Here is a 203,786-nt window from a genome sequence, read left to right as displayed (position 1 = left end):
GCCCACTCCGAAAGCTTCACAAGATCAAGATATCCGGAACGTACGACTAGAAATGACTATGAATGACTAGAAAATCTGTAGCAGCTTTCACCCCCCCTCGCCCGACTCCTCCCCCCACCACCGCAAGCCGCGCACCCGAAGACATCCGAACGCCCCCACGGCGGCCCTCTCCTCGTTAGGCCTGCTCCTCGCCCAGCCGGCCGCGGCCCCTCCGTCGAGGAGGTACGGGCCCGCGTGGACGCGCTGCGCCGGCAGGCGGGCACGGCGACCTAGCTCTACGACGCGGCGGCCGAGCGGACCGCGGCCGGGCAGGCCCGGCCGGCGGAGCTGATGGACCGGGTCGCGCACACCACCCAGAACACGCCCCGCGCCCCGGCGCGTACGTCCGCGAGGACCCGGTCTTCCACCAGCCGGTGTACGGCAGCGTCCGGCCCGGCTGGGACCAGGGCGCCGGATCAGCCGAGCACGATCTCCAGCAGCCCCGGGAAGCGCAGTTCCAGGTCTTCGCGGCGCAGGGCGAGGTAGAGCTTGCGGCCCTGGGGGCGCTGGCAGATCACCCCGCTCTCGCGCAGCGTCCTGAGGTGGTGGGTGACGCTCGACCGCGGCAGGTCCGGGACGACCTCGCCGCAGAAGGCCTCCTCGCCCGAGGCGAGCTTGCGGACGATTTCCAGCCGGACCGGGTGTCCGAGCGCCGCGAGGACGTCGACCAGCTCGATACGGTCGGCGGCGGGGTGGGTCGGCTCGGCAGCGGCGGCAGGCATGCCCTCACTGTACGCAGATCCCGTACGGACGGGCCCGCGGCATTGCCTGACCGTACGAAGATCTCGTACAGTTCGGAACGTACGAGATCTTCGTACGGTCATTCGGCACGCACGGCTACGTGAGGACACCCCATGCCCGGCACCGCATCCGCCACCCCCCTCGACGACGCGGCGCTCGCTGCCTCCCTCGACGGCGGCTTCTCCAGCCGCCACGCGGACGTCAACGGCACGCGCCTGCACTACGTCACCAACGACGGCGCCGGCGAGCCGCTCGTGCTGCTCGGCGGCTGGCCGCAGACCTGGTGGCAGTGGCACAAGGTGCTGCCCGAGCTCGGCCGCCGGTACCGGGTGATCGCCGCGGACCTGCGCGGCATGGGCGGCTCCGCCAAGCCCGACGGCGGGTACGACAAGAAGACGATGGCCGCGGACGTCCGCGCCCTCCTCGCGCACCTCGGCATCGAGTCCGCGCACCTCGCCGGCCACGACATCGGCGCGATGGTCGCCTACGCCCACGCCGCCAACCACCCCGAGGCCACCGGCCGGGTCGCCCTGCTCGACGTCGCGCACCCCGACGCGGACTGGGCCCGGGAGACACTGCTCCCCGAGCCGGGCGGGTTCCACAAGTGGTGGTTCGCCTTCAACCAGGTCCAGGGCCTGCCCGAGCAGCTCCTCGCCGGGCGCTACCACCTCCTGCTGGACTGGCTGTTCTCCCGCGCCGCCACCGATCCCGCCGCCATCGACGCCCGCTCCCGCGCGGTGTACGCGGCCGCGTACGACTCCCCCGAGGCGATCCGGGCGGGCAACGACTGGTACCGCGCCTTCCCCCAGGACATCGCCGACCTCGCCGGATACGCCCCGGTGAGCACGCCGCTGCTCGCCCTCGGCGGGGAGTTCAGCAACTACGGGCTGCTGACCCGCGCGGTGCCGGCGCTGGGCACCGACACGCAGGTCGTGCGCATCGACGGGAGCGGGCACTACCTCCCCGAGGAGCAGCCGCAGGCCGTCGTCGCGGAGCTGGTGAAGTTCTTCGGCTGAGGTGGCGAGGCCGGCCGCGGGAGCCGGGTCGCGGGCCGGGCGCCGGGGGCCCCGGGGGCTTCCCCCGGCTGCCCGGAATCCGCGGACGGCCGCCCCGTACGCTCGGAGCCATGAACGTACTCATCAACGTCTTCCTCGGCCTGCACATCATCGGAATCGCCTCGCTCCTCGGCGGTTTCCTGACCCAGACGAAGGCGATGAGCGCGGGCACCGCCCGTTTTTCGCCGGCGATGCTGCACGGCGCGCTGACCATGCTCGTCACCGGCGTACTGCTCGTCGGCTTCCGCGAGATGGACGGCGGCACCGTCAACAACGTCAAGGTCGGCGTGAAGCTCGCGATCCTCTTCGTGATCCTCGCGCTCGTCTACGTCAAGCGGGACGAGGAGCGCGTGGAGAAGGCCCTGTTCGGCGCGGTCGGCGGGCTGACCGTGGTCAATATCTTCATCGCCGTCCTCTGGCGCTGAACCGATAGCGGCGCGAAAGCGCCAGATTCGGCCTCCTCGGGCCACTTACGATCATCTCGTCATCCGACCGTTACCTTCAGGTCTAGCGTCCTCCTCCAAGCACCGAGAGAGGAAGGACGTGAGGCCCTCGTGGCCAGTCACCGAAAGCCCAGGCAGCGCCCGCTCTCCGGCGGCACCGCACGGACGACCGCCGCCACCCTCGCCCTCGCGGGCGCTGCCACCGCCACCGCGTTCGAAGGCACTTCGCAGGCCGACCCCCAGCCGACGCCCTCCCAGGTCAAGGCGCAGGTGGACCGGCTCTACGAGGAGGCCGAGGCCGCGACCGAGCGGTACAACGGGGCGAAGGAGAAGGCCGACGAGGCCCAGCGCGCGCTGAGCGACCTGCGCGACGAGACCGCCCGCAAGACCGACCTGCTCAACACCGCGCGCAGCAAACTCGGTTCGCTGGCCGCCACCCAGTACCGCAACGGCACCCTGGGCGCGGCCGTCCAGCTGGCGATGGCCGACGACCCGCAGGAGTACCTGGACCGGGCCTCCTTCATCACCCGCGCCGGGGACCGCAACGCCGCCGAGCTCTCCTCCGTACGCCGCCGGCTCGACGAGGTCGGGCACCTCAAGGACCGGGCCGCCGGACGGCTGGCCGACCTCCGCGCCCGGCAGGGCGAACTCGCCGACCGCAAGGCCGAGATCGAGGGGAAGCTCAGCACCGCCAAGCAGCTGCTGGCCCGGCTCACCGCCGAGGATCGGGCGGCGTACGAGGCCCGGTCCGCGGGCAGCGCCCCCACTGCCGCACAGCACCCGGCCCCGGCACCGTCGGACGGATCGCGCGCGGCCCGCGCGGTGGCCTTCGCGTACGGGGCGATCGGCAAGCCGTACGTCTGGGGCGCGACGGGCCCGGGCTCCTTCGACTGCTCGGGCCTGACCCAGGCGGCCTGGCGCGCGGCCGGGGTCTCGCTGCCCCGCACCACCTACACCCAGATCAACACCGGCCAGCGCGTCCCGCGCGACCGGCTGGCCCCCGGTGACCTGGTGTTCTTCTACTCCGGGGTCACCCATGTCGGCCTCTACATCGGCAACGGCCAGATGATCCACGCCCCGCGGCCCGGTTCGACGGTCCGCGTGGCCCCGGTCGACTCGATGCCGTGGGCCGGAGCCTCCCGCCCCGCCTGACGGCCGCTACGGCGCCTTGACCACGCCGCTGAACCACTGGAAGGTCTGGGGCAGCTGCTTCGACCACGATTCGAGGTTGTGGCCGCCGACCACCTTCTCCGCGTGCACCTGGGTCGGGCTCTGCGCGAGGCCCTTGAGGTCCAAGCCCGACAGGTAGCCGTCCTGTTCGGCCCCCGACATCCACAGGGAGACCGCCGGCGGCTTCGGCGCCGCCTTCAGGACGTTCTTCAGGTTGTGCGAGACGCGCAGCTGCGGGTCCTGGGCGACCAGCGAGGACGGCTCCTGGCCCGGGTCGTTGTAGCCCGACAGGGAGACGGCCGCGCTGTAGCGGTCGGGGTGGGAGATGGCCAGCTTGGCGGAGCAGTACGCGCCGGCCGAGTACCCGGCCACGCCCCAGGTGCGGGCGTCGTCCGAGGCCCGGAAGTTGTCGGTGACCATCTTGCGGACGTCGACGCTGAACCAGCTGTCCGCGTTGACCTTGCCGGGGATGTTGGCGCAGCCGGTGTCGGCGTTGCCGAGCAGCATGGCGCGCGGCGAGACCAGGATGAACGGCTGCACCTTGCCGCTCTTCATCAGCGGCTCCAGCACCTCGTGCGCCTTGAGCCCCTGGAACCAGGACTTGCCCGTTCCCGGTATGCCCGGGATCAGCTCGATCACGGGGAACTTCTTGTCCTTGAAGGCCGGGTCGTCGTACTGCGGCGGCAGCCACACCAGGACGTCCCCCTTGACCCCGGAGATCTTGCCGTCGAGCTCGGTCTTCTTGACCCGCCCGCCGAGGCCCTCGACCGGCTCGAAGGCCTGGTGCACCTTCGGCGCTTCCTTGACCTGCTCGGCCTTCTTCCCGCCGAGCCCGTCCGGGCCCAGGTCGGGGGCGGCGGTCACGTACTTGCCGGTGCCGAACAGGTCGCCCCAGGAGGCGTAGAAGTTCATGTCCCGGTTGATCCCGATGAACACCAGCGCGATGGCGGTGACCTGGGCGAACACGACCATCGAGGCACGGGTGGCGACGCGTACGACGGCGGGCCCGCGCGCCTTGCTCCACAGCAGCAGCGGCAGGAGGACGGCGATCGCGGTCAGCGCGATCGCCGTCGCGAAAAGGGGGGTCCCCGTCAAGCTCATCACGGCAACGTAGAGGGCCGCCCGGCCCGCCCCGGTTGCCCGGGGGGCCTGCGGTGTGGATCACATCGGGAACTGATCCCGGGTCACACCAGGCGGCGGGCCGTCGCCCAGCGGGTCAGCTCGTGCCGGTTGGAGAGCTGGAGCTTGCGCAGCACCGCGGAGACGTGCGATTCCACCGTCTTCACCGAGATGAAGAGCTGCTTGGCGATCTCCTTGTACGCGTACCCGCGCGCGATCAGCCGCAGCACCTCGCGCTCGCGCTGGGTGAGCCGGTCCAGGTCCTCGTCCACCGGCGGTGCGTCCGTCGAGGCGAACGCGTCGAGCACGAAGCCCGCGAGCCGCGGCGAGAAGACCGCGTCCCCGTCCTGGACCCGGAAGACGGAGTCCACCAGGTCGGTCCCGGTGATGGTCTTGGTGACGTATCCGCGGGCGCCGCCCCGGATGACCCCGATGACGTCCTCGGCCGCGTCCGACACCGACAGGGCCAGGAACCGCACCGGGTTCTCGGCCGCCGCCATCAGCGGGGCGCAGCGGCGCAGCACCTCGACCCCGCCGCCGCCGGGCAGGTGCACGTCGAGGAGCACCACCTCGGGGCGGGTGGCGGTGATGACGGTGACGGCCTGGTCCACGTCGGCCGCCTCGCCGACGACCTCGACCCCGGTCCGCCCGGTCTCGCCGATCTCCGCCTGCACGCCCGCGCGGAACATCCGGTGGTCGTCGACGAGGACCACGCGGACCCTCCTGGTCTCCGTCACAGCGCTGTCCTCGGTCATGCCGCCCTCTCCATCTCCAGCTCGACTTCCGTGCCGCCGTCGGGCGCGGACCGCAGTCGTGCGGTCCCGCCGTTGCGCTGCATCCGGCCGATGATCGATTCTCGTACGCCCATCCGGTCGTCCGGTACCGCGTCGATGTCGAAGCCCGGTCCGCGGTCGCGTACGGACACGAACACCGTCCGGCCCTCCACTTCGGCGTACACCTGGACCGGCCCGCCCTCGCCACCGTACTTGGCGGCGTTGACCATCGCCTCGCGCGCGGCCTGGATCTGTGCGCCGAGCTTCTCGTCGAGCGGGCAGTCGCCGACGACGACGACCTCGATGGGGACGCCGTGGTGGTCCTCCACCTCGGCGGCTGTCTTCTTCACGGCCTCCGCCAGCGTCTCCGGCTCCTCGGCCTCGTCCTTGCCGGTGCCCTCGGGCTTGTACAGCCAGTTCCGCAGCTCCCGCTCCTGGGCCCGCGCGAGGCGGCGCACCTCCCCCGCGTCCTCGGCGTTGCGCTGGATCAGGGTGAGGGTGTGCAGCACGGAGTCGTGGACGTGGGCCGCGACCTCGGCGCGCTCCTGGGCGCGGATGCGCATCAGGCGCTCCTCGGAGAGGTCCTGGGTCATCCGGATCAGCCAGGGTCCGGCGAGCAGGGCGACGCCGACGAGGACGGCGAGGGTGGCGGTCATTACGTTGCCCAGCTGGGCCGCGGAGCCGCGGACGACGATGAACACGGTGAGGCCCACGCCGACCAGGGCGACCCCCGCGAGCGCGCGGGCGACCTGGAAGAGCCTCCCGTGCCGTCCCACGGCCTCGTTCCAGTGGGCGCGACGCGCGTTGTCGGCCTGCCGCCACACGAGGACCACGCCGGCCCCGACCAGCAGCGTCGGCCACACGTACCGGCCGGACGCGCCGCCGAGCTGGACCTTGGAGATGAAGATGCCGGCGCCGATGCACAGGGCGATCAGCGCGGTGATCTGGCCGTGCTCGGGCTTGCGCAGCCGTCGGGAGCCGTCGGGGAGGGTCTCGAAGAAGGAGCGGTGTCCGGTGCGGCCGCCGACGCCGAGCGGTACGAAGACCCAGAAGGCGGCGTACAGCAGGATGCCGAGGCCGTCGCCCCACAGGAACAGCAGCAGGAACGCGAGCCGCACCCAGATGACGGCCAGCCCGAGGTGCCCGGCGAGACCGCGCGCGACGCCGCCGAGCATCCGTCCGTCGGCGCTGCGGTAGAGCTTGCGCTGCGGGACTTCGTCGGAATCGGGTGCGTGCGGGATGCGGGGGGCGGCGACGGCGGGCATGTCACCGATGGTCACACGCGCGGGTGGTGCGCGGCATCAGGGCAGCCCCCCAGTTCTGTCCGGGGGATATCAGGGTTGTCCCAGGGTCGGGCCGGATGTCCACGCGATCGGCGGCCGGTCACCATGGACACATGACCGAAGTGCACGACACCCCGCCGGCCGGGTCCGGCGCCGCCGCCGCGCCGCCTGCCGAGCGCCCGCCGCTGCGCCGCAGCAAGCGCGACAAGGTCCTGGCCGGCGTGTGCGGGGGTCTGGGCCGGTACTTCGACCTCGACCCGGTCGTCTTCCGGATCGTGCTGGGCGTGCTGGCGGTCACCGGCGGCGTCGGTCTGATCTTCTACGGCTTCGCGTGGCTGCTGCTGCCCCTGGAGGGCGAGGACGACAGCGAGGCCAAGAAGCTGCTGACCGGCCGGGTCGAGGGGGCGACCCTGGCGGCGGTGTTCGCCGCGCTGGTGGGTTGTGCGCTGTTCCTGTCGATGCTGGACAACGGCGGGCTGACGGTCTTCTCCGTGCTGGTCGCCCTGGCCCTGGGCGGGGCCGCGCACTGGTCGCAGCGGCGCCGCAGCGGCGTCGCCCCGGAGGCGCAGGCCCCCGCCGCGGCGGCGCACCGCACCGCCGTGTCCGAGACGAAGGCGCCGCCCGAGACGCAGGCGCCGCCCGCCCCCGGCGGCCCGTCGTGGTGGCGGGACCCGCTGGTCAAGGACGGCACCACCGGGCCGGTCGGGTCCACCGGGTACCTGTGGGGCCCGGACGACGCGGCCGGGGCCGCCGCGGACCTCCGGGGGGCGCCCGCGGCGCCCGCGCCCGTCCCTGACGCGCCGGTCGCGGCGCGCGGCGGCATCGGCGGCCGGGTCTTCGTCTTCGCGCTGCTCTCCGGGGGCGCCGCCTGCGCGGCCGTCTGGGAGGGCAGCACGCTGAGCCATGCGCTCCAGGTCGCCTTCGCGGCGGCGCTGGTCGCCTTCGGGCTCGGTCTCGCGGTGAGCTCCCTCAAGGGGCGCACCGGCTTCGGCACCATCGTGCTGTCGCTGCTCACCGCGGGGCTGCTGGCCGGGGCGACCGCGCTGCCCCAGGAGATCAGCACCGACTGGCGCAACGTGGACTGGCGGCCGGCCGCGGTGGCCGACGTACGGCCCGAGTACGAGTCGGGCACCGGGCTGGCCACCTTGGACCTGAGCCGGCTGGACGTGCAGAAGGGCACCACCGTCTCGGTGCACGCCCGGATCGACGCGGGCCGGCTGAAGGTGATCGTCCCCCGGGAGGTCACCGCGCAGGCCGACGTCACGATCCGGCTGGGCGACATCCAGCTGCCCGGGGACACGAGCGAGCAGGTACGCGTCCGCAGCGGCGGCGAAACCCGGCAGGCGACCCTGCCCCCGGCCGCCGGCACCGAGGCCGGCGGGACGATCGAGCTGCACCTGAACGCGGGTGTGGGACAGGTGGAGGTGGCCCGTGCGGCGTCATGAGTTCCAGCCGGGCCGGCTGATCGCGGGCCTGGTCCTGATCGCGGCGGGCGTGCTCTACCTGCTCGACGCGGCCGGGGAGGCCGACCTGCCGTGGTTCTCCGTGCTGCCGATGGCCCTGGGCGGACTGTCGTTCGCCGCGGTCGTCGGGATGGTGACCTACGCGGTGCGCCGCGACCGGCGCGAGCGGATCAGCGAGTCCAGCGACAGATAGGGGGCCCCGGCGAGGATCAGCGGGGTCCAGGCCATCAGGTAGATCAGGTCGTTGCCGTAGTAGTACGGGGTCACCGCCCAGGACACCGTGAGCCACAGGCTGAGCGAGATCAGCGCCCCGCCGACGGCGGCGATCCGGGTCAGCAGGCCGGCCAGGACACCCAGGCCGACCAGGAGCTCCCCGATGGCCAGGGCGACGGCGAAGCCGACGGGCGCCTCCAGGGCCATGTCGACCATGGCGGGGATCGCGGAGGTGTCGCGCACCCCGCGCATCATGTCGCCGATGGAGCCGTCGCCGGTGGCGGAGAGGAACGCGGAGTCGGTCAGCTTGTCCAGACCCGCGTAGACGAAGGTCACGCCGAGGAAGATCCGCAGGGGCAGGAGGGCATGGCGGGCGGCAAGGTCCCGCAGCCCTGAAGGGACATCAGTTCGGGTTCGCGTCACCCGACATGTGTACCCGTTTCACTCGGCCACGTCGATGCTGCATCGGTTGGATTCCACTCCGGCGGCGGTGACCACCTGGACCTCGGTCCGCCCCGGTTCCACTTCCGCCGGCACCGGCACCGTCAGCACCGCGTCGGAGGGGTTGGTGAACCCGCCCGCCACCGGGACCAGCGGCACGTGCACGTGGACCGCCCCGATCCGCACCACCAGCCGCGCCAGCATCTCCGGGGTCTGCGCCCCAGGCGGTACGAAGCCCACGCCCCGGATCTCGATGTCGTCGCCGGGCCGGACCGCGGCGTCGAGGTCCCCGGGCTCGCGTCTGCGCACCACCGACAGCACCAGGGGGCGGCTGCCCTCCGCGTACTTGGCCGCCAGGTACACCGCCGCCGACAGCGCCACCAGCAGCGCCAGCGCCCACGGCAGTTGCGGCAGCCGGTCGGGGAACCGGGCCAGCGACACCGCCGCGTAGGCCAGCACCACCGTGGAGACCAGCACGTACTGCGTGTCGGGGAAGGAACCCCGCCCGGCGTCGTCCGTCAGCAGGTCGGCGCCGGTGGGCCGGTCCGCCGGGAGCTTCTGGAGCCGCTGCCCCATGATCCGTACGGTGACCACCCGGCGCACCAGCACCGCCACCGCGGACGTCAGCGAGAGCACCGCCAGCAGCGGCAGCGCCCGGTCCAGCGCCAGCCCGGCGTACAGCGCCTGGCGCTCCGGGCCCGGCGAGGACGCGGCCAGCCGCAGGGCGGGCAGCAGCGTGGCGAAGGCCGTCAGGACCAGCCAGGCGCTCGGCACGGCCTTGGAGGTGGACAGCCGGTTGTCCTCGCCGACCAGCGGGGCCAGCAGCCCGCCGCGCAGCGTCTGGGCGCGGGCGGCGACGGTCAGCAGCCCGGCCAGTACGACCGCGGCCAGCAGCCCGGCGGTGCGCGCGGTGGACCAGCCCGTGCCGAGCGCGGTGCCGACCTGGACGACCAGCAGCACCCCGGCGGCGATCCACACGGCGAGCACGGCCCGCCGCGACAGCAGGTACAGCCAGGAGTGCCCGGCCTCGCGGCCGCGGTCGGCCACCGTGCGGGCGGACAGGGTCAGCTCGTCGGAGACCCACTGGCGGGAGGCGCCCAGTGAGTGGGCCACCGCGGCCGGCACGCCCTGCCCGGCCGCGAACTCGTCGCGCTTCTCCAGGAACGCCGCGACCGCCCGGCGGTGTCCCTCACGGGCGCACTCCTCACAGGTGCAGGCGGCGGTATGAGTGCCTCGGGACATCTCTTGGACAGCCACGTACGTGCCGCCTCTCTGAACTACGGTGCAATGCCAGCGAATTGTGCACCACTGCGGCAGTGTTCCGGATTGCGCACGATGTCAGAGCAGGTGATTAACCGTTCATGATGTTGACGCCACCGGCTGCGTCACCGCGTTTGGCTCAGGGGCTGGTAGCTCACCCAGGCGGCCAGATCGGACCCGAACCGCTCGCGCGCGGCGACCGCGGCCCGGTGGTCGATCGTCACCGGCTTCCCTGCCGCCCGCGCGATGAGCTGCACCTGCGCCGCCCGCTCCGCCGCGACGAACCACCAGGTGGCGGCGTCCACCGAGCCGCCGACCGTCAGCAGCCCCCGGTTGCGCAGGATCAGCGCCTTGTACGGGCCGATCGCGCGCCCGATCCGGGCGGCGTCGGCGGGGCCGTCCCCCACGTACTCGTCCAGCAGCGCGTTGTCCTCGTAGAAGGCGCAGGCCTCCTGGGTGATCGGCGCCAGCAGCTCGCCGAGGGCCGCCAGCGCCCTGCCGTACGGGGCCTGCGTGCGGACCACGGCGACCACGTCGGGCCGCTCCCGGTGGACGGCCGCGTGCACGGCGAAGGCCAGCTGGTTGACCCTGCGCCCGCCCCGCACCACCCGGCCCTCGCCGTCGACCAGCAGCAGGTCGTCCGGGGTCAGCCCGGCGAAGGCCCGCCCGAACGGGTTCACCCAGTAGCAGTCCTCGAACTCCGGGTCCCGTGCGGTGACGTGCCCCGCCACCCCGTCCTCGTACCCGAGCCGTCCCAGCAGCCGCAGCGCCCCGGCGAGCCGCTCCTTGCGGTGCGCGCGCTCGTCGGCCGGGTCCGCGTGCACGGGCGGCATCTCGAACCCCAGCCGCTCCACGGGCACGGGTTCGGGCGCGGGTGCGGGCTGGTACGGCATGGGGCCTCCTCCGGGTCGCGGCGCAAGGTACCTGCGCACCCGCCAAGTGGCCAGAGGAACGGCGAAGCCGCCGGTCCCCGGGGGGCCGGCGGCTTCGTTTCACGCACGGGTGGAGCCGGTGGGGACTACTCCCACTCGATGGTGCCCGGGGGCTTGCTCGTGCAGTCCAGGACCACGCGGTTCACGTCCGGCACCTCGTTGGTGATGCGGGTGGAGATCCGCGCGAGGACCTCGTACGGCATGCGCGTCCAGTCCGCGGTCATCGCGTCCTCGGACGAGACGGGGCGCAGCACGATCGGGTGGCCGTAGGTGCGGCCGTCGCCCTGGACGCCGACGCTGCGGACGTCCGCGAGCAGGACGACCGGGCACTGCCAGATCTCGCGGTCCAGGCCGGCCGCGGTGAGCTCGTGGCGGGCGATGGCGTCGGCCTCGCGGAGCAGGTCCAGGCGCTCCTTGGTGACCTCGCCGACGATGCGGATGCCGAGGCCGGGGCCCGGGAAGGGCTGGCGCTGGACGATCTCGTCGGGCAGGCCGAGCTCCTGGCCGACCATCCGGACCTCGTCCTTGAACAGCTGGCGCAGCGGCTCGACGAGCTCGAACTCGATGTCGTCGGGGAGCCCGCCCACGTTGTGGTGGGACTTGATGTTGGCGGTGCCGGTGCCGCCGCCGGACTCGACGACGTCCGGGTACAGGGTGCCCTGCACGAGGAAGGCGACCGCGGGGCCGTCCTCCTGGAGGATCTCCAGCTGCGCCTGCTCGAACACGCGGATGAACTCGCGGCCGATGATCTTGCGCTTGGTCTCCGGGTCGGAGACCCCGGCCAGCGCGTTCAGGAAGCGCTCCTGCGCGTCGACGACCTTGAGCTGCACGCCGGTCGCGGCGACGAAGTCCTTCTCGACCTGCTCGGTCTCGCCCTTGCGCATCAGGCCGTGGTCGACGTAGACGCAGGTCAGCTGCGAGCCGATGGCCTTCTGGACCAGGGCCGCGGCGACGGCCGAGTCCACGCCGCCGGAGAGGCCGCAGATGGCGCGCTTGTCGCCGACCTGCTCGCGGATGGCCGCGATCTGCTCCTCGACGATGTTGCCGGTGGTCCAGGTGGGGGCCAGGCCGGCGCCGCGGTAGAGGAAGTGCTCCAGGATCTGCTGGCCGTGCGTGGAGTGCATCACCTCGGGGTGGTACTGCACGCCGTACAGCTTCTTCTCGTCGTTCTCGAAGGCCGCGACCGGGACGACGTTGGTCGACGCGGTGACGGTGAAGCCCTCGGGGGCGGCGGAGCAGGCGTCTCCGTGGGACATCCACACCGACTGGTGCTCGGGGGTGCCCTCGAAGAGGGTGGAGCCGGCCTTGGAGACGGCCAGCGGGGTGCGGCCGTACTCGCGGGCGCCGGTGTTGTCGACGGTGCCGCCGAGGGTGACCGCCATCAGCTGGAAGCCGTAGCACATGCCGAAGACCGGGATCCCGGCCTCGAACAGGGCGCGGTCGAGCTGCGGGGCGCCCGCCTCGTACACGGAGGACGGACCGCCGGAGAGGATGATCGCCTTGGGGTTCTTGGCCAGCATCTCGTCGACGGGCATCGAGCTCGGCACGATCTCGCTGTAGACCCGTGCCTCGCGGACGCGGCGGGCGATGAGCTGGGCGTACTGGGCGCCGAAGTCGACGACGAGAACCGTGTCCGGGGCGCTGTCGTGGGCGGCGGAGGGTGCTTCTGGCACGGGGCGGCCTTCCGGCGGAAGAGGTGGCTGTTTTGTCGATTCTAACGGGGGACCTACATACCTCTTCGTCTCACCATCCGAACCGGCTTGGCCCGGAGCGGTACGGAAGATAATAATCCGTCCCATGCGCAAGCAGCTGAGCTTCCTCTTTACCTATGGCACCGGCCGGTCCGGTCGCCATGGGTCATCGTGATGCTCGCTTGAGCCGCTGACTTCCCAGAGCGCCCCGGTCCGACAGGACCGGGGCGCTCTGGCGTTCCCCGGACCTGCGGGCCCCACCCGACAGGAGACCGACCATGAACACGATCACCACCACCCCCGAGCAGCTGATCGCCGACTCCCGCACGCGCATCGACGCCCTCGACGACCGGATCATCGGCCTGATCCAGGAGCGCATGGCCGTGTCGACGGTCATCCAGGAGGCCCGGATCGCCTCCGGCGGCCGCCGGGTGCACCTGTCGCGCGAGATGGAGGTGCTCTCCCATTGGAGCGATGCCCTCGGCAAGCCCGGCACCACCCTGGCCATGACCCTGCTGGAGCTGTGCCGGGGCCGCGTCTGACGGGCGTTCGTCACTCGTCCGGACCGTGACCGCCCCTGCGGGCCTTCGTTGGTGAGGGTGTCCGCGCCATCCAGGGGCGGGATCGCAACACCACGCGTGGCTCCGCCGGAGCGATGAGACGTACGCCCCGTGGAGCGTGCGTCGTGGGACCTCGCTCCGACGCGTGACCGGACGGCAGGGGACAGCAGGCCGGTCACCCCGTAAAAGAAGACGGCCGGCCCGGGGGACGCCCCGGGCCGGCCGTTCTTCTTGCGCTGCGGTCCTGCGCACTGCGTCGTGCCCGCTGCGTCCTGCGCCGTTACGCGCGACCCGCGGCCCGCCGGCGGAACACCAGGAACAGCAGGCCGCCGGCGGCGACGAGCGCCGCGCCACCGGCCGCGACCGGGCCGGCGGTGCTGCCGGTGGACGCCAGGCCACCGTTCGGCTCGGCGGCGTTGCCCGCGGACGGCGCGGCCGACGCGGTGGCGGTGGCGCCCGGGGCCGGGGCGGCGGTGCCCGTGGAGGCGGACGGGGCCGGCCCGGTGCCGCCGTCCTTCGCGTTGATCACGAAGGCGGCCTTGTTGTTCGCGTGGTCCGGGTCCCAGTCCTGCGGGGTCGGGGCGCCGCTCTCGCTCCACCAGCCGCCGACCGAGACGGAGCCGGTGGCGCCCGCCACGACCTTCTCGATCTTCAGCTCGAAGGGATAGGCGAACTTCTGCTTCTCCCCGATGATGTGCGTCGTCGAGCAGACGTAGCGCGGGGCGCCCAGGTTCTCCTCGCGGTACTTGCCGTCGGCCGTGACGCCGCGGCACTGCTCCGGAGCCTTGGTGACCTTCGCGCCGACCGGGATCACGATGTCCGTCCGGGCGACGTCCTCACCCGAGCGGATGTACGCGACCCACGCCGGGCCGTTGTTCCGGAAGCCGAGCTCGGCCTTGACCGTCTCCCCCGCCCTGCCCTTGACGGAGGCGGCGGCGGCGACCAGGTCGGCGGAGTTCTTCACCGTGAAGTCGAACTCGTGGTAGTTGTTCCACGGGTCCAGGTCGCCCGAGCCCAGGGCGGTCTTGGCCGGGCGCTGCTTGAACTCCAGCTTCTTGCCCGTACTGGGCTTGGTCAGCTTCTGCGGGGTCTTCGACTGGGCGCCGGCCTCGCGCACCGCGTAGGTCATCCCGTCGATGAAGCCGTGCGGGGCGGCCCTCAGGGTCAGCCGGCCGACCTCGTAAAGCGCGCCCGGCTCGAACTCTCCGTCGAGCGTGCAGACCGTCTTGCCCCAGCCCATGTTCCAGGACTGGCCGGGGGCGTTGTCCTCGCTGTAGACGCAGTTGTCGTACTTCTCGACGAGGCCGATGCCGTGCGTGGTGTTCAGCTCCAGCGCCACGCCCTGGACGGACTCCGTGCCCGCGTTGCCGAAGACGACCGGCAGCGGCTGGGTGCCGCCCGGGTTCATCTCCCTCTTGAGGCGGGCCTCCTCCAGCACCAGGTCGGGGCCTCCGACCTTGACCTTGGTGGTGGCGGCCTTGAAGGTGGCGCCCTCTGCCCTGCCGGTCATGGTCAGGTCGACGGTCGTACCGGTCTTGCTGTCCTTGGCAGCGCTGAGGTCCAGCGCCACGATCCCGCTGTCGTGCGTCCAGACCGCGTACCTCTTGCAGGTCACGCTGGTCGCGGTGAGCGTGCAGGAGTCGGCCTGGTCCTTCGCGAGCGCGACGTCGGCGACGCCCTTGAGCCCGCTCAGGTCGATGGTGAAAGTGCTCTCGCGGTCGAAGACCGTCCCGGTCCCGTTGTTGACCCGGAAGTCGACGGAGGTCTTCTGTGCCTCGCCGCCCTGCCCGGGATGGGGGCGGAGCCCGATCCGGTCCGGGCTGGTGAGGGTGAGGACGGGGTCCGCGGCGTTCGCGGGAGCGGCGGCCAGCCCCACGGCCACCAGGCCGGCCGACGCCAGCAGGGAGATGCGCTTTCTCATGCCCCCGTTGACCTTCGGAGGTCCGGCTCAGTTGCGCCGCTCACTGTGTGACGGACACCACAGTCTCCGCTCCCGGATTCCGGTACAACCATCAGGGTTGAACATCTGTCACCTATGTACCCCGGTGGGTACCGCGCTCGGAGGGGGAGCGCGGTACCCACCGGTGTCATCCGGCCGGTTCCGGTTCGGTCGGGTGGGCGCGCCGCGGCGGCAGCTCGGGCACCGCGAGGAACGGCAGGCGCAGCGCACCGAACGCCTCCTCGGGCACCGCCGGACGGACCGGCTCCACCGCCGCCAGGCGGGTGTACGCCTCGCCCTGCTCCGGCCGCGGGTCCCGCTCGCCCAGGTTCGGCCAGAACGACATCGCCCGCTCCGCCTGCGCGGTGATCGTCAGCGACGGGTTGACCCCGAGGTTCGCCGAGACCGCCGAGCCGTCCACCACCGAGATGCCCGGGTGCCCGTAGAGCCGGTGGTACGGGTCCACCACGCCCTCCGCGGGCGAGGCGCCGATCGGGCAGCCCCCGAGGAAGTGCGCGGTCAGCGGGGTACCCATCAGCTCGCCCACGTTGCTGCCCGGGAAGCCGTTGATCTCCTCCGCCAGCAGGGTCGCCGCCTGCGTGGCCTCGGCGATCTGCACCGGATTCGGCGCTCCGTGGCCCTGGCGGGCGGTGAGGAGGCCCTTGCCGAGGCCGCGGGGCTTGCGGTAGGTCGTCAGGGAGTTGTCCAGCGACTGCATGACCAGGCCGATGATGGTCCGCTCCGACCAGCGCCGGTTCGACAGCGAGCGTGCCAGCTGGACCGGGTGGCGGACGGTCCGGCCGAGCCAGGCCCGTACCCGGTGCTTGCCGTACGGGACCTGGAGGACCGTCAGGAACCCCATCGCGTTGGAGCCCCTGCCGTAGCGGACGGGCTCGATGTGGGTGTCGGCGTTCGGGTGCACGGAGGAGGTGATCGCCACGCCCCGGGTGAAGTCGGCGCGCTGCTCCGCGCCGGGGCCCGCGCCGCGGCGCTTACGGTAGCGGCGGTCGTCGGTCTGCGCGCCGACCAGGCCCTCGGAGTTGGTCCGGGTCAGGTCGCCGAGCCGGTCCGAGAGGTGCGGGAGCTCGCCGCGGTCCTTCATCGTGTGCAGCAGGGTCTGGGTGCCGTACGTGCCCGCCGCGACCACGACGTGGCGGGCGCGCAGCACCTTCGCCTTCCCCTTGCGGCGGCCGTCGGTGGGGACGGTGCGGATGCGGTGTCCGCCCTCGGGGTGCTCGGAGATCGCGGTGACGGTGGTCATGGGGTGGATGACGGCGCCCGCGCGCTCCGCGAGGTGCAGGTAGTTCTCGTTCAGGGTGTTCTTCGCGCCGTGCCGGCACCCGGTCATGCACTCGCCGCACTCGGTGCAGGCCTTGCGGGAGGGGCCGGCGCCGCCGAAGTACGGGTCGGCGACCTCCTCGCCGGGGCGTGCGCCACTGCCGCCTTCGGCGTCCTGTCCGTCTCCGAAGAAGACGCCGACCGGGGCCATGTGGAAGGAGTCCGCGACGCCCATCTTCTCGGCGGCCGCCTTGAGGTGGACGTCGGAGGGGGTCATCGTCGGATTGAGCCGGACGCCGAGCATCCGCTTGGCCTGTTCGTAGTACGGGGCGAGCTCCGCGTGCCAGTCGGTGATGGACGCCCACTGCCGGTCCTCGAAGAAGGCGGTGGGCGGCACGTACAGCGTGTTGGCGTAGTTGAGCGAGCCGCCGCCCACGCCGGCGCCCGCGAGCACCATCACGTTGCCGAGCAGGTGGATCCGCTGGATCCCGTACAGCCCGAGGGCAGGGGCCCACAGGTAGTTGCGGATGTCCCAGCTGTTGCGCGGCAGGCTTTCGCGGGTGAACCGGCGCCCCGCCTCGAGGACGCCGACCCGGTACCCCTTCTCGGTCAGCCGCAGTGCCGAGACCGACCCTCCGAAGCCCGATCCGATGACGATCACGTCGTAGTCGTAGTCATGGTCGTACGACACTGCTTGTGCCTCCTAGGCGGCGGTACCCGACAGGTGTTAGCGCAGGCGGAGGGCCTTCATGACCTTGAGGCTGCGGGTCATGAACGCCGCGTACTTCTCGTCGTCCATCCCCAGCGAGGGGCCCATCGGCAGCAGCCGCTGGTGGGCGACGGTCTGGGCCTCGGTGTACTTGAGGATGCCCTCGGAGCCGTGGCGGCGGCCGAGGCCGGAGTCCTTCATGCCGCCCATGGGCGCCTGGGCGCTGCCGTAGGCCGGGGCGTAGCCCTCGTTGATGTTGACGGTCCCGGTGCGCAGGCGGGCGGCGACGGCGTGGCCGCGGCGGGCGTCCTTCGTCCACACGCTGGAGTTCAGGCCGTACGAGGTCGCGTTGGCCTGGGCGACGGCCTCGTCCTCGTCGGTGAAGCGGTAGATGGAGACGACCGGGCCGAAGGTCTCCTCCCCGCACACCGCCATCGGGGTCTCGACGCCGTCGAGGATGGTGGGCTCGTAGAAGAGCGGGCCGATGTCGGGGCGGGCGGTGCCGCCCGCGACGAGGGTGGCGCCCTTGGCGACGGCCTCGTCCACGTGCCGCTGCACGGTCTCCAGCTGGCGCTCGCCGACGAGGGAGCCCATGTCCGCTCCGTAGGCCAGCGAGGCGCCGAGGCGCATGGCCTTCGTACGGGCGGCGAACCGGGCGACGAACTCATCGGCGACCGAGGCGTGCACGTACAGCCGCTCTATGGATATGCAGAGCTGGCCGGCGGAGGAGAAGCAGGCGCGGACGGCGCCCGCGGCGGCCTTCTCGATGTCGGCGTCGCGCAGCACGAGCATGGCGTTCTTGCCGCCGAGTTCGAGGGAGACCCCGACCAGGCGGGCGGCGGCGCCCTGGGCGACCTCGCGGCCGGTGCGCGTGGAGCCGGTGAAGGAGACGTAGTCGGCGTGCCGGACCACCTCGGGGCCGACGACCGGGCCCTCGCCGAGCACGATCTGGAACACCTCGGCGGGCAGCCCGGCCTCGATCAGCAGGTCACGGGCCCACAGCGCGGTGAGCGCGGTCTCGGTGTCGGGCTTCATGACCAGCGCGTTGCCGGAGACGAAGGCGGGCAGGGCGTCGCCGACCGACAGCTCCAGCGGGTAGTTCCAGGGCGCGATCTGGCCGACGACCCCGCGCGGCTGGCGCAGCTCGGTGACCTTGGTCAGGGTGGGCATGGCACCGGTGTGGCCCTTGGGGCGCAGGTACGACGCCGCCTTGCGGCCGTAGTGGCGCGCGGCGATGGCGACGGCCTGGACCTCTTCGTGGGCGTGCAGGCGGGCCTTGCCGGTCTCCAGCTGGATCAGGTCGAGCACCTCGGCCTGCCGCTCCAGGACCAGGTCGTGGAAGCGGAGCAGTACGGCGGCCCGTGCGCGCACGGACAGGGCGGCCCAGGCGGGCTGCGCGGCGCGGGCCTTCTCGAAGGCGGCGGCCACGTCCTCGGCGGTGGCCTCGGGGAGGTCCGCCAGCTTGTCCCCGGTGAAGGGGGTGTGGTTGGCGGTTCGGCCGGAGCCGATCACTCCGCGGGTCAGCCGGGTGACCAGTTCGGGGGTCACCACGTCGGCTGCGGTGCGGGCACCGGCCGGGGCGGCGGCGACCGGGTTGGTGGGCTGCGGAGCGGTGCGGAGGGGGGCCGGGGCCTGCGAGTCCGTCATGGCGGTGAGCGTATTCCGCCCGCGGAGCTTTGGGTACCCGTGGGTAACCGGATTTTGCCATTTCCGCCAGTGATCGCTGGCAGGATGACGGGAAAGCCCCGATGGGTGCCCGGCCGGCGCCTCCGCCGGTGCTTCCGTCAGCACCTCCGCCGGTGCCCCCGCCTCCGCCCCCGCCCGTGCTACCCGGCGGGCTGCCAGCCGCTGAGCACCGTGTCGAACTGGGCGCGCGTCGTCGTCCAGTCGGCGACCGGGCCCGCCATGTAGATGGCGTACTCGATCCCGTTCGGCGCGACGTACGCCTGCTCGATGGCCCGGCGGGGCCCGGCATGGGTCCCCTTCTCGGTCCACGTGAAGTCCCACATGGCGGCCTTCGTCTGGTCCCGGAAGGTGTTCGGCTTCAGCTTCAGCCGCTTGTACTCCGCCCGCAGGCGCACCTGCTTCTCCAGGTCGAGCAGGTGCATGTACGGGTTCTCGAAGGCCGGCTTGCCCGCCGCGATCCGGATGAAGTGCTTGCCGTCGTCCCCGGTGTAGTCGATCTGGTTGCCCTCCACCTCCCGCCTCCAGCCGTCCGGGACGAACAGCGTGAAGCCCTCGGGATCGGTGACCTCGGTGAAGCCCGCCGGAACCGTCTCGGCCTCGTCGTTCTTGCCGTCACCGGGCTCACCGGGCTCGCCGGAGGCACCGACCGTGGTCCGGTCGCCGTCCTTCGCGCCGTCCGTGCGGTCGGTGTACTTCAGCACCCCGAACACACCGCCGCCGCCGAGCAGCGCCGCCACCAGGGCGACCGCCGCGGCGCGCTTGATCCGGCCCCGGCCGGGCTTCGCGTTCACGGGCGGGGCCGACTCCCGCAGGGCGGCCGTCGGCGTGTACTCCTCCGCCGGGGCGGCCTGCTGCTGCGACGCCTGCTGCGGCCGGGCGGGGGCCAGCTCCTCCGGCGCGACCGCGCGCGTCGGGACGTACGCCTGGGCCGACCTCGGCTCCCGGCCCTCCATCGCCTCCAGCAGCATCCGCTCGGCCTCCACGGCCGACGGCCGCTCGGCCGGGTCCTTGCGCAGCAGGGCCGTGATGACCGGGCCCAGCGCACCGGACTGGCGCAGGGCCGGCGGTTCGTCGTTGACGACGGCCTGCAGGCTGGAGATGGGCGAGGTGCGGCGGAACGGCGAGCGGGCCTCGACGGCCGTGTACAGCGTCGCGCCGAGCGACCACAGGTCGGACGCCGGGTCCGGGGCCCCGCCGGTGACCCGCTCGGGGGCCAGGTAGTCGATGGAGCCGACGAGTTCGCCGGTGCGCGTGATGGAGGAGTCGCCCTCGATCGCGGCGATCCCGAAGTCCGTGAGCAGCACCCGGCCGTCCTTGGCCAGCAGCACGTTGCCGGGCTTCACGTCCCGGTGCAGCACGCCGACCGCGTGCGCGGCCCGCAGCGCGCCCAGCACGTGGAGCCCGATCCGGGCCGCCTCGCGGGGCTCGATCCGGCCGGCCGCCTTGGCCGCGTCCGCGAGGGAGGGGCCGTCGATGTACTCCATGACGATCCACGGCCGGTCGTCGTGCTCCAGCACGTCGTGGACGGTGACGACGGCCGGGTGCTGGATCCGGGCCGCGGCCCGGGCTTCCTTCTGCGTCCGGGCGTGCATGACGTCCCGGTCGGCCTGGGCGACGTACAGACCCGCTGTCAGTTCCTTGACGGCGACGGTCCTGTGCAGCAGCTCGTCATGCGCGCGCCACACCCTGCCCATGCCGCCGCGGCCGATGGGCTCCACGAGCCGGTACCGGCCCGCGAGCACCGCACCCGCACCTGTCTGCTGTTCCACGAATCCCCGCCGCTCTGTGCACTTCGGGCCAGATTACGGAGCGCTCGGGTGCTGCCGGAACCACGCGGGGGTGGTGAGACAGCACTGTGACGCAATTGCCGTACTGATCCCCCGTCAGCAGGGGTTCATCCGCCCGACTTGTAACTCGCCGTGGCCTTCTCGAAGACCTCGGTGACCTTGCCTTCCTGGTCCTGCGGGCCGGTGACGAGGACCACGTGATAGGTGCCGCCGAGCGCGACGACGAAATTGCGGGCCACGACGGAGCGGCCGTTGCCGTCGATCCAGGTGTACCGGCCGGTGACGCGGAGCTGGTTGCCCACCTTCGTGGACCGGATGTCGCTGACGCTGGACCAGGTGGAGGAGCGGTACGGGGCCAGCTCCGGCTCCTTGTCCTTCTGGTAGGTCGCCGGGTCGGGGTTGGCCCCCTCGACCTTGTCCCGGCCCGGAACGACGGTCAGGGCGAAGTCCCCGTCGGTGTACCGCACCTGGCCGGACTCGTTCACGCCGCGGCGCTCCCAGCCGTTGGGGACGACGATCTCGAAGTGCTCGGCGTCCTGCTGGGTGGTGTAGCCGGCCGGGGCCGGGGCGTTGGTCTGGGGCGCGGGCCGCGACTCGGGCGGGCTCGCCGACGGGGTGGGGGTGGGGGTCTGGGCCGGGCTCTTGCCCGGCGGCGGGGTCTGCTGGGGCTGCCGGCTCTGCTGCGCGGGCGCCTTGGCGTCCGGCTCCTGGTCCGCTGCGCGGGGCATGAAGAACATCGCGTAGGCCACGGCCCCGGCGAGGAGCGCCAGGATGCCGACGAGCAGGCTCCGCCCGAGGGCGCGGGGCTTCCTGGGGGCGGCGGGGTTGCGGTGCCGGCCGTGCAGGTCGCCGCGGCGCCGTACGACGGGCAGCCGGGCGGGATCCGGCTCCGGCATCGGGAGCATGCCGAAGCCGCCGCCGTCGGGTTCGGGGGCGGAGCGCACGAGGGAGCGCAGCCAGCCGCGGAGCTCCTCGAAGTCGGGCCGCTCGGTGGGGTCCTGGCGCAGCAGCGACTCCACGACCGGGCGCAGGGGCCCGCACTCCTCGGCGAAGGCCGGGGGCTCCGCGCAGACCATCTCCACGAGCTCGGCGACGCTGTCCTCGGGGTACGGGGCGTGGCCCTGCACGGCCCGGTACAGCAGCGCGCCGAGCGCCCAGAGGTCGGTGGCGGGCCCGACGGGCGCGGCCAGTTGCCAGTGCCCGTGGACCGGGCCGGCCTGCTCGGGCGCCCACCGCTCGGTGACGGCCCCGACGACGGCCATGCGCGTCTGCCGCGCCCGCTCGGCATCCAGCCCACTCCGCGGCCCCCCACCCCACCCGCCCCCTCCGGCGGGGCCGGGTCCCGCGGCGGAGCCGTAGCCGGAGCCCGCTGCGGAGCCGGGTCCCACGGCGGGGCCGGGTCCCGCGGCGGGGCCGGGTCCCGCGGCGGGGCCGGGTCCCGCGGCGGAGCCGTAGCCGGAGCCCGCGCCGGGGCCGTAGCCCGGGTTGTCGGGGCCGGTGCCGAGGGTGGTGCTGGCGCCGTCGCCGGGGCCCAGGCCCGTGCCGAAGGCCTCCCCCGCGCCGGGGCCGTGGCCCGGCTCGCCGGGGTTTGCGTGGTCGGTGCCCGGGCCGACGCCGGGGCCGGCACCACGGTCAAGGCCGTCGCCGGGGGCTGGGTCCGGGAGGGCCGGGGGCGGGGGGTCCGCCTGTCGGTAGCCCTGCGGGAGGGCTAGCTGCGCGGGCAGCGCGGGGCGGGGCGGGATCTCGCCCGGCGCCGGAGGCCGGCCCTGCGGGAGCTCCGGGGCGGGCCGGCGGCGCGGCGTGGCGCCGTGCCAGCTCGTGCCCGTCGCCGGGCCGCCGTACGGGTACGAGTACCCCTGCGGGAGGTTCGACCCCTCGGGGCGCGGTTCGGGCCCGGGTTCGAGCCCGGGTTCGGTCCCGGACCCCGGCTCCGGCTCGCCCTTGCGCTGCTCGGCGATGCGGGCGGCGGCCTGCGCCCCGGCCCGGTACGCGGCGATGGCCCCGGCCCGTGCGGCGGCCCTCAGTTCGGGCCGGCCCCCTGCGCTCCCGGGGGTGATGTGGTCGCTGTACCGCGGCCCGGTGTCGTACCCCGGGGCCACGAGCGGCGCGTAGCCCGCCCCGGCACCGCCGCTCGCCGGGCCGGGCCCCCCGTCGGGTCCCTCACCGCGCCGCACCCCCGCGGCCAACTCCGCACCACCGCCGGAGGCGACCGGTCCCGCGCCGGGCAACCCGCCAGGCCCCGCCCCGCGTTCAACGGCCCCGGGCAACCCCTGCCCGGCCGGCCCCGCGCCACCGCCGGAGGCGGCCGGTCCCGCGCCTGGCCGCCACTCATCTCCCGGCCCGGCCGAACCCGCGCCGGGACCCGGCCCGCGCGGCTGCTCCGTACCCATGGCGAAGCCGCCCGGAGCCCTGGGCGACCCCGCACCACCGCCGGAGGTTCCGGGCAACCCGTCGGGGCCCGCCCCGCGTTCAACAGCCCGGGGCGACTGCGGCCCGGCCGAACCCGCGCCGGGACCCGGCCCGCGCGGCTGCTCCGTACCCGCGGCGAAGCCGGTCGGGGTCGGGTCGACGGCGTAGCCACGGCTCCAGACCGGTTCGTCGCCCGGCGTGAGCGGGACCGGGTCGTACCCGCACAGGGCTTCCTCCGCGGCGCCCGCGGCCAGGCCGGTCAGGACGACCCGCCCGTCCTCGCAGATCAGTACCGTCCGCATCGTGATGTTCCGGTGCGTCCAGCCGTGCGCGTGCAGCACCCGCAGTGCGGTCAGCACGTCCGACGCCACTTCCGCCGCGCGGTACGGGCTCAGCGGTTCATCGGCGATCAGCGCAGCCAGCGGCCTGGCCGGGACCAGTTCGCTCACTATCCACAGCGACCCGCCCTCGGCGAACACGTCGAAGACCTGGTCCAGCCTCGGATGGTCCGGCACGGACGCGGCCGCCTGCGCCGCGGCGATGGCCCGCCGCACGGCCGGCAGTTCCCCCGCCGGGCGCCGCCCGGCGACCGGCCCGCGCGTCCCGTCCAGCAGCTCCGCGTCCACGACTTCCGGCAACGGCACCTGCCGTACCAGGACTTCCTGTCCGCTGCGCGTGTCGAAGGCCCGGGTCTCGACCAGCTCGTACTCGTCCGACGGCGGGAGCGGCAGACGGTAGCGCTCGGCCAGGATCCGGCCCGCATAGTCGTCCACTTCGCCTCCCCCGAGTGCGGTGGGTGTTCCCCCATGGGCCCCGCTGCCACGATACGTCGCCGGGGCCGCCCGCGTCCCGGGCCTGGCAAGGCTCGCGTCAGGCCAGGGGCTGGAAGGTCTGGAAGGCCGTGTTGCGCATCTGCGTGCACTCCGGGCCGTCCCACTGGTCGGCGACGCAGCTCATCATGATGGCGTAGCCGTGCGTGGCGTCGATCTTGAACCCGCGGTTGAGCACGCGGATCCTGAGGCCCTTCTGGTCCCGCTCGAACTCCCAGTCGGCGACGGTCGGGTAGCCCCGGTAGTCCACCACGTCGATCCGGATCTGGTGGTAGTTCTTGCTGCTCCCCGCCGTGGACGGGGCCAGCTCGGCCCACGCCTTGCGGGCGTCGTCGCCGGGCTTGGGGTTGTAGTCGACCTGGATGCGCGGGAAGCCGCCATCGCGGTTGTATATCCGGCCGGAGTTCTCCCCGACTATGTCCCCCGGCTTGAAGCCCTCGGGCATCGCCATCGAGAAGTGGAACCCGGGGTCCGTCACGACGGCGTACCCCGGCGGGAGGCCCGCCCCGGGGCCCCCGGGCGTCGCGCCCTGACCCTGGCTGCCCTGGCCCGGGGTCTGGCCCTGCCCCTGGCTCTGTCCCTGCCCCTGACCCTGGCTCTGGCCCTGGTCCTGGCTCGGGTTGCCGCTCGGCGTCTGCCCCTGGCTCGGCGTGCCGCCGCCGCCCGAGGCGCCGTTGGCCTCGGGCGTCTTCGCGGGGCCGCCCGGCGAAGGGGTGCCGGCCGCGGTCGGGTTCTTGCTGCCCTTGCCGTCCTTCTTGCCGTCCTCGTCGTCGCCGCCGACCGCGTACGCGATGAGCGAGCCGATCACGGCGAGCACGACGATGACCCCGGCTATCGCCAGTGCGATGGTCCGGCGCTGCATGACGTCGGTGAGCGGCGCCGGGGTGGGCGAGGGCCGCGAGGTCGGGGCCTCGGCCGCCGTGGCGGCGGCCGCCGTCGCCGCAGCGGCCGCGGCCGCCTTGCGGGCCGACTTCAGCGCCGCGCGCGCCCGTTCGCGCTGCTCGCGCTCACGGCGGTCGCGCTCCTTCTTCTCGGCCTTCTCGGCCGCCCGCTCGGCCGCCTTCGCGGCCTTTTCGGCAGCGGCCTTCTCCGCGGCCTCGTTGGCCTCGGCGAGCGATATCTGCCGGGTCTCCTCGGCGGCCGGGGTCGGCACCGGAGCCGGCTCCTCCGGCGCGTCGATGACGGCAGCGAGCATGGCCCGCGCGCGGCCGTCGTCGAGGCGGTGGGCGGGGTCCTTGGCGAGCAGGCCGTAGATGACCTCGGTCAGCGGACCGGCGTTCTTGGGCGGGTCCACCGGCTCGGTCATCACGGCGGTGAGGGTGGCGAGGGCGGAGCCCTTGTCGTACGGGGGCACGCCCTCGACGGCCGCGTACAGCAGCCCGCCGAGGGACCACATGTCCGCGGGCGGGCCGGGCTTCTGGCCGCGGGCGCGCTCGGGGGAGATGTACGAGGGGGCGCCGACGAGCATGCCGGTGGAGGTGACGGAGGGGTCGCCCTCGACCTGGGCGATGCCGAAGTCGGTGAGGATGACGCGGCCGTTGCCGTGGTCGGCGATGAGTACGTTGGAGGGCTTCACGTCGCGGTGCAGGATGCCCTGGCCGTGCGCGGCGCGCAGTACGTCGAGGACGGCGAGGCCGACCTCGGCGGCGCGGCGCGGGGTCAGCGGACCCTGCTCGCGTATGAACTCGGCGAGCGAGGGGCCCTCGATGAGCTCCATGACGATCCACGGCCGGCCGTCCTCGTCGACGACGTCGTAGACGGTGACGGCGCCTCCGCTCCGGATCCGGGCAATGGCCTTGGCCTCGCGGAGGGTACGGGTGATGAGCCGGCGCTTCTCGTCCTCGTCGACGCCGGAGTGGAAGCGGAGTTCCTTGACGGCGACGGTACGGCCGAGCATCTCGTCCTCGGCACGCCACACCGTGCCCATGCCGCCCTTGCCGAGCACTTCGCGCAGCCGGTACCGCCGCGCGAGCAGTCGGCCCTCGTCCTTGCCGCCCTCGGCGGCCTTGGCCGCGGCCGCCTTTACGGCTGCCGCCACCGCGTCGGCCTTCTCCACGACGGGGTTCGTCCCGGCCTTCACCGCAGTCGGCTCGGCCGCCGCCGCGGGCTTGCGCGCCGACGGCACGGCTGCCGGCTTGGCCGCAGGCTTCGCATCCTCCGGCTCTGCCACCGCAGGCGACTTCGCCGCCGCAGGCTTCGCCAGATCGGCCTTGGCCGCAGGCACCGCGTCCTCGGGCTCCGCCACGACCGGCTTGGCCGCCGCGGGCTTCGCCACAGGCACCCCGGCCGGCTTCGCAGCAGGCGCCGCCGCGGGCTTCGCCAAGTCGGCCTTGGCCGCAGGCACGGCGTCCTCGGGCTCCGCCACCACCGGCGTGCCGGCAGGCGCCGCCTCAGGCTTCGCACCCTCAGGCTTCGCCGCCGCAGCCGACGTCGAGGCCCCCACGGGCTTCCCCGGGTCGGCCTTCGCCGCAGGCACCCCGGCAGGCTTCGCACCCTCAGGCTTCGCCGCAGCCACCCCGGCAGGCTTCGCACCCTCAGGCTTCGCCGCAGCCACCCCGGCAGGCTTCGCACCCTCAGGCTTCGCCGCAGGCGCACCGGCAGGCTTCGCACCCTCAGGCTTCGCCGCAGCCACCCCGGCAGGCTTCGCACCCTCAGGCTTCGCCGCAGGCGCACCGGCAGGTGCCACCACCGGCTTCGCGTCCTGCGGCTCCGCCGCCACCGGCTTGCGCGGTGCGGGCAAGCCCGCGGGCGCGCTCGTAGCAGCGGCGGCGGCCTTCGTGTCTCCCGGCCCCGCCGCCGCGGGCGACTCCGCGGGCGACTCGGACGACTCCGGCGCCGCCGACCCAGGCTTCGCCCGGACCTGCTTCGCCGCAGGCGACTCGGCAGGCGACTCGGTGTGCTCCGGCTTCGACATGCGTCCCCTCTGCGATCGTGCCGCCTGCTCCGGCTCCCGCGCTGCCCCGGCAGCTCCGGCAGACCCGGCAGAACCCGCGCGGTAACCCGCCCCGGCAGAACCCTCATTGTCCCTCACTCCGCAACGGACGGGAGCCCCGGGTCCGACGGTTCCGCCTTCCGCATCGCGGAGTTACAACGGAACGATGTCAGGGGCCCCCAAGCGCGCCGCGTCCGCCGTCTGGTCGTCCGGCTGGCGCTGCGATTCCCTCTCCGCCTGCACCCTCTTCTCGTAGTGCTCCACTTCCTTCTCGATCTGCTGCTTGTCCCATCCCAGCACCGGCGCCATCAACTCCGCGCACTCCCGCGCCGACCGCGTCCCGCGGTCGAAGGTCTCGATCGAGATCCGCGTCCGCCGCGTCAGCACGTCGTCCAGGTGCCGCGCGCCCTCGTGCGAGGCCGCGTACACCACCTCGGCCCGCAGGTAGTCGTCCGCGCCCGTCAGCGGCTCGGCCAGCCCCGGATCCTGCGCGATCAGGTCCAGCAGCTCCTCCGTCAGTGACCCGAACCGGTTCAACAGGTGCTCCACCCGCACCACATGGAGCCCGGTCCGCGCCGCGATCCTCGCCCGCCCGTTCCACAGCGCCCGGTACCCCTCCGCTCCCACCAGCGGCACGTCCTCCGTCACGCAGGCCGCCACCCGCTGGTCCAGCCCGTGCACCGCCTCGTCCACCGCGTCCTTGGCCATGACGCGGTACGTCGTGTACTTGCCGCCCGCGACCACCACCAGCCCCGGCACCGGGTGCGCCACCGTGTGCTCGCGCGAGAGCTTGCTCGTCGCGTCCGACTCCCCGGCCAGCAGTGGCCGCAGGCCCGCGTACACCCCCTGGACGTCGTCCCGCGTCAGCGGCACCGCCAGCACCGAGTTCACGTGCTCCAGCAGGTAGTCGATGTCCGCGCTCGACGCCGCCGGGTGGGCCTTGTCCAGGTCCCAGTCGGTGTCGGTGGTGCCGATGATCCAGTGCCGGCCCCACGGGATGACGAAGAGCACCGACTTCTCGGTCCGCAGGATCAGCCCGGTGCTCGAATGGATCCGGTCCTTCGGCACGACCAGGTGGATGCCCTTGGATGCCCGCACGTGGAACTGCCCGCGCTCCCCGATCAGCGCCTGGGTGTCGTCCGTCCACACCCCGGTCGCATTCACCACCTGCTTCGCGCGGATCTCGTACTCACCACCGCCCTCGACGTCCTGCACCCGGGCTCCGACCACCCGCTCGCCCTCGCGCAGGAAGCCGACCACCCTCGCCCGGTTGGCGCAGTGCGCGCCGTACGCCGCGGCCGTCCGGACCAGGGTCGCGACGTACCGCGCGTCGTCCATCTGGGCGTCGTAGTACTGCAGGGCGCCCACCAGCGCGTCCTTGCGCAGCGCCGGCGCGATCCGCAGCGCCCGCCCCCGCGACAGGTGCCGGTGCGTCGGCAGCCCCCGCCCGTGGCCACTGGACACCGACATCGCGTCGTACAGCGCGACGCCCGAGCCGGCGTAGAAGCGCTCCCAGCCCTTGTGCTGGAGCGGGTAGAGGAAGGGGACGGGCTTCACCAGGTGCGGGGCGAGCCGCTCCAGCAGCAGGCCGCGCTCCTTCAGGGCCTCGCGCACCAGAGCGAAGTCGAGCATCTCCAGATAGCGCAGCCCGCCGTGGATCAGCTTGCTGGAGCGGCTGGAGGTGCCCGAGGCCCAGTCCCGCGCCTCCACCAGTCCCGTCGCGAGGCCTCTGGTCACGGCGTCGAGCGCGGTGCCGGCGCCCACCACGCCCGCGCCGACCACGAGCACGTCCAGTTCCCGCTCGGCCATCGCGGCGAGCGCCTCCGACCGCTGCGCCGGCCCCAGTGTCGCTGTCCTCACGGCTGCCTCCCGTTGCTGCGGATGTTCCCGCCCGATGCGGGTGATCCCGCTCACATCACCCGTTCATGATTCTGACCGGCCGCACGGACATCAGCCACCGCCTGTGGACAACACAAGGGTGGCCACCGCCCCGTAATGCGACATATCTGTCATATATACGCCTAGTCTGACATTGCGCCAGCTCCAGTCATCCACAGGACTTGCGCGCACCGCCCCCTCGTGCATGTCAGGGAAGGGAAGGGACGGCACCCCCATGCCCGCAGATCTCGCCGTCATCGGACTCGGCCATCTCGGTCTCCCGCTCGCCCAGGCAGCCGTTGCCGCCGGGATCGAGACGGTCGGCTACGACAGCGGTCCGGCCACGGACTCCACCCTCACCGCCGCCGAGATCCGCCGCATGTCGGCGGCCGGCTTCCGGATCACCACCAACCCCGCCGAACTCGGCCGGGTCCGCACCGCCGTCATCTGCGCCCCGACCCAGCTCGGCGCCGACCGCGCGCTCGACCTCTCCGCGGTCGGCGAGGCCGGCCGCACGCTCGCCGCCCGGCTGCGCCCGCACACCACCGTCATCCTCGAATCCGCCGCCCATCCGGGGGTCACCGAGGACTACCTGCGGCCCGTCCTCGAAAGCGGCTCCGGGCTGCGCGCCGGCCGGGACTTCCACCTGGCCTACTCCCCCAGCCGCCTCGACCCGGGCAACCGTACGCACGGGATCTCCAACACCCCCAAGGTCATCGGCGGCCTCACCCCCGCGTGCACCGAGTCGGCGCACGCCTTCTACGCCCGCCTCACCGAGAAGGTGGTCCGCGCCCGCGGCCTGCGCGAGGCCGAGACCGTACAGCTGCTCGAAACGAACTACCGGCACGTCAACATCGCCCTGATGAACGAGATGGCCGTCCTCTGCCACGACCTCGGCGTGGACCTGTGGGACGTCATCCGCTGCGCCGAGACCAAGCCGTACGGGTTCCAGGCCTTCCGCCCCGGCCCCGGGGTCGGGGGCCACGGCGTCCCCCTCGACCCCAACTACCTCCCCCACACCACACGCACCCCGGGCCACCCCCTGCGCATGGTCGGCCTGGCCCAGGAGATCAACGACCGGATGCCGCAGTACGTCATCCAGCGCTCCGCCACCCTCCTCAACGAGCACGGCAAATCCGCCCGCGGGGCCCGGGTCCTGCTGCTCGGGGTCACCTACAAGCCCGATCTCGCCGATCAGGAGGGCTCCCCGGCGCGCGAGATCGCCAGCCGCCTGCTCGATCTGGGAGCCCTGGTCAGCTACCACGACCCCTTCATCGCCGGATGGCGCGTCAGGGACCGGCCCGTCCCCCGCGCCGAATCGCTGTACGAGGCCGCCGCCAACGCCGACCTGACGATCCTGCTCCAGCACCACCGCACGTACGACCTCCAAGGCCTCGCCGTGAAGGCCCAGTTGCTGCTCGACACCCGCGGCGCCAGCCCCGTGGGCGCGGCCCACCGGCTCTGACGGCCGGGAAATCCCCCCTGTGGATGTCCGGCACGGCTGCTAGCCTGCGGCGTCACTTATCCAGCACTTATGACCTACGGGCATACGTGCGCCCGAATCCCTGGGGGGGATTTCCCATGAGCCAGAACTTCCAGCCGCCCGCGCCCGACTCCTTCACCGAGGCCCCCGCCCCGGTCGCGGCCCCGTCCGCGACCGGCAACATCGGCCTCGGCATCGTCGCCGCCGTCGTCGCGGCCCTGGTCACCGCCGGCATCTACGGCGCGATCATCGGCGGGACCAAGTACCAGGTCGGCTACGCCGCCGTCGGCGTGGGCTTCCTCGTCGGCTTCGCCGCGGGCAAGCTCGGCGGCCGCAACCCGGTCCTGCCGGTCCTCAGCGCCCTGCTCTCCCTGGTCGCCGTCCTCGCGGGCCAGATCCTCGGCATCGCCATGATCGGCGCGGACGAGCTGGGCGTGAGCACCCTCGACGTGCTGGACCTCGGTCTCTCGCTGCTCTTCGACGCCTGGAAGGAAGACTCGGACCCGCTCACCTACGTCTTCCTCGCCATCGGCGGCTACGCGGCCTTCCAGACGGCCCGCAAGACCGCAGCCTGAGCGCACTTCGCCGCAATAGGCCCGAAGGGGCTCTGAGCAGGCACGATCGTGATCGACAAGGCGGCCGAAACCCCTTTTGGCGGCAGAGCCGCCGGCCATATGATCCGCGCGTGTCCGCTCATCCCCCGCTCGGCCGGCCCGTGTTCGAACCCGCCGACCGCATCCCCGCCCTCGCCGCCCTCCGCGACGCCGTCCGGCTCAAGGACCGGGACGCGCTCGCCGCCGTCTTCGAGGCGCTCCCCGACGAGGACGACCGGGCCGTCGCCTGCCGGGTCGTCGCCGGGCGGAGCGGATCCGAACTCTTCCTGCGGCAGATCGTGGGCGGTGATCCCCTCGACCCGCTCGACCGGACCCTGCTCGCCGACCGGCTGATCCACATCGGCTGGGAGATCCGCTCCGACTACCAGGCCCAGCACGTCTCGCAGCGGCAGTTCGAGGAGTTCCACGGATACCTGCGGCGTGCCGAGGGGCTGCTCATCGAGGTCTGCGCCGAGCATCCCGAGTACGCGCTCGCCTGGTACTTGCGCACGATCACCTCGCGCGGCCTCCAGCTGGGCCTGAGCGAGACCCGACGCCGCTACGACCGGCTCGCCGAGCACCACCCCCACCACTACGCCGGCCAGCAGCAGCTCCTCCAGCAGCTGTGCCCCAAGTGGGGCGGCACCTGGGAGGCCGCGCACGGCTTCGCCGAGGAGTGCGCGAAGGCCGCGCCGGCGGGCGCCCCGAACGGCGCGCTGGTCGCCGTCGCGCAGATGGAGCAGTACCTGTCCCTGGTGGAAGGCGAGGGCAAGCGCACCGCGGAAACGTATCTGCGCGCCCCGGAGAACCACGAGCGGCTGCTCGCCGCCGCCGCGGGCTCCGCACTGCACCCCGCCGCCCGTACCGACGCGTACGCGTACGTCGGCGCGCACAACGCCTTCGCGGCCGTGCACAGCGCCGCCGGCCGGCCCGCCGAGGCCGCCCCGCACTTCCGCGCCCTGGGCGACCGCGCCTGCGAGTTCCCGTGGGGCTACCTCGACAACGACCACGAGGCCGCGTTCGTCCGCCACCGCAAGACCGCACTGGCCAAGGGCTGAGGGCTGAGGAGTCCCATGGAGATCGACACCGCCGCCGACACCGGCAGCACCACCGACGCCGACGGCACCACGCACACCACCGTGGGCGGCATCCGCACCGTCCTCGCCCCGCGCCCGGGCCCCGTCACCGCCGGCCTGCTCTTCCGCGTCGGCCGAGCCGACGAGACCCTCGCCACCAGCGGCATCACCCACCTCGTCGAGCACCTCGCCCTCCACCGCCACGGCGTGGGCGACCTGCACTACAACGGCGCCACCGCCGCCACCTACACCCACTTCCACGTCACCGGCAGCCCCGCCGACGTGGTCGAGTACCTCAACGGCGTCTGCGCGTCCCTGCGCGACCTGCCCATGGACCGGCTGGAGACCGAGAAGGAGATCCTGCGCACCGAGGCCGCCGGCAAGAGCCACGGACCGGCCCACGCCTCCGCCGTGTGGCGCTACGGCTCGCGCTCCTACGGCCTCACCGGCTACTCCGAGGCCGGCCTCCCCCGGATCACCGAACACGACGTGCGCGACTGGGCACGGACCTGGTTCACCGCCGCCAACGCCGTCCTGTGGATCTCCTCCGACACCGTCCCCGAGGGCCTCGACCTCACCCTCCCGGCCGGCGAGTGGCGCCCGGCCCCCGAGGCGACCTCCGCGCTGCCCGCGACCCCCGCCTACTTCCACGGCGACGAGGGCGGCATGGTCCTGACCGCCGTGGTCCCCCGCTCCACCGAGGCGAGCCTGTTCGCCGAGGTGCTGGGCAAGGAGCTGTTCCGCGATCTGCGCCAGAAGGGCGGCTACTCCTACACGGCCACCGCCGAGTACTGCCCGCGCGACACCGGGGCCGCGACCGTCGTCGCGTATGCCGACGCCCTCCCGCAGAAGCAGGACGCGATGGTCGGCGCGTTCGTGGACGTCCTCGCGAAGCTGCGCGCCGGACGGATCGAGCAGGCCGACCTGGACGCCGTACGGGCCTCCGCGCTGGCCCGGCTCGACGCCCCCGAGCTCGCCGCCCTCATGCTCCCGGGCACCGCCATGAACCAGCTGCTGCGCCACCGCGACCTCACCGTCGCCGGGGCGAGGGCCGAGCTGGAGGCCGTCACCGTCGAGGACCTGCACCGGGTCGCGCGCGCCGTCTGGGCCGACGCGCTGGTGCAGGTGCCCGGCCGCGGCCTGGACTGGGCGGGGTTCACGGCCGCGCCCGCCGCCTCCGAGCGGACCGTCACCGGGCAGTGCCACATCTCCGTGGAGCACCCCGGTATCAGGCTGATCGTGGGCTCCGAAGGCATCAGCCTGCTCGTGCCGGACAACCAGATCACCGTCCTGTACGCCGAGTGCTCGCTGCTCCAGGTCTACCCGGACGGCGCCCGCCACCTCGTCGGCAACGACGGCTTCACCCTGACCGTCGAGCCGACCCTGTACGGGATCACCGCGGCCGAACTGGCCCCGCTGGACGCCGCCGTCCCGGCCGGCGCCGTGGTCCGCATGCCGCCGCGCGACCCGGCCCGGATCCCGCGGCCGAACCCGGCGGACGCGCCCGGCACCACCTGGTGGGGGCGGAACGCGGGCACCGTCGGGTTCTGGGCGTTCGGCGTCTTCACCGTCGTCCTGGCCGTCGTCACGGCCCTGCTCGTCGTCGCGGAGACCGACCGGGAGATCACTCCGGACGGCGCGGACTGGGGCATGCTCCGCGGCTTCGTGCTGGGGACGGGGGCCTGCGCCGTCATCTGGCACAACATGTTCCGCAAGCGGCGCGGCACGGCCTGACCGCCCGCGGACGCCGGAAGGCCGGCGCCCCCCATGGGGCGCCGGCCTTCCGTACGTGCGGTGGGGCGGTCAGCGGCTGTGCTGCGAGTCCGCGATCGTGACCTCGACCCGCTGGAACTCCTTGAGCTCGCTGTAGCCGGTGGTGGCCATCGAGCGGCGCAGCGCGCCGAAGATGTTCATCGAGCCGTCCGGGGTGTGCGACGGGCCGGTGAGGATCTCCTCGGTGGTGCCGACCGTGCCGAGGTCGACCTTCTTGCCGCGCGGCACGTCCTCGTGGACGGCCTCCATGCCCCAGTGGTGGCCCTTGCCGGGCGCGTCGGTGGCACGGGCCAGCGGGGAGCCCATCATCACCGCGTCGGCGCCGCAGGCGACGGCCTTGGGGATGTCGCCGGACCAGCCCACGCCGCCGTCGGCGATGACGTGCACGTAGCGGCCGCCGGACTCGTCCATGTAGTCGCGGCGCGCCGCGGCCACGTCCGCGACGGCGGTGGCCATCGGGACCTGGATGCCGAGCACGTTGCGCGTGGTGTGCGCGGCGCCGCCGCCGAAGCCGACCAGGACGCCCGCGGCGCCGGTGCGCATCAGGTGCAGGGCCGCGGTGTAGGTGGCGCAGCCGCCCACGATGACCGGGACGTCGAGCTCGTAGATGAACTGCTTGAGGTTCAGCGGCTCGGCGGCGCCGGAGACGTGCTCCGCCGACACGGTGGTGCCGCGGATCACGAAGATGTCCACGCCCGCGTCGACGACGGCCTTGGAGAACTCGGCGGTGCGCTGCGGGGAGAGCGCCGCGGCGGTGACGACACCGGAGTCGCGCACCTCCTTGATGCGCTGGCGGATCAGGTCCGCCTGGATCGGGGCGGCGTAGATCTCCTGGAGGCGGCGGTTGGCGGACTCCTCCTCCAGCTCCGCGATCTCGTCGAGCAGCGGCTGCGGGTCCTCGTACCGGGTCCACAGGCCTTCGAGGTTCAGCACGCCGAGGCCGCCGAGCTCGCCGATGCGGATGGCGGTCTGCGGGGAGACGACCGAGTCCATGGGGGCGGCCAGGAACGGGAGCTCGAAGCGGTAGGCGTCGATCTGCCAGGCGATCGAGACCTCCTTCGGGTCTCGCGTGCGGCGGCTGGGGACGATGGCGATGTCATCGAACGCGTACGCCCTGCGGCCGCGCTTGCCGCGCCCGATCTCGATCTCAGTCACGTGTGGTGGCCTTTCCTCTGGGTCTGCCCGTCCAGTATCCCCGAACCCCGGCGGCTCGCGTTCCGGTGACCGCCGTACGGACGGCCCTGCCGCTCGGAACGGAGTGCGGGCACGCCGAAGGGGCGGGTCCGATCCGGACCCGCCCCTTCATACGATCACACCGCTCAGCCCTTGCGGGAGTAGTTCGGGGCTTCGACGGTCATCTGGATGTCGTGCGGGTGGCTCTCCTTGAGGCCCGCCGAGGTGATCCGGACGAACCGGCCGCGGTCCTGGAGCTCCGGCACCGTGCGGCCGCCGACGTAGAACATCGACTGGCGCAGGCCCCCGACGAGCTGGTGCACGACCGCGGAGAGCGGGCCGCGGTACGGGACCTGGCCCTCGATGCCCTCGGGGATGAGCTTGTCGTCGCCGCCCACGCCCTCCTGGAAGTAGCGGTCCTTGGAGAAGGACTTCTGCTCGCCGCGGGACTGCATGGCGCCGAGCGAGCCCATGCCGCGGTACGACTTGAACTGCTTGCCGTTGATGAACAGCAGCTCGCCCGGGGACTCCTCGCAGCCCGCGAGCAGCGAGCCGAGCATCACCGTGTCGGCGCCCGCGACCAGGGCCTTGGCGATGTCGCCGGAGTACTGCAGGCCGCCGTCGCCGATGACCGGGACGCCCGCGGCCTTGGCGGCCAGCGAGGCCTCGTAGATGGCGGTGACCTGCGGGACGCCGATGCCGGCGACGACGCGGGTGGTGCAGATGGAGCCGGGGCCGACGCCGACCTTGATGCCGTCGCAGCCGGCATCGATGAGCGCCTGGGCGCCGTCGCGGGTGGCGACGTTGCCGCCGATGACGTCCACGCCGGAGTTCGACTTGATCTTGGCGACCATGTCGCCGACCAGGCGGGAGTGGCCGTGGGCGGTGTCGACGACGATGAAGTCGGCGCCCGCCTCGATCAGGGCCTGGGCGCGGTCGTACGCGTCGCCCGCGACGCCGACGGCGGCGCCGACGAGCAGCCGGCCGTCCTTGTCCTTGGCGGCGTTCGGGTACTTCTCGGCCTTGACGAAGTCCTTGACCGTGATGAGGCCCTTGAGGATGCCCCCGTCGTCGACCAGCGGAAGCTTCTCGATCTTGTGGCGGCGCAGCAGCTCCATGGCGTCCACGCCCGAGATGCCGACCTTGCCCGTGACCAGCGGCATCGGGGTCATGACCTCGCGCACCTGGCGGCTGCGGTCCGACTCGAAGGCCATGTCGCGGTTGGTGACGATGCCGAGCAGCTTGCCGGCCGGGTCGGTGACCGGGACGCCGGAGATGCGGAACTTCGCGCAGAGCTGGTCGGCCTCGCGCAGCGTCGCGTCCGGGTGGACCGTGATCGGGTCGGTGACCATGCCGGACTCGGAGCGCTTGACCAGGTCGACCTGGTTGGCCTGGTCGGCGATGGAGAGGTTGCGGTGCAGGACGCCGACGCCGCCCTGGCGGGCCATCGCGATGGCCATGCGGGACTCGGTGACCTTGTCCATGGCCGCGGACAGCAGCGGAACGTTCACGCGGACGTTGCGCGAGATGAGGGAGGAGGTGTCGATGGCGTCAGGCGACATGTCCGACGCGCCCGGCAGCAGCAGCACGTCGTCGTAGGTCAGTCCGAGCGTGGCGAATTTGTCGGGTACTCCGGTCGAACCGCTGTCGGTCATGACACCTTCCCAAATGGTCTTGCTCAGCGCGGATGTCCATGCTAACGGGATCCCGACGCGTCTCATTCCACGAGCAAGGTCAAGCAGAAGTTTCGTCGCTTCCTACGACGACGCCTGCCGCTCGCCTACTGCTCGGCCAGCGCGCGCAGCCTGCTGAGCGCCCTGTGCTGTGCGACGCGCACCGCGCCCGGCGACATCCCGAGCATCTGCCCGGTCTCCTCGGCGGTCAGCCCGACAGCGACCCGCAGCACGAGCAGCTCGCGCTGGTTCTCCGGCAGGTTGGCCAGCAGTTTCTTGGCCCACGCGGCGTCACTGCTCAGCAGTGCCCGCTCCTCGGGGCCGAGCGAGTCGTCGGGGCGCTCGGGCATCTCGTCGGAGGGCACGGCCGTACTGCCCGGATGCCGCATGGCGGCCCGCTGCAGGTCGGCGACCTTGTGCGCGGCGATGGCGAAGACGAAGGCCTCGAAGGGGCGCCCGGTGTCCCGGTAGCGCGGCAGGGCCATCAGGACGGCGACGCAGACTTCCTGGGCCAGGTCCTCGACGAAGTGACGAGCATCACCCGGAAGCCGCGAGAGCCGCGTGCGGCAATAGCGGATGGCCAGGGGGTGCACGAAGGCGAGCAGGTCGTGCGTGGCCTGCTCGTCGCCGTCCACCGCACGGCGTACGAGCGCGCTGACGGCCCCGGCACTGCCGCCTTTGGCGGCGCCGGTGGGGCCTGTGGCCGCGGGTGACCCCAGGGCCTCGTCGTCGCGCATCAATCCATGGTGCCTTGGCGCCGGAGTATTCGCGGCACTGCGGCCCGTGTTGTGCATCGAAGCGTTATGCGGAGCGGGTGCGCCGGTACCCATCGTCTGCGCCTCCCCTCCCGCTCGGCCGAACTGTCCCCACACCCTCAAGGATGCGGCATCGCGCACGAAGCGACACGTCCCTTGGATTGTGCCCCGCCGATCCCGGGTGCGCACCGGGTACGACAGGACAGCCGGGCGGCACCGCGCGGACCCGAGCGCGGCACCAGCTCGCCGCCCCGTCCGCCGGTGGCGGACGGGACTGCTCCGGGGCGGCCCGCGGTCAGCGGACGGGGGCGACGGGGCCCGGGGCCGTACGGCCGCGGGTCAGCGGACCAGGCCCCAGCGGAAGCCGAGCGCCACGGCGTGTGCCCGGTCGGATGCGCCCAGCTTCTTGAACAGACGGCGGGCGTGGGTCTTGACCGTGTCCTCGGAGAGGAAGAGCTCGCGCCCGATCTCCGCGTTGGACCGGCCGTGGCTCATGCCCTCCAGCACCTGGATCTCGCGCGCGGTGAGCGTGGGCGCGGCGCCCATCTCGGCCGAGCGGAGCCGGCGCGGGGCCAGTCGCCAGGTCGGGTCGGCGAGGGCCTGGGTGACCGTGGCCCGCAGTTCGGCGCGCGAGGCGTCCTTGTGCAGGTAGCCCCGGGCGCCGGCGGCGACCGCGAGGGCCACGCCGTCCAGGTCCTCGGCGACCGTCAGCATGATGATGCGGGCGCCGGGGTCGGCCGAGAGCAGGCGGCGGACCGTCTCCACACCGCCGAGCCCGGGCATCCGTACATCCATCAGAATCAGGTCGGAGCGGTCGGCACCCCAGCGGCGGAGGACTTCCTCGCCGTTGGCAGCCGTCGTCACACGCTCGACGCCGGGCACGGTGGCAACCGCGCGACGGAGCGCCTCTCGGGCAAGCGGGGAGTCGTCGCAGACGAGGACGGAAGTCATGACCGCCCTCCGCAGCTGCTGATGCGCGTCACCTTGAGCCTCCAGGCTGGTACGTATCGTCACCTGTGCGATCGATGCCCCCGGACATCTGTCCGAGAACTTCTTGGTTCAACCGCACTCGCTCTCTCAACGATGGTCACTCGAAAGAGTTACGGGTCGGACGGACACCTTCGGCACTCTACGTGAGGAAGCGATCACGGCGCAGGCACCACTCGCCGCGTGTCCTCCATCTGGAGCTATGCCCTATTTGGCGGCTTTCCTTCCGTTTGGCATGTGTCTGAGGCTAGATTCCCAATGAGTCATATTTACATCTACTCCGACAGTAGGTGTGGAGACCCTTGGAGACACGGACCGTATCCGCCTCAGTACCGGCACCAAGAGGACTACCCATGGCAGATTTCTCCCGCCTCCCCGGACCGAACGCCGACCTCTGGGACTGGCAGCTGCTGGCCGCCTGCCGAGGAGTCGACAGCTCCCTCTTCTTCCACCCGGAAGGCGAGCGGGGCGCGGCCAGGAGCGCGCGCGAGGCCTCGGCTAAAGAGGTCTGCATGCGTTGCCCGGTGCGTTCGGAATGCGCCGCGCACGCACTAGCCGTCCGCGAGCCCTACGGGGTGTGGGGCGGCCTCACCGAGGACGAGCGCGAAGAGCTGATGGGCCGCGCCAGGCACCGCCTGATCCCCGCGTCGAGTGCGATCGGACCGATCGCTCCGCACTAGCAGCCGTCGAAACGTCCGAAGGAACGTTTCTCCCCTGTCGTGCGTCCCGGGCCCGGGGCGCCACCCGATCGGCCGTACCGCCGTACGGTCCCTCGCGTGGCGGCCCGCCCGGTGCATGCGCGCATCCGGACCCGTACGCATCACTCGTACGGGCGCACCTCACCCGGCGCGTCGCCCGCGCTTCGCCCGCGCGGCGTCCGCACACCGCGCCGGCGCGGCGGCTTCAGCGCGCCGCGGCCCGCTCCAGCTCGGCCACCGTCGCGGCCACGGCCGGCACCCGGGCCAGGTCCGGCAGGGTCAGCGCGACCACCTCGCGCTCCACGGCCGGCTCCACCGCCAGCGTGCTCACGCCCTTTGCCCGTACGGACTCCACCGCGAGCTCCGGCAGCACCGCGACCCCGAGCCCGGCCCCGACCAGCCCGACCACGGCCGGGTAGTCGTCGGTGGCGAAGTCGATGCGCGGGGTGAAGCCCGCCCCCTCGCACACCTCCACCAGGTGGCGGCGGCACCGCGGACAGCCGGCGATCCAGGGCTCGCCCGCCAGCTCCGCCATCCCCACCCGCCCGGCACCGGCCAGCCGGTGGCCCTCGGGGACCAGCCCGACGAGCCGGTCGGTCAGCAGCGGCCGGACCACGAGGTCCTCCCACTCGGCCGCGGAGCCCCGCCCGTCGGCGTCCCCGCCGTACCGGAACGCCAGCGCCACGTCGCAGTCGCCCTCGCGCAGCATCTCCACCGAGCGCGGCGGCTCCGCCTCGACCAGCGAGATCCGGGTGCCGGGGTGCGCGGCGCGCATCGCCGCCAGCGCGGTCGGCACCAGGGTGGAGCTGCCGCTGGGGAAGGACACCAGCCGGACCCGGCCCGCGCGCAGCCCGGCGATGGCCGCGACCTCCTCCTCGGCGGCGGTGAGCCCGGCGAGGATCCCGGCGGCATGCCGGACCAGCGCCTCACCTGCCTGGGTGAGGCGCATCTCGCGCCCGGTCCGGATGAGCAGCGGGGTGCCGGCCGACTGCTCCAGCGCCTTCATCTGCTGGGAGACGGCGGGCTGGGTGCAGCCGAGCTCGCGGGCGGCGGCGGAGAAGGACCCGGTCCCGGCGACAGCGCGCAGAACCCGGAGATGACGTGCCTCGATCACACTTCGAGCATAAGGCCTACTTTGACCAGCGGGGGAATACTCCAGTGCCGCTTTGAGGCGGCTCGGCTAGCGTTGGACCATGCCACCCACGCCTTCCACGCCGGCCGTGCCCTCCGCGTCCCTCGCGGCGGCCACGGCCCCCGCACGCCTCGTCTCCGTCAACCTCGGCCGCGCCACCCCCGTCGACTACACCGACGCAGCGAGCGGACTGACCGGCATCGGCAAGCGGCCCGCGCCCGGCCCGGTCCGCGTCTTCGCCCCGGGCCCCAAGGGCGTCGGGGGGAGCGGGGTCGAGGGCGACGACATCTGCGACCTGCGCCACCACGGCGGCGAGCACCAGGCCGTGTACGCGTACGCCCGGGAGGACCTGGACTGGTGGGAGCGCGAACTCGACCGCGAGCTGCCCGGCGGGATCTTCGGGGAGAACCTCACCACCTCCGGCCTCGACGTGAACGGCGCACTGCTCGGCGAGCGCTGGCGCATCGGCCCGGACCTGGTCCTCGAAGTGGCCTCGGCCCGCATCCCCTGCCGGACCTTCCAGGGCGCGGTCGACGAGAAGTCCTGGGTCAAGCGGTACACGCAGGCCGCCCGCCCGGGCGCGTACCTGCGGGTGATCGAAGAGGGTTCGGTCTCGCCCGGCGACACCATCGAGGTGATCCACCGTCCGGAGCACGAGGTGACGGTGGAGTTCTGGTTCCGGGCCTTCACCACCGAGCGCGCGCTGCTCCCGCGCACACTGGCGGCGGGCGCGGCGATGGAGCCGAAGGCGCACGAGACCGTACGGGCGTACGTGGAGAAGTACGGTTCGCACGGCGGGAAGTAGCCGCGGGCGGCGCCGGTGGCGGGACACCGCACCGGCCCGCCACCCGGGCGGCTAGGTTGCGCACATGACGACTGCGTTGATTACGGGATCCACGGCGGGCATCGGCGCCGCCTTCGCCCGGCGGCTCGCCGCCCAGGGCCACAACCTCGTACTGGTGGCCCGGGACACCGAGCGGCTGGCCGAGCAGGCCACCGAACTGCACGACCGGCACGGGATCGAGGCCGAGGTACTGCCCGCCGACCTCTCCTCCGACGAGGGCATCGCGGCGGTCGAGGCACGCCTCGGCGACCGCAAGCACCCGGTGGACCTGCTGGTCAACAATGCGGGCTTCGGGAACAAGGGCCGGTACCTGGAAGTCTCCATGGCCGACGAGCTGACCATGCTGAAGGTGCACATCGAGGCCGTGCTGAGGCTGACCTCGGCGGCCACGGAGTCCATGCGCTCGCGCGGGCGCGGCGGCGTCATCAACGTGGCGTCGGTGGCGGCCTTCGTACCGCGCGGTACGTACGGGGCGAGCAAGGCCTGGGTCGTGCAGTTCACGCAGGGCGCGGCCAAGGACCTGGGCGGCTCCGGGGTGCGGCTGATGGCGCTGTGCCCGGGCTTCGTGCGCACCGAGTTCCACCAGCGGGCGGGCATGGGCACGGACAACATCCCCGGCTGGATGTGGCTGGACGCCGACAAACTGGTGGCGTCGGCACTGGCCGACCTGGCGCGCGGCAAGACGGTGTCGGTTCCGGACCCCCGGTACAAGGCGCTGATGGGCGTGGTGAAGCTGACGCCGCGCGGGCTGCTGGGCGGGGTGTCCTCGCGTACGGGCCGCAAGTACGGGCCGCAGTAGCCGGGCCACCCGATCCGCCAAATGGGCGAAATCTCCCTAAAATGGACACGTCTTTAGTGGACACGTCCATCCAGCCCGGGAGACGCCATGACATTCGTACAGATAATCGATTACAAGACCAGTCGGCAGGACGACCTCAACCAGCTGCTCGACCGGTACGTCTCGCAGAGCCAGGGCAAGCGCACCGTCACCCACAGCATCGTGGGCAAGGACCGCGAGAACGAGAACCACTACGTGGACGTGGTCGAATTCCCCTCGTACGAAGAGGCCATGAGGAACTCTCATCTCCCGGAGACGGACAAGATGTTCCAGGAGATGGTGGCCCTCTGTGACGGGATGCCCAGCTTCACCAACCTGGACGTCGTCCGGGACGAGCACCTCAACACGATGCTGGTGAACCGGATGTACGACGAGATCGCGATGAAGGGAGACATGTCCGTCATCCCCGAGGTCTTCGCGACGGACTACCGCGACCACGACATCAGCAACCCCGAGGACAAGATCGGGCCCGCCGGAATCCGCGAGGACGTGGAGGGATGGCGGAGCGCCTTCGACTTCAGCTTCACGAAGGACGCCCAGATGGCACAGGACGACTACGTCACCACCCTGTGGACCTGGACCGGCAAGCACAAGGGCGAGTTCATGGGCGTCGCACCGACCGGCAAGACCTGCACGATGACCGGCACGACGGTCTTCCGATGTCAGGACGGCATGATCAAGGAAGGCTGGTGGCACTACGACGCCATGGCCCTGATGCGCCAACTGGGCGTGATGTAGGCCCCGCACATACGGGAAGGCCCCGTTCCGCAGCTGCGGAACGGGGCCTTCCCCATGCGTGGCGCGATCAGTGGCTGTGGCCGTGACCGTGGCCGTGGCCCGCGTCGGCCTCTTCCTCGGCCGGCTTCTCGACGACCAGGGTCTCGGTCGTGAGCAGCAGGGAGGCGATGGAAGCGGCGTTCTCCAGCGCGGAGCGGGTGACCTTGACCGGGTCGATGACGCCGGCCTTCACCAGGTCGCCGTACTCGCCGGACGCGGCGTTGAAGCCCTGGCCCTTGTCGAGCTCGGCGACCTTCGAGGTGATGACGTAGCCCTCGAGGCCGGCGTTCTCGGCGATCCAGCGCAGCGGCTCGACGGCGGCGCGGCGCACGACCGCGACACCGGTGGCCTCGTCGCCGGCCAGGCCGAGGTTGCCCTCAAGGACCTTCACGGCGTGGACGAGCGCGGAGCCACCGCCGGAGACGATGCCCTCCTCGACCGCGGCGCGGGTCGCCGAGATGGCGTCCTCGAGGCGGTGCTTCTTCTCCTTGAGCTCCACCTCGGTGGCGGCGCCGACCTTGATGACGCAGACGCCGCCGGCGAGCTTCGCCAGGCGCTCCTGCAGCTTCTCGCGGTCCCAGTCCGAGTCCGTGGACTCGATCTCGGCCTTGATCTGGTTGACGCGACCGAGGACTTCCTCGTGGCTGCCGCCACCGTCGACGATGGTCGTGTCGTCCTTGGAGATCGTGACGCGGCGGGCGGAACCCAGTACGTCCAGACCGGCCTGGTCGAGCTTGAGGCCGACCTCCTCGGCGATGACGGTGGCACCGGTGAGGGTGGCCATGTCCTGGAGCATCGCCTTGCGGCGGTCGCCGAAGCCGGGGGCCTTGACGGCCACGGCGTTGAACGTGCCGCGGATCTTGTTGACGACGAGGGTGGAGAGCGCCTCGCCCTCGACGTCCTCGGCGATGATCAGCAGCGGGCGGGAGCCGCCGGCCTGGATGACCTTCTCCAGCAGCGGCAGGAGGTCCTGGATCGAGGAGATCTTGCCCTGGTTGATCAGGATGTACGGGTCGTCGAGGACGGCCTCCATGCGCTCCTGGTCGGAGACCATGTACGGCGAGAGGTAGCCCTTGTCGAAGGCCATGCCCTCGGTGAACTCCAGCTCCAGGCCGAAGGTGTTGGACTCCTCGACGGTGATGACACCGTCCTTGCCGACCTTGTCCATCGCCTCGGCGATGAGCTCGCCGACCTGCTGGTCCTGCGCGGAGAGCGCGGCCACGGCGGCGATGTCGGACTTGTCCTCGATCGGGCGGGCGGTCGCGAGGAGCTCCTCGGACACGGCCTTGACCGCGGCGTCGATGCCCTTCTTCAGGGCGGCCGGGGAAGCGCCGGCGGCGACGTTGCGCAGACCCTCGCGGACCAGCGCCTGGGCCAGCACGGTGGCGGTGGTGGTGCCGTCACCCGCGATGTCGTTGGTCTTGGTCGCCACCTCCTTCACGAGCTGCGCGCCCAGGTTCTCGTACGGGTCGTCCAGCTCGACCTCGCGGGCGATGGTGACACCGTCGTTGGTGATGGTGGGGGCGCCGAACTTCTTGTCGATGACGACGTTGCGGCCCTTGGGGCCGATCGTCACCTTGACCGTGTCGGCAAGCTTGTTGACGCCGCGCTCAAGGGCACGACGGGCGTCCTCGTCGAACTTCAGAATCTTCGGCATGGAAGCGGTTCAGCCCTCTCGATAACTCGGGTTTAACGAACTGCGCCCCTCGCCGCCCGGCAATCAGCGGGGTGACCAGGGGCGCAGCTCAAAGCAGTGCTTTGGTGAATTACTTCTCGACGATCGCGAGCACGTCGCGAGCCGAGAGGACGAGGTACTCCTCGCCGCTGTACTTCACTTCGGTGCCGCCGTACTTGCTGTACAGCACGATGTCGCCGACGTTGACGTCCAGCGGGAGACGCTGGCCGTCCTCGAAGCGACCCGGACCGACCGCGAGGACGACGCCCTCCTGGGGCTTCTCCTTCGCGGTGTCCGGGATGACCAGGCCGGAGGCCGTGGTCTGCTCGGCGTCGAGCGGCTGGACCACGATGCGGTCCTCGAGCGGCTTGATGGCAACCTTGGAGCTGGCGGTCGTCACGATCCGACCTCCCCCTTCGGAGATCCGGGGTTAACTGTCTGAGGTGGCGACCAGGTCGATCCGTCGTCGCGGGTGCCGGACCTGCCTGTCGCTGTGTTGGCACTCACCGGGGGCGAGTGCCAGGTGCGAGACTATTCCGGTGATTAGCACTCGGTCAAGCGGAGTGCCAATCACTGCCGTGGGCGTTGCGCGGAGGTGGCCGCCCGGCCCCTGGAATCCGCACGCGCGAGCGACTCCGACCCGCTACTGTCCGCGCCATGACCAGGACGAACTCCGGCCTCCGACGGGTGCACGCCATCCCGGTCGCCGTCGGACTCGCGTGCGGGATCTACGCGTTCTCGTTGGCCGTACCCAGGCTCGCGACCCAGCTGACGGGGGTGGACGGCACCTTCCGCGCGGAGCGGTGCACCTGGGAGAAGGTCTCGGCCGAGGACCTGGAGGCGGCGTGCACGGGGTCCTTCACCGCGTCCGACGGATCCTTCACGATCAGCCGGATCAGGGCGGAGGGCTGGTTCGAGACCCCGCCGACCGGACCGGTCGTCTCCCGGGTCAGCGGCCCGTCGGCCGACAAGGCCGTGCGCCCGGGCGTCATCACCTCGCTGGCCCCCATGGGCCTGGGCCTGGTGGCCCTCGCCTTCCCCGCATGGGCCCTGACCGCGGCCGGCCGCGAGCTCCTCGGCCGTCGGCGTGCGGGACGCGGGGCCCCGCACGCAGCAGTCACGTCCGATATGTGACGCTTGAGCGATGCGCATCCTGGTGGTCGAAGACGAAGTCGGCCTCGCCGAGTCCCTGCGGCGCGGCCTGGCCGCCGACGGCCACTGGGTCGAGGTCGCCCACGACGGCCACCGCGGCCTCGAACTCGCTCTCACCGGCGGCGCCTCCCCCGGAGCCGCGGGCGGACCGTACGACGTCGTCCTCCTCGACCTGATGCTCCCCGGGCTCACCGGGTACGAGATCTGCACCCGGATGCGAGCCCACGGCAACCGCACCCCCGTCCTGATGCTGACCGCCAAGGACGGCGAGTACGACGAGGCCGAGGGCCTGGACTCCGGCGCCGACGACTACCTCACCAAGCCGTTCTCCTTCGTCGTCCTCGCCGCCCGGATCCGCGCACTCGCCCGCCGCGCCGGCGCCCCCGAACGCGCCACCACCCTCCAGGCCGGCGACCTCGTCCTCGACCCCCAGGGCCGCCGCTGCCGCCGCGGCGCGCAGGACATCGAGCTGACCGCCCGCGAGCTCGGCGTACTCGCCTGCCTGATGGAGCAGCCCGGCCGGGCCGTCGCCAAGCAGGACATCCTCGACGTCGTCTGGGACACCCCGCACGGCATCGACCCGAACATCGTCGAGGTCTACGTGTCCTCGCTCCGCAAGAAGATCGACGCCCCCTTCGGCCGCCGCTCGATCCTCACCGTCCACGGCACCGGCTACCGGATGGCGCCCGACGGTGGTTAGGACCGTCCGTGCCCGCGCCGCCGCTGCCGCCGCCCTCGCGATGGCCGCCGTACTCGCCACCGGAGGGCTGTGGCTGTACACCCTGCTGCGCGCCAACCTCCTGGAGAACACCACCGGCCGCACCGAGCTCGCCGCCCGCAAGGTCGCCGCCCAGCTCGACGCCCGCACCCTCCAGCCGGGCGGCCGGCTGCCCGTGCCCGAGGGCGGGGTGGACCTGGTCCTCGTACGGGACGCGCAGGGGCGCACCGTCAACAGCACGGCGGACCCGGCCGGCACCGGCACCGGCACCGGCACCGGCAAGGACTCCCCCGACTTCGGCGGGCTGCGCCCCGGCGCCGGGACGGACTCCCGGTCGACGGTCCTGCCGCCCGAGCGCCCCGGCGCGGAACGGCGCGTGGTCGTCGTGGTCCAGGCCCCCGGTCCGCCGGGGGCGCACGACCCGCACCTCGTGTACGCGATGACCGTGCTCGGCGACGTCGACGACGCGACCAGCGCGGCCGCCGTCGGGCTGCTCGCCGGCTCACCCCCGCTGATCGCCTTCGCGGCGGGCCTGGCCTGGTGGGTGGCCGGGCACGCGCTGCGCCCCGTCACCGCGATCCGAACCGAGCTGGCGGCCGTCACCGCGAGCGAGCTCGACCGGCGGGTCCCGGACCCGGGCGGCGCCGACGAGATCGCGCAGCTGGCCCGGACGGTCAACAACACGCTCGACCGGCTGGAGCGCAGCGACGCCCGGCAGCGGCAGTTCACCGCCGACGCCTCGCACGAGCTGCGCAACCCCCTCGCGGCCGTCCGGTCCCGGCTGGAAGTGGCGCTGGCCATGGACCGCCCCGACCGGGAGTCGGTGGCCGCCGCACTGGCCGACACCGAGCGGCTCCAGCGCATCGCCGCCGACCTGCTCCTGCTGGCCCGGCTCGACGGCGGGCCGGCGCCGCGCACCGAGCCGGTGGACCTCGCGCTGCTCGCCGCCGAGGACGCGGCGCGGCGCCCGAACCCCCGGGCCCGGCTACGGCTGGACGCGCGGGCGCCCGTACCGGCGGCCGGGGACCCGGCGCGGCTGGAGCGGGCGCTGGCCAACCTGGTGGACAACGCCCTGCGGTACGCCCGCGCGGAGGTCGTCGTACGGGCGGCGCAGGAGGACGGCTGGGCTCTGCTGGAGGTCACGGACGACGGCCCCGGCATCCCGGAGGCCGACCGGGACCGGGTCTTCGAGCGGTTCGTACGGCTGGACGCGGACCGGGGCCGGGCCAGCGGCGGGACCGGTCTGGGCCTGGCCATCGCCCGGGAGATCGCGCGGGCGCACGGGGGCGACGTACGGGCGCCGGCGGCGCCGTCCGGGGGCGCGCAGCTGCTGCTGCGCCTGCCGGGGCGCCCGCCCGGGGGCACCGCCGCGCCCCGGGTCTGAAGGCGGGTTCAGGACCTTCAGCTTTTCTTCAGCACCGTGCCCCCACCATCGACAGGCATGACTGCGCAACGGAGGAAGACCAGCCGCCGCAAGCCGCTGACGCGCCGGCGCCGGCTCGGCCGCACGCTGCTGATCACCGGCTGCGCGCTGACCGTGATGGCGGGCGGCGGCGCCTGGTACGTCTACAAGGACCTGGTCTCCAGCATCGGCAGCTCCAAGGCGCTGGAGGGCGCCGAGAAGTCGAAGCACGGCGATACGAACATCCTGCTGATGGGTCTCGACAGCCGCCGCGACCAGAACGGCGAGGACCTGCCGAAGGAGATCCTCGACAAGCTGCACGCCGGCGCCAGCTCGGACGTCGGCGGGTACAACACGAACACCCTGATCCTGCTGCACGTCCCCGGCGACGGGGGCAAGGCGAAGGCCTTCTCGATACCGCGCGACGACTTCGTCACCCTGTACGGCGTGCCCGGGTTCACCGGGAAGAGCAAGATCAAGGAGGCGTACGGGCTGGCCAAGGCCAAGGTCGAGGACCAGCTCGTCGCCAAGGGGGTCAAGGACAAGCGGCAGCTGGAGCACGAGGGCCGCGAGGCGGGGCGCAAGGCCGAGATCGAGACGGTGCGCAACTTCCTGGGCGTCCCGATCGACCACTTCGCCGAGCTGAACCTGGCCGGTTTCTACCACCTGGCGAGCGCACTGGACGGCGTACCGGTGTGCCTGAAGAAGGCGACGAAGGACTCCTACTCGGGGGCCGACTTCCCGGCGGGCAAGCAGACCCTGAACGGCCAGCAGGCCCTGGCCTTCGTCCGGCAGCGGCACGGTCTGACCATGGGCGACCTGGACCGGACGAAGCGGCAGCAGGCCTTCCTGGCGGGGGCGACCTACAAGCTGAACCAGGCCGGGACGTTCACGGATCCGGTGAAGCTGCTCAAGCTGGTCAATACGGCGAAGGAGGACGTGGTGACCGATGAGGGATGGGATCTGCTGTCCTTCATCAAGCAGGCTAAGAACCTGTCCGGGGGCAATGTGGACTTCACGACACTGCCCATCGAGGGGTTCGACAGGAACCATGGCGCCGAGATAAACGTCGTAGACGATATGAAGATAAAGCGCCTCATTGCCGAGCAGATAGGGCCCAAGGGCACCGCGAGCCCGAGCGCACCGGGCGCCGCTCCCTCCTCACCGGGGACGCCCGCACCGCCCCCGACCACCGGCTCACCGAGTTCGCGCGGCTCCTCGGACGCCCCGAGCACCGCCCCGGCCCCCGCCCCGTCCCAGAAGAGCAGCGGCACCCCCGCCATCGACGGCGGCGGCGTTCCGTGCGTGGACTGAGGCCCATCACGACGTCGGGCGCCCGGCGTCGCACCGAGGCACTGCTGCTGGTCTTCGTCGTCGGCATCGCAGTTTTCGGCCACACCGTGGCGGGCCTGGCGATGAACGACGCGCTGCCGCCCAACCTCACCGGCTTCACGGTCAGCCTGTCGCTGCTGGCCCTGGTGGGGCACCTGGGCATCCGCCGGTTCGCGGCGTACGCGGATCCGCTGATCTTCCCGCTGGCCATGCTGCTGACCTCGCTCGGACTGGTGCTGCTGCACCGCCTCGACCAGGGGTACATCGAGCGCTACAACTCGGTGGCGAACGCGCCGGGGCAGCTGCTGTGGACGGTGATCGGGGTCGCGGCCTGCATCGTCGTGGTGGCGCTGCTGCGCGACCACCGGCTGCTGCAGCGGTTCATCTACATCACGATGGCCGTCTCGCTGGTGCTGCTGATCGCCCCGGCGCTCTTCGGCGCGGACGCGTACGGCGCCAAGCGCTGGATCAAACTCGGCGCGCTGTCCTTCCAGCCCGGCGAGTTCGTCAAGCTGACGATCGCGGTCTTCTTCGCCGGGTACCTGGTCATCCACCGGGACTCGCTGGCCCTGACCGGCCGGAAGTTCCTGGGCATGCGGCTGCCCCCGATGCGCCAGCTCGGCCCGATCATCACCGTGTGGATCGTCTCGATGCTCGTGCTCGTCTTCGAGCGCGACCTCGGCACCTCGCTGATCTTCTTCGGCGTCTTCGTGGTGATGCTGTACGTCGCGACCGAGCGCACCAGCTGGGTGGTGTTCGGCGTACTCATGGCCTCGGCGGGCGCCTTCGTGGTCGGCTCGACCGAGCCGCACGTCAAGGCCCGCGTGGCCGCCTGGCTGGAGCCGCTGTCGTACTACTGGAAGGACCGGCCGCCGGGGGTCATCTCCGACCAGTCGGCACAGGCCCTGTTCAGCTTCGGCACCGGCGGCGTCTCCGGCACGGGCCTCGGCAGCGGGCACCCCGAGCTGATCGCCTTCGCGGGGCGCAGCGACTTCATCCTGACCACGGTCGGCGAGGAACTGGGCCTGGCCGGGGTCATGGCCGTGCTGCTCCTGTACGGGCTCCTCGTGCAGCGGGGCCTGCGGATGGCGCTCGACGCCCGCGACCCGTTCGGCAAACTCCTGGCGGTGGGCCTGGCCGCGGCGCTGGCCCTCCAGGTCTTCGTGGTGGCGGGCGGCGTGACGGGCCTGATCCCCCTGACGGGCAAGGCCCTGCCGTTCCTGGCCAAGGGCGGCTCGTCCCTGCTGGCCAACTGGGTCATGATCGCCCTGCTCCTACGCATCAGCGACAGCGCGGAACGCCAACGCGAGGCCGACTCCCGCGACCCGGCGGAAACGACGATCACGGCGGGGGTGGGGGCGGGGGTGTAGGGCGGGGGTTGTCGGGATGGAGCGGCTGGCGGGGGTGTGAGGGGCGGGCCGGGAGCGGGGTTTTGCGGTGCTGCTCCTGGGCGGGGGCGTTGACGGGTTTGGGGGTTTCCCGTCAGTCCCAGCGTCTCTCCGTGTCGGTCCGCCCTGTCAAGGGCGCTCCCTGCGGTCGCGTCGCTGCGCGATGGCCTTCGGCCACCCTTGACAGGCCGGCCCGCCACGGAAAGACAGGACTGTCGGGAACCCCCCAAAAGAACGGGCCGGGTGCCGATCCATGCCTTCCCGGCCCGGAACTCCCATGCAGGGCGAAACCCGCCTGCGGGGACCAAAGACGACCCCAACCTGCCCCAAACAGCGGTGAAATGACCCTGGCGGGGGGTCAGGCGCCCCAAATCGCTACGCGCTCCTCCATGACGGCGTCAGCGACCCTCTTGGGCTGGACATAAGCCGCCCACAATCGCTACGCGCTCCCCGCCAACCGCGACCGACGACCGCCTGTGGCTGGACATAAGCCGCCCACGACCATCAGATCCTCTCCCTGACGGCGACCCACGACCGTCCGTGGCTGGACATAGGCCGCCCAAGACCATCAGATCCTCTCCCTGACGGCGACCCACGACCGTCCGTGGCTGGACAGAGGCCGCCCACGACCATCAGGCCCACTCATCAACGGCGACCGACGACCGTCTGTAGCTGGGCAGAGGCCGCCCACAGCCATCAAGCCTTCCCATCGACCGCGACTGACCCTCGTCTGCGGCTGGTCATGGGCCGACCACGACCCTCACGCCCCTCAACGACGGAGACTGACACCCGTCTAGGGCCGGGCAGAGCCCGCCCACGACTTTCAGGTCCTCCCACCGCCCGCGACTGGCCCTGGTCTGGGGCTGTTGTGGTTTGTGGGGCCCGTTGGGGCCTGCCGGAGGGTGGAAAGCGGTCCAGGTGGAGCGTGAGGCCGGATCCGTCAACCTCAGACTCCGTCAGAGGCCCACCGGCCTCCCAACAGCCTCAAAATGGCCCCAGTCAGCCGCATTTGGGCGCCACCATCCTGGATTTGGCCCTGTGGGGGCCATCTCAGCCCCTAGCAGCCGGCAGTCGCCGCCTCGGAGGAGCACGAGCAATCGTTGGCGGCCTATGTCCAACCCCAGACGGTCGCTGACGCCGTCCTGGAGGAGCGCGTAGCGATTGTGGGCGGCCTATGTCCAGCCCAAGAGGGTCGGAGACGCCGTCGGTGAGGAGCGCGAGCGATCGTTGGCGGCCTATGTCCAGCCCAAGAGGGTCGCTGACGCCATTCGCGAGGAGCGCGTAGCGATTGTGGGCGGCTTATGTCCAACCCCAGACGGTCGTCGGACGCCATTCGCGAGGAGCGCGTAGCGATTTGGGGCGCCTGACCCCCCGCCAGGGTCATTTCACCGCTGTTTGGGGCAGGTTGGGGTCGTCTTTGGTCCCCGCAGGTGGTTCCGCCCTGCATGGGAGTTCCGGGCCGGGAAGGCATGGATCGGCACCCGGCCCGTTCTTTTGGGGGGTTCCCGACAGTCCTGTCTTTCCGTGGCGGGCCGGCCTGTCAAGGGTGGCCGAAGGCCATCGCGCAGCGACGCGACCGCAGGGAGCGCCCTTGACAGGGCGGACCGACACGGAGAGACGCTGGGACTGACGGGAAACCCCCAAACCCGTCAACGCCCCCGCCCAGGAGCAGCACCGCAAAACCCCGCTCCCGACCCGCCCCTCACACCCCCGACCCGCCACACCCCCGCAAAACCCCGCTCCCCGCCCGACCCGCCCCTCACACCCCCACCAGCCGCCCCGCCGTCCCGACACCCCCGCCCTACAAGTAATCCTCCAGCCGCCCGATCCGGTACCCCTGTTCCTGGATCCGCTGGAGCATGCGCGTCGTCATCTCCACCTCCGTCGCGCCCTTGAGTTCGGACGGGCCGCGGAAGTGGGCCAGGATGATGTCGCCCGGCTTGAGGGCGGAGCCCTCGGCGTACTGGAAGTTGTTGATCTGCATCGACACGCGCCACAGGACGAGCTGCGAGACGCCGCACTCGGAGGCGGCCTTGAGGGTGTCGTCGTTGTAGTTCCCGTACGGCGGCCGGAACCACGGCGGCTTGGTGCCGAAGCGTTTCTCCAGGCGTTCCTGCTGGCCGCATATCTCCTTCTTCTGCGCCGCGAAGGGCAGGGTCCGGAGGTTCGGGTGCGTCAGGGTGTGGTTGTTTATCGTGCTGCCGGAGCCGTTGTCGCGGAGCTTCTCGAAGTGGCCGTAGTCCGACGAGGCGATGCTGTCCGTCAGGAACATGCTGATCGGCAGTTTGAGATCGGCCGCCATCTTGAGGAACTCGGGGCTCTTCTCGGCGCCGTCGTCGAAGGTCAGGAAGACTATTTTCTCCCCGCCCGGCATGGGTATTCGGTCCGTCACCGGGACCTTGCCCGGCTTGGCCGGCGGGAGCTGGGGTTTGGCGGCGGGCTTGGGGGCGTACTGGACGGGGGCGGTCAGGCCCCATTTCCGGTACGCCTCGTCGCCCGGAGCCGCTGCCGCCGCCGACCCCGACGGCGAGGCGGAGGCGGAGGCGGACGGCGAGTCCGGCTTCTCCTCCATCGCCTTGCGGCCCAGCCGCTCGATGGGTTCGACGCTGTCCCCGCACCCCGACAGGGACAGCGCGAGCGCGCCGGCCACCAGCGTTCCGGCTACCAACCGGCGCGCGTACCTCACAAGTAGTCCTCCAGGCGAGCCACGGCATACCCCTTGTCCGTGACGGTCTTCATGACATGACGGATCATGTCAGGCATCGTGCCCTTCCAGTCCTCACGGCCCCGGAAGTGCGTGAGGATGATGTCACCGGCGTGCAGATCGCGGTCCCATTCGCGCCAGTCCATGCGGTTCGGGAAGGCCTCGGCGTTCCACAGCGGCACGGCCTTGATCCCGCAGGACTTGGCGGCCCGCAGCGTGTCCTCGTTGTAGTTCCCGTACGGCGGCCGGAAGAGCGTCGGCCGCTTGCCGAACTGCTTCTGGATGGTGTCCTGCTGGCCGCAGATCTCCTGGCGCTGCTTCTCGTACGAGAGCGCCGGCATGTACCGGTGGTTGAGGGTGTGGTTGTTCAGGGAGACGCCGGCGGCCTGCATCTCCTTGAAGTACGGGTAGTTGTCCTGCACCAGGTAGTCGCTGAGGAACGCGGTGTACGGAATCTTCAGCTCCTGCATCATCCTCAGGAACTCGGGGTCCTTCTCCGCACCGTCGTCGATCGTCAGGAAGACGACCTTGTCCTCGGTCGGCACGGTGGTGAAGACCGGCGGCAGGTTCTCCTGGTCCTCGACCTCGAAGCCCTCGCGCGTGGTGATCTCGGGCTTCTCCTTCGGCGCCGCCGGGGCCATCAGCGGCGGCTTGACCAGGCCCCACTTCTTGGCGGCGACGATCCGCGCCGCCTGGGCGGCCTTCAGCTTCTCGGCATAGCCGCCGAGCGCACCGGCCGCGCCCGCCTCGGCGCCCTTGGCGGCCTTGGCCTTCGCCGCCTTGTCCGGCGCGGACTCCGTGGAGCCGCATGCCGTTCCGAGGGCCGCGACCAGCAGTGCGGCCAGTGCCACCCCGAACCGGCCGCGCGGACCCGCCGCGAACCGGTGACCTTGTTGCGTCTTATGTTCCTTTTGTCCGACTAGCTGCATAGCTGCGCATCCTGGCATCCGACACGCCCCCGTTACGGCCGACACCGCGAACGGAATCCGACCTTCCTCCGAGTGGCGCACAGCAGACGACAATGGAGCCGTGACCCCCGAAGACTTCGCCGCGCTCCTCACCCCCGAGGGCCTCGCCCTCCTCGACTCGCTCCGCGCCTACGACCCCGCCCAGGAGCTGGCCGTCGCCACCCGGCTGCGCCGCGAGCACCCCGCCGGGCTGGTGTCCGCCGCACTCGGCCAGGCCCGCCTGCGGCAGCGCGCGGTGGCGAAGTTCGGGCCCGAGGACGCCTTCCGGATGTTCTTCACCCCCGGCGGAGGCGAGATGGCCACCCGCGCGTCCGTGGCCTCGTACCGCGCCGAGCGGCTCGCGGCCCTCGGCGTACGGAGCGTCGCGGACCTGTGCTGCGGCATCGGCGGGGACGCCCTCGCCCTGGCCCGGCTCGGCATCCGGGTGCTGGCGGTGGACCACGACCCGCTGACCGCCGCCGTCGCGCGCGCCAACGCCGGGGCGCTGGGGCTGGCGGACCTGATCGAGGTCCGGGAGGCGGACGTGACGGAGGTCGACGTGTCCTCGTACGACGCCGTCTTCATCGACCCGGCCCGGCGCGGCGGGCGCGGCCGGATCTTCGACCCCGAGAGCTACTCTCCGCCGCTGTCCTGGGCCGTGGAGACCGCCCGCGGTGCCAAGTACGCCGCCATCAAGATCGCACCCGGGATCCCGCACGAGGCCGTCCCCGCGGAGGCCGAGGCCGAGTGGATCTCCGACCAGGGGGACGTCAAGGAGGCGGTGCTCTGGTTCGGCACCTCGCCGGGCGAGATCCGCGCCACCCTGCTGCCCGGCCCGCGGGCCCTGCACACCGCCGACCCGCTGCCGGACCCGGAGGCGGGGACCGTGGGCCGCTGGCTCTACGAGCCCGACGGCGCCGTCATCCGCGCCCACCTCGTCGCCGAGGTGGCCGAGCAGCTCGACGGCCGGCTGATCGACCCGACCATCGCCTACATCACCGCCGACGAGCTGCGCGCGACGCCGTACGCGACGGCGTACGAGATCACCGACGTGCTGCCCTTCGGCCTGAAGAAGCTGAAGGCGCTGCTGCGCGAGCGCGGGGTCGGCATCCTGACCGTGAAGAAGCGCGGCTCCGCCATCGAACCCGAGGAGCTGCGCCGGAAGGTCAAGCCGCAGGGGCCGAACTCCGCGACCGTGTTCCTGACCCGGGTGGCCGGGGCCCCCTCGATGCTGATCGGCGCGCCGGCACCGATGCCGGTGTCTGCGCCTGCGCCTACCCCTGCTCCTACGCCGTAGGACGGCCGCCGCGGAAGGCGCGCACCGCCCACCGGTAGTGCGCGCCCGCCTTGCCCAGCCCCAGCAGGCCCGTGATCCACAGGATCATGCCGAGGCCCATGTAGTACGCGACTTCTGCGTACGTCTCCTCGCCCGGCCGCGCCGACACGGCGACCCCGAAGGTCACCCAGAGCCCGAGCACGCCCAGTGCGAAGGAGGTCAGCAGCCAGGCCAGGCTCCGCCCCGGCGCGCGGACCCCGGAGTCGGCGGCCGGATCCCGGCACAACTCGGCCCAGGCGCACAGCAGCTGCCGGACCTGGCGGTCGCGTCGGGCGCCGGAGGCGAGCCAGAACCCGGCCGGGACCAGTACGCCCACGCCGAGCGTGACGAAAACGAGGCCGAGGAGGAAGGAGACCGGGTCCCCCTCCTCGAAGGCCATCAGGCCCATGCCGACGAAGGACCAGCCGAGCGCGAAGACCGCCGACACCGTCCAGAGCAGCAGCAACCGCCCCAGCCCCAGGCTGCGTCGGCCGAGCTCGCGCAGGAACCGGGCCCGGTCGGCCCGTACGGCGGCCTCGTCCATCCAGTCGCGCAGGTGCGCCGGAGGGGGCGGCGGCGGCAGGTCACGGGAAGGCATGGGCATGACCATAGCGGCAGGCGTTCGAGATTCGCCTGAAGCCCAGCTCCGGGCCCGGCTCCGGGCTCCGGGCGCCGACCGCCGACCGCCGCCGAAGGCTCAGCCCCCGTCGGCCTCCACCGACTCGAACCGCCAGCGGTGCACCGCCCGCGTGATCAAGTCGGCTGCGGGTTCCGGGAGTTCGGGAAGGTCCGCAGCCACCCCCTCGGACGTCTCCCACCACGTGATCACGAGCACCCGGTCCTGCGGGGCCCTGAACACCTCGCGCCGCACGGGCTCCCGGGCGAGCACCCGCGAACGGGCCCACTCCAGCAGCTCGTTGCCCCGGCCCGGCACCGCCCGGGCCTCCCACATCAGCGCGACCGTGCTCATGAGTACAGGTTGTCCTTGCTCAACTCGTGCACGTGGTCGTGGTCGTGGCCGTGCGAGTGGCCCTGCGCATGCGCGGTTCCCGGCACGTGCGGGTCCGTCACCGGCAGCGAGGAGTCCGCCGACAGGTCCCAGTCCGAGGCCGGCCGGTTCCGCCTGACCATCTCCGCACCCAGCGCCGCCACCATCGCGCCGTTGTCGGTGCACAGCTTCGGCCGCGGCACCCGCAGGATGATCCCCGCGTCGTCGCACCGCTCCTGCGCGAGCGAGCGCAGCCGCGAATTGGCCGCCACACCGCCGCCGATCATCAGGTGGTCGACGCCCTCGTCCTTGCACGCGCGGATCGCCTTGCGCGTGAGCACGTCCACCACGGCCTCCTGGAAGGACGCCGCCACATCGCGCACCGGCACCTCCTCGCCGGCCTTCCGCTTCGCCTCGATCCAGCGGGCGACCGCCGTCTTGAGCCCGGAGAAGGAGAAGTCGTACGCCGCGTCGCGCGGCCCCGTCAGCCCGCGCGGGAAGTTGATCGCCTTCGGGTCGCCCTCGCGCGCGAGCCGGTCGATGACCGGGCCGCCCGGGAAGCCCAGCTGCAGCACCCGCGCGATCTTGTCGAAGGCCTCGCCCGCCGCGTCGTCGATGGTCGCGCCCAGCGGCCGTACGTCGCTCGTGATGTCCGGGGCCAGCAGCAGCGAGGAGTGCCCGCCCGACACCAGCAGCGCCATCGTCGGCTCGGGCAGCGGCCCGTGCTCCAGCTGGTCGACGCAGATGTGCGAGGCCAGGTGGTTCACCCCGTACAGCGGCTTGCCGAGCGCGTACGCGTACGCCTTGGCCGCCGAGACGCCCACGAGCAGCGCCCCCGCGAGGCCCGGACCCGCGGTGACCGCGATGCCGTCGAGGTCGCGGGCGCTGACCCCGGCCTCTTTCAGGGCGCGCTCGATGGTCGGGACCATCGCCTCCAGGTGCGCGCGGGAGGCCACCTCGGGCACGACTCCGCCGAAGCGCGCGTGCTCGTCCACGCTCGACGCGATGGCGTCCGCGAGCAGGGTCGTACCGCGGACCACGCCCACGCCGGTCTCGTCGCAGGAGGTCTCGATGCCGAGGACGAGGGGTTCGTCAGCCATGGGTCTCACTTCTTACGGCGTCTTGGTCGGTCGGGGGCAGGGACGTGGCGGGGTCGGCGAGGCGCATCACGAGCGCGTCGACGTTGCCGGGCTGGTAGTAGCCGCGCCGGAAGCCGATCGGCTCGAAGCCGAAGCGCTCGTAGAGCTTCTGGGCCCGGGTGTTGTCCACCCGTACCTCCAGCAGCACCTCGGCGCACTCGAACGCGGTGGCCGCGCGCAACAGGTCGGTCAGCAGCCGGGCGCCGAGCCCGGTGCCCCACTGGTCGCGGGCGGCCGCGATGGTCTGTACGTCGGCCAGGTCGCCGGCGGCGGCCAGCCCGGCGTAGCCCACGAGGCGGCCCGTCGGGTCTTCGGCGACGACGTAGCGGCGGGTTGCCTTGGGGCCGCGGGCCTGTGCGAGCTCGGACCAGAACATGCCGGCCGACCAGGCGTCCTCGGGGAACAGCTCGTGCTCCAGCTCCAGCACCGGGTCGATGTCCCACCAGCGCATCTCGCGCAGCACCACGGTCGAGGAGGTCACTTGGGGGTGACCACCTTGTAGTTCTTGGGCACCTCGGCGTCGGGCCTGCGCAGGTAGAGCGGGCTCGGAGGCAGGCCCGCGCCGTTCTCGAACTCGGCGCCGGCCGCCAGGCGCTCCGCGGCGAGGGCCGCCAGTGCCCCGGCCGACTGGTGCTCGGGGGCCCGCGCGTCCGGGAACACGTCCGGGTAGAGCAGCGCGCCCTGCCCGACGGCGGGCAGGCCCGCGACCCGCTCGGCGATCTCGGCCGGCCGGTCCACCGAGGGCCCGTCGACCCGGGTGCGCGGGTCCTCGTAGCGCGCCCAGTAGACCTCCTTGCGCCGCGCGTCGGTGGCGACGACGAAGGGGCCCTCGACCCCGGCGAGGCCCGCGGCGTACGCGAGCCCGTCGAGCGTGCACAGCCCGTGGACGGGCACGCCGAGCACGGCGGCGAAGGTGGAGGCGGTCACGAGGCCGACCCGCAGCCCGGTGTAGGGGCCGGGACCGACGCCGACGACGATCCCGGTGACGGCGTCGAGTTTCAGCCCGGCCTCGGCGAGCACCTTGTCCACGGAGGGCAGCAGGAGCTCCCCGTGGCGGCGGGCGTCGACCTGGTTCGACTCGGCGACGACGGACTCCCCGTCGTGCAGGGCGACGGTGACGGCGGGCGTGGCGGTATCTACGGCAAGCAAGAGCACGCGAACAGCCTACGACTCCGGGGGCGGGCAGCCTTGCGGCCGGTGTCCGGGCGACCCGGCTGCTACCTTCGACGCAGGTGTTCCAGGGGAAGCGCGGAGAGGTGGAGCAAGGTGGCACGCAGTAGCTCGGGAATCGTGGCCGGGCTCACCGCCGCGGCAATCGCCGCCGTCGGCTTCCTCGGCTACCAGGCCTCCGCCACCGCGCCCGCGCACCCGCCGAAGGCCGCCGGGCAGAGCCAGGCCCCCGCCCCCAGCCAGTCCCCCGCCAAGCAGGACCCGGCGAAGCCGGTGCCGCTGCCGGACGGATCGGGCAGCGGGGTGCGCGTCGTGTACTCGGTGGGCCTCAAGCGGGTGTGGCTGGTCGGCGACGCCGCGGGCCAGGAGCCCAAGTCCTTCGCGGTGGTGCCGAGCACGGTGCACCCGAAGCCGGGCACCTACGCGGTCGCCTCGCGGTCGGGCGCGGTCACCGGTTCGGACGGGGTGCCGATCGAGCACGTCGTCCGCTTCGCGACCCCGGAGGGGGTCGCGGTCGGCTTCAGCGCCCGGGTGGACGGCCAGTTGCCGGAGCCCGATCCGAACAAGAAGACCGGCGGCATCCGCATGGCGCGCGCGGACGGCGACGCGATGTGGAACTTCGCGACGATCAACTCGAAGGTGGTCGTCGTCCCCTGACGCCCTGACACCCTGACACCCCGGGGGCCGTTCCGCTCCGTGCGGACTTCACCCGGACGTGGGACCTCAGGCGGCCTCGGACTCCGGGGCCGCCTCTTGCGCGTCCGGCCCGTCCGCCGGGCCCTGCGGGTCCGCGTGGTCTTCCGGCTCGTCGAGGTGCCGGCGCGCGGGCGGGGTCGACACCGCGGTCGCGGCCGCGCCCGCGGCGAGCAGCGCCCCCATGGACACGGCGGACGGGCGGGGGTCGCGCTGTACTCCTGCGGCTGCCGACATGGTGTGCCTCCTGGCCCGGGCCGGCCTGTACTTAGGTAGGCCTAACCAGCCCTCGGTACCATGTCACCACGTGCGCCTCTGTCAGCGCAATATGTTGCCGACGAGTTGTCGGTACGTTCCCGGGCTACTCCGCCTGCGCGGGGGCCAGGGCCACCAGCGCGTCCGCTCCGGACCAGCGCGTGCCGACCCCGCGCACCACGACCTCGCGCACGTCGTCCAGGACCTCCTCGTGGCCGACCGCCCGCTTGATCACCACGTGCAGCCGGTCGTCGGACAGCTCCTCCACCTTGCCGTCGCCCCACTCGACGACGACCACGGACTCGGGCAGCGAGACGTCGAGGTCCAGGTCCTCCATCTCGTCCAGCCCGCCGCCCAGCCGGTACGCGTCCACGTGCACCAGCGCCGGACCGCCGACCAGGGACGGGTGCACCCGGGCGATCACGAAGGTCGGCGAGGTCACGGCCCCGCGGACGCCGAGGCCTTCGCCGAGGCCCCGGGTCAGGGTGGTCTTGCCCGCGCCGAGCTCGCCGGTCAGCAGGACCAGGTCGCCGGGGCGCAGCACGCCGGCGATCCTGCGGCCGAGCTCCCGCATGGCATCGGGGGAGTCGACGGTGATGTGGGTCTCGGCGTCAGGCCCCTGCGCCTGCTCCGGAGCCGGACTGGGCTGCGCTTCCCGCGGTACTTCTTCCATGCCCGCCAACGTTAGCCGGTACGGAGACCGCTCCGGTGCGCGCCAGCAGGTCGGTCAGCAGCCCCGTCACAGTGTCGGGGTGCTCCAGCATCATCAGGTGTCCGGCGTTCTCCAGCACGACCAGTTCGGCGGAGGGCAGGGCGTCCTTGATGGCCTGGCTGTGGGCGGCCGGGGTGACCATGTCGTGGTCGGCGGCGATCACGGTGACGGGGATGTCCGCGAACCGCTGGAGCGCGGCCGTCTTGTCGTGCGTCTGGAAGGCCGGGTAGAACTCGGCGACGACGTCGATGGGCGTGGCCTCGATGAGCCGTTCGGCGAACCGGGCGACGCCGGGGTCGACGTCGCGCGAGCGGAACGAGTACATCTTGATCATGCCGGCGAAGAGGTCGGCAGTGGCCCGGCGGCCCTTCTCCACCAGCTCCACCTGCGAGCCGAGCGCCTTGAGCACGCCCGGCAGGAAGCGCCGTACCGCGCCCATCCCGACGGCGGGCAGCCCGTACGTCACCTCGCCGAGGCGGCCGCTGGAGGTGCCGACGAGCGTCACCCCGACCACGCGGTCGCGTACGAGCTCGGGGAACTGCTCGGCGAATCCCATGATGGTCATACCGCCCATCGAGTGACCGACCAGGATCAGCGGGCCCTCGGGGGCGGCGGCGTCGATGACGGCCTTCAGGTCGCGGCCGAGCAGCTCGAAGCTCACCGGTTCGCCGTCGGCCTGGCCGAGGCCGCGCGCGCTGCGGCCGTGGCTGCGCTGGTCCCAGTAGACGGCGCGGACCAGGCCGCGCATGGCCGCCCGCTGGAAGTGCCAGGAGTCCTGGCCGAGGCAGTAGCCGTGGCAGAACACCACGGTCGGCGGGGCGGCGGCCTTGCGGAGCAGCCGGCGCCGCTTGCCCTCCTCGGGCAGCTCGTCGACCTCGTAGTACAGCTCGGTGCCGTCCTCGGCCCAAGCGGAGCCCTCGGCCCCGCGCAGGGACCCGTAGTCCCCGGTGGAGTCCAGTGCGAGGCGCGCCTTCATGCGCATGCCCCTCCCGACGGTGATCCGTTCGACCGCGACACCGGCGGCCGCGCCTGCGGCTATCACTCCGATGGCGGCGCCGGCCCAGCCGGCCTTGCGCCAGTTCTCGCTCACGCCGTCCTCACTCAGCCGTCGACTCGGCCATTTCACCCGTTGCGGTACACCCGGGGTACGCGGCTCCCGATACGAGTGACGATCTCATACGCGATCGTGTGTGCCGCTTGAGCCCAGTCCTCGGCGGTGGGCTCGCCGCGCAGGGCGTCGCCGAAGATGACGGCCTCGTCGCCGGCCCGCACGTGCTCGTCGCCGTCGAGGTCGACGACGAACTGGTCCATCGCCACGCGTCCGGCGGCCTGCCGGATCCTGCCGCCGACCAGGACCGGGCCGCGGCCGGAGGCGTGCCGCGGGACGCCGTCGGCGTACCCGGCGGGGATCAGCGCGAGACGGGTGTCGGACTCGGTGACGTAGTGGTGCCCGTAGCTGACGCCGTGCCCGGCGGGAACCTCCTTGACCAGGGCCACGGAGGCCTTCAGGGCCATGGCCGGGCGCAGTCCGAGCTGTTCGGGGGTGCCGAGCTCGGGGGCGGGCGAGACCCCGTAGACGGCCAGCCCGCAGCGCACCAGGTCGAAGTGGCTCTCGGGCAGGGTCAGGGTCGCGGGCGAGTTGGCGATGTGCCGGACCTCGGGCTCGATGCCCTCCTTCTCGGCGTACGCGAGCATGTCGCGGAAGGCGGCGAGCTGGAGCGTGATGGAGGGGTGGCCGGGTTCGTCGGCGCAGGCGAAGTGCGACCAGATTCCGGTGACGTGGACGGTGCCCTCGGCCTGCGCGGCGACGGCGGCGCCGACGAGCTCGGCCCAGTCGGCCGGCTGGCAGCCGTTGCGGCCGAGGCCGGTGTCGGCCTTGAGCTGGATCCTGGCCGTACGGCCCGTCGCGCGCGCGGCGGCCCGTACCTCCTCCAGGGCCCACATCCCGCTGACGGAGACGTCCAGGTCGGCCTCGACCGCCTCCCGCCAGGGCCCGCCGGGGGTCCACAGCCAGCACATGACGCGCCCCTGGATCCCGGCGGCGCGCAGCGCGAGCGCCTCCTCGGGGGTGGCGGTTCCGAGCCAGGTGGCGCCGGCTTCGAGGGCCGCCCGGGCGCAGGGGACGGCCCCGTGCCCGTAGGCGTCCGCCTTGACGACGGCCATCACTTCGGCCCGGGGCGCCCGCTCGCGCAGTGCGCGTACGTTCCCCCGCACAGCGTCAAGATCGATCTCGGCGTACACGCGCGTCGGTGTCTCGTTCATCCCCCACAGTCTCTCAGAACCCACCGCCGGGCCCCTGCCGACTGCGCGGGCAGACGGCATCAGCCGAGATCCAGCCTCGCCAGGGGGTCCCCGGACGGAGTCTGGGGAGTTCGAGGCGCGGGGTCTGGGGCGGAGCCCCAGGAAACGGAGAAAGGGCGGGGCGGGGAGCAGCTCCGCGCAGCGGCACCCCGCACCCCCGGACGGCACCGGCCCAGCCCCGCCGTGCCGGCGTCAGCGCGAGACGTCGCGCCACGCGTCCGGCAGGGCCTGCGCGACCTGGTGGGCCAGCAGGGGCGCCCCCGAGGCGCCGCGCCGGGCCGCCAGCCCGTGGAGGTACGCCGCCACCGAGGCGGCATCGGCCCCGGGCAGTCCCGCCGCCAGCAGCGAGCCGCCCAGGCCGGACAGCACGTCCCCGCTGCCGGCGGTGGCCAGCCACGGCGTGCCCGTCGGGTTCACCCGCACCGCACCGCCGCCGGAGGCGACCAGCGTGGTCGACCCCTTCAGCAGCACCGTCGCGCCGTACCGCCCGGCCAGTTCCCGTACGGCGGCGAGCCGCCCGGCCTCCACCGATTCCCGCGCGACCCCCAGCAGCGCCGCAGCCTCGCCCGCGTGCGGGGTCAGCACCGTCGGGGCCGCGCGCTCCCGCAGCGCCCCGGAGTCCAGCCCGCGCAGCCCGTCGGCGTCCACCAGCACCGGCACCGGCTCCGCGAGGCACCGCGCGACCTCCCCCGCGCGCCCCTCGCCGAGCCCCGGGCCGACCACCCAGGACTGCACCCGCCCGGGCCCGATCAGCACCTCGGGGTAGCGCGCCAGCACGGCTTCGGCCGCCGGTCCCACGTACCGCACCGCACCCGCGCCGCCGCGCAGCGCGCCCGCCACCGCGAGCACCGCCGCCCCCGGATACTGCGCCGACCCGGCGACGACCCCGACCACGCCCCGCCGGTACTTGTCGCTCGACGCCGTCGGCACCGGCAGCAGCCGCGCCACGTCGGCGTGCTGCAGGGCCTGCGCGTCGGGCGCGCCGAGGGCCAGCCCGATGTCCACGAGCCGCAGCGCCCCCGCCCGCGAGGCCCCCGGGTCGATCAGCAGCCCCGGCTTGTACGCCCCGAAGGTGACCGTGACATCGGCCCGTACGGCCTCCCCCGCCACTTCTCCGGTGTCCGCGTCCACCCCGCTCGGCAGGTCCACGGCGACCACGACCGCACCCGCGGGGATCTGCTCCACCAGCGCGGCCGCCGCCGGCCGCAGCCCGCCCCGGCCGCCGATCCCGACGAGCCCGTCCAGCACCAGGTCCACCCTGCCCCCCGGCACCCGCTCCGCCAGCCGGCCCCCGGCGGCCCGAAGCGCCGCCAGCCCGCCCGCGTGCACCCGCTCGGGGTCCATCGGGACCGCGGTCACCCCGGCTCCGCGCCGCGCAAGGCGCGCACCGGCGTGGAGGGCGTCGCCGCCGTTGTCCCCGGGGCCGACCAGCAGCACCACCCGCGCCCCGTAGACCCGCGTCAGCAGCCCCGCGCAGACGGCGGCGAGCCCGGCCGCGGCCCGTTGCATCAGTGCCCCGTCCGGCAGCCGCCGCATCAACTCCCGCTCGGCGGCCCGGACCTTCTCCACGCTGTAAGCAGTACGCATGCCACCACCCTGCCCGCTACCCCTCCGCGATCACCACCGCGGAGGCGACCCCGGCGTCGTGGCTCAGCGACACGTGCCAGGACTTCACGCCCAGCTCCGCGGCGCGCGCCTCGACCGTGCCGGAGACCCGCAGGCGCGGCTGCCCGGTCTCCTCCAGGTACACCTCGGCGTCGGTCCACAGCATCCCGCCGGGCGCGCCGAGCGCCTTGGCCAGGGCCTCCTTGGCCGCGAACCGCGCGGCGAGCGAGGCGACTCCGCGCCGCTCGCCGCTCGGCAGCGTCAACTCGGCATCGACGAACAGCCGCCGCGCGAGGTTCGGCGTGCGCTCAAGCGCACCGGCGAACCGATCGATCTCGGCAACATCGATACCCACACCAATGATCACGACCACAAACCCGCTTCGCTCGGTCCACCGCTCACTCCACGGTGACGGACTTTGCGAGGTTACGCGGCTGGTCCACCTCGTTGCCCCGCGCCGTCGCCAGCTCGCACGCGAACACCTGCAACGGCACCGTCGCCACCAGCGGCTGCAGCAGCGTCGGCGTCACCGGGATGCGGATCAGGTGGTCGGCGTACGGGACGACCGCCTCGTCGCCCTCCTCGGCGATGACGATCGTGCGGGCCCCGCGTGCGCGGATCTCCTGGATGTTCGACACGATCTTGTCGTGCAGCACCGACCGCCCGCGCGGCGACGGCACGACCACCACCACCGGCAGGTCCTTCTCGATCAGGGCGATCGGCCCGTGCTTGAGCTCGCCCGCCGCGAAGCCCTCGGCGTGCATGTACGCCAGCTCCTTGAGCTTGAGCGCGCCCTCCAGGGCCACCGGGTACCCGACGTGCCGCCCCAGGAACAGCACGGTGTCCTTGTCGGCGAGGGAGCGCGCCAGCTCCCGTACCGGCTCCATGGTCTCCAGTACGGTGTCCACCGCCGCGGCGATGTCCGACAGCTCCCGGATCACGGCCTGGATCTCGTCGCCCCACTTCGTACCCCGTACCTGCCCGAGGTAGAGGGCGACCAGGTAGCAGGCCACCAGCTGCGTCAGGAACGCCTTGGTGGAGGCGACGGCGACCTCCGGACCGGCGTGGGTGTACAGCACCGCGTCCGATTCGCGCGGGATCGTCGAGCCGTTCGTATTGCAGATGGCCAGCACCTTCGCACCCTGCTCGCGCGCGTGCCGCAGCGCCATCAGGGTGTCCATGGTCTCGCCGGACTGCGAGATCGCGACGACCAGCGTCCGCTGGTCCAGGATCGGGTCGCGGTAGCGGAACTCGCTCGCCAGCTCCGTCTCGCACGGGATGCGGGTCCAGTGCTCGATGGCCAGCTTCGCGATCATGCCCGCGTGGTAGGCCGTACCGCACGCCACGATCACGACCTTGTCGACCTCCCTGAGCACCGAGGCGGGGATGCGCACCTCGTCCAGGGTCAGCGAGCCGCTCGCGTCGATCCTGCCCAGGAGGGTGTCGGCGACGGCCTTCGGCTGCTCGGCGATCTCCTTGAGCATGAAGTAGTCGTACCCCCCCTTCTCGGCCGCCGAGGCGTCCCAGTCCACGTGGTACGCCCGCACCGACGCGGCCGAACCGTCGAAGTTGGTCACCGTGACACCGTCGCGGCGGAGCTCGACGACCTGGTCCTGGCCCAGCTCGATCGCGGACCGGGTGTGGGCGATGAACGCTGCCACGTCCGAGGCGAGGAAGTTCTCGCCTTCTCCGACGCCCACCACCAGGGGCGAGTTCCGGCGCGCGCCGACGACCACGTCGGGCTGGTCGGCGTGCACCGCGACCAGCGTGAACGCCCCGTCCAGCCGCCGGCACACCCGCCGCATGGCCTCCGCGAGGTCCCCGGCCGAGGACGCGAAGTGCTCGGCCAGCAGGTGCGCCACGACCTCGGTGTCCGTCTCGGACTCCAGCCGGTGCCCGCGCTCGGCCAGTTCGGCGCGCAGCGCGGCGAAGTTCTCGATGATGCCGTTGTGCACGACGGCCACGCGCCCCGAATTGTCGAGGTGGGGGTGCGCGTTGGCGTCGGTGGGGCCGCCGTGCGTCGCCCACCGGGTGTGTCCGAGCCCGGTGGAGCCCGCGGGCATCGGGTGCCCGACCAGCTCCTTCTCCAGGTTGACCAGCTTGCCGGCCTTCTTGACGGTGGCGAGCTCCCCGTCGGCGAGCACGGCCACGCCCGCCGAGTCGTAGCCGCGGTACTCCAGCCGCTTGAGTCCGGCGATGACCACATCGAGCGCCGACTGCGCTCCCACGTAACCCACAATTCCGCACATAGGCCGCAGCGTACGCCGTAGTTGGGCTCCTGCCCCGTACCCGAACAAGACGAAACCCCGCCCGGCGAATGCGCCGGAGCGGGGTTGACGCTCGCCGGGGAAAGGTCAGCCGAGCTTCTTCAGCTGCGCGTCGACGATGTCCTGGGGAACCGCAGTCTTGCCCGTGAAGGAGACGCTCTGGACGGTCACCAGGGTGGCGCCCCTACGGACGGCGACGATCGGGCTCTGCATGGTCTCGCCGTCCTCCTCGATGACCAGGGTCCAGGCCGCGACCTCGTCGCCGCCGGTGGCGGTCGCCGGGGTGACCGACTTGATAGTGGTCTTCTCACCCTCCTCGGTCACGACGAACCCGCCGGCGCAGTCCGCACCGGCCTTCTTCAGCGATGCGAACGCGTCGGCGGCACCCTTGCCCTCGTAGGAGGCGAGCCTGAGGGCCATAATGCCGCTGCTCGTCGGGTCGCCCGCGATGGTGGGCTCGCTCGCACCGAGGCGCGCCACACCTGCGGAGACCGTACCGATCGGGGCCAGACCGCCGACCAGGGCCAACGGCTGGCACTCCGGCTTGTCCGACGTGACATCGGCGGCCGCGGAAACGTCCCCTGCCTCAGGGTTCCGGATCTTGTGCTTCGGCACGTCACCGTCGGCCAGCACCGCCTTCTCCAGCTCCGCCTCCGTGAGCGCCTTGACAGCCGGGGCCGACGGGGCGGACGGAGAAGGAGCCGCGGAAGGCTTGACGTCGTCCTTCTTCGCGTCAGCCTTGTCGGAGCCGCCACAGGCGGTGGCGAGCAGCGCCAGGGACACGGCCGAAGCGGTCAGGACGGTACGGCGGACGAGTGCGGTACGCATGATGTTTCCCCACAGGAAAAGCGGCAAAGAGCAGCACTCGGCGGCGCCCCGGAAGAGCGCGCCGTCAAGAACCGCGGTGATGACCAGCACGCTACGGGGCGCGGCTGCTTCGAAAGCCCCCCTGGGTGCCACCACCACGCATCGTGACCGGCATGAGACCCCAGGGCCCTCCAATCGATACCGCCCTCGGTACAACCGCCTCGGCCACGTGACCGACCACACCACCCACAACCGGCCCCGACCCCCGACAATGGCCGTGTGATCACTTCGCCGCCACGAAGCACGCCGGACAGCGCAACGGAGCGCACCGACCGGGCCGGGCGCCCTGCCCACCGCCGGGCCGACGCGTCCCCGTACGTCGACCTCACCCGCGCCGAGTGGAGCGCCCTGCGCGAGCGCACGCCCCTGCCCCTCACCGCCGACGAGGTCGAGCGGCTGCGCGGCCTCGGCGACGTCATCGACCTCGACGAGGTCCGCGACGTCTACCTGCCGCTCTCCCGCCTCCTCAACCTCTACGTCGGCGCCACCAGCAACCTCCGCGGCACCCTCAACACCTTCCTCGGCGACGCCGGCAACGGCCACGGCGCCCAGCAGGGCACCCCCTTCGTCATAGGGGTCGCGGGCTCCGTCGCCGTCGGCAAGTCCACCGTGGCCCGTCTGCTCCAGGCCCTCCTCGCCCGCTGGCCCGAGCACCCCCGCGTGGAGCTGGTCACCACCGACGGCTTCCTCTACCCCATGAAGGAGCTCCAGCGGCGCGGGCTCACCTCCCGCAAGGGCTTCCCGGAGTCCTACGACCGCCGCGCGCTCACCCGGTTCGTCGCCGACATCAAGGCGGGCAAGGACGAGGTCACCGCGCCCGTCTACTCGCACCTGATCTACGACATCGTCCCGGGCGAGCAGCTCGTCGTACGCCGCCCGGACATCCTGATCGTCGAGGGCCTCAACGTCCTGCAGCCGGCCATGCCCGGCAAGGACGGCCGCACCCGCGTCGGGCTCGCCGACTACTTCGACTTCAGCGTGTACGTGGACGCGCGCCCCGAGGACATCGAGCGCTGGTACCTCAACCGGTTCCGGAAGCTGCGCGAGACGGCCTTCCAGAACCCCTTCTCCTACTTCCGCAAGTACACCCAGGTCTCCGAGGAGGAGGCCCTGGAGTACGCGCAGACGATGTGGCGGACCATCAACAAGCCCAACCTCCTGGAGAACGTGGCCCCCACCCGCGGCCGCGCCACGCTCGTCGTCCGCAAGGGTCCCGACCACAAGGTGCAGAAACTGAGCCTGCGCAAGCTCTAGGGTGCGGGCATGCTGCATCTGCGGATGATCACCCCGCACCACCTCACGGACCAGGTGGTGTCACTGATCGACCGGACGGTCGGAACCACCCACCTGGTCGTACTGACCGGCGTCGCCCGCAATCCCGAGGGCGACGTCGTGACGTGCGACGTGGCCCGCGAGGCGGCGGACGAGCTGCTGCAGGAGATGCGGTCCCTCGGCATCGACCAGAGCGGGTCGATCGCGGTCGAGAACATCGACCTCTCCATCTCCAAGCGCGCCGACGAGGCGGAGGAGGAGGCCCCGGGCGAGGCCGCCGACGCGGTCATCTGGGAGCAGCTCGCCGAGTCGACCCACGAGGAGTCGACCCTCACGATCACCTACAGCGCCTTCCTGATCATCGCCACGATGATCGCGGCCTGCGGTGTGGCCCTGGACAACGCGATCCTGATCGTGGGCGCCATGGCGGTCGGCCCGGAGTTCGGCCCGCTCGCCGGCATCTGTACGGGCCTCGTGCAGCGCGAGCCGCGGCTCGCCGCGCGCTCGCTGGTCGCCCTGCTGGTCGGTTTCGCCGCGGCCATCGTGGCGACGACCGTGTTCAGCCTGGTGATGGACTCGATCGGCCAGTTCCAGCCGGGGATGCTCGACAAGCCCCGGCCGAACACCAGCTTCATCTGGCAGCCGGACCCGTTCTCGTTCGTCGTGGCGGTGCTCGCAGGCATGGCGGGGATGCTGTCGCTGACGTCGGCGAAGTCGGGTGCGCTGGTCGGCGTGGCGATCTCCGTGACGACCGTCCCGGCGGCCGCCAACGCCGCCATCGCCCTCAGCTACGGCGAGTTCGGCCAGATGTGGGGATCGGCCGAGCAGTTGCTGCTCAACCTGCTCGGCATCATCATCGCCGGGACGCTCACCCTCGTCGCCTGGAAACTGCTGTGGCGCACCCAGCAGAGCCGGATGATCCGGAAGCCGGGCGCGCCACGGGGCGGTACCAACAAGTAGGGCCGGGAGGGGGCCCGGGGGCGATCTAGCCGAGGGCCGACTTCACGACGTCCGCGAGCCGCCCCGCCACCGCGCGGGCCTGCTCGATGTCGGCGGCCTCGACCATCACCCGAACGAGCGGCTCCGTACCGGACGGACGGAGCAGCACCCGGCCGGTGCTGCCGAGCTCGCGCTCCGCGTCGGCGACCGCCGCGGCCAGCTCGCCCGAGGTCGCGACCCGGGACTTGTCGACGTCGGGGACGTTGATCAGCACCTGCGGCAGCCGCCGCATGACCCCGGCCAGCTCCGCCAGCGACTTGCCGGTCGCCGCGACCCGCGCCGCCAGCAGCAGGCCGGTCAGCGTGCCGTCACCGGTGGTCGCGTGGTCGAGGATGATCACGTGGCCGGACTGCTCGCCGCCCAGCGCGTAGCCGTGCTCCTTCATCGACTCCAGCACGTAGCGGTCGCCGACCCCGGTCTGCACGACCTGGATGCCCTCGGCCTCCATGGCCAGCTTGAAGCCCAGGTTCGACATGACGGTGCCGACCACGGTGTTCTCGCGCAGCTGTCCGGCCTCGCGCATGGCCAGGGCCAGCACCGCGAGGATCTGGTCGCCGTCGACCTCGGCGCCGGTGGCGTCCACGGCCAGGCAGCGGTCGGCGTCGCCGTCGTGGGCGATGCCGAAGTCGGCGCCGTGCTCGACCACGGCCGCCTTGAGCAGCCCGAGGTGGGTGGAGCCGCAGCCGTCGTTGATGTTGAGGCCGTCCGGCTCCGCGCCGATCGTGACGATCTCGGCGCCGGCCCGGGCGAAGGCCTCGGGTGAGACGTACGCGGCCGCGCCGTGCGCCTCGTCCAGGACGACCTTCAGGCCTTCGAGGCGGTTGGGGAGGACCCCGATGAGGTGGGCGACGTACTTCTCGAAGCCCTCGGTGTAGTCGGAGACCCGGCCGACGCCCGAGCCGGTGGGCCGGTCCCAGGGAGCTCCGGTGCGGTGCTCCTCGTAGACGGACTCGATGCGGTCCTCCAGCTCGTCGGCGAGCTTGTGGCCGCCGCGCGCGAAGAACTTGATGCCGTTGTCGGGCATGGCGTTGTGGCTGGCCGAGAGCATCACGCCGAGGTCGGCGCCCAGCGCACCGGTGAGATACGCCACCGCCGGGGTGGGCAGCACACCGACGCGCAGGACGTCCACGCCCGCGCTCGCGAGGCCCGCGACGACCGCGGCCTCCAGGAACTCGCCGGAGGCCCGGGGATCTCGGCCGACCACGGCGGTCGCGCGGTGGCCCGCGAAGGTTCCCGCCTCGGCCAGTACGTGTGCGGCCGCCACGGAGAGGCCGAGCGCGAGCTCAGCCGTCAGATCCGCGTTGGCGACGCCTCGTACACCGTCCGTCCCGAAGAGTCGTCCCACTGTTGTCCTCCCGAGTTCACGCTTCGCTTGTGACCGCTTGTGACAGTAATTTGCCGCTTGTGGCGGTAAACGAACCGCCCCGACAGCACGGAGAGTGCTGCCGGGGCGGTTTGTTGCAGAACAGCAGGCGCAGATTAACGCTTGCTGTACTGCGGAGCCTTACGGGCCTTCTTGAGACCGGCCTTCTTGCGCTCGACCGCACGGTCGTCGCGGGAAAGGAAGCCGGCCTTCTTCAGCGCCGGGCGGTTGTTGTCAACGTCCGCCTCGTTCAGCGCACGGGCCACGCCGAGGCGCAGGGCGCCGGCCTGACCGGAGACGCCGCCACCCGAGATGCGGGCGATGACGTCGTAGCGACCGTCGAGCTCCAGGAGCTTGAAGGGCTCGTTGACTTCCTGCTGGTGCACCTTGTTGGGGAAGTAGTCCTCAAGGGTGCGACCGTTGATCTTCCACTTGCCGGTGCCCGGAACGATCCGGACGCGGGCGATGGCGTTCTTGCGACGGCCCAGGCCGGCAGCCGGCTGGGGGTCGCCGAAGCGACCGGCAAGGGACTCGGAGGTGTAGTCGCCCTCGACGGCGTCCACAGACTCGGTGGTGTACTCCTCGACGTTGCCCTCGAACTCTTCGACGGTCGTCTCGGCGGTGGTCTCGGCCACGATGCTCCTCAGAATTTTCTACGTCTTAGGGGGTGGCCGGAACTACTGCGCGACCTGGGTGATCTCGAACGGCACCGGCTGCTGGGCAGCGTGGGGGTGCCGGTCGCCCGAGTAGACCTTCAGCTTCGAGAGCATCTGACGGCCCAGGGTGTTCTTGGGGAGCATGCCCTTGATGGCCTTCTCGACGGCCTTCTCCGGGTTGTTCGCGAGGAGGTCGTCGTAACGCACGGAGCGGAGACCACCCGGGTAGCCGGAGTGGCGGTACGCCATCTTCTGGGACGCCTTGTTGCCGGACAGGTGAACCTTGTCGGCGTTGACGATGATGACGAAGTCGCCCATGTCCATGTGGGGGGCGTAAGTCGGCTTGTGCTTACCCCGCAGGAGGGCAGCGGCCTGGGTCGCCAGACGGCCGAGGACAACGTCCTGGGCGTCGATGACGAGCCACTGGCGCGAGATGTCGCCGGGCTTGGGGCTGAACGTACGCACGCGTATGCCTTCGCTTCTTCAGTGGTGGTATCCCATAGGGCACAAGCCCAGCGGGAAGGTCCTGACAGGGTCACCACGGACGATCACGACAGCCCTCGTTCACAACGGGGACGCAACCCGTGTGAACTGCTGGTCATCGGTCCGGTGGACCGGCGCAAGGCCCTTTCACGTGAGAATGAGAAAGCCAATACGCATAACAAACCAGCAGGATACCCAAGCAGACCCATACGGGTCAAAACGCGGTCCGCGATGCCGGTTCTACGGGCTTCGCGGCGCACTCCGGTTCGGTCCTGGGTGGGGACCCCGCAGTTGTTACCGGGTCCAGAGTAACCCGACCCGAGCGCAGTGCACGACGCGCCAGCACAATCGTGAGCCCGCACAGGGTGGCGCAGTCCTTGAAGGCCCGCCGCTTCTGGGCCAGCTCCGAGGGCCACGGGATCAGGGCCATCTGGGGCGTCAGGGCCAGCCAGAACCAGGGCGAGCGCGGCATCGAGCCCGCCCGCACCCCCGACGCCAGCAGCAGCGGAAGCACCACCAGCAGGTAGTGGTCGAAGGACGGCCGCGACACCAGGAATGCGGCGAGCATCACCATGCAGGCCGTCTCCACTAGCCTCAGCTCGCCCCCGTCGGTGTCCTCGTCCGTACGCCGCCACCGCCGCCAGGCCCCCCACAGCGCGACCGAGGCCCCGCCGAAGGCGAGCAGCACCGCCGGCAGCGCGGGCATCCCCAGCCGGGGCAGCACCGCGATCGGCGAGGCGTCCCAGGGCAGGGCGTAGTCGTCCTGCCCCTGGAGCAGGAAGGGCAGCGTCTTGGTGAAGAACAGCGTCGGGCTCGGCATCAGCAGCGCCCCGGCCAGCGACAGCCCCAGCGGCACCAGCACCGTCGCGGCCAGCCCCCGCCACTGCCGCGCCAGCACGAACAACAGTGCGATCGGCACCAGCATCGGCTTGCAGGCGATGGCCAGCCCGACCACCAGCCCGGCCACCCCCCACTGCCTTCGGTGCGCCAGCAGCAGCGCCACCGGCAGCGCGGCCGCCGAGATGGCCGTCCAGTTCCCGATCAGCACCAGGTTCAGGTACGGCTTGTACAGCAGGGCGAACAGCGCGAGGCCGCCGACCGCGAAGCGCGAGCACACCGGCACCGAGAAGAGCTTCAGCGCGGCCCACCAGCCGGTGCCCACGAGCCCGGTCATCCCCAGCGGAAGCAGCCACCGCAGCAGGGTGTGCGGCAGCAGCGCCTCCGGGATCGCCATGATCACGGCGCTGGGCAGGTAGAGGAACCGCTTGTCGTCGTACGGCGAGACGCCCGCCAGCAGCGCGTCCGCGGCCTTCACGACGAAGGCGTTGTCCGAGCCCCAGTTCGCCCGCAGGCTCACGGAGACGGCGATCGAGAGCAGGACCGCGAGCGACACCGCCCGCCACACCCGCGACGCCGGCCGCAGCAGCCACTCCACCAGCCGGTCCCCGTGGGACGGGCCGTCCCACCTCATGAGCCAGATGCTCGGCCGCAGCCCCACGACGCCTCCCCCTCGGCCTGCTCGCCGGGGCGGTCTCCCCTAGCGCTCCCGCTCGACCCTACGTTCGTCCCAGACGGGTTCCTGAGTCTCCCGCACAACACCGTCCGAACCGAAGACCAGGTAACGGTCAAAAGTGCGCGCGAACCAGCGATCGTGCGTGACGCACAGCACAGTGCCCTCGTACGCCTCCAGCCCGTCCTGCAGCGCCTCCGCCGATTCCAGGTCCAGGTTGTCCGTCGGCTCGTCCAGCAGCAGCGCCGTCGTCCCGGCCAGTTCCAGCAGCAGGATCTGGAAACGCGCCTGCTGGCCGCCCGAGAGCCTCTCGAACGGCTGGTCCCCCTGGCGCTCCAGCTCGTAGCGGCGCAGCGCGCCCATCGCCGCGCCGAGCGGCTTCGCCGCCTCCGTCCACAGGATGTCGACGAGAGTGCGCCCGAACAGCTCCGGGTGGGCATGGGTCTGCGCGAAATGGCCGGGAACCACCCGGGCGCCCAGCTTCCACGTACCGGTGTGCTTGACGTCCTCGCCCGCCAGCATCCGCAGGAAGTGCGACTTGCCGGAGCCGTTCGAGCCCAGGACCGCGACCCGCTCCCCGTAGAAGACCTCCAGCGAGAAGGGCTTCATCAGGCCCGTGAGCTCCAGGTTCTCCACGGTCAGCGCCCGCACGCCCGTACGGCCGCCCTTGAGGCGCATCCGGATGTCCTGCTCCCGCGGCGGCTCCGGCGGCGGGCCGGCCTCCTCGAACTTCTGGAAGCGGGTCTGCATCGCCTTGTACCGCGAGGCCATGTCGGGGCTGCTCGCGGCCTGGCCGCGCAGCCGCAGCACCAGGGCCTTCAGCCGGGCGTGCTCCTCGTCCCAGCGCCGCTTGAGCTCCTCGAAGCGGGCGAAGCGCTCCTTGCGGGCGTCGTGGTACGTGCCGAAGCCGGCGCCGTGCACCCACACGTCCGTGCCCATGGGGCTCGGCTCCAGGCTGATGATCTTCTCGGCGGCCTGGGTCAGCAGCTCCCGGTCGTGCGAGACGAACAGCACCGTCTTGCGGGTGGCCTTCAGCTGCTCCTCCAGCCACCGCTTGCCCGGGACGTCGAGGTAGTTGTCAGGCTCGTCGAGCAGCAGCACCTCGTCCGGCCCACGCAGCAGCGCCTCCAGGACGAGCCGCTTCTGCTCACCGCCCGACAGCGTGCGCACCTCGCGGAACTGCGCGCTGTCGTACGGGATGGCCAGCGCGGCCATCGTGCAGACGTCCCACAGGGTCTCCGCCTCGTAGCCCTGTACGTCGGCCCAGTCGCTGAGCGCCTGCGCGTACGCCATCTGCGCGGCCTCGTCGTCGACCGTCAGGATCAGCTGCTCGGCCGCGTCGACGGCCTTCGCGGCGTCCCGGAGCCGCGGCTGCGCGACCGAGACCAGCAGGTCCCGTACGGTCGTCTCGTCCCGGACCGAGCCCACGAACTGCGACATCACGCCGAGCCCGCCGCTGACGGTGACGGCGCCGCCGTGCGGCTGGAGCTCGCCGGAGATCATCTTGAGCAGAGTCGTCTTGCCGGCCCCGTTCGCCCCGACCAGGGCGACGACCGACCCCTCCCCCACCCGGAAGGAGACGTCGGGGAGCAGGACCCGCCCGTCGGGAAGGTAGTACTCCAGGTGGCTGGCTTCGAGATGTCCCATGCGGGGCATTGTCCAGGCCCGGCGGCGATCCGCCCAAACCGGTTTCCCGGAGGTCAGCAGCAGCCGGCTCCGGGCAGGGTGCGCATGTTCCGCGCCTCCTTGCTGCGGGCGGCCAGCAGCTCGTCGGCCGGGTAGCCGACCTCCTCCAGGGTCAGCCCGTGCGGCTTGACCACGTGCACCGAGGAATCCCGTACGCCCGCGGCCAGCACCTTCCCGGGCCAGTCGGTCGGCCGGTGGCCGTCCCCGACGTGCAGCAGGGCCCCGACGAGCGAGCGGACCATGTTGTGGCAGAAGGCGTCGGCGCGGACGGTCGCGGTGATGATCCCGTCCTCGGCGCGCTCCCAGCTGAGCTGCTGGAGCGTACGGATGGTCGTGGCGCCCTCGCGCTTCTTGCAGTACGCGGCGAAGTCGTGCTCCCCCACCAGCGCAGCTGCGGCCTCGTTCATGGCGTCCACGTCCAGCGGCCACTGGTGCCAGAGCACGTGCCCGCGGCGCAGCGGGTCCACGCCGGCCCGGTGGTCGCCGACGCGGTAGGCGTAGCGGCGCCAGATCGCGGAGAACCGCGCGTTGAAGCCCTCGGGGGCCTCGGCGGCCCTCCACACCCGTACGTCGTGCGGCAGCCGGCCCGCGAGGCGCCGCAGCAGCTTGTCGTGGTGCTCGGCCCAGACCTCCTCGGCCAGGTCGAACTGTGCGACCTGCCCGCGCGCGTGCACACCGGCGTCGGTGCGCCCGGCGACGGTCAGCTCGACGGGGTCCGGCAGCCGCATCACGGTCTGCAGGGCCGCCTCCAGCTCCCCCTGCACGGTCCGCAGCACGCGCTGCTTGGCCCAGCCGGAGAAGTCCTTGCCGTCGTAGCTCAGGTCCAGCCGCACCCGGACGTGCCCGGGCTCCACCTCGTCACTCACGTGACAGATCCTCTCAGCTGCGTCTTGCGGACGAACGGCAAACGGGCCCGCCCCGGAAGGGGGCGGGCCCGTTCAGAGCCGTTCAGCGTGATCCCGAAGCGGGATCAGGCCTCCTTGGTCTCCTCGGCGGCGGGAGCCTCGGTGGCCTCCGCCTCCTTCACGGCGCGCTTGGTGGCGGCCTCGGCCTCACCAGTGGCCTGCTGGGCGACCGTAAGGGCCTCGACCAGCTCGATCACGGCCATCGGGGCGTTGTCGCCACGACGGTTGCCGATCTTGGTGATGCGCGTGTAACCACCGGGGCGGTTCTCGTAGCGCGGGGCGATCTCGGTGAACAGCGTGTGCACGATGCTCTTGTCCGTGATCGTCTGCAGCACCAGGCGACGGTTGTGGATGTCGCCCTTCTTCGCCTTGGTGACCAGACGCTCGGCGTAGGGACGCAGGCGACGGGCCTTGGCCTCGGTCGTGGTGATGCGGCCGTGCTCGAAGAGCGACTTCGCGAGGTTCGCGAGGAGGTGCTTCTCGTGCGCAGCGCTGCCGCCCAGACGGGCACCCTTTGCGGGACGCGGCATGGTGTTACTCCTTCATATCTGCACCGGCCGTGTCAGGTACCGGTGTCAGTTCCCCCGAGGCGGATGCCGCGGGAAAGTCTTCGTACTGCTGGTGCTGCTTAGTACTGCTCGGTCTCGACGAAACCGGCGTCGGCGTCGTCATCGGCGCCGAAGGCGTCAGCCGCAGCGGTCGGGTCGAATCCGGGCGGGCTGTCCTTGAGGGCCAGGCCCATGCCGGCCAGCTTCGCCTTGACCTCGTCGATCGACTTCGCACCGAAGTTGCGGATGTCGAGCAGGTCGGCCTCGGAGCGGGCCACGAGCTCACCCACGGAGTGGATGCCCTCGCGCTTGAGGCAGTTGTACGAGCGGACCGTGAGCTCCAGCTCCTCGATCGGCAGCGCCAGGTCGGCGGCCAGGGCGGCGTCCGTGGGGGACGGGCCCATGTCGATGCCCTCGGCGTCGATGTTGAGCTCGCGCGCCAGACCGAACAGCTCGACCAGGGTCTTACCGGCGGACGCCATGGCGTCGCGCGGGCGCATGGCCTGCTTGGTCTCGACGTCGACGATCAGCTTGTCGAAGTCGGTGCGCTGCTCGACTCGGGTCGCCTCGACCTTGTAGGTGACCTTGAGGACCGGGCTGTAGATGGAGTCGACCGGGATGCGGCCGATCTCCTGGCCCAGCTGCTTGTTCTGGACGGCGGAGACGTAGCCGCGACCGCGCTCGACGGTCAGCTCCATCTCCAGCTTGCCCTTGCCGTTGAGCGTGGCGAGGACCAGGTCCGGGTTGTGCACCTCGACACCGGCCGGGGGCGCGATGTCAGCAGCGGTGACCAGGCCGGGACCCTGCTTGCGCAGGTACATCACGACCGGCTCGTCGTGCTCCGAGGAGACGACCAGCTGCTTGATGTTGAGGATGATGTCGGTGACGTCTTCCTTGACGCCCGGCACGGTGGTGAACTCGTGCAGGACGCCGTCCACGCGGATGCTGGTGACAGCGGCACCCGGGATGGACGACAGGAGCGTACGGCGCAGGGAGTTGCCGAGGGTGTAGCCGAAGCCCGGCTCCAGCGGCTCGATCACGAACCGCGAGCGGTACTCGTCGACGACCTCTTCGGTCAGCGAAGGACGCTGAGCGATAAGCATGTCTGTGTTCCTTCATTCGTGGACGCCCACTATTTGACGCCCGACGGGATGCCGTACCGGAGTACGGCTACTGCAAGGGTACGGGCGGCACGGCCCCCGAAGGGGTCGTACCGCCCGGACACTCAAGAACGCACAGGTGCGTCCGCTGCGTCAGACGCGGCGGCGCTTCGGCGGGCGGCAGCCGTTGTGCGGGGTGGGGGTGACGTCCTGGATCGAGCCGACCTCCAGGCCGGTGGCCTGGAGGGAGCGGATCGCGGTCTCGCGGCCGGAGCCCGGACCCTTGACGAAGACGTCAACCTTGCGCATGCCGTGCTCCTGCGCGCGACGGGCGGCCGACTCGGCAGCCATCTGCGCGGCGAAGGGGGTGGACTTGCGCGAGCCCTTGAAGCCGACGTGGCCGGCGGAGGCCCAGGAGATCACGTTGCCCGAGGGGTCCGTGATCGAGACGATGGTGTTGTTGAACGTGCTCTTGATGTGGGCGTGCCCGTGAGCGACGTTCTTCTTTTCCTTGCGGCGCACCTTCTTGGCAGCGCCCTGACGACCCTTGGGGGGCATCTAAATCTCCTACGGGAGGTGGTCGGTCCTACAGCGCAAGACCGCTGAACAGGACTACTTCTTGCCCGGCTTCTTCTTACCGGCGATCGCGCGACGCGGGCCCTTGCGGGTACGCGCGTTCGTGCTGGTGCGCTGACCGTGCACCGGGAGGCCGCGACGGTGGCGGATGCCCTGGTAGCACTGGATCTCGACCTTGCGACGGATGTCGGCCTGGATCTCGCGGCGGAGGTCACCCTCGGTGCGGAGGTTGGCGTCCACGTACTCGCGGATCTTGACCAGGTCCTCTTCGGCCAGGTCACGAACGCGGGTGTTCGGGTTCACGCCGGTGGAGGCGAGGATCTCCTTGGACCGGGTGCGCCCGATACCGAAGACGTAGGTGAGTGCGATCTCCACACGCTTTTCGCGCGGGATGTCAACACCGGAAACGCGTGCCATTCAATGGCTCCTGTGTGTTCGGGGGTCTTCCGCAGAACCGACCCCGACCGCCGACCACGCCTGATGGGTGGTGGTACGTCCGGGTCCCCGGCCCCCGCCGGAGGTGCCGCCGGCCCTTCTCAGGGCTGGGCGGGTTCTGCGTATGTACGTTTTCTTACGTCGCGCGAAGAACTGCGTAGTGCAGGTCGGTCGGCGTGCGTCAGCCCTGGCGCTGCTTGTGGCGCAGGTTGTCGCAGATGACCATGACCCGGCCGTGACGGCGGATCACCTTGCACTTGTCGCAGATCTTCTTGACGCTCGGCTTGACCTTCATGTTGGTGAGGTTCTCCGGGTCAGTGCCACCACCCGCGCCGGACAAGACGCCCGGACGGAGTGAAAGCAAGATCTACTTGTATCGGTAGACGATCCGGCCACGCGTCAGGTCGTACGGGGAGAGCTCCACGACAACCCGGTCATCGGGCAGGATGCGGATGTAGTGCATGCGCATCTTGCCGCTGATGTGCGCGAGGACCTTGTGACCGTTCTGGAGTTCCACCTTGAACATCGCGTTCGGGAGGGACTCGATCACGGTGCCCTCGATTTCGATGGCACCTTGCTTCTTGGCCACGCTTCGCCTTTCGAATCGGCTACCTTGATCAGCTCCCTGCTTCGCATGAGGACATGCGGGTGCAAAGGAGCCGACGAGTCAGTCTACGTCAGGGCACCCAGAAAGACGAATCCGGAAAGTTTGCCCCACAGACTAGATCATTAACCAAGCGGGTCCGGCGCGGTGGACACGCCGTACTCCGCCAGCTTCGCCTTGCCGCAGTCCGGGCTGGTCAGCACGATCGGCCCCGCCTCGGTCAGCGCGATGGAGTGCTCCCAGTGCGAGGACCAGGTGCCGTCGGTCGTGATGACCGTCCAGTCGTCCGCCAGGACCTCGGTCTGCGCCGTGCCCAGGGAGACCATCGGCTCGATCGCCAGGCAGACGCCCGGGACGAGCTTGATCCCCTTGCCCCGCTTGCGCGAGACGTAGTTCAGCAGGTGCGGGTCCATGTGCATCTCGGAACCGATGCCGTGGCCGCCGTAGTCCTCGATGATCCCGAACTTGCCGAGGCTGTGCTCACCGGTCGTCGGCCGCGGCTGGCGCTTGATGTACGTCTCGATCGCCTTCGAGATGTCCACGAGGCGGTTGCCGAGCTTCATGGCGGCGATGCCGGCCCACATGGACTCCTCGGTCACCCGGGAGAGCTCCAGGAGCTCAGGCGCGTGCCCAGTGCCCACGAAGGCGGTGTACGCGGCGTCGCCGTGCCAGCCGTCGACGATCGCGCCGGCGTCGATCGAGATGATGTCGCCGTCCTTGAGGACCGTCTTGTCGTCCGGGATGCCGTGGACGACGACCTCGTTCACCGAGGTGCAGATGGTCGCGGGGAAACCGCCGTACCCGAGGAAGTTCGACTTGGCGCCGGCGTCGGCGATGACCTTGCGGGCCACCATGTCCAGATCCCGCGTCGTGGCGCCCGGGACGGCCGCCTCACGGGTCGCCGCGTGGATCGCCGCGACGACCAGCCCCGCCTCGCGCATCTTCGCGATCTGCTCGGGGGTCTTGATCTGCACCATGCCGTGCCTTCCACCTTCTGAACCGGGGTCTGCTGGGTCTGCTGGGTCTTCTCAACAGTACGGCCGCGGCGCCCGAAGGACACCGCGGCCGAACTTTCACAGCAAGGGGAACTACTTGTTGAGGGCGTCCATCGCGCGCTGCGTCACGTCCGCGACCTCACCGAGGGCCGGGATCGTCGACACGAGGCCCTGGGCCTTGTAGTAGTCGATGATCGGCTCGGTCTGCGTGTGGTACACGTCCAGACGGTTGCGGACCGCGTCCTCGGACTGGTCCTCACGCACGTACAGCTCGCCGCCGCAGATGTCGCAGACACCCTCGGTCTTCGGCGGGTGGTACGCGACATGGAAGACGTGCGCGCCGTCGTTGCGGCAGGTGCGCCGACCGGCGAGGCGCTTGACGACCTCGTCCTCCTCGACCTCCAGGTCGAGGACGGCGTCGAGGTTCATGCCCTCGGCCTTCAGCATCACGTCGAGGGCCTCGGCCTGCGACACGTTGCGCGGGAAGCCGTCGAGCAGGAAGCCGTTCGCGGCGTCCGGCTGCTCCATGCGGTCCTTGGCCATGCCGATGGTGATCTCGTCGGGGACGAGGTCTCCGGCGTCCATGAACGCCTTCGCGCGCCGGCCGAGCTCGGTGCCCTGGCTGATGTTGGCCCGGAACAGGTCGCCCGTGGAGATGTGCGGGATCGACAGGGTCTTGGCAAGGACGGTGGCCTGCGTTCCCTTGCCCGCACCGGGCGGTCCGACGAGGACGATTCGCATCAGCGGAGGAACCCTTCGTAATTACGCTGCTGGAGCTGGCTCTCGATCTGCTTCACGGTTTCCAGACCCACACCCACGATGATCAGGATGCTCGTCCCGCCGAACGGGAAGTTCTGGTTCGCTCCGAAGCCGGCCAACGCCATCGTCGGCACAAGAGCGATGAGACCCAGGTACAGCGACCCCGGCCAGGTGATCCGGTTGAGTACGTAGCTCAGGTACTCGGCGGTAGGTCGACCGGCGCGGATACCCGGGATGAACCCACCATACTTCTTCATGTTGTCTGCAACTTCCTCGGGGTTGAAGGAAATCGCCACGTAGAAGAACGCGAAGAAGACGATCAGGAGGAAGTAGGCCGCGATGTAGTACGGGTGGTCGCCCTTGACGAAGTGCTTCTGGATCCAGGTGGCCCAGCCGGCCTGCGAACCGCTGAACTGAACGATCAGCGCCGGGATGTACAGCAGCGACGAGGCGAAGATGACGGGGATGATGCCCGCCTGGTTCACCTTGAGCGGGATGTAGGTGGACGTACCGCCGTAGGCACGGCGGCCGATCATGCGCTTCGCGTACTGGACCGGAATCCGGCGTTGCGCCTGCTCGACGAAGACCACCAGGCCGACCATCGCGAGGCCGACGAGCATGACCACGCCGAACTCGACCCAGCCGTCGGCGATCTTGCCCTGGAGCTTGATCTGCCACAGCGCGCCGATGAAGCCGGCGGCGATCGAGATGAACATGAGGATCGACATGCCGTTGCCGATGCCGCGGTCGGTGATGAGCTCACCGAGCCACATGACGACACAGGTACCGGCGGTCATGGTGACGACCATGACGACGGTGGTGAAGATCGATCGGTCCGGAACGATCTCGCGCGCGGCCGGGCAGCCCGCGAACAGGGCGCCGCTGCGGGCCGTGGCGACGAGGCCGGTGCCCTGCAGGATCGCGAGCGCGACCGTCAAATAGCGCGTGTACTGAGTGATCTTCGCCGTGCCGGACTGACCCTCTTTTTTGAGGGTCTCCAGCTTCGGGATGACCACGGTCAGCAGCTGCAGGATGATGCTGGCCGTGATGTACGGCATGATGCCGAGCGCGAAGATCGTGATCTGCAGCAGCGCACCGCCACTGAACATGTTGACGAGCCCGAACAGGCTGTTGCTGCTGCCCATCGAGTCGACACAGATCTGAACGTTCTTGTAGCTCACGCCGGGAACCGGGATGTGGGACCCGAGCCGAAACAGCACGATGATGCCGAGCGTAAAGAGCAGCTTGTTGCGCAGGTCGGGCGTCTTGAACGCCCGGGCGAACGCGGTGAGCACGGTGCCTCCTGCGACCCCCGCGCTACTGCGTCAGAGGTGACGGTCTGAGGGATCGACGTATACGACAAAGCTAAAGGTGCAGGCCACCTTACCGGCGATACTGCCCCCCGTGGAACGACCAACCGGGGATGCCCCAAATGTGAGGCATCCCCGGTCGGGTTTCAGCTATTAATCACTGAGTTCGTCTTAGACGAGCTCGGTGACGGTGCCACCGGCGGCGGCAATCTTCTCCTTGGCGGAGCCGGAGACGGCGTCAACCGAAACCTGCAGCGCAACGGAGATCTCGCCCTGGCCCAGGACCTTGACGAGGCTGTTCTTGCGAACCGCGCCCTTGGCGACCAGGTCGGCCACCGTGACTTCTCCACCCTCGGGGTAGAGAGCGCCGAGCTTGTCCAGGTTCACGACCTGGAACTCGGTGCGGAACGGGTTCTTGAAGCCCTTGAGCTTCGGCAGGCGCATGTGGAGGGGCATCTGCCCACCCTCGAAGCGCTGCGGGATCTGGTAACGGGCCTTCTGGCCCTTCGTACCACGACCGGCCGTCTTACCCTTCGACGCCTCACCACGACCGACACGGGTCTTCGCGGTCTTGGCGCCGGGGGCGGGACGGAGGTTGTGGGCCTTCAGCGGGCTGCTCTCAGCCATGTTAGTCAACCTCCTCAACCGTCACGAGGTGGCGGACGGTGTGCACCATTCCGCGGAACTCGGGGCGGTCCTCCTTGACGACGACGTCGTTCAGGCGCTTGAGCCCGAGCGAACGCAGCGTGTCGCGGTGGTTCTGCTTGCTGCCGATGTACGACTTCGTCTGCGTGATCTTGAGGCGAGCCATTAGGCACCCGCCCCGGCACGTGCACGAAGCAGAGCCGCGGGGGCGACGTCCTCGAGGGGCAGACCACGGCGAGCCGCGATCTCCTCGGGACGCTGCAGGCCCTGGAGGGCCGCCACGGTCGCGTGCACGATGTTGATCGCGTTGTCGGAGCCCAGGGACTTCGACAGGATGTCGTGAACGCCGGCGCACTCCAGAACGGCGCGCACCGGGCCACCGGCGATAACACCGGTACCGGGGGAAGCAGGCTTCAGCAGGACAACGCCGGCCGCCTTCTCGCCCTGGATCGGGTGCGGGATGGTGCCCTGGATGCGCGGAACCTTGAAGAAGTTCTTCTTGGCTTCCTCGACACCCTTGGCGATGGCCGCGGGAACTTCCTTGGCCTTGCCGTAACCGACACCTACGGTGCCGTCACCGTCGCCCACCACGACCAGCGCGGTGAAGCTGAAGCGGCGACCACCCTTGACAACCTTGGCGACGCGGTTGATCGCGACAACGCGCTCAACGTAAGCGGTCTTCTCGGCGGCAGGGCCACCGTCGCGACCCTTCCGGTCCCGCCGCTCGCCGCCACCGGCACCGCTTCCGCGGCGCTGGGGTCCAGCCATTGGATTACCTCTCTCTGTTACGTCCGTGAGTCCCGGAACCGGGGCTTAGAACTTCAGCCCGGCTTCGCGGGCGGCGTCAGCCAGAGCGGCAATGCGCCCGGCGTATCGGTTGCCACCGCGGTCGAACACGACGGTCTCGACACCCGCAGCCTTGGCACGCTCGGCGACGAGCGCGCCGACAGCCTGGGCCTGGGCGCTCTTGTCGCCTTCGCCACCGCGGATCGAAGCGTCCAGGGTCGACGCCGACGCCAGGGTGTGACCCTGGAGGTCGTCGATGACCTGAGCAACGATGTTGCGGTTGGAACGCGTCACGACGAGGCGCGGACGCTCCGCCGTACCCGAGACGTTCTTGCGGATGCGGATGTGGCGGCGAGCCTTGGCAGCGCGCTTGTACGCGTCGCCCTTGGCGATCTTCACACCGTATGCCATGGCTACTTACCAGCCTTTCCGACCTTGCGGCGGATGACCTCGCCGGCGTACTTGACACCCTTGGCCTTGTACGGGTCGGGCTTCCGCAGCTTGCGGATGTTGGCGGCGACCTCGCCGACCTTCTGCTTGTCGATGCCCTCGACCGAGAACTTGGTGGGCGACTCGACCTTGAAGGAGATGCCCTCGGGCGCCTCGATCAGGATCGGGTGGCTGTAACCAAGCTGGAACTCCAGGTCGGAGCCCTTCGCGGCGACGCGGTAACCGACACCGCTGATCTCGAGAGCCTTGACGTACCCCGTGGTCACACCGGTGATCATGTTCGCCACCAGCGTGCGGGACAGGCCGTGCAGGGCCTTGTTCTGACGCTCGTCGTTCGGGCGGGTGACGTTCAGAACGCCGTCCTCACCCTTGACGATCTCGATCGGCGCCTTGACGACGTGCGTGAGGGAACCCTTGGGGCCCTTCACCGCGACCGTCTGGCCGTCGATGGTGACGTCCACACCGGCGGGAACCTGGATGGGGAGCTTGCCGATTCGCGACATTGCTTTTCCTCCGTTCCCGACTACCAGACGTAGGCGAGGACTTCCCCACCTACGCCCTTCTTGCCTGCCTGCTGGCCGGTCAGGAGACCGTGGGACGTGGAGATGATCGCCACGCCCAGGCCGCCGAGGACCTTCGGCAGGTTGGTGGACTTTGCGTACACGCGCAGACCGGGCTTCGAGATCCGCTTGATGCCCGCGATGGAGCGCTCACGGTTCGGCCCGAACTTCAGCTCGAGGACGAGGTTCTTGCCGACCTCGGCGTCCTCGACCTTCCAGCCGGTGATGAAACCCTCCTGCTTGAGGATCTCCGCGATGTGCGACTTGATCTTGCTGTGCGGCATCACGACGGTGTCGTGGTACGCCGAGTTAGCGTTACGCAGACGGGTCAGCATGTCTGCGATCGGGTCAGTCATGGTCATGAAGTGGCCTTCGGCCTCTCTCGCCGGGGTTTCCTGTATGCGCCATCCCTCTCCCCACTCAGTGGCGGGACGGGTGCGGTGCGGGGACCTACGGCGTAGTAAGTCGTTATGGGCGGCGGACGCCCAACCACACAAGCCTAAGGCATGCGCGGCCGGGCATCCGCCGACCAGATGCTTACCGAGAGTGCCTGGTACTTCCCAAGTCCTTGCGGACGAGGGGGATTTACCAGGAGCTCTTGGTCACGCCCGGCAGCTCGCCACGGTGAGCCATCTCACGAAGGCACACGCGGCACAGGCCGAACTTGCGGTACACGGAGTGGGGACGACCGCAGCGCTGGCAGCGGGTGTACGCACGCACACCGAACTTGGGCTTGCGGGCAGCCTTCGCGATGAGAGCCTTCTTCGCCATCTCGCTTACGCCTCCTTGAAGGGGAAGCCGAGGTGACGAAGGAGCGCGCGGCCCTCAGCGTCGTTGGTCGCCGTGGTGACCACGGTGATGTCCATACCCCGGGTACGGTCGATCTTGTCCTGGTCGATCTCGTGGAACATGACCTGCTCCGTGAGACCGAAGGTGTAGTTGCCACGGCCGTCGAACTGCTTCGGCGACAGACCACGGAAGTCACGGATACGCGGCAGCGCGAGCGACAGCGTACGGTCCAGGAACTCCCACATGCGGTCACCACGGAGGGTGACGTGGCAGCCGATCGGCTGACCCTCGCGAAGCTTGAACTGCGCGATGGACTTGCGGGCCTTCGTGACGGCCGGCTTCTGACCGGTGATCGTCGTCAGGTCCTTGATGGCGCCGTCGATCAGCTTGGAGTCGCGGGCGGCGTCGCCCACACCCATGTTGACCACGATCTTCACGAGGCCGGGGATCTGCATGACGTTCTCGTAGGAGAACTCCTCACGCAGCTTGCCCGCGATGTCCTCGCGGTACTTCGTCTTGAGACGCGGAGTGGTAGCCATCAGATGTCCTCACCCGTCCGCTTGGCAACGCGGATCTTGTTGCCCTCGTCGTCGAAGCGGTAGCCGACGCGGGTGACGACCTTCTTGCCGTCCTTCTCCACAACCAGCTGAACGTTGCTGACGTGGACCGGGGCCTCGGTGATCACAATGCCACCGGCCTGGTTCTGCGCAGCCTTGGTGTGCTTCTTGACCCGGTTGACACCCTCGACGAGGACGCGGTTCTCAGCGGGGAAGGCAACGATGACCTTGCCCTGCTTGCCCTTGTCCTTACCGGTGATGACCTGAACCAGGTCGCCCTTCTTGATCTTCATGCTTACAGCACCTCCGGCGCGAGCGAGATGATCTTCATGAACTTCTTCTCGCGCAGCTCACGGCCCACCGGGCCGAAGATACGGGTGCCGCGAGGGTCGCCGTCGTTCTTCAGAATGACGGCGGCATTCTCGTCAAAGCGGATGTACGAGCCGTCCTGGCGGCGACGCTCCTTGACGGTGCGAACGATGACCGCCTTGACGACGTCACCCTTCTTCACGTTGCCACCGGGGATCGCGTCCTTGACGGTGGCGACGATGACGTCACCGATGCCCGCGTAGCGGCGACCGGAACCACCGAGAACACGGATGCAAAGGATTTCCTTGGCACCAGTGTTGTCGGCGATACGCAGTCGCGACTCCTGCTGGATCACGTGTATCTCCTGTTTGTCTGCCGGTTCCCGGCGGGGGCCTCACTCCGAAGAGCTACCGCCCCCACCGAGCCTGGCGGAACGAACCTGAGGGAAACCCCTCAGGTGCTTACTTGGCCTTCTCGAGGATCTCGACGATGCGCCAGCGCTTGCTCGCCGACAGCGGACGCGTCTCCATGATGAGGACGCGGTCGCCGACGCCGGCAGCGTTCTGCTCGTCGTGCGCCTTGAGCTTGTTCGTACGGCGGATGACCTTGCCGTACAGGGCGTGCTTGACGCGGTCCTCGACAGCGACGACGACGGTCTTGTCCATCTTGTCGCTGACGACCAGACCCTCACGGGTCTTGCGGAATCCGCGCGCGGTCGTCTCAGTCACGTTGTTCTCGCTCATCAGGCGCTCTCCACCGTCTCGATACCGAGCTCACGCTCGTGCATCAGGGTGTAGATGCGAGCGATGTCCTTACGGACGGACTTGAGCCGGCCGTTGTTCTCCAGCTGACCCGTGGCCGCCTGGAAGCGGAGCTTGAACAGCTCCTCCTTGGCCTCGCGCAGCTTGCCAACGAGCTCCTCGTTGCCGAGCTCACGCAGCTCGGACGCCTTGGTTCCCGTCGCCATCACGACTCACCTGCCTCGCGCCGAACAATCCGGCACTTCATCGGAAGCTTGTGAGCAGCGCGGGTGAGCGCCTCACGAGCAATCTTCTCGTTCGGGTAGGACAGCTCGAACATGACCCGGCCCGGGTGCACGTTGGCGATCCACCACTCGGGAGAACCCTTACCGGAACCCATGCGGGTCTCGGCAGGCTTCTTGGTGAGCGGGCGGTCCGGGTAGATGTTGATCCAGACCTTGCCGCCACGCTTGATGTGGCGGGTCATCGCAATACGAGCCGCCTCGATCTGGCGGTTCGTCACGTAAGCCGGGGTCAGCGCCTGGATGCCGTACTCGCCGAACGTGACCTCAGTACCGCCCTTGGCCATACCGCGGCGCTTCGGGTGGTGCTGCTTGCGGTGCTTGACCCTACGAGGGATCAGCATGTCGGTCAGGCCTCCGTTCCGGTGCTCTCAGCCGGAGCGGCGGCGGGAGCGTCGGCCTTGGGGGCCTCGACACCAGCAGCCTGCTGCGGCTTGCGGCCACCACGGCCGCCGCGCTCGCCACCACGGCCACCACGGCCGGCGGGACGGTCGCCAGCGCCCTGCGCGCCACGGGCCGGGCGGTTACCCGCACGGGCCGCAGCGTTCTCGGCGCGAACCTCGGCGATGTTCTTGACGTCGCCCTTGTAGATCCAGACCTTCACACCGATACGGCCGAAGGTGGTCTTGGCCTCGAAGAAGCCGTAGTCCACGTTCGCGCGGAGGGTGTGCAGCGGCACACGGCCTTCGCGGTAGAACTCGGAGCGGGACATCTCGGCGCCGCCGAGACGGCCGCCACACTGGATCTTGATGCCCTTGGCGCCGGCCTTCATCGTGCCCTGCATGCTCTTACGCATGGCGCGACGGAAGGAGACGCGGGAGGAGAGCTGCTCGGCAACGGCCTGAGCGACCAGCTGGGCATCGAGCTCGGGGTTCTTGACCTCGAGGATGTTCAGCTGGACCTGCTTGCCCGTGAGCTTCTCGAGGTCACCGCGGATGCGGTCGGCCTCGGCGCCACGGCGGCCGATGACGATGCCCGGACGAGCGGTGTGGATGTCCACACGCACGCGGTCACGGGTGCGCTCGATCTCAACCTTCGAGATGCCGGCGCGCTCCATGCCGGACGTCATCATCCGACGGATGGCGACGTCTTCCTTGACGTAGTCCTTGTACAGCTTGTCGGCGTACCAACGCGACTTGAAGTCGGTGGTAATGCCGAGTCGGAACCCGTGCGGGTTTACCTTCTGGCCCATTACCGGGAACCTTCCTTGCTGCTGACGACCACGGTGATGTGGCTGGTCCGCTTGCGGATCCGGTAGGCACGGCCCTGGGCACGCGGACGGAACCGCTTCAGGGTCGGGCCCTCGTCCACGTACGCCTCGCTGATGACCAGCGTGGAGGCGTCCGGGTGGTTGTAGTTGTGTGCGGCGTTGGCGATGGCGCTGTCAAGCACCTTGCCAACCGGCACGCTCGCGGCCTGCGGGGCGAAACGCAGGACCGCCTGAGCCTCCGTGGCATCCATGCCACGGATAAGGTCCACCACTCGGCGGGCCTTCATGGGCGTGACGCGGATGTACCGCGCCTGGGCCCTGGCTTCCATGGTTGTCCCTTCGGTGTAAGTCATAGTCGTAACCACCCCGCCTTTAGCGGCGCTTCGACTTCCGGTCGTCCTTGACGTGGCCGCGGAAGGTGCGAGTCGGCGAGAACTCGCCGAGCTTGTGGCCGACCATCGACTCGGTGACGAACACCGGGACGTGGGTCTTGCCGTTGTGCACCGCGATGGTGTGACCCAGCATGCTGGGGATGATCATCGAGCGACGGGACCAGGTCTTGATGACGTTCTTGGTGCCGGCTTCGTTCTGGACATCCACCTTCTTTACGAGGTGGTCGTCGACGAAGGGCCCCTTCTTGAGACTGCGCGGCATCTAAACCCGCTCCTAGCGCTTCTTGTTCGTCTTGCGGCGGCGGACGATGTACTTGCTCGAAGCCTTCTTCGGCGAGCGAGTACGACCCTCCTTCTGACCCCACGGGGAGACCGGGTGGCGACCACCACTGGTCTTGCCCTCACCACCACCGTGCGGGTGGTCAACCGGGTTCATCGCGACACCGCGGACGGACGGGCGAACGCCCTTCCAGCGCATACGGCCGGCCTTGCCCCAGTTGATGTTCGACTGCTCGGCGTTGCCGACCTCGCCGACCGTGGCACGGCAGCGCGCGTCGACGAGACGGATCTCACCGGACGGCATGCGGAGGTGGGCCATGGTGCCCTCCTTCGCCAGCAGCTGCACGGAGGCACCGGCCGAACGGGCGAACTTCGCGCCGCCACCGGGACGGAGCTCGATCGCGTGGATCGTGGTACCGACCGGGATGTTGCGGAGCGCGAGGTTGTTGCCGGGCTTGATGTCGGCCGTGGGGCCGTTCTCAATCCGGTCGCCCTGCTTCAGGCTCTTCGGCGCGATGATGTAGCGCTTCTCGCCGTCGGCGTAGTGCAGGAGCGCGATGCGCGCGGTGCGGTTGGGGTCGTACTCGATGTGCGCGACCTTGGCCGGCACGCCGTCCTTGTCGTGACGACGGAAGTCGATCACACGGTAGGCGCGCTTGTGTCCACCACCCTGGTGGCGAACGGTGATCCGGCCGGTGTTGTTACGGCCGCCCTTGCTGTGCAGAGGGCGAACCAGCGACTTCTCCGGCGTGGACCGCGTGATCTCGACAAAGTCGGCGACGCTGGAGCCACGACGGCCCGGGGTCGTCGGCTTGTACTTGCGGATACCCATTTCTCAGTCCTCGTCCGATTCCGGACGACTAGACCTCCGTTAGGAGGCCTGGCCGCCGAAGATGTCGATTCGGTCGCCCTCAGCGAGGGTCACGATGGCGCGCTTGGTGTCAGCGCGCTTGCCGAAACCGGTCTTGGTGCGCTTGCGCTTACCCTGACGGTTGATCGTGTTGACCCCGGTGACCTTGACCCCGAAGACCGCTTCCACGGCCTGCTTGATCTGGGTCTTGTTGGAGCCGGGCGCGACGATGAACGTGTACTTGTTCTCGTCCAGCAGCGCGTAGCTCTTCTCCGAGACAACCGGCTTGATCAGCAGGTCGCGCGGGTCAGTGAAGGTCTTGCTGGTAACGGTCGCCTCAGACATCAGGCGTCGCTCCCTTCGGTCTCATCGGCCTTGGGGCCAGACACGAAGGACTCGAAAGCGGCCTGGGTGAAGACCACGTCGTCAGAGACGATCACGTCGTACGTGTTCAGCTGGCCCGGCTCCAGGATGTGAACCTGGGGCAGGTTGCGGGCGGACAGCCACGCGGCCTCTTCGGAGCGGTCGACGACCAGGAGCAGGTTCTTGCGCTCCGAGATCTTGCCGAACAGCGTCTTGGCGGCCTTCGTGGAGGCGGCACCCTCGACCACGCCGGTAATGACGTGGACGCGGGAGTGACGCGCACGGTCCGAGAGGGCACCGCGGAGGGCGGCGGCCTTCATCTTCTTCGGGGTCCGCTGCGAGTAGTCACGCGGCTGCGGGCCGTGGACGACGCCACCGCCGGCGAACTGCGGAGCGCGGGTCGAACCCTGACGGGCGCGGCCGGTGCCCTTCTGGCGGTACGGCTTGCGGCCACCACCACGGACTTCGCCACGGGTCTTGGTCTTGTGCGTGCCCTGACGGGCAGCAGCCAGCTGAGCGACAACGACCTGGTGGATCAGCGGAACGCTGGTCTTGGCGTCGAAGATCTCCGCGGGGAGCTCGACGGTACCGGCCTTGTCGCCTGCCGGCGAAAGGATGTCAATGGTGCTCATTACCTCAAGCCCCCTTGGCCGCGGTACGGACCAGGACGAGGCCGCCGTTCGGACCGGGGACCGCACCCTTGATCAGGAGCAGACCCTTCTCCGCGTCAACCGCGTGGATGGTCAGGTTCTGGGTGGTGACACGCTCGTTACCCATGCGACCGGCCATGCGCATGCCCTTGAAGACACGCCCAGGGGTGGCGCAGCCACCGATCGAACCGGGGGAGCGGTGCTTGCGCTGCACACCGTGACCGGCGCCGAGGCCCCGGAAGTTGTGGCGCTTCATGACACCGGCGAAGCCCTTGCCCTTGCTGTTGCCCGTGACGTCAACCTTGACGCCGGACTCGAACACCTCAGCAGTGATCTCCTGGCCGAGCGTGTACTCGCTGGCGTCGGAGGTGCGGAGCTCCACCAGGTGGCGGCGGGGGGTCACGTCGGCCTTGGCGAAGTGGCCCTTGAGGGGCTTGTTCACCTTGCGCGGGTCGATCTCGCCGAAGGCGATCTGGACCGACTCGTAGCCGTCGATGTCGTTCGTACGGACCTGGGTAACGACGCAGGGCCCGGCCTTGACAACGGTCACCGGGACGACACGGTTGTTCTCGTCCCAGACCTGGGTCATGCCGAGCTTCTCGCCCAGGACGCCCTTGATCTGCTTTGCCATCTTCTCGACGCCTCTCAGAGCTTGATCTCGATGTCAACGCCGGCCGGAAGGTCCAGGCGCATCAGCGAGTCAACGGTCTTGGGCGTCGGGTCGAGGATGTCGATCAGGCGCTTGTGCGTGCGCATCTCGAAGTGCTCGCGCGAGTCCTTGTACTTGTGCGGCGACTTGATGACGCAGTACACGTTCTTCTCAGTGGGCAGCGGCACCGGGCCCGCGACCGACGCACCAGTGCGCGTCACCGTCTCGACGATCTTCTTCGCCGAGGAGTCGATGACCTCGTGGTCGTAGGCCTTGAGCCGGATGCGGATCTTCTGTCCCGCCATGGCTACTCCGTAGTCCTGTCTGTTGTGGAAACGCTCTGGCTCTCGGTCGGCTGCGGATGACTCCGCCGCTTTCCTCCGACCCACGCGGTCGGGCGTGTCGCACTCCCTCTAGAAAAAATTCCCATACGGAAATTCCCTCTCCAAGGGGGTGCGGTCCCAAGACCGCGCATCGGGGGAAAACACCCACCGAGTGCCTGGCCGGGACCGTGCTGACGCTTCCCAGAAGATTCCCGTACGTCCGCCCCATTGCTGCCCCGAGAGGCAGGTAGAGCGACGAGTACTGTGGGACTCGCTTCCGGTCCTCCCGGCGGGAGGCGCGCAGCATCGGCACTCAGCCGAGCAACTTGAGTAGTCTGCCATACGAGGCACGTACCTGGCCAATCGGGCCGAAGAGAATACCCCGCCACGCTGAGTGGTCAAACCGCCGCACCCGTGTCCCCAGGGCGGGGTCTACCTCGGTCAGGACCGCGTGATGGTCCCGCACCCTTCACCCTTGATGTCCTGGCTCCGGTCGTACGGGTCCGACGCGGGCCCCGTGGGCTCCGGTCCGTCCGCCACGTCCTGCGGGAAGTACGGGTGCAGGAACCCGTCAGCCGCCTCGCACTCCACGTTCGACCACTCCGCGGTGTAGCTCCGCGCCTGCAGGCGGCCCCGGGTGGTCTCCCAGCGCGCCGGGTCGAGCAGCGCCAGGGTCACCTGCCGGCGCACGATGGTCCGCTGGACACTCGCGCCTCCCTTGGTCAGCGGGTGGACGAAGGTGTAGTCCGCCACCACCAGCAGTTCCCCCCGCTCCCCCGGCTCCGCGCGCATGCTGCCCCGCACCTTGACGACGTCGCCGACCGGCGTGACCTCGGCGGGGTCGAAGCGGGTGAAGAGCTCCACCGGGGTGTCCTCCGCGCTCGGATGCGTCAGTGACCGCTCCAGCCGCCCCGGAACCTCCGGCTGCCGGGGGTCCAGCAGGGCCAGGGCCGCGGCCGGACGCTCCCCGCGCAGGGTGGCCGCGTCCAGGTTGGCCGCGATCAGGAACTGCCGGGTCTTCGCCAGCGCGTCGGCGACCTGCTCCTTGGACATTCCCCCGACGGCCGTCGCCTCGGGCACCTCGATCCCCGCCGCCCCGTCGGCCCACTGGAGCGCCGGGGAGCCCTTGAAGGGGTCCTGGAGCGTCGGGCGGTCCGGGTACGACTCCGGGGGCGCGGCCGTCGGCCGGGCGGTCTCGGGGGCCAGCGGAACGCCGGCCCCGGCATCCTGCCCGGCCTTGCCCGTGACCTTGTCGATCAGCAGTTCGGGCCGTACGACGATCAGCGCCAGTCCCGCGATGAGGACCACGGCCAGGGTGGCCTTGAGCCGCCGCTTCGCCGTGCCGCGGCCGTCCATCTCCTGCCAGGCGGGACCCGTACGCCACCCCGGGGGCTCTGCGGACACGGGCTTCGCCCTGCCGAAACGCTTCTTCTGCCCCTCGGCGCGCTGCTCCTCCTCGCGCCGCAACCGCTCGGTCACCATCCGCGCCCGCGCGGACGGCTCCTTGGGAGCCTCCCCCGCACCCCGCTCCGCCTGCTCGACGAACTGCGCCCACTCCTCGTCGGAGACGCCCGGTCTGCCGCCTTCGTTCTGTGCCATGTCCCCCACCCTGAGATGCCCTTTCACACCATGCGGTGGGGAGCTTCTCACAGCCCGCCGACAGACAGTGGAACGGGGTCTGACCAGGCGGGACGACCTCCCGCACCGGAACGCGACAGCCGCCTCCCGGTTGACCGCGTGCCGGTGGCGCGGGACGCATTGGTTCCAAGTACCGGGGAAGCAAAGAACCCTTCCAAACCCCTCCAGCCTCCCGTCGGGGGCCCGTACCTCACACGGGTGAACAACGCCAACTGGGCTGGCTTTCACGGGGGTTCGCTGGCATATGCTCGCCGCGACAGCCCCCAGAAACGCGTCGGCCCCCGGCGGGACTCGCAATCCCGGCCGAGGGCCTAGCCAGCAAGGAAGACAACCCTTCCCGATGGATGCTCAGCAGCCTAGCGTGCTCGCACGCGCCTCGGTCCGGAATCCCGCCGAGACCCCCCGATCCGGTGTAGTCCACGTCAACGTGAAGCACGCCCGCAGCTTCACGGTGGTCGGCAACACTGACCGTCGGGCTGCCGCCCGAGCTGGTCCCCGTACCGCCCAGAGCCGCGTACGTACCGCCGGACCCCTTCCAGACCTGCGAGGAGTGCGGCCTCGCCTTCCGCGCCCCCGCCCCGGGGCACTGCGCCGGCTGCGGCACGACGGAGGCCGCGTAACGCCGAAGGGCCCCGCCCCACCGCCGAAGCGGTGGAACGGGGCCCTTCAGTGCAACTTGGCTGCCCGCTCGCGCGAGCTACCGGGTCAGAGCACGAAATTACTTCGTGATCTTGGTGACCTGGCCGGCGCCCACGGTACGACCACCCTCACGGATGGCGAACTTCAGGCCCTCCTCCATGGCGACCGGCTGGATCAGCTCGACCGTCATCTCGGTGTTGTCGCCCGGCATGACCATCTCCGTGCCGGCCGGCAGGGTGACGACACCCGTGACGTCCGTGGTACGGAAGTAGAACTGCGGGCGGTAGTTGTTGAAGAACGGGGTGTGACGGCCACCCTCGTCCTTCGACAGGATGTAGGCCTGGGCCTCGAACTGGGTGTGCGGCGTGACCGAACCCGGCTTGATGATGACCTGGCCGCGCTCGACGTCCTCGCGCTTGATGCCACGGAGGAGCAGACCGACGTTCTCGCCCGCCTGGCCCTCGTCGAGCAGCTTGCGGAACATCTCGATGCCGGTGACCGTGGTGGTGGTCTTGGCTTCCTTGATGCCGATGATGTCGACGGTCTCGTTGACCTTCAGGACACCACGCTCGATACGGCCGGTGACGACCGTACCGCGACCGGTGATCGTGAAGACGTCCTCGACGGGCATGAGGAACGGCATCTCGGTGTCACGCGGCGGGGTCGGGATGGCCTCGTCGACGGCGTCCATCAGGCCGAGGAGCTTGTCGCCCCACTCCTTGTCGCCCTCGAGCGCCTTCAGCGCGGAGACGCGGACGACCGGCAGGTCGTCGCCCGGGAACTCGTACTCGGAGAGCAGCTCACGGACCTCGAGCTCGACGAGCTCCAGGATCTCCTCGTCGTCCACCATGTCGGCCTTGTTCAGGGCGACAACGATGTACGGAACGCCGACCTGGCGGGCCAGGAGCACGTGCTCCTTGGTCTGCGGCATCGGGCCGTCGGTGGCGGCGACCACGAGGATCGCGCCGTCCATCTGCGCGGCACCGGTGATCATGTTCTTGATGTAGTCCGCGTGACCCGGGCAGTCGACGTGGGCGTAGTGACGCGCCTCGGTCTGGTACTCGACGTGCGCGATGGAGATGGTGATACCGCGCTGGCGCTCCTCAGGAGCCTTGTCGATCTGATCGAAGGCCGAAGCCGCGTTCAGGTCCGGGTACTTGTCGTGCAGCACCTTGGTAATGGCGGCCGTGAGGGTCGTCTTACCGTGGTCAATGTGACCGATGGTGCCGATGTTGACGTGCGGCTTAGTCCGCTCGAACTTCGCCTTCGCCACGGGGGTCCTCCTGAGAGTGGTTCTGTACGCCTTACAGATCGGCGCCAGGTGATCTTTGCTGGAAAGCCGGCCGGTCCCCGGGGCAACGGGAGTGTTGCTCCTGTTGCCCCAGAGGCTGCCGGTGACAAGCCTAAAGCGTGTACTCCGAAGAGTTACTCGCCCTTGGCCTTCGCGATGATCTCCTCGGCGACGTTCCGGGGAACCTCGGCGTAGGAGTCGAACTGCATCGAGTAGCTGGCGCGACCCGAGGTCTTGCTGCGGAGGTCTCCGACGTAGCCGAACATCTCCGAAAGCGGCACGAGGCCCTTCACGATGCGAGCACCGTGACGCTCCTCCATGGCCTGGATCTGGCCACGGCGAGAGTTGATGTCGCCGATGACCTCACCCATGTAGTCCTCGGGCGTGGTGACCTCAACGGCCATCATCGGCTCAAGGAGCACGGGGGAAGCCTTGCGCGCGGCCTCCTTGAAGGCCTGCGAACCGGCGATCTTGAACGCGAGCTCGGAGGAGTCGACCTCGTGGTAGCCACCGTCGAGAAGGATGACGCGGACGCCAGTCATCTCGTAGCCGGCGAGGATGCCGAACTTCATGGCTTCCTGCGCACCGGCGTCGACCGACGGGATGTACTCCCGCGGGATACGACCACCGGTGACCTTGTTCACGAACTCGTACGCCGCTTCGCCGCCCTCGATGGGCTCGATCGCGATCTGCACCTTGGCGAACTGACCGGTACCACCGGTCTGCTTCTTGTGGGTGTAGTCGTGACGCTCGACGGCCTTGCGGATCGTCTCGCGGTACGCGACCTGCGGCTTGCCGACGTTCGCCTCGACCTTGAACTCGCGACGCATGCGGTCGACGAGGATGTCGAGGTGAAGCTCGCCCATACCACCGATGATGGTCTGGCCGGTCTCCTCGTCCGAGTGAACCTGGAAGGAGGGGTCCTCCTCCGCGAGACGCTGGATGGCAACACCCAGCTTCTCCTGGTCACCCTTGGACTTGGGCTCGATGGCGACCTGAATAACCGGGGCCGGGAAGTCCATGGACTCCAGGATGACCGGGTTCTTCTCGTCACACAGCGTCTCACCGGTGGTGGTCTGCTTGAGGCCCATGACGGCGACGATGTCGCCGGCGCCCACCGACTCGATCTCCTCACGCTTGTTCGCGTGCATGCGGTAGATCTTGCCGATGCGCTCCTTCTTGCCCTTGACGGAGTTCAGCACCGCGGTGCCGGCCTCCAGGCGACCGGAGTAGATCCGGACGAAGGTGAGCTTGCCGAGGTGCGGGTCGCTCGCGATCTTGAACGCGAGGGCCGACAGCGGCTCGGCGTCGGACGGCTTGCGCTTCACGACCACCTCGGCGTCCTTGACGTCGTGGCCCTCGATGGCCTCGACGTCCAGGGGGGAGGGGAGGTAGCGCACGACGGCGTCGAGCAGGGGCTGAACGCCCTTGTTCTTGAACGCGGTGCCGCAGAACACGGGGGTGACAGTGGTGTCGCCACCCTTGCCGGACGCGATGGTGATACGACGAACAGCGGCGTAGAGCTGCTCCTCGGTGGGCTCGACGCCCTCCAGGAACAGTTCCATGATCTCTTCGTCGTTCTCCGCGACGGCCTCGACGAGCTTGCCGCGCCATTCCTCGGCGAGCTCGGTGTGCGAGGCCGGGATGTCGACGACGTCGTACATCTCGCCCTTGGAGGCTTCGGCGGACCAGACGAGCGCCTTCATGCGGACCAGGTCGACAACACCCTGGAAGTCCATCTCGGCACCGATCGGCAGCTGCATGACGATCGGGGTCGCGCCGAGGCGGTCCGTGATCATGTCAACGCAGCGGAAGAACTCGGCGCCGGTACGGTCCAGCTTGTTCACGAAGCAGATGCGCGGCACGCCGTAACGGTCGGCCTGACGCCAGACCGTCTCGGACTGCGGCTCCACACCGGCGACACCGTCGAAAACGGTGACGGCACCGTCGAGGACGCGGAGCGAACGCTCCACCTCGACCGTGAAGTCAACGTGACCCGGGGTGTCGATGATGTTGATGGTGTGGTCGACCTCTTCGAGAGGCCAGTGGCAGGTGGTCGCGGCAGACGTGATGGTGATACCACGCTCCTGCTCCTGCTCCATCCAGTCCATCGTGGCGGCGCCGTCGTGGACCTCACCGATCTTGTACGACACACCGGTGTAGAACAGGATGCGCTCGGTGGTGGTCGTCTTGCCCGCGTCGATGTGAGCCATGATCCCGATGTTGCGGACCTTGGCCAGGTCAAGCGAAGTGGTAGCCATAAGGCTTCGGTCTTCTCTCGGTCTCGATGTGGGGTGGGACTACCAGCGGTAGTGCGCGAAGGCCTTGTTGGACTCGGCCATCTTGTGCGTGTCCTCGCGCTTCTTGACGGCAGCGCCAAGACCGTTGGAGGCGTCGAGCAGCTCGTTCATGAGGCGCTCGGTCATGGTCTTCTCGCGGCGGGCGCGGGAGTAACCCACGAGCCAGCGCAGCGCGAGGGTCGACTGGCGGCCCGGCTTGACCTCAACCGGAACCTGGTAGGTCGCGCCACCGACACGGCGGGACTTGACCTCGAGGGACGGCTTGACGTTCTCCAGCGCGCGCTTCAGCGTGATGACCGGGTCGTTGCCGGTCTTCTCGCGGAGGCCTTCCATGGCGCCGTAAACGATGCGCTCGGCGGTGGAGCGCTTGCCGTTCAGGAGGATCTTGTTGATGAGCGAGGTCACCAGAGGAGATGCGTAGACCGGGTCGATGATGACCGGGCGCTTCGGGGCGGGGCCCTTACGAGGCATTCTTACTTCTCCTTCTTGGCGCCGTAGCGGCTGCGGGCCTGCTTGCGGTTCTTGACAGCCTGGGTGTCAAGCGCACCGCGGATGATCTTGTAACGAACACCCGGCAGGTCCTTCACACGGCCACCACGCACGAGCACGATCGAGTGCTCCTGCAGGTTGTGTCCCTCACCCGGAATGTAAGCGGTGACCTCGATGCCAGAGGTCAGACGCACACGCGCGACCTTACGCAGCGCCGAGTTCGGCTTCTTCGGGGTGGTCGTGAACACACGCGTGCAGACGCCGCGACGCTGGGGCGAAGCCTCAAGCGCGGGGGTCTTTGTCTTCTCGACCTTGTCCTGCCGGCCCTTACGGACCAGCTGCTGGATCGTAGGCACTACTTCTCCGGTTTCTGTGTGCCGTGTAGTGAAGCTAACCTGGAACTTTGCCGACCCACGCGGTCGGGTGTGTCGGATCCGGCGGACCTCCGCGCAAGCACGGAAACGCATGGATCGCGGTGGCGGATACGGGCTCCAGTGCGGTTGGTGGACACGCACGTGAGCCCAGGCACACCCCAGGCACAAGGTCTGAGCGTACCTACCGCATCCACTCCGGTCAAAACAAAAGCCCCGGCCCCGGGCCCGGCAGACCCCCACAGGCCATGCGCCGCACGGGCGAGGCCTCCGCGCGGCCCCGCCGATGTCGTACCGACGCACGGATGTGGTACGGGGCCATCCGCAACCCGGCCGCGAACCTCCGCCCGAAGTGCGCAAGCGGGAATGCGCGGGCGGCCCGGCCACTAAACTGCCCTGCGATTCAGCCCACGATTCGGCCCAAAGGGCACGACCACATCAGGGAGCGGGACATTGGGGACGGCCACGACCGAGCCGACGGACACGGACGCCCCTCCCCGCCCCGCAGCCGGGCGCCGCCTCTCCGGGCTCACCCGGCTCACCCGGCTCCCACGGCGCTCCCGGCTGTACGGGCCCCTGCTCGCCTTCCTGGTCACCTCGGGCGCCTTCTGCGCCTCCTGGGTGCTGCGCGGCACGTTCCCCTTCGGCAACACCGGCCGGGCCGTCAACGACCAGGCCAACCAGTACGTGCCCTTCCACCGGGCCCTGTGGGACCTGGTCCACGGCCACGCCGCCGGCGACGTCTTCTTCACCTGGCGCGGCGGCTTCGGACAGCAGTTCCTGTCCGACTACTACACGTACCTCGGCAACCCCTTCTCCTGGCTCGTTGTGCTCGTCCCCCGCGCCCACGTCGACCTCGCGGTCTTCGCGATCACCCCGATCACCATGGGCACCGCCGCCGCCCTGATGACCGTGTACCTCGGGAAGCTGAAACCCGGCCCGTGGTGGCAGCGCGGCGTGCTCGGAGCCACGTACGGCCTCTGCGGATGGGCGCTCAGCGACGCCTCGTACATCCCGATGTGGCTGTGGGGCCTCGTCGCGCTCCCACTCCTCGGCATCGCCGTCGAATGGTGCCTGGAGGAGCGCCGCTGGCCCGGTGTGGCGGCGCTCGTCGCGCTCGCGTGGTTCGGGAACTTCTACACCGCGATGATGGCCACGATGGCCGCCTGCGTCCTCCTCGCCATCCGCCTCGTCACCCGCGACATGACCGGCGCGCAGCGGCTGCGGGCGCTCTGGCGGGCCGCCACCGCGGCGACGACGGGCATCCTCCTCACGCTGCCGCTCCTGCTGCCGTCGTTCCTGTCCAGCGGCTCCGCGCAGCCCACCCAGGCCGGCGCCTTCGACCCGGTGCGCATCGAGGTCTTCCTGACCGGCATGCTCCCGGCGACCTACCTGTGGGGCGGCCGGCCGCGGCTGTACGTGGCCTCGCTCGGGCTGATCCTGGCCGGTGCCTTCGTGCTCAACTCGGGCATCGCGAAGCGGACCCGCCTGGTGTGGGCGGCGGCGACGCTGCTGGTCGTGGCCTCGTTCCAGTTCCCGCCGACCCAGTACGTGTGGCACGGGCTGGCGGTGCCGAACGGCAACCCGTACCGCGAGGCCTTCGTCTTCAGCGGGATGGTCGTCGTCGTCGCCTGGCTCTCGCTCGCCCATCGCCCGCGCCCGCTGCACCTGGCCCTGGTCGCCGCGCTGCTCGTCGCAGCCACCTTCGTGCTCCGGCACACCGACGACTTCGGCGGCTGGACCTGGCCCGCCGTGCTCGGCGGCGGATCCGTCTCGCTGCTGGCGCTGGTCCTGCTGGCGCTGGGCGAGAAGCGCCGCGCACTGATCCCCGTGGCCGCCGCCCTGATGATCGGCGTCGTCTTCGCGGAATCCACGGTCGCCGCGGTCAACGCGGACTCCCGGCGGGCCCGCGAGCGCTGGGCGAAGCCGGTCGCCACCTCGAACCAGTCGATCACCAACCAGTTCGCCGCCGTCCGGGGCGTGGACGGCTGGCCCGCGTACCGGACCGATTCGGGCGCGCCGCAGAGCTCGTACAACGACGCCCTCGCCCTGCGCGCGGAGGGCCCGCAGTACTACAGCAGCTACCTGCCCGAGGTCACCTACCGGGCGCTGGAGCCGCTCGGCTACGGCTTCAAGAACGACGGCCGGACCTTCTTCGGCGCCGACAACCCGGTGCTCGACGCGATCTTCTCCATCGGCGCCCGGGTCGAGCCGGGCCCGGCGAAGAACAGCTGGGCGGCCCGCCTCTTCCCCGCCCCTCCCCTGGTGACGGTCCGCCCGGGCCCGTACACCTCCCCCAACCCCGCCGGCAGCGTCTACGCCCGCCAGGAGAACGTCCTGGGGGCCACCGTCTACCAGGTCCCGCCCGTCACCCGCGGCGGCACCCCCACGGAGCAGACGTACGCCGCCCAGTGCGCCCCCGGCTCCGAGGCCTTCTGGTTCTCCCCCGAGATCTACGGCAGCCTCCGCGCCGGCGGCGGCCCCGAGCAGGCCCTCCAGGACCGCATGTCCGGCGTCCTGCGCCTGGGCAAGGTCCCGGCTTCGGGCCGGCTCGACATCACGGTCAGGACCGCCACCCGGGGCGCCACGGCCGGCGAGCACCCCATCGGCTGCCTGGACCCCGCCGGGCTCGACGCGGCGGTCGGCCACCTCAAGGCCACCGGCGCCATGCACGTCAGCGCGGGCGGCCACAGCATCGAGGCCACCCTCCCCGAGGGCGCCAAGGGCACGGCGGTCATCGCCACGACGGCCGTCCCCGGCTGGCAGTGCTCCGCCCCGCTCCAGGACTTCCACGGCCTCCTGGCGGTCCCCCTGGCGCCGGGCACCACCAAGGTCTCCTGCACCTTCACCCCGAAGGGCCTCAAGGCCGGCCTCGCCGGCGGCGCCCTAGGCCTGATGGTCCTGATCGCCGCCTCGATCACCACCCTCCGCCGCCGCCACCCCTGACCGGGCCCGCCGAGCCGCCCGGGCCCGCCCCCGGCAAACGAAGAAGCCCCCCGCCGCTCCTCTCGGAGCCGCGGGGGGCTTCTTACTGGCTACTTGTGACCTCAGCCGTTGTACGGGCCGTAGTCGTAGTCCTCCAGCGGGACAGCCTGGCCGGAGCCGGTGCCGAAGGGCGAGTAGTCGATGTCGTCGTAGCCGACGGCCGAGTACATCGCGGCCTTGGCTTCCTCGGTGGGCTCCACCCGGATGTTGCGGTAGCGGGCGAGGCCCGTACCGGCCGGGATGAGCTTACCGATGATGACGTTCTCCTTGAGGCCGATCAGGGAGTCGGACTTGGCGTTGATCGCCGCGTCCGTCAGAACCCTGGTCGTCTCCTGGAAGGACGCCGCCGACAGCCAGGACTCGGTCGCGAGCGAGGCCTTGGTGATACCCATCAGCTGCGGACGGCCGGAGGCGGGGTGACCGCCCTCGGTGACCACACGACGGTTCTCGGTCTCGAACTTCGACCGCTCGACGAGCTCGCCCGGCAGGAGCTCCGCGTCGCCGGACTCGATGATCGTCACGCGGCGCAGCATCTGCCGGATGATGATCTCGATGTGCTTGTCGTGGATCGACACGCCCTGCGAGTTGTAGACCTTCTGGACTTCGCCGACCAGGTGCACCTGGACGGCACGCTGGCCGAGGATGCGCAGCACGTCGTGCGGGTTGGTGGCACCCATGGTGAGCTTCTGGCCCACCTCGACGTGGTCGCCCTCGCCGACGATGACCTTGGCGCGCTTGGAGATCGGGAAGGCCGTCTCCTCGCTGCCGTCGTCGGGCGTGATGACGATCTTCTTCGTCTTCTCGGTCTCCTCGATCCGCACGCGGCCGGCGGCCTCGGAGATCGGGGCGACACCCTTCGGGGTACGGGCCTCGAAGAGCTCGACGACACGCGGCAGACCCTGGGTGATGTCGTCACCGGCCACACCACCGGTGTGGAAGGTACGCATCGTCAGCTGGGTACCGGGCTCACCGATGGACTGGGCGGCGATGATGCCGACCGCCTCACCGATGTCGACCAGCTTGCCGGTGGCGAGCGAGCGTCCGTAGCAGAAGGCACAGGTGCCGACCGCGGACTCACAGGTCAGGACCGAGCGGGTCTTGACCTCCTCGACGCCGTTGGCGACCAGGGCGTCGATCAGGACGTCACCGAGGTCGACGTTGGCCGGCGCGATGACCTTGCCGTCGATGACGACGTCCTCGGCCAGCATGCGGGCGTAGATCGAGGTCTCGACGTCGTCGGCCTTGCGCAGCACGCCGGTCTCGTCGCGAACGGCGATCTTCAGCTTCAGACCGCGCTCGGTGCCGCAGTCCTCCTCGCGGATGATGACGTCCTGCGAGACGTCCACCAGACGACGGGTCAGGTAACCCGAGTCGGCGGTACGCAGGGCGGTGTCCGCCAGACCCTTACGGGCACCGTGCGTGGAGATGAAGTACTCCAGAACGGTGAGGCCCTCACGGAAGGACGCCTTGATCGGACGCGGGATGGTCTCGTTCTTCGCGTTCGACACCAGACCACGCATACCGGCGATCTGTCGCATCTGCATCATGTTTCCTCGGGCACCCGAGTCAACCATCATGAAGATGGGGTTCGTCTTGGGGAAGTTCGCGTTCATCGCCTCGGCAACCTCGTTGGTCGCCTTGGTCCAGATCGCGATGAGCTCCTGCGTGCGCTCGTCCTTGGTGATCAGACCGCGCTCGTACTGCTTCTGGACCTTCTCGTCCTGCGCCTCGTAGCCCGCGACGATGGCCTTCTTGGCCTCGGGCACGACGACGTCGGAGATGGCCACGGTGACGCCCGAACGGGTCGCCCAGTGGAAGCCGGCCGCCTTCAGGTTGTCGAGCGTCGCCGCCACGATGACCTTGGGGTAGCGCTCCGCCAGGTCGTTGACGATCTCGGAGAGCTGCTTCTTGCCCACCGAGTAGTCGACGAACGGGTAGTCCTCGGGCAGCAGCTCGTTGAAGAGCGCGCGGCCCAGGGAGGTGCGCAGACGGAAGCTGTCGCCCGGCTGGAACTCCTGCTCGCCCTCTTCGGCGACGGGCGCGACCCAGCCGCGCGGCGGGATGGTGCCCACCGGGAAGCGGATGTCGACCTGCGACTGGAGCGCGAGCTCGCCGTTGTCGAACGCCATGGTCGCCTCGGCCGTGGAGCCGAACGCGCGGCCCTCGCCCTTGGTGTCACGGAGCTCACCGTCGGTGGTCAGGAAGAACAGACCGAGGACCATGTCCTGGGTCGGCATCGTGACCGGACGGCCGTCGGCCGGCTTGAGGATGTTGTTCGAGGACAGCATCAGGATGCGGGCCTCGGCCTGCGCCTCCGCGGAGAGCGGCAGGTGCACGGCCATCTGGTCACCGTCGAAGTCCGCGTTGAACGCGGTGCAGACGAGCGGGTGGATCTGGATGGCCTTGCCTTCGACCAGCTGGGGCTCGAAGGCCTGGATGCCGAGGCGGTGCAGCGTGGGCGCACGGTTCAGCAGAACCGGGTGCTCGGCGATGACCTCTTCGAGCACGTCGTAGACGACCGTGCGGCCGCGCTCGACCATGCGCTTCGCCGACTTGATGTTCTGCGCGTGGTTCAGGTCCACCAGGCGCTTCATCACGAACGGCTTGAAGAGCTCCAGCGCCATGGCCTTGGGCAGACCGCACTGGTGCAGCTTCAGCTGCGGGCCGACGACGATCACGGAACGCGCGGAGTAGTCCACGCGCTTGCCGAGGAGGTTCTGACGGAATCGACCCTGCTTGCCCTTGAGCATGTCGCTCAGGGACTTCAGCGGACGGTTACCGGGACCGGTCACCGGGCGACCACGACGACCGTTGTCGAAGAGGGCGTCCACGGCCTCCTGGAGCATGCGCTTCTCGTTGTTCACGATGATCTCGGGGGCACCGAGGTCGAGAAGGCGCTTCAGGCGGTTGTTGCGGTTGATCACGCGGCGGTACAGGTCGTTCAGGTCGGAGGTCGCGAAGCGGCCACCGTCCAGCTGCACCATCGGACGCAGGTCCGGCGGGATCACCGGCACGCAGTCCAGAACCATGCCCTTGGGGCTGTTGCTGGTCTGCAGGAACGCGGAGACGACCTTGAGGCGCTTGAGCGCACGGGTCTTCTTCTGGCCCTTGCCGGTACGGATGATCTCGCGGAGGCGCTCGGCCTCCTCCTCCAGGTCGAAGGACTCCAGGCGCTTCTGCAGCGCCGCGGCACCCATCGAACCGTCGAAGTACGTGCCGAAGCGGTCACGCAGCTCGCGGTAGAGCAGCTCGTCGCCCTCGAGGTCCTGGACCTTGAGGTTCTTGAAGCGGTTCCACACCTCGTCGAGGCGGTCGATCTCGCGCTGGGCGCGGTCACGGAGCTGCTTCATCTCGCGCTCGGCACCTTCGCGCACCTTGCGGCGTACGTCGGCCTTCGCGCCCTCGGCCTCGAGCTCGGCCAGGTCGGTCTCGAGCTTCTTGGCACGGCCTTCGAGGTCCGCGTCACGGCGGTTCTCGATCTGCTGGCGCTCGACGGAGACGTGGGCCTCCAGCGACGGGAGGTCGCGGGTGCGGCGCTCGTCGTCCACGAACGTGATCATGTACGCGGCGAAGTAGATGACCTTTTCGAGGTCCTTCGGCGCGAGGTCCAGCAGGTAGCCCAGTCGCGACGGGACGCCCTTGAAGTACCAGATGTGGGTGACGGGAGCGGCAAGCTCGATGTGGCCCATCCGCTCACGACGCACCTTGGCGCGCGTGACCTCGACGCCACAGCGCTCACAGATGATGCCCTTGAAGCGGACACGCTTGTACTTGCCGCAGTAGCACTCCCAGTCCCGGGTCGGACCGAAGATCTTCTCGCAGAAGAGTCCGTCCTTCTCGGGCTTGAGGGTGCGGTAGTTGATGGTCTCCGGCTTCTTGACCTCGCCGTGCGACCAGGTTCGGATGTCGTCCGCGGTGGCAAGGCCGATCCGCAGCTCGTCGAAGAAGTTGACGTCGAGCACTGTGCGTCAATCCCTCTTTCGGGGTCGAGTCTCAATCATGGTCTGAACGGTCCCGGGGATGACGGGGGGCTCTTGAGCGAGCCCCCCGTCAGGCCCGTCAGACCTCTTCGACGCTGCTCGGCTCACGCCGGGACAGGTCGATACCGAGCTCCTCCGCCGCGCGGAAGACGTCCTCGTCGGTGTCGCGCATCTCGATGGACATGCCGTCCGAGGACAGCACCTCCACGTTGAGGCAGAGCGACTGCATTTCCTTGATGAGCACCTTGAAGGACTCGGGAATGCCCGGCTCGGGGATGTTCTCGCCCTTGACGATGGCCTCGTAGACCTTCACGCGGCCGGTGACGTCGTCGGACTTGATGGTCAGCAGCTCCTGGAGGGCGTAAGCGGCGCCATAAGCCTCCAGCGCCCACACCTCCATCTCACCGAAGCGCTGGCCACCGAACTGTGCCTTACCACCCAGCGGCTGCTGCGTGATCATCGAGTACGGACCGGTCGAACGGGCGTGGAGCTTGTCGTCGACCAGGTGGTGGAGCTTGAGGATGTACATGTACCCGATCGAGATCGGGTCCGGGAACGGCTCGCCGGAGCGGCCGTCGAACAGGCGCGCCTTGCCGGACGGGAGGACCAGGCGGTCGCCGTCGCGGTTCGGGATGGTGTGCTCGAAGAGGCCGGCGAGCTCGTCCTCGCGGGCACCGTCGAACACGGGGGTGGCGACGTTGGTACCGGGCTCGACACGGTCGGCCCCGATGACCTTCAGACGCTCGGCCCACTCCTCGCCGAGCCCGGAGACGTCCCAGCCGCGGCTGGCGAGCCAGCCGAGGTGGATCTCCAGGACCTGTCCCGGGTTCATTCGGGACGGGACACCCAGCGGGTTCAGGATGATGTCGACCGGCGTGCCGTCCTCAAGGAAGGGCATGTCCTCGATCGGAAGGATCTTGGAGATGACACCCTTGTTGCCGTGGCGGCCGGCGAGCTTGTCACCGTCGGTGATCTTGCGCTTCTGGGCGACGTAGACGCGGACCAGCTGGTTCACGCCCGGGGGAAGCTCGTCCCCCTCCTCGCGGTCGAAGACGCGGACACCGATGACCTTGCCGATCTCACCGTGAGGGACCTTGAGCGAGGTGTCACGCACCTCGCGGGCCTTCTCACCGAAGATCGCGCGGAGCAGGCGCTCCTCCGGGGTCAGCTCGGTCTCACCCTTGGGCGTGACCTTGCCGACCAGGATGTCGCCGGCGACGACGTCCGCACCGATGCGGATGATGCCGCGCTCGTCGAGGTCCGCGAGGACCTCCTCGGAGACGTTCGGGATGTCCCGGGTGATCTCCTCGGGGCCCAGCTTGGTGTCACGGGCGTCGACCTCGTGCTCCTCGATGTGGATCGAGGAGAGGACGTCGTCCTGCACGAGGCGCTGCGACAGGATGATCGCGTCCTCGTAGTTGTGACCTTCCCAGGGCATGAACGCGACGAGCAGGTTCTTGCCGAGGGCCATTTCGCCCTCTTCGGTCGCAGGACCGTCGGCGAGGACCTGGGCCTCGATGATGCGGTCACCCTCGTTGACGATGACCTTCTGGTTGACCGAGGTGCCCTGGTTCGAGCGGGAGAACTTGGCGACGCGGTACGTGGTGTACGTGCCGTCGTCGTTGGCGACGGTGATGTAGTCGGCCGAGACCTCCTGGACGACACCGTCCTTCTCCGCCTTGATCGAGTCGCCGGCGTCGACCGCACAGCGGTACTCCATGCCGGTGCCGACGAGCGGGGCCTCCGCCTTGATGAGCGGAACGGCCTGGCGCATCATGTTCGCGCCCATGAGGGCGCGGTTGGCGTCGTCGTGCTCCAGGAAGGGGATCATCGCGGTCGCGACGGACACCATCTGGCGCGGGGAGACGTCCATGTAGTCGACGTCGTCGCCGGCGATGTAGTCGATCTCGCCGCCACGACGGCGAACCAGGACGCGGTTCTCCGTGAAGCGCATCTCGTCGTTCAGGCCGGCGTTGGCCTGGGCGATGACGAAGCGGTCTTCCTCGTCGGCGGTCAGGTAGTCGACCTCGTCGGTGACGACACCGTCGACGACCTTGCGGTACGGGGTCTCGACGAAGCCGAACGCGTTGACGCGACCGTAGGACGCGAGCGAGCCGATCAGACCGATGTTCGGGCCTTCAGGGGTCTCGATCGGGCACATGCGGCCGTAGTGCGACGGGTGAACGTCACGGACCTCGAAGCCGGCCCGCTCACGGGACAGACCACCCGGGCCAAGTGCCGACAGGCGGCGCTTGTGGGTCAGACCCGACAGCGGGTTGTTCTGGTCCATGAACTGCGACAGCTGGCTGGTGCCGAAGAACTCCTTGATGGAGGCGACGACCGGCCGGATGTTGATCAGGGTCTGCGGCGTGATCGCCTCGACGTCCTGCGTGGTCATGCGCTCGCGGACGACGCGCTCCATACGAGCCAGACCCGTGCGGACCTGGTTCTGGATGAGCTCGCCGACGTTGCGCAGACGACGGTTGCCGAAGTGGTCGATGTCGTCGGTCTCGACGACGATCGAACGGCCGGACTCGCCGGTCGTCTCGGTCTCACCGGCGTGCAGCTTGACCAGGTACTTGATCGTCGCGATGACGTCGTCGGTGGTGAGCACACCGGCGTCGAGCGGCTCGTCGGCGCCGAGCTTCTTGTTCACCTTGTAGCGGCCGACCTTGGCGAGGTCGTAGCGCTTCGGGTTGAAGTAGAGGTTCTCGAGCAGCGTCTGAGCGGCCTCGCGGGTCGGCGGCTCGCCCGGACGCAGCTTGCGGTAGATGTCGAGCAGCGCGTCGTCCTGACCCTGGGTGTGGTCCTTCTCCAGGGTGGCGCGCATGGACTCGTACTCGCCGAACTCCTCGAGGATCTGCTCGGTGGTCCAGCCGAGAGCCTTCAGGAGGACGGTGACGGACTGCTTGCGCTTGCGGTCGATGCGGACACCGACCATGTCGCGCTTGTCGACCTCCATCTCCAGCCAGGCACCCCGGGACGGGATGATCTTGGCGGAGAAGATGTCCTTGTCGGACGTCTTGTCGATGGAGGAGTCGAAGTAGACACCGGGGGAACGGACGAGCTGCGACACGACGACACGCTCGGTGCCGTTGATGACGAAGGTGCCCTTGTTGGTCATGAGCGGGAAGTCGCCCATGAAGACCGTCTGAGACTTGATCTCTCCGGTCTCGTTGTTCGTGAACTCGGCCGTGACGAACAGCGGAGCCGCGTACGTGAAGTCGCGCTCCTTGCACTCGTCGACAGAGTTCTTCGCCGGCTCGAAACGGTGGTCGCGGAAGGTCAGCGACATCGACCCGGAGAAGTCCTCGATCGGCGAGATCTCCTCGAAGATCTCTTCCAGACCGGACTTGGTGGGGACGTCCTGTCCACTCTCAAGCGCCGACTCGACGCGTGACTTCCAGGCGGCGTTGCCGAGCAGCCAGTCAAAGCTCTCGGTCTGCAGCGCCAGGAGGTTCGGAACCTCGAGGGGCTCCTTGATCTTTGCAAAGGAGATGCGCAGCGGGGCGGTGCTGGCACCGTTGTTCGTATTGGTCGAGGCGTTGCGCGAGGCGGCCAAGAGGGGGTCCTTCCGAGGGCTCGGACTCACTACGCGCGTACCGGTCCCAGCTGACACAGAAGAAGGACCCTCCCGATCTGGCCAAAAGACCAGGTCAGGGCTAATCAATCAAGTGTGCTCATGCGTGGGCATGCCCCTGGCGACGGGCAGGGGGCAGCTAACAGGCAGCGCAAAGGGTCAGTGTAGCCACTTGGCTCACTGATGTCCAGACCAGGTTTCCGGAAACCGGCAACAGGCCTTCCCCATGTCGTTCCAACACTGCGTCCAACGCTTCGGCTCTCGCACACAGAGCGCGTATCAGTACTGCCCTCTCCGCAGTCGATCCATGCCCGCTGCGGCCCCGATCCATGCCTCGGATCTCGGATCGAGCCGGTCGAGCTGGCGACGGGACTGAGAATTGCGCGCCGCGTCCCGTTCGTCAAGGCCCCCTGCTCCGTGCGGATCATCTCCGGACCCTGCTGCGGGGCAACGATGATCACCCTACTCCCCAACGAGACAGGGGCAAGTCAGGCACTGCGGGTACGCCAAAGGGCGACCACCCTTACGGGTGATCGCCCTTTGGTTGAGGCCGTCAGGCGGCCTCAGAGGTGTTACTTGACCTCGACGCCGGCGCCGGCACCCTTGAGGGCCTCGGCAGCCTTGTCAGCGGCCTCCTTGGCGACCTTCTCGAGGACGGGCTTCGGGGCGCCGTCCACGAGGTCCTTGGCCTCCTTGAGGCCCAGGGAGGTCAGCTCGCGCACGACCTTGATGACCTGGATCTTCTTGTCACCGGCAGAGGTCAGGATGACGTCGAACTCGTCCTGCTCCTCGGCGGCCTCGGCAACGGCGCCCGGGCCGGCCGGACCGGCAACGGCGACGGCCGCGGCGGCGGTGACGTCGAACTTGGCCTCGAACGCCTTCACGAACTCGGAGAGCTCGATGAGGGTCATCTCCTCGAACTGGGCGAGGAGGTCGTCCTGAGAGAGCTTCGCCATGATGGGCGATCCTTCCACTAAATCGGCAGGTGCCGGATGTATATAGAGGCGGGCGTAACGGCCCGCTACGACCCACGCACTAGGCGGCGTGGATCAGTGCGCGAGCCGAATTACTCGGCACCGCCCTGCTCGGCGCGCTGGACACGAAGAGCTTCCGCGGTGCGGACGAACTTCGACGGCAGCGCCTGGAAGAGCGAGGCAGCCTGAGACTGCTTGCCCTTGAACGCGCCGGCCAGCTTGCTGAGCAGAACCTCGCGGGACTCGAGGTCCGCAAGCTTCTTGATCTCATCGGCGGTGAGCGCCTTACCATCAAGGACACCCGCCTTGATGATGAGGTTCGGGTTCTCCTTGGCGAAGTCACGCAGGCTCTTCGCCGACTCCACCGGGTCACCGGTGATGAAGGCGACCGCGGTCGGACCAGCGAAGTGCTCGTCCAGCGCGGTGATCCCGGCCTGGTTGGCCGCAATCTTGGTCAGCGTGTTCTTCACCACGGCGTACTGGGCGTTCTCACCGAGAGAGCGACGCAGCGTCTTGAGCTGCGCGACGGTGAGACCCCGGTACTCGGTCAGCACGGCGGCGTTCGAGCTCTGGAACGCGTCCTTGAGCTCGGCTACCGATGCAGCCTTGTTGGGCGTCGGCATGGTGCGTTCGCCTCCTTCCGGGTGATGAGGACCGCTCAGAAGGGGCTGAAAAACGAAACGCCCCGGCGCAGGCGCCAGGGCGTGGCTCAACCGGAACGAATTCCGGGAACCTTCCACAGTCACCTACGCGGGTCGTCCGCACTCAACGGATCCTTCGGCCGCCGAACCCTCACGGGCACGACAACGACCAGCGGTCTTTGGCTTCCTCGGAAGAGTACGTGAAGCGGCCGAGCCGAGGCAAATCGGGTCGGCCCGGGCCGCCTGCACGTCACGGGATCCGCGGACCGGGACAGCAGAGCGTCAGCTCTGGCTGCCGTCCTCCATGATCGCGGCGAAGTCCACCACCTGGTCGGCCGGCGGGACCGCGATCTCGACCGGCTTGTTGTAGTCCAGGACCTTGATCGTGATGTCGATCGCGCCCTTGCCGCTGTCGGAGCGGGTGCGGACCTGCTTGGCGTGGTCGTTCTCGTCGATCCACATGTCCATCGTCATGCTGTCCACGCCCAGGTCCTCGAGCTGCTTGACGGACTTCTCCTGGCGCTCCTTGACCTCCGGGGAGGCCGTGGCGAGCGAGGCCTTCATCTGCTCCAGCGTGACGGTGCCGGACACGTGCGTGGTCTTCTGGCCGTCGATGGTCTCCTCGCCGACCGTCTTCAGGTCCTTGGCGCCGAGCAGGTCACCGGCCTTGTCCCCCGGGTTCTCACCGCTCCGGGGCCCCTTGCCGGCGGACTCCAGCTGCTTGGCCATGTTCGGGTCCAGGGACTTCATGTCGAACTTGAGCCACTGGCCCTCGGTGCCCATGTACATGGCGCCGTCGATCAGGCGGATGTCGACGCTCTCCCCCGCCCCGCCCGGCGTGGCCATGTGCATGGACATGCCGAGCGACGGCTTCAGCCGCATGGAGACCTCTCCGGAGACCTGCTCGCCGCCGGCGCTGCCGGACATGGCGTAGCGGAGCGAGGTGATCTCCTCGGACTTCTTCTTCACCTTCTCCAGGTACGCGGCCGGCGTGACCTGGACGGCGCCCTTCGCGGCGCCCGTCTCGGCGGCCTTGGACGGCGCCGCGGAGGCGCCCGTGTCCTTCTTGCCGTCCTCGCACGCCGTGGCCCCGCCCACCAGCAGTACGGCGGCCAGTACGGCGCCGGCGGCCTTCTTCTTGCGATTCGTCAGCTTCGTGAGCATGGAGTTTCCCCACCCCTTGTGTTCTTCGGTCTTCCGTCACGACCCTAAGCAGCGCCTCGGTGTCTGAGGCAACCGTTTATCGCCGAAGCGGCAACGATACGAGAACAGGCCTCCCGCCCCGGTAAGGGGGGCGGGAGGCCCGTTCAGGCAAGCAGTGAGCCCTGGGGCTCAGAGCCGTGTGGCTCGGCCCAGTCAGACGGCAGCCGGGTCTTCCTCGACGAGGAGGTTCCGGGTGCGGTTGGAGTCCAGCTGGATGCCGGGGCCCATCGTGGTGGTCAGGGCGGCCTTCTTGATGTAGCGGCCCTTCGCGGCGGACGGCTTCAGACGAAGGATCTCGTCCAGGGCCGCGCCGTAGTTCTCGACCAGCTGCTCATCGGAGAAGGAGACCTTGCCGATGATGAAGTGCAGGTTCGAGTGCTTGTCGACGCGGAACTCGATCTTGCCACCCTTGATCTCGGTGACAGCCTTCGCGACGTCCATGGTGACGGTGCCGGTCTTCGGGTTCGGCATGAGGCCACGGGGACCGAGCACGCGGCCGAGGCGGCCGACCTTGCCCATGAGGTCCGGGGTGGCCACAACGGCGTCGAACTCGTTGAGGCGGTTGCCCTTGGCGATCTCGTTGATGAGCTCGTCGTCGCCGACAATGTCGGCGCCGGCGGCTTCCGCGGCCGCAGCACGGTCACCGGTCGCGAAGACCAGGACCCGGGCGGTCTTGCCGGTGCCGTGCGGGAGGTTCACGGTGCCGCGGACCATCTGGTCGGCCTTGCGCGGGTCGACACCCAGACGGAAGGCGACCTCGACGGTGGCGTCGAACTTGGTCGTGGTGGTCTCCTTGGCGAGACGGACGGCCTCGAGCGGGGCGTACAGCTTCTCCCGGTCGACCTTGGCGTCCGCAGCGCGGAGAGTCTTGCTGCGCTTCACTTCTGCTCCTGTGTTTTGACTTCAGGCGTGGAGTCGTGGTGCGGACCAGCGCTTGGCCCTACCACTGTGGTGCTGGGGGTGGCTGAATCAGCCTTCGACCGTGATGCCCATGGAACGGGCGGTGCCGCGGATGATCTGCTCGGCGGCGTCCAGGTCGTTGGCGTTCAGGTCGGGGAGCTTGATCGAGGCGATCTCGCGGACCTGGTCACGCGTAAGCTTCGCGACCTTGGTCTTGTGCGGCTCGCCCGAGCCCTTCTCCACGCCCGCGCTCTTCAGGATGAGGCGCGCGGCCGGCGGAGTCTTGGTGATGAAGGTGAAGGAGCGGTCTTCGTAGACCGTGATCTCCACCGGCACGACCATGCCACGCTGCGACTCGGTCGCGGCGTTGTAGGCCTTGCAGAACTCCATGATGTTGACGCCGTGCTGACCGAGCGCGGGGCCGACCGGCGGAGCCGGGTTGGCCGCACCGGCCTTGATCTGGAGCTTGATAAGCCCCGTGACCTTCTTCTTCTTGGGAGGCATTGCTCTCTCCGGGTCCTAGTGAGAGTTTTCGCCGCCAATCCGGTCATCCGGATGGAGGCATACCGCACCACGATAACGGGTATCGGTGCGGGGCTAAAAACCGAGCAGGTCAGACCGCCCTTTGCGGGGCGATCTGACCTGGTTCGGAAGCGTTGGCCAGAAGATCAGTTCTTCTGGATCTGGTCGAAGCTCAGCTCGACCGGGGTCTCGCGGCCGAAGATCTCGACGAGGCCCTTGACCTTCTTCGAGTCCGGGTTGATCTCGTTGATCGTCGCCTGGAGCGTCGCGAACGGGCCGTCGGTGACGGTGACCGAGTCGCCGACCTCGAAGTCGAGCACCTCGATCGTGCGCTTGACGGCGGGCGCCGGCAGGCCGGCCTCTTCCGCGGCGAGCTTGGCGGCCTTCTCCTGCGCCTCCGGGGCGAGCATCTTGACGATCTCGTCCAGGGTCAGCGGGTAGGGGTCGTACGCGTTGCCCACGAAGCCGGTGACACCAGGCGTGTTGCGGACGACGCCCCAGGACTCGTTCGTCAGATCCATGCGGACGAGAACGTAACCGGGCAGCTTGTTCTGCCGGACGTTCTTGCGCTCGCCGTTCTTGATCTGGACGATCTCTTCCTCGGGCACCTCGGCCTGGTAGATGAACTCCTCGACGTTCAGCGAGACGGCGCGCTGCTCCAGGTTCGCCTTCACGCGCTTCTCGTAACCGGCGTAGGTGTGGATCACGTACCACTCGCCGGGCAGGAGGCGCAGCTCGTCGCGCAGGGCCTGGATCGGGTCGACGGGCTCGGCGTCCTCGACGGGGGCGGCCTCCTCGGCCTCCTCGTCGGCAGCCTCGGCCTCGTCCTCACCGTCGGAGTCGTCGGACTCCTCGTCCGCCTCGTCCTCGTCGGAAGCCTCTACGGCGTCCTCGTCCTCGACCTCGGCGTCGTCGCCCTCGTCCTCGACGTGCATCGCGGCCTCTTCGGCGGCGACACCCGCCTCGGCGTCGGCGAGCTCGGCCTCGTCGGGCTCCACAGCGTCTGCAGCCTCGACGATGTCGAGCTCGTCCTCGACGGACTCGACGGAGTCGTGGCTCACGTTCAGGTTCGGGTCAGACACGGTGGCTGCTTCTTCCTGGATACAAAAGGTGGTGGAACATGCGAAAACGGGCGGCACCCATCAAGGCGCCGCCCTCCGCGGGGATCAGCCGAAGACGAACTTGATGGCTTCCTGGAACCCATAGTCAATCACGGTCACCAGACCGATCATGATGACGACGAAGACAATCACCACGGTGGTGTACGTCGTGAGCTGGTTGCGAGTGGGCCAAACAACCTTGCGGAGTTCCGCGACGATCTGGCGGTAGAAAAGCGCGAGCCGGCCGAGAGGGCCCTTCTTGCCGCGCTTACCGCCCTTGCGGGCCTTCTTCTCGCGAGTGTCGTCCTCGGCGTCAGGCATGTCGATGGAGCCCAGGGCGTCCGTCACGTCTCTCACCTGAATCCGGGTCATGGCCGTACCGCGCCCGGTTGCGCCGCACGGCGTTGCATCGAAGTACGTACCTGCGCACACATCCGAGGAATGGAGTGTGGAGCAGGGCCGGAGGGACTCGAACCCCCAACCGCTGGTTTTGGAGACCAGTGCTCTACCAATTGAGCTACGACCCTTTGCGTCCCCCAACCTACCGCATCCGAGCGAGTGCACGGAGTGCTTGCGCACTGAGCGGTTGGTGAGGGCCAACGACGGTTGAGTGTACGTGGTCCGGGCCCTGACGTCGAACAGCGCCGTCCTGACACGTTCCAGCGGGCCTCCAGTCCGGTAACTGAAACGGCGTGCGGCGCTTCTTTGCCGTCTGGGACGATTGGCCGCATGACCTCTGAAACGCCTTCCGCCGAGCGCCGCGTATCCGCCCGTATCGGCGCCATCTCCGAGTCCGCCACCCTCGCCGTCGACGCCAAGGCCAAGGCCCTCAAGGCCGCCGGCCGCCCGGTGATCGGTTTCGGAGCGGGCGAGCCCGACTTCCCGACGCCCGACTACATCGTCGAGGCGGCGGTCGAGGCCTGCCGCAACCCGAAGTACCACCGCTACACGCCGGCCGGCGGGCTGCCCGAGCTGAAGAGCGCGATCGCCGCGAAGACGCTGCGCGACTCCGGGTACGAGGTTGACGCTTCCCAGGTCCTGGTCACCAACGGCGGCAAGCAGGCGATCTACGAGGCGTTCGCGGCGATCCTGGACCCGGGTGACGAGGTCATCGTCCCGGCCCCGTACTGGACCACGTACCCCGAGTCGATCCGCCTCGCCGGCGGTGTCCCGGTCGAGGTCGTCGCCGACGAGACCACCGGCTACCGGGTCTCCGTCGAGCAGCTGGAGGCCGCGCGCACCGAGCGCACCAAGGTCGTCCTCTTCGTCTCCCCGTCCAACCCCACGGGCGCCGTCTACACCGAGGCCGATGCCGAGGCGATCGGCCGCTGGGCCGCGGACAACGGCCTGTGGGTCCTGACGGACGAGATCTACGAGCACCTGGTCTACGGCGACGCGAAGTTCGTCTCGCTCCCGGCGATCGTCCCCGAGCTGCGCGACAAGTGCATCATCGTCAACGGTGTCGCGAAGACGTACGCGATGACCGGCTGGCGCGTGGGCTGGATCATTGGCCCGAAGGACGTCATCAAGGCCGCGACCAACCTCCAGTCGCACGCCACCTCCAACGTGGCCAACGTCTCCCAGATCGCGGCGCTGGCCGCCGTCTCGGGCAACCTGGACGCCGTCCACCAGATGCGCACCGCCTTCGACCGCCGCCGCCAGACCATCGTGCGGATGCTGAACGAGATCGAGGGCGTCTTCTGCCCGACCCCCGAGGGCGCGTTCTACGCGTACCCGTCGGTCAAGGAGCTCCTCGGCAAGGAGATCCGCGGCAAGCGCCCGCAGACCTCCGTCGAGCTCGCCGCGCTGATCCTGGACGAGGCCGAGGTCGCGGTCGTCCCGGGCGAGGCCTTCGGCACCCCGGGCTACCTCCGCCTCTCGTACGCCCTGGGCGACGAGGACCTGGTCGAGGGCGTGTCCCGCATCCAGAAGCTGCTGGCGGAGGCCAAGGCCTAGAGCGGCCGGCAAGCCAGGCCCTGAGCGGCGCCCCCGGGCCGGGGAGCGCCGCTCAGGCGTTTGTGGGGCCCTGCCCTGCCGGGGCTCCGGCCCGGGCTCCTTCCCAGAATTTCCGTTCGGGCAAGGTCCCGTTCAGGGAATCGGGCTGCCGATCGGGTGACAAGTGCGGCAGTATCACCAGATGGAGCACCTACGCGATCTCACGCTTCTGCCGAAGGCCCACCTGCACCTGCACTTCACCGGGTCCATGCGCCCGTCGACCCTCCTCGAACTCGCCGACAAGTACGGCGTGCGCCTGCCCGACGCGCTGACCGCCGGGGAGCCGCCCAAGCTGCGCGCCACCGACGAGCGGGGCTGGTTCCGCTTCCAGCGGCTGTACGACGCCGCCCGGTCCTGCCTGCGCGAGCCCGACGACATCCGCCGCCTGGTCCGCGAGGCCGCGGAGGAGGACGTACGGGACGGCAGCGGCTGGCTGGAGATCCAGGTGGATCCCACCTCGTACGCACCCCTGCTGGGCGGCATGATCCCCGCCGTCGAGATCATCCTCGACGCCGTCGACGCGGCCTCCCGCGAGACCGGCCTCGGGATGCGGGTCGTCATCGCCGCCAACCGCATGAAGCACCCCCTCGACGCCCGCACCCTCGCCCGCCTCGCCGTGCGCTACGCCGACCGGGGCATCGTCGGCTTCGGGCTGTCCAACGACGAACGCCGCGGCATGGCCCGCGACTTCGACCGCGCCTTCGCCATCGCCCGGGAGGGCGGCCTCCTCGCCGCCCCGCACGGAGGCGAGCTCACCGGCCCCGCCTCCGTCCGCGACTGCCTCGACGATCTGCACGCCTCCCGCATCGGGCACGGCGTACGGGCCGCGGAGGACCCCCGGCTGCTCAAGCGCCTCGCCGACCGGCAGATCACCTGCGAGGTCTGCCCCGCCTCGAACGTGGCCCTCGGGGTCTACGAGCGGCCCGAGGACGTCCCGCTGCGGACCCTCTTCGACGCCGGGGTGCCGATGGCGCTCGGCGCGGACGACCCGCTGCTGTTCGGGTCCCGGCTCGCCGCGCAGTACGAGATCGCCCGCCTCCACCACGGCTTCACGGACGCGGAGCTCGCCGAGCTGGCCCGCCAGTCGGTACGCGGTTCGGCCGCGCCGGCCGACGTGCAGGAGAAGCTGCTCGGCGGGATCGACCACTGGCTCAGCGTGTGAGCCGCAGGTCCCCCTCGTGGCAGTCGGCCCGTACCCGGCGGCCGTCCGGGAAGCCGATCTCCAGGTGCGTGCGCCCCTGCTCGGGCAGCGCGTACTCGGCCACCGAGGCGACGGTCTCGCCGAGGTGGCGCAGGAAGGGGTGGTCGCCGAGGTCCTCGCCGACCTCGATGCGGCCCCACTCCCCCATGTCGTAGGGCTCGTGCGGGTCGGCGGACTCGACGATGAGGCACCAGTCGGACCCGGTGGTGATCCGGGTGGAGTCGCCCGCGCTGTCGATCAGCCAGACGTCGAGCGGCGACTCGGACCGCTCGCCGTCGCTGAAGTGCCAGGACGCGACGACTCGGCTGATCGTGCGTCCCACCAGGCGGGTGGGGTCGGTACCGGCCCCGTGCAGGGGACAGAGCATGGGCGGCCGGGGCTCCTCAGATGCTGACGCCGACCGTCACCGGTTCGTTGACCAGGGTGACGCCGAATGCCGCGTGGACGCCCGCGACCACCTCGCGGGCCAGGGCGAGGAGGTCTTCGGTGGTGGCCTCGCCGCGGTTGGTCAGGGCGAGGGTGTGCTTGGTGGAGATGCGGGCGGGGCCGGTGCCGTAGCCCTTGGTGAAGCCGGCCTTGTCGATCAGCCAGGCCGCGCTGGTCTTCGTACGGCCGTCGCCCGCGGGGTAGGCGGGCGGGGCGGTTTCGGGGCCGAGGCGGTCCTGGGCGCGGGCGAGGAAGGCGGCGTACGCCTCGTCGGTCAGGATCGGGTTGTGGAAGAAGGACCCGGCGGACCAGGTGTCGTGGTCGGCGGGGTCGAGGACCATGCCCTTGCCGGCGCGCAGGCGCAGTACGGTCTCGCGGGCGGTGGCGGCGGGGACCCGGTCGCCGGCCTCCACGCCGAGGGCGCGGGCGGTCTCGGGGTACTTGACCGGCGCGGAGAGCCCGCCGGCGTCCTCCAGGGCGAAGCGCACGCGCAGGACGACGTACCGCTCGGGCTCGTGCTTGAAGAGGCTGTCGCGGTACGAGAACGCGCACTCGGCGGCGGTCAGCGTGACCGTCTCGCGCAGGGTGCGGTCGTAGGCGACGACCTCGGTGATGGTGTCGCAGACCTCCTGGCCGTACGCCCCGACGTTCTGGATCGGGGTCGCGCCGGCGGAGCCGGGGATGCCGGCGAGGCACTCGATGCCGGCGAGGCCGGCGTCGACGGTGCGGGCGACGGCGTCGCTCCAGTTCTCGCCCGCGGCGAGCTCCAGGGTGGTGCCGTCCAGGGTGTAGCCGGTGGTCGCGATGCGCAGGGCGGTGCCGTCGAAGCCGCGGTCGCCGATGACCAGGTTGCTGCCGCCGCCGATGACCAGGAGCGGGGTGCCGCTCTCGTCCGCGGCGCGGACGGTGGCGACCACCTCGGCGTCGGCGGTCGCGGTGACCAGACGGGTGGCGGGGCCACCGAGGCGGAAGGTGGTCAGCGGGGCGAGGGGGGCGTCGTGGAGTTCCTGCACGTGGACAAGAGTACGGTCCGTGCCCCTCGCATCCCTGCGGGGCCACGGACCGTACGGGCGCTTCCCCCGTGCCGACCGGCTCAGGAGGCCGGCTTCTGTTCGGCGAGGCGCCGCTCCGCCTCGGCCCAGTCGATGGGGAGCCGCGAGGCGGGGACGGTCCAGAAGGTGAAGGCCGATTCCTTCATGAAGGCGGCGGCCGCGCGGGAGCTGGAGCGGTGTGGCTCGCTGCGGGCGAAGCGGTACAGCGCGTCGCGGTCCTCCCAGGCGGAGAGGGTGAGGAAGGTGCGGCTGAGGACGCGGGCGCGCAGGGCGACGCCGTGGGCCCCGGGGGCCTTGCGGATCTGGGCGACGATGCCGGGCGACTTGAGGAAGAACCTGAGGGCGCCAGTGAGGGTGGCGGTCTCGAAGCGTGAGGCCATGACGTAGACCTCGGCGTCGGGGGCGGCCTGGGTGGGCGTGGACCAGGGGATGTCGGGCATGGCGGGCACTCCTTCGCTGTGAGTCGTACGGGGTGGGTGCGGGTGCGTGCGGGTGCGTGCGGGTGGTGCGGCGGTGCGGGGTCAGCTCGCGGCCGGGACCTTCGCCGGAGCCGCGGTGGTCTGCGCCGCGGCCGGCTCCTGCTTCGCCTTGCGGGGCAGCAGGAGGGCGAGGGCCGCGGCCACCGCCACGGCTCCGGCGCCGATCCACAGCGCGGGGACGGTCCCGTCGGTGAAGGCCTGCCCGGACTCGTAACCGCCCTGGGCGGAGAAGACCGAGGCGAGGACCGCGACGCCGAGGGCTCCGCCGACTTCGCGCAGGGCGTTGTTGGTTCCGGAGGCCCTGCCCTGGTCGGCGGGGGCGACGGTGGACATCAGCGCGTTGGAGGCGGGGGCGAAGTACAGGGCCATGCCGATGCCGCTGAGGATCAGGGCCGGGAGCTGGGCCGCGTAGGAGACGTCCGTGCTCAGGATGGCCGCGAACCAGCCGAGGCCCAGGGCCTGGAGCATGAGTCCGGCGGCGACGACGGGGCGGCTGCCGATCCGGTCGGAGAGGATGCCGGCGATGGGGGCGACGATCATCGGCATGCCGGTCCAGGGGAGCATGCGCAGGCCGGCCTCGGTCGGGGAGTAGCCGGCGACGCCTTGGAGGAACTGGCTCAGCAGGAAGATCGAGCCGAACATTCCGACGTACATCAGCAGGCTGGCCATGTTGATGCCGAAGAACCCGCGGTCGCGGAAGAGGCGCATGGGGAGCATGGCGTTCGCGTTGTTGAACCCGTGGTGGATGAAGCCGCCGACGAGCGCGGATCCGGCGATCAGGCCTGTGAGCACGGGGGCGCTGGTCCAGCCGTCCGCGTTGGCGTTGACCAGGGCGTAGACGATCCCGAAGAGGCCGCCGCTGATGAGGAGCGTGCCGGGGACGTCGAGCCGCGAGCCGGGGGCGGTGGACTCGGCGAGGCGCAGGCGGGCGAGCGGGATCAGGGCGAGGCCGAGCGGGACGTTGAGCCAGAAGATCCACTGCCAGGAGATGTGTTCGGTCAGACTGCCGCCGATGAGGGGGCCGCTGGCGACGGCGAGGCCGGTGACGGCGCCGTAGATGCCGAGGGCCATGCCGCGGCGGGCGGCCGGGACGGCGGTGGTCAGCAGGGTGAGGGAGAGCGGCATCATGACCGCGGCGCCGACGCCCTGGACGGCGCGGGCGGCGATGAGCTCGTTGATGCCGGGCGAGAGCGCGGCCGCGGCGGAGGCGCCCGTGAAGACGGCGAGGCCGACGATGAAGAGCCGGCGGCGGCCGAAGCGGTCACCGAGGGCGGAGCCGAAGAGGAGGAGGACGGCGAAGGTGAGCGTGTACGCGTTCACCGTCCACTCCAGGTCCTCCAGCTTGCCGCCGAGGTCCTCGCGGATGACCGGGAGGGCGGTGGTGACGACCAGGTTGTCGAGGGCGGCCATGAAGCTCGCGGCGCCGGTGAGGATGAGGGCCCATATCGCGGGCCAGCCGAGCTTGTCTTGCGTGTTCACGAGGTCCCCCTGGGGATGTTAGTTATTACTGACTAACTTTCGTGGGCAGAGTTACGCATTGACGCGGCTACGCGGCTGTACGGGTGCGCGGGCCGGCGCGGGCCGGCGGTTCTAGTCGCCGGCGGTGGTGTCGGCAGTGGCGGTGTCGGCAGTGGCGGTGTCGGCAGTGGCGGTGTCGGCAGTGGCGGTGTCGGCGCTGGGGGCGACGGGGCGCGCGGAGGGGTAGCACCCGTCCCAGACCCGGTGCCCGGGCGGGAAGCCCATGGCCGCCAGGGTGTTGATGAGCATCCCGTACGCCATGAAGGTGGTCGTCTCGTTGACGTCCGCCCCGAGCGGCAGGTGGACGGTGTCCCAGAGCTCCATCCAGGCCGCCCGGACCATCTCCCCGAACCCGGGCTCCCCGGCGGCCTCGGCCGCGGAAACCGTCACAAACGTCTGGAGCTGCATCTGGAGCTTCTCGGGCTGATCGGCGATCAGCTGCATGTACGCCTCCCCCATGGCCTTGACCGCGTCCTCTCCGTGGTGGCCCTTGGCGGCCTCCTCGAAGACGAGGCGGACCTCTTCCATGCAGCGGGCGGAGGCGGCGAGGAACATCGCCTGCTTGTTGGGGAAGAGCCGGAAGAGGTACGGCTGGGAGACGCCGACGCGCTTGGCGATCGCCTCGGTCGAGGTCCCGTAGTAGCCGCCGCGGGCGAACTCGCTCATCGCCGCACGAATGACGCTCTCGCGCCGCTCCTCTGCACTCATCCTTGCCATGTCCCTAAGTTAGTGCTCAATCACTAACTACGTCAACCCCTCAGCGTCGCGGCCGGGCCCGGGGGGCGGCGCCTCAAGCCCCCTCCGGCGGCGCCTCAAGCCCCCTCCGGCGGAGCCCGGGCCCGGCCAGGCGGCCAGGCGGCCACCACCGGCTCTTTGGCGGGGCCGCGGGAGTGCCGCCAAGGCGGCGGCTGGGCGGGGACACGGCCCGGCAACGGGCGGCCACGGCAGGCGAGGCAGCGGCGCATCCGGGCCTACGGAGCCCGGGTCACCGCAGCCACCCGGCCGGGCCCGCGCCCGGCGCGTCCCGCCGGGGCAACGGCACAGCCGGAGCGAGCGCCGGCCAGGCGGGCAAGGCAACCGCGCGGTCACGCCCGGGACCGGACTCGGACTCAGGACCCCGCCCGGCGCTCCCGCCGGGGGCCGCGGCACGGCCGGGGCACCGGGCGGCCGAGCAGCCGTCCGGCCGGAGCGAGGGCCTGGCCAGGCGACCATGGCAGCCGCCCGACCATGGCCGGGACCGCCGCCCGGACCGGGCCGGGCCAGGGGGGCCCGGGCCAGGGGGGCCCGGGCCAGGGGGGCCCGGGCCAGGGGGGCCCGGGCCGGGCCCCGGGGGGGGTTAGGCGAGGGTTACGACCGCGCGGGACATGCCCAGGACCTTCTGGCCCGCGCTCATCGCCGTCAGGTCGACCCGGACGCGGTTGTCCTCCAGCTTCGCGGCGACCTTCGCGGTGACCTCGATCAGCGCGCCCTGGTCGTCGTTCGGGACCACGACCGGCTTCGTGAAGCGCACCCCGTACTCGACGACCGCACCCGGGTCGCCCACCCAGTCGGTGACGACCCGTACCGCCTCGGCCATGGTGAACATGCCGTGCGCGATGACGTCCGGCAGCCCGACCTCCTTGGCGAACTTCTCGTTCCAGTGGATCGGGTTGAAGTCACCGGACGCACCCGCGTACCGGACCAGCGTCGCGCGCGTCACGGGGAAGGACGCGGCCGGCAGCTCGGTGCCGACCTCGACGTCGTCGTACTGGATCTGCGCAGTCATCTCAGGCCTCCTCGGGGGCGCGGGAGACGAGCTTCGTCCACGCCGTCACCACGTGCTCGCCGGTCTCGTCGTGGACCTCGCCGCGGATGTCGATGATGTCGTTGCCCGCGAGCGACTTCACGGCCTCGATGGTGGAGGTCACCGTCAGCCGGTCGCCGGCCCGCACGGGGCGGGAGTACGCGAACTTCTGGTCGCCGTGCACGACGCGGCTGTAATCCAGACCCAGCTGCGGGTCCGCGACGACCTGCCCGGCCGCGGCGAACGTGATGGCGAACACGAAGGTCGGCGGGGCGATCACGTCCAGGTGGCCGAAGGCCTTGGCCGCATCGGGATCGGTGTAGACGGGATTGGTGTCACCCACCGCAACCGCGAATTCGCGGATCTTCTCCCGGCCGACCTCGTACGGATCGGTGGGCGGGTAGCTCCGCCCCACGAAGGTCTGGTCGAGCGCCATGGCTCACTACCTCCTGTTGAAGGAACATCAATGACGGTCAGAGATCCGGAAGGACAAGCCCGGGAAACGACACGAGGCCGTCCCCATTGAAGGGGACGACCTCATGACGGTGCCTATATTGCGGGACTTCGCTGGGGTCAGCGGGTCTCGCGGTGCGCGGTGTGCGAGTTGCAGCGCGGGCAGTGCTTCTTCATCTCAAGACGGTCCGGGTTGTTACGCCGGTTCTTCTTGGTGATGTAGTTCCGCTCCTTGCACTCCACGCAGGCCAGCGTGATCTTCGGGCGGACGTCGGTGGCAGCCACGTGAGTGCTCCTTGACGGACTATGGGACGGATGAACGCATAAAAGAGTAGCCGATCGGGAGACCGACCCCGCAATCGGCTACTGTGTGTAGCGGCGACCGGACTTGAACCGGTGACACAGCGATTATGAGCCGCTTGCTCTACCGACTGAGCTACGCCGCTTTGATGAGATCCGTTCCCCACCCGAGGGTGGGGAACCTCTCTCACCAGAGCCCCAATGCGGAATCGAACCGCAGACCTTCTCCTTACCATGGAGACGCTCTACCGACTGAGCTATTGGGGCGAGCGAGGAAGACATTACACGGTTGCCCGCCGATCGCCCAAATCCTTTGCGGGGCCTGGCCTCGGAGGACGCGGCGAAGTCTTTCCCGATCACCACTCCGGCACCTCCCACCCCGTTTTGGGGCCGGATTGTGGGCGGGGTCACAACCCGACCCCCGCCCCCAGCGCCCGCGCCCCCCGCAGAACCTCGCCCGGCTCCGCAGGACTCCCCACGACTCCGCAGGACCCCGCACGACTCGGCACGTCACCGCGCACGCCCGCACGCCGGGGCGCGTGGGCACCACACCGGTACGACTATTGCGCTCTTCCGTGAAGCGGGCAGCCCAGCGCCCTAGGCTCTGAGCACGCTGCGTGATCTTGGGCCGCGGGCCGGGCGGCCACGGCCCAGGAACCGCCCGAGCCACCGCAGGAGCGCGATGTCCGACAGCCAGCCGCAGCAGCCGTCCCCCTCCCCGCGCAGCGGCCGCGGCGAGGGCGGCGGCCACGGGCACCTCCGCCCGGCCGGCCACGGGAACGCGGCCGCCGCCGAGTCCACGACCCTCCTGCTCGCCGGGGCCCGCCTCACCGACGGCCGCACCGTCGACGTCCGCCTCAGCGGCGGCCGGATCCAGGCCGTCGGCACCGCCGGCAGCCTGCCCGCCCCCGCCATCTCCCGCGTGGACCTGAGCGGCTACCTGCTGCTCCCCGCCCCCGCCGAGCCGCACGCCCACGGCGACACCGCCCTGACGGCCGACGGCGAGGGGCCCGTCTCCTACACCCCCGACGAGGTCCAGCGCCGGGCCACCGAGGCCGCTCTGCTCCAGCTCGGCCACGGGGCCACCGCCGTACGCTCGCACGTCCGCATCGGCGACATGCACGGCCTCGGCCCCATGGAGGCCGTCCTCCAGGCCCGCCGCTCCCTGCGCGGGCTCACCGACCTCACCGCCGTCGCCGTCCCCCGGCTGCTGACCGGCGTGGCCGGGGCCGACGGGCTCGCGATGCTGCGCGACGCCGTCAAGATGGGCGCCTCCGTCATCGGCGGCTGCCCCGACCTCGACCCCGACCCGACGGGCTTCCTCGAAGCCGTGCTGGAACTCGCCGCCGAGCACGGCTGCCCCGTGGACCTGCACACGGACGGTGACGACCCGGGCCGGCTGTCCCGGCTCGCCGCGATGGCCGGCGGGCTGCGCCCCGGCGTGTCCATCGGCCCCTGCGGCGGCCTGTCCCGGATCCCGCTCGACGTGGCGGCCCGCGCCGCCGACCAGCTGGCCGCGGCCGGCGTACGGGTCACCTGCCTGCCCCAGGGCGACTGTGCGGCTCTGGAGCGCCGCGGCCTGCGCACCGCCCCCGTACGGCTCCTGCGCGCGGCCGGGGTACGGGTCGCCGCCGGCAGCGGAGCCCTGCGGGACGCCGGGAACCCCGTCGGCCGCGGCGACCCGCTCGAAGCCGCGTACCTGCTGGCCTCCCAGGGCGGCCTGCGGCCCATGGAGGCCTACGACGCGGTCAGCGCCGCCGCCCGCGAGGCGATGGGCCTGCCGGAGGTACGGGTGGAGGCCGGCTTCCCGGCGGAGCTGCTCGCGGTGCGCGGGGACCGCATCGCCGGGGTGCTGTCCCTCGCGTACAGCCGGATCGTGATCCACCGCGGGCGGGTGGTAGCCCGTACGAGTGCCGTACGGGAGTACTGCGACTCCGCCGTCGCCGTGGCCCTGGACCTGCCCCGGCAGGGCCGTATGGAGCCGGGTCCCTGAGCGTTCGCGGGCGTGGGCGCCCGGGTCGTCGTACGGTCGGGACATGCGCATCGTCATCGCGGGTGGACACGGTCAGATCGCGCTGCGGCTGGAGCGCCTGCTCGCCGCGCGCGGGTACGAGGTCGCGGGCATCATCCGCGACCCGGCACAGGGCGACGACCTCAGGGAGGCGGGCGCCGAACCGGTGCTGTGCGACCTGGAGTCGGCCTCGGTCGAACACGTTGCGGGCATCCTTCAGGGCGCGGACGCGGCGGTGTTCGCGGCCGGCGCGGGCCCCGGCAGCGGCGTGGGCCGCAAGGGAACCGTGGACCGCGGTGCGGCGGTGCTCTTCGCCGACGCGGCCGAACGGGCCCGCGTCCGGCGCTTCCTGATGGTCTCTTCGATGGGCGCGGACGCACGGCACGAGGGCGAGGAGGTCTTCGACGTGTACCTGCGGGCCAAGGGCGAGGCCGACGACCACGTCCGCACCCGGCTGGGCCTGGAGTGGACGGTGCTGCGCCCGGGCTCGCTGACCGACGACGCCGGTACGGGCCTGGTCCGGCTGGAGGCGCTGACGGGCCGCGGGTCGGTCTCGCGCGACGACGTGGCGGCGGTGCTGGCGGAGCTGGTCGAGACCCCGGCGACGGCGGGCCTGACGCTGGAGCTGATCTCCGGCTCGACCCCGGTGGCGGTGGCGGTCAAGGACATGGCGGGCAACTGACCCGGGGGCCGGGCCGACGGGTCCTGGCACGGACCTGTGGGCCCGCCCCGACGACCGGTCGGCCCCGACCGGCGGACCGCCCTGACCGTTCCTCAGAACTCGGCGCTCACCTTGTCGTCGGACCGCCCGACCGAGTCCTGCTGGAACTCCACCTCGTACGCCCGCCGGATCCGCTCGATGCGCACGCTGCGGTCGCCGGCGTCCTTCTCCGGGTACAGCAGCACCACCTCGTAGGAGGTCTCGCGCACGGACTTGCCGTCCCCGCCCCGCCACTGGCCGTACCCGTCGTGGACGGTGAGCCCCTCGGGGAAGGCGGGGGTGATCTCCCGGTCCAGGAAGCGCATGAAGTCCGCCTCGCCGACCGGGGGACGGCCGTTCGGGCGATCGGTGCCGAAGTACAGTCGGGTCTCCTCGTACGGCTCGCCCACTTGGGTGTGGAGCGCTGCTCCGACCAGGGCCGGGATCCCGGCCCCGAGCAGGGCGATGAGTACTCCGCCGCCGACCTTCCCGCGTGTTTCAGAAGTCCATTTCACCCCCGTGCAACGAACGGAAGGCTGAGACGATGCGGCCGATGAACGGCTCCGACGTCGAACGGGCGGCGGCCGAATCGGTGTCCGCCCTGGCCCCGCACGCCGGGCGGGACTGGCAGGTTCCGGCAGGTTCGCTCGACTGGAGCTGCTGGACGACCGCGGCCCACATCGCGCACGACCTCGTGGCGTACGCCGCCCAGGTCGCCTCGCTCGCGCCGGACGGCTACCTGCCGCTGGACCTGCGGGTCCGCCCGGACGCTCCCCCGGCCGAGGTGCTGACGGTGGTGTCGGCGAGCGCCCGGCTGCTGAGCAGCGCGCTCTCCGCGGCCGGTCCGGGGGACCGCGCGTGGCACTGGGGGCCGTGCGATCCCGGGGGCTTCGCGGCGATGGGTGTGGCGGAGCTCCTGCTCCACACGTATGACATCGCCCAGGGCCTGGCCCTGCCCTGGCTGCCCCCGCCGGACCTCGCGGCCCAGGTCCTGGACCGTCTCTTCCCGGACTCCCCGCCGGGTCCGGCCCCGCAGGTGCTGCTCTGGTCGGCGGGCCGTCTCGCCCTCCCGGACCGCCCGCGCCGTACGTCGTGGTCCTGGCGCGCGGCCGTCGCGCAGTAGCCCGGGCGGCGCCGCCCGGGGCAGCTCGCCGGTCGCGGGGGTCGCGGGGCGGGTGAGACAGGTCACCCGGTTCCGCTTCGGCGCCGGCAGGTCGCGCTCGCATACGAGAAGACCCCCGCCCACTGCGTTTCCGCAGTTGAACGGGGGTCTTACATCGCGTGGCGGCGCCAGGGTTCGAACCTGGGTAGGCTGAGCCGGCAGATTTACAGTCTGCTCCCTTTGGCCACTCGGGCACACCGCCAAGGGACGCTGCCATTTTTTCCGCCTTGCGGCGGCGCTCCCTGGCAACGACGTAAACGATACCCGATGAGCGGGGATGCTTCGCCACCGGATTGATCAGCACCTCCGGCGGGCACGGTGGCTAGGCTTTGCGGAGCGGGCCGGGGATGTCCGGCCGCGCCCTTCGGGGCCGCCACAGCCGACTTCAAGGAGCCACAGCACATGGCCGACTCCAGTTTCGACATCGTCTCGAAGGTCGAGCGGCAGGAGGTCGACAACGCCCTCAACCAGGCCGCCAAGGAGCTCTCGCAGCGCTACGACTTCAAGGGCACCGGCGCCTCGATCGCCTGGTCCGGCGAGAAGATCCTGATGGAGGCGAACTCCGAGGAGCGCGTGAAGGCCATCCTCGACGTCTTCGAGACCAAGCTGGTCAAGCGCGGGATCTCCCTCAAGGCGCTCGATGCCGGTGAGCCGCAGCTGTCCGGCAAGGAGTACAAGATCTTCGCCACGATCGAGGAGGGCATCTCCCAGGAGAACGCCAAGAAGGTCGCGAAGATCATCCGGGACGAGGGCCCCAAGGGCGTCAAGGCCCAGGTCCAGGGCGAGGAGCTGCGCGTCAGCTCGAAGAGCCGCGACGACCTGCAGGCCATCCAGGCGCTCCTCAAGGGCAAGGACCTGGACTTCGCGATCCAGTTCGTGAACTACCGCTGATCAACCTCCGCGACCTGCACAACGGGGGCACACCGCCCTCGTTGTGCGCGTGTCGCCGGGCGGCGTGAGGGTGGTGTGTGCGGGGCGCGTGCGGCGCGTGCGCCTTCGCCGGCCCCTGTGGGGACTTGGGCGGGGTGAATGCGCCCGGCCAGGCTGTGGGCATTCGTCACCGCTTGGCAGGGGGGGTTCTCGCATGCCTGGGGCCGGCACGTTTCGTGAAGACTTCGGGGCGTCGGTGGTCGTCGCGCTCGTCGCGCTGCCGCTGTGCGTGGGGGTGGCGGTCGCGTCCGGGGTCCCTGCCGAACTGGGCATCGTCACGGGGGTGGTGGGCGGGCTCGTCACGGGCTGGTTCCCGGGGAGCTCGCTCCAGGTCAGCGGGCCCGCCGCCGGGCTGACCGTGCTCGTCTACGAGGCCGTGCAGGCGTACGGGGCAGCCGTGCTCGGGGTGCTCGTACTGGTCGCCGGTGTGGTGCAGCTGGGCATGGGGGTGCTGCGCCTCGGGCGGTGGTTCCGGGCGATCTCCGTCGCCGTCGTGCACGGGATGCTGGCCGGGATCGGACTCGTGCTGATCGCCGGGCAGTTGTACGCCCTGGGCGGCGCGCAGGCCCCGGGTGCGACCCTCGCCAAGCTGGCCGGCGTGCCGGGGCTCGCCGGGGAGGCCGACTGGGCGGCCGTGGCGCTCGGGGCCGGGACCGTGGCCGTCATGGTGGCCTGGCGCCGGTTGCCGGCCCGGCTGCGGTTCGTGCCGGGGGCGCTCGTCGGGGTGGCCGCCGCCACCGCCGTGGCCGCGCTGCTGCGGCTGCCCGTGGCGCGGGTCCGGGTGACGGGGGTGCTGCACGCCGTGGCCCCGCCGGGCTGGGGGGACTTCGGGGTGCTGGCGTCCGTGGGCGCACTCGGCACCGTGGCCGCGCTGGCGCTGATCGCCTCCGCCGAGACGCTCTTCAGCGCCGCCGCCGTGGACCGCATGCACGACGGGCCCCGTACCGACTACGACCGGGAACTGGTGGCCCAGGGCTTCGGGAACACCGTCTGCGGGCTCCTCGGGGCGCTGCCGATGACCGCCGTGATCGTGCGCAGCGCCGCCAACGTGGAGGCCGGCGCCCGCACCCGCGCGGCCCGGGTGATGCACGGCGGCTGGCTGCTGCTGTTCGCGGTGGCGCTGCCCTGGCTGCTGGAGATCGTGCCGCTCGCCGCGCTGGCCGGGGTGCTGCTGCACGCGGGCTGGAAGCTGCTGCCGGTCCGGGCGGTGGCCGCGCTGTGGCGTACGCACCGCGGCGAGGCGGTGGTGCTGGTGGCGACGGCCGGCGCGATCGTGGCCACCAACCTGTTCGAGGGGGTGCTCGTCGGGCTGGGGCTCGCCGTCGCCAAGGCGGCCTGGGAGACCTCCCACGTGCACGTCGAGGAGGTGTGGGAGGGCGAGGAGCTGTGCCTGCGGGTCCTGGGCAACGCCAGCTTCCTGCGGCTGCCCAAGCTGCTGGACGAGCTGGACGCCGTACCGGACGACGGGCGCAGCGTACGGCTCGACCTGAGCGGCCTGCGCCACCTCGACCACGCGTGCCTGACCGCGCTCACCGGCTGGCAGGACCAGCGCACGCCCCTCCCCGGCCCCAAGGGCGTCATCTAGGCCGTTTACCCTCCGCGTGTGGACAACGAGTTGAAGCGCACCCTGGGCGTGTCCGATGCGGTCGTCGTCGGGCTCGGGGCGATGGTCGGGGCCGGGATCTTCGCGGCGCTCGCCCCGGCGGCGTCCGCGGCGGGCAGCGCGGGCCGGGCCCTGCTCGCGGCCCTGGCCGTGGCGGCCCTCGTCGCCTATTGCAATGCGCGCTCCTCGGCGCGGCTCGCCGCCCGCTATCCGTCCTCCGGGGGCACCTACGTGTACGGGCGCGAGCGGCTGGGCCCCTTCTGGGGGTATCTGGCCGGCTGGGGCTTCGTCGTGGGCAAGACGGCCTCCTGCGCCGCGATGGCGCTCACGGCCGGGGCGTACGCCTGGCCGGGGCAGCAGCGCGCCGTGGCCGTCGCGGCGGTGGTGGCACTGACCGCCGCGGGCTACGGCGGTGTGCAGAAGTCCGCCAGGATCGCGCGGGTGATCGTGGCGGCGGTGCTGGCCGTGCTGGCCGGGGTCGTGGTGGTGTGCCTGTCCTCCGGCGCGGCGGACGCCGGGCGCCTCGGCGGCGCGGGCGGGATCGGCGCCGGCGGGCTGTTGCAGGCCGCCGGGCTGCTGTTCTTCGCCTTCGCGGGCTACGCCCGGATCACCACCCTGGGCGAGGAGGTGCGTGATCCGCGGCGCACGATCCCGCGGGCGGTACCCCTCGCCCTCGGGATCGCCCTGCTCGTGTACGCCGCGGTCGCGGTGGCGGCGCTCTCGGTGCTCGACGCCGACGGCCTGGCGCGGTCGTCGGCCCCGCTGGCGGACGCGGTACGGGCGGCCGGGTGGCCCGCACTGGCCCCCGTGGTCCGGGTCGGGGCGGCCCTGGCGGCGCTGGGCTCGCTGCTGGCCCTCGTGCTCGGGGTGTCGCGGACGGCCCTGGCGATGGCCCGCGACGGCCACCTCCCCCGCGCGCTGGCCGCCGTGCACCCGCGGCACCAGGTGCCGCACCATGCGGAGCTGGCGGTGGGGGCGGTCGTGGTGGTGCTCGCGGCCACCACCGATCTGCGGGGCGCGATCGGTTTCTCTTCCTTCGGGGTGCTGGCCTACTACGCGATCGCGAACGCCTCGGCCTGGACTCTCGATTCAGGTGTCAAGGATCGGGCCGTGGCAGCGGTCGGGCTGTCCGGCTGTGTGCTGCTGGCCTGCGCCCTGCCCGCCGCCTCGGCGGTCTCGGGGGCGGCGGTGCTGGCCCTGGGCGCGCTCTCCTACGCCGTCCGCAGGCGGCTCACGCCCGGGATCTGAAGCCCGGCCAGGGCGTCAGTTCCAGGTCGTACGCCTCCCCCGCGTCGGAGTCCTCGCAGTACCAGGCGGTGCCGTCGAGCCAGCCCCGCAGCCAGTCGGCGAGGCTCGGCGCATCGACGAACCAGGCGAGGTCCGGTTCGCCCAGGTTCGGCTCGAACAGCAGGACTTGGGCCGTGTCGGACTGGCAGTCCACGCACACGTACATCCCGCAGCCGTAGTCCGCCAGCGGCAGCACCCCGGCCGGCCAGCGCCATCCGGAGACGCGCATCGCCCCGTACGCCGCGACGGCCCCGCGCAGCGGCAGCAGGCCCCGCTCCGGGCCGAAGCCGCCGTCCCCGACCCGGGTGTAGAGCCCGGCGAGCAGCGGCGGCAGGGCGAAGCCGAGTATGCGCTCGGCCTCGGCCCGCGCGCCGGCCTCCAGCGGCGCCGGCAGGGGCTTTACGCGGCCCGGTGCGCGGTGGCGCGCATGGGCTGCGACTTGCTCCAGCAACTGCTCGTTCTCATCCATGCACACATAGTGACCGACCCCACTGACAATCACCCTGACCTGGGCATTCCCCCCACCGGTAACTCCAGGGCGCAGAGGCCCGGCCGCTCAGCGCGAGGCGAACGGCGCGTCCGTCGGGACGATCTCGCGGCCCAGCGGAAGCAGGGACAGCGGGACCATCTTGAAGTTGGCGATGCCGAACGGGATGCCGATGATCGTGACGCACAGCGCGATGCCGGTGACGATGTGGCCCAGGGCCAGCCACCAGCCCGCCAGGATCAGCCACAGCACGTTGCCCACGCAGGAGGGGGCGCCGGCGTCGCGGCGCTCGACCGTGGTGTACCCGAAGGGCCACAGGGCGTACACGGCGATGCGGAAGGCGGCGATCCCGAAGGGGATGCCGATGATGGTGATGCAGAGCAGCGCGCCCGCCAGGCAGTAGCCCAGGAACAGCCAGACGCCGCTCAGTACGAGCCAGATGATGTTGAGGATTGTCTTCACTGCCTGCGGCCTGCCATCTGTTCGAGCCGGGCGATGCGCTCGGCCATCGGAGGGTGGGTGGAGAACATCTTCGAGAGGCCCTCACCCGGCCGGAACGGGTTCGCGATCATCATGTGGCTCGCCGTCTCCAGCCTGGGCTCGGGCGGCAGCGGCAGCTGCTTGGTGCCCGCGTCCAGTTTCCGCAGGGCGCTGGCCAGGGCCAGCGGGTCCCCGGTGAGCTGGGCTCCGGAGGCATCGGCCTCGTACTCGCGCGAGCGGCTGATCGCCAGCTGGATCACGGACGCGGCCAGCGGGCCCAGGATCATGATCAGCAGCATGCCGAAGAGGCCGGGGCCCTCGTCGTCGTTCGACCGGCCGATCGGGATCAGCCAGGCGAAGTTCACCAGAAACATGATCACGGAGGCAAGGGCTCCGGCGACCGAGGAGATCAGGATGTCGCGGTTGTAGACGTGGCTCAGCTCGTGGCCGATGACCCCGCGCAGCTCGCGCTCGTCGAGGATGCGCAGGATGCCCTCGGTGCAGCAGACCGCGGCGTTGCGCGGATTGCGGCCGGTCGCGAACGCGTTGGGCGCCTCGGTCGGCGAGATGTAGAGCCGGGGCATGGGCTGGCGCGCGGAGGTGGAGAGCTCGCGCACCATGCGGTAGAGCTCGGGGGCCTCGAATTCGCTGACGGGGCGGGCGCGCATCGCGCGTAGAGCCAGCTTGTCGCTGTTCCAGTACGCGTACGCATTCGTCCCGAGGGCGATCAGTACGGCGACGATCAGGCCGCCGCGCCCGAAGAAGCTTCCGATGATGATGATGAGTGCCGACAGCCCGCCGAGGAGTACGGCGGTCTTCAGCCCGTTGTGCCGGCGGTGCACGGTACGCCCTCCAAATGGTGCGGCAGGGGAGCCCGTCATGGTTTTGAGGGTCTACGGTCCAGTGGACCCTCCCTCTCTGCACAACGCGAGGTGAGGGCGGCGGGTTCCCGGCGCGCGGCCGCCCCGCCGCCCGAGGGACGGGGCGGCGGGGCGGTCGTCGGCGTTGCTCCGTACGGGCTACTGCGGGAACAGGCTGCCCGCGGCGAAGCGCAGGACGAGCTGCGGGGCTCCGGAGAGCACCACGGCGACCGCTGCGGTGAGCACGATCGCGGTCGTCACCGGCCACGGGGCCCGGGTACGGGCGGCGGGGGCCGCCTCCTGCTCCCCCTCCTCCGGGGTGCGGAAGAGCAGCGCCGTCCAGCGCAGGTAGTAGTACAGGGCGATCACGACGTTGACGGCCATGACCACGGCGAGCCAGCCCAGGCCCGCGTCGACCGCCGCCCGGAAGACGGTGATCTTGGCGAAGAGCCCGATGATGCCCGGCGGCAGTCCGGCCAGGCAGAGCAGGAAGAAGGCCAGCGAGAGGGCGGCGAGCGGGTGCTCGGCGTACAGGCCGCGGTAGTCGCTGATCCGGTGCAGCGGCTTCGTACGGGCCACCAGGGCGGCCACGGCGAAGGCGCCGAGGTTCACGGCGGCGTACATGAGGGCGTACGCGACGGTGGAGCCGATCTGGTCGCGGTCGGAGTAGGCGGCCGCGGCGATCGGGACCAGCAGGTAGCCGGCCTGGCCGACCGAGGACCAGGCGAGCAGCCGGACGGCGCTGTTCGGGCGGTCCGCGGACTGGCGCAGGGCGGCGGCATTGCCGAGCGTCATGGTGAGCGCGGCGAGGACGGCCAGGGCGGGGCCCCAGATCTCGGAGTACGCCGGGAACGCGATCACGGTGACGAGGACGAGGCCGGTGAAGCCGACGGCCTTGCCGATCACCGAGAGGTAGCCCGCGATGGGCAGCGGGGCGCCCACGTAGGTGTCGGGGACCCAGAAGTGGAAGGGGACGGCCGCGGTCTTGAAGGCGAAGCCGACGAGGGTGAGCGCGACACCGGCCATGGCGAGGGTGTCGAGCTGCCCGGGGACGCCCTCCAGGCGGCCGGCGACCTGACTCAGGTGCAGGGAGCCGGTGGCGGCGTAGACGAAGCTCACGCCGAGCAGGGAGACGGCGGTGGCCGTGACCGAGGAGAGGAAGAACTTCAGGGCGGCCTCGGAGGAGAGCCGGTCGCCGCGCCGCAGGCCGACGAGGGCGAAGGCGGGCAGCGAGGCGACTTCGAGGGCGACGATCAGGGTGGCGAGGTCGCGGGAGGCGGGCAGCAGGGCCGCGCCGGCGGCGGAGGAGAGCAGCAGGAACCAGTACTCGCCGGCCGGCATGCGCGCGTCGCGGACGGCGGTGACCGACAGCAGGGCGGTGACCAGGGCGCCGGCCAGCACCAGGAACTGGACGACGAGCGCGAAGTGGTCCGCGGTGTAGCTGCAGGCGGCCGGGTCGGCGGTGCCGGGTCCGGTGAGGCAGAAGGTGGCGCGGTCGCCGGCGCGCAGCGGAAGCAGGGTGGCGGTCGCGGCGGCCAGGCCGGCCACGGAGATCCAGCCGAGGGCCTGCTTGTGCTTCTCGGGTACGAAGAGGTCCGCGACCAGGACGACCAGGCCGACCGCGGCGGTGATGACCACCGGTGCGATGGCGAGCCAGTCGACGGACTGGACCAGGTCGGGGGTCTCGGCGGCGAGGACCGTCAGGGCCGTCATGAGTTGCCTCCTGCGAGGAGCTTCTGGACGGCCGGGTCGGTGAGGCCGAGGAGGACCGCGGGCCACAGGCCGGCGAGGACGGTGAGGGCGGCGAGCGGGGTCCAGGCGGCGAACTCGTAGCGCTGGATGTCCGCGACGGCGAGCTCGGGACCGGCTTTCGGGTCTCCCATGCACACGCGCCGTACGACGATCAGGAGATAGGCGGCGGTGAGCAGGGTGCCGAACGCGCCGACGGCCGTGTACGTCAGGAAGGCCGGCCGGGACAGGCCCTCGGCGGGGTCGAACGCGCCGAAGAGGGACAGCATCTCGCCCCAGAAGCCGGCCAGGCCGGGCAGGCCGAGGGAGGCGACGGCGGCGAAGGCCAGGAGCGCGCCGAAGCGCGGGGCGCGGCCGTAGAGGGCGGCGCCGGTGGCTCCGGCGAGGGTGTCGAGGTCGGCGGTGCCGTAGCGGTCCTTGAGGGCGCCGACCAGGAAGAAGAGCAGGCCGGTGATCAGGCCGTGGGCGATGTTGGCGAAGAGCGCGCCGTTGACGCCGGTGGGGGTCATGCTCGCGATGCCGAGGAGCACGAAGCCCATGTGGCCGACGGAGGAGTACGCGATGAGCCGCTTGAGGTCGCCCTTGCCGCCCTTGCGCGCCAGCGCGAGGCAGGCGAGGGACCCGTAGACGATGCCGACGGCGGCGAAGGCGCCCAGGTAGGGGGCGAAGGTGTGCATGCCGTCGGGGGTGGCGGGCAGCAGGATGCGGACGAACCCGTACGTGCCCATCTTCAGCAGCACGCCGGCCAGCAGGACGGAGCCCACGGTGGGCGCGGCGGTGTGGGCGTCCGGCAGCCAGCTGTGCAGCGGCCACATCGGGGTCTTCACGGCGAGGCCGATCCCGATGGCCAGAACGGCCAGGATCTGGGTGCTGTGGGACAGTTCGCGCCCATTGTCAGAGGCCAGTGCCACCATGTCGAAAGTGCCGCTGTTCAGCCCGATCAGCAGCAGACCGAGCAGCATGACGACGGAGCCGAGGAGCGTGTAGAGGATGAACCTCCAGGCGGCTGCCTGCCGCTGAGCACCGCCCCAGCGGGCGATGAGGAAGTACATCGGGATGAGGACCATCTCGAAGGCGAGGAAGAACAGCAGCAGGTCGAGTACGGCGAAGGTCGCGAGGGTGCCGGACTCCAGGACCAGGAGCAGCGCGACGAAGGCCTTCGGGGAGGGGCCCGCGGGGAGCTTGAAGTAGCTGTAGAGCGCGCAGAGGAAGAACAGCAGCGCGGTCATCAGGAGGAGGGGGAGCGAGATGCCGTCGATGCCGAGGTGGATCCGGACGTTCAGCGCCTGGATCCAGCTGATGTCCGTCGTCGCCTGGAAGCGGGACGGGGCGTCGTGGTCGAAGCCCAGGGTGAGGGCGACGGCCGCGGCGAGGATGGCACCGGTCACGGTCACGCCGTGGCGCAGTACCGCCTGTTCGGGGCTCTTGCCCTTCAGCCCGGGAGGGGCCGGCAGGAGGGCCGCGGCGGCGCCGACGAGCGGTCCGGCAACGATGAACGCCAGAAGGAACTGCATCACGGACGGGCTGATATCAATCACGGCTGACTCACGGCTCACGATCCGGCGTTGACGTTGGCGAGGACGGCGGTGGCGATCGCCAGGACCACGGCGCCGGCGAGCAGGGCGCTCAGGTAGCTCTGCACGTTGCCGGTCTGGGCGCGGCGTACGAGGCTGCCGAGCAGCCCGGTTCCGGTGCCCGCGCCGCGGACGTACGTCTCCACCACCTCGCGGTCGAGGAAGCGTACGAGGCTCGCGGCGCCCCGGACGGGGCGGACGAACAGCCGGTCGTAGACGGCGTCGAGGTGGAAGCCGTCGGCCGCATGGCGGTGGAGCGGGCCGAGCAGCGCCCTGCCGGGGTCGGGGGCCGGGCCCGCCGGGACGGCGGGGTGCTCGTGGGTGACCTTCGCGACCTCGGGCGTCTCGGCCGCGGACTCGGCGGCGGCGGTAGCCGCGGACACCGCGGCCGCCACGGCGGCGGGCTGCTCGGCGGCGGCGCCTGGGGTGGGACCCGCCACGGCGGGAACCGTGGCCACCGCCTGGGCCGTCGCCCGCTGCCACAGGGCGTACGTCAGAGCCGCGCCGATGACGGCGGCTCCCGTGCCGAGGACCGAGGTGGTCACCGTCGGGGTGAGCTCCTTGCCGTCGAACCAGTCGGCGAGGGGGCCCGCGGCGAGGCCGAAGCCGACCGACGGGATCGCCAGCAGCCACAGCACGCCGGTCATGGCGACGGGCTCCTTGCCGTGGTCGGGGGCGGCGGCGCCCCGGCCGCGGAAGGCCAGCAGCCACAGCCGGGTGGCGTAGGCGGCGGTGAGCAGGGCGGTCAGCACACCGGCGACGAGGACCACCCAGCCGGCCGTGCTCGGCGCGAACTCGGAGTGGCCGGTGGCGGTGTGCTCGGCGGCGACCAGGACGGCTTCCTTGGAGAAGAAGCCGGCGAAGGGCGGGATGGCGGCGAGCGCGAGCAGCGCGATCGTCATCGTCCAGAAGGCATCGGGGATGCGCTGGGCGAGACCGTCCATGCGGGACATGGCGGCCAGGGAGTTCGTACCGGCGGCGTGGATGATCACGCCGGCGCCGAGGAACAGCAGCGCCTTGAAGGCGCCGTGGGACAGGAGGTGGAAGACGGCGGCCGAGCGGTCGCCGACGGCCAGGGCGCCGGTCATGTAACCGAGCTGGCCGACCGTGGAGTAGGCGAGCACGCGCTTGATGTCGTCCTGCGCCAGCGCGGCGAGCGCGGAGCCGACCATCGTGACGGCCGCCATGACGGCCATGACCACCAGCGCGGCCCGCGAGGCCGCGAAGACCGGCAGGAGACGGGCGATGAAGTAGACACCGGCGGCGACCATCGTCGCGGCGTGGATCAGCGCGGAGACCGGGGTGGGGCCCGCCATGGCGTCCGGGAGCCAGGTGTGCAGCGGGAACTGCGCGGACTTGCCCGCGACTCCGGCGAGCAGCAGCAGTGCGATCAGCGTCGGGTGGTCGAGCCCGCCCGCGGCGACGGCGCCCAGGATCTTCGTGATCCGGAAGGAGCCGGTGTCGGCGGCGAGCGCGAACAGGCCGATCAGGAAGGGGACGTCGCCGAGCTTGGTGACGAGGAAGGCCTTCAGGGAGGCGGAGCGGGCCGCCTCGGTCTCCCAGTAGTGCCCGACCAGGAAGTACGAGCAGATGCCCATGATCTCCCAGCCGACCAGCAGCACCATCAGGTCGCCGGAGTAGACGACGAGCAGCATGGCGGAGGTGAACAGTGAGACCAGAGCGGCGTACGACGGGTAGCGCGGATCCTCGCGCAGGTACGCGGTCGAGTAGAGCTGTACGCAGGTGGCGACGACCCCGACCAGGACGGCCACCAGCACGGCGAAGCCGTCCAGGTGGAGCGAGAGCTCGATCGGCACCGAGCCGGTCGGGGTCAGCTCGGTCGCGGTGTCGATCGCCTTGCCGCCGCCGTGGCGGAAGGCGACGAGCACCGCCAGCACGGCGGCGGCCAGCGTCGGCAGTACGGCGAGCGGCCGGACGAAGCCGGGGGCCGCGCGGCCGGAGAGGAGTCCCGCCACCGCGCCCAGGAAGGGCAGGAGGGGGACGAGGACGGCGAGGGTCGGGGTGCTCACGCGGCGGCTCCAGTCGCGCTGTCCGGCTCGTGGCCCTCGGCGGTGTCGCGCAGTGCGTCGACGTCCGCGGTGCCTCGGTTGCGGTACACCATCAGCACGATCGCGAGGCCGATGCCGATCTCGGCGGCGGCGATGGCGATGGTGAAGAGGGTGAGGGCCTGGCCGGCGTGCAGGGCGTCGCGCAGCCAGACGTCGAAGGCCACCAGGTTGAGGTTGACGGCGTTGAGCATCAGCTCGACGGACATCAGCACCAGGATGGCGTTGCGGCGGGCGAGTACTCCGTACAGGCCCGTGCAGAAGAGGAGCGCCGCGAGCACGGCCGGGTAGGCGAGGTGCATCAGCGCTGCCCCTTCTTGTCACCGGCGTCGGCGGCGTCGGCGGTGTCCGCGGGGTCGTTCCTGCGGGACAGCACGATGGCGCCGATCAGGGCCGCGAGGAGGAGGACGGAGAGCGCCTCGAAGGGCAGCACCCAGTGCCGGAAGAGGATCTCGCCGGACACCTTGGTGGAGCCCTGGGCGGGGCCGTCGAGGTCGATCCAGGTGGTGCGGAAGGCGTCCACGACCACCCAGACCAGCGCGGCGGCCGCGGTGGCGGCGACACCGAGCGCGACCCAGCGGTTGTTGGAGTCGGCGTCCGGGGAGCGGCCGATGGGGGCCTTGGTGAGCATCAGCCCGAAGAGGAGGAGGACGACCACGGAGCCGAGGTAGATCAGTACCTGGACCCAGGCGATGAACTCGGCGGTCAGCAGCAGGTACTCGACGGCGATGCCGCCGAGCGCGACGACCAGCCACAGGGCGGCGTGGACCAGCTGCTTGGTGGTGACGGTGACGGCTGCCGCGCCGAGGGTGGCGAGGCCGACGAGGACGAAGGCGATCTCCACGCCCGTCGGGGAGAGGAAGCCGGGTCCGGCGCCGGGACCGGCGGCCGCGGTGGCCGCGGCGAGGTGGGCGGCGTACATCAGGCGGTGCCTCCCGCCGGGGAGTCGGGGGTGCCCTCGGAGGTGCCGCCCGGGGCGGCGCCCGGGGCACCGTCGGCGCCCGGGGCGGGCGGGGCCGGTGAGTCCGGCGTGCCCGCGGCCGCCTCGGCCTCGGCGGCCGTTGCGGCGGCTGCCGCTGCGGCGGCCTCGGCCTTCTCCACCGCCTTGCGGGCGGCGGCGAGTTCCTTGGGCTCCTCGGCGGCGGGGTCCAGGGCGGGCGGGGCCGGGACGGTCCACATCCACTCGCGCAGCTTGTCGCGCTCGTGGGTCAGCTCGTGGATGTCGGTCTCCGCGTACTCGAACTCCGGCGACCAGAAGAGGGCGTCGAAGGGGCACACCTCGATGCAGATGCCGCAGTACATGCAGAGGGAGAAGTCGATGGCGAAGCGGTCGAGGACGTTGCGGCTGCGTTCGCGGCCACCGGGGGTGGACGCCGGCAGCGTCTCCTTGTGGGAGTCGATGTAGATGCACCAGTCGGGGCACTCGCGGGCGCACAGCATGCAGACCGTGCAGTTCTCCTCGAACAGGCCGATGACCCCGCGCGAGCGCGGCGGGAGTTCGGGCTGCACCTCGGGGTACTGGGCGGTGTGCGAGCGCTTCGTCATCGTGCGCAGGGTGACGGCGAGGCCCTTGGCCAGGCCGGATCCGGGGATGGGCATCAGTTGATCGCCACCTTCACGATGCCGGTGAGCGCGATCTGGGCGAGCGCGAGCGGGATGAGTACGGTCCAGGCGAGCTTCTGCAACTGGTCCTCGCGCAGCCGCGGGTAGCTCACGCGGAGCCAGATCACCACGAAGGCGAGCACCGCGACCTTGAGCAGGGTCCAGACCCAGCCGAGGCCGTCGTCGCCGAGGGGTCCGTGCCAGCCGCCGAGGAAGAGGACGGTGGTCAGACCGCACAGGACGACGATGCCGGCGTACTCGGCGAGGAGGAACAGCGCGAAGCGCAGGCCCGTGTACTCGGTGTACGCGCCGAAGATGATCTCGGAGTCGGCGACGGGCATGTCGAAGGGGGGCCGCTGGAGTTCAGCGAGGCCGGCGGTGAAGAAGACGAGCGCGCCGACGATCTGCCAGGGCAGCCACCACCACTCGAAGGCCTCGACGATGCCGGGGAGCGAGACGGTCCCGGCGGCCATGGCGACCGAGGCGGCCGCGAGGAGCATGGGGAGCTCGTACGCGAGCAGCTGCGCGGCGGTGCGCAGGCCTCCGAGCAGGGAGAACTTGTTCGCGGAGGCCCAGCCGGCCATCAGGGAGCCGAGGACTCCGACGCCCATGACGGCGAGCGCGAAGAAGAGGCCCGCGTCGATGACCTGGCCGACCGCGCTGTCGCTCGGACCGATCGGGATCACGAGGAGGACGAGCAGGTACGGGAGCAGCGCCACGGCGGGAGCGAGCTGGAAGATCCGCCGGTCGGCGTTGGCCGGGACGATGTCTTCCTTCTGCGCGAACTTCACTCCGTCGGCGACGAGCTGGGCCCAGCCGTGGAAGCCGCCGGCGTACATGGGGCCGAGGCGGCCCTGCATGTGGGCCATCACCTTGTGCTCGGTCTGCCCGACGACGAGCGGGAGCACGAGGAAGACGGCGAAGACGACGATCAGCCGCAGGGCGACGTCGAGGACGTCGTTCACGCGTCGCCTCCGTTGTCGGGGTTCGGATCGGGGGTATTCGGGTCCGCCGCCGGCTGCGGCTCCTCGAAGGCCGGCTTCGGGTCGTGCCAGGGCGCGTCCGCGCTGCGGGGGGCCGGGCGGCGGGGGGCCCGCGGCTCGGCCTCGGGGGCGGCCGCGGCCGGCTCCGCCGGGGCGGCCGGGTCCGCGTCGGGCGCCGGGGCCGCCGGGGTCGCAGGAGCCGCGTCGGGCGCCGGGGTCGCAGGAGCCGCCGGAGCCGCCTCGGGCGCCGGGGTCGCCTGGCTCGCCGAGCCGTCCGCCACCGAGCGGGTACGCCGGGCCGGACGCGGCGGGGCCTCGCCCTCCGGGGCTCCCGGGGCGGCGGGCTCGGCGACCGTACGGGTGCGGCGGGCCGGGGCACCGGCGGCGCCGGCGGCGCCCGCCGCGCGCGGGGTGCGGGCCGGGCGGGCGGGGGCCGGCGGGAGCTGGCCCTTCATCGGGCCCCAGTCGTTGGGGTCCGGGACGCCCGGCGGCAGCATCTGGCGGCGCTTCGGCCCGTCGGGGTCCGCCCCCTCGCCGGGCTCCTTGGCGCCCGGCCAGGCCTTGGCGACGCGCGCCGCGAGCACGAAGTCCTTGCGCAGCGGGTGGCCCTCGAAGTTCTCCGGGAGGAGCAGCGGCACCAGGTGCGGGTGATCGGTGAAGACGACCCCGAACATCTCGAACGTCTCGCGCTCGTGCCACTCCGCACCCGCGTAGATCGCGACGGCGGAGGGCAGCGAGGGCGCCGAGTGCGGGACCGTCGTGCGCAGCAGCAGCCTGCGTACCCGGTGGTTCTCCAGGGAGACGACGTGCGCGCAGATGCGGAAACCGGTGCCCGGCTCGTCCACCGCGCTCAGCCAGTCGAAGTACGTGCAGCCCAGCTTGTCCCGGGCGATCTCCAGCGCCGGGATCCAGCTCCCGACGGGCACGTCGACCGTGAGGACGTCGTACGCGAAGGAGCCGACGGCTTCGGCCCCGAAGACCGTCGGGGCGCCGTCCGGGAGGGAGTCGTAGAGGTTCACGCGCCCGCCTCCGGGGTCGGCGGAGGGGTCACCAGGGGGCTCGTCAGCTGGGCGGTCGAGGCGCCCGCCGTCGCGTAGCGCTCCGCGAGCGACTCCCGGGCGATCTTCTCCTGGAGCTTGAGGATGCCCTGGAGCAGCGCCTCCGGGCGCGGCGGGCAGCCGGGGACGTAGACGTCGACCGGGATGATCTGGTCGACGCCCTTCGTCACCGAGTACGAGTCCCAGTACGGGCCGCCGCAGTTGGAGCACGCACCGAAGGAGATGACGTACTTCGGCTCCGGCATCTGCTCGTACAGGCGCTTCACGGCCGGGGCCATCTTGTCCGTCACCGTGCCCGAGACGATCATGAGGTCCGCCTGGCGGGGCCCCGGCGCGAAGGGGATGACACCCAGCCGGATGAAGTCGTGGCGGGCCATTGACGCGGCGATGAACTCGATCGCGCAGCAGGCGAGGCCGAAGTTGAAGACCCACAGGCTGTAGCGGCGGCCCCAGTTCAGGACCACCTTCATCGGCTCGGGGGCGAGGCGGGAGAGCACTCCCAGCCGCTTCGGCTCCGGAAGGAGCTGGGGCGGGGCCGGGGTCTGGGCCGGTGCCGGGGTCTGGGCCGGTGTCACGTCCATTCGAGGACGCCCTTCTTGTACGCATAGAGCAGGCCGACGGCCAGGAAGCCCAGGAAGATGAACATCTCCACCAGCGTCGTGGCGCCGTAACCGACGGCGGCGAACACCGTCGCCCACGGGAACAGGAAGATCGAGTCGACGGCGAAGATGACGTAGAGGAAGGCGTAGACGTAGTAGCGGACCTGGGTGTGCGCCCAGCCCTCGCCGACCGGGTCCACGCCGCACTCGTAGGTCAGCAGCTTCTCGGGGGTCGGGACCGAGGGGCGCAGCAGGCGGTTGGCGCTGAAGGCCACGGTCACGAAGAGCACACCGAGGACGGCCAGGAGGCCGACGACCGAATAGCTCCGGAAGTAGTCCGCGGCGAGCACGGATACGGTCGATACCGTCTGGTCGGGCACGTCCGTTTCCTCGCTCCTCGGCCACTGTCGACGATCAGGGTGATCTGGTACGGACGGGAGTCTAGGGCCTGGGCCCCGCAGGGTGGGGTTATCCCCCGTTTACCTCGACCTGACTACCCCATGGCATCGGAGTGGCGTAATTGGCAGGGTGGGGCCCATGACCGCGAGCAATCGAGCCAGTCAGGCCGCCGGAGACGATCGGCCTCCTCCCGTACGCGCCGCCCTGAGTGCCGTGACCTGGAAGGAGATCGCCCATCTCTTGAGCAATCTCCCAGCGACTCTCGTCGGGTTTGTTTACACCATTGCCATGGTGTCGATCGCGGGCGGCCTTTCCGTGACCGCGATCGGTCTTCCGTTGTTCGCATGTGGTCTGTTCATGTCTCGCCAGTTGGGACGCCTCGAACGCGCGCGGGCCCGCGTGCTGCTGGGCGTGCGCGTCGAGGAGCCGACGCCGATTCCCGGGCCGCGGCGGGCCGGCGGGTTCTTCCCCTGGCTGTGGACGAGCCTCAAGGACCCGGTGGCCTGGCGGACCGTGCTGTACGAGCTGGTGCGGCTGCCGTGGGGGGTGCTGACCTTCGCGGTGGCGCTGACCGGGCTGTTCGTGCTGTGGCCGGTGCTGCCGTACGTGGCGCGCGTGCTGACCAATGTGGACCGGGCGATGGTACGGGGCCTGCTGTCCCCGTCGGACGAGCTGGAACGGCGCATCGCCGAGCTTGAGTCCGACCGCGGGGTGGTGGTCGACACGGCGGCCGCTGACCTGCGGCGCATCGAGCGGGACCTGCACGACGGGGCGCAGGCGCGGCTGGTGGCGCTGGCCATGGGGCTGGGCCTGGCGAAGGAGAAGCTGCTGGAGGACCCGGAGGGCGCGGCGGCGATGGTGGACGAGGCGCACGGCGAGGTGAAGTTGGCGCTCCAGGAGCTGCGGGACCTGGCGCGGGGCATCCATCCGGCGGTGCTGACCGACCGGGGACTGGACGCGGCGCTGTCCTCGGTGGCGTCCCGGTGCCTGGTGCCGGTGAAGGTGTCTGTGGACCTGCCGGGCCGCCCGGCGGAGGCGATCGAGGGCATCGCGTACTTCGTGGTGTCGGAGCTGCTGCAGAACGTGAGCAAGCACGCCGGGGCGCGGATGGCTTCGGTGGAGGTGTGGCGGTCGGGACCGCGGCTGCTGATCCGGGTGTCGGACGACGGGCGGGGCGGGGCGAGTACGTCGGCCGGGACCGGGTTGGCGGGGCTGGGGGAACGGCTCGACTCCGTCGACGGGGTGTTCCTGGTGGATTCCCCGGAGGGGGTCGGGACCACGGTCACGGCCGAGCTGCCGTGGCGGGACCGGGTGCCCGTGCGGAACTAGGCCGCCGCCGGCTCGGTGGAACGGACCCCCGTCCAGGGTTGGGCGGGGGTCCCGCCGTGTGCGGGGCCGGCGGGCGCGCGGCCGGGCGGGCGGGCGGGCGGGCGCGGGGGCCGGGCGGGCGCGGGGGCCGGGCGGCCGGGCGGGCGCGGGGCCGGGCGCGCGCGGCCGGGCGGGCGGGGCGCTGCGGGGCTGTCCCCTACCCGCCCTTCCATCGTTCCCCGGGCTCCGCCCGGACCCGTGGGGACCTGGGGCTCGCCCCGGACCCCGCGCCCCAGACGCCGGCGGGGCTGGATCTCCCGCCCGGCCGCCGCCGGACGGAGTCCGGCGCAGCGGGCCGAAGCCCGCGGAGCGGTGCGAGGGCCGCGTCGAAGGGGGCGGGGTGGGGTTAACCCCCCTGGCAAGAGGCCGACGTGCCGCATGGTTCCGGGGTGGGGGCGGGCGGCAGGGTAGAGGGGTAAAGGGATGACGGAAGGGCGGGTCGGGACCATGGTCGGCAGCAAGCGCACGGACAGTGGCATCGGCAGGGCGCTGCGGGCTCCCGTCGAGGGGCGGGCCTGGCGGGAGTTCGGGTACCTGCTGCTCGGACTGCCGCTCAGCACGCTGTACTTCGCCCTCGCCATCACCGGCGTCAGCCTCGGCGCCGGACTGCTCGTCACCTTCCTCGGGGTGCCGGTCCTCGCCGGAGTCCTCGCCATGTGCCGGGGATTCGGGCGGCTGGAGCGGGCGCGGGCGCGCGGTCTGCTGCGGGCGGACATCGCCGAGCCGGCGCCCATCCGGGCGCAGAAGGACGGGGCGCTCGCCGCGATGGGGGCGCTGCTCAAGAGCGGGAGCGCTTGGCGGCACGTGCTGTACTCCGTGATCCACTTCCCGTGGGCGGTGTTCAGCTTCTGCCTGGCGCTGGTGTTCTGGACGTACGGGTGGGCGTTCCTCCTCTACCCCCTCTGGTTCTGGGTCTTCCCCGGGTTCACGGACCAGCCCGGGCTCCAGGTCTTCCAGAACGACGACTACTCGCTCTTCCTGGACTCGCCGCTCGACATCACGCTGACCTGCCTCCTCGGGCTCGCGCTGACGCTCGCCACCCCCTGGGTGGTCCGGGCGCTCACCACCGTCGACCGGGTCCTGATCGCCGGGCTGCTCGGGCCGTCCCGGCTCGCCCACCGCGTCAGCGAGCTGGAGACCGACCGGGGCGTCGTCGTCGACACCGCCGCCGCCGACCTGCGTCGCATCGAGCGGGACCTGCACGACGGGGCGCAGGCCCGGCTGGTGGCGCTCGCCATGGATCTGGGGCTGGCCAAGGAGAAGCTGGCCCAGGACCCGCGGGCGGCCGCGCAGATGGTCGACGAGGCCCACGGCGAGGTGAAGATCGCCCTTCAGGAGCTGCGCGACCTGGCCCGCGGGATCCACCCGGCCGTACTGACCGACCGGGGGCTGGACGCGGCGCTGTCCTCGGTGGCCTCGCGGTGCGCCGTTCCGGTGCGGGTGGCCGTGGACCTGCCCGCCCGGCCCGCGGCGGCGATCGAGGGGATCGCGTACTTCACGGTCTCCGAGCTGCTCCAGAACGTCAGCAAGCACGCCGGGGCCCGCACCGCGAGCGTCGACGTGTGGAAGTCGGGCGACCGGCTCCTGATCCAGGTCGCCGACGACGGCCGGGGCGGGGCCGCCGCCGCGGCCGGCAGCGGCCTGGCCGGGCTCGCCGAGCGGCTCGACGCCGTGGACGGGGTGTTCGTCGTGGACTCCCCCGCCGGCGGGGGGACCACCGTCACCGCCGAGCTGCCCTGGCGTCCGTAACCGGCCGACCTGGCGGCCCGGCCGCCGGGCGGCCCGCCGGACACGGCCGTTCGGCCCGCGCGCGGCGTGGGCCGAACGGCCGTGTCCGGCACTGGCCAAGGCCCTGACTTCCGGCCGCCGCCGCCCGATGCGCCACGCCGTGCGCCCGGAAACACGGCCCGTACGCCACTCGTTGATCCGGCTCCGCCTTGATCCGGCCTTGAGGCTGGGATGCTTGGCTGAGTCAGGGAATTCGGGCACGAGCGAATGCGGGAGCTGCAAAGTCGTGGAAGACAGGGTGCGGGTGGTCATCGCCGAGGATTCAGTGCTGCTGCGTGAGGGCCTGACCCGGTTGCTGACCGACCGGGGGCATGACGTCGTGGCGGGCGTCGGGGACGCGGAAGCCCTGATCAAGACGGTGGCGGAGCTGGCGGCGGAGGATGCGCTGCCGGACGTGGTGGTGGCCGATGTACGGATGCCGCCGACGCACACCGATGAAGGCGTACGGGCCGCGGTGCGGCTGCGGCGCGACTACCCCGGGATAGGGGTGCTCGTGCTGTCGCAGTACGTGGAGGAGCAGTACGCCACCGAACTGCTGGCCGGTTCCAGCACCGGGGTGGGGTACCTGCTCAAGGACCGGGTGGCCGAGGTGCGGGAGTTCCTGGACGCGGTCGTCCGCGTGGCCCGGGGCGGTACCGCCCTGGACCCCGAGGTCGTCGCCCAGCTCCTGGGCCGCAGCCGCAAGCAGGACGTGCTGGCGGGGCTGACCCCCCGCGAGCGCGAGGTGCTCGGGCTGATGGCCGAGGGCCGGACCAATTCGGCGGTGGCCAAGCAGCTGGTGGTCAGCGACGGGGCGGTGGAGAAGCACGTCAGCAACATCTTCATGAAGCTCGGCCTCTCGCCGAGTGACGGGGATCACCGGCGTGTGCTGGCCGTCCTCACCTACCTAAGGTCTTGATCGACTGACACTCTGTCAGGTATGGCCGGATGCAGCCCCTGCGTCGGCACCCGTACCGGCACCACCGCCGGTACCTGCGCCGCACAGGGAACTGCGTCCGGCCGGCACCTGGGCTCGGAATATTTTGCGCACGGCACGACATCTCTCGGACAGACCGTCTCAGAGGACGGTCCAGAACATGAGCGCCCCAGGGAAGGAAAACCTTCCGACGTAGGGTTGGCCTTGGGAGCGGCTCACGCCTCGAAGGAGGTCCAGTTCAGTGACCAGCCAGGTCAGTAGCCCAGCCGAGCAATCCGACGGGGCCGAAGGGGCCGTGGTCGGCGAGCAGCGGACGCCCCCGGGCCCGGGCGGCAAGGAAGTGCGCCGCCTCGACCGAGTGATCATCCGCTTCGCGGGTGACTCCGGTGACGGCATGCAGCTCACCGGTGACCGCTTCACCTCGGAAACGGCATCGTTCGGCAACGACCTCTCGACGCTCCCGAACTTCCCCGCCGAGATCCGGGCGCCCGCCGGCACCCTGCCGGGCGTCTCCTCCTTCCAGCTGCACTTCGCCGACCACGACATCCTGACGCCGGGCGACGCCCCGAACGTCCTGGTGGCCATGAACCCGGCGGCGCTCAAGGCGAACATCGGGGACGTGCCGCGCGGCGCGGAGATCATCATCAATACCGATGAGTTCACCAAGCGCCCCATGGCCAAGGTCGGCTACGAGACCTCGCCGCTGGAGGACGGCTCCCTGGCGGCGTACAACATCCACCCGGTGCCGCTGACCACGCTCACCGTGGAGGCGCTGAAGGACTTCGGACTCCCCCGCAAGGAGGCCGAGCGCAGCAAGAACATGTTCGCCCTGGGGCTCCTGTCCTGGATGTACCACCGCCCCACCGAGGGCACCGAGAACTTCCTGCGGCAGAAGTTCGCGAAGAAGCCCGAGATCGCCGAGGCGAACGTCGCCGCCTTCCGGGCCGGCTGGAACTTCGGCGAGACCACCGAGGACTTCGCCGTCTCCTACGAGGTGGCCCCGGCCACCCGCGCCTTCCCGACCGGCACCTACCGCAACATCTCCGGGAACCTGGCCCTCTCGTACGGCCTGATCGCGGCCGGCATCCAGGCCGACCTGCCGGTCTTCCTGGGCTCGTACCCGATCACCCCGGCCTCGGACATCCTGCACGAGCTGAGCAAGCACAAGAACTTCGGCGTACGGACCTTCCAGGCCGAGGACGAGATCGCCGGCATCGGCGCGGCGCTGGGCGCGGCCTTCGGCGGCGCGCTCGGCGTGACCACCACTTCCGGCCCCGGCGTGGCACTGAAGTCCGAGACGATCGGACTGGCGGTCTCCCTGGAGCTGCCGCTGCTCATCGTGGACATCCAGCGCGGCGGCCCCTCCACCGGCCTGCCGACCAAGACCGAGCAGGCCGACCTGCTCCAGGCGATGTACGGGCGCAACGGCGAGGCCCCGGTCCCGATCGTGGCCCCGCGGACCCCGGCGGACTGCTTCGACGCCGCGCTCGACGCGGCCCGGATCGCGCTGACCTACCGGACCCCGGTGTTCCTGCTCTCCGACGGGTACCTCGCCAACGGCTCCGAGCCCTGGCGGATCCCGGACGTCGCGGACCTCCCGGACCTCAAGGTTCAGTTCGCCACCGCCATGAACCACGAGCTCGCGGACGGCACCGAGGTCTTCTGGCCGTTCAAGCGCGACCCGCAGACCCTGGCCCGCCCCTGGGCGGTCCCGGGCACCCCGGGCCTGGAGCACCGCATCGGCGGCATCGAGAAGCAGGACGGCACGGGCAACATCTCCTACGACCCGGCCAACCACGACTTCATGGTCCGCACCCGCCAGGCCAAGATCGACGGCATCGAGGTGCCCGACCTGGACGTGGACGACCCGGACCACGCCCGGACCCTCGTGCTGGGCTGGGGCTCGACGTACGGCCCGATCACGGCCGCCGTACGCCGGCTGCGCATCGCCGGCGTACCGATCGCACAGGCCCACCTGCGCCACCTGAACCCCTTCCCGAGGAATCTCGGCGAGGTCCTGAAGCGTTACGACAAGGTAGTGGTGCCGGAGATGAACCTCGGGCAGCTGGCCACCCTGATCCGGGCGAAGTACCTGGTCGACGCGCAGTCGTACAACCAGGTCAACGGAATGCCGTTCAAGGCCGAACAGCTCGCCACGGTCCTCAAGGAGGCCATCAATGACTGACCTGTCCGAGGCGACCAGGCCCGAGGCGGACCTGTCCGGGCCGGCGCTGACCGAGGCCCTGCCGGACGCGGCCGTACCCGGGGCGGATCCCGGGCCGACGCTGCTGTCGCTCGTACCGAAGGCCGCGGCCAAGCAGTCGATGAAGGACTTCAAGTCCGACCAGGAGGTCCGCTGGTGCCCGGGCTGCGGCGACTACGCCGTGCTCGCCGCCGTGCAGGGCTTCATGCCCGAGCTGGGGCTGGCGAAGGAGAACATCGTCTTCGTCTCCGGAATCGGCTGCTCCTCGCGTTTCCCGTACTACATGAACACGTACGGGATGCACTCGATCCACGGGCGCGCCCCGGCCATCGCCACCGGCCTGGCCACCTCGCGGCGCGACCTGTCGGTCTGGGTCGTCACCGGTGACGGCGACGCGCTCTCCATCGGCGGAAACCACCTGATCCACGCCCTGCGGCGGAACGTCAACCTCAAGATCCTGCTGTTCAACAACCGGATCTACGGCCTGACCAAGGGGCAGTACTCCCCCACCTCCGAAATCGGCAAGATCACCAAGTCGACCCCGATGGGCTCGCTCGACGCGCCCTTCAACCCGGTCTCGCTGGCGCTCGGCGCCGAGGCCTCGTTCGTGGCCCGCACGGTCGACTCGGACCGCAAGCACCTCACCGAGGTGCTGCGGCAGGCTGCCGACCACCAGGGCACGGCGCTGGTGGAGATCTACCAGAACTGCAACATCTTCAACGACGGGGCCTTCGAGGTCCTGAAGGACCACGAGCAGGCGCAGGAGGCGGTGATCCGGCTGGAGCACGGGCAGCCGATCCGCTTCGGCGTGGACGGAGCCAAGGGCGTCGTCCGCGACCCGGCGACCGGCGAGCTGGAGGTCGTGGTGGTCACCCCGGAGAACGAGTCGCGGATCCTGGTCCACGACGCCGCCGCGGCCGGCCCGACGACGGCGTTCGCGCTGTCCCGGCTGGCCGACCCCGACACGCTGCACCACACCCCCATCGGGGTGTTCCGCAGCGTCGAGCGGCCGGTCTACGACACGCTCATGGCCGAGCAGCTGGAGAAGGCCGTGGACCGCAGCGGCAAGGGCGACCTCAGCACCCTGCTGAGCGGCAACGACACCTGGACCGTCGTCGGCTGAACCGGTGCGCGCAGCCGTCCGGGGCCCGGATCTCCCAGGAGATCCGGGCCCCGTCGCATGTTCGGGGGCGATCTCGGCGCGGCGCACACACCCGCCCAGGCACTTTCTAAAAGTTAGCGCTTACCGTAAGGTGGTGACATCCGACCAAGGAGAGCAATCATGAGCATCGTCGTCACCGGAGCCACCGGAGCCCTCGGCCGCCTCGTCGTCGAGGAGCTGCTGGAGCGCGTCCCCGCCGACCGCGTCGCCGTCGTCGTGCGCAGCGCCGACAAGGCCGCCGACCTCGCCGAGCGCGGCGTCGAGCTCCGGATCGCGGACTACAACGACCCCGCGAGCCTGACCGGGGCCTTCCGGGCCGGCGACCGGGTGCTGCTGATCTCCGGGAACGAGATCGGCCGCCGCGTCGCCCAGCACACCGCCGTGATCGAGGCCGCGGTGGCCGCCGGAGTCGCGCAGCTCGCGTACACGGGGATCCTGGGCGGCCCCGAGGCCGACTTCGAGCTGGCGGCGGAGCACCGGGCCACCGAGCGGGCGATCCTCGACTCCGGGCTCCCGTACACCTTCCTGCGCAACGGCTGGTACCACGAGAACTACACCCGCGACCTGGCGACCGTCCTGGAGCACGGCGCGGTCCTGGGCAGCGCGGGCGAGGGCCGGGTCGCCTCGGCGGCGCGCGCCGACTACGCGGCCGCCGCGGCCGTGGCGCTGACCGGCGAGGGCCACCTGAACCGGGCCTACGAGCTCTCCGGGGACACCGCCTGGAGCCTGGCGGAGTACGCGGCCGAGGTCGCGAAGCAGTCCGGCAAGGAGGTCGCGTACACCGAGCTCCCCGCGCAGGCGCACCTGGAGGTCCTGACCGGCGCCGGGGTCCCGGAGGCATTCGCGGCGATCTTCGTGGACGTGGACGCGGCGATCGGGCGCGGCCGGCTGGGCTCCACCAGCGGCGACCTGGCCCGGCTGATCGGGCGGCCCACGACCCCCGTGGCGCAGGCGATCACCACCGCCCTCGCGCCGCTCGCGCCGCAGACGGCGTAGCGATCGATCACACGATCAGGCCGGATCCAGCCCGGATCCACTCGATGTCATGAGTATCTCGCAGCAACAGTCATGACATCCGGCCCGTACGGCGCTACCGTCGTCAGGTTGGCTCAAAGTCGTAGTGGAGGCCCCGTGAAGGCAGATAACGAGCAGCGCACGGGTTTGCTCTACGGATTGGGCGCGTACGGGATCTGGGGGCTGGTCCCCCTGTTCTGGCCCCTGCTCAAGCCCTCCGGGGCCGTCGAGATCCTCGCCCACCGCATGGTGTGGTCCCTGGCCGCGGTCGGCCTGGCGCTGCTCGCCCTGCGCCGCTGGGCCTGGATGGCCGAATTGCTGCGTCAGCCGCGCAAGCTCGCGCTCACCGCGCTGGCCGCCGCGCTGATCTCGGTGAACTGGGGCATCTACATCTGGGCCGTCAACAACGGCGCCGTCGTCGAGGCGAGCCTCGGCTACTTCATCACCCCCCTGGTCAGCATCGGGCTCGGCGTGCTGGTGCTCGGCGAGCGGCTGCGCCGCGTCCAGTGGGCGGCGGCCGGCATCGGCGTGGCCGCCGTCCTGGTGCTGGCCATCGGCTACGGGCGTCCGCCGTGGATCTCCCTGGTGCTGGCCTCGACCTTCGCGCTGTACGGGCTGCTCAAGAAGAAGATCAACCTCGGCGGGCTGGAGTCCCTGACCGCCGAGACGGTGCTCCTGTTCCTGCCCGCCCTCGGCTATCTGCTGTGGCTGGCCGCGCGCGGCGAGTCCACCTTCGCCGCGCAGGGCACCGGGCACTCCCTGCTGCTCGCCTCGACCGGGCTGGTCACCGCCGTCCCGCTGGTGCTCTTCGGGGCGGCCGCGATCCGGGTCCCGCTGTCCACGCTGGGGATGCTCCAGTACATGGCCCCGATGTTCCAGTTCGTGCTCGGCGTCGTGTACTTCCACGAGGCCATGCCGCCCGCCCGCTGGGCCGGCTTCTCGCTGGTCTGGGCGGCCCTCGCGATCCTCACCTGGGAGGCGCTGCGCACCGCCCGGCGGACCCGGGCCGTACGGCTCGAAGCGGCGCCCGCCGCCGCGGCGGCGCCGGCCCGCGAGCCCGCGTAACGCCACACCCGCAAACGCACACGATCCCCGCTACGCCACACAGGTAGCGGGGATCGTCCGTTTTTCGAACTCCCCTGACCGAATTATGGTCTTGACGGACAGTCATACTCTCGTTGAACATCAGGCTCGCACTGACGCACCCATGCTCACCTGCCGTATCCCCGCACGTTCCGTTCACATCCCCAGTACGGAATCACGGAGCCCCCACATGAGCCTGTCCGTCTCCCGGCGCCTCACCGCCGTGGCCGCACTCGCGGTCGCCGGCCTGTTCGCCGCGTCCTCCCCCGCCGCCCTCGCCGCCCCTACGGCGGTCACCGCGGCCCCGACACCGCCCGACATCCCGGTCGCCAACGTCAAGGCGCACCTGTCGCAGCTCTCGACCATCGCCGCCAACAACGGCGGCAACCGCGCCCACGGCAGGGCCGGCTACAAGGCCTCGATCGACTACGTGAAGGCCAAGCTGGACGCTGCCGGGTTCACGACCACCCTGCAGACCTTCACCTCCAGCGGTGCCACCGGCTACAACCTGATCGCCGACTGGCCGGGCGGCGACCCCAACTCGGTCCTGATGGCCGGCGCGCACCTGGACTCGGTGACCTCCGGCGCCGGAATCAACGACAACGGCTCCGGTTCCGCAGCCGTCCTGGAGACCGCCCTCGCGGTCTCCCGCGCGGGCCTGCAGCCCACCAAGCACCTGCGCTTCGGCTGGTGGGGCGCGGAGGAGCTGGGCCTGGTCGGGTCGAAGTACTACGTCAACAACCTGCCGGCCGCGGAGCGCGCGAAGTTCGCCGGCTACCTGAACTTCGACATGATCGGCTCGCCGAACCCGGGCTACTTCGTCTACGACGACGACCCGACCATCGAGCAGACCTTCAAGAACTACTACGCGGGCATCGGCGTACCGACCGAGATCGAAACCGAGGGCGACGGCCGCTCCGACCACGCCTCCTTCAAGAACGTGGGCATACCCGTCGGCGGCCTCTTCACCGGCGCCAGCAACACGAAGTCGGCGGCCCAGGCGCAGAAGTGGGGCGGCACCTCCGGTCAGTCCTTCGACCGCTGCTACCACTCGTCCTGCGACAACACGGCGAACATCAACGACCTCGCCCTGGACCGGAACTCCGACGCCGTCGCCTACGCGATCTGGACGCTCGGGGCGGCCACCCCGGTCCCGCCGGGCCCGTCCTTCGAGAACACGGCGGACGTGAACATCCCGGACTCCCCCGCCGCCGCGGTGAACTCGCCGATCACGGCCTCGGGCGTCACGGGCAACGCCCCGGCGACCACCAAGGTCGACGTGAACATCGTCCACACCTACCGCGGTGACCTGGTGGTCGACCTGGTCGCCCCGGACGGCACGGTCTACAACCTGCACAACCGCTCCGGCGGCAGCGCCGACAACCTCGTGCAGTCGTACACCGTCAACGCCTCCAGCGAGGTCGCGAACGGGGTCTGGAACCTCCGGGTCAAGGACGTGGCAGCCCAGGACGTCGGCTACATCAACAGCTGGAAGATCACCTTCTAGCCGGACGGTGCGGGCGAGGCGGGTGAGGTGTGCTGCGGGTCCTGTATGCGGGCCCGCAGCTCCTCCGCGACCGCCGCGACATCGGCCCGCCCCAGCTTCGCCGCCTCCACCAGATCGCCCAGCTCCTCCGGCGTGGGGAGCTGTTTGGCACCGGCGACGCGCAGGTACGAGCGGGTCGCGGCGGCCGCGTAGAACTCGTTCATCGGCGATTCCAGCGCCGGGCACACCGCGAGGGTGTGCAGAAACGCGGCGGCCCGCCACGCGGTGTCCGGGGCGGGCTGTTCGGGCACCAGGACGAGGTCGTTCTGGTGCCGGGCGACCGCGGCGGCCACCCCGGAGGGGTCCCACACGGCTGGATCCGACGGGAGATGGTGGGCCAGAGCGGTCCAGGCCCACTCCATGGTGATCTTCAATTCCCGAACCGCTCCTGGAAGTAGCCCCAGTGGTCGGCGAACTCCTCGATCCCGGACAGGAAGTTCTTCCGGTCGTCGTCGAGTTCGCGTTCCGTGACTTCGGTGATCAGCGCGGTGACCGTCGTCCCCAGCGCCGCCGCACGCGCCTTCAGGCGTTCGTGGAACTCTTCGTCCAGGCGGATGGTGACGTGTCTCGACATGCTTTTCACGGTACAGCGGGGCCGCTGTACGCAGGGCGGTAACGGCAGAAGGGTGGGCAGGGACACAGTCCCCGCCCACCCTTCTCGCCTGCGCGCTACTTGTTGGCGTCGGCCGCCTTCACCAGCGCGTCCTTGGTCACCGCGCCGACGTAGACCTTGCCGTCGTCCGTGATCAGGGCGTTGACCAGGCGGGTCTTGAAGACCCGGCCCTCGCCGAACTTCCCGGAGACCTTGTCCCCGAGGGCGTCGAGGAACTGCTTGGCCTCCTTCGGGGCGTTCTTGCCGTTCGCCGAGTTCTCGACGTCCCGGAGGTTCTTGCCGGCCCCGGTCTCGATCCGCGCGATGCTCGCCCAGCCCTCGCCGAGCACCTTCACCTCGCCCTTGCCGTCCGCCGCCCCGCCCATCAGGCCGTCCAGGCCCGGGATCGCCTCCAGGCCCTTCAGGCCCTTGCCGTGCTCCGCGCCGTCCTTGGCGCCCTCGCTCACCTTGGCGCCCTTGGGCGGGGTGAAGGCGAAGGTGTCCGCGGCGGGCTTCTCGAAGTCCACCTTCGTGAAGCCGGCGTCCACGATCGGCTTGCCGCCCTCGGTGGACAGCAGCTGCACGCGCAGCGGCACGCCGTTCTTCGCGTCGACAGCGATCTTGACCGAGGCGACGGTGGAGCCCGCCGCCTTCGGCTTCAGCACGAGCTGGTAGGCGTCCCGCCCGGCCACCTGCGCGGTGTCTCCGACGCTGACGTCCGTGGTGGGACCGGCGGCCTTCAGGACCTCCTGGGCGATCTCCTGGGGGGAGGTGGCGAGCCGGTCGGCCGTCTTGTGGTCCTTGCCGTCCTTGCCGGCTTCCTTGCCGTCCTTGCCCGCGCCCGGGTTCTTCTCGTGGAAGACCTCGTTCGACTTGGAGTCGTATCCCCAGACGTCGTCGCCGTTGTGGATGAGGCTGTACTCGTCCTTGCCGTCCAGGAACGTGAGCTTCTGGCGGTCCGGGCCGTCGGCGGCCACCCGGAAGGTGTGCGTGCCGCTCGCCAGCTGCGCGACCTTCTCCTCCGGGTTCGCCGAACCGCCCGTGACGCCCCCGCCGCCCAGCAGGCCGGTCGCCAGCGTCGGCAGGCCCAGGTCGGTGCTGATCTTGGCGCTGCCGGAGAGCTGCTGCACGTCCGAGGCGGCCACCTTCTCGATGAGCTGCTGGGCCGTCACCGCCGGCAGGTCCGGGCCCGAGGAGTTCGCGAAGGCGGGAACCATCGCGATGGCCCCTGCGGCCACGCCGAACACCGCGACCGGTACGGCGTACCGTGCGGCCTTGCGGGAAGTCTTCGCGTTCGCTGCCATGTCAGTGCCCTGCCCTCTGTGTCCACGGTGACGACCCCGGTGTCGCCACGCTCACTCGATCCGGTGGGGTTTGATGGCTCCATCTGACCAAATCGGGGACTTCGGGGCGTCACTCCCCGGCATCAACTGCGCGTACGACCGTGGGATGACATGGGAAGGGCCCTTCTCCCCCGACCCGTAGGGGTCGATGGGGCGGAAGGGCCCGTTCCGCTGCCAAGGGCGGCAGGAGGGTCGTGCTTAGCCGGCGCGGTGCACCACCGCGTCGCACAGCTCCTCCAGTGCCGACTTCGCGAAGCACTCCGGCAGCGGTGCCAGCGTGGCCCGCGCGTCCTCCGCATACTGGACGGTGTCCCTGCGGGCCTGCTCCAGCGCGGGGTGGACGCGCAGCCGGGACAGCGCCTCGGCGTGCCGGACGTCGTCCGTCAGGTCCCCGTCCAGGAGCCGTACGAGGTCCAGGTCCTCGGCCCTGCCCTCGCGGGCGGCCATCTCGCGCAGCCGCAGCACGGGCAGCGTCGGGATGCCCTCGCGCAGGTCGGTGCCCGGGGTCTTGCCGGACTCGTGCGAGTCGGAGGCGATGTCGAGGACGTCGTCGGCCAGTTGGAAGGCGGTGCCGAGGCGCTCGCCGTACTGGGTCAGGATGTCGACGACGGCCTCGTCCGCGCCGGACATCAGCGCGCCGAACCGGCCGGAGACTGCGATCAGCGAGCCGGTCTTGCCGGCGATGACGTCGAGGTAGTGCGCGACCGGGTCGCGGCCGTCGCGGGGACCGGCCGTCTCCAGGATCTGGCCCGTCACCAGCCGCTCGAAGGCCTCGGCCTGGATGCGGACGGCCTCGGGCCCGAGGTCCGCAAGGATGTGCGAGGCACGGGCGAACAGGAAGTCACCCGTCAGGACGGCCACCGAGTTGCCCCAGCGGGCGTTGGCGCTCTCCACGCCCCGGCGCACGTCCGCCTCGTCCATGACGTCGTCGTGGTAGAGCGTCGCCAGGTGGGTGAGTTCCACGACGACTGCGGAGGGCACGATTCCGGGCGCGTAGGGGTCGCCGAATCGGGAGGCGAGCATCACGAGCAGCGGCCGGAACCGCTTGCCGCCGGCTTTCACCAGGTGCTGTGCGGCCTCGGTGATGAAGGGGACTTCGCTCTTGGTGGCTTCCAGCAGACCCGCCTCGACGGCGGCCAGTCCGGCCTGGACATCGGTTTCAAGAGCCTGGTCCCGCACGCTCAGTCCGAACGGCCCGACGACGGTCACGAGGGGTACTCCTGTCTGCTGACGATCACGCTGACGATCACATGGATTGTCGATGTGTCGCTGCCATCACTCAAGCCAGCGTATCCGGTCTGTTTTCGATCACCCAGAGCGCCTGCCCGGTCGCATCAGACGCGCTGACCGATCCGCACCGGTATGTTCTTGAGGAGCCGAAACAACCGGAGAATACGTTTTGTCCAGAATTGCGACCGATATAGAGGAACCCGCGGACCCCGAGGCGGACCAGCCGCCGCCCCGCGACGACCACGCCTTCCTCGGGCACCCCCGGGGCCTCGCCACCCTGTCCGGGCTGGAGGTCTGGGAGCGCTTCTCGTTCCTGGGCATGCAGGCCATCCTCGTCCTCTACTTCGCGGACACGGTGGCCAATGGCGGCCTGGGGATGAACCCGGGCACCGCGGCCTCCGTCTCGGCGGCCTACGGGACCATGGTCTACCTCGTCTCCGTCGCCGGTGGGTGGCTCGCCGACCGGATCCTCGGCTCGTACCGCGCCGTCCTGTGGGGCGGCATCCTGATCGCCTGCGGACACTACGCCATGGCCGTGCCGACCGCTGCCATGACCTGGGCGGGCCTCGGCCTGATCAGCGCGGGCACCGGCCTGCTGAAGCCGAACGTGGCCAGCATGGTCGGCAAGCTGTACCGGACGGACGACGACCGGCGCGACGCCGGCTTCGCGCTCTACTACATGGGCATCAACATCGGCGCCTTCGCCGGACCGCTGATCACCGGCTGGCTCGGCGAGCACCAGGGCTGGCACTGGGGCTTCTCCGCCGCCGCCGTCGGCATGACCGCGGGCCTGGTCCAGTACGTCCTCGGCCGCCGCCACCTGGCCGGACGCAAGCACTCCGCCGAGTTTGCGCTCGCGCCCGAGGCGATGCGCTCCGCCGTCCGGAAGATCGTCGGCGGGCTCCTCGCCGTCGCCGCGCTCGCCACCGTGCTGGCAGGCCTGGGCTGGCTGACGATGGGCCGGTTCGTGGACCTGCTCACCCTGATCTCGGTGATCGCCCCGGTCGTCTACTTCGCGGTCATGTTCCGCAGCCCCCGGGTGAGCGCCGAGGAGCGCGGGCGGCTGCGCCCGTACGCCGTCCTCTTCCTGGCCTCGGTCGCCTTCAACTTCATCCTCTTCCAGGCGTACTCGACGATGATGCTGCTCGCGTCGACGAACGCCGAGACGAGCATCCTGGGCTTCCACTTCCCGGCGAGCTGGTACGCCTCCGCGCTCGGCGCGTTCGAGGTGGCGCTCGCCCCGGTCGTGGCCGCGCTCTGGGTCCGGATGGGCCGCCGCCAGCCGCACGCCTCGAACAAGATCGCCATCGGTGTGCTCCTCGGCGGGCTGTCCTTCCTCCTGATGATCATCCCGACCTCGGGCCACGGCGGCGACACCTACAAGATGGCCGCCTGGTGGATCATCGGCTCGTACCTGCTGCTCGGCCTCGGCGACATCCTGCTGGAGACCTCCGGCATGTCGGCGACCACGAAGCTCGCCCCGAAGGCCTTCAGCAGCCAGACCATGGCCCTGTGGTTCCTGTCGCTGGCGCTGGCCAACGGCATCCAGGCGCAGGTCGTCAAGCTCTACGGCGAGGTCTCCAACCCCGTCTACTTCGGCGTCAACGGCGGCATCGCGATCGCGGTGGGCCTGGCCGTGATCGCCCTCGCGCCGTGGCTGCGGCGCACGATGCACCCCGTCCACTGAGGCGATTGGCGGCTGGACCCTGATGATCATCCGCACCGAGTTCCCGTACGAGACCACCCGCGAGGATGTCCGGATCCCGCTCCCCGACGGAGTGGAGCTCTACGCCCGGATCTGGCGCCCCGTGACGGACGAGCCCGTTCCGGCACTGCTGGAGTACCTCCCGTACCGGCTCACCGACTGGACCGCGCCGCGCGACTGGCAGCGCCACCCCTGGTACGCGGGGCACGGCTACGCCTCGGTACGCGTGGACGTGCGCGGCCACGGATGCAGCGGGGGGCTCCCGGGCGACGAGTACGACGCCCGGGAACTCGCCGACGGGGTGGCCGTCGTGGAGTGGCTGGCGGCGCAGCCCTGGTGCACGGGATCGGTGGGGATGTTCGGGATCTCCTGGGGCGGCTTCAACTCCCTGCAGATCGCCGCGCTGGCCCCCGAACCGCTCAAGGCCGTGGTCACCGTCTGCTCGACGGACGACCGGTACGACAACGACGTGCACTACATGGGCGGCTCCGTGCTGGCCGTCGACATGCACGCGTGGGCGGCGACGATGCTGGCCTTCGCCTCGCGCCCGCCGGACCCGCTGTTCGCCGGCGACGGCTGGCGGGAGCAGTGGCTGGAGCGGCTGGAATCGCTCGAACCCCTGATCCACACCTGGCTCTCGCACCAGACGCGGGACGACTACTGGCGCCACGGCAGCGTCTGCGAGGACTACTCGGCGATCGGCGCGGCGGTCCTGGCGGTGGGCGGCTGGCACGATCCGTACCGGGACACCGTGCTGCGGCTCGCCGAGCACCTGCCGGCCGATCGGGTGCGCGGGCTGATCGGGCCGTGGTCGCACCAGTACCCGGACCGCGGGCTGCCGCCGGGCCCGGCGATCGGCTTCCTCCAGGAGACGCTGCGCTGGTGGGACCACTGGCTGAAGGGCGCGGACAACGGGGTGATGGACGAGCCGCTGCTCCGCTCCTGGATCAGCGAGTCCCACCCGCCGGCGACGGTGTACCCGGAGCTCGCGGGCCGCTGGGTGGGCGACACGGCGTGGCCGTCCCCGGCCGTGGGGACCGTCTCGTACGCGCTCCAGGGCGCGCCGGTGGTCGTGGCCTCCCCGCAGCACACGGGGCTGGACGCGGGCCGGTTCTTCCCCTTCGGCAATGACGCGGACCTGCCGCCGGACCAGCGGGAGGAGGACGCGAAGTCGGCGTGCTTCGAGTTCCCGGTCGGGGGCGGGACGGGCGGGCACGGCGGGTCCGGCGCCGCAGGCGGGGCGCCGGTGGAGATCCTCGGGCGGCCGCGGGTGACCGTACGGATCCGGCTCGACGTCCCGTACGGGCAGGTGGTGGCCCGGTTGTGCGACGTGGCCCCCGACGGCTCCTCCACCCTGGTCACGCGCGGCGCGCTGAACCTGTCCGCCCGGCAGGGGCGGGACAAGGCGGTGCCGTGGCGGACGGGCGCGTTCGAGGACGTGACCTTCGAGCTGAACGGCATCGGCCACTCCTTCGCGCCGGGGCACCGGATCCGCCTCGCCCTCTCCTCCGCGTACTGGCCGTGGATCTGGCCGCGGGCCGGGTCCGAGGCGGGCTGGACCCTGGAGCCCGCGGGCAGCTCGCTGGAACTCCCGGTGCGGGACGCGGCCTCAACCGCGGCGTACGGGGAGGAGATCCTCTTCGAGGCAGCGGAGCAGGCGCAGCCGCTGGGGGTGGTCTTCCCGGCCACGCTGGACGAGCCGCGGCCGGAGCGGCTGGTCGTACGGGACGTCGCGCGCGGGACCTGGCGCCTGGAGGTCGACCCGCGGTACGGGGGCACGCGGGTGTACCCGGACGGGCTGGAGTTCGGCGAGGACGCCCTGGAGGTCTACGAGATCCAGGAGGCCGACCCGCTGTCGGCCCGGACCCGCTCGGACTGGCGGATCCGGCTCCACCGGCCGGAACTGGGCTGGGACGCGCGCGTGGAGACCCGCTCGGAGATCCGTTGCGACGAGGGCGGCTTCCTCACGTCGAACGAGGTGGTGTGCCGGGAGGGTGACGAGGTCGTCTTCCACCGCACGTGGGAGCGGCGCCTGCCGCGCGCCGCGGGCTGAGCCGCCCCGGCCGGCGGGGCCCCGGGCCCGTCGGTACCGCCGGGGCTCCGCGCAGCGGCACGGCCGGGGCTCCGCGCAGCGGCACCGCGCATCAATGGGCGTACAGCCGCTCCAGGACCACCGCGATGCCGTCGGCCTCGTTGGACAGCGTGACTTCGTCCGCGACGGCGACCAGCTCGCGGTGCGCGTTGGCCATGGCCACGCCGTGCGCGGCCCACGCGAACATCGGGACGTCGTTCGGCATGTCGCCGAAGGCGATGGTCGAGGCGGCGGCCACCCCCAGGAGCTGCGCGGCCCGCGCCAGCCCGCTGGCCTTGTCGATGCCCGGCGGCTGGAGTTCCACCGTGTGCTCCCCCGCCATCGTGACGTTCACGAGGTCGCCGACGACCGACCGGGCGACCCGGGTCAGTTCGTCGTCGTCCAGTTCGGGGTGCTGGAGCAGGACCTTGTTGATCGGCGCCGCCCACAGGTCGGCCCGCCGCCGCACGCGCACCGTCGGCAGGTGCGGATGCGGCATCCGGTAGCCCGGCTCTATGAGCATCTCGGCGTCCACGCCCTCCTGGTTGACCGCCGCGTAGAGCTCGCCGATCTCCGCCTCGATCTTGCCCAGAGCCACTTCCGCGAGTTCCCGGTCCAGGGAGACGGAGTGCAGCAGGAGCCCGCGCGCCGTGTCGTACACCTGCGCGCCCTGTCCGCACACCGCGAGCCCGGTGTAGCCGAGGCCGTCCAGGACGTGCCGGACCTGTGGGACCGGGCGGCCGGTGACGATGATGTGGAGGGCGCCCGCCGCGCGGGCTGTCGCGAGAGCCGTGTGGGAGCGGGCCGAGACGGTGTCCCCGGCGCGCAGCAGAGTCCCGTCCAGGTCAGTGGCGATCAAGTCATAGGGGAGGGCGGAAGTCACGGCGCCAAGGATACGGACCCTCTGGGACAAGTCCTATGAATATGGCTGTAATCCGGCCTCCCACATGCCTCACCAACCACTTGACGCACTCCTGGATCCGAGGTCGACCATATGACCCCGCCCTGCTGGCACATGCCAAAAGATCAGATATGACCGGAACTGGGCACATCTGGCTGCTCGCGACCCCCGGAGTGTGTTCCATCTCCGCCCGGGGCCCCGCGCTTTCGCAACGGAACCTGGGTAGCGTGTGCCGCACTGTGTCTTCCGGGCCACCCCCGGACCGCATCGAAAGCGAGGCCGCACCCCATGCCCCAGCAGAGCCCCCTCGATGTACCCGAGGGCGACCCGTTCGGGCCGCACAACCTCCCGTACGGCGTCTTCTCCACCTCCCGGGACGCCCGCCGCCGGATCGGTGTGCGGATCGGCGGACACGTGCTCGACGCCGGTGCGACCGCGGCCGCGCTCGGTTCCCCGTACGCCGCACTGCTCGGCCACGGCTCCCTCAACCCGCTGCTCGCCGCCGGCCGCACCGCCTGGCGCGACGTGCGCCGCGCGCTGACCGCCTGGGTCACCGACCCCGGGCACCGGCCCGCCGTGGAGCCGCACCTGCTGCCGCTGGACGAGGTCGAGCTGCACCTGCCGTACGAGGTCGCCGACTACGTCGACTTCTACGCGAGCGAGAACCACGCCACCAACGTCGGCCGGATGTTCCGCCCCGACGGCGACGCACTGACGCCCAACTGGAAGCACCTGCCCATCGGTTACCACGGCCGCGCGGGCACCATCGTCGTCTCTGGCACCGACGTCGTACGCCCCAGCGGGCAGCGCAAGGCCCCCGCCGACCCGGCCCCCGTCTTCGGACCGTCGGTCAAGCTCGACATCGAGGCCGAGGTCGGCTTCGTCGTCGGCACCCCCTCCGAGCTGGGCAGCCCGGTGGCGCTGGGCGACTTCGAGGACCACGTCTTCGGCCTGTTCCTGCTCAACGACTGGTCCGCGCGCGACATCCAGGCCTGGGAGTACGTCCCGCTCGGCCCCTTCCTCGGCAAGTCCTTCGCCACCTCCGTCTCCGCCTGGGTCACCCCGCTGGAGGCCCTGGACGCCGCCCGGGTCGCCCCGCCCGCCCGCGACTTCCCGCTCCTGCCGTACCTGGACGACGCGGACGCCGACCGCCCCGGCGGCTTCGACCTGCACATCACCGTCTCCATCAACGGGCAGGAGGTGGCCCGGCCGCCGTTCGCCTCGATGTACTGGACCGCCGCCCAGCAGCTCGCGCACATGACCGTCAACGGCGCCTCCCTGCGCACCGGCGACGTCTACGGCTCCGGCACCGTGAGCGGCCCGGACGTCGGCCAGCGCGGCTCGCTGCTGGAGCTCACCTGGAACGGCCGCGACGCCATCGAGCTCGCCGACGGCAAGCGCACCTTCCTGGAGGACGGCGACACCGTCACCCTCACCGCCTGGGCCCCGGGCGCGGGCGGCACCCGCATCGGCCTCGGCGAGGTCACCGGCCGCATCGTGGGATCGCGCTAGTCCGACCCTTGGCCGGCGGGGTGGCGGATGTTTCCGCCACCCCGCCGAAGCCGCAGGTCACAGCGTTGATCACGCGGTATCCGGTGGCGCAGTACGCCGTTCGGAGGCGCGCCGCGTGCACGCCGTCCACCACCCCTGGATGGTGGACGAAAGGCCCGCGCACCGCCCGAACCCCAGGAGCCCCCGTGCCCGCACGCCCCCTGAAGGCCGTCCTGACCTGCGCCGCCGCCGTGTCCCTGGGCCTGGCCGCCGTCGCGCCCGCCCACGGCGTCGACGGCCCCGCGCCCGACCCGAGGGACGCCAGGGCCATGCGGGACATGGCGACGGCGATCCGGGTGACGGCCAAGTACGTGGACGAGCGGGAGGCGCTCAAGGACGGGTACGTCCCGCACGGCGAGGAGTGCATGACCAACCCGTTCGGGGTCGGCACCATGGGCTACCACTACGTCAAGGACGCCAACTGGGGTTCGAAGGACCCCGCCAGGCCGACCGCGCTCCTCTACAGCACCGCCAAGGACCGCCACGGCCGCCGCAAGCTCCAGACCGTGGAGTGGATGTCCGCCGACCGGGACCAGGACCTGAAGACCGCCGATGACCGTCCGAGCATGTTCGGGCTGCCGTTCGACGGCCCCATGCCCGGCCACTGGGCGGGCATGCCCAAGCACTACGACCTCCACATGTGGGCGTACGAGAAGAACCCGGCCGGCCGCTTCCACAACTGGAACCCGAACCCGTCCCTGACCTGCCCCGAGAAGACCCCCGCCGCGCACGCTCACCCGTAGGGGCGACATTCGGGAATTCCACGGCGCTACGCTGAACGGACTCGCGAGACTCTGCCCCATGGGAGCACTGATGAGCGTCGAACCCGCAGCGCCACAGCCTGAACCGGAGCCGGGGCCCCGCTGGCCGATCCCGCCGGCGGGCGGCTGGACCGCGGATGACCTGGACACGCTTCCGAATCTGCCTCCGCACACGGAGCTGATCGACGGGAGCCTGGTTTTCGTGAGTCCGCAGAGCGTCTTCCACGAGCGGGCAGTCGACTTGTTCAAGTGGCAACTGCGATCGGTGGCCCCTGACGACTTCGAGGTCTTCCGCGAATTCACCATCGACATCGACAAGCTGAATCGGCCCGAGCCGGACGTCGTCGTCTTGCGCGGGGACGTCGTCGATGCTTTGCAACAGACGCGATTCCCTGCCGAAGCCGTGGTACTGGCCGTCGAAGTGGTATCCCCCGATTCCATCGGGCGTGACCGCGAAGCGAAGCCGTTGAAATACGCCAAAGCCGGGATCCCCCACTTCTGGCGCGTGGAGAACAAGGAGGACCGGGCCGTGGTCTATGTCTTCGAGCTGGAACCCGCCACCCAGAAGTACGTCGCCACCGGCATCTTCCACGACCGCCTCAAGGTCTCTGTCCCGTTCCCCATCGACCTGGACCTGGACCTCACCGAGATCATGCCCAGGCGCAAACGCCCCGAGTAGCCCCGCACACGGCGAAGGGCCCGGCACCCCCGGGAAGGGGGCCGGGCCCTGCGCGTGTGCGGACCGGTCAGCGGACGAACGTGCTCGCCTGCCCCGCCAGGTCCAGGAAGTACTGCGGGGCCACGCCCAGGACCAGGGTGACCGCGACGCCGACGGCGATCGTGGTCATCGTCAGCGGCGAGGGCACGGCCACCGTCGGACCGTCCGCCTTCGGCTCGCTGAAGAACATCAGCACGATGACCCGGATGTAGAAGAACGCGGCGATCGCGGACGAGATGACACCGACGACTACCAGCGCCCCCGCGCCGCCCTCCGCCGCCGCCTTGAAGACGGCGAACTTGCCGGCGAAGCCGGACGTCAGCGGAATGCCGGCGAAGGCCAGCAGGAACACCGCGAAGACCGCCGCCGTCAGCGGCGACCGGCGGCCCAGGCCCGCCCACTTGGACAGGTGCGTCGCCTCGCCGCCCGCGTCGCGCACCAGCGTGACCACCGCGAAGGCGCCGATCGTCACGAAGGAGTACGCGCCCAGGTAGAAGAGGACCGACTTGACGCCCTCCGCCGAGGTCGCGATCACACCGGCCAGGATGAAGCCCGCGTGCGCGATCGAGGAGTAGGCCAGCAGCCGCTTCACATCGGTCTGGGTCACGGCGATCACCGCGCCCGCCAGCATCGTGACGATGGCCACGCCCCACATCACCGGCCGCCAGTCCCACCGCAGGCCCGGCAGGACCACGTACAGCAGTCGCAGCAGCGCGCCGAAGGCGGCCACCTTGGTCGCCGCCGCCATGAAGCCGGTGATGGGGGTCGGGGCGCCCTGGTAGACGTCCGGGGTCCACATGTGGAAGGGGACCGCGCCGACCTTGAAAAGCAGGCCCATCAGCAGCAGGGCCCCGCCGATCAGCAGCAGCGCGTCGTTGCCCATGGTGTCCGCGAGCGCCGGGTCGATCTTCGCGATGCTGCCGTCCACCACGTCCGCGATGACCGCGTACGAGACCGAGCCCGCGTACCCGTAGATCAGCGCGATGCCGAAGAGGAGGAAGGCGGAGGAGAAGGCACCGAGCAGGAAGTACTTGACCGCGGCCTCCTGCGACATCAGCCGCTGGCGGCGGGCGAGGGCGCAGAGCAGGTACAGCGGGAGGGAGAAGACCTCCAGGGCCACGAACAGCGTCAGCAGGTCGTTGGCCGCCGGGAAGATCAGCATGCCGGCGATCGCGAACATCGCCAGCGGGAAGACCTCGGTCGTGGTGAAGCCGGCCTTCACGGCCGCCTTCTCGCTCTCGCTGCCCGGTACGGACGCCGCCTGCGCGGCGAAGGAGTCGACCCGGTTGCCGTGGGCGGCCGGGTCCAGGCGCCGCTCGGCGAAGGTGAAGACCGCGACGACCGAAGCCAGCAGGATGGTGCCCTGCAGGAACAGCGCCGGGCCGTCCACGGCCACGGCCCCCATGGCCGCGATGTGCGCCTTGGTGCTCCCGTACCCGCCGGCGGCGAGTCCGACGACCGCCGCGAAGGCCGAGGCCAGCGCGGCGACGGCGAGGAACACCTGGACGTGGTAGCGGGACTTGCGCGGTACGAAGGCCTCCACGAGGACTCCGACGATCGCCGCGCCCAGCACGATCAGCGTGGGCGAGAGCTGCGCGTACTCGATGTGCGGGGCCGGGATCTTGTCGATCGGCTCCGCGGCCGCCAGTGTCAGCAGGCTCTGGGCAGCAGTCACTGTGCTCACTTGGCCGCCTCCCCCTTCTTGGCGTGCTCGGCCTCGATAGCCACCTCGGGCTTCGGGTCCGTCTGCTTCACGTCCGACATGGTGTGCTTCACCGCCGGGTTGACGATGTCGGTGAGCACCTTCGGGTAGACGCCGAGCCCGATCAGCAGGGCGATCAGCGGGGCGACCACCAGCACCTCCCGCAGGCGCAGGTCCGGCATCGTGCGGACCTCCTCCTTCACGGGTCCGGTCATGGTGCGCTGGTAGAGCACCAGCGTGTAGAGCGCGGCCAGCACGATGCCGAAGGTGGCGATGATGCCGACCACCGGGTACCGGGCGTACGTGCCGACCAGGACCAGGAATTCACTGACGAACGGTGCCAGGCCCGGCAGTGACAGGGTGGCGAGACCGCCGATCAGGAAGGTGCCGGCCAGCACCGGCGCCACCTTCTGCACGCCGCCGTAGTCGGCGATGAGCCGCGAGCCGCGCCGCGAGATCAGGAAGCCGGCCACCAGCATCAGCGCGGCCGTCGAGAGCCCGTGGTTGACCATGTACAGCGTCGCGCCCGACTGGCCCTGGGAGGTCATCGCGAAGATGCCCAGGATGATGAAGCCGAAGTGCGAGATCGAGGCGTACGCCACCAGCCGCTTGATGTCGCGCTGCCCGACCGCGAGCAGCGCGCCGTAGACGATGCTGATCAGGGCCAGGACGAGGATGACCGGCGTGGCCCACTTGCTGGCCTCCGGGAAGAGCCCGAGGCAGAAGCGGAGCATCGCGAAGGTGCCGACCTTGTCGACGACCGCGGTGATCAGTACGGCCACCGGGGCGGTGGCCTCGCCCATCGCGTTCGGCAGCCAGGTGTGCAGCGGCCACAGCGGGGCCTTCACCGCGAAGGCGAAGAAGAAGCCGAGGAACAGCAGCCGTTCGGTGTTGGTCGCCATGTCGAGCGTGCCCGCGGCGCGGGCGGCGGTGATCTCCTGGAGCGAGAAGTTCCCGGCGACCACGTACAGCCCGATGACGGCGGCCAGCATGATCAGGCCGCCGACCAGGTTGTAGAGGAGGAACTTGACCGCCGCGTACGAGCGCTGCGCGGCCGCGTTCTCGTCGGACCCGGAGTGAGCCCGGTCCCCGAAGCCGCCGATGAGGAAGTACATCGGGATGAGCATGGCTTCGAAGAAGATGTAGAAGAGGAAGACGTCGGTGGCCTCGAAGGAGATGATCACCATCGCCTCGACCATCAGGATCAGGGCGAAGAAGCCCTGCGTCGGCCGCCACCGGGAAGAGGACGTCTCCAGCGGGTCGGCGTCGTGCCAGCCGGCCCCGATGACGAAGGGGATCAGCAGCGCGGTGAGCGCGATGAGCGCCACCCCGATGCCGTCGACGCCCAGTTCGTAGCGGACGCCGAAGTCGGCGATCCAGGCGTGGGACTCGGTGAGCTGGTAGCGGTCGCCACCGGGCTCGAAGCGGACCGCGACGAGCACGGCCAGGGCCAGTGTCGCCAGCGAGAAGAACAGCGCGAGCCACTTGGCCGCGGTCCGGCGGGCGGCCGGGACGGCCGCCGTGAGGACCGCGCCGACCGCGGGGACCGCGGCCGTCACCGTCAGAAGCGGGAAACTCATTTCACACCGCCCTCATCAGCAGGGTCGCGGCGATCAGGATCGCCGTGCCCCCGAACATCGAGACCGCGTAGCTGCGGGCGTAGCCGTTCTGCAGCTTGCGCAGCCGGCCCGAGAGTCCGCCGACCGAGGCGGCCGTCCCGTTGACCACTCCGTCGACCAGGCTGTGGTCCACGTACACGAGCGAGCGGGTCAGGTGCTCCCCGCCGCGCACCAGCACGATGTGGTTGAAGTCGTCCTGGAGCAGGTCGCGCCGGGCCGCCCGGGTGAGGAGCGAGCCGCGCGGTGCGACGACCGGGACGGGCCTGCGCCCGTACATCGCCCAGGCGATGCCCACGCCGACGACGAGGACGACCATGGTCGACAGCGTCACCGTCAGGGCGCTGACCGGCGGGTGGCCGTGCGCGTGCCCCGTGACGGGCTCCAGCCACTTCAGGAAGCGGTCGCCGATCCCGAAGATGCCGCCCGCGAACACGGATCCGAAGGCCAGGATGATCATCGGGATGGTCATCGACTTCGGGGACTCGTGCGGGTGCGGCGCGTGGCCTTCTGAGTCCGGCTGCCAGCGCTCCTCGCCGAAGAAGGTGAGGAGCATGACGCGGGTCATGTAGAACGCGGTGATGGCCGCGCCCAGCAGGGCCACCGATCCCAGGATCCAGCCCTCGGTGCCGCCCTTCGCGAAGGCCGCCTCGATGATCTTGTCCTTGGAGAAGAAGCCCGACAGGCCCGGGAAGCCGATGATGGCGAGGTAGCCGAGGCCGAAGGTGACGAAGGTGACCGGCATGTACTTCCGCAGGCCCCCGTACTTGCGCATGTCGACCTCGTCGTTCATGCCGTGCATGACCGAACCGGCGCCGAGGAAGAGCCCGGCCTTGAAGAAGCCGTGCGTCACCAGGTGCATGATCGCGAAGACGTAGCCGATGGGGCCGAGGCCCGCCGCCAGGATCATGTAGCCGATCTGCGACATCGTCGAGCCCGCCAGGGCCTTCTTGATGTCGTCCTTCGCGCAACCGACGATCGCACCGAAGAGGAGCGTGACCGCGCCGACCACGACGACCGCGGTCTGCGCGTCCGGCGCGCCGTTGAAGATCGCCCCGGACCGGGTGATGAGGTACACGCCCGCGGTGACCATGGTCGCCGCGTGGATCAGGGCCGAGACCGGGGTCGGGCCCTCCATCGCGTCGCCGAGCCAGGACTGGAGCGGCACCTGGGCCGACTTGCCGCACGCGGCCAGCAGCAGCATCAGGCCGATGGCCGTCAGCTTGCCCTCGGACGTGGCGTCCGCGGAGCCGAGCACCGGGCCGAAGGCGAAGGTGCCGTAGGTGGTGAACATCAGCATGATCGCGATCGACAGGCCCATGTCGCCGACCCGGTTGACCAGGAAGGCCTTCTTGGCGGCGGTGGCCGCGCTGGGCTTGTGCTGCCAGAAGCCGATGAGCAGGTACGAGGCGAGGCCCACGCCCTCCCAGCCGACGTACAGCAGCAGGTAGTTGTCGGCGACGACCAGGAGCAGCATCGCCGCGAGGAAGAGGTTCAGGTACCCGAAGAAGCGGCGGCGGCGCTCGTCGTGCTCCATGTACCCGATCGAGTACACGTGGATGAGCGTGCCCACCCCGGAGATCAGCAGGACGAAGGTCATCGACAGCTGGTCGAGCTGGAAGGCGAGGTCGGCCTGGAAGCCCTCCACCGGGATCCAGCTGAACAGCCGCTGGTGGACGGTCCGGTCCTCGGCCCCGCGGCCGAGCATGTCGGCGAACAGGGCCAGGCCGATCCCGAAGGACGCGGCGGCGAGCAGGGTGCCGAGCCAGTGGCCGGCCTTGTCGAGGCGCCGGCCGCCGCACAGCAGCACCGCCGCTCCGAGCAGGGGCGCCGCTACCAGCAGCGCAATCAAGTTCTCCACAGCGACCCCTTACAGCTTCATCAGGCTGGCGTCGTCGACCGAGGCCGAGTGGCGGGTACGGAACAGCGACACGATGATCGCGAGGCCCACCACGACCTCGGCGGCGGCGACGACCATCGTGAAGAACGCGATGATCTGGCCGTCGAGGTTGCCGTGCATCCGGGAGAAGGTGACGAAGGCGAGGTTGCAGGCGTTGAGCATCAGCTCGACGCACATGAACAGCACGATCGCGTTCTTCCGGATCAGGACCCCGGCCGCCCCGATGGTGAACAGCAGGGCGGACAGGTACAGGTAGTTGACCGGGTTCACTTCGAGGCCTCCTCACGGCCGAGCCGCTCGGACGAGGCCTGCTCCAGCGCCTTCAGGTTGTCCAGCGCCTCGCTCGACACGTCGCGGATCTGACCGCGGGCGCGCAGCGTCTTGTTGACGGTCAGCTCGGACGGGGTGCCGTCCGGCAGCAGACCGGCCACGTCCACCGCGTTGTGCCGGGCGTAGACGCCGGGCGCGGGCAGCGGCGGGAGCTGTACGCCCTCGCGTACGCGGCGCTCGGCGAGCTCGCGCTGGGTGGCGGCCCGCTCGGTGCGCTCGCGGTGGGTGAGCACCATCGCGCCGACGGCCGCCGTGATCAGCAGGGCGCCGGTGATCTCGAAGGCGAACACGTACTTGGTGAAGATCAGCGTGGCCAGGCCCTCGACGTGGCCGCCGGAGTTGATCCGGCCGAGCCCGTTGAAGTGGGTCAGCTCGGCGTTGCCGATGCCGGCGCTCAGCAGGATGCCGAAGCCGAGCCCGCACAGGGCGGCCAGCCAGCGCTGCCCCTTGATCGTCTCCTTCAGCGAGTCCGCGGCGGTGACACCCACGAGCATGACCACGAAGAGGAAGAGCATCATGATCGCGCCGGTGTAGACGACGACCTGGACGATGCCCAGGAAGTACGCCCCGTTGGCGAGGTAGAAGACCGCCAGGATGATCATCGTCCCGGCCAGGCTCAGGGCGCTGTGCACGGCCTTCTTCATCAGGATCGTGGCCAGCGCGCCGATGACGGCGACCGTGCCCAGGATCCAGAACTGCACTTCCTCGCCCGAGGAGGTGACCGAGGTGGAAGCTGCGGCGATGATGCTCACGCCCCCACCCCCTCGGCGGCGTCCTCGGCCACCTCGCCCTTGGAGACGGCGACCTGCCGGACGGTGCCCGGGGCGGCCCCGGTCACCAGCCCGCGGTAGTAGTCGGTGTCCTCCGCGCCGGGGAAGATCGAGTGCGGAGCCTCGACCATGCCCTCGGTCAGGCCCGCCAGCAGCTGCTCCTTGGTGTAGATGAGCGACTCGCGGCTGGCGTCGGCCAGTTCGAACTCGTTCGTCATGGTCAGCGCCCGCGTCGGGCACGCCTCCACGCACAGCCCGCACAGGATGCAGCGGGCGTAGTTGATCTGGTAGACCCGGCCGTACCGCTCACCCGGGGAGTAGCGCTCCTCCTCGGTGTTGTCCGCGCCCTCCACGTAGATCGCGTCGGCGGGACAGGCCCAGGCGCACAGCTCGCACCCGATGCACTTCTCCAGACCGTCCGGGTGGCGGTTGAGCTGGTGCCGTCCGTGGAAGCGCGGAGCGGTGGTCTTCTGCTGCTCCGGGTACTGCTCGGTGAGGCGCTTCTTGAACATGGCCTTGAAGGTCACGCCGAAGCCGGCCACCGGGTTCTGCCACTTCTCGTCAGACATTCTCACCACCCTCCTCTCGGTCGCTCTCGGTGTTCGCCGCACCGCTGACGATCAGCTCCCGCTCGGAGCGGGGCCGTCGGCGCGGTACGGGTGCCAGGTGCTGGCCGGGCTTGGGCGGTACGGGGAACCCGCCCGCCATCGGGTCGAAGGGAGCGGCGGCCGCGGCCTGTTCGGCCTCTCCGGCGGCCTCCTTCTCCTTCTTGTCGCGGAGCATGTCCGCGACGAAGGACAGCAGCAGGATCGCGATGACGCCGCCGCCGACGTAGAGCACGATCTCCTGGAAGTCGTAGTTCTCGTTGCGCAGCGCCCGGACGGTGGCGACCAGCATCAGCCACACCACGGAGACCGGGATCAGCACCTTCCAGCCGAGCTTCATCAGCTGGTCGTAGCGCACGCGCGGCAGCGTGCCGCGCAGCCAGATGAAGAAGAACAGCAGCAGCTGGACCTTGAGGACGAACCAGAGCATCGGCCACCAGCCGTGGTTGGCGCCCTCCCAGTACGTGGAGATCGGCGCCGGCGCCCGCCAGCCGCCGAGGAAGAGGGTGACCGAGACCGCCGAGACGGTGACCATGTTGACGTACTCGGCCAGCATGAACAGCGCGAACTTGATGGAGGAGTACTCGGTGTTGAAGCCGCCGACCAGGTCGCCCTCGGACTCCGGCATGTCGAAGGGGGCGCGGTTCGTCTCGCCGACCATCGTGATGACGTAGATGATGAAGGAGACCGGCAGCAGGATGATGTACCAGCGGTCCGCCTGTGCCTCCACGATCGCCGAGGTCGACATCGACCCGGAGTAGAGGAAGACCGAGGCGAAGGCCGCGCCCATCGCGATCTCGTAGGAGATCATCTGCGCGCAGGAGCGCAGGCCGCCGAGCAGCGGGTACGTCGAGCCGGAGGACCAGCCCGCCAGCACGATGCCGTAGATGCCGACCGAGGCCACCGCGAGGACGTAGAGCATCGCGATCGGCAGGTCGGTCAGCTGCATCGTGGTGCGCTGGCCGAAGATGGACACCTCGTTGCCCGAGGGGCCGAAGGGGATCACCGCGATGGCCATGAAGGCCGGGACCGCCGCGATGATCGGGGCCAGGACGTAGACGACCTTGTCGGCCCGCTTGACGATGACGTCTTCCTTCAGCATGAGCTTCACGCCGTCGGCGAGCGACTGGAGCATGCCCCAGGGGCCGTGCCGGTTCGGGCCGATTCGCAGCTGCATCCAGGCGACGACCTTGCGCTCCCACACGATGGAGAACAGCACGGTCACCATCAGGAAGGCGAAGCAGAACACCGCCTTGAGGGCGACGAGCCACCAGACGTCCCGGCCGAAGAGGGACAGGTCCTCGGCCGCGAGCTGTACAAAGTCACCGGGTACGGCGTTCACTCGTCCACCTCCGCAGTGGTGTCTCCGGCGGCGGCCGGGCCGGCCGGACCGATCCGGACGAGGCCGCCCGGAAGGGCTCCGGTGTCGGCGATGACGCCGGAGCCGGTGGAGTTCATCGGGAGCCAGACCACCCGGTCGGGCATCTCGGTGATCCGCAGCGGCAGTTCCACGGAGCCGGCCGGGCCGGTCACCGCGAGGACGTCGCCGTTCTTCACGCCCGTCTCGGCGGCCGTGGCGGCCGACAGCCGGGCGCTCGCCTCGTGCCGGGTGCCGGCCAGGGCCTCGTCGCCCTCCTGGAGCCGGCCCAGGTCGAGCAGCAGCCGGTGGCCCGCGAGGACCGCCTCGCCCGTGCCCGGACGCGGTACCGGCGCCGGGTCGGTGGACTGCTCGGAGGCCAGTTCCCCGCCCCACGGCCCGAGCCGCTCCAGCTCGCGGCGTACGGCGTGCACGTCGGGCAGGGCGATCGGGCGGTCGGCCGCGTCGGCCAGCATGTGCAGCACCCGCGAGTCCGCGGGGGCGAGCCGCCGGGTCATCTGCTCGGGCTTCAGCGCTGCCTCGAACGACCGGACCCGGCCCTCCCAGTTGACGAACGCGCCCGACTTCTCGGCGACCGCGGCGACCGGGAACACCACGTCCGCGTGGTCGGTGACCTCGCCGGGCCGAAGTTCCAGCGAGACCACGAAGGCCTCCTGGAGGGCGACCCGCGCCCGGGCCGGGTCCGGCAGGTCGACCAGCTCGACGCCCGCGACCAGCAGGGCGGCGAGCTCTCCACCGGCCGCGGCCTCGATGATCTGGCCGGTGTCGCGGCCGTAGCGGTGCGGGAGTTCGTCCAGGCCCCACGCGGTGGCGACCTCGTCGCGGGCCCGCGGATCGGTGGCCGGACGGCCGCCGGGCAGCAGCGACGGCAGCGCGCCCGCCTCCACGGCGGCCCGCTCACCGGCCCGGCGCGGGATCCACACCAGGCGGGCGCCGGTCGCGGCGGCCGCCCGTACGGCGGCGGTCAGCGCGCCGGGCACCCCGGCGAGGCGCTCCCCGACGACGATGACGGCGCCCTTCTCGCGCAGCGCCTCGGCAGCCGCGTGGCCGCCCTGCTCCAGGCCGGAGCGGGAGGCCAGCGCGGCCAGCCACTCGGGCTCGGTGCCCGGGGCGGCGGCCAGCAGGGTGCCGCCGGCCTTCTCCAGGCCCCGGGTGGCGAAGGGGGCGAGGGCGAAGGTCCGCTGCTTGTGCTTGCGGTGGGCCTTGCGCAGCCTCAGGAAGACCCCGGGGGCCTCCTCCTCGGCCTCGATGCCGACGAGCAGCACCGCGGGCGCCGCCTCCAGCGAGGAGTACGTCACCCCCTCGCCGTCGAGGTCCTGGCCGGTGCCCGCCACGGTGGCGGCCAGGAACTCGGCCTCCTCCGCACTGTGCACGCGGGCCCGGAAGTCGATGTCGTTGGTGTCGAGCACCACGCGCGCGAACTTGGAGTACGCGTACGCGTCCTCGACGGTCAGCCGGCCGCCGGTCAGCACCCCGGCCCGGCCGCGCGCGGCGGCGAGGCCGTTCGCCGCGGCCTCCAGGGCCTCGGGCCAGCTCGCCGGGGCCAGGACGCCGTCGGCGCCGCGCACCAGCGGGGTGGTGAGCCGGTCGGGGCGCTGCGCGTAGCGGAACCCGAAGCGGCCCTTGTCGCAGATCCACTCCTCGTTGACCTCGGGGTCCTCGGCGGCCAGCCGGCGCAGCACCTTGCCGCGGCGGTGGTCGGTCCGGGTCGCGCAGCCGCCCGCGCAGTGCTCGCACACGCTCGGGGAGGAGACGAGGTCGAACGGGCGGGAGCGGAACCGGTAGGCGGCCGAGGTGAGCGCGCCGACCGGGCAGATCTGGATGGTGTTGCCGGAGAAGTACGACTCGAACGGGTCGCCCTCGCCGATGCCGACCTGCTGGAGCGCGCCGCGCTCCAGCAGCTCGATCATCGGGTCGCCGGCCACCTGGTTGGAGAAGCGGGTGCAGCGCGCGCACAGCACGCACCGCTCGCGGTCCAGCAACACCTGGGTGGAGATCGGCACCGGCTTCTCGTACGTGCGCTTGCGCCCCTCGAAACGGGACTCCGCGTTGCCGTGCGACATCGCCTGGTTCTGCAGCGGGCACTCGCCGCCCTTGTCGCAGACCGGGCAGTCCAGCGGGTGGTTGATGAGCAGCAGCTCCATCACCCCGCGCTGGGACTTCTCGGCGACCTCGGAGGTCAGCTGCGTCTTGACGACCATGCCGTCGGTGCAGGTGATGGTGCAGGAGGCCATCGGCTTGCGCTGGCCCTCGACCTCGACGATGCACTGGCGGCAGGCGCCGACCGGGTCGAGGAGGGGGTGGTCGCAGAACCGGGGGACCTCGATGCCGATCTGCTCGGCGGCCCGGATCACCAGCGTGCCCTTGGGCACCGACAGCTCGACGCCGTCGATGGTCAGGGACACCGTGTTCTCGGGCACCGCGGCCTCGCCGCCACCGGCGGGAGCGTTCGTGGTGACGGTCATGCGTTCACCTCGGAGTTCTTCTTGGGACCGTCAGCCCAGAGGGTCGACTTCTTGGGGTCGAAGGGGCAGCCCTTGCCCGTGATGTGCTGCTCGTACTCCTCGCGGAAGTACTTGAGCGAGGAGAAGATCGGGCTGGCGGCGCCGTCGCCGAGCGCGCAGAACGACTTGCCGTTGATGTTGTCGGCGATGTCGTTCAGCTTGTCGAGGTCGGACATCACGCCCTTGCCGGCCTCGATGTCGCGCAGCAACTGGACCAGCCAGTACGTGCCTTCGCGGCAGGGCGTGCACTTGCCGCAGGACTCGTGGGCGTAGAACTCGGTCCAGCGGGTCACCGCCCGCACCACGCAGGTCGTCTCGTCGAAGCACTGCAGGGCCTTGGTGCCGAGCATCGAGCCGGCCGCGCCCACCCCCTCGTAGTCGAGCGGGACGTCGAGGTGCTCGTCCGTGAACATCGGGGTGGAGGAGCCGCCCGGGGTCCAGAACTTCAGCCGGTGGCCCGGCCGCATCCCGCCGCTCATGTCGAGGAGCTGGCGCAGGGTGATGCCGAGCGGGGCCTCGTACTGGCCGGGGCCGACGACGTGCCCGGAGAGCGAGTACAGCGTGAAGCCGGGGGACTTCTCGGTCCCCATCGCCTTGAACCAGTCCTTGCCCTTGTTCAGGATCGCGGGAACCGAGGCGATGGACTCGACGTTGTTGACGACAGTGGGGCACGCGTAGAGCCCCTCGACGGCAGGGAAGGGAGGGCGCAGCCGGGGCTGACCGCGCCGGCCTTCGAGGGAGTCGAGGAGTGCCGTTTCCTCGCCGCAGATGTACGCGCCCGCTCCCGCGTGCACCGTGATGTCGAGGTTGAGGCCGCTCCCGAAGCCACTCTTTTGACGATGTTCAGCCTTGCCGAGGTAGCCGGCCTCGTACGCCTCGCGCACCGCCTCGTGCAGGCGCCGCAGCACCGGCACGACCTCGCCGCGCAGGTAGATGAAGGCGTGCTCCGACCGGATCGCGTAGCAGGCGATGATCATTCCCTCGATGAGGGAGTGCGGGTTGGCGAAGAGGAGGGGGATGTCCTTGCAGGTCCCCGGCTCCGACTCGTCCGCGTTCACGACGAGGTAGTGCGGCTTTCCGTCGCCCTGCGGGATGAACTGCCACTTCATTCCGGTGGGGAACCCCGCGCCGCCCCGGCCGCGCAGGCCCGAGTCCTTGACGTACGCGATGAGGTCGTCCGGGGTCATCGCGAGCGCCTTGCGCAGGCCCTCGTACCCCTCGTGGCGCCGGTAGGTCTCCAGCGTCCACGACTCGGGCTCGTCCCAGAACGCCGACAGGACGGGCGCGAGGAGCTTCTCAGGACTTGTACCGTTCTTACTCAGCTCGGTCGACACGGTCATCACTCCCCTCCCTCGGTGGTGGTCTCGCCACGGGCCTCGCCGCGCGGGTGCACGATCGGGGTGTGCGGGGACTCGCCGCGCGCGATGCGCAGGCCGATCAGGGAGGCGGCGCCCGCGCCGCCGCTCGCCGCGACGGCGCCCTCGCGCTCGTCGGGGAAGCCCGCCAGGATCCGGGCGGTCTCCTTGTACGTGCACAGCGGCGCGCCCCGGGTCGGCTCGACCGGGCGGCCGGCCAGCAGGTCGTCCACCATGGCCTTGGCGGACTCGGGGGTCTGGTTGTCGAAGAACTCCCAGTTGACCATCACCACGGGGGCGTAGTCGCAGGCCGCGTTGCACTCGATGTGCTCCAGCGTGACCTTGCCGTCGGGGGTGGTCTCGTTGTTGCCGACCCCGAGGTGCTCCTTGAGCTCCTCGAAGATGGCGTCGCCGCCCATCACCGCGCACAGCGTGTTCGTGCAGACGCCGACCTGGTAGTCGCCCGAGGGCCTCCGCCGGTACATCGTGTAGAAGGTGGCGACGGCCGTGACCTCGGCGGTGGTCAGGCCCAGCACCTCGGCGCAGAAGCGGACGCCGGTGCGCGAGACGTGGCCCTCCTCCGACTGGCACAGGTGCAGCAGCGGCAGCAGCGCCGAGCGGCTGTCGGGGTAGCGGGCGATGACCTCCTGCGCGTCCGCTTCCAGCCGGGCACGTACCTCGGCGGGGAAGTCGGGGGCGGGCAGTTGCGGCATCCCCAGGCTGACCCCTGCATTCACAGGACTGGCTGTCATCGGTCGACGCCTCCCATCACGGGGTCGATGGAGGCGACGGCGACGATGACGTCGGCGACCTGGCCGCCCTCGCACATCGCGGCCATGGCCTGCAGGTTGGTGAAGGACGGGTCGCGGAAGTGGACCCGGTAGGGGCGGGTGCCGCCGTCGGAGACGACGTGGACGCCGAGTTCGCCCTTGGGCGACTCGACCGCCGCGTACGCCTGCCCGGCGGGTACCCGGAAGCCCTCGGTCACCAGCTTGAAGTGGTGGATGAGGGACTCCATGGAGGTGCCCATGATCTGCTTGATGTGGTCGAGCGAGTTGCCGAGACCGTCCGGGCCCATCGCGAGCTGCGCCGGCCAGGCGATCTTCTTGTCGGCGACCATGACCGGACCCGGCTCCAGCCGGTCCAGGCACTGCTCGACGATCCGCAGCGACTGCCGCATCTCCTCCAGGCGGATCAGGAACCGCCCGTAGGAGTCGCAGGACTCGGTGGTCGGCACGTCGAACTCGTAGGTCTCGTATCCGCAGTACGGGTCCGTCTTGCGCAGGTCGTGCGGCAGTCCGGCGGAGCGCAGGATCGGGCCGGTGGCGCCCAGTGCCATGCAGCCGGTGAGGTCGAGGTAGCCGACGTCCTGCATGCGGGCCTTGAAGATGGGGTTGCCGGTGGCGAGCTTGTCGTACTCCGGCAGGTTCTTCTTCAGGGTCTTCACCAGGTCGCGGAGCTGGTCCATGGCGCCCGGGGGCAGGTCCTGCGCGAGGCCGCCGGGGCGGACGAACGCGTGGTTCATGCGCAGGCCGGTGATCAGCTCGAAGACGTCGAGGATCAGCTCGCGGTCGCGGAACCCGTAGATCATGATCGTGGTCGCGCCCAGCTCCATGCCGCCGGTGGCGATGCACACCAGGTGGGAGGAGAGCCGGTTGAGCTCCATCAGCAGCACGCGGATGACGGTGGCCCGGTCCGGGATCTGGTCGGTGATGCCGAGCAGCTTCTCGACGCCGAGGCAGTACGCCGTCTCGTTGAAGAACGGCGTCAGGTAGTCCATGCGCGTGACGAAGGTGGTGCCCTGCGTCCAGTTGCGGAATTCGAGGTTCTTCTCGATCCCGGTGTGCAGGTAGCCGATGCCGCACCGGGCCTCGGTGACCGTCTCTCCGTCGATCTCCAGGATCAGGCGGAGCACCCCGTGGGTGGACGGGTGTTGCGGACCCATGTTGACGACGATCCGCTCGTCGTCCGCGCGGGCCGCCGACTGGACGATCTCGTCCCAGTCGCCGCCGGTGACGGTGTAGACGAGGCCTTCGGTCGTCTCGCGGGAGGTCGAGAGGGGCGTCCCGGAGGGACTCGACGAGGGGCGGTGGCCGGGCGACGGGTGGGCGGGGTTTGACGTTGACATCAGCTGTACGACCTCCGCTGGTCGGGAGCCGGGATCTGGGCGCCCTTGTACTCGATGGCGATGCCGCCGAGCGGGTAGTCCTTGCGCTGCGGGAAGCCCTGCCAGTCGTCCGGCATCATGATCCGGGTGAGGGCCGGGTGCCCGTCGAAGATCAGGCCGAAGAAGTCGTACGCCTCGCGCTCGTGCCAGTCGTTGGTCGGGTAGACCGTGACCAGCGACGGGATGTGCGGGTCGCCGTCCGGCACGGACACCTCGAGCCGCACGATCCGGCCGTGGGTGAGCGAGCGCAGGTGGTAGACGGCGTGCAGCTCGCGGCCCCTGTCGTCGGGGAAGTGCACCCCCGAGACGCCGGTGCAGAGCTCGAAGCGCAGGGCCGGGTCGTCGCGCAGGGTGGAGGCCACGCGTACGAGGTGCTCGCGGGCGACGTGGAGCGTCAGCTCGCCCCGGTCGACCACGACCTTCTCCAGTGCGTTCTCCGGGACCAGGTCCTGCTCCTCCAGCGCCCCTTCGAGTTCGTCGACGACCTCGTCGAAGTACGAGCCGTACGGGCGGGCGCTCGCGCCGGGCAGCGCCACGGTGCGCACGAGGCCGCCGTATCCGCTGGTGTCGCCGCCGTTGGTGGCGCCGAACATGCCCTTGCGGACGCCGATCACCTCGGGCCCGGCGGAGGCCCTGGGAGCCGGGACGTTGTTGCCGTTGGGACCGCTTTCCACGGCCGGGTCCTCGCTCACCGCAGGAGCCCCTTCATCTCAATGGTGGGGAGCGCCTTGAGGGCCGCCTCCTCCGCCTCGCGGGCCGCCTCTTCCCGGTTCACGCCGAGCTTCGACCCCTGGATCTTCTGGTGGAGCTTGAGGATCGCGTCCATCAGCATCTCGGGGCGGGGCGGGCAGCCGGGCAGGTAGATGTCCACCGGAACGATGTGGTCGACGCCCTGGACGATCGCGTAGTTGTTGAACATTCCGCCCGAAGATGCACAAACCCCCATGGAAATGACCCATTTGGGAGCGGGCATCTGGTCGTACACCTGACGCAGCACCGGCGCCATCTTCTGGCTGACCCGGCCCGCCACGATCATCAGATCGGCCTGGCGCGGGGAACCGCGGAAGACCTCCATGCCGAAGCGGGCCAGGTCGTACCGGCCCGCTCCGGTGGTCATCATCTCGATGGCGCAGCAGGCCAGGCCGAAGGTCGCCGGGAAGACGGATGACTTGCGCACCCAGCCCGCGGCCTGTTCGACGGTGGTCAGCAGAAAGCCGCTCGGCAGCTTCTCTTCCAGTCCCATGGAAAATTCAGCCCCTCAGTCCCATTCCAGGCCGCCGCGGCGCCACACGTAGGCGTAGGCGACGAAGACGGTGAGCACGAAGAGGAGCATCTCGACGAGCCCGAAGATCCCCAGCGAGTCGAAGGTGACCGCCCAGGGGTAGAGGAAGACGATCTCGATGTCGAAGACGATGAAGAGCATCGCCGTCAGGTAGTACTTGATGGGGAAGCGGCCGCCGCCGGCCGGCATCGGAGTCGGCTCGATGCCGCACTCGTAAGCTTCAAGCTTTGCCCGGTTGTACCGTTTTGGGCCGATCAGCGTGGCCATGACCACGGAGAAGATCGCAAACCCTGCGCCGAGGGCGCCGAGCACGAGGATGGGTGCGTACGCATTCACGCTCCTCGCTCCTTCCAGTCGTCCTTGACCGTTGGACCGCTGCCGGCGCATGTGAGGCAGTTCACAAGCCGGACTGGTGCGCATCTTATGCCTGCTCCTCTGTGATCTGCGACACGGGTTGCAACAACGAGTTTGTGATCTCCACCACCTGACGAACGATCATGAAGTCCGATGAGTGGTGATCTTCGTACGCGAAGCATCCACATGATCACCAAAGGTGACATCCGACCTCGTCGCCGCAGGTGGAAGGGGTGTCGCACTATCAAACCGTGGCCCGTGCAGGCAAATTGGCGACACGGCGACCGCAGTGGTAAAGGGATCCGGGTCGCCCGGTCGGGGGAGGCGGGCCGTACGGGAGTGGACACGTGCATCCGTTCACGAACCCGGCCCGCGGATCCGGCGGCCCCTCCGCGGCGGGATGCGGCCGCCGCTTCACAGGGGGATCACGAACGGGCCACGGCGTCCGCACAGTGTCCGCACAGCGTGACGCTCCTGTGACCTGCACCACTCCGGATTCGCACCGGCGAAAGGGGGCTTGGCCATCTGTGCGGAGGGATGGTAGGCCGAGGATCAATTCGGACTTATTGCAGAAACCCCATGATCACAGGCCTGCGAAGGGCTGTCCGAATGGTCCGTTACGGCGTCAATAAGACGCTCGGCGCACCCGGTTAGCCCGCTTCGCGCACAACTGTGGCGCAGACCACGTTTCTTGAAGGGAACCGCAACCCCCTGATAGCGGTTGTACCCATGTCCCTCACCGCTCACATACCCAGCCACCGGAAGCCCCGCCGCAGCGCCTCGAAGCTCGCGGTCCGCGCCGGAGTTGCCGGTGGCGTCCTCAGCACCCTGGCCATGGCCGGCACGGCGAGCGCGTCCCCGTCCGCCGAGCCCGTGACCGAGACGACGCTCGAAATGCCGGTCCTCAGCCTGGACCTGGCCGCCGAGGTCTCCTCGTCCGTCACCAAGGCCGCGGAGAACACCCGCGCAGCCGTCCTCGAGGGCGAACTGCACGTGCAGGAAGAGACCGCTCGTACGGGCGCCGCCGCCGAGGCCAAGAAGGCCAAGGAAGACGCCCAGCAGAAGGCCGACGCCGAGGAGAAGGCGAAGCAGGAGAAGGAGGAGGCGGACCGCAAGGCCGAGGCCGAGCGCGCCAACCGCAGCACCGCCCGCGCCTCCCTGTCCACCAAGTCGGGCTCCGGCGCGACCCCCAGCGACGGCTCCGGCGCCTCCGTGGCCGCCCCTGCGACCGGTTCCGCCGCCGCCATCGTGAACTTCGCCCGCGCGCAGGTCGGCAAGGCGTACGTCATGGGCGGCACCGGCCCGTCCTCGTTCGACTGCTCCGGCCTCGTCCAGGCCGCGTACAAGCAGGCCGGCATCTCCCTGCCGCGCATGTCCCAGGCGCAGTCCTCCGCGGGCACCTCGGTCTCGCTGAACGCTCTGCAGCCGGGCGACATCCTGTACTGGGGCGCCAAGGGCAGCGCGTACCACGTCGCCGTCTACGTCGGCGGCGGCAAGTTCGTCGGCGCCCAGAACTCCAGCACGGGCATCGTCGAGCGCTCCCTGAGCTACGACAAGCCCACGGGCGCCGTCCGCGTCCTCTGAGCCGCCTGGGGCGCCTGAGCCGCCTCGGACCGGCCTTTGGGCGGTCCGGAGCGCTGCGGGGCGCCCTGACGGCCGCCTGACGGCTGCCTGACGCCGTCTCACGGCTGTCCGCGCGATGCGCAGGGCCGGCACTCCCCCGCTCGGGGGCGGAGTGCCGGCCCTTTCGCGTCCCGCCTGCCGACCGGGCGCACCGGAGCGGCCGGGGCCCTGCGAAGATGACCGCGACGCGCCGCGCACGCCCGATTCACCCCAGGAGGTGGTTGTCCATGATCACCGAGCCGTACGAGGACCAGGACACCGGCGGCGGCGACCCCACGGCCCTCCCGGCCGCGGCCGGACTGGGCCTCCTGGCCGTGGGCGGCTGGCTGCTCACCACCGCCCGGCCGTGGCAGAAGCCGAACCACCCGGTGACCCTCGGCCTCGGCTGGACCGCCTCGGCAGCACTGCTGATCTGCGGCCTGGTGCTGCTGTCCCGGTGCATCCGGGCCGTGCACCGCCCGGCCGAAGCCCCGTACGCACCGCGCCCGAACGCGGCCGACGCCCCGTACGAAGAAGCGGGCCGCCCCGGCGAAAACCCGGCACGGCCCGCCTGAGCCCGATCAGGCCTTCGGGGCGGCCTTGGTTCCGCTGAGGTAACCGTCGGACGAGAAGTTTCCTACCGCCGGTGGTACGTTTTGGGTATGAGCAGTCACGTGGCACCCCAGGCCGTCGAGCGGGCCGGTAAGAGATCCGTGTCGCTCGCCCAGTCGTTGATCAAGGAAGTCGAGGAACGCGCGGGCAAGAGCGGGTTCTCCTCCGTTGTGGCCGAAGCTCTGGAGGAATGGCTCGCCGCGCAGAAGCTCCGCGAGGTCGTGACCGCCGACCGCAAGGCGTTCGGCCCCGTCTCCGCCGAAGCACGGCGGCAGGCGGAACAGGAGTGGTGAGCAAGCGCCTCAAGATCAAGGCAAAGAGCGAGGGCACGCTCGTCCTGGATGCCCAAGGGCTTTCACTGCATGTCGACGGCGACGAGGGGATGCGCGCGCGCATCGAGGTCGCTCAGCAGAGCGGCCGACGCGTCGCGCTGTCCGCCTTGACGCCCTTGGAGGTGCGCCGAACCGGCGAGGCCGGCAAGCGACTCCAGTTCCTGCTTTCCCGTTTTGATGTGAAACCGGTCAACGACGCGGTGACGGAGGCCGCAGCGAAGCTGCTGGATGCCTCGGGCCTCGGCGGGCACGAATACCTCGTGGACGCACTCGTGGTCGCCACGGCCGCACTCTGCACTCCCCCGGTGCTCCTCGTCACTTCTGACAAGTCGCACATCCCAGCGCTGTGCAAGGCTGCCGAGGAGCTTCCCGGCTCACCGAAGGTGAAGATCGTCAACGTGTGACGGCCAACGTCACGAGCCGGGCCGCTCGATTACCCGACGAGCGGCCCGGCCTTGACCGGTCAAGCGCGGGGGGCGACCTTCGAGAGGCCGTTGATGATGCGGTCCATCGCGTCGCCGCCCGTCGGGTCGGTGAGGTTGGCCAGCATCTTGAGCGTGAACTTCATCAGCACCGGGTGGGTCAGGCCGCGCTGCGTGGCGACCTTCATGACCTTCGGGTTGCCGATGAGCTTCACGAAGGCGCGGCCCAGCGTGTAGTAGCCGCCGTAGGTCTCCTTGAGCACCTTCGGGTAGTTGTGCAGCGCCAGTTCGCGCTGCGCCGGGGTGGCCCGGGCGTGCGCCTGCACGATGACGTCGGCCGCGATCCGGCCCGACTCCATCGCGTAGGCGATGCCCTCGCCGTTGAACGGGTTGACGAGCCCGCCCGCGTCGCCGACCAGCAGCAGGCCCTTGGTGTAGTGCGGCTGCCGGTTGAAGGCCATCGGCAGGGCCGCGCCGCGGATCGGCTGCGTCATGTTCTCGGGGGTGTAGCCCCAGTCCTCCGGCATGGACGCGCACCAGGCCTTGAGGACCTCGCGCCAGTCCAGCTCCTTGAAGGCCGCGGAGGAGTTGAGGATGCCCAGACCCACGTTGGACGTGCCGTCGCCCATGCCGAAGATCCAGCCGTAGCCGGGCAGCAGCCGGTCCTGCGGGCCGCGCCGGTCCCACAGTTCCAGCCACGACTCCAGGTAGTCGTCGTCGTGCCGGGGCGAGGTGAAGTAGGTGCGCACGGCCACGCCCATCGGGCGGTCCTCGCGCCGGTGCAGACCCATGGCGAGGGACAGCCGCGAGGAGTTGCCGTCGGCCGCGACGACGAGCGGGGCGTGGAAGGTGACCGGGGTCTTCTCCTCGCCCAGCTTCGCCTGCACACCGGTGATGTGGCCGGTGCGCGGGTCGCGTACGGGCTCGCCGACGTTACAGCGCTCGTACAGCCGGGCGCCGGCCTTCTGCGCCTGGCGGGCCAGGGTCTCGTCGAAGTCGTCGCGCTTGCGGACGAGTCCGTAGTCCGGGAAGGAGGCGAGCTCCGGCCAGTCGAGCTGGAGCCGCTGACCGCCTCCGATGATCCGCAGGCCCTTGTTGCGCAGCCAGCCGGCCTCTTCGGAGATGTCGATGCCCATGGCCACCAACTGCTTGGTGGCGCGCGGGGTCAGTCCGTCACCGCAGACCTTCTCGCGCGGGAACGCCGTCTTCTCCAGGAGCAGTACGTCGAGTCCCGCCTTGGCGAGGTAGTAGGCGGTGGTCGAGCCGGCGGGCCCGGCCCCGACGACGATCACGTCCGCGGAGTGTTCGGAGAGGGGCTCGGTCACTGCGGGGTCTCCCGAAGGCTCGATAAAGGGTGCCCAACGGCACGGGACACGTGCAGTCTATGCAGCGAGAGAGATCGCGAACCGAAGGGCTGCCCCCGATGACCGCCTCGCCCAGCTCGCCGACCCGGCCGCTGCCCGCCGTACATCTCCGCGTGCCCACTGACGAGGACGCGCACGCCTGGCACCAGGTCTTCCACGACCCCGACGTCATGGAGTTCCTCGGCGGTCCCGCCGAGCTGTCCGCCTACGAGGAGTTCACCGCGCGCCAGCGGATGCACGACGCACAGCTCGGCGTATGCCTGTGGACCCTGCTCGACGAGGAGGGCACCGTGCTCGGCTTCACGGGCGCCCAGCCGTGGCCTGCGGAGAAGGCGTGGGGGCCGGTCGGGGAAATCGAGATCGGCTGGCGGCTCGGCCGCTCCGCGTGGGGCAAGGGGTACGCGTACGCCGCCGCGCTGGCCACGCTGGAACGGGTGCGGGAGGCCGGGGTCCCGTACGTCGTGGCGATGATCAACGACCAGAACGTCCGGTCGATCGCGGTGGCGGAGCGGCTGGGCATGACGCTCGCCGAACGCTTCCTGCTCCCGAACGGCACGAGCCACGGCCGCCGCTACGAGCTGACGCTCGACCGGGGCTGAGCGGCCGCGTCAGAAGACGCTCAGCCCCGTCAGGGTCGTGAAGCGGTCGAGGGCCGCCACACCCGCGACGGAGTTCCCCTGGGGATCCAGGCCCGGGCTCCAGACCGCGAGGGTGCACTGGCCGGGCACGACCGCGACGATGCCGCCGCCGACCCCGCTCTTGCCGGGCAGGCCGACGCGGTAGGCGAACTCGCCTGCCGCGTCGTACGTCCCGCAGGTCAGCATCACGGCGTTGATCTGCTTGGCCTCGCTGCGGGTCAGCAGCCGCGAGCCGTCCGCGCGCAGCCCGTGCCGGGCCAGGAAGCGGGCGGCGCGGGCCAGGTCGGCGCAGCTCATCTCGATGGAGCACTGCCAGAAGTAGTGGTCGAGCAGGGTCGGTACGGGGTTGTCCATGTTCCCGTAGCTGGCCATGAAGTGGGCGACGGCCGCGTTCCGGTCGCCGTGCTCGTGCTCGGAGGCCGCGACCTCGGCGTCGAAGGCGACGTCCGGATTGCCGCTCTCCTCCCGCAGGAACCGCAGGAGTTCGCTGCTCGCGTCGCCGGTCAGGGTCTGGAGCCGGTCGGTGACGACGAGCGCGCCCGCGTTGATGAACGGATTGCGGGGGATGCCGTTCTCGTACTCCAGCTGCACGAGGGAGTTGAACGGGTTGCCGGAGGGCTCCCGGCCCACCCGCTCCCACAGGGTGTCGCCGCCCTCGGCGAGCGCGAGGGCCAGCGCGAAGACCTTGGTGACGGACTGGGTGGAGAAGGGGACCTGCCAGTCCCCCACCCCGAAGGCGTTGCCGTCGAGGTCGACGATCGCCATCCCGAACTGCCGCGGGTCCACGGACGCCAGCGCCGGGATGTACTCGGCGGGCGTCCCGCTGCCGACCAGCGGGGCGATGTCCTCCGCGACCTGCTCCAGCAGCGTCTGATAGTCCACGGCTGTTATTCCTTGGTGCCGCGGTGCAGCGCGACGATCCCGCCGCTCAGGTTGCGCCAGGCGACCTTGCCCCAGCCGGCCTTCTGCAGCAGCGCGGCCAGCGCGGGCTGGTCGGGCCACTCGCGGATGGACTCGGCGAGGTAGACGTACGCGTCGGGGTTGGAGGACACCGCGCGGGCCACCGGCGGCAGGGCGCGCATCAGGTACTCGGTGTACACGGTCCTGAAGGGCGCCCAGGTGGGCTGCGAGAACTCGCAGATGACGACCTGGCCGCCGGGCTTGGTCACCCGGTACAGCTCGCGCAGGGCGGCGTCGGTGTCCTGGACGTTGCGCAGCCCGAAGGAGATGGTGACGGTGTCGAAGACGCCGTCCTTGAAGGGCAGCCGGGTCGCGTCGCCCGCGGTGAGCGGGAGCCAGTGGTGCTTCTTCTTGCCCTCGCGCAGCATGCCCAGCGAGAAGTCGCAGGGGACGACGTACGCGCCGGTCGCGGCGAACGGCAGCGAGGAGGTGGCGGTGCCGGCGGCGAGGTCGAGGACCGTGTGCCCGGGGCGGGCGCCGACCGCCTTGGCGACCTCCTTGCGCCAGAGGCGTGCCTGGCCGAGGGAGAGGACGTCGTTGGTGAGGTCGTAGTTCGCGGCCACACCGTCGAACATGGAGGCGACTTCGTGCGGCTGCTTGTCCAGGGAAGCGCGGGTCACTGGCGTTGGCCCCTCGGTGTACGGATCGGCTGGTACCACCCCATCCTCTCAGGCCCGGCGCGTCCCGCAGCGCGGGGTCGGCCCGGCGGCGGATTCCGGGCGGAACTGGCCCGAAGGACAGTTACGCAGGGTGCGCGCCGCCGCGTTGACTGGCCGGGTGCGGCCCCCGTGGGCCTGACCAGCGGCCCGATCCGTGGCGGCCGCCACGAGCAAAGGGCTTCACATGCCGGCAGGCCGTTCCACCGGTCGACCCCGCCGCAGTACCCGCGCGGGGCGCCGCGCGGCCGAGCGCCGCAGGCGGCTGCGCCGTACGCTGCTCCTCGGTTCGGCGGCGGTCCTCGTCGCGGTATCGGCGACGGCGTACGCGATGGCTCCGGACGACGACAAGGTCACCACGGCCGCCGACGGCCGGGCGGCGCAGGACGCCCCCGCCCAGGCGCGGCCGGAGCCTGAGCCTTCCGCCGCGGCCTCCTCGAAGGCGCCGCAGGCCACGGGCAAGCGCTCCGCCTCGCCCTCCCCCTCGGTCTCCGCCTCCCCCACCCCGTCCGCCGCCGCCTCGCCGTCGGCCACGGCCACCGGGGGTTTCACCGCCTCCGCCCTGGCCGGCCAGCCGCAGGGCAAGGGCCCCGCGCGGCGCTGGCGGGTGGAGGTCGAGGAGGGCAGCGGGGTCGACCCGAACACCGCGGCCCAGGCCGTCGAGGCGATCCTCGGGGATCCGCGCGGCTGGATCCGCGACCCGGCGTACGGTTTCCAGCTCGTCGGGGCCGGCCAGCCGGTGGACTTCACCGTGAAGATCGCCACGCCGACGACCACCGACCGGCTGTGCGAGGTGGTCACGCCGGAGCTGAAGGGCGAGACGAACTGCCGGGCCGGTCACACGGTGGTGGTCAACCTCAAGCGCTGGCAGGAGGGGTCTCCGCAGTTCAGCGGCCCGGTGGAGGAGTACCGGGCGCTCATCGTCAACCACGAGGTGGGGCACGAGCTCGGCCACGAGCACGAAACCTGCCCGGGTCCGGGCAAGCCGGCACCTGCGATGATGCAGCAGATCAAGGGGCTGCTCGGCTGCACCGCCAACGCATGGCCGTTCGACCGGAACGGAACCTATCTGTCCGGTCCGCGCGTCCCCTAGAACGGGACAGGGCCGGACGGACCGGGCCTGCCGGGGGCGAGGAGTGGGAACCGTGCGCGTGGTCAGCTTCAGTGTTCCCGCCTGGTTCCCGACCTACGACGCCCAGGTGCCCCCGGAGGCCGCGCCGGACGCCCAGCTGACCGAGCAGGAGTCCGCCGTGTTCCTGTGCCTGGCCACCGGCGCCTCGAACGCGGAGCTGGCCGCCGAGCTGCAACTGTCCGTCAGCACGGTCAAGTTCCACGTGCACAACATACGGACCAAGCTGGGCGGCATCAGCCGCCTCCAGGCCTGCCTGCTCGCCGCGCTCGCGCTCAGCGACGGCGGTGCAGCAGCCGGCCCCCGATGACCGTGGCCACACAGGTGGTCGGCCCCTGCTCCAGCAGCTCCTCCGGGCCCGCCACGGCGAAGACCGCGAACCTGGCCGGGGCGCCGGGCTCCAGCACCCCGTGGAAGGCCTCCTCGGCCCGCTCCCGGCCGGCGAACGGGTCCAGGGACGGCTCGCCCTCGTAGGCGGCGGGCGCCACGACCGTCAGCCCCGAGCGCACCACCGCGGTCCGCACCGCCTGGACGGTGAACCGGCCGGCCACCGCCACCACCCCGCGGGCCAGCAGCTTCTGCGTGCCCCGCCGGGCGCTGTTGCCCCAGCGGGCCTCGGTCATCTTCAGGTCGGCCAACGCCTCGGCCCCGGTGATCGGTTCACGGCCGAGCTCGGTGGTCTCGTACGGGTCGTCGGGGTAGTACGTCCGCTCCAGCAGCGCGTCGGCGCCCCGCACCAGCAGCCCCGGGGTGAGCACCCCGGGCCAGCGGCGGGCCCGGGCGTGCGGGTAGGCCGCGCCGAGTTCCTCGTACGGGCCCACGCGGGCGATCCGGTCGCCCTCGACGAGGACGGCGCCGCCGGGCAGGGGTGCGGACCCCGGCCCGGGGACGAGGAGTTCGGCGGTGTGGAGCGTCAGCACGGGCGCGTCAGTTCGTGGAGATGAGCTTCAGCTCGGGGTGTGCCGTGCCGCCCTCGATGGCGGTGGAGGAGATGTGCGAGACCACGCGGTCGTCGACCGGGTCGTTCGCCGGGTCGTCGTGCACCAGGAGGTGCTCGTACGTCGTCGCGCGCTGCGCCGGGGTGCGGCCCGCCTTGCGGATCAGGTCGATGATCTCCTGGCGGTTGGAGCGGTGCTTGGCACCGGCCGAGGAGACGACGTTCTCCTCCAGCATGATCGAGCCGAGGTCGTCCGCGCCGTAGTGCAGCGAGAGCTGGCCCGCCTCCTTGCCCACGGTCAGCCAGGAGCCCTGGATGTGGGCGATGTTGTCGAGGAAGAGCCGCGCGATCGCGATCATGCGCAGGTACTCGAAGACCGTCGCCTGGGTGCGGCCCTTGAGGTGGTTGTTCTCGGGCTGGTACGTGTACGGGATGAACGCGCGGAAGCCGCCGGTGCGGTCCTGCGTGTCCCGGATCATCGCGATGTGCTCGATGCGCTCGGCGTTGGTCTCGCCGGTGCCCATCAGCATGGTGGAGGTGGACTCCACGCCCAGCTTGTGGGCGAGCTCCATGATCTCCAGCCAGCGCTCGCCGGACTCCTTGAGCGGGGCGATCGCCTTGCGCGGCCGCTCCGGCAGCAGTTCGGCGCCGGCTCCGGCGAAGGAGTCGAGGCCGGCCGCGTGGATGCGACGGATGGCCTCCTCCGCGGACACCTTGGAGATCCGGGCCATGTGCTCGACCTCGGACGCGCCGAGGGAGTGGATGACCAGCTGCGGGAAGGCCGCCTTGATGGCGGAGAAGTGGTGCTCGTAGTACTCGACGCCGTAGTCCGGGTGGTGCCCGCCCTGGAACATGACCTGCGTGCCGCCCAGCTCCACGGTCTCCGCGCAGCGGCGCAGGATGTCGTCGAGGTCGCGCGACCAGCCCTTCTTGGTGTCCTTCGGGGCCGCGTAGAAGGCGCAGAACTTGCACGCCGTCACACACACGTTGGTGTAGTTGATGTTCCGCTCGATGATGTACGTCGCGATGTGCTCGGTACCCGCGTAGCGGCGGCGGCGCGCCTCGTCGGCGGCCTTTCCGAGCGCGTGCAGCGGCGCGTGGCGGTAGAGGTCGAGCGCCTCTTCCTTGGTGATCCGGCCCCCTGCGGCGGCGCGGTCGAGGACAGACTGGAGAGCGGCCTGGTCGGTCACCGGTGCGTCACCTTTCGGCGGTGTGTCAAGAGGTCCGGACCGATCCAGCCTACGCCAGGGTCATGACCACTTCCGGGACACCCCTGGAGATCGCGCTCAGCCGAGCCCGCCGTGGACCACCGCGGCCAGCGCCCCGGCGAGCATGAAGGGGCCGAAGGGCATCGCGGTGCTGCGGCCCCCGCGGCGCAGGAGCATCAGCCCGAGGCCGTGGACGGCGCCCGCGAGGAAGGCCGCGAAGGTCCCGAGGAACAGCACGGGCCAGCCGTACCAGCCCAGCACCTGGCCGAGGGCCAGCGCCAGCTTGACGTCGCCGAAGCCCATGCCGCGGGGGCTGATGAGGAACAGCGTGAAGTAGCAGCCGCCGAGGGCCGGGCCGCCGAGCAGGGCCGTCGTCCAGGAACCCGCGGCCCCGGGGAACAGCGCGACCAGGCCCAGCCCGGCCGCCGTCAGCACGGCGAGCGGCAGCGTCAGCACGTCGGGCAGCCGGAACACGGCCGCGTCGACGAGGGCCAGCAGGACCCCGAACGGCGCGAGGGCCAGCCACACGAACAGCTCCGGGCGGCCCCCGACTGCCGCGGCGAGCGCCCCGCAGGCGGCCGCGGTCAGGAGTACGGGCAGCAGCGCGGGCCGGAACGCCCCGGCGCCGCCGCACGGCGCGCAGACCGCGCGGCCCAGCCAGCCCCGGGCCGGTCCCGCCAGCGGGTGCCCGGCCGGGCACCGCGTACGCCACGCGTCGTCGGGTTCGACGGCGAGCCGGTAGGCGGCGCGCGGTACGAGGAGGCCCCAGCCGGCGCCCCACAGGGCGGCGCCGGCCACGATCAGGGCCTCGGTGACGTCCAACGTCAGCCCGCCGACGCGCTGTCGCCGCGCCAGGTCGGCAGCAGTTCGTCGAGGAGGGCGGACGTGCGCGGCGGCAGGCCGCGGCCGCCGCCGAGCGCGCCGGCGCGCAGGGCCAGCGAGTCGGCGAGGGCCGACAGGCGTCCTGTGTCGCCGGTGGCGTGGGTGGCCCGGATCATCTCGTTCCACAGTCGCTCGTCGTTGGGCGACAGCGACATGGCGGTGGAGAGCGCGCCGATGGCCTGCTCGGGCCGGTCCTGGCCGAGCTGGTGCTCGGAGAGGGTCAGGGCGACCTCGGTGACGAGCAGCGGCAGCTGCGCGTCGATGATCTCGTGGGAGAGCCAGCCGTACCGCCCCGCGGGCCGGTCCGGGAGCAGGTCTCCCCGTACGAGGCCCAGCGCGTCGGTGAGCAGCCGCTCGCGGATGCCCGCGTTCCGGGTGCCGCGGCCCTGCGTCGCCTCGTGGTGCAGCGACCGCAGCACGTCGAGGTCGGAGACCACGGACGGCGCGAGGGTGAGCCGCCCGGCCGCGCCCGCGCGCAGCCTCGGGGTGCCGTCGGGGTCGGTGCCGAGCCACTCCCGCATCCGCTCGATGAGCGCGTCGCGGACGTCGTCGGTCACGCCCCGCGGCCACAGCGCGGCGGCGAGCACCCTCGGGTTGACCCCCTCGCGGTGGAGCAGGCACATGGCGAGCGCCTCGGTCATCAGCGCGGCGCGGTCGGGATCCGGGGTGCCGAGGCCGATGAGCTCGACCGGGCCGATGATCCGGGCGTAGACCGCCGGGCGGCCCTGCTCGGTGACGTCGACCAGGAAGGGCGGGGCGCCCGGGTCCGGCTCGTGGCCGGTCTCGCCGTCGGCGTCCCGGAAGAGCTGTACGACGGCTTCGTGCTGGGCCCGGGGCAGCGTCTGCGCCTGGAGTTCGAGGCCCAGTACGGGGGCGAGCAGCCGGCCGTCGGAGGTGGCCTCCAGCTCCCAGACCGCTCCGGGCAGGCTCTGCGTCGGCGTACCGAGGAGGTAGCCGATGCCGAGGCGGGCGGCGTCGGCGCCGAGTGCGGAGAGCCCGGCGGCCTGTTCCTCGGTCGGCTCGGCGGCGAGCAGCACGAAGTGCGGCGCCCACCGGTTGTCCTGCGCGTGGCCGGTGCGGCCGGTGAGGACGGAGTCGTGGCCGGCCGCGCCCAGGGCGCCGGCCCGCTGCCGGGTCTCGGCCTCCATGACCGGCAGCAGGTCGTCGATCCCGGGCAGGTGGCGCAGCCGGGTGGGTGCGAGGGCGGTGAGCTCCTCGCCGAAGCCGACCAGGGTGATCGTCAGTCGGTCGGACCAGCCGTTGGTCGCGAGTTCGGCGGCGATCGAGGACATGACCGCCGACCGGTCCGTGGCGGCGCCGGTCAGGGCGACCACGCCGGGTACGGCTTCCAGGTTCAGCAGCAGGCGGTTCCCGTCGAGGGTGCCGATGCTGACGAGCCCGGGGTAGGGGGCAGCGGTGTCGCCGGCCGGGGCGGCTTCGGCGGACGCCGCGTCCAGGCTCCACACGGTGTGGTCCTGGCCCTGCTGCCAGGGCGCGGGCGGGGCGGCCTCGCCGTCGCCGAGCTGGAGGTGGATCTCGCCGCCGGCGAGCCAGGCCGCGTACACGGTCGGCAGGGGGCGGGAGGCTGCGGTGAGCGCCTCGGACAGGCTGCGCAGGGAGCGGTCGAGGCGGCGTACGGCGTCGGGGTCGGCGCCGACGAACAGGGCGTCCTGCACGTTGGCCGCCTCGCCCGTGGGGACGGGCGGGGGCGTCAGCCCGCGGCCGGAGACGGCGCCGATCGCGGACTGCCACAGCGCGGTGCGGCGACGGCGGCCGAGGGCGGCCAGCAGGCCCGCGGCCAGCAGCGGGGACGCGAGGAGGGCCTCGGGGAGGGACTCCGTGACGGCCTCGGTGATGGTCGCGGACAGGCTGGAGGAGGAGTCGTCGGCGTCCGCCGTCTGCGCCTGGGCACCGGTCGCCGTGGCGGACTTGTCCTGGGTGGCCCAGTCGCGGGGCATGACGAACTGGGTGGTGTCGGTGTCCGTGGCACCCGTGGCGGCGGCCGCGCCGCCCTTGGCCGCGTCGGCCGTGGCACCGGTGGCCAGCGCGTGGTCGCCGCTCTTGGAGTACTCCACGATCTGCTCGCGGACCTCCTCGGAGACCTTCGGCGCCGCGTCCGGCATCTCCACGAGGTCGCCGCCGTACGCGTCGGCGGGCATCTCCATGATCCAGCCGGGCCGGATCAGGCTGGCCTTCGACAGCTGCTCGCCGTCGGGCTGCACGCGGTCCTTGTTGAGCTCGTAGATCTCGGAGTAGCGCCGGCCGTCGCCCAGGTGCCGCTCGGAGATCTCCCACAGCGAGTCGTGGTGGCGGCCCTCGGGGGGCTGGATCCGGTAGAACTTCGTTCCGGCTTCCCGCGCCTGCTCGGCCGCCTGCCGGTCGGACTCCGCCTGTTCCGCGGCCCGGTCCTGGGCCGTCTGCTGCGCCTGCTGCCCGGGGGTCTGCTGCGCGGAGGCCGTGACACCCGGCCGGTGCTGGTCCTCCAGCGACTGGCCCAGCTGCGAGAGACCGGGCGTGAAGCTCGCCGCTCCGGCGGTCACCAGCAGCAGGGCCGCGACGAGTTGCCGGGCGAGGGCCTGGCTGGCCCCGGCGGCGGGCACGCGCGTCGGCATGCCGAACCCGGTGACGGCGGCCTTGACCTCGACGAGGACGCACGCGGTGAACTGGGCCCAGGCCAGCCAAACGACCACGGTCAGCACGGAGATGAAGGTGTTGACCGTGATCTGCTGGCGGAGCATGTCCAGCGAGGGCACCTCGTCCGGCAGCGGCCAGCCGACCTGGGACGCCAGCGCCACCGGGACTCCGAGCACGAGCCCGGCCAGCGCGAGGAACGCGAGGAACGCCTTGACGAAGTCGCCGAAGGTCCGCCGCGGTCTCGGTGCGGCGCTCGAACGGGAGGTGCTGCGTGCCATGGCGGCTTCCTGTGTGGAGAGAGCGGTGGGGCGGAACGGGGGTCGCGCGGGTTATCCGGTCACGGACTCGGCGACCGCTCTGCCGCGGACCGTGACCGGTCCGCGGTGGTAGAGGCCGAGCACGGGCCGGTAGGTCAGCTGGATCTCGACCTGGACCCGCTGGGCGCCGGCCGAGACACAGTAGGACGCGTTGACGTCGGGGAGCGCCATCTTGGACTCCTCGGCGAACCGGCGGACCCGGCCGGTGCAGTTCTGGTAGTTGATCGGGGCGCCGCCCGAACCCGCGTACAGGGCAGCCCGGTCGATGTCCTGCGCGGCGAACCGGGCGGCCTGCTCGGCGAGGTCCGCGGCCCGTTCCCGCTGGGAGATCGCCATGCCGCCGTCGACGACGAAGGCGGCCAGGAACAGGAAGAGGATGCTGAAGATGATCAGCGCGGCGGCGCCGGAACCGCGGTCGTCCAGCTCCGCGCGGCGTGCCTCGAACAGCGCCTCGGCCCGGGCCCTCAGCCCGTCCGGCCGTCTCATGCCGCCCTCCGGAAGGGGTCCAGGGAGGAGGTGGCCCGGCCGCTGATCCTGGTCGGGATGTCGAGTCCGAGCATGCGCAGGCCGCGGATCTCGCAGCTGACCTCCACGGTGAAGAAGCCGCCGGGCTCGAAGCCCGCGCTCGTCTTCTGCACCGACACCGCCCCCGAGCACACGTCGCTCAGGTCGGCCTCCGCGGCCTTGACCGCCTCGGCCATCGCGATGTCCCGGTTCTTCTGGATGGACCCGGCCCGGGCCGCGTCGCGCGCGGCGCCGTCGACCGCGCCGCGGCCCTGGGCGAGCTGCCCGAAGGCGACGAGGACCAGGATGAAGAGGAAGAAGACGGGCGCGATGATGACCACCTCGATGGTGGAGATCCCCCGCTCGTCGTTCCGGCGGACGCGTGCCCACCGGCCGCGTGCCCACTGCCGTGTCCGAAGACTCATCCGGCCCTCACCCCCCGTCCCGTACGAAACGCTCGACCGGCCCGCTCGACTGGGCGTGGATGGTCAGGTCCAGCCCCGGCACGATGCTCGGCGCGCGGGCCGTGATCACGACCCGGACCGTGTTCGCCGCCGGCTGGTCGACGGTCACGTCCGGGCCGAGGACCAGCTGCGGACCCAGCTGCTGGATGTAGCTCTGCGCCGTCGCCCGCGCCTTGCCCTGCCAGGTGCCCGGGTTGGCGTCCGCCGAGGCCCGGGCCTCGCGGGCACCGGCCTGGGCCGCGGCCTGCGCCACCTGGTCCGCGAAGGAGTACATGGCGAACTGCACCGCCGCGAAGATCATGAAGAACAGCAGCGGCGTGAGGAAGACGAACTCGATCGCGGTCATGCCGGAGTCACCGCGGGCGGAGGCGGCCTCCACCCTGCGGCGTACGGCGCTGCGGAGTCGGGCAGCGCAGCCGTTCACGACATCGGTCACCGGGAAGGTTCGGCTACTTGCAGGTGCCGGACTGGTTGGCGCCCGCGATGCAGTTGCCGACCTTGGTGGCACCCGTGCTGAGCGCGGCGTTGATGATGGCGGCGACGACGCCGACGATCGCGACGACGACCGCCGAGATGATCACCCATTCCACGGCGGACGCACCGCGGTCCAGCTCACCGGACCGGGCGCGCTGCACGCGGCCCTGCAGGAAGGTGATCAGGAAGTCGACGGCCGGGTGGCTCTTGCGGAAGCCGTTCATGTGAGAGGTCCTCTCGGAAGATGGGAAAACGGGACGGGACGGGCGGGGTCAGGCGCCTTGGAAGACGCGTACGGCCGCCGGGAAGATCAGGAAGACCAGGAAGCCGCCGCAGAGCAGGAGCTGGGCCACGAGCATCGACTGCGACTTCTCGCCGGCGCTGCCCTCGATCTCGGCCATCTCCCGGTGGCGCATCGTTTCGGCACGGGAGGCCAGGGACTCCCGCACCTTCGCGCCGTCCTCGGCGACGAGTCCCAGCGCGCTCGCCAGGTCCTTCAGTTCCTCCACGCCCAGCTCCTCGCCGAGCATGCCCAGCGCCTGCCACTGGCTCGTGCCGGTGATCCGGGCGTCCGCCAGGGTGTTGCGGATGCGCCGCAGGGCCCAGCCGTCACTGACCTCGGCGGCCGCCATCAGCGCCTCGGGCAGGCCGCGGCCGCCGGCGAGGTTCATCGCGACCAGGTCGAGATACGCGCCGATCACGCGCCGCAGGTCACGGCGCTTGTCGGCCGCGTCCCGCCGGACCTCCAGGTCGGGGAGGAAGAAGAACACGGCGCCGCAGACCAGGGCCAGCCAGACCGGGATGACCATCCCGCTGGCGAACCCGAGGGTCATGACGATCGCGAAGAGGAACGGGCCGAAGATCAGACCGACCGCGCCCAGCAGGATCTTCGTCGCCAGGAAGTTCTCCCAGCTGCGCTCCAGGACGTTCAGGTCGGCCCGCAGGGAGCGCTGTTCCCAGCCCTGCTGCCGGTAGAGGTCGGCGACCCGGGCACCGATGCCGGCCCGCAGGGTGCCGAGCCGCCCGGAGTCCTCCTCCTGCGCGGCCGAGCGCCCGGGCGACTCGTACAGGGCGCCGCGCGCCCGCATCGCGTCGATCCGGGCCACGGTCGCCACCGCGCCGCGCTTGGAGGGCACCAGGGCCCGTACGAGGGCGTAGATGCCGAGACCGAGGACCGCCCCGATCACGACCGGAAGGGTGAGGTTCACCTCGGACCGACCTCCTCACGTTCGGACGGGGGCTGCGCGAAGCGCACCGGCTGTGCGTCGCGGACCAGGAAGCGCTCGGGCGTCTCGATGGTGGACAGCTTGCGCAGCCACAGGAAGCCCAGCGCGAAGAGCGCGCACACCAGGGCCAGGACGACCTGGCCCACCGCGGAGTTGTACGGGGACACGAAGTCCGGGTTGAAGATCGAAAGGCCGAGCACGAAGGCGACGCTGACGCCGACGACGATCTGCACGCTGCGCCGGGTGCTGGAGCGCTGGGCCATCACGCGCTGGCGCATGTCGACCTCCTCGCGCGCGGACTTGGCCAGCGCGCCCAGGACCTGTCGCAGACCGGGGCCGCGCAGCCGGGCGTTGAGGATCAGCGCGGCGACGATGATGTCGGCGGACGCGTCGTCGATCTCGTCGGCGAGGTGCTGCAGTGCGTCCGGCAGCGGCATGCGGGCCCGCAGCCTGTCGACCAGCGTCTCCAGGTGGGGTCGCAGGGCCGGGGCCGCGGCGCGTGCCGAGGCGGGGATGGCCTGCTCCAGGCCGACCGCGCCGGCGATGGTGTCGCGCAGCGACTCGGTCCAGGCCGCGAGGGCCTCGACGCGGCGCATCGCGCCCCGTTCCTCGGCGGCGCCGCCGAAGAGGCGCTCCCAGAAGAACACCAGCACGCCGGTGGCGATGCCGGCCACCGCCCAGCGGGTCAGCAGCAGGATGACCAGGCCGGTGCCGATCGCGAGGGAACCGCGACGGCCGGCGAACCGGGCCAGCTCGGCCAGCCGCTCGCGCGAATTGGCCCGCTCGTGCTCCGGCTTGACGGGAAGCCCGCGGATCGCGGCCGTCAGCAGGGCGAGCCCGCCGCCGACCACGATGCCGCACACCAGCGCGTACAGGACGGGCAGCGAGAACACGCCGCCCATGGAGGTGATGCCGTTCATGTCCGCCTCACCCCCAGGATCCGCTGGGGCGGTAGCCGTAGGGAACGAGCTCCTCGATGCAGGAGATCGGGGCGTGCGGGACGATCCGGCCGTCGGGGGTCTCCGCGAAGACCTCGCTGGACAGCACGCGGCCGTCGACGCCGTTCACCTCGCGTACGGAGGTGACGACGCGGCGGAGCCTGCCGCCGCTCTGGAAGGCGTTGCGGCGCTCGACGAACACGACGAAGTTGATGGCACCGGCGACCAGCATCTGGCTGGCCTCGATGGGCAGCCGCTCGGCGGCCTGCAGCGCGTAGGTGGAGATGCGGCTGAAGACCTCGTGGGAGCTGTTCGCGTGGATCGTCGAGAGGGAGCCGTCGTTGCCCTGGGACATCGCGTTGAGCATGGTGACGATCTCGTCGCCGAGCACCTCACCGACGATGACCCGGGAGGGGTTCATGCGCAGCGAGCGGCGCACCAGCTCGGACATCATGATGGCGCCCTGGCCCTCGGAGTTGGGCAGCCGCTCCTCGAAGGCCACGACGTTCGGGTGCAGCTCCGAGAACGTGTCGAGGCCGAGCTCCAGGGCCCGCTCCACCGTGATGAGGCGTTCGTGCGGCGGGATCTCGTTGGCGAGCGCGCGCAGCAGCGTGGTCTTGCCGGCGTTGGTCGCTCCGGCGATCATGATGTTCTTGCGTGCGCGGACCGCGCAGGACAGGAAGTGGCCGAGCTCCGGGGTGAGCGTTCCGTTGCCCACCAGGTCCGACATGAAGACCTTGCCCATGCGGGCGCGGCGGATCGACAGCGACGGCCGTCGGGTCACGTCCATGACCGCCGACAGGCGGGAGCCGTCGGGCAGCCGCAGGTCGAGCTGCGGGTTGGCGGAGTCGAAGGGGCGGGAGGAGAGGCCGGAGTAGGCACCGAGGACCTGGATCAGCTCGATGAGCTCCTCGTCGGTCTCGGCCACCGGGTCGGACCGGACCTCGTTGCCGTTCGCGTACCCGACGAACACCTGGTCGCAGCCGTTGATGTCGATGTTCTCGACCTCGGGGTCGTCGAGCAGCGGCTGGAGCCGGCCGACGCCGAAGAGCGCCGCGTGGACGGCGGCGGCGAACTGCTCCTCGGTCTCGGCGTCGAAGGGGGTGCGGCCCGCGTTGATCTCGCCGCGGGCGTACTCCTCCAGGATCTGGGCGATGACGGCGCGGGCGTACTGCCGCTCGTCCTCGCCGGACATCTGCATGAGGCCCGACAGCTGGTCGACGCGGCGCTGTTCGGCGATCCGGTCTCCGGCCTCCTGCCGGAAGCGCTTGACGAGCTGGTGGTCGACCGCGCTCATCGGGCCGTGCCAGGTGCGGCGCCGGAAGGACCGCCGGCAGGACCGTTGGGAGCGGCCCACACGGCGCCGTACTGCTGGTTCAGGTCGAAGGAGACCTGCCGGGCGGACCGGATCAGCAGCGACTTGTCCAGCCGGCCGCGCCGGCGGCCCGCCAACTGGTCCGCGCCCTGCGGGTCGTACGCGAGGGAGCCGACGACGCGGACGCCCGAGTGCGAGGCGACCAGCATGTCGTTGACCTGGCCGACCACCTTGGAGGAGTCCTTGGGGTCGGTCACCAGCAGCACGCCGAGCAGCGGGGTGCCCAGCTGTCCGGCGCCGCGCTGGGAACCGTGCAGCTTGGCGGAGAGCGCGAGGGCCCGGTCCCGTACGCGGGCGATGCTCTCGGGCGTCGTACGGCCGACGAGCAGCACCAGGCTGGCGTGGGCGAACAGCTCCAGCGCGGGGCCGTCGCCGCCGATCCGGCCGCAGTCGGCTATGACGTCGGCGGGCGAGTGCGGGGACTCGGCGAGCGAGGCGAACGCCCGGCCGAGCAGCGGCCACTGGCCGACGAGGCCGGCGGACTGCTCGGACGAACCGATGCCGACGAGCACGTCGAGGCCGCCGGACATCGTCTGCGCGTGGTCCCAGAGCTGGTCCGGGGCCAGGCCGCGACGCGCGGTCGCGGCGATCGACAGCATGCCGGTGTTCGGGTTGAGCGGCCCCCCGTGGGAGGCAGCGCCGCGGTATACGAGGTCCCCGCCGGCCGGGTCGGCCTCCGCGAGGAGCGTGCGCCGCGGCCAGACGGCTGCGAGCGCGACGGCCGCGGTGGTCACACCGGGTGAGCCCTTGTCGGCGGCGAGTGCGATGAGCGCCATGTCTTCTGCTTTCCTGTGCGCCCGTGAATCAGCCGGAGGCCGACGGGATGAGCACCAGGGAGACCTGGCCGGCCGCGGCCGCCTGGGTCAGTGGCGCGATCTCGTTGGTGTTGACCATGACGGTGACGGGCAGGTTGCCGCTGCCGATGGCCTTGCCGTCGCCGACGATGACTTCGTTGATCCTGGCGTCACGCACGAGCAGCGTGTTGGCCTCGCCGGCACCGGCGTTGCCGGCGGGCTTGGTGGCGTCGGCGCTCACGCGGTAGGCGGCGACGTGGTCACCGGCCTTGAGCCCGGCGGGGTACTGGCCGTCCTTGAGGGAGAGGCCGACGTAGGCCTTGCCCTCGGGGAGGCCCTTGACGTCCGAGAACATCTCGCCGATCGCGATGGTGCCCTTGACCAGGCTGTTCTTGGCCTGGAGCGCCTTCAGCGCCTCCCGCTGCTCCCAGCGCACGTAGTGGACGGCGGGGTCGTCCGCCACCATCACGGGCGTCATGCTGGCGTCGCTCACGGACTTGCCCGCGGCGATGTCCGCCGAGATGCGGACGACCTCGATGCGCTCACCGGCCCGCAGGACGAGCACGGTGGCCCCGAGGGCACCGGCGAGGATGAGCAGTACGGCCAACGCGGCCAGCGCCGGCTTGCGTTCCCGACCCGTGGAGGGCAGTCGCTCACCAACGCCCTGCGCGGACCCTGAACCCCTGTGGCTCGCCGCACCCGAACGTTCCTGGACCTTCACTCCACCGCTCCCCCGTGCACTACCACAGACAAAATCGGTCATTCGCCAACAGAACCCAGCCTGTTTAAGACTTGACCGAACCATAGAAAAAGCAAGCTGATCGCACGGTAGCAGTAGCACATAGGCACCTCAAGGCGAGTCGGTCACCGTGAGACCCGACGCCGCATAAATGAGTACGCGTACTCAGACGGTGCTGGTTCCCGGCTAGGAGGATGTCCCTACGACCGCTCCCGCGGACCCCCGCGGCGGCGCGCAACCCTCACATTCGCCGCATTCCCCATGACCTGGCCGCACCGCATCCGATCTCCACGGGATCCAGCCACATTCGCCCTGGCGAAACCATTCTCCGCGCCGGTAGCGTCAGAACGCTTCAGATGACCCTCGCCCCACCAGGAGCTGCCCAGTGAACCGCCGCACTTTGCCCGTTGCAGTCGCCGCCGCGGCAACTGCCCTGCTCCTGACCTCGTGCGGCGGAGGCAGCGGCAAGGCCGACGACAAGATCGCCGGCGCGGACGGGAGCTCCGCCCCGTCGTCCGCGTCGCCGAGCGCGAGCCCGTCCGACACGGCGGGGCGTCCGAAAATCACGCTCCCGGCCGACTTCAAGAACGAGTTCGAGGGCTGGACCACGGGGGATCCCGTGAAGGACGCCCTCCTCGCGGACATCGGCCAGGCCATCGGCTCCGTCGACGCCGCCATCGCCAGCGACGAGGCCGAGTCCCCGGCGGTGCCCTTCTACCACAAAGGCGATGCGCTGATCGGCGCCTCGACGTGGATCGCGAAGCTCAAGAACGACGGGCTGACGCCCACGGGCACCACTCGCTACTACAAGGCGAGCATCGAGATGTTCGATGACAAGTCCGCCGGCGTCCTCTACTGCTCGGACGAGGGCAAGGCGTTCGCCAAGGAGCGCAAGACGGGCAAGGTGCTCACCACGCCCGTCACGGCCAACTCGTACACCCGGTACACCGTCCGGGTGGAGAAGAACCAGCAGGGCGTCTGGCAGACCACGACGCTCACCTCGAAGCGGGGGGACAAGACGTGCACACCGTAAGACTTCCGTTGCGCATTCTCGCGGTGGGAACGACAGCCACCGTGCTCGCGCTCATGCCCGGCACCGCAAGCGCGGAGATACCGCCCAACGACTCGCGGGGAGGCAACACCAGCGGCAGCCTGAGCGACGGCAAGCTCACCTCGAACGTCCAGATCTCCGGGGACAAGAGGGCGCCCGGCGCGGCGCCCAAGGGCTTCGCCACGGCGACCAACTGGACGCCGCCCGCCTGCTGGTACGAGCCGCGCTCGGCCTCCGAGTTCCAGGCCTACGTCGAGGCGTCCTACGACTCCACCGTCAACTACCCCGGCCAGCACAGCTACGCCAAGCAGGCGGTGAGCCAGTTCCGGGACATCTACAAGGACGGCAAGTACAAGAACTACAACCTCGACAAGGCGAGCGAGGGCGCCTTCTGGGTCTCCGTCCAGAACCCCGACCGCATGAACGAGCTCGCCGCGTTCTCGTGCAGCGACCTGCCCGAATGGGTCCCGAACGGCACCCCGCCGCCCTTCCGCCAGGCCATCACCCCCGAGATGCTCGCGCAGGCCGCGTACGGGGCGATCGACCTGCCGGCGACCCGGGTCAGCCTGGCCCCCGCCGACAACACCAAGGTCAACCTCGGCACCTGGGCCTGGCTGGACAAGAACGTCTTCGAGCCGAAGAGCGTCACCGCCACCCTCAACGCGGGCGGCACGACCATCTCAGCCACCGCCACTGCCACCCCCGCCTCCGTGCGCCTGAAGGCGGGCACGCAGGACGCCACGCTCCACCCCGGCTCGGGCGAGTGCGCGTTCAACCCGGGCGGCGGGGCCGGCGTCCCCTTCACCGCGGGGTCGGAGAACCAGACCCCGCCCTGCGGGATCACCTACCTGCGCTCCTCCGGCAACGGCACGTTCCCGCTCCAGGCCTCCGTCACCTGGAACGCCAGCTGGACCGGCAGCAACGGCCAGGGCGGCGCCCTGCCCTCGGGCACCATGGAGGGCGAGCCCCAGAACGTGACGGTCCAGGAGATCCAGGCCGTCAACCGCTGATGAGCTGATGGCAGAAGTGCCGCTGCCCGCCGGGGTTGGGGCGGCGGCGCGCGTACAGCCAGCGCAGCAGCTGCGGCTCCATGATCTTCAGCGCGTCGGCCGGGGTCGGGACCCC

The 203,786-nt window shown here is 70.9% G+C and carries 199 protein-coding genes and 4 tRNA genes; 54 read left to right on the top strand and 149 right to left on the bottom strand.

The annotated features are described in order from the left end of the window. Nucleotides 1–275: 275 nt before the first annotated feature. Together AB0M99_RS12980 and AB0M99_RS12975 are read right to left on the bottom strand one after the other, a co-directional pair. The gene (locus AB0M99_RS12980; protein WP_365919526.1) at nucleotides 276–407 is read right to left on the bottom strand and encodes a hypothetical protein; all 132 of its coding nucleotides are present in this window, start codon (nucleotides 405–407) and stop codon (nucleotides 276–278) included. Nucleotides 408–455: 48 nt separating this feature from the next. Continuing rightward, nucleotides 456–761, bottom strand: a complete 306-nt coding sequence (locus tag AB0M99_RS12975) for a helix-turn-helix domain-containing protein (protein WP_365919524.1) — start codon at nucleotides 759–761, stop codon at nucleotides 456–458. Nucleotides 762–893: 132 nt separating this feature from the next. On the opposite strand from AB0M99_RS12975, the gene AB0M99_RS12970 reads away from it, so the two are divergent. The 3 genes from AB0M99_RS12970 (at nucleotide 894) to AB0M99_RS12960 (ending at nucleotide 3,430) form a co-directional block, all read left to right on the top strand. Then, nucleotides 894–1,796, top strand: coding sequence for an alpha/beta hydrolase (locus AB0M99_RS12970; protein WP_365919522.1), 903 nt, complete (start codon nucleotides 894–896; stop codon nucleotides 1,794–1,796). Between the two features lie 110 nt (nucleotides 1,797–1,906). Next, a complete protein-coding gene (locus AB0M99_RS12965; RefSeq protein WP_365919520.1) occupies nucleotides 1,907–2,260 on the top strand; it encodes a hypothetical protein in 354 nt (117 codons plus the stop codon). 129 nt (nucleotides 2,261–2,389) lie between these two features. Next, the gene (locus AB0M99_RS12960) at nucleotides 2,390–3,430 is read left to right on the top strand and encodes an NlpC/P60 family protein (RefSeq protein WP_365919518.1); all 1,041 of its coding nucleotides are present in this window, start codon (nucleotides 2,390–2,392) and stop codon (nucleotides 3,428–3,430) included. Between the two features lie 6 nt (nucleotides 3,431–3,436). On the opposite strand, the gene AB0M99_RS12955 is transcribed toward AB0M99_RS12960, so the two are convergent. The 3 genes from AB0M99_RS12955 to AB0M99_RS12945 all read right to left on the bottom strand — a co-directional run bounded on the left by AB0M99_RS12955 (nucleotide 3,437) and on the right by AB0M99_RS12945 (nucleotide 6,605). Further along, entirely contained in the window at nucleotides 3,437–4,549 is a 1,113-nt protein-coding gene (locus AB0M99_RS12955; RefSeq protein WP_365919516.1) for an alpha/beta hydrolase-fold protein, read from the bottom strand. An 83-nt stretch (nucleotides 4,550–4,632) separates the two neighbouring features. Next, a complete protein-coding gene (locus AB0M99_RS12950) occupies nucleotides 4,633–5,322 on the bottom strand; it encodes a response regulator transcription factor (RefSeq protein WP_365919514.1) in 690 nt (229 codons plus the stop codon). Next, entirely contained in the window at nucleotides 5,319–6,605 is a 1,287-nt protein-coding gene (locus tag AB0M99_RS12945) for a PspC domain-containing protein (RefSeq protein WP_365919512.1), read from the bottom strand. Before AB0M99_RS12945 ends, AB0M99_RS12950 begins: the two co-directional genes overlap by 4 nt. 131 nt (nucleotides 6,606–6,736) lie before the next feature. On the opposite strand from AB0M99_RS12945, the gene AB0M99_RS12940 reads away from it, so the two are divergent. Beyond that, nucleotides 6,737–8,068: a PspC domain-containing protein gene (locus tag AB0M99_RS12940; RefSeq protein ID WP_365919510.1), complete on the top strand. Its 1,332-nt coding sequence runs from the start codon at nucleotides 6,737–6,739 to the stop codon at nucleotides 8,066–8,068. Continuing rightward, the gene (locus AB0M99_RS12935) at nucleotides 8,055–8,279 is read left to right on the top strand and encodes a hypothetical protein (RefSeq protein WP_365919508.1); all 225 of its coding nucleotides are present in this window, start codon (nucleotides 8,055–8,057) and stop codon (nucleotides 8,277–8,279) included. Before AB0M99_RS12940 ends, AB0M99_RS12935 begins: the two co-directional genes overlap by 14 nt. On the opposite strand, the gene AB0M99_RS12930 is transcribed toward AB0M99_RS12935, so the two are convergent. From AB0M99_RS12930 to guaA, 4 genes are all read right to left on the bottom strand, one after another. After that, nucleotides 8,225–8,722 carry a DoxX family protein gene (locus AB0M99_RS12930; RefSeq protein WP_365919506.1) on the bottom strand — a complete coding sequence of 166 codons (498 nt, stop codon included), beginning with the start codon at nucleotides 8,720–8,722 and terminating at the stop codon, nucleotides 8,225–8,227. The genes AB0M99_RS12935 and AB0M99_RS12930 overlap by 55 nt on opposite strands. An 18-nt stretch (nucleotides 8,723–8,740) precedes the next feature. Next, nucleotides 8,741–9,997: a hypothetical protein gene (locus AB0M99_RS12925; protein ID WP_365919504.1), complete on the bottom strand. Its 1,257-nt coding sequence runs from the start codon at nucleotides 9,995–9,997 to the stop codon at nucleotides 8,741–8,743. Nucleotides 9,998–10,125: 128 nt separating this feature from the next. Next, nucleotides 10,126–10,893 carry a class II aldolase/adducin family protein gene (locus AB0M99_RS12920; RefSeq protein ID WP_365919502.1) on the bottom strand — a complete coding sequence of 256 codons (768 nt, stop codon included), beginning with the start codon at nucleotides 10,891–10,893 and terminating at the stop codon, nucleotides 10,126–10,128. Between the two features lie 125 nt (nucleotides 10,894–11,018). Next, nucleotides 11,019–12,605 (bottom strand): glutamine-hydrolyzing GMP synthase, encoded by a 1,587-nt coding sequence (gene guaA / locus AB0M99_RS12915; protein WP_365919500.1) that lies wholly within the window; start codon nucleotides 12,603–12,605, stop codon nucleotides 11,019–11,021. Nucleotides 12,606–12,901: 296 nt separating this feature from the next. On the opposite strand from guaA, the gene AB0M99_RS12910 reads away from it, so the two are divergent. Further along, on the top strand, nucleotides 12,902–13,165 hold the full coding sequence (locus AB0M99_RS12910; protein ID WP_365919498.1) for a chorismate mutase: 264 nt from the start codon (nucleotides 12,902–12,904) through the stop codon (nucleotides 13,163–13,165). 298 nt (nucleotides 13,166–13,463) lie between these two features. Here the strand turns inward: AB0M99_RS12910 and AB0M99_RS12905 are convergent, their stop codons facing one another. The 7 genes from AB0M99_RS12905 to AB0M99_RS12875 all read right to left on the bottom strand — a co-directional run bounded on the left by AB0M99_RS12905 (nucleotide 13,464) and on the right by AB0M99_RS12875 (nucleotide 28,613). Continuing rightward, on the bottom strand, nucleotides 13,464–15,104 hold the full coding sequence (locus tag AB0M99_RS12905; protein ID WP_365919496.1) for a peptidase: 1,641 nt from the start codon (nucleotides 15,102–15,104) through the stop codon (nucleotides 13,464–13,466). 166 nt (nucleotides 15,105–15,270) lie between these two features. After that, nucleotides 15,271–17,091 (bottom strand): GMC family oxidoreductase, encoded by a 1,821-nt coding sequence (locus AB0M99_RS12900; RefSeq protein WP_365919494.1) that lies wholly within the window; start codon nucleotides 17,089–17,091, stop codon nucleotides 15,271–15,273. Nucleotides 17,092–17,127: 36 nt separating this feature from the next. Continuing rightward, a complete protein-coding gene (locus AB0M99_RS12895; protein ID WP_365919492.1) occupies nucleotides 17,128–18,756 on the bottom strand; it encodes a succinic semialdehyde dehydrogenase in 1,629 nt (542 codons plus the stop codon). Nucleotides 18,757–18,935: 179 nt separating this feature from the next. Then, nucleotides 18,936–20,564, bottom strand: coding sequence for a serine/threonine-protein kinase (locus AB0M99_RS12890; RefSeq protein ID WP_365919490.1), 1,629 nt, complete (start codon nucleotides 20,562–20,564; stop codon nucleotides 18,936–18,938). A gap of 125 nt (nucleotides 20,565–20,689) precedes the next feature. After that, nucleotides 20,690–23,764 carry a hypothetical protein gene (locus AB0M99_RS12885; protein ID WP_365919488.1) on the bottom strand — a complete coding sequence of 1,025 codons (3,075 nt, stop codon included), beginning with the start codon at nucleotides 23,762–23,764 and terminating at the stop codon, nucleotides 20,690–20,692. A 97-nt stretch (nucleotides 23,765–23,861) separates the two neighbouring features. Further along, nucleotides 23,862–25,859 carry a serine/threonine-protein kinase gene (locus AB0M99_RS12880; RefSeq protein ID WP_365919548.1) on the bottom strand — a complete coding sequence of 666 codons (1,998 nt, stop codon included), beginning with the start codon at nucleotides 25,857–25,859 and terminating at the stop codon, nucleotides 23,862–23,864. Between the two features lie 1,047 nt (nucleotides 25,860–26,906). Further along, nucleotides 26,907–28,613 carry a glycerol-3-phosphate dehydrogenase/oxidase gene (locus AB0M99_RS12875; RefSeq protein WP_365919486.1) on the bottom strand — a complete coding sequence of 569 codons (1,707 nt, stop codon included), beginning with the start codon at nucleotides 28,611–28,613 and terminating at the stop codon, nucleotides 26,907–26,909. Between the two features lie 253 nt (nucleotides 28,614–28,866). On the opposite strand from AB0M99_RS12875, the gene AB0M99_RS12870 reads away from it, so the two are divergent. From AB0M99_RS12870 to AB0M99_RS12855, 4 genes are all read left to right on the top strand, one after another. Next, the gene (locus AB0M99_RS12870; protein WP_365919484.1) at nucleotides 28,867–30,096 is read left to right on the top strand and encodes a nucleotide sugar dehydrogenase; all 1,230 of its coding nucleotides are present in this window, start codon (nucleotides 28,867–28,869) and stop codon (nucleotides 30,094–30,096) included. A 116-nt stretch (nucleotides 30,097–30,212) separates the two neighbouring features. After that, entirely contained in the window at nucleotides 30,213–30,689 is a 477-nt protein-coding gene (locus AB0M99_RS12865) for a hypothetical protein (protein WP_365919482.1), read from the top strand. A 110-nt stretch (nucleotides 30,690–30,799) separates the two neighbouring features. Beyond that, nucleotides 30,800–31,765: a hypothetical protein gene (locus AB0M99_RS12860; RefSeq protein ID WP_365919480.1), complete on the top strand. Its 966-nt coding sequence runs from the start codon at nucleotides 30,800–30,802 to the stop codon at nucleotides 31,763–31,765. 15 nt (nucleotides 31,766–31,780) lie between these two features. Beyond that, complete coding sequence (locus AB0M99_RS12855; protein ID WP_365919478.1) at nucleotides 31,781–33,517, top strand: insulinase family protein; 1,737 nt, start codon at nucleotides 31,781–31,783, stop codon at nucleotides 33,515–33,517. Nucleotides 33,518–33,586: 69 nt separating this feature from the next. Here the strand turns inward: AB0M99_RS12855 and AB0M99_RS12850 are convergent, their stop codons facing one another. The 4 genes from AB0M99_RS12850 to AB0M99_RS12835 form a co-directional block, all read right to left on the bottom strand. After that, nucleotides 33,587–34,711: a GuaB3 family IMP dehydrogenase-related protein gene (locus tag AB0M99_RS12850; RefSeq protein WP_365919476.1), complete on the bottom strand. Its 1,125-nt coding sequence runs from the start codon at nucleotides 34,709–34,711 to the stop codon at nucleotides 33,587–33,589. A 164-nt stretch (nucleotides 34,712–34,875) separates the two neighbouring features. After that, nucleotides 34,876–36,384, bottom strand: coding sequence for an IMP dehydrogenase (guaB, locus tag AB0M99_RS12845; protein WP_365919474.1), 1,509 nt, complete (start codon nucleotides 36,382–36,384; stop codon nucleotides 34,876–34,878). Between the two features lie 125 nt (nucleotides 36,385–36,509). After that, complete coding sequence (locus tag AB0M99_RS12840; protein ID WP_356870938.1) at nucleotides 36,510–37,139, bottom strand: sigma-70 family RNA polymerase sigma factor; 630 nt, start codon at nucleotides 37,137–37,139, stop codon at nucleotides 36,510–36,512. A gap of 357 nt (nucleotides 37,140–37,496) precedes the next feature. Next, a complete protein-coding gene (locus tag AB0M99_RS12835; protein ID WP_003948568.1) occupies nucleotides 37,497–38,108 on the bottom strand; it encodes a response regulator transcription factor in 612 nt (203 codons plus the stop codon). Between the two features lie 389 nt (nucleotides 38,109–38,497). Between AB0M99_RS12835 and AB0M99_RS12830 the strand changes: the two genes are divergently transcribed. Then, a complete protein-coding gene (locus AB0M99_RS12830) occupies nucleotides 38,498–38,824 on the top strand; it encodes a WhiB family transcriptional regulator (protein ID WP_030027725.1) in 327 nt (108 codons plus the stop codon). Nucleotides 38,825–39,047: 223 nt separating this feature from the next. On the opposite strand, the gene AB0M99_RS12825 is transcribed toward AB0M99_RS12830, so the two are convergent. Then, nucleotides 39,048–39,956, bottom strand: a complete 909-nt coding sequence (locus AB0M99_RS12825; RefSeq protein ID WP_365919471.1) for a LysR family transcriptional regulator — start codon at nucleotides 39,954–39,956, stop codon at nucleotides 39,048–39,050. 79 nt (nucleotides 39,957–40,035) lie between these two features. On the opposite strand from AB0M99_RS12825, the gene AB0M99_RS12820 reads away from it, so the two are divergent. The 3 genes from AB0M99_RS12820 (at nucleotide 40,036) to AB0M99_RS12810 (ending at nucleotide 42,394) form a co-directional block, all read left to right on the top strand. Then, nucleotides 40,036–40,779 carry an MOSC domain-containing protein gene (locus AB0M99_RS12820; protein WP_365919469.1) on the top strand — a complete coding sequence of 248 codons (744 nt, stop codon included), beginning with the start codon at nucleotides 40,036–40,038 and terminating at the stop codon, nucleotides 40,777–40,779. 64 nt (nucleotides 40,780–40,843) lie between these two features. Beyond that, the gene (locus AB0M99_RS12815; protein WP_365919468.1) at nucleotides 40,844–41,617 is read left to right on the top strand and encodes an SDR family oxidoreductase; all 774 of its coding nucleotides are present in this window, start codon (nucleotides 40,844–40,846) and stop codon (nucleotides 41,615–41,617) included. A gap of 87 nt (nucleotides 41,618–41,704) precedes the next feature. After that, nucleotides 41,705–42,394 (top strand): ester cyclase, encoded by a 690-nt coding sequence (locus tag AB0M99_RS12810; RefSeq protein WP_365919466.1) that lies wholly within the window; start codon nucleotides 41,705–41,707, stop codon nucleotides 42,392–42,394. 67 nt (nucleotides 42,395–42,461) lie between these two features. Here AB0M99_RS12810 and groL read toward each other — a convergent pair whose 3' ends face one another. Next, entirely contained in the window at nucleotides 42,462–44,090 is a 1,629-nt protein-coding gene (gene groL / locus AB0M99_RS12805) for a chaperonin GroEL (RefSeq protein ID WP_365919464.1), read from the bottom strand. 109 nt (nucleotides 44,091–44,199) lie between these two features. After that, nucleotides 44,200–44,508 (bottom strand): co-chaperone GroES, encoded by a 309-nt coding sequence (gene groES / locus AB0M99_RS12800; protein WP_007265952.1) that lies wholly within the window; start codon nucleotides 44,506–44,508, stop codon nucleotides 44,200–44,202. Between the two features lie 257 nt (nucleotides 44,509–44,765). Here groES and AB0M99_RS12795 point away from each other — a divergent pair, with 257 nt between their 5' ends. The 5 genes from AB0M99_RS12795 to AB0M99_RS12775 are packed head-to-tail and all read left to right on the top strand — an operon-like array spanning nucleotide 44,766 to nucleotide 50,082. Then, entirely contained in the window at nucleotides 44,766–45,242 is a 477-nt protein-coding gene (locus AB0M99_RS12795; RefSeq protein ID WP_365919462.1) for a hypothetical protein, read from the top strand. 10 nt (nucleotides 45,243–45,252) lie between these two features. Further along, on the top strand, nucleotides 45,253–45,960 hold the full coding sequence (locus AB0M99_RS12790) for a response regulator transcription factor (protein WP_365919460.1): 708 nt from the start codon (nucleotides 45,253–45,255) through the stop codon (nucleotides 45,958–45,960). Then, the gene (locus AB0M99_RS12785) at nucleotides 45,953–47,362 is read left to right on the top strand and encodes a HAMP domain-containing sensor histidine kinase (protein ID WP_365919458.1); all 1,410 of its coding nucleotides are present in this window, start codon (nucleotides 45,953–45,955) and stop codon (nucleotides 47,360–47,362) included. The genes AB0M99_RS12790 and AB0M99_RS12785 overlap by 8 nt, the downstream gene beginning before the upstream one ends. A 57-nt stretch (nucleotides 47,363–47,419) precedes the next feature. Beyond that, nucleotides 47,420–48,694, top strand: coding sequence for an LCP family protein (locus AB0M99_RS12780; RefSeq protein WP_365919456.1), 1,275 nt, complete (start codon nucleotides 47,420–47,422; stop codon nucleotides 48,692–48,694). Next, nucleotides 48,682–50,082: an FtsW/RodA/SpoVE family cell cycle protein gene (locus AB0M99_RS12775; RefSeq protein ID WP_365919454.1), complete on the top strand. Its 1,401-nt coding sequence runs from the start codon at nucleotides 48,682–48,684 to the stop codon at nucleotides 50,080–50,082. Before AB0M99_RS12780 ends, AB0M99_RS12775 begins: the two co-directional genes overlap by 13 nt. A 1,819-nt stretch (nucleotides 50,083–51,901) precedes the next feature. Here the strand turns inward: AB0M99_RS12775 and AB0M99_RS12770 are convergent. Together AB0M99_RS12770 and AB0M99_RS12765 are read right to left on the bottom strand one after the other, a co-directional pair. Further along, nucleotides 51,902–52,786, bottom strand: a complete 885-nt coding sequence (locus tag AB0M99_RS12770; RefSeq protein ID WP_365919452.1) for a polysaccharide deacetylase family protein — start codon at nucleotides 52,784–52,786, stop codon at nucleotides 51,902–51,904. Beyond that, the gene (locus tag AB0M99_RS12765; RefSeq protein WP_365919451.1) at nucleotides 52,783–53,655 is read right to left on the bottom strand and encodes a polysaccharide deacetylase family protein; all 873 of its coding nucleotides are present in this window, start codon (nucleotides 53,653–53,655) and stop codon (nucleotides 52,783–52,785) included. Before AB0M99_RS12765 ends, AB0M99_RS12770 begins: the two co-directional genes overlap by 4 nt. A 178-nt stretch (nucleotides 53,656–53,833) precedes the next feature. Between AB0M99_RS12765 and AB0M99_RS12760 the strand changes: the two genes are divergently transcribed. Beyond that, nucleotides 53,834–55,048, top strand: a complete 1,215-nt coding sequence (locus tag AB0M99_RS12760) for a methyltransferase domain-containing protein (RefSeq protein WP_365919449.1) — start codon at nucleotides 53,834–53,836, stop codon at nucleotides 55,046–55,048. Here the strand turns inward: AB0M99_RS12760 and AB0M99_RS12755 are convergent. From AB0M99_RS12755 to tsaB, 5 genes are all read right to left on the bottom strand, one after another. Next, nucleotides 55,038–55,664, bottom strand: coding sequence for a hypothetical protein (locus AB0M99_RS12755; RefSeq protein WP_365919447.1), 627 nt, complete (start codon nucleotides 55,662–55,664; stop codon nucleotides 55,038–55,040). The genes AB0M99_RS12760 and AB0M99_RS12755 overlap by 11 nt on opposite strands. Nucleotides 55,665–55,763: 99 nt before the next feature. Beyond that, the gene (locus AB0M99_RS12750) at nucleotides 55,764–56,036 is read right to left on the bottom strand and encodes a hypothetical protein (RefSeq protein ID WP_365919445.1); all 273 of its coding nucleotides are present in this window, start codon (nucleotides 56,034–56,036) and stop codon (nucleotides 55,764–55,766) included. Beyond that, entirely contained in the window at nucleotides 56,033–57,154 is a 1,122-nt protein-coding gene (gene tsaD / locus AB0M99_RS12745; RefSeq protein WP_365919443.1) for a tRNA (adenosine(37)-N6)-threonylcarbamoyltransferase complex transferase subunit TsaD, read from the bottom strand. The genes AB0M99_RS12750 and tsaD overlap by 4 nt, the downstream gene beginning before the upstream one ends. Beyond that, on the bottom strand, nucleotides 57,147–57,674 hold the full coding sequence (rimI, locus tag AB0M99_RS12740; protein WP_365919441.1) for a ribosomal protein S18-alanine N-acetyltransferase: 528 nt from the start codon (nucleotides 57,672–57,674) through the stop codon (nucleotides 57,147–57,149). The genes tsaD and rimI overlap by 8 nt, the downstream gene beginning before the upstream one ends. Further along, nucleotides 57,671–58,348 carry a tRNA (adenosine(37)-N6)-threonylcarbamoyltransferase complex dimerization subunit type 1 TsaB gene (gene tsaB, locus AB0M99_RS12735; RefSeq protein ID WP_365919439.1) on the bottom strand — a complete coding sequence of 226 codons (678 nt, stop codon included), beginning with the start codon at nucleotides 58,346–58,348 and terminating at the stop codon, nucleotides 57,671–57,673. The genes rimI and tsaB overlap by 4 nt, the downstream gene beginning before the upstream one ends. Before the next feature lie 111 nt (nucleotides 58,349–58,459). On the opposite strand from tsaB, the gene AB0M99_RS12730 reads away from it, so the two are divergent. Next, a complete protein-coding gene (locus tag AB0M99_RS12730; protein WP_365919437.1) occupies nucleotides 58,460–59,020 on the top strand; it encodes a hypothetical protein in 561 nt (186 codons plus the stop codon). A gap of 66 nt (nucleotides 59,021–59,086) precedes the next feature. Here the strand turns inward: AB0M99_RS12730 and AB0M99_RS12725 are convergent, their stop codons facing one another. The 8 genes from AB0M99_RS12725 to AB0M99_RS12690 all read right to left on the bottom strand — a co-directional run bounded on the left by AB0M99_RS12725 (nucleotide 59,087) and on the right by AB0M99_RS12690 (nucleotide 67,024). Beyond that, nucleotides 59,087–59,293, bottom strand: coding sequence for a hypothetical protein (locus AB0M99_RS12725; protein ID WP_365919435.1), 207 nt, complete (start codon nucleotides 59,291–59,293; stop codon nucleotides 59,087–59,089). Between the two features lie 124 nt (nucleotides 59,294–59,417). Next, a complete protein-coding gene (tsaE, locus tag AB0M99_RS12720) occupies nucleotides 59,418–59,984 on the bottom strand; it encodes a tRNA (adenosine(37)-N6)-threonylcarbamoyltransferase complex ATPase subunit type 1 TsaE (RefSeq protein ID WP_365919433.1) in 567 nt (188 codons plus the stop codon). Next, entirely contained in the window at nucleotides 59,923–61,113 is a 1,191-nt protein-coding gene (locus AB0M99_RS12715) for an alpha/beta hydrolase (protein ID WP_365919431.1), read from the bottom strand. Before AB0M99_RS12715 ends, tsaE begins: the two co-directional genes overlap by 62 nt. Before the next feature lie 32 nt (nucleotides 61,114–61,145). Then, a complete protein-coding gene (alr, locus tag AB0M99_RS12710; protein WP_365919429.1) occupies nucleotides 61,146–62,285 on the bottom strand; it encodes an alanine racemase in 1,140 nt (379 codons plus the stop codon). A gap of 231 nt (nucleotides 62,286–62,516) precedes the next feature. Continuing rightward, on the bottom strand, nucleotides 62,517–63,911 hold the full coding sequence (locus tag AB0M99_RS12705; protein WP_365919428.1) for an NAD(P)H-hydrate dehydratase: 1,395 nt from the start codon (nucleotides 63,909–63,911) through the stop codon (nucleotides 62,517–62,519). A gap of 16 nt (nucleotides 63,912–63,927) precedes the next feature. Then, nucleotides 63,928–64,296: a holo-ACP synthase gene (locus AB0M99_RS12700; RefSeq protein ID WP_365919427.1), complete on the bottom strand. Its 369-nt coding sequence runs from the start codon at nucleotides 64,294–64,296 to the stop codon at nucleotides 63,928–63,930. A gap of 31 nt (nucleotides 64,297–64,327) precedes the next feature. Next, nucleotides 64,328–66,178: a glutamine--fructose-6-phosphate transaminase (isomerizing) gene (gene glmS / locus AB0M99_RS12695; RefSeq protein ID WP_365919425.1), complete on the bottom strand. Its 1,851-nt coding sequence runs from the start codon at nucleotides 66,176–66,178 to the stop codon at nucleotides 64,328–64,330. 105 nt (nucleotides 66,179–66,283) lie between these two features. Then, nucleotides 66,284–67,024 carry a hypothetical protein gene (locus tag AB0M99_RS12690; protein WP_365919423.1) on the bottom strand — a complete coding sequence of 247 codons (741 nt, stop codon included), beginning with the start codon at nucleotides 67,022–67,024 and terminating at the stop codon, nucleotides 66,284–66,286. A 258-nt stretch (nucleotides 67,025–67,282) separates the two neighbouring features. Here AB0M99_RS12690 and coaA point away from each other — a divergent pair, with 258 nt between their 5' ends. Together coaA and AB0M99_RS12680 are read left to right on the top strand one after the other, a co-directional pair. Continuing rightward, a complete protein-coding gene (gene coaA, locus AB0M99_RS12685) occupies nucleotides 67,283–68,317 on the top strand; it encodes a type I pantothenate kinase (protein ID WP_365919422.1) in 1,035 nt (344 codons plus the stop codon). Nucleotides 68,318–68,326: 9 nt separating this feature from the next. Further along, the gene (locus AB0M99_RS12680; protein WP_365919421.1) at nucleotides 68,327–69,295 is read left to right on the top strand and encodes a TIGR00341 family protein; all 969 of its coding nucleotides are present in this window, start codon (nucleotides 68,327–68,329) and stop codon (nucleotides 69,293–69,295) included. A 25-nt stretch (nucleotides 69,296–69,320) separates the two neighbouring features. On the opposite strand, the gene glmM is transcribed toward AB0M99_RS12680, so the two are convergent. From glmM to rpsL, 41 genes are all read right to left on the bottom strand, one after another. Continuing rightward, nucleotides 69,321–70,679, bottom strand: a complete 1,359-nt coding sequence (gene glmM, locus AB0M99_RS12675) for a phosphoglucosamine mutase (protein ID WP_365919419.1) — start codon at nucleotides 70,677–70,679, stop codon at nucleotides 69,321–69,323. A 134-nt stretch (nucleotides 70,680–70,813) separates the two neighbouring features. Beyond that, a complete protein-coding gene (rpsI, locus tag AB0M99_RS12670) occupies nucleotides 70,814–71,332 on the bottom strand; it encodes a 30S ribosomal protein S9 (RefSeq protein ID WP_365919417.1) in 519 nt (172 codons plus the stop codon). 42 nt (nucleotides 71,333–71,374) lie between these two features. Continuing rightward, entirely contained in the window at nucleotides 71,375–71,818 is a 444-nt protein-coding gene (rplM, locus tag AB0M99_RS12665) for a 50S ribosomal protein L13 (protein WP_365919416.1), read from the bottom strand. A 232-nt stretch (nucleotides 71,819–72,050) separates the two neighbouring features. Further along, on the bottom strand, nucleotides 72,051–73,307 hold the full coding sequence (locus AB0M99_RS12660) for a glycosyltransferase family 87 protein (RefSeq protein WP_365919414.1): 1,257 nt from the start codon (nucleotides 73,305–73,307) through the stop codon (nucleotides 72,051–72,053). A 66-nt stretch (nucleotides 73,308–73,373) separates the two neighbouring features. Beyond that, on the bottom strand, nucleotides 73,374–74,993 hold the full coding sequence (locus AB0M99_RS12655) for an ATP-binding cassette domain-containing protein (RefSeq protein ID WP_365919412.1): 1,620 nt from the start codon (nucleotides 74,991–74,993) through the stop codon (nucleotides 73,374–73,376). Between the two features lie 53 nt (nucleotides 74,994–75,046). Then, entirely contained in the window at nucleotides 75,047–75,898 is an 852-nt protein-coding gene (gene truA, locus AB0M99_RS12650) for a tRNA pseudouridine(38-40) synthase TruA (protein WP_365919410.1), read from the bottom strand. A 104-nt stretch (nucleotides 75,899–76,002) separates the two neighbouring features. Further along, nucleotides 76,003–76,467: a 50S ribosomal protein L17 gene (gene rplQ, locus AB0M99_RS12645; protein WP_281204238.1), complete on the bottom strand. Its 465-nt coding sequence runs from the start codon at nucleotides 76,465–76,467 to the stop codon at nucleotides 76,003–76,005. Between the two features lie 98 nt (nucleotides 76,468–76,565). Further along, on the bottom strand, nucleotides 76,566–77,588 hold the full coding sequence (locus AB0M99_RS12640) for a DNA-directed RNA polymerase subunit alpha (RefSeq protein ID WP_007265920.1): 1,023 nt from the start codon (nucleotides 77,586–77,588) through the stop codon (nucleotides 76,566–76,568). A 150-nt stretch (nucleotides 77,589–77,738) separates the two neighbouring features. Continuing rightward, on the bottom strand, nucleotides 77,739–78,143 hold the full coding sequence (rpsK, locus tag AB0M99_RS12635; protein ID WP_003956432.1) for a 30S ribosomal protein S11: 405 nt from the start codon (nucleotides 78,141–78,143) through the stop codon (nucleotides 77,739–77,741). A 54-nt stretch (nucleotides 78,144–78,197) separates the two neighbouring features. Next, the gene (gene rpsM, locus AB0M99_RS12630) at nucleotides 78,198–78,578 is read right to left on the bottom strand and encodes a 30S ribosomal protein S13 (RefSeq protein WP_030710357.1); all 381 of its coding nucleotides are present in this window, start codon (nucleotides 78,576–78,578) and stop codon (nucleotides 78,198–78,200) included. A 199-nt stretch (nucleotides 78,579–78,777) separates the two neighbouring features. Continuing rightward, nucleotides 78,778–78,891 (bottom strand): 50S ribosomal protein L36, encoded by a 114-nt coding sequence (gene rpmJ / locus AB0M99_RS12625; RefSeq protein ID WP_003956441.1) that lies wholly within the window; start codon nucleotides 78,889–78,891, stop codon nucleotides 78,778–78,780. A 72-nt stretch (nucleotides 78,892–78,963) separates the two neighbouring features. Continuing rightward, the gene (gene infA / locus AB0M99_RS12620; protein WP_003956442.1) at nucleotides 78,964–79,185 is read right to left on the bottom strand and encodes a translation initiation factor IF-1; all 222 of its coding nucleotides are present in this window, start codon (nucleotides 79,183–79,185) and stop codon (nucleotides 78,964–78,966) included. A gap of 140 nt (nucleotides 79,186–79,325) precedes the next feature. Next, nucleotides 79,326–80,177: a type I methionyl aminopeptidase gene (map, locus tag AB0M99_RS12615; protein ID WP_365919407.1), complete on the bottom strand. Its 852-nt coding sequence runs from the start codon at nucleotides 80,175–80,177 to the stop codon at nucleotides 79,326–79,328. Nucleotides 80,178–80,288: 111 nt separating this feature from the next. Next, entirely contained in the window at nucleotides 80,289–80,936 is a 648-nt protein-coding gene (locus tag AB0M99_RS12610) for an adenylate kinase (protein WP_365919405.1), read from the bottom strand. Further along, nucleotides 80,936–82,249, bottom strand: a complete 1,314-nt coding sequence (gene secY / locus AB0M99_RS12605) for a preprotein translocase subunit SecY (protein WP_365919403.1) — start codon at nucleotides 82,247–82,249, stop codon at nucleotides 80,936–80,938. The genes AB0M99_RS12610 and secY overlap by 1 nt, the downstream gene beginning before the upstream one ends. Nucleotides 82,250–82,435: 186 nt before the next feature. Further along, nucleotides 82,436–82,891 carry a 50S ribosomal protein L15 gene (rplO, locus tag AB0M99_RS12600; RefSeq protein WP_330298080.1) on the bottom strand — a complete coding sequence of 152 codons (456 nt, stop codon included), beginning with the start codon at nucleotides 82,889–82,891 and terminating at the stop codon, nucleotides 82,436–82,438. 1 nt (nucleotide 82,892) lies between these two features. Then, nucleotides 82,893–83,075 carry a 50S ribosomal protein L30 gene (gene rpmD, locus AB0M99_RS12595; RefSeq protein WP_005313525.1) on the bottom strand — a complete coding sequence of 61 codons (183 nt, stop codon included), beginning with the start codon at nucleotides 83,073–83,075 and terminating at the stop codon, nucleotides 82,893–82,895. After that, nucleotides 83,075–83,677, bottom strand: a complete 603-nt coding sequence (gene rpsE / locus AB0M99_RS12590; RefSeq protein ID WP_030388857.1) for a 30S ribosomal protein S5 — start codon at nucleotides 83,675–83,677, stop codon at nucleotides 83,075–83,077. Before rpsE ends, rpmD begins: the two co-directional genes overlap by 1 nt. Nucleotides 83,678–83,722: 45 nt before the next feature. Then, nucleotides 83,723–84,106, bottom strand: a complete 384-nt coding sequence (rplR, locus tag AB0M99_RS12585) for a 50S ribosomal protein L18 (RefSeq protein WP_030026334.1) — start codon at nucleotides 84,104–84,106, stop codon at nucleotides 83,723–83,725. 2 nt (nucleotides 84,107–84,108) lie between these two features. Then, entirely contained in the window at nucleotides 84,109–84,648 is a 540-nt protein-coding gene (gene rplF, locus AB0M99_RS12580) for a 50S ribosomal protein L6 (protein WP_365919400.1), read from the bottom strand. Nucleotides 84,649–84,668: 20 nt separating this feature from the next. Next, a complete protein-coding gene (gene rpsH, locus AB0M99_RS12575; protein WP_007265911.1) occupies nucleotides 84,669–85,067 on the bottom strand; it encodes a 30S ribosomal protein S8 in 399 nt (132 codons plus the stop codon). A 223-nt stretch (nucleotides 85,068–85,290) separates the two neighbouring features. Continuing rightward, entirely contained in the window at nucleotides 85,291–85,476 is a 186-nt protein-coding gene (locus AB0M99_RS12570) for a type Z 30S ribosomal protein S14 (RefSeq protein ID WP_003956452.1), read from the bottom strand. A gap of 5 nt (nucleotides 85,477–85,481) precedes the next feature. Continuing rightward, the gene (gene rplE, locus AB0M99_RS12565) at nucleotides 85,482–86,033 is read right to left on the bottom strand and encodes a 50S ribosomal protein L5 (RefSeq protein WP_030008469.1); all 552 of its coding nucleotides are present in this window, start codon (nucleotides 86,031–86,033) and stop codon (nucleotides 85,482–85,484) included. Continuing rightward, nucleotides 86,033–86,344 (bottom strand): 50S ribosomal protein L24, encoded by a 312-nt coding sequence (gene rplX, locus AB0M99_RS12560; RefSeq protein WP_150258782.1) that lies wholly within the window; start codon nucleotides 86,342–86,344, stop codon nucleotides 86,033–86,035. The genes rplE and rplX overlap by 1 nt, the downstream gene beginning before the upstream one ends. 2 nt (nucleotides 86,345–86,346) lie before the next feature. Further along, nucleotides 86,347–86,715 (bottom strand): 50S ribosomal protein L14, encoded by a 369-nt coding sequence (rplN, locus tag AB0M99_RS12555; protein ID WP_008739701.1) that lies wholly within the window; start codon nucleotides 86,713–86,715, stop codon nucleotides 86,347–86,349. A gap of 106 nt (nucleotides 86,716–86,821) precedes the next feature. Beyond that, nucleotides 86,822–87,103: a 30S ribosomal protein S17 gene (gene rpsQ / locus AB0M99_RS12550; RefSeq protein WP_365919396.1), complete on the bottom strand. Its 282-nt coding sequence runs from the start codon at nucleotides 87,101–87,103 to the stop codon at nucleotides 86,822–86,824. After that, nucleotides 87,103–87,327, bottom strand: coding sequence for a 50S ribosomal protein L29 (gene rpmC / locus AB0M99_RS12545; protein ID WP_008739703.1), 225 nt, complete (start codon nucleotides 87,325–87,327; stop codon nucleotides 87,103–87,105). The genes rpsQ and rpmC overlap by 1 nt, the downstream gene beginning before the upstream one ends. Further along, nucleotides 87,327–87,746 carry a 50S ribosomal protein L16 gene (gene rplP, locus AB0M99_RS12540; RefSeq protein ID WP_243629930.1) on the bottom strand — a complete coding sequence of 140 codons (420 nt, stop codon included), beginning with the start codon at nucleotides 87,744–87,746 and terminating at the stop codon, nucleotides 87,327–87,329. The genes rpmC and rplP overlap by 1 nt, the downstream gene beginning before the upstream one ends. Before the next feature lie 5 nt (nucleotides 87,747–87,751). Then, nucleotides 87,752–88,594, bottom strand: coding sequence for a 30S ribosomal protein S3 (gene rpsC / locus AB0M99_RS12535; protein ID WP_030230639.1), 843 nt, complete (start codon nucleotides 88,592–88,594; stop codon nucleotides 87,752–87,754). After that, a complete protein-coding gene (gene rplV, locus AB0M99_RS12530) occupies nucleotides 88,594–88,941 on the bottom strand; it encodes a 50S ribosomal protein L22 (protein WP_007265904.1) in 348 nt (115 codons plus the stop codon). Before rplV ends, rpsC begins: the two co-directional genes overlap by 1 nt. Before the next feature lie 43 nt (nucleotides 88,942–88,984). Further along, a complete protein-coding gene (gene rpsS / locus AB0M99_RS12525) occupies nucleotides 88,985–89,266 on the bottom strand; it encodes a 30S ribosomal protein S19 (RefSeq protein WP_008739713.1) in 282 nt (93 codons plus the stop codon). A 12-nt stretch (nucleotides 89,267–89,278) separates the two neighbouring features. Beyond that, nucleotides 89,279–90,115 carry a 50S ribosomal protein L2 gene (rplB, locus tag AB0M99_RS12520; protein WP_069921522.1) on the bottom strand — a complete coding sequence of 279 codons (837 nt, stop codon included), beginning with the start codon at nucleotides 90,113–90,115 and terminating at the stop codon, nucleotides 89,279–89,281. 39 nt (nucleotides 90,116–90,154) lie between these two features. Beyond that, on the bottom strand, nucleotides 90,155–90,478 hold the full coding sequence (gene rplW / locus AB0M99_RS12515; protein WP_030154694.1) for a 50S ribosomal protein L23: 324 nt from the start codon (nucleotides 90,476–90,478) through the stop codon (nucleotides 90,155–90,157). Further along, nucleotides 90,478–91,128, bottom strand: coding sequence for a 50S ribosomal protein L4 (rplD, locus tag AB0M99_RS12510; RefSeq protein WP_365919392.1), 651 nt, complete (start codon nucleotides 91,126–91,128; stop codon nucleotides 90,478–90,480). Before rplD ends, rplW begins: the two co-directional genes overlap by 1 nt. Before the next feature lie 4 nt (nucleotides 91,129–91,132). Then, nucleotides 91,133–91,777, bottom strand: a complete 645-nt coding sequence (gene rplC / locus AB0M99_RS12505; RefSeq protein ID WP_007265899.1) for a 50S ribosomal protein L3 — start codon at nucleotides 91,775–91,777, stop codon at nucleotides 91,133–91,135. 14 nt (nucleotides 91,778–91,791) lie between these two features. Then, entirely contained in the window at nucleotides 91,792–92,100 is a 309-nt protein-coding gene (gene rpsJ / locus AB0M99_RS12500) for a 30S ribosomal protein S10 (protein ID WP_003948644.1), read from the bottom strand. A 459-nt stretch (nucleotides 92,101–92,559) separates the two neighbouring features. Beyond that, a complete protein-coding gene (locus AB0M99_RS12495) occupies nucleotides 92,560–93,717 on the bottom strand; it encodes a hypothetical protein (protein ID WP_365919390.1) in 1,158 nt (385 codons plus the stop codon). 757 nt (nucleotides 93,718–94,474) lie between these two features. Continuing rightward, on the bottom strand, nucleotides 94,475–95,668 hold the full coding sequence (gene tuf, locus AB0M99_RS12490) for an elongation factor Tu (RefSeq protein ID WP_365919388.1): 1,194 nt from the start codon (nucleotides 95,666–95,668) through the stop codon (nucleotides 94,475–94,477). 152 nt (nucleotides 95,669–95,820) lie between these two features. Continuing rightward, the gene (gene fusA, locus AB0M99_RS12485) at nucleotides 95,821–97,947 is read right to left on the bottom strand and encodes an elongation factor G (RefSeq protein ID WP_365919386.1); all 2,127 of its coding nucleotides are present in this window, start codon (nucleotides 97,945–97,947) and stop codon (nucleotides 95,821–95,823) included. Between the two features lie 39 nt (nucleotides 97,948–97,986). Next, on the bottom strand, nucleotides 97,987–98,457 hold the full coding sequence (rpsG, locus tag AB0M99_RS12480) for a 30S ribosomal protein S7 (protein WP_007265894.1): 471 nt from the start codon (nucleotides 98,455–98,457) through the stop codon (nucleotides 97,987–97,989). Between the two features lie 2 nt (nucleotides 98,458–98,459). Then, on the bottom strand, nucleotides 98,460–98,831 hold the full coding sequence (gene rpsL, locus AB0M99_RS12475) for a 30S ribosomal protein S12 (RefSeq protein WP_007265893.1): 372 nt from the start codon (nucleotides 98,829–98,831) through the stop codon (nucleotides 98,460–98,462). A 468-nt stretch (nucleotides 98,832–99,299) separates the two neighbouring features. Here rpsL and AB0M99_RS12470 point away from each other — a divergent pair, with 468 nt between their 5' ends. After that, nucleotides 99,300–101,792 (top strand): YfhO family protein, encoded by a 2,493-nt coding sequence (locus AB0M99_RS12470; RefSeq protein WP_365919383.1) that lies wholly within the window; start codon nucleotides 99,300–99,302, stop codon nucleotides 101,790–101,792. Nucleotides 101,793–101,893: 101 nt separating this feature from the next. Here AB0M99_RS12470 and AB0M99_RS12465 read toward each other — a convergent pair whose 3' ends face one another. From AB0M99_RS12465 to AB0M99_RS12420, 10 genes are all read right to left on the bottom strand, one after another. Then, complete coding sequence (locus AB0M99_RS12465; RefSeq protein WP_365919381.1) at nucleotides 101,894–105,793, bottom strand: DNA-directed RNA polymerase subunit beta'; 3,900 nt, start codon at nucleotides 105,791–105,793, stop codon at nucleotides 101,894–101,896. Between the two features lie 97 nt (nucleotides 105,794–105,890). Next, the gene (rpoB, locus tag AB0M99_RS12460) at nucleotides 105,891–109,373 is read right to left on the bottom strand and encodes a DNA-directed RNA polymerase subunit beta (RefSeq protein WP_365919379.1); all 3,483 of its coding nucleotides are present in this window, start codon (nucleotides 109,371–109,373) and stop codon (nucleotides 105,891–105,893) included. 590 nt (nucleotides 109,374–109,963) lie between these two features. Beyond that, nucleotides 109,964–110,347 carry a 50S ribosomal protein L7/L12 gene (rplL, locus tag AB0M99_RS12455; RefSeq protein ID WP_365919377.1) on the bottom strand — a complete coding sequence of 128 codons (384 nt, stop codon included), beginning with the start codon at nucleotides 110,345–110,347 and terminating at the stop codon, nucleotides 109,964–109,966. 110 nt (nucleotides 110,348–110,457) lie between these two features. Next, nucleotides 110,458–110,988, bottom strand: coding sequence for a 50S ribosomal protein L10 (gene rplJ / locus AB0M99_RS12450; protein WP_365919375.1), 531 nt, complete (start codon nucleotides 110,986–110,988; stop codon nucleotides 110,458–110,460). 300 nt (nucleotides 110,989–111,288) lie between these two features. Further along, complete coding sequence (locus AB0M99_RS12445; RefSeq protein ID WP_365919373.1) at nucleotides 111,289–112,170, bottom strand: LppX_LprAFG lipoprotein; 882 nt, start codon at nucleotides 112,168–112,170, stop codon at nucleotides 111,289–111,291. Between the two features lie 192 nt (nucleotides 112,171–112,362). Then, a complete protein-coding gene (gene rplA, locus AB0M99_RS12440) occupies nucleotides 112,363–113,091 on the bottom strand; it encodes a 50S ribosomal protein L1 (protein WP_365919371.1) in 729 nt (242 codons plus the stop codon). Between the two features lie 87 nt (nucleotides 113,092–113,178). Then, complete coding sequence (rplK, locus tag AB0M99_RS12435; RefSeq protein ID WP_365919369.1) at nucleotides 113,179–113,613, bottom strand: 50S ribosomal protein L11; 435 nt, start codon at nucleotides 113,611–113,613, stop codon at nucleotides 113,179–113,181. 164 nt (nucleotides 113,614–113,777) lie between these two features. Continuing rightward, nucleotides 113,778–114,713: a transcription termination/antitermination protein NusG gene (nusG, locus tag AB0M99_RS12430; protein ID WP_365919367.1), complete on the bottom strand. Its 936-nt coding sequence runs from the start codon at nucleotides 114,711–114,713 to the stop codon at nucleotides 113,778–113,780. 84 nt (nucleotides 114,714–114,797) lie between these two features. Beyond that, a complete protein-coding gene (gene secE / locus AB0M99_RS12425; RefSeq protein WP_030298162.1) occupies nucleotides 114,798–115,079 on the bottom strand; it encodes a preprotein translocase subunit SecE in 282 nt (93 codons plus the stop codon). A gap of 106 nt (nucleotides 115,080–115,185) precedes the next feature. Then, a tRNA-Trp gene (locus tag AB0M99_RS12420) sits at nucleotides 115,186–115,258 on the bottom strand. A gap of 202 nt (nucleotides 115,259–115,460) precedes the next feature. Between AB0M99_RS12420 and AB0M99_RS12415 the strand changes: the two genes are divergently transcribed. Together AB0M99_RS12415 and AB0M99_RS12410 are read left to right on the top strand one after the other, a co-directional pair. Beyond that, nucleotides 115,461–116,687 carry a pyridoxal phosphate-dependent aminotransferase gene (locus AB0M99_RS12415; protein ID WP_365919365.1) on the top strand — a complete coding sequence of 409 codons (1,227 nt, stop codon included), beginning with the start codon at nucleotides 115,461–115,463 and terminating at the stop codon, nucleotides 116,685–116,687. Between the two features lie 181 nt (nucleotides 116,688–116,868). After that, nucleotides 116,869–117,888 (top strand): adenosine deaminase, encoded by a 1,020-nt coding sequence (locus AB0M99_RS12410; RefSeq protein ID WP_365919363.1) that lies wholly within the window; start codon nucleotides 116,869–116,871, stop codon nucleotides 117,886–117,888. On the opposite strand, the gene AB0M99_RS12405 is transcribed toward AB0M99_RS12410, so the two are convergent. The 10 genes from AB0M99_RS12405 to AB0M99_RS12360 all read right to left on the bottom strand — a co-directional run bounded on the left by AB0M99_RS12405 (nucleotide 117,878) and on the right by AB0M99_RS12360 (nucleotide 124,205). Next, the gene (locus AB0M99_RS12405) at nucleotides 117,878–118,294 is read right to left on the bottom strand and encodes a hypothetical protein (protein WP_365919361.1); all 417 of its coding nucleotides are present in this window, start codon (nucleotides 118,292–118,294) and stop codon (nucleotides 117,878–117,880) included. The genes AB0M99_RS12410 and AB0M99_RS12405 overlap by 11 nt on opposite strands. 16 nt (nucleotides 118,295–118,310) lie before the next feature. Then, the gene (locus AB0M99_RS12400) at nucleotides 118,311–119,450 is read right to left on the bottom strand and encodes a UDP-N-acetylmuramate dehydrogenase (protein WP_365919546.1); all 1,140 of its coding nucleotides are present in this window, start codon (nucleotides 119,448–119,450) and stop codon (nucleotides 118,311–118,313) included. Continuing rightward, nucleotides 119,447–119,845, bottom strand: a complete 399-nt coding sequence (locus AB0M99_RS12395; protein ID WP_365919544.1) for a DUF3291 domain-containing protein — start codon at nucleotides 119,843–119,845, stop codon at nucleotides 119,447–119,449. The genes AB0M99_RS12400 and AB0M99_RS12395 overlap by 4 nt, the downstream gene beginning before the upstream one ends. Before the next feature lie 81 nt (nucleotides 119,846–119,926). Beyond that, a complete protein-coding gene (locus tag AB0M99_RS12390) occupies nucleotides 119,927–121,363 on the bottom strand; it encodes a DHA2 family efflux MFS transporter permease subunit (RefSeq protein WP_365919359.1) in 1,437 nt (478 codons plus the stop codon). Nucleotides 121,364–121,474: 111 nt separating this feature from the next. Then, nucleotides 121,475–122,119 carry a helix-turn-helix domain-containing protein gene (locus AB0M99_RS12385; protein ID WP_365919357.1) on the bottom strand — a complete coding sequence of 215 codons (645 nt, stop codon included), beginning with the start codon at nucleotides 122,117–122,119 and terminating at the stop codon, nucleotides 121,475–121,477. A 619-nt stretch (nucleotides 122,120–122,738) separates the two neighbouring features. Continuing rightward, the gene (locus AB0M99_RS12380; protein ID WP_365919355.1) at nucleotides 122,739–123,167 is read right to left on the bottom strand and encodes a MaoC family dehydratase; all 429 of its coding nucleotides are present in this window, start codon (nucleotides 123,165–123,167) and stop codon (nucleotides 122,739–122,741) included. Between the two features lies 1 nt (nucleotide 123,168). Then, complete coding sequence (locus AB0M99_RS12375) at nucleotides 123,169–123,621, bottom strand: MaoC family dehydratase N-terminal domain-containing protein (protein WP_365919353.1); 453 nt, start codon at nucleotides 123,619–123,621, stop codon at nucleotides 123,169–123,171. A gap of 137 nt (nucleotides 123,622–123,758) precedes the next feature. Then, nucleotides 123,759–123,923: a 50S ribosomal protein L33 gene (gene rpmG / locus AB0M99_RS12370; RefSeq protein WP_003956487.1), complete on the bottom strand. Its 165-nt coding sequence runs from the start codon at nucleotides 123,921–123,923 to the stop codon at nucleotides 123,759–123,761. A gap of 88 nt (nucleotides 123,924–124,011) precedes the next feature. After that, nucleotides 124,012–124,084: transfer RNA gene (locus AB0M99_RS12365), tRNA-Met, on the bottom strand. A gap of 48 nt (nucleotides 124,085–124,132) precedes the next feature. Beyond that, nucleotides 124,133–124,205: transfer RNA gene (locus AB0M99_RS12360), tRNA-Thr, on the bottom strand. A gap of 415 nt (nucleotides 124,206–124,620) precedes the next feature. On the opposite strand from AB0M99_RS12360, the gene AB0M99_RS12355 reads away from it, so the two are divergent. Both AB0M99_RS12355 and AB0M99_RS12350 read left to right on the top strand, forming a co-directional pair. Beyond that, nucleotides 124,621–125,931 carry an amidohydrolase family protein gene (locus AB0M99_RS12355; RefSeq protein ID WP_365919351.1) on the top strand — a complete coding sequence of 437 codons (1,311 nt, stop codon included), beginning with the start codon at nucleotides 124,621–124,623 and terminating at the stop codon, nucleotides 125,929–125,931. Nucleotides 125,932–125,974: 43 nt separating this feature from the next. After that, on the top strand, nucleotides 125,975–126,631 hold the full coding sequence (locus AB0M99_RS12350; RefSeq protein WP_365919349.1) for an SDR family oxidoreductase: 657 nt from the start codon (nucleotides 125,975–125,977) through the stop codon (nucleotides 126,629–126,631). A 92-nt stretch (nucleotides 126,632–126,723) separates the two neighbouring features. Here the strand turns inward: AB0M99_RS12350 and AB0M99_RS12345 are convergent, their stop codons facing one another. After that, the gene (locus AB0M99_RS12345) at nucleotides 126,724–127,164 is read right to left on the bottom strand and encodes a DUF3574 domain-containing protein (RefSeq protein WP_365919347.1); all 441 of its coding nucleotides are present in this window, start codon (nucleotides 127,162–127,164) and stop codon (nucleotides 126,724–126,726) included. Between the two features lie 38 nt (nucleotides 127,165–127,202). Here AB0M99_RS12345 and AB0M99_RS12340 point away from each other — a divergent pair, with 38 nt between their 5' ends. Continuing rightward, nucleotides 127,203–127,772: a maleylpyruvate isomerase N-terminal domain-containing protein gene (locus AB0M99_RS12340; RefSeq protein ID WP_365919345.1), complete on the top strand. Its 570-nt coding sequence runs from the start codon at nucleotides 127,203–127,205 to the stop codon at nucleotides 127,770–127,772. Between the two features lie 159 nt (nucleotides 127,773–127,931). On the opposite strand, the gene AB0M99_RS12335 is transcribed toward AB0M99_RS12340, so the two are convergent. Next, a tRNA-Tyr gene (locus AB0M99_RS12335) sits at nucleotides 127,932–128,013 on the bottom strand. A gap of 200 nt (nucleotides 128,014–128,213) precedes the next feature. Here AB0M99_RS12335 and AB0M99_RS12330 point away from each other — a divergent pair. From AB0M99_RS12330 to AB0M99_RS12320, 3 genes are all read left to right on the top strand, one after another. Continuing rightward, nucleotides 128,214–128,702 carry a YajQ family cyclic di-GMP-binding protein gene (locus tag AB0M99_RS12330; RefSeq protein ID WP_136213204.1) on the top strand — a complete coding sequence of 163 codons (489 nt, stop codon included), beginning with the start codon at nucleotides 128,214–128,216 and terminating at the stop codon, nucleotides 128,700–128,702. Nucleotides 128,703–128,895: 193 nt separating this feature from the next. Further along, a complete protein-coding gene (locus AB0M99_RS12325) occupies nucleotides 128,896–130,326 on the top strand; it encodes a SulP family inorganic anion transporter (protein WP_365919343.1) in 1,431 nt (476 codons plus the stop codon). An 18-nt stretch (nucleotides 130,327–130,344) separates the two neighbouring features. Continuing rightward, nucleotides 130,345–131,592: an APC family permease gene (locus tag AB0M99_RS12320; protein WP_365919341.1), complete on the top strand. Its 1,248-nt coding sequence runs from the start codon at nucleotides 130,345–130,347 to the stop codon at nucleotides 131,590–131,592. Here the strand turns inward: AB0M99_RS12320 and AB0M99_RS12315 are convergent. The 13 genes from AB0M99_RS12315 to AB0M99_RS12255 all read right to left on the bottom strand — a co-directional run bounded on the left by AB0M99_RS12315 (nucleotide 131,576) and on the right by AB0M99_RS12255 (nucleotide 143,469). After that, nucleotides 131,576–132,100 carry an SMI1/KNR4 family protein gene (locus AB0M99_RS12315; protein ID WP_365919339.1) on the bottom strand — a complete coding sequence of 175 codons (525 nt, stop codon included), beginning with the start codon at nucleotides 132,098–132,100 and terminating at the stop codon, nucleotides 131,576–131,578. The two genes, AB0M99_RS12320 and AB0M99_RS12315, sit on opposite strands and share 17 nt — an antisense overlap. A gap of 87 nt (nucleotides 132,101–132,187) precedes the next feature. Then, nucleotides 132,188–132,580, bottom strand: coding sequence for a YccF domain-containing protein (locus AB0M99_RS12310; RefSeq protein WP_365919337.1), 393 nt, complete (start codon nucleotides 132,578–132,580; stop codon nucleotides 132,188–132,190). Next, nucleotides 132,577–133,440 carry a zinc metalloprotease HtpX gene (gene htpX / locus AB0M99_RS12305; protein WP_365919335.1) on the bottom strand — a complete coding sequence of 288 codons (864 nt, stop codon included), beginning with the start codon at nucleotides 133,438–133,440 and terminating at the stop codon, nucleotides 132,577–132,579. The genes AB0M99_RS12310 and htpX overlap by 4 nt, the downstream gene beginning before the upstream one ends. Before the next feature lie 177 nt (nucleotides 133,441–133,617). Beyond that, complete coding sequence (locus tag AB0M99_RS12300; protein WP_365919333.1) at nucleotides 133,618–135,171, bottom strand: NADH-quinone oxidoreductase subunit N; 1,554 nt, start codon at nucleotides 135,169–135,171, stop codon at nucleotides 133,618–133,620. Continuing rightward, on the bottom strand, nucleotides 135,168–136,721 hold the full coding sequence (locus AB0M99_RS12295; RefSeq protein ID WP_365919542.1) for an NADH-quinone oxidoreductase subunit M: 1,554 nt from the start codon (nucleotides 136,719–136,721) through the stop codon (nucleotides 135,168–135,170). The genes AB0M99_RS12300 and AB0M99_RS12295 overlap by 4 nt, the downstream gene beginning before the upstream one ends. A 38-nt stretch (nucleotides 136,722–136,759) precedes the next feature. After that, nucleotides 136,760–138,811 carry an NADH-quinone oxidoreductase subunit L gene (locus AB0M99_RS12290; RefSeq protein WP_365919331.1) on the bottom strand — a complete coding sequence of 684 codons (2,052 nt, stop codon included), beginning with the start codon at nucleotides 138,809–138,811 and terminating at the stop codon, nucleotides 136,760–136,762. Continuing rightward, complete coding sequence (gene nuoK / locus AB0M99_RS12285) at nucleotides 138,808–139,149, bottom strand: NADH-quinone oxidoreductase subunit NuoK (RefSeq protein WP_365919329.1); 342 nt, start codon at nucleotides 139,147–139,149, stop codon at nucleotides 138,808–138,810. Before nuoK (AB0M99_RS12285) ends, AB0M99_RS12290 begins: the two co-directional genes overlap by 4 nt. Then, entirely contained in the window at nucleotides 139,149–139,769 is a 621-nt protein-coding gene (locus tag AB0M99_RS12280) for an NADH-quinone oxidoreductase subunit J (RefSeq protein ID WP_365919327.1), read from the bottom strand. Before AB0M99_RS12280 ends, nuoK (AB0M99_RS12285) begins: the two co-directional genes overlap by 1 nt. Beyond that, the gene (locus AB0M99_RS12275; protein WP_365919540.1) at nucleotides 139,769–140,449 is read right to left on the bottom strand and encodes an NADH-quinone oxidoreductase subunit I; all 681 of its coding nucleotides are present in this window, start codon (nucleotides 140,447–140,449) and stop codon (nucleotides 139,769–139,771) included. Before AB0M99_RS12275 ends, AB0M99_RS12280 begins: the two co-directional genes overlap by 1 nt. Further along, nucleotides 140,446–141,414, bottom strand: a complete 969-nt coding sequence (locus tag AB0M99_RS12270; RefSeq protein WP_365919325.1) for a complex I subunit 1 family protein — start codon at nucleotides 141,412–141,414, stop codon at nucleotides 140,446–140,448. The genes AB0M99_RS12275 and AB0M99_RS12270 overlap by 4 nt, the downstream gene beginning before the upstream one ends. Continuing rightward, nucleotides 141,411–142,451: an NADH-quinone oxidoreductase subunit C gene (locus AB0M99_RS12265; protein WP_365919323.1), complete on the bottom strand. Its 1,041-nt coding sequence runs from the start codon at nucleotides 142,449–142,451 to the stop codon at nucleotides 141,411–141,413. The genes AB0M99_RS12270 and AB0M99_RS12265 overlap by 4 nt, the downstream gene beginning before the upstream one ends. Then, nucleotides 142,448–143,071 carry an NADH-quinone oxidoreductase subunit B family protein gene (locus AB0M99_RS12260; RefSeq protein WP_365919321.1) on the bottom strand — a complete coding sequence of 208 codons (624 nt, stop codon included), beginning with the start codon at nucleotides 143,069–143,071 and terminating at the stop codon, nucleotides 142,448–142,450. The genes AB0M99_RS12265 and AB0M99_RS12260 overlap by 4 nt, the downstream gene beginning before the upstream one ends. Beyond that, complete coding sequence (locus tag AB0M99_RS12255; protein WP_365919319.1) at nucleotides 143,062–143,469, bottom strand: NADH-quinone oxidoreductase subunit A; 408 nt, start codon at nucleotides 143,467–143,469, stop codon at nucleotides 143,062–143,064. Before AB0M99_RS12255 ends, AB0M99_RS12260 begins: the two co-directional genes overlap by 10 nt. A gap of 157 nt (nucleotides 143,470–143,626) precedes the next feature. On the opposite strand from AB0M99_RS12255, the gene AB0M99_RS12250 reads away from it, so the two are divergent. The 8 genes from AB0M99_RS12250 to AB0M99_RS12215 all read left to right on the top strand — a co-directional run bounded on the left by AB0M99_RS12250 (nucleotide 143,627) and on the right by AB0M99_RS12215 (nucleotide 154,529). Continuing rightward, on the top strand, nucleotides 143,627–144,817 hold the full coding sequence (locus AB0M99_RS12250) for a sensor domain-containing protein (protein WP_365919317.1): 1,191 nt from the start codon (nucleotides 143,627–143,629) through the stop codon (nucleotides 144,815–144,817). A 486-nt stretch (nucleotides 144,818–145,303) separates the two neighbouring features. Beyond that, a complete protein-coding gene (locus AB0M99_RS12245) occupies nucleotides 145,304–146,605 on the top strand; it encodes a sensor domain-containing protein (RefSeq protein ID WP_365919538.1) in 1,302 nt (433 codons plus the stop codon). A gap of 277 nt (nucleotides 146,606–146,882) precedes the next feature. Continuing rightward, a complete protein-coding gene (locus tag AB0M99_RS12240) occupies nucleotides 146,883–147,542 on the top strand; it encodes a response regulator transcription factor (protein ID WP_365919536.1) in 660 nt (219 codons plus the stop codon). A 259-nt stretch (nucleotides 147,543–147,801) separates the two neighbouring features. Then, a complete protein-coding gene (locus AB0M99_RS12235; RefSeq protein WP_365919315.1) occupies nucleotides 147,802–149,745 on the top strand; it encodes a 2-oxoacid:acceptor oxidoreductase subunit alpha in 1,944 nt (647 codons plus the stop codon). 139 nt (nucleotides 149,746–149,884) lie between these two features. Next, on the top strand, nucleotides 149,885–150,886 hold the full coding sequence (locus AB0M99_RS12230) for a 2-oxoacid:ferredoxin oxidoreductase subunit beta (protein ID WP_365919534.1): 1,002 nt from the start codon (nucleotides 149,885–149,887) through the stop codon (nucleotides 150,884–150,886). Between the two features lie 159 nt (nucleotides 150,887–151,045). Next, complete coding sequence (locus tag AB0M99_RS12225; protein ID WP_365919313.1) at nucleotides 151,046–151,921, top strand: SDR family oxidoreductase; 876 nt, start codon at nucleotides 151,046–151,048, stop codon at nucleotides 151,919–151,921. 135 nt (nucleotides 151,922–152,056) lie between these two features. Beyond that, entirely contained in the window at nucleotides 152,057–153,004 is a 948-nt protein-coding gene (gene rarD / locus AB0M99_RS12220) for an EamA family transporter RarD (RefSeq protein WP_365919311.1), read from the top strand. A 208-nt stretch (nucleotides 153,005–153,212) separates the two neighbouring features. Next, entirely contained in the window at nucleotides 153,213–154,529 is a 1,317-nt protein-coding gene (locus tag AB0M99_RS12215) for a M28 family metallopeptidase (RefSeq protein WP_365919309.1), read from the top strand. Here the strand turns inward: AB0M99_RS12215 and AB0M99_RS12210 are convergent. The 4 genes from AB0M99_RS12210 to AB0M99_RS12195 all read right to left on the bottom strand — a co-directional run bounded on the left by AB0M99_RS12210 (nucleotide 154,526) and on the right by AB0M99_RS12195 (nucleotide 157,712). Further along, on the bottom strand, nucleotides 154,526–154,942 hold the full coding sequence (locus AB0M99_RS12210) for a hypothetical protein (RefSeq protein ID WP_365919307.1): 417 nt from the start codon (nucleotides 154,940–154,942) through the stop codon (nucleotides 154,526–154,528). The genes AB0M99_RS12215 and AB0M99_RS12210 overlap by 4 nt on opposite strands. After that, nucleotides 154,939–155,142 carry a ribbon-helix-helix domain-containing protein gene (locus tag AB0M99_RS12205; RefSeq protein WP_251055898.1) on the bottom strand — a complete coding sequence of 68 codons (204 nt, stop codon included), beginning with the start codon at nucleotides 155,140–155,142 and terminating at the stop codon, nucleotides 154,939–154,941. The genes AB0M99_RS12210 and AB0M99_RS12205 overlap by 4 nt, the downstream gene beginning before the upstream one ends. Before the next feature lie 95 nt (nucleotides 155,143–155,237). Further along, the gene (locus AB0M99_RS12200) at nucleotides 155,238–156,464 is read right to left on the bottom strand and encodes a DUF2092 domain-containing protein (protein WP_365919305.1); all 1,227 of its coding nucleotides are present in this window, start codon (nucleotides 156,462–156,464) and stop codon (nucleotides 155,238–155,240) included. A 237-nt stretch (nucleotides 156,465–156,701) separates the two neighbouring features. Next, nucleotides 156,702–157,712 (bottom strand): polyprenyl synthetase family protein, encoded by a 1,011-nt coding sequence (locus AB0M99_RS12195; protein ID WP_365919303.1) that lies wholly within the window; start codon nucleotides 157,710–157,712, stop codon nucleotides 156,702–156,704. 211 nt (nucleotides 157,713–157,923) lie between these two features. Here AB0M99_RS12195 and AB0M99_RS12190 point away from each other — a divergent pair, with 211 nt between their 5' ends. Beyond that, complete coding sequence (locus tag AB0M99_RS12190) at nucleotides 157,924–159,420, top strand: peptide MFS transporter (protein ID WP_365919532.1); 1,497 nt, start codon at nucleotides 157,924–157,926, stop codon at nucleotides 159,418–159,420. Nucleotides 159,421–159,442: 22 nt separating this feature from the next. Then, nucleotides 159,443–161,491 carry a CocE/NonD family hydrolase gene (locus tag AB0M99_RS12185; RefSeq protein ID WP_365919301.1) on the top strand — a complete coding sequence of 683 codons (2,049 nt, stop codon included), beginning with the start codon at nucleotides 159,443–159,445 and terminating at the stop codon, nucleotides 161,489–161,491. A 91-nt stretch (nucleotides 161,492–161,582) separates the two neighbouring features. Here AB0M99_RS12185 and AB0M99_RS12180 read toward each other — a convergent pair whose 3' ends face one another. Then, entirely contained in the window at nucleotides 161,583–162,392 is an 810-nt protein-coding gene (locus AB0M99_RS12180; protein WP_365919299.1) for an HAD family hydrolase, read from the bottom strand. A gap of 306 nt (nucleotides 162,393–162,698) precedes the next feature. Between AB0M99_RS12180 and fahA the strand changes: the two genes are divergently transcribed. The 3 genes from fahA (at nucleotide 162,699) to AB0M99_RS12165 (ending at nucleotide 165,401) form a co-directional block, all read left to right on the top strand. Then, nucleotides 162,699–163,922, top strand: a complete 1,224-nt coding sequence (gene fahA, locus AB0M99_RS12175; protein WP_365919298.1) for a fumarylacetoacetase — start codon at nucleotides 162,699–162,701, stop codon at nucleotides 163,920–163,922. A gap of 185 nt (nucleotides 163,923–164,107) precedes the next feature. Further along, entirely contained in the window at nucleotides 164,108–164,704 is a 597-nt protein-coding gene (locus AB0M99_RS12170) for a hypothetical protein (RefSeq protein ID WP_365919296.1), read from the top strand. 70 nt (nucleotides 164,705–164,774) lie between these two features. Continuing rightward, nucleotides 164,775–165,401: a Uma2 family endonuclease gene (locus AB0M99_RS12165; RefSeq protein WP_365919294.1), complete on the top strand. Its 627-nt coding sequence runs from the start codon at nucleotides 164,775–164,777 to the stop codon at nucleotides 165,399–165,401. 67 nt (nucleotides 165,402–165,468) lie between these two features. Here AB0M99_RS12165 and nuoN read toward each other — a convergent pair whose 3' ends face one another. Genes nuoN through AB0M99_RS12095 form a run of 14 tightly spaced genes read right to left on the bottom strand, consistent with a single transcriptional unit; the run spans nucleotide 165,469 to nucleotide 181,385 of the window. After that, nucleotides 165,469–167,124 carry an NADH-quinone oxidoreductase subunit NuoN gene (nuoN, locus tag AB0M99_RS12160; protein WP_365919292.1) on the bottom strand — a complete coding sequence of 552 codons (1,656 nt, stop codon included), beginning with the start codon at nucleotides 167,122–167,124 and terminating at the stop codon, nucleotides 165,469–165,471. Further along, the gene (locus AB0M99_RS12155; RefSeq protein ID WP_365919290.1) at nucleotides 167,121–168,722 is read right to left on the bottom strand and encodes an NADH-quinone oxidoreductase subunit M; all 1,602 of its coding nucleotides are present in this window, start codon (nucleotides 168,720–168,722) and stop codon (nucleotides 167,121–167,123) included. The genes nuoN and AB0M99_RS12155 overlap by 4 nt, the downstream gene beginning before the upstream one ends. 1 nt (nucleotide 168,723) lies before the next feature. After that, on the bottom strand, nucleotides 168,724–170,619 hold the full coding sequence (gene nuoL, locus AB0M99_RS12150) for an NADH-quinone oxidoreductase subunit L (RefSeq protein WP_365919288.1): 1,896 nt from the start codon (nucleotides 170,617–170,619) through the stop codon (nucleotides 168,724–168,726). Between the two features lie 9 nt (nucleotides 170,620–170,628). Then, entirely contained in the window at nucleotides 170,629–170,928 is a 300-nt protein-coding gene (gene nuoK / locus AB0M99_RS12145; protein ID WP_112449176.1) for an NADH-quinone oxidoreductase subunit NuoK, read from the bottom strand. Further along, the gene (locus tag AB0M99_RS12140) at nucleotides 170,925–171,740 is read right to left on the bottom strand and encodes an NADH-quinone oxidoreductase subunit J (RefSeq protein WP_365919286.1); all 816 of its coding nucleotides are present in this window, start codon (nucleotides 171,738–171,740) and stop codon (nucleotides 170,925–170,927) included. The genes nuoK (AB0M99_RS12145) and AB0M99_RS12140 overlap by 4 nt, the downstream gene beginning before the upstream one ends. Further along, the gene (gene nuoI / locus AB0M99_RS12135) at nucleotides 171,737–172,327 is read right to left on the bottom strand and encodes an NADH-quinone oxidoreductase subunit NuoI (protein WP_365919284.1); all 591 of its coding nucleotides are present in this window, start codon (nucleotides 172,325–172,327) and stop codon (nucleotides 171,737–171,739) included. The genes AB0M99_RS12140 and nuoI overlap by 4 nt, the downstream gene beginning before the upstream one ends. Further along, the gene (gene nuoH, locus AB0M99_RS12130) at nucleotides 172,320–173,705 is read right to left on the bottom strand and encodes an NADH-quinone oxidoreductase subunit NuoH (protein WP_365919282.1); all 1,386 of its coding nucleotides are present in this window, start codon (nucleotides 173,703–173,705) and stop codon (nucleotides 172,320–172,322) included. The genes nuoI and nuoH overlap by 8 nt, the downstream gene beginning before the upstream one ends. Further along, nucleotides 173,702–176,206, bottom strand: a complete 2,505-nt coding sequence (locus AB0M99_RS12125) for an NADH-quinone oxidoreductase subunit G (protein WP_365919280.1) — start codon at nucleotides 176,204–176,206, stop codon at nucleotides 173,702–173,704. The genes nuoH and AB0M99_RS12125 overlap by 4 nt, the downstream gene beginning before the upstream one ends. Continuing rightward, nucleotides 176,203–177,585 carry an NADH-quinone oxidoreductase subunit NuoF gene (gene nuoF / locus AB0M99_RS12120; RefSeq protein ID WP_365919278.1) on the bottom strand — a complete coding sequence of 461 codons (1,383 nt, stop codon included), beginning with the start codon at nucleotides 177,583–177,585 and terminating at the stop codon, nucleotides 176,203–176,205. The genes AB0M99_RS12125 and nuoF overlap by 4 nt, the downstream gene beginning before the upstream one ends. Continuing rightward, nucleotides 177,585–178,352: an NADH-quinone oxidoreductase subunit NuoE gene (gene nuoE / locus AB0M99_RS12115; protein WP_365919276.1), complete on the bottom strand. Its 768-nt coding sequence runs from the start codon at nucleotides 178,350–178,352 to the stop codon at nucleotides 177,585–177,587. Before nuoE ends, nuoF begins: the two co-directional genes overlap by 1 nt. Next, on the bottom strand, nucleotides 178,349–179,728 hold the full coding sequence (locus tag AB0M99_RS12110; protein WP_365919274.1) for an NADH-quinone oxidoreductase subunit D: 1,380 nt from the start codon (nucleotides 179,726–179,728) through the stop codon (nucleotides 178,349–178,351). The genes nuoE and AB0M99_RS12110 overlap by 4 nt, the downstream gene beginning before the upstream one ends. Further along, complete coding sequence (locus tag AB0M99_RS12105) at nucleotides 179,728–180,441, bottom strand: NADH-quinone oxidoreductase subunit C (RefSeq protein ID WP_365919530.1); 714 nt, start codon at nucleotides 180,439–180,441, stop codon at nucleotides 179,728–179,730. Before AB0M99_RS12105 ends, AB0M99_RS12110 begins: the two co-directional genes overlap by 1 nt. A gap of 14 nt (nucleotides 180,442–180,455) precedes the next feature. Further along, on the bottom strand, nucleotides 180,456–181,010 hold the full coding sequence (locus AB0M99_RS12100) for an NADH-quinone oxidoreductase subunit B family protein (protein WP_007265818.1): 555 nt from the start codon (nucleotides 181,008–181,010) through the stop codon (nucleotides 180,456–180,458). Between the two features lie 15 nt (nucleotides 181,011–181,025). Further along, complete coding sequence (locus AB0M99_RS12095; protein ID WP_190182942.1) at nucleotides 181,026–181,385, bottom strand: NADH-quinone oxidoreductase subunit A; 360 nt, start codon at nucleotides 181,383–181,385, stop codon at nucleotides 181,026–181,028. A 747-nt stretch (nucleotides 181,386–182,132) separates the two neighbouring features. Here AB0M99_RS12095 and AB0M99_RS12090 point away from each other — a divergent pair. The 4 genes from AB0M99_RS12090 (at nucleotide 182,133) to AB0M99_RS12075 (ending at nucleotide 184,353) form a co-directional block, all read left to right on the top strand. Next, nucleotides 182,133–182,987, top strand: a complete 855-nt coding sequence (locus AB0M99_RS12090; protein ID WP_365919272.1) for an NlpC/P60 family protein — start codon at nucleotides 182,133–182,135, stop codon at nucleotides 182,985–182,987. A 266-nt stretch (nucleotides 182,988–183,253) separates the two neighbouring features. Beyond that, nucleotides 183,254–183,580, top strand: coding sequence for a hypothetical protein (locus AB0M99_RS12085; protein ID WP_365919270.1), 327 nt, complete (start codon nucleotides 183,254–183,256; stop codon nucleotides 183,578–183,580). A gap of 87 nt (nucleotides 183,581–183,667) precedes the next feature. After that, on the top strand, nucleotides 183,668–183,910 hold the full coding sequence (locus AB0M99_RS12080; RefSeq protein WP_147420012.1) for a hypothetical protein: 243 nt from the start codon (nucleotides 183,668–183,670) through the stop codon (nucleotides 183,908–183,910). Next, a complete protein-coding gene (locus tag AB0M99_RS12075; protein WP_365919268.1) occupies nucleotides 183,907–184,353 on the top strand; it encodes a DNA-binding protein in 447 nt (148 codons plus the stop codon). Before AB0M99_RS12080 ends, AB0M99_RS12075 begins: the two co-directional genes overlap by 4 nt. Before the next feature lie 59 nt (nucleotides 184,354–184,412). Here AB0M99_RS12075 and AB0M99_RS12070 read toward each other — a convergent pair whose 3' ends face one another. Further along, nucleotides 184,413–185,696, bottom strand: coding sequence for a geranylgeranyl reductase family protein (locus tag AB0M99_RS12070; RefSeq protein WP_365919266.1), 1,284 nt, complete (start codon nucleotides 185,694–185,696; stop codon nucleotides 184,413–184,415). A 98-nt stretch (nucleotides 185,697–185,794) separates the two neighbouring features. On the opposite strand from AB0M99_RS12070, the gene AB0M99_RS12065 reads away from it, so the two are divergent. Next, nucleotides 185,795–186,334 (top strand): GNAT family N-acetyltransferase, encoded by a 540-nt coding sequence (locus AB0M99_RS12065; protein ID WP_365919264.1) that lies wholly within the window; start codon nucleotides 185,795–185,797, stop codon nucleotides 186,332–186,334. A 9-nt stretch (nucleotides 186,335–186,343) separates the two neighbouring features. Here the strand turns inward: AB0M99_RS12065 and AB0M99_RS12060 are convergent, their stop codons facing one another. After that, nucleotides 186,344–187,255, bottom strand: a complete 912-nt coding sequence (locus tag AB0M99_RS12060) for a glutaminase (RefSeq protein WP_365919262.1) — start codon at nucleotides 187,253–187,255, stop codon at nucleotides 186,344–186,346. 5 nt (nucleotides 187,256–187,260) lie between these two features. Further along, nucleotides 187,261–187,953: a demethylmenaquinone methyltransferase gene (locus AB0M99_RS12055; protein WP_365919260.1), complete on the bottom strand. Its 693-nt coding sequence runs from the start codon at nucleotides 187,951–187,953 to the stop codon at nucleotides 187,261–187,263. 223 nt (nucleotides 187,954–188,176) lie between these two features. On the opposite strand from AB0M99_RS12055, the gene AB0M99_RS12050 reads away from it, so the two are divergent. Both AB0M99_RS12050 and AB0M99_RS12045 read left to right on the top strand, forming a co-directional pair. Beyond that, nucleotides 188,177–189,082: a DUF3152 domain-containing protein gene (locus AB0M99_RS12050; RefSeq protein WP_365919258.1), complete on the top strand. Its 906-nt coding sequence runs from the start codon at nucleotides 188,177–188,179 to the stop codon at nucleotides 189,080–189,082. A 52-nt stretch (nucleotides 189,083–189,134) separates the two neighbouring features. After that, nucleotides 189,135–189,428 carry a helix-turn-helix transcriptional regulator gene (locus AB0M99_RS12045; protein ID WP_365919256.1) on the top strand — a complete coding sequence of 98 codons (294 nt, stop codon included), beginning with the start codon at nucleotides 189,135–189,137 and terminating at the stop codon, nucleotides 189,426–189,428. Here AB0M99_RS12045 and AB0M99_RS12040 read toward each other — a convergent pair. From AB0M99_RS12040 to AB0M99_RS11980, 13 genes are all read right to left on the bottom strand, one after another. Continuing rightward, complete coding sequence (locus tag AB0M99_RS12040) at nucleotides 189,394–190,038, bottom strand: hypothetical protein (RefSeq protein WP_365919254.1); 645 nt, start codon at nucleotides 190,036–190,038, stop codon at nucleotides 189,394–189,396. The two genes, AB0M99_RS12045 and AB0M99_RS12040, sit on opposite strands and share 35 nt — an antisense overlap. A gap of 7 nt (nucleotides 190,039–190,045) precedes the next feature. Next, nucleotides 190,046–191,245 (bottom strand): cyclic dehypoxanthinyl futalosine synthase, encoded by a 1,200-nt coding sequence (gene mqnC, locus AB0M99_RS12035; RefSeq protein ID WP_365919252.1) that lies wholly within the window; start codon nucleotides 191,243–191,245, stop codon nucleotides 190,046–190,048. A 96-nt stretch (nucleotides 191,246–191,341) separates the two neighbouring features. Beyond that, nucleotides 191,342–192,085 (bottom strand): A24 family peptidase, encoded by a 744-nt coding sequence (locus AB0M99_RS12030; RefSeq protein WP_365919250.1) that lies wholly within the window; start codon nucleotides 192,083–192,085, stop codon nucleotides 191,342–191,344. A 2-nt stretch (nucleotides 192,086–192,087) separates the two neighbouring features. Continuing rightward, the gene (locus AB0M99_RS12025) at nucleotides 192,088–195,057 is read right to left on the bottom strand and encodes a BTAD domain-containing putative transcriptional regulator (RefSeq protein WP_365919248.1); all 2,970 of its coding nucleotides are present in this window, start codon (nucleotides 195,055–195,057) and stop codon (nucleotides 192,088–192,090) included. A gap of 51 nt (nucleotides 195,058–195,108) precedes the next feature. Further along, a complete protein-coding gene (locus tag AB0M99_RS12020; RefSeq protein WP_365919246.1) occupies nucleotides 195,109–195,582 on the bottom strand; it encodes a Tad domain-containing protein in 474 nt (157 codons plus the stop codon). Next, entirely contained in the window at nucleotides 195,579–196,025 is a 447-nt protein-coding gene (locus AB0M99_RS12015; protein ID WP_365919244.1) for a TadE/TadG family type IV pilus assembly protein, read from the bottom strand. Before AB0M99_RS12015 ends, AB0M99_RS12020 begins: the two co-directional genes overlap by 4 nt. Before the next feature lie 7 nt (nucleotides 196,026–196,032). Beyond that, complete coding sequence (locus tag AB0M99_RS12010) at nucleotides 196,033–196,410, bottom strand: TadE family protein (protein ID WP_365919528.1); 378 nt, start codon at nucleotides 196,408–196,410, stop codon at nucleotides 196,033–196,035. Nucleotides 196,411–196,513: 103 nt separating this feature from the next. Further along, nucleotides 196,514–196,762: a hypothetical protein gene (locus AB0M99_RS12005; protein ID WP_214946958.1), complete on the bottom strand. Its 249-nt coding sequence runs from the start codon at nucleotides 196,760–196,762 to the stop codon at nucleotides 196,514–196,516. A gap of 48 nt (nucleotides 196,763–196,810) precedes the next feature. Beyond that, the gene (locus tag AB0M99_RS12000; protein ID WP_365919242.1) at nucleotides 196,811–197,746 is read right to left on the bottom strand and encodes a type II secretion system F family protein; all 936 of its coding nucleotides are present in this window, start codon (nucleotides 197,744–197,746) and stop codon (nucleotides 196,811–196,813) included. Then, the gene (locus AB0M99_RS11995) at nucleotides 197,743–198,684 is read right to left on the bottom strand and encodes a type II secretion system F family protein (protein WP_365919240.1); all 942 of its coding nucleotides are present in this window, start codon (nucleotides 198,682–198,684) and stop codon (nucleotides 197,743–197,745) included. Before AB0M99_RS11995 ends, AB0M99_RS12000 begins: the two co-directional genes overlap by 4 nt. A 7-nt stretch (nucleotides 198,685–198,691) precedes the next feature. Continuing rightward, entirely contained in the window at nucleotides 198,692–199,999 is a 1,308-nt protein-coding gene (locus tag AB0M99_RS11990; RefSeq protein WP_365919238.1) for an ATPase, T2SS/T4P/T4SS family, read from the bottom strand. Further along, entirely contained in the window at nucleotides 199,996–200,853 is an 858-nt protein-coding gene (locus AB0M99_RS11985) for a hypothetical protein (RefSeq protein WP_365919236.1), read from the bottom strand. Before AB0M99_RS11985 ends, AB0M99_RS11990 begins: the two co-directional genes overlap by 4 nt. 28 nt (nucleotides 200,854–200,881) lie before the next feature. Beyond that, nucleotides 200,882–201,592 (bottom strand): hypothetical protein, encoded by a 711-nt coding sequence (locus AB0M99_RS11980; protein WP_365919234.1) that lies wholly within the window; start codon nucleotides 201,590–201,592, stop codon nucleotides 200,882–200,884. 403 nt (nucleotides 201,593–201,995) lie between these two features. Here AB0M99_RS11980 and AB0M99_RS11975 point away from each other — a divergent pair, with 403 nt between their 5' ends. Next, nucleotides 201,996–202,643, top strand: coding sequence for a hypothetical protein (locus AB0M99_RS11975; protein WP_365919232.1), 648 nt, complete (start codon nucleotides 201,996–201,998; stop codon nucleotides 202,641–202,643). Between the two features lie 23 nt (nucleotides 202,644–202,666). Further along, nucleotides 202,667–203,671 (top strand): hypothetical protein, encoded by a 1,005-nt coding sequence (locus AB0M99_RS11970; protein WP_365919230.1) that lies wholly within the window; start codon nucleotides 202,667–202,669, stop codon nucleotides 203,669–203,671. Nucleotides 203,672–203,786 lie beyond the last annotated feature (115 nt).

This window comes from Streptomyces sp. NPDC051183 (genome assembly GCF_040682455.1).
Lineage (GTDB): Bacteria > Actinomycetota > Actinomycetes > Streptomycetales > Streptomycetaceae > Streptomyces.
The sequence above is the reverse complement of the archived record's forward strand: the minus strand, read 5'-3'. Positions and strand labels throughout refer to the sequence as shown.

What these genes read in the sequence shown, in the direction of transcription:
- AB0M99_RS12975 (WP_365919524.1), bottom strand. Translation starts at nt 761, where the DNA reads ATGCCTGCCGCCGCTGCCGAGCCGACCCACCCCGCCGCCGACCGTATC.
- AB0M99_RS12970 (WP_365919522.1), top strand. Translation starts at nt 894, where the DNA reads ATGCCCGGCACCGCATCCGCCACCCCCCTCGACGACGCGGCGCTCGCT.
- AB0M99_RS12965 (WP_365919520.1), top strand. Translation starts at nt 1,907, where the DNA reads ATGAACGTACTCATCAACGTCTTCCTCGGCCTGCACATCATCGGAATC.
- AB0M99_RS12955 (WP_365919516.1), bottom strand. Translation starts at nt 4,549, where the DNA reads ATGAGCTTGACGGGGACCCCCCTTTTCGCGACGGCGATCGCGCTGACC.
- AB0M99_RS12950 (WP_365919514.1), bottom strand. Translation starts at nt 5,322, where the DNA reads ATGACCGAGGACAGCGCTGTGACGGAGACCAGGAGGGTCCGCGTGGTC.
- AB0M99_RS12945 (WP_365919512.1), bottom strand. Translation starts at nt 6,605, where the DNA reads ATGCCCGCCGTCGCCGCCCCCCGCATCCCGCACGCACCCGATTCCGAC.
- AB0M99_RS12940 (WP_365919510.1), top strand. Translation starts at nt 6,737, where the DNA reads ATGACCGAAGTGCACGACACCCCGCCGGCCGGGTCCGGCGCCGCCGCC.
- AB0M99_RS12920 (WP_365919502.1), bottom strand. Translation starts at nt 10,893, where the DNA reads ATGCCGTACCAGCCCGCACCCGCGCCCGAACCCGTGCCCGTGGAGCGG.
- AB0M99_RS12910 (WP_365919498.1), top strand. Translation starts at nt 12,902, where the DNA reads ATGAACACGATCACCACCACCCCCGAGCAGCTGATCGCCGACTCCCGC.
- AB0M99_RS12905 (WP_365919496.1), bottom strand. Translation starts at nt 15,104, where the DNA reads ATGAGAAAGCGCATCTCCCTGCTGGCGTCGGCCGGCCTGGTGGCCGTG.
- AB0M99_RS12895 (WP_365919492.1), bottom strand. Translation starts at nt 18,756, where the DNA reads ATGACGGACTCGCAGGCCCCGGCCCCCCTCCGCACCGCTCCGCAGCCC.
- AB0M99_RS12870 (WP_365919484.1), top strand. Translation starts at nt 28,867, where the DNA reads ATGCCCGCAGATCTCGCCGTCATCGGACTCGGCCATCTCGGTCTCCCG.
- AB0M99_RS12865 (WP_365919482.1), top strand. Translation starts at nt 30,213, where the DNA reads ATGAGCCAGAACTTCCAGCCGCCCGCGCCCGACTCCTTCACCGAGGCC.
- AB0M99_RS12855 (WP_365919478.1), top strand. Translation starts at nt 31,781, where the DNA reads ATGGAGATCGACACCGCCGCCGACACCGGCAGCACCACCGACGCCGAC.
- guaB (WP_365919474.1), bottom strand. Translation starts at nt 36,384, where the DNA reads ATGACCGACAGCGGTTCGACCGGAGTACCCGACAAATTCGCCACGCTC.
- AB0M99_RS12840 (WP_356870938.1), bottom strand. Translation starts at nt 37,139, where the DNA reads ATGCGCGACGACGAGGCCCTGGGGTCACCCGCGGCCACAGGCCCCACC.
- AB0M99_RS12835 (WP_003948568.1), bottom strand. Translation starts at nt 38,108, where the DNA reads ATGACTTCCGTCCTCGTCTGCGACGACTCCCCGCTTGCCCGAGAGGCG.
- AB0M99_RS12830 (WP_030027725.1), top strand. Translation starts at nt 38,498, where the DNA reads ATGGCAGATTTCTCCCGCCTCCCCGGACCGAACGCCGACCTCTGGGAC.
- AB0M99_RS12820 (WP_365919469.1), top strand. Translation starts at nt 40,036, where the DNA reads ATGCCACCCACGCCTTCCACGCCGGCCGTGCCCTCCGCGTCCCTCGCG.
- AB0M99_RS12815 (WP_365919468.1), top strand. Translation starts at nt 40,844, where the DNA reads ATGACGACTGCGTTGATTACGGGATCCACGGCGGGCATCGGCGCCGCC.
- AB0M99_RS12810 (WP_365919466.1), top strand. Translation starts at nt 41,705, where the DNA reads ATGACATTCGTACAGATAATCGATTACAAGACCAGTCGGCAGGACGAC.
- groL (WP_365919464.1), bottom strand. Translation starts at nt 44,090, where the DNA reads ATGCCGAAGATTCTGAAGTTCGACGAGGACGCCCGTCGTGCCCTTGAG.
- AB0M99_RS12795 (WP_365919462.1), top strand. Translation starts at nt 44,766, where the DNA reads ATGACCAGGACGAACTCCGGCCTCCGACGGGTGCACGCCATCCCGGTC.
- AB0M99_RS12790 (WP_365919460.1), top strand. Translation starts at nt 45,253, where the DNA reads ATGCGCATCCTGGTGGTCGAAGACGAAGTCGGCCTCGCCGAGTCCCTG.
- AB0M99_RS12780 (WP_365919456.1), top strand. Translation starts at nt 47,420, where the DNA reads ATGACTGCGCAACGGAGGAAGACCAGCCGCCGCAAGCCGCTGACGCGC.
- AB0M99_RS12755 (WP_365919447.1), bottom strand. Translation starts at nt 55,664, where the DNA reads ATGCCTTCCCGTGACCTGCCGCCGCCGCCCCCTCCGGCGCACCTGCGC.
- AB0M99_RS12750 (WP_365919445.1), bottom strand. Translation starts at nt 56,036, where the DNA reads ATGAGCACGGTCGCGCTGATGTGGGAGGCCCGGGCGGTGCCGGGCCGG.
- tsaD (WP_365919443.1), bottom strand. Translation starts at nt 57,154, where the DNA reads ATGGCTGACGAACCCCTCGTCCTCGGCATCGAGACCTCCTGCGACGAG.
- AB0M99_RS12725 (WP_365919435.1), bottom strand. Translation starts at nt 59,293, where the DNA reads ATGTCGGCAGCCGCAGGAGTACAGCGCGACCCCCGCCCGTCCGCCGTG.
- tsaE (WP_365919433.1), bottom strand. Translation starts at nt 59,984, where the DNA reads ATGGAAGAAGTACCGCGGGAAGCGCAGCCCAGTCCGGCTCCGGAGCAG.
- alr (WP_365919429.1), bottom strand. Translation starts at nt 62,285, where the DNA reads ATGAACGAGACACCGACGCGCGTGTACGCCGAGATCGATCTTGACGCT.
- AB0M99_RS12705 (WP_365919428.1), bottom strand. Translation starts at nt 63,911, where the DNA reads ATGCGTACTGCTTACAGCGTGGAGAAGGTCCGGGCCGCCGAGCGGGAG.
- glmS (WP_365919425.1), bottom strand. Translation starts at nt 66,178, where the DNA reads ATGTGCGGAATTGTGGGTTACGTGGGAGCGCAGTCGGCGCTCGATGTG.
- AB0M99_RS12690 (WP_365919423.1), bottom strand. Translation starts at nt 67,024, where the DNA reads ATGCGTACCGCACTCGTCCGCCGTACCGTCCTGACCGCTTCGGCCGTG.
- AB0M99_RS12680 (WP_365919421.1), top strand. Translation starts at nt 68,327, where the DNA reads ATGCTGCATCTGCGGATGATCACCCCGCACCACCTCACGGACCAGGTG.
- AB0M99_RS12660 (WP_365919414.1), bottom strand. Translation starts at nt 73,307, where the DNA reads ATGAGGTGGGACGGCCCGTCCCACGGGGACCGGCTGGTGGAGTGGCTG.
- AB0M99_RS12655 (WP_365919412.1), bottom strand. Translation starts at nt 74,993, where the DNA reads ATGGGACATCTCGAAGCCAGCCACCTGGAGTACTACCTTCCCGACGGG.
- rplQ (WP_281204238.1), bottom strand. Translation starts at nt 76,467, where the DNA reads ATGCCGCGTCCCGCAAAGGGTGCCCGTCTGGGCGGCAGCGCTGCGCAC.
- AB0M99_RS12640 (WP_007265920.1), bottom strand. Translation starts at nt 77,588, where the DNA reads ATGCTTATCGCTCAGCGTCCTTCGCTGACCGAAGAGGTCGTCGACGAG.
- rpsK (WP_003956432.1), bottom strand. Translation starts at nt 78,143, where the DNA reads ATGCCCCCCAAGGGTCGTCAGGGCGCTGCCAAGAAGGTGCGCCGCAAG.
- rpsM (WP_030710357.1), bottom strand. Translation starts at nt 78,578, where the DNA reads ATGGCACGCGTTTCCGGTGTTGACATCCCGCGCGAAAAGCGTGTGGAG.
- rpmJ (WP_003956441.1), bottom strand. Translation starts at nt 78,891, where the DNA reads ATGAAGGTCAAGCCGAGCGTCAAGAAGATCTGCGACAAGTGCAAGGTG.
- map (WP_365919407.1), bottom strand. Translation starts at nt 80,177, where the DNA reads ATGGTGCAGATCAAGACCCCCGAGCAGATCGCGAAGATGCGCGAGGCG.
- AB0M99_RS12610 (WP_365919405.1), bottom strand. Translation starts at nt 80,936, where the DNA reads ATGCGAATCGTCCTCGTCGGACCGCCCGGTGCGGGCAAGGGAACGCAG.
- rplO (WP_330298080.1), bottom strand. Translation starts at nt 82,891, where the DNA reads ATGGCTGAGAGCAGCCCGCTGAAGGCCCACAACCTCCGTCCCGCCCCC.
- rpmD (WP_005313525.1), bottom strand. Translation starts at nt 83,075, where the DNA reads ATGGCTCGCCTCAAGATCACGCAGACGAAGTCGTACATCGGCAGCAAG.
- rpsE (WP_030388857.1), bottom strand. Translation starts at nt 83,677, where the DNA reads ATGGCTGGACCCCAGCGCCGCGGAAGCGGTGCCGGTGGCGGCGAGCGG.
- rplR (WP_030026334.1), bottom strand. Translation starts at nt 84,106, where the DNA reads ATGGCATACGGTGTGAAGATCGCCAAGGGCGACGCGTACAAGCGCGCT.
- rplF (WP_365919400.1), bottom strand. Translation starts at nt 84,648, where the DNA reads ATGTCGCGAATCGGCAAGCTCCCCATCCAGGTTCCCGCCGGTGTGGAC.
- rpsH (WP_007265911.1), bottom strand. Translation starts at nt 85,067, where the DNA reads ATGACCATGACTGACCCGATCGCAGACATGCTGACCCGTCTGCGTAAC.
- AB0M99_RS12570 (WP_003956452.1), bottom strand. Translation starts at nt 85,476, where the DNA reads ATGGCGAAGAAGGCTCTCATCGCGAAGGCTGCCCGCAAGCCCAAGTTC.
- rplE (WP_030008469.1), bottom strand. Translation starts at nt 86,033, where the DNA reads ATGGCTACCACTCCGCGTCTCAAGACGAAGTACCGCGAGGACATCGCG.
- rplX (WP_150258782.1), bottom strand. Translation starts at nt 86,344, where the DNA reads ATGAAGATCAAGAAGGGCGACCTGGTTCAGGTCATCACCGGTAAGGAC.
- rpsQ (WP_365919396.1), bottom strand. Translation starts at nt 87,103, where the DNA reads ATGAGCGAGAACAACGTGACTGAGACGACCGCGCGCGGATTCCGCAAG.
- rpmC (WP_008739703.1), bottom strand. Translation starts at nt 87,327, where the DNA reads ATGGCGACGGGAACCAAGGCGTCCGAGCTGCGTGAGCTCGGCAACGAG.
- rplP (WP_243629930.1), bottom strand. Translation starts at nt 87,746, where the DNA reads ATGCTGATCCCTCGTAGGGTCAAGCACCGCAAGCAGCACCACCCGAAG.
- rpsC (WP_030230639.1), bottom strand. Translation starts at nt 88,594, where the DNA reads ATGGGCCAGAAGGTAAACCCGCACGGGTTCCGACTCGGCATTACCACC.
- rplV (WP_007265904.1), bottom strand. Translation starts at nt 88,941, where the DNA reads ATGGAAGCCAGGGCCCAGGCGCGGTACATCCGCGTCACGCCCATGAAG.
- rpsS (WP_008739713.1), bottom strand. Translation starts at nt 89,266, where the DNA reads ATGCCGCGCAGTCTCAAGAAGGGGCCCTTCGTCGACGACCACCTCGTA.
- rplB (WP_069921522.1), bottom strand. Translation starts at nt 90,115, where the DNA reads ATGGGTATCCGCAAGTACAAGCCGACGACCCCGGGCCGTCGTGGCTCC.
- rplW (WP_030154694.1), bottom strand. Translation starts at nt 90,478, where the DNA reads ATGTCTGAGGCGACCGTTACCAGCAAGACCTTCACTGACCCGCGCGAC.
- rplD (WP_365919392.1), bottom strand. Translation starts at nt 91,128, where the DNA reads ATGAGCACCATTGACATCCTTTCGCCGGCAGGCGACAAGGCCGGTACC.
- rplC (WP_007265899.1), bottom strand. Translation starts at nt 91,777, where the DNA reads ATGGCAAAGCAGATCAAGGGCGTCCTGGGCGAGAAGCTCGGCATGACC.
- rpsJ (WP_003948644.1), bottom strand. Translation starts at nt 92,100, where the DNA reads ATGGCGGGACAGAAGATCCGCATCCGGCTCAAGGCCTACGACCACGAG.
- AB0M99_RS12495 (WP_365919390.1), bottom strand. Translation starts at nt 93,717, where the DNA reads ATGGCACAGAACGAAGGCGGCAGACCGGGCGTCTCCGACGAGGAGTGG.
- fusA (WP_365919386.1), bottom strand. Translation starts at nt 97,947, where the DNA reads ATGGCTACCACTTCGCTTGACCTGGCCAAGGTCCGCAACATCGGGATC.
- rpsG (WP_007265894.1), bottom strand. Translation starts at nt 98,457, where the DNA reads ATGCCTCGTAAGGGCCCCGCCCCGAAGCGCCCGGTCATCATCGACCCG.
- rplL (WP_365919377.1), bottom strand. Translation starts at nt 110,347, where the DNA reads ATGGCGAAGCTCTCTCAGGACGACCTCCTCGCCCAGTTCGAGGAGATG.
- rplJ (WP_365919375.1), bottom strand. Translation starts at nt 110,988, where the DNA reads ATGCCGACGCCCAACAAGGCTGCATCGGTAGCCGAGCTCAAGGACGCG.
- AB0M99_RS12445 (WP_365919373.1), bottom strand. Translation starts at nt 112,170, where the DNA reads ATGCTCACGAAGCTGACGAATCGCAAGAAGAAGGCCGCCGGCGCCGTA.
- rplK (WP_365919369.1), bottom strand. Translation starts at nt 113,613, where the DNA reads ATGCCTCCCAAGAAGAAGAAGGTCACGGGGCTTATCAAGCTCCAGATC.
- AB0M99_RS12415 (WP_365919365.1), top strand. Translation starts at nt 115,461, where the DNA reads ATGACCTCTGAAACGCCTTCCGCCGAGCGCCGCGTATCCGCCCGTATC.
- AB0M99_RS12410 (WP_365919363.1), top strand. Translation starts at nt 116,869, where the DNA reads ATGGAGCACCTACGCGATCTCACGCTTCTGCCGAAGGCCCACCTGCAC.
- AB0M99_RS12405 (WP_365919361.1), bottom strand. Translation starts at nt 118,294, where the DNA reads ATGCTCTGTCCCCTGCACGGGGCCGGTACCGACCCCACCCGCCTGGTG.
- AB0M99_RS12395 (WP_365919544.1), bottom strand. Translation starts at nt 119,845, where the DNA reads ATGCCCGACATCCCCTGGTCCACGCCCACCCAGGCCGCCCCCGACGCC.
- AB0M99_RS12385 (WP_365919357.1), bottom strand. Translation starts at nt 122,119, where the DNA reads ATGGCAAGGATGAGTGCAGAGGAGCGGCGCGAGAGCGTCATTCGTGCG.
- AB0M99_RS12380 (WP_365919355.1), bottom strand. Translation starts at nt 123,167, where the DNA reads ATGACTGCGCAGATCCAGTACGACGACGTCGAGGTCGGCACCGAGCTG.
- AB0M99_RS12375 (WP_365919353.1), bottom strand. Translation starts at nt 123,621, where the DNA reads ATGGCGCTCGACCAGACCTTCGTGGGGCGGAGCTACCCGCCCACCGAT.
- AB0M99_RS12355 (WP_365919351.1), top strand. Translation starts at nt 124,621, where the DNA reads ATGTCCGACAGCCAGCCGCAGCAGCCGTCCCCCTCCCCGCGCAGCGGC.
- AB0M99_RS12350 (WP_365919349.1), top strand. Translation starts at nt 125,975, where the DNA reads ATGCGCATCGTCATCGCGGGTGGACACGGTCAGATCGCGCTGCGGCTG.
- AB0M99_RS12340 (WP_365919345.1), top strand. Translation starts at nt 127,203, where the DNA reads ATGAACGGCTCCGACGTCGAACGGGCGGCGGCCGAATCGGTGTCCGCC.
- AB0M99_RS12330 (WP_136213204.1), top strand. Translation starts at nt 128,214, where the DNA reads ATGGCCGACTCCAGTTTCGACATCGTCTCGAAGGTCGAGCGGCAGGAG.
- AB0M99_RS12325 (WP_365919343.1), top strand. Translation starts at nt 128,896, where the DNA reads ATGCCTGGGGCCGGCACGTTTCGTGAAGACTTCGGGGCGTCGGTGGTC.
- AB0M99_RS12315 (WP_365919339.1), bottom strand. Translation starts at nt 132,100, where the DNA reads ATGGATGAGAACGAGCAGTTGCTGGAGCAAGTCGCAGCCCATGCGCGC.
- AB0M99_RS12300 (WP_365919333.1), bottom strand. Translation starts at nt 135,171, where the DNA reads ATGACGGCCCTGACGGTCCTCGCCGCCGAGACCCCCGACCTGGTCCAG.
- AB0M99_RS12295 (WP_365919542.1), bottom strand. Translation starts at nt 136,721, where the DNA reads ATGCAGTTCCTTCTGGCGTTCATCGTTGCCGGACCGCTCGTCGGCGCC.
- nuoK (WP_365919329.1), bottom strand. Translation starts at nt 139,149, where the DNA reads ATGCACCTCGCCTACCCGGCCGTGCTCGCGGCGCTCCTCTTCTGCACG.
- AB0M99_RS12280 (WP_365919327.1), bottom strand. Translation starts at nt 139,769, where the DNA reads ATGTACGCCGCCCACCTCGCCGCGGCCACCGCGGCCGCCGGTCCCGGC.
- AB0M99_RS12260 (WP_365919321.1), bottom strand. Translation starts at nt 143,071, where the DNA reads ATGGACGTGACACCGGCCCAGACCCCGGCACCGGCCCAGACCCCGGCC.
- AB0M99_RS12250 (WP_365919317.1), top strand. Translation starts at nt 143,627, where the DNA reads ATGACCGCGAGCAATCGAGCCAGTCAGGCCGCCGGAGACGATCGGCCT.
- AB0M99_RS12245 (WP_365919538.1), top strand. Translation starts at nt 145,304, where the DNA reads ATGGTCGGCAGCAAGCGCACGGACAGTGGCATCGGCAGGGCGCTGCGG.
- AB0M99_RS12230 (WP_365919534.1), top strand. Translation starts at nt 149,885, where the DNA reads ATGAAGGACTTCAAGTCCGACCAGGAGGTCCGCTGGTGCCCGGGCTGC.
- AB0M99_RS12225 (WP_365919313.1), top strand. Translation starts at nt 151,046, where the DNA reads ATGAGCATCGTCGTCACCGGAGCCACCGGAGCCCTCGGCCGCCTCGTC.
- AB0M99_RS12215 (WP_365919309.1), top strand. Translation starts at nt 153,213, where the DNA reads ATGAGCCTGTCCGTCTCCCGGCGCCTCACCGCCGTGGCCGCACTCGCG.
- AB0M99_RS12205 (WP_251055898.1), bottom strand. Translation starts at nt 155,142, where the DNA reads ATGTCGAGACACGTCACCATCCGCCTGGACGAAGAGTTCCACGAACGC.
- AB0M99_RS12200 (WP_365919305.1), bottom strand. Translation starts at nt 156,464, where the DNA reads ATGGCAGCGAACGCGAAGACTTCCCGCAAGGCCGCACGGTACGCCGTA.
- AB0M99_RS12185 (WP_365919301.1), top strand. Translation starts at nt 159,443, where the DNA reads ATGATCATCCGCACCGAGTTCCCGTACGAGACCACCCGCGAGGATGTC.
- fahA (WP_365919298.1), top strand. Translation starts at nt 162,699, where the DNA reads ATGCCCCAGCAGAGCCCCCTCGATGTACCCGAGGGCGACCCGTTCGGG.
- AB0M99_RS12165 (WP_365919294.1), top strand. Translation starts at nt 164,775, where the DNA reads ATGAGCGTCGAACCCGCAGCGCCACAGCCTGAACCGGAGCCGGGGCCC.
- AB0M99_RS12155 (WP_365919290.1), bottom strand. Translation starts at nt 168,722, where the DNA reads ATGAGTTTCCCGCTTCTGACGGTGACGGCCGCGGTCCCCGCGGTCGGC.
- nuoI (WP_365919284.1), bottom strand. Translation starts at nt 172,327, where the DNA reads ATGTCTGACGAGAAGTGGCAGAACCCGGTGGCCGGCTTCGGCGTGACC.
- AB0M99_RS12125 (WP_365919280.1), bottom strand. Translation starts at nt 176,206, where the DNA reads ATGACCGTCACCACGAACGCTCCCGCCGGTGGCGGCGAGGCCGCGGTG.
- nuoF (WP_365919278.1), bottom strand. Translation starts at nt 177,585, where the DNA reads ATGACCGTGTCGACCGAGCTGAGTAAGAACGGTACAAGTCCTGAGAAG.
- nuoE (WP_365919276.1), bottom strand. Translation starts at nt 178,352, where the DNA reads ATGACAGCCAGTCCTGTGAATGCAGGGGTCAGCCTGGGGATGCCGCAA.
- AB0M99_RS12110 (WP_365919274.1), bottom strand. Translation starts at nt 179,728, where the DNA reads ATGTCAACGTCAAACCCCGCCCACCCGTCGCCCGGCCACCGCCCCTCG.
- AB0M99_RS12100 (WP_007265818.1), bottom strand. Translation starts at nt 181,010, where the DNA reads ATGGGACTGGAAGAGAAGCTGCCGAGCGGCTTTCTGCTGACCACCGTC.
- AB0M99_RS12090 (WP_365919272.1), top strand. Translation starts at nt 182,133, where the DNA reads ATGTCCCTCACCGCTCACATACCCAGCCACCGGAAGCCCCGCCGCAGC.
- AB0M99_RS12085 (WP_365919270.1), top strand. Translation starts at nt 183,254, where the DNA reads ATGATCACCGAGCCGTACGAGGACCAGGACACCGGCGGCGGCGACCCC.
- AB0M99_RS12080 (WP_147420012.1), top strand. Translation starts at nt 183,668, where the DNA reads ATGAGCAGTCACGTGGCACCCCAGGCCGTCGAGCGGGCCGGTAAGAGA.
- AB0M99_RS12065 (WP_365919264.1), top strand. Translation starts at nt 185,795, where the DNA reads ATGACCGCCTCGCCCAGCTCGCCGACCCGGCCGCTGCCCGCCGTACAT.
- AB0M99_RS12050 (WP_365919258.1), top strand. Translation starts at nt 188,177, where the DNA reads ATGCCGGCAGGCCGTTCCACCGGTCGACCCCGCCGCAGTACCCGCGCG.
- AB0M99_RS12025 (WP_365919248.1), bottom strand. Translation starts at nt 195,057, where the DNA reads ATGGCACGCAGCACCTCCCGTTCGAGCGCCGCACCGAGACCGCGGCGG.
- AB0M99_RS12020 (WP_365919246.1), bottom strand. Translation starts at nt 195,582, where the DNA reads ATGAGACGGCCGGACGGGCTGAGGGCCCGGGCCGAGGCGCTGTTCGAG.
- AB0M99_RS12015 (WP_365919244.1), bottom strand. Translation starts at nt 196,025, where the DNA reads ATGAGTCTTCGGACACGGCAGTGGGCACGCGGCCGGTGGGCACGCGTC.
- AB0M99_RS12010 (WP_365919528.1), bottom strand. Translation starts at nt 196,410, where the DNA reads ATGACCGCGATCGAGTTCGTCTTCCTCACGCCGCTGCTGTTCTTCATG.
- AB0M99_RS12005 (WP_214946958.1), bottom strand. Translation starts at nt 196,762, where the DNA reads ATGAACGGCTTCCGCAAGAGCCACCCGGCCGTCGACTTCCTGATCACC.
- AB0M99_RS11995 (WP_365919240.1), bottom strand. Translation starts at nt 198,684, where the DNA reads ATGAACGGCATCACCTCCATGGGCGGCGTGTTCTCGCTGCCCGTCCTG.
- AB0M99_RS11990 (WP_365919238.1), bottom strand. Translation starts at nt 199,999, where the DNA reads ATGAGCGCGGTCGACCACCAGCTCGTCAAGCGCTTCCGGCAGGAGGCC.
- AB0M99_RS11985 (WP_365919236.1), bottom strand. Translation starts at nt 200,853, where the DNA reads ATGGCGCTCATCGCACTCGCCGCCGACAAGGGCTCACCCGGTGTGACC.